Origin of the sequence: Streptomyces sp. NPDC047085 (assembly GCF_040643735.1) — a bacterium.
Taxonomy (GTDB): Bacteria; Actinomycetota; Actinomycetes; order Streptomycetales; family Streptomycetaceae; genus Streptomyces.
Map to the genome: position 1 here is coordinate 963,422 of NZ_JBEYUW010000002.1, position 223,791 is coordinate 1,187,212.

At 71.5% G+C, this 223,791-nt stretch carries 187 protein-coding genes and 8 pseudogenes (1 of these 195 running past the window's edge); 90 read left to right on the plus strand and 105 right to left on the minus strand.

Annotated elements, in window-relative coordinates; genetic code table 11:
- Nucleotides 1-546, minus strand: a pseudogene (locus ABZ865_RS09990) (APC family permease); it reaches 1,295 nt to the left of the window's first position.
- Between the two features lie 303 nt (nucleotides 547-849).
- On the opposite strand from ABZ865_RS09990, the gene ABZ865_RS09995 reads away from it, so the two are divergent.
- The gene (locus ABZ865_RS09995; RefSeq protein WP_361226617.1) at nucleotides 850-1,314 is read left to right on the plus strand and encodes a hypothetical protein; all 465 of its coding nucleotides are present in this window, start codon (nucleotides 850-852) and stop codon (nucleotides 1,312-1,314) included.
- A gap of 16 nt (nucleotides 1,315-1,330) precedes the next feature.
- On the opposite strand, the gene ABZ865_RS10000 is transcribed toward ABZ865_RS09995, so the two are convergent.
- From ABZ865_RS10000 to ABZ865_RS10015, 4 genes are all read right to left on the minus strand, one after another.
- On the minus strand, nucleotides 1,331-1,681 hold the full coding sequence (locus ABZ865_RS10000) for a hypothetical protein (protein ID WP_361226619.1): 351 nt from the start codon (nucleotides 1,679-1,681) through the stop codon (nucleotides 1,331-1,333).
- Between the two features lie 63 nt (nucleotides 1,682-1,744).
- Nucleotides 1,745-3,247, minus strand: coding sequence for an NAD-binding protein (locus ABZ865_RS10005; RefSeq protein WP_361226622.1), 1,503 nt, complete (start codon nucleotides 3,245-3,247; stop codon nucleotides 1,745-1,747).
- Nucleotides 3,248-3,314: 67 nt separating this feature from the next.
- Nucleotides 3,315-4,133, minus strand: a complete 819-nt coding sequence (locus ABZ865_RS10010; RefSeq protein WP_361226625.1) for a DUF4118 domain-containing protein — start codon at nucleotides 4,131-4,133, stop codon at nucleotides 3,315-3,317.
- The gene (locus ABZ865_RS10015; protein ID WP_361226628.1) at nucleotides 4,130-6,628 is read right to left on the minus strand and encodes an ATP-binding protein; all 2,499 of its coding nucleotides are present in this window, start codon (nucleotides 6,626-6,628) and stop codon (nucleotides 4,130-4,132) included. Before ABZ865_RS10015 ends, ABZ865_RS10010 begins: the two co-directional genes overlap by 4 nt.
- Before the next feature lie 235 nt (nucleotides 6,629-6,863).
- On the opposite strand from ABZ865_RS10015, the gene ABZ865_RS10020 reads away from it, so the two are divergent.
- Entirely contained in the window at nucleotides 6,864-8,438 is a 1,575-nt protein-coding gene (locus ABZ865_RS10020) for a Na+/H+ antiporter (protein ID WP_361226631.1), read from the plus strand.
- Between the two features lie 6 nt (nucleotides 8,439-8,444).
- Here ABZ865_RS10020 and ABZ865_RS10025 read toward each other — a convergent pair whose 3' ends face one another.
- Nucleotides 8,445-9,857, minus strand: a complete 1,413-nt coding sequence (locus ABZ865_RS10025) for a hypothetical protein (RefSeq protein WP_361226634.1) — start codon at nucleotides 9,855-9,857, stop codon at nucleotides 8,445-8,447.
- A gap of 653 nt (nucleotides 9,858-10,510) precedes the next feature.
- Between ABZ865_RS10025 and kdpB the strand changes: the two genes are divergently transcribed.
- The 7 genes from kdpB (at nucleotide 10,511) to ABZ865_RS10060 (ending at nucleotide 18,789) form a co-directional block, all read left to right on the plus strand.
- Nucleotides 10,511-12,664, plus strand: coding sequence for a potassium-transporting ATPase subunit KdpB (gene kdpB, locus ABZ865_RS10030; RefSeq protein ID WP_361226637.1), 2,154 nt, complete (start codon nucleotides 10,511-10,513; stop codon nucleotides 12,662-12,664).
- A 385-nt stretch (nucleotides 12,665-13,049) separates the two neighbouring features.
- Complete coding sequence (locus ABZ865_RS10035; protein ID WP_361226640.1) at nucleotides 13,050-13,862, plus strand: SDR family NAD(P)-dependent oxidoreductase; 813 nt, start codon at nucleotides 13,050-13,052, stop codon at nucleotides 13,860-13,862.
- Between the two features lie 197 nt (nucleotides 13,863-14,059).
- Entirely contained in the window at nucleotides 14,060-14,836 is a 777-nt protein-coding gene (locus ABZ865_RS10040; RefSeq protein WP_361226643.1) for a GNAT family N-acetyltransferase, read from the plus strand.
- Between the two features lie 28 nt (nucleotides 14,837-14,864).
- The gene (locus tag ABZ865_RS10045; protein WP_361226646.1) at nucleotides 14,865-15,227 is read left to right on the plus strand and encodes a hypothetical protein; all 363 of its coding nucleotides are present in this window, start codon (nucleotides 14,865-14,867) and stop codon (nucleotides 15,225-15,227) included.
- Between the two features lie 155 nt (nucleotides 15,228-15,382).
- Complete coding sequence (locus ABZ865_RS10050; RefSeq protein WP_361226649.1) at nucleotides 15,383-17,341, plus strand: amino acid transporter; 1,959 nt, start codon at nucleotides 15,383-15,385, stop codon at nucleotides 17,339-17,341.
- Nucleotides 17,342-17,449: 108 nt separating this feature from the next.
- Nucleotides 17,450-17,968: a hypothetical protein gene (locus tag ABZ865_RS10055; RefSeq protein WP_361226651.1), complete on the plus strand. Its 519-nt coding sequence runs from the start codon at nucleotides 17,450-17,452 to the stop codon at nucleotides 17,966-17,968.
- 161 nt (nucleotides 17,969-18,129) lie between these two features.
- Entirely contained in the window at nucleotides 18,130-18,789 is a 660-nt protein-coding gene (locus ABZ865_RS10060) for a DUF1707 domain-containing protein (RefSeq protein WP_361226654.1), read from the plus strand.
- Nucleotides 18,790-18,878: 89 nt separating this feature from the next.
- Here the strand turns inward: ABZ865_RS10060 and ABZ865_RS10065 are convergent, their stop codons facing one another.
- The 12 genes and pseudogenes from ABZ865_RS10065 to ABZ865_RS10120 form a co-directional block, all read right to left on the minus strand.
- Nucleotides 18,879-19,181 (minus strand): peptidylprolyl isomerase, encoded by a 303-nt coding sequence (locus ABZ865_RS10065; protein WP_361226656.1) that lies wholly within the window; start codon nucleotides 19,179-19,181, stop codon nucleotides 18,879-18,881.
- A gap of 80 nt (nucleotides 19,182-19,261) precedes the next feature.
- Nucleotides 19,262-19,693: pseudogene (locus ABZ865_RS10070) on the minus strand (peptidylprolyl isomerase); the annotation flags it as partial.
- Between the two features lie 219 nt (nucleotides 19,694-19,912).
- Nucleotides 19,913-21,085 carry a hypothetical protein gene (locus ABZ865_RS10075; RefSeq protein WP_361226659.1) on the minus strand — a complete coding sequence of 391 codons (1,173 nt, stop codon included), beginning with the start codon at nucleotides 21,083-21,085 and terminating at the stop codon, nucleotides 19,913-19,915.
- A gap of 1,002 nt (nucleotides 21,086-22,087) precedes the next feature.
- Nucleotides 22,088-24,526: a SpoIIE family protein phosphatase gene (locus ABZ865_RS10080; RefSeq protein WP_361226663.1), complete on the minus strand. Its 2,439-nt coding sequence runs from the start codon at nucleotides 24,524-24,526 to the stop codon at nucleotides 22,088-22,090.
- Between the two features lie 67 nt (nucleotides 24,527-24,593).
- Nucleotides 24,594-27,056 carry a SpoIIE family protein phosphatase gene (locus ABZ865_RS10085; RefSeq protein WP_361226666.1) on the minus strand — a complete coding sequence of 821 codons (2,463 nt, stop codon included), beginning with the start codon at nucleotides 27,054-27,056 and terminating at the stop codon, nucleotides 24,594-24,596.
- 427 nt (nucleotides 27,057-27,483) lie between these two features.
- Nucleotides 27,484-27,723 (minus strand): hypothetical protein, encoded by a 240-nt coding sequence (locus ABZ865_RS10090; RefSeq protein ID WP_361226668.1) that lies wholly within the window; start codon nucleotides 27,721-27,723, stop codon nucleotides 27,484-27,486.
- Nucleotides 27,716-28,150, minus strand: coding sequence for a diacylglycerol kinase family protein (locus ABZ865_RS10095; protein ID WP_361226671.1), 435 nt, complete (start codon nucleotides 28,148-28,150; stop codon nucleotides 27,716-27,718). The genes ABZ865_RS10090 and ABZ865_RS10095 overlap by 8 nt, the downstream gene beginning before the upstream one ends.
- 698 nt (nucleotides 28,151-28,848) lie before the next feature.
- On the minus strand, nucleotides 28,849-29,526 hold the full coding sequence (locus ABZ865_RS10100) for an HdeD family acid-resistance protein (protein ID WP_361226674.1): 678 nt from the start codon (nucleotides 29,524-29,526) through the stop codon (nucleotides 28,849-28,851).
- Nucleotides 29,527-29,748: 222 nt separating this feature from the next.
- Nucleotides 29,749-30,516, minus strand: coding sequence for a zinc-binding dehydrogenase (locus ABZ865_RS10105; RefSeq protein ID WP_361226677.1), 768 nt, complete (start codon nucleotides 30,514-30,516; stop codon nucleotides 29,749-29,751).
- Nucleotides 30,517-30,713: 197 nt separating this feature from the next.
- Nucleotides 30,714-31,988: a cytochrome P450 gene (locus tag ABZ865_RS10110; RefSeq protein ID WP_361226680.1), complete on the minus strand. Its 1,275-nt coding sequence runs from the start codon at nucleotides 31,986-31,988 to the stop codon at nucleotides 30,714-30,716.
- A 62-nt stretch (nucleotides 31,989-32,050) separates the two neighbouring features.
- Nucleotides 32,051-33,454: an FAD/NAD(P)-binding oxidoreductase gene (locus tag ABZ865_RS10115; protein WP_361226683.1), complete on the minus strand. Its 1,404-nt coding sequence runs from the start codon at nucleotides 33,452-33,454 to the stop codon at nucleotides 32,051-32,053.
- Nucleotides 33,451-33,669 (minus strand): ferredoxin, encoded by a 219-nt coding sequence (locus tag ABZ865_RS10120; RefSeq protein ID WP_145880723.1) that lies wholly within the window; start codon nucleotides 33,667-33,669, stop codon nucleotides 33,451-33,453. Before ABZ865_RS10120 ends, ABZ865_RS10115 begins: the two co-directional genes overlap by 4 nt.
- Nucleotides 33,670-34,313: 644 nt before the next feature.
- On the opposite strand from ABZ865_RS10120, the gene ABZ865_RS10125 reads away from it, so the two are divergent.
- The 4 genes from ABZ865_RS10125 (at nucleotide 34,314) to ABZ865_RS10140 (ending at nucleotide 36,649) form a co-directional block, all read left to right on the plus strand.
- Nucleotides 34,314-34,706 carry a hypothetical protein gene (locus tag ABZ865_RS10125; RefSeq protein ID WP_361226687.1) on the plus strand — a complete coding sequence of 131 codons (393 nt, stop codon included), beginning with the start codon at nucleotides 34,314-34,316 and terminating at the stop codon, nucleotides 34,704-34,706.
- A gap of 244 nt (nucleotides 34,707-34,950) precedes the next feature.
- Nucleotides 34,951-35,373 (plus strand): SsgA family sporulation/cell division regulator, encoded by a 423-nt coding sequence (locus ABZ865_RS10130; RefSeq protein ID WP_361226690.1) that lies wholly within the window; start codon nucleotides 34,951-34,953, stop codon nucleotides 35,371-35,373.
- 40 nt (nucleotides 35,374-35,413) lie between these two features.
- Nucleotides 35,414-35,743 (plus strand): NIPSNAP family protein, encoded by a 330-nt coding sequence (locus ABZ865_RS10135; protein ID WP_361226693.1) that lies wholly within the window; start codon nucleotides 35,414-35,416, stop codon nucleotides 35,741-35,743.
- Nucleotides 35,744-36,223: 480 nt separating this feature from the next.
- Complete coding sequence (locus ABZ865_RS10140; RefSeq protein ID WP_361226696.1) at nucleotides 36,224-36,649, plus strand: SsgA family sporulation/cell division regulator; 426 nt, start codon at nucleotides 36,224-36,226, stop codon at nucleotides 36,647-36,649.
- Between the two features lie 106 nt (nucleotides 36,650-36,755).
- On the opposite strand, the gene ABZ865_RS10145 is transcribed toward ABZ865_RS10140, so the two are convergent.
- The 4 genes from ABZ865_RS10145 to ABZ865_RS10160 form a co-directional block, all read right to left on the minus strand.
- Nucleotides 36,756-37,091, minus strand: a complete 336-nt coding sequence (locus ABZ865_RS10145) for a hypothetical protein (protein ID WP_361226699.1) — start codon at nucleotides 37,089-37,091, stop codon at nucleotides 36,756-36,758.
- A gap of 33 nt (nucleotides 37,092-37,124) precedes the next feature.
- Nucleotides 37,125-38,192, minus strand: coding sequence for a S1 family peptidase (locus ABZ865_RS10150; protein ID WP_361226702.1), 1,068 nt, complete (start codon nucleotides 38,190-38,192; stop codon nucleotides 37,125-37,127).
- A 638-nt stretch (nucleotides 38,193-38,830) separates the two neighbouring features.
- A complete protein-coding gene (locus ABZ865_RS10155) occupies nucleotides 38,831-39,325 on the minus strand; it encodes a TetR-like C-terminal domain-containing protein (RefSeq protein WP_361226705.1) in 495 nt (164 codons plus the stop codon).
- A 156-nt stretch (nucleotides 39,326-39,481) separates the two neighbouring features.
- Nucleotides 39,482-40,135 carry a helix-turn-helix domain-containing protein gene (locus tag ABZ865_RS10160; RefSeq protein WP_361226708.1) on the minus strand — a complete coding sequence of 218 codons (654 nt, stop codon included), beginning with the start codon at nucleotides 40,133-40,135 and terminating at the stop codon, nucleotides 39,482-39,484.
- A 243-nt stretch (nucleotides 40,136-40,378) separates the two neighbouring features.
- Here ABZ865_RS10160 and ABZ865_RS10165 point away from each other — a divergent pair, with 243 nt between their 5' ends.
- The 3 genes from ABZ865_RS10165 to ABZ865_RS10175 all read left to right on the plus strand — a co-directional run bounded on the left by ABZ865_RS10165 (nucleotide 40,379) and on the right by ABZ865_RS10175 (nucleotide 45,496).
- Complete coding sequence (locus tag ABZ865_RS10165; protein ID WP_361226711.1) at nucleotides 40,379-43,600, plus strand: cytochrome P450; 3,222 nt, start codon at nucleotides 40,379-40,381, stop codon at nucleotides 43,598-43,600.
- Between the two features lie 160 nt (nucleotides 43,601-43,760).
- Entirely contained in the window at nucleotides 43,761-44,807 is a 1,047-nt protein-coding gene (locus tag ABZ865_RS10170) for a zinc-binding dehydrogenase (protein ID WP_361226714.1), read from the plus strand.
- 107 nt (nucleotides 44,808-44,914) lie between these two features.
- Nucleotides 44,915-45,496, plus strand: a complete 582-nt coding sequence (locus ABZ865_RS10175; protein WP_361226717.1) for a TetR/AcrR family transcriptional regulator — start codon at nucleotides 44,915-44,917, stop codon at nucleotides 45,494-45,496.
- 33 nt (nucleotides 45,497-45,529) lie between these two features.
- On the opposite strand, the gene ABZ865_RS10180 is transcribed toward ABZ865_RS10175, so the two are convergent.
- Entirely contained in the window at nucleotides 45,530-46,168 is a 639-nt protein-coding gene (locus ABZ865_RS10180; protein WP_361226720.1) for a TetR/AcrR family transcriptional regulator, read from the minus strand.
- Between the two features lie 138 nt (nucleotides 46,169-46,306).
- On the opposite strand from ABZ865_RS10180, the gene ABZ865_RS10185 reads away from it, so the two are divergent.
- The 10 genes and pseudogenes from ABZ865_RS10185 to ABZ865_RS10230 form a co-directional block, all read left to right on the plus strand.
- Nucleotides 46,307-47,452 (plus strand): VOC family protein, encoded by a 1,146-nt coding sequence (locus tag ABZ865_RS10185; RefSeq protein ID WP_361226723.1) that lies wholly within the window; start codon nucleotides 46,307-46,309, stop codon nucleotides 47,450-47,452.
- Complete coding sequence (locus tag ABZ865_RS10190) at nucleotides 47,449-48,387, plus strand: fumarylacetoacetate hydrolase family protein (protein ID WP_361226725.1); 939 nt, start codon at nucleotides 47,449-47,451, stop codon at nucleotides 48,385-48,387. Before ABZ865_RS10185 ends, ABZ865_RS10190 begins: the two co-directional genes overlap by 4 nt.
- The gene (locus ABZ865_RS10195) at nucleotides 48,384-49,997 is read left to right on the plus strand and encodes a bifunctional 3-(3-hydroxy-phenyl)propionate/3-hydroxycinnamic acid hydroxylase (RefSeq protein WP_361226727.1); all 1,614 of its coding nucleotides are present in this window, start codon (nucleotides 48,384-48,386) and stop codon (nucleotides 49,995-49,997) included. The genes ABZ865_RS10190 and ABZ865_RS10195 overlap by 4 nt, the downstream gene beginning before the upstream one ends.
- 16 nt (nucleotides 49,998-50,013) lie before the next feature.
- Nucleotides 50,014-52,047 (plus strand): acetoacetate--CoA ligase, encoded by a 2,034-nt coding sequence (locus ABZ865_RS10200; protein WP_361226730.1) that lies wholly within the window; start codon nucleotides 50,014-50,016, stop codon nucleotides 52,045-52,047.
- On the plus strand, nucleotides 52,044-52,391 hold the full coding sequence (locus tag ABZ865_RS10205) for a DoxX family protein (protein ID WP_361226733.1): 348 nt from the start codon (nucleotides 52,044-52,046) through the stop codon (nucleotides 52,389-52,391). The genes ABZ865_RS10200 and ABZ865_RS10205 overlap by 4 nt, the downstream gene beginning before the upstream one ends.
- 72 nt (nucleotides 52,392-52,463) lie before the next feature.
- The gene (locus tag ABZ865_RS10210) at nucleotides 52,464-53,168 is read left to right on the plus strand and encodes a hypothetical protein (RefSeq protein WP_361226735.1); all 705 of its coding nucleotides are present in this window, start codon (nucleotides 52,464-52,466) and stop codon (nucleotides 53,166-53,168) included.
- A gap of 711 nt (nucleotides 53,169-53,879) precedes the next feature.
- Nucleotides 53,880-54,368 (plus strand): GNAT family N-acetyltransferase, encoded by a 489-nt coding sequence (locus ABZ865_RS10215; protein ID WP_361226738.1) that lies wholly within the window; start codon nucleotides 53,880-53,882, stop codon nucleotides 54,366-54,368.
- Nucleotides 54,369-54,573: 205 nt separating this feature from the next.
- A pseudogene (locus tag ABZ865_RS10220) lies at nucleotides 54,574-55,381 on the plus strand (RNA polymerase sigma factor SigF).
- Between the two features lie 727 nt (nucleotides 55,382-56,108).
- Nucleotides 56,109-56,429 carry a MerR family transcriptional regulator gene (locus tag ABZ865_RS10225; protein WP_361226741.1) on the plus strand — a complete coding sequence of 107 codons (321 nt, stop codon included), beginning with the start codon at nucleotides 56,109-56,111 and terminating at the stop codon, nucleotides 56,427-56,429.
- Nucleotides 56,430-56,624: 195 nt separating this feature from the next.
- Nucleotides 56,625-56,972, plus strand: a pseudogene (locus ABZ865_RS10230) (serine/threonine-protein phosphatase); the annotation flags it as partial.
- A 370-nt stretch (nucleotides 56,973-57,342) separates the two neighbouring features.
- Here the strand turns inward: ABZ865_RS10230 and ABZ865_RS10235 are convergent.
- From ABZ865_RS10235 to ABZ865_RS10255, 5 genes and pseudogenes are all read right to left on the minus strand, one after another.
- A pseudogene (locus ABZ865_RS10235) lies at nucleotides 57,343-57,506 on the minus strand (IS1380 family transposase); the annotation flags it as partial.
- 7 nt (nucleotides 57,507-57,513) lie between these two features.
- A complete protein-coding gene (locus ABZ865_RS10240) occupies nucleotides 57,514-58,074 on the minus strand; it encodes a hypothetical protein (protein WP_361226744.1) in 561 nt (186 codons plus the stop codon).
- A 160-nt stretch (nucleotides 58,075-58,234) separates the two neighbouring features.
- A complete protein-coding gene (locus ABZ865_RS10245) occupies nucleotides 58,235-58,525 on the minus strand; it encodes a hypothetical protein (RefSeq protein WP_361226747.1) in 291 nt (96 codons plus the stop codon).
- Nucleotides 58,526-58,585: 60 nt separating this feature from the next.
- A pseudogene (locus ABZ865_RS10250) lies at nucleotides 58,586-58,845 on the minus strand (hypothetical protein); the annotation flags it as partial.
- Between the two features lie 274 nt (nucleotides 58,846-59,119).
- Nucleotides 59,120-61,042 (minus strand): ABC transporter ATP-binding protein, encoded by a 1,923-nt coding sequence (locus ABZ865_RS10255; protein ID WP_361226750.1) that lies wholly within the window; start codon nucleotides 61,040-61,042, stop codon nucleotides 59,120-59,122.
- Between the two features lie 269 nt (nucleotides 61,043-61,311).
- On the opposite strand from ABZ865_RS10255, the gene ABZ865_RS10260 reads away from it, so the two are divergent.
- Nucleotides 61,312-63,273 carry an SMI1/KNR4 family protein gene (locus tag ABZ865_RS10260; protein WP_361226753.1) on the plus strand — a complete coding sequence of 654 codons (1,962 nt, stop codon included), beginning with the start codon at nucleotides 61,312-61,314 and terminating at the stop codon, nucleotides 63,271-63,273.
- Nucleotides 63,274-63,401: 128 nt separating this feature from the next.
- Here ABZ865_RS10260 and ABZ865_RS10265 read toward each other — a convergent pair whose 3' ends face one another.
- From ABZ865_RS10265 to ABZ865_RS10300, 8 genes are all read right to left on the minus strand, one after another.
- On the minus strand, nucleotides 63,402-65,678 hold the full coding sequence (locus ABZ865_RS10265) for an SWIM zinc finger family protein (protein WP_361226756.1): 2,277 nt from the start codon (nucleotides 65,676-65,678) through the stop codon (nucleotides 63,402-63,404).
- Nucleotides 65,675-68,521, minus strand: coding sequence for a DEAD/DEAH box helicase (locus ABZ865_RS10270; protein ID WP_361226759.1), 2,847 nt, complete (start codon nucleotides 68,519-68,521; stop codon nucleotides 65,675-65,677). Before ABZ865_RS10270 ends, ABZ865_RS10265 begins: the two co-directional genes overlap by 4 nt.
- 196 nt (nucleotides 68,522-68,717) lie before the next feature.
- Nucleotides 68,718-69,299 (minus strand): sugar kinase, encoded by a 582-nt coding sequence (locus ABZ865_RS10275; RefSeq protein WP_361226762.1) that lies wholly within the window; start codon nucleotides 69,297-69,299, stop codon nucleotides 68,718-68,720.
- Nucleotides 69,296-70,441 carry an ROK family glucokinase gene (locus ABZ865_RS10280; RefSeq protein ID WP_361226765.1) on the minus strand — a complete coding sequence of 382 codons (1,146 nt, stop codon included), beginning with the start codon at nucleotides 70,439-70,441 and terminating at the stop codon, nucleotides 69,296-69,298. The genes ABZ865_RS10275 and ABZ865_RS10280 overlap by 4 nt, the downstream gene beginning before the upstream one ends.
- 95 nt (nucleotides 70,442-70,536) lie before the next feature.
- A complete protein-coding gene (locus ABZ865_RS10285) occupies nucleotides 70,537-71,307 on the minus strand; it encodes an ATP-binding cassette domain-containing protein (RefSeq protein WP_361226768.1) in 771 nt (256 codons plus the stop codon).
- Nucleotides 71,304-72,383: an ABC transporter permease gene (locus ABZ865_RS10290; protein ID WP_361226771.1), complete on the minus strand. Its 1,080-nt coding sequence runs from the start codon at nucleotides 72,381-72,383 to the stop codon at nucleotides 71,304-71,306. Before ABZ865_RS10290 ends, ABZ865_RS10285 begins: the two co-directional genes overlap by 4 nt.
- Nucleotides 72,380-73,384, minus strand: coding sequence for a sugar ABC transporter substrate-binding protein (locus ABZ865_RS10295; protein WP_361226774.1), 1,005 nt, complete (start codon nucleotides 73,382-73,384; stop codon nucleotides 72,380-72,382). The genes ABZ865_RS10290 and ABZ865_RS10295 overlap by 4 nt, the downstream gene beginning before the upstream one ends.
- Before the next feature lie 202 nt (nucleotides 73,385-73,586).
- The gene (locus tag ABZ865_RS10300) at nucleotides 73,587-74,324 is read right to left on the minus strand and encodes a GntR family transcriptional regulator (RefSeq protein ID WP_361227295.1); all 738 of its coding nucleotides are present in this window, start codon (nucleotides 74,322-74,324) and stop codon (nucleotides 73,587-73,589) included.
- Nucleotides 74,325-74,454: 130 nt separating this feature from the next.
- On the opposite strand from ABZ865_RS10300, the gene ABZ865_RS10305 reads away from it, so the two are divergent.
- Nucleotides 74,455-75,477: a Gfo/Idh/MocA family oxidoreductase gene (locus tag ABZ865_RS10305; RefSeq protein ID WP_361226777.1), complete on the plus strand. Its 1,023-nt coding sequence runs from the start codon at nucleotides 74,455-74,457 to the stop codon at nucleotides 75,475-75,477.
- Here ABZ865_RS10305 and ABZ865_RS10310 read toward each other — a convergent pair.
- The 6 genes from ABZ865_RS10310 to ABZ865_RS10335 form a co-directional block, all read right to left on the minus strand.
- Nucleotides 75,470-75,970 (minus strand): hypothetical protein, encoded by a 501-nt coding sequence (locus ABZ865_RS10310; RefSeq protein WP_361226780.1) that lies wholly within the window; start codon nucleotides 75,968-75,970, stop codon nucleotides 75,470-75,472. The genes ABZ865_RS10305 and ABZ865_RS10310 overlap by 8 nt on opposite strands.
- A 75-nt stretch (nucleotides 75,971-76,045) precedes the next feature.
- The gene (locus ABZ865_RS10315; protein WP_361226783.1) at nucleotides 76,046-77,236 is read right to left on the minus strand and encodes a cytochrome P450; all 1,191 of its coding nucleotides are present in this window, start codon (nucleotides 77,234-77,236) and stop codon (nucleotides 76,046-76,048) included.
- A 722-nt stretch (nucleotides 77,237-77,958) separates the two neighbouring features.
- Nucleotides 77,959-79,821: a glycosyltransferase family 2 protein gene (locus ABZ865_RS10320; protein ID WP_361226786.1), complete on the minus strand. Its 1,863-nt coding sequence runs from the start codon at nucleotides 79,819-79,821 to the stop codon at nucleotides 77,959-77,961.
- A gap of 515 nt (nucleotides 79,822-80,336) precedes the next feature.
- Complete coding sequence (locus ABZ865_RS10325) at nucleotides 80,337-81,245, minus strand: DMT family transporter (protein WP_361226789.1); 909 nt, start codon at nucleotides 81,243-81,245, stop codon at nucleotides 80,337-80,339.
- A gap of 160 nt (nucleotides 81,246-81,405) precedes the next feature.
- Nucleotides 81,406-82,050: a dihydrofolate reductase family protein gene (locus tag ABZ865_RS10330; RefSeq protein WP_361226792.1), complete on the minus strand. Its 645-nt coding sequence runs from the start codon at nucleotides 82,048-82,050 to the stop codon at nucleotides 81,406-81,408.
- A gap of 144 nt (nucleotides 82,051-82,194) precedes the next feature.
- Nucleotides 82,195-83,022, minus strand: a complete 828-nt coding sequence (locus ABZ865_RS10335) for an AIM24 family protein (protein WP_361226794.1) — start codon at nucleotides 83,020-83,022, stop codon at nucleotides 82,195-82,197.
- A 132-nt stretch (nucleotides 83,023-83,154) separates the two neighbouring features.
- Here ABZ865_RS10335 and ABZ865_RS10340 point away from each other — a divergent pair, with 132 nt between their 5' ends.
- Together ABZ865_RS10340 and ABZ865_RS10345 are read left to right on the plus strand one after the other, a co-directional pair.
- Nucleotides 83,155-83,928: an SDR family oxidoreductase gene (locus tag ABZ865_RS10340; RefSeq protein ID WP_361226796.1), complete on the plus strand. Its 774-nt coding sequence runs from the start codon at nucleotides 83,155-83,157 to the stop codon at nucleotides 83,926-83,928.
- 90 nt (nucleotides 83,929-84,018) lie between these two features.
- A complete protein-coding gene (locus tag ABZ865_RS10345) occupies nucleotides 84,019-84,525 on the plus strand; it encodes a hypothetical protein (protein ID WP_361226799.1) in 507 nt (168 codons plus the stop codon).
- A gap of 191 nt (nucleotides 84,526-84,716) precedes the next feature.
- Here ABZ865_RS10345 and ABZ865_RS10350 read toward each other — a convergent pair whose 3' ends face one another.
- The gene (locus tag ABZ865_RS10350) at nucleotides 84,717-85,247 is read right to left on the minus strand and encodes a hypothetical protein (protein WP_361226802.1); all 531 of its coding nucleotides are present in this window, start codon (nucleotides 85,245-85,247) and stop codon (nucleotides 84,717-84,719) included.
- Between the two features lie 302 nt (nucleotides 85,248-85,549).
- On the opposite strand from ABZ865_RS10350, the gene ABZ865_RS10355 reads away from it, so the two are divergent.
- Entirely contained in the window at nucleotides 85,550-85,885 is a 336-nt protein-coding gene (locus ABZ865_RS10355; protein WP_361226805.1) for a hypothetical protein, read from the plus strand.
- Here ABZ865_RS10355 and ABZ865_RS10360 read toward each other — a convergent pair.
- From ABZ865_RS10360 to allB, 3 genes are all read right to left on the minus strand, one after another.
- A complete protein-coding gene (locus tag ABZ865_RS10360) occupies nucleotides 85,821-86,228 on the minus strand; it encodes a hypothetical protein (RefSeq protein ID WP_361226808.1) in 408 nt (135 codons plus the stop codon). The genes ABZ865_RS10355 and ABZ865_RS10360 overlap by 65 nt on opposite strands.
- Nucleotides 86,229-86,416: 188 nt before the next feature.
- On the minus strand, nucleotides 86,417-87,547 hold the full coding sequence (gene alc / locus ABZ865_RS10365; RefSeq protein WP_361226811.1) for an allantoicase: 1,131 nt from the start codon (nucleotides 87,545-87,547) through the stop codon (nucleotides 86,417-86,419).
- Nucleotides 87,548-87,600: 53 nt separating this feature from the next.
- Nucleotides 87,601-88,941, minus strand: coding sequence for an allantoinase AllB (gene allB, locus ABZ865_RS10370; RefSeq protein ID WP_361226814.1), 1,341 nt, complete (start codon nucleotides 88,939-88,941; stop codon nucleotides 87,601-87,603).
- Nucleotides 88,942-89,221: 280 nt separating this feature from the next.
- Between allB and ABZ865_RS10375 the strand changes: the two genes are divergently transcribed.
- Entirely contained in the window at nucleotides 89,222-90,016 is a 795-nt protein-coding gene (locus ABZ865_RS10375; RefSeq protein ID WP_361226816.1) for an IclR family transcriptional regulator, read from the plus strand.
- 50 nt (nucleotides 90,017-90,066) lie between these two features.
- Here the strand turns inward: ABZ865_RS10375 and ABZ865_RS10380 are convergent, their stop codons facing one another.
- Nucleotides 90,067-90,399 carry a DUF5955 family protein gene (locus ABZ865_RS10380; protein ID WP_361226818.1) on the minus strand — a complete coding sequence of 111 codons (333 nt, stop codon included), beginning with the start codon at nucleotides 90,397-90,399 and terminating at the stop codon, nucleotides 90,067-90,069.
- 204 nt (nucleotides 90,400-90,603) lie between these two features.
- On the opposite strand from ABZ865_RS10380, the gene ABZ865_RS10385 reads away from it, so the two are divergent.
- Nucleotides 90,604-91,215 (plus strand): nucleotidyltransferase family protein, encoded by a 612-nt coding sequence (locus tag ABZ865_RS10385; RefSeq protein ID WP_361226821.1) that lies wholly within the window; start codon nucleotides 90,604-90,606, stop codon nucleotides 91,213-91,215.
- A gap of 188 nt (nucleotides 91,216-91,403) precedes the next feature.
- Nucleotides 91,404-93,029 carry a malate synthase A gene (gene aceB / locus ABZ865_RS10390; protein ID WP_361226824.1) on the plus strand — a complete coding sequence of 542 codons (1,626 nt, stop codon included), beginning with the start codon at nucleotides 91,404-91,406 and terminating at the stop codon, nucleotides 93,027-93,029.
- Nucleotides 93,030-93,078: 49 nt separating this feature from the next.
- Here the strand turns inward: aceB and ABZ865_RS10395 are convergent, their stop codons facing one another.
- The 7 genes from ABZ865_RS10395 to ABZ865_RS10425 all read right to left on the minus strand — a co-directional run bounded on the left by ABZ865_RS10395 (nucleotide 93,079) and on the right by ABZ865_RS10425 (nucleotide 101,168).
- Nucleotides 93,079-93,993, minus strand: coding sequence for a HipA family kinase (locus ABZ865_RS10395; protein ID WP_361226827.1), 915 nt, complete (start codon nucleotides 93,991-93,993; stop codon nucleotides 93,079-93,081).
- A 153-nt stretch (nucleotides 93,994-94,146) separates the two neighbouring features.
- On the minus strand, nucleotides 94,147-94,374 hold the full coding sequence (locus ABZ865_RS10400; RefSeq protein WP_361226830.1) for a ferredoxin: 228 nt from the start codon (nucleotides 94,372-94,374) through the stop codon (nucleotides 94,147-94,149).
- Entirely contained in the window at nucleotides 94,371-96,623 is a 2,253-nt protein-coding gene (locus ABZ865_RS10405; protein ID WP_361226833.1) for an MMPL family transporter, read from the minus strand. The genes ABZ865_RS10400 and ABZ865_RS10405 overlap by 4 nt, the downstream gene beginning before the upstream one ends.
- Before the next feature lie 30 nt (nucleotides 96,624-96,653).
- A complete protein-coding gene (locus tag ABZ865_RS10410) occupies nucleotides 96,654-97,544 on the minus strand; it encodes an SDR family NAD(P)-dependent oxidoreductase (RefSeq protein WP_361226836.1) in 891 nt (296 codons plus the stop codon).
- Nucleotides 97,545-97,597: 53 nt separating this feature from the next.
- Complete coding sequence (locus tag ABZ865_RS10415; protein WP_361226839.1) at nucleotides 97,598-98,581, minus strand: aldo/keto reductase; 984 nt, start codon at nucleotides 98,579-98,581, stop codon at nucleotides 97,598-97,600.
- A gap of 113 nt (nucleotides 98,582-98,694) precedes the next feature.
- Nucleotides 98,695-99,903: an MFS transporter gene (locus tag ABZ865_RS10420; protein ID WP_361226842.1), complete on the minus strand. Its 1,209-nt coding sequence runs from the start codon at nucleotides 99,901-99,903 to the stop codon at nucleotides 98,695-98,697.
- Nucleotides 99,904-99,917: 14 nt separating this feature from the next.
- Nucleotides 99,918-101,168, minus strand: coding sequence for a cytochrome P450 (locus ABZ865_RS10425; protein WP_361226845.1), 1,251 nt, complete (start codon nucleotides 101,166-101,168; stop codon nucleotides 99,918-99,920).
- A 178-nt stretch (nucleotides 101,169-101,346) separates the two neighbouring features.
- On the opposite strand from ABZ865_RS10425, the gene ABZ865_RS10430 reads away from it, so the two are divergent.
- Nucleotides 101,347-102,213: a helix-turn-helix transcriptional regulator gene (locus tag ABZ865_RS10430; protein ID WP_361226848.1), complete on the plus strand. Its 867-nt coding sequence runs from the start codon at nucleotides 101,347-101,349 to the stop codon at nucleotides 102,211-102,213.
- Here ABZ865_RS10430 and ABZ865_RS10435 read toward each other — a convergent pair.
- Nucleotides 102,199-102,771, minus strand: coding sequence for a TetR/AcrR family transcriptional regulator (locus tag ABZ865_RS10435; RefSeq protein WP_361226851.1), 573 nt, complete (start codon nucleotides 102,769-102,771; stop codon nucleotides 102,199-102,201). The two genes, ABZ865_RS10430 and ABZ865_RS10435, sit on opposite strands and share 15 nt — an antisense overlap.
- Nucleotides 102,772-102,779: 8 nt before the next feature.
- Nucleotides 102,780-103,655: an SDR family NAD(P)-dependent oxidoreductase gene (locus ABZ865_RS10440; RefSeq protein ID WP_361227298.1), complete on the minus strand. Its 876-nt coding sequence runs from the start codon at nucleotides 103,653-103,655 to the stop codon at nucleotides 102,780-102,782.
- A gap of 219 nt (nucleotides 103,656-103,874) precedes the next feature.
- Between ABZ865_RS10440 and ABZ865_RS10445 the strand changes: the two genes are divergently transcribed.
- The 8 genes and pseudogenes from ABZ865_RS10445 to ABZ865_RS10480 all read left to right on the plus strand — a co-directional run.
- Nucleotides 103,875-104,873 (plus strand): phosphotriesterase-related protein, encoded by a 999-nt coding sequence (locus tag ABZ865_RS10445; RefSeq protein ID WP_361226854.1) that lies wholly within the window; start codon nucleotides 103,875-103,877, stop codon nucleotides 104,871-104,873.
- A gap of 15 nt (nucleotides 104,874-104,888) precedes the next feature.
- Nucleotides 104,889-105,248, plus strand: coding sequence for a hypothetical protein (locus tag ABZ865_RS10450; RefSeq protein ID WP_361226857.1), 360 nt, complete (start codon nucleotides 104,889-104,891; stop codon nucleotides 105,246-105,248).
- The gene (locus tag ABZ865_RS10455) at nucleotides 105,245-105,907 is read left to right on the plus strand and encodes an HAD family phosphatase (protein ID WP_361226860.1); all 663 of its coding nucleotides are present in this window, start codon (nucleotides 105,245-105,247) and stop codon (nucleotides 105,905-105,907) included. The genes ABZ865_RS10450 and ABZ865_RS10455 overlap by 4 nt, the downstream gene beginning before the upstream one ends.
- Nucleotides 105,904-107,535 carry an FAD-dependent monooxygenase gene (locus tag ABZ865_RS10460; RefSeq protein WP_361226863.1) on the plus strand — a complete coding sequence of 544 codons (1,632 nt, stop codon included), beginning with the start codon at nucleotides 105,904-105,906 and terminating at the stop codon, nucleotides 107,533-107,535. The genes ABZ865_RS10455 and ABZ865_RS10460 overlap by 4 nt, the downstream gene beginning before the upstream one ends.
- Nucleotides 107,536-107,583: 48 nt before the next feature.
- Complete coding sequence (locus ABZ865_RS10465; protein ID WP_361226866.1) at nucleotides 107,584-108,624, plus strand: ScbA/BarX family gamma-butyrolactone biosynthesis protein; 1,041 nt, start codon at nucleotides 107,584-107,586, stop codon at nucleotides 108,622-108,624.
- Nucleotides 108,615-109,646 carry an NAD-dependent epimerase/dehydratase family protein gene (locus ABZ865_RS10470; protein WP_361226869.1) on the plus strand — a complete coding sequence of 344 codons (1,032 nt, stop codon included), beginning with the start codon at nucleotides 108,615-108,617 and terminating at the stop codon, nucleotides 109,644-109,646. Before ABZ865_RS10465 ends, ABZ865_RS10470 begins: the two co-directional genes overlap by 10 nt.
- A 177-nt stretch (nucleotides 109,647-109,823) precedes the next feature.
- Nucleotides 109,824-111,359 (plus strand): FAD-binding protein, encoded by a 1,536-nt coding sequence (locus tag ABZ865_RS10475; RefSeq protein ID WP_361226872.1) that lies wholly within the window; start codon nucleotides 109,824-109,826, stop codon nucleotides 111,357-111,359.
- 1,076 nt (nucleotides 111,360-112,435) lie between these two features.
- A pseudogene (locus ABZ865_RS10480) lies at nucleotides 112,436-112,543 on the plus strand (hypothetical protein); the annotation flags it as partial.
- 49 nt (nucleotides 112,544-112,592) lie between these two features.
- Here the strand turns inward: ABZ865_RS10480 and ABZ865_RS10485 are convergent.
- Nucleotides 112,593-114,299, minus strand: coding sequence for an IucA/IucC family protein (locus ABZ865_RS10485; RefSeq protein WP_361226875.1), 1,707 nt, complete (start codon nucleotides 114,297-114,299; stop codon nucleotides 112,593-112,595).
- Between the two features lie 309 nt (nucleotides 114,300-114,608).
- On the opposite strand from ABZ865_RS10485, the gene ABZ865_RS10490 reads away from it, so the two are divergent.
- The 3 genes from ABZ865_RS10490 to ABZ865_RS10500 are packed head-to-tail and all read left to right on the plus strand — an operon-like array spanning nucleotide 114,609 to nucleotide 118,234.
- Nucleotides 114,609-116,123 (plus strand): IucA/IucC family protein, encoded by a 1,515-nt coding sequence (locus ABZ865_RS10490; RefSeq protein WP_361226878.1) that lies wholly within the window; start codon nucleotides 114,609-114,611, stop codon nucleotides 116,121-116,123.
- Between the two features lie 9 nt (nucleotides 116,124-116,132).
- Nucleotides 116,133-117,416 (plus strand): VWA domain-containing protein, encoded by a 1,284-nt coding sequence (locus ABZ865_RS10495; RefSeq protein ID WP_361226881.1) that lies wholly within the window; start codon nucleotides 116,133-116,135, stop codon nucleotides 117,414-117,416.
- Entirely contained in the window at nucleotides 117,416-118,234 is an 819-nt protein-coding gene (locus ABZ865_RS10500) for a hypothetical protein (protein WP_361226885.1), read from the plus strand. Before ABZ865_RS10495 ends, ABZ865_RS10500 begins: the two co-directional genes overlap by 1 nt.
- 128 nt (nucleotides 118,235-118,362) lie before the next feature.
- Here the strand turns inward: ABZ865_RS10500 and ABZ865_RS10505 are convergent, their stop codons facing one another.
- Nucleotides 118,363-118,989: a winged helix-turn-helix transcriptional regulator gene (locus ABZ865_RS10505; RefSeq protein ID WP_361226888.1), complete on the minus strand. Its 627-nt coding sequence runs from the start codon at nucleotides 118,987-118,989 to the stop codon at nucleotides 118,363-118,365.
- Between the two features lie 81 nt (nucleotides 118,990-119,070).
- On the opposite strand from ABZ865_RS10505, the gene ABZ865_RS10510 reads away from it, so the two are divergent.
- The 4 genes from ABZ865_RS10510 to ABZ865_RS10525 all read left to right on the plus strand — a co-directional run bounded on the left by ABZ865_RS10510 (nucleotide 119,071) and on the right by ABZ865_RS10525 (nucleotide 122,203).
- Nucleotides 119,071-120,279, plus strand: coding sequence for a pyridoxal phosphate-dependent aminotransferase (locus tag ABZ865_RS10510; RefSeq protein ID WP_361226890.1), 1,209 nt, complete (start codon nucleotides 119,071-119,073; stop codon nucleotides 120,277-120,279).
- 105 nt (nucleotides 120,280-120,384) lie between these two features.
- Nucleotides 120,385-120,984, plus strand: coding sequence for a histidine phosphatase family protein (locus tag ABZ865_RS10515; RefSeq protein WP_361226893.1), 600 nt, complete (start codon nucleotides 120,385-120,387; stop codon nucleotides 120,982-120,984).
- A 118-nt stretch (nucleotides 120,985-121,102) separates the two neighbouring features.
- Nucleotides 121,103-121,726, plus strand: a complete 624-nt coding sequence (locus ABZ865_RS10520) for a hypothetical protein (protein ID WP_361226896.1) — start codon at nucleotides 121,103-121,105, stop codon at nucleotides 121,724-121,726.
- A 54-nt stretch (nucleotides 121,727-121,780) separates the two neighbouring features.
- Nucleotides 121,781-122,203: an acyl-CoA thioesterase gene (locus ABZ865_RS10525; protein WP_361226899.1), complete on the plus strand. Its 423-nt coding sequence runs from the start codon at nucleotides 121,781-121,783 to the stop codon at nucleotides 122,201-122,203.
- Between the two features lie 52 nt (nucleotides 122,204-122,255).
- Here the strand turns inward: ABZ865_RS10525 and ABZ865_RS10530 are convergent, their stop codons facing one another.
- A complete protein-coding gene (locus ABZ865_RS10530; protein WP_361226902.1) occupies nucleotides 122,256-122,657 on the minus strand; it encodes a helix-turn-helix domain-containing protein in 402 nt (133 codons plus the stop codon).
- Nucleotides 122,658-122,749: 92 nt separating this feature from the next.
- Here ABZ865_RS10530 and ABZ865_RS10535 point away from each other — a divergent pair, with 92 nt between their 5' ends.
- Nucleotides 122,750-124,189, plus strand: coding sequence for an MFS transporter (locus ABZ865_RS10535; RefSeq protein WP_361226905.1), 1,440 nt, complete (start codon nucleotides 122,750-122,752; stop codon nucleotides 124,187-124,189).
- 18 nt (nucleotides 124,190-124,207) lie between these two features.
- Here ABZ865_RS10535 and ABZ865_RS10540 read toward each other — a convergent pair whose 3' ends face one another.
- Nucleotides 124,208-125,095: an NAD(P)H-binding protein gene (locus ABZ865_RS10540; protein WP_361226908.1), complete on the minus strand. Its 888-nt coding sequence runs from the start codon at nucleotides 125,093-125,095 to the stop codon at nucleotides 124,208-124,210.
- Between the two features lie 96 nt (nucleotides 125,096-125,191).
- Between ABZ865_RS10540 and ABZ865_RS10545 the strand changes: the two genes are divergently transcribed.
- Nucleotides 125,192-126,007 (plus strand): helix-turn-helix domain-containing protein, encoded by an 816-nt coding sequence (locus tag ABZ865_RS10545; RefSeq protein ID WP_361226911.1) that lies wholly within the window; start codon nucleotides 125,192-125,194, stop codon nucleotides 126,005-126,007.
- Between the two features lie 12 nt (nucleotides 126,008-126,019).
- On the opposite strand, the gene ABZ865_RS10550 is transcribed toward ABZ865_RS10545, so the two are convergent.
- From ABZ865_RS10550 to ABZ865_RS10585, 8 genes are all read right to left on the minus strand, one after another.
- Nucleotides 126,020-126,652: a TMEM175 family protein gene (locus tag ABZ865_RS10550; RefSeq protein ID WP_361226914.1), complete on the minus strand. Its 633-nt coding sequence runs from the start codon at nucleotides 126,650-126,652 to the stop codon at nucleotides 126,020-126,022.
- Between the two features lie 74 nt (nucleotides 126,653-126,726).
- Nucleotides 126,727-128,280, minus strand: a complete 1,554-nt coding sequence (locus tag ABZ865_RS10555) for a nucleobase:cation symporter-2 family protein (protein WP_361226917.1) — start codon at nucleotides 128,278-128,280, stop codon at nucleotides 126,727-126,729.
- A gap of 66 nt (nucleotides 128,281-128,346) precedes the next feature.
- Nucleotides 128,347-129,726, minus strand: coding sequence for an 8-oxoguanine deaminase (locus ABZ865_RS10560; protein ID WP_361226920.1), 1,380 nt, complete (start codon nucleotides 129,724-129,726; stop codon nucleotides 128,347-128,349).
- 171 nt (nucleotides 129,727-129,897) lie between these two features.
- The gene (gene pucL / locus ABZ865_RS10565) at nucleotides 129,898-130,821 is read right to left on the minus strand and encodes a factor-independent urate hydroxylase (protein ID WP_361226923.1); all 924 of its coding nucleotides are present in this window, start codon (nucleotides 130,819-130,821) and stop codon (nucleotides 129,898-129,900) included.
- 7 nt (nucleotides 130,822-130,828) lie between these two features.
- A complete protein-coding gene (uraH, locus tag ABZ865_RS10570) occupies nucleotides 130,829-131,221 on the minus strand; it encodes a hydroxyisourate hydrolase (RefSeq protein ID WP_361226926.1) in 393 nt (130 codons plus the stop codon).
- Nucleotides 131,222-131,225: 4 nt separating this feature from the next.
- Nucleotides 131,226-131,738 (minus strand): 2-oxo-4-hydroxy-4-carboxy-5-ureidoimidazoline decarboxylase, encoded by a 513-nt coding sequence (gene uraD, locus ABZ865_RS10575; protein ID WP_361226929.1) that lies wholly within the window; start codon nucleotides 131,736-131,738, stop codon nucleotides 131,226-131,228.
- Nucleotides 131,739-131,864: 126 nt separating this feature from the next.
- The gene (locus ABZ865_RS10580; RefSeq protein ID WP_361226932.1) at nucleotides 131,865-132,233 is read right to left on the minus strand and encodes a helix-turn-helix domain-containing protein; all 369 of its coding nucleotides are present in this window, start codon (nucleotides 132,231-132,233) and stop codon (nucleotides 131,865-131,867) included.
- Complete coding sequence (locus ABZ865_RS10585; protein WP_361226935.1) at nucleotides 132,230-132,478, minus strand: hypothetical protein; 249 nt, start codon at nucleotides 132,476-132,478, stop codon at nucleotides 132,230-132,232. The genes ABZ865_RS10580 and ABZ865_RS10585 overlap by 4 nt, the downstream gene beginning before the upstream one ends.
- A gap of 299 nt (nucleotides 132,479-132,777) precedes the next feature.
- Between ABZ865_RS10585 and ABZ865_RS10590 the strand changes: the two genes are divergently transcribed.
- The 18 genes from ABZ865_RS10590 (at nucleotide 132,778) to ABZ865_RS10675 (ending at nucleotide 150,895) form a co-directional block, all read left to right on the plus strand.
- On the plus strand, nucleotides 132,778-133,740 hold the full coding sequence (locus tag ABZ865_RS10590) for a lytic transglycosylase domain-containing protein (protein ID WP_361227301.1): 963 nt from the start codon (nucleotides 132,778-132,780) through the stop codon (nucleotides 133,738-133,740).
- Between the two features lie 100 nt (nucleotides 133,741-133,840).
- Complete coding sequence (locus ABZ865_RS10595) at nucleotides 133,841-134,851, plus strand: sigma-70 family RNA polymerase sigma factor (protein WP_361226937.1); 1,011 nt, start codon at nucleotides 133,841-133,843, stop codon at nucleotides 134,849-134,851.
- 123 nt (nucleotides 134,852-134,974) lie between these two features.
- A complete protein-coding gene (locus ABZ865_RS10600; protein ID WP_361226940.1) occupies nucleotides 134,975-135,904 on the plus strand; it encodes an ABC transporter ATP-binding protein in 930 nt (309 codons plus the stop codon).
- Nucleotides 135,901-136,671 carry an ABC transporter permease gene (locus tag ABZ865_RS10605; protein WP_361226943.1) on the plus strand — a complete coding sequence of 257 codons (771 nt, stop codon included), beginning with the start codon at nucleotides 135,901-135,903 and terminating at the stop codon, nucleotides 136,669-136,671. The genes ABZ865_RS10600 and ABZ865_RS10605 overlap by 4 nt, the downstream gene beginning before the upstream one ends.
- 3 nt (nucleotides 136,672-136,674) lie before the next feature.
- Nucleotides 136,675-137,490 (plus strand): ABC transporter permease, encoded by an 816-nt coding sequence (locus ABZ865_RS10610; protein ID WP_361226946.1) that lies wholly within the window; start codon nucleotides 136,675-136,677, stop codon nucleotides 137,488-137,490.
- Nucleotides 137,491-137,495: 5 nt separating this feature from the next.
- A complete protein-coding gene (locus ABZ865_RS10615; RefSeq protein ID WP_361226948.1) occupies nucleotides 137,496-138,743 on the plus strand; it encodes an MCE family protein in 1,248 nt (415 codons plus the stop codon).
- The gene (locus ABZ865_RS10620) at nucleotides 138,740-139,777 is read left to right on the plus strand and encodes an MlaD family protein (RefSeq protein ID WP_361226951.1); all 1,038 of its coding nucleotides are present in this window, start codon (nucleotides 138,740-138,742) and stop codon (nucleotides 139,775-139,777) included. The genes ABZ865_RS10615 and ABZ865_RS10620 overlap by 4 nt, the downstream gene beginning before the upstream one ends.
- A gap of 203 nt (nucleotides 139,778-139,980) precedes the next feature.
- Nucleotides 139,981-140,961 (plus strand): MCE family protein, encoded by a 981-nt coding sequence (locus ABZ865_RS10625; RefSeq protein WP_361227304.1) that lies wholly within the window; start codon nucleotides 139,981-139,983, stop codon nucleotides 140,959-140,961.
- The gene (locus ABZ865_RS10630; RefSeq protein WP_361226954.1) at nucleotides 140,958-142,091 is read left to right on the plus strand and encodes an MCE family protein; all 1,134 of its coding nucleotides are present in this window, start codon (nucleotides 140,958-140,960) and stop codon (nucleotides 142,089-142,091) included. Before ABZ865_RS10625 ends, ABZ865_RS10630 begins: the two co-directional genes overlap by 4 nt.
- A complete protein-coding gene (locus ABZ865_RS10635; protein WP_361226957.1) occupies nucleotides 142,088-143,371 on the plus strand; it encodes an MCE family protein in 1,284 nt (427 codons plus the stop codon). Before ABZ865_RS10630 ends, ABZ865_RS10635 begins: the two co-directional genes overlap by 4 nt.
- Nucleotides 143,368-144,642 carry an MlaD family protein gene (locus ABZ865_RS10640; RefSeq protein WP_361226960.1) on the plus strand — a complete coding sequence of 425 codons (1,275 nt, stop codon included), beginning with the start codon at nucleotides 143,368-143,370 and terminating at the stop codon, nucleotides 144,640-144,642. The genes ABZ865_RS10635 and ABZ865_RS10640 overlap by 4 nt, the downstream gene beginning before the upstream one ends.
- An 11-nt stretch (nucleotides 144,643-144,653) precedes the next feature.
- Nucleotides 144,654-145,127 carry a hypothetical protein gene (locus ABZ865_RS10645; protein WP_361226963.1) on the plus strand — a complete coding sequence of 158 codons (474 nt, stop codon included), beginning with the start codon at nucleotides 144,654-144,656 and terminating at the stop codon, nucleotides 145,125-145,127.
- Nucleotides 145,128-145,167: 40 nt separating this feature from the next.
- Nucleotides 145,168-145,914 (plus strand): hypothetical protein, encoded by a 747-nt coding sequence (locus ABZ865_RS10650; RefSeq protein WP_361226966.1) that lies wholly within the window; start codon nucleotides 145,168-145,170, stop codon nucleotides 145,912-145,914.
- A 149-nt stretch (nucleotides 145,915-146,063) separates the two neighbouring features.
- Nucleotides 146,064-146,903 carry a TIM barrel protein gene (locus tag ABZ865_RS10655; RefSeq protein ID WP_361226969.1) on the plus strand — a complete coding sequence of 280 codons (840 nt, stop codon included), beginning with the start codon at nucleotides 146,064-146,066 and terminating at the stop codon, nucleotides 146,901-146,903.
- A gap of 43 nt (nucleotides 146,904-146,946) precedes the next feature.
- Nucleotides 146,947-147,837 carry a 2-hydroxy-3-oxopropionate reductase gene (locus ABZ865_RS10660; protein WP_361226972.1) on the plus strand — a complete coding sequence of 297 codons (891 nt, stop codon included), beginning with the start codon at nucleotides 146,947-146,949 and terminating at the stop codon, nucleotides 147,835-147,837.
- A gap of 173 nt (nucleotides 147,838-148,010) precedes the next feature.
- Nucleotides 148,011-149,468 carry a catalase gene (locus tag ABZ865_RS10665; RefSeq protein ID WP_361226975.1) on the plus strand — a complete coding sequence of 486 codons (1,458 nt, stop codon included), beginning with the start codon at nucleotides 148,011-148,013 and terminating at the stop codon, nucleotides 149,466-149,468.
- Nucleotides 149,469-149,916: 448 nt separating this feature from the next.
- Nucleotides 149,917-150,150 (plus strand): hypothetical protein, encoded by a 234-nt coding sequence (locus tag ABZ865_RS10670; RefSeq protein ID WP_053657434.1) that lies wholly within the window; start codon nucleotides 149,917-149,919, stop codon nucleotides 150,148-150,150.
- 160 nt (nucleotides 150,151-150,310) lie between these two features.
- Nucleotides 150,311-150,895, plus strand: a complete 585-nt coding sequence (locus tag ABZ865_RS10675) for a TIGR04222 domain-containing membrane protein (protein WP_361226979.1) — start codon at nucleotides 150,311-150,313, stop codon at nucleotides 150,893-150,895.
- Nucleotides 150,896-150,964: 69 nt separating this feature from the next.
- On the opposite strand, the gene gcl is transcribed toward ABZ865_RS10675, so the two are convergent.
- Nucleotides 150,965-152,743, minus strand: a complete 1,779-nt coding sequence (gcl, locus tag ABZ865_RS10680) for a glyoxylate carboligase (protein ID WP_361227307.1) — start codon at nucleotides 152,741-152,743, stop codon at nucleotides 150,965-150,967.
- Between the two features lie 224 nt (nucleotides 152,744-152,967).
- Between gcl and ABZ865_RS10685 the strand changes: the two genes are divergently transcribed.
- Nucleotides 152,968-153,663 carry a hypothetical protein gene (locus ABZ865_RS10685; protein WP_361226982.1) on the plus strand — a complete coding sequence of 232 codons (696 nt, stop codon included), beginning with the start codon at nucleotides 152,968-152,970 and terminating at the stop codon, nucleotides 153,661-153,663.
- 4 nt (nucleotides 153,664-153,667) lie between these two features.
- Here ABZ865_RS10685 and ABZ865_RS10690 read toward each other — a convergent pair whose 3' ends face one another.
- Nucleotides 153,668-155,278: an AMP-binding protein gene (locus ABZ865_RS10690; protein ID WP_361226985.1), complete on the minus strand. Its 1,611-nt coding sequence runs from the start codon at nucleotides 155,276-155,278 to the stop codon at nucleotides 153,668-153,670.
- Entirely contained in the window at nucleotides 155,275-156,948 is a 1,674-nt protein-coding gene (locus ABZ865_RS10695; RefSeq protein WP_361226988.1) for an AMP-binding protein, read from the minus strand. The genes ABZ865_RS10690 and ABZ865_RS10695 overlap by 4 nt, the downstream gene beginning before the upstream one ends.
- A gap of 180 nt (nucleotides 156,949-157,128) precedes the next feature.
- On the opposite strand from ABZ865_RS10695, the gene ABZ865_RS10700 reads away from it, so the two are divergent.
- The 3 genes from ABZ865_RS10700 (at nucleotide 157,129) to ABZ865_RS10710 (ending at nucleotide 161,998) form a co-directional block, all read left to right on the plus strand.
- Complete coding sequence (locus ABZ865_RS10700; protein ID WP_361226991.1) at nucleotides 157,129-157,965, plus strand: LuxR C-terminal-related transcriptional regulator; 837 nt, start codon at nucleotides 157,129-157,131, stop codon at nucleotides 157,963-157,965.
- 192 nt (nucleotides 157,966-158,157) lie between these two features.
- Nucleotides 158,158-161,001, plus strand: a complete 2,844-nt coding sequence (locus tag ABZ865_RS10705; RefSeq protein WP_361226994.1) for an AAA family ATPase — start codon at nucleotides 158,158-158,160, stop codon at nucleotides 160,999-161,001.
- A 205-nt stretch (nucleotides 161,002-161,206) separates the two neighbouring features.
- Nucleotides 161,207-161,998 (plus strand): serine protease, encoded by a 792-nt coding sequence (locus tag ABZ865_RS10710; protein WP_361226997.1) that lies wholly within the window; start codon nucleotides 161,207-161,209, stop codon nucleotides 161,996-161,998.
- Between the two features lie 123 nt (nucleotides 161,999-162,121).
- On the opposite strand, the gene ABZ865_RS10715 is transcribed toward ABZ865_RS10710, so the two are convergent.
- Nucleotides 162,122-163,261 carry a winged helix DNA-binding domain-containing protein gene (locus ABZ865_RS10715; protein ID WP_361227000.1) on the minus strand — a complete coding sequence of 380 codons (1,140 nt, stop codon included), beginning with the start codon at nucleotides 163,259-163,261 and terminating at the stop codon, nucleotides 162,122-162,124.
- A gap of 200 nt (nucleotides 163,262-163,461) precedes the next feature.
- Here ABZ865_RS10715 and ABZ865_RS10720 point away from each other — a divergent pair, with 200 nt between their 5' ends.
- Nucleotides 163,462-164,604: a magnesium and cobalt transport protein CorA gene (locus ABZ865_RS10720; RefSeq protein WP_361227003.1), complete on the plus strand. Its 1,143-nt coding sequence runs from the start codon at nucleotides 163,462-163,464 to the stop codon at nucleotides 164,602-164,604.
- A 4-nt stretch (nucleotides 164,605-164,608) separates the two neighbouring features.
- Here the strand turns inward: ABZ865_RS10720 and ABZ865_RS10725 are convergent, their stop codons facing one another.
- Complete coding sequence (locus ABZ865_RS10725; protein ID WP_361227006.1) at nucleotides 164,609-164,962, minus strand: hypothetical protein; 354 nt, start codon at nucleotides 164,960-164,962, stop codon at nucleotides 164,609-164,611.
- 237 nt (nucleotides 164,963-165,199) lie between these two features.
- Here ABZ865_RS10725 and ABZ865_RS10730 point away from each other — a divergent pair, with 237 nt between their 5' ends.
- A complete protein-coding gene (locus tag ABZ865_RS10730; protein ID WP_361227010.1) occupies nucleotides 165,200-166,042 on the plus strand; it encodes a patatin-like phospholipase family protein in 843 nt (280 codons plus the stop codon).
- Between the two features lie 62 nt (nucleotides 166,043-166,104).
- Here the strand turns inward: ABZ865_RS10730 and ABZ865_RS10735 are convergent, their stop codons facing one another.
- The 7 genes from ABZ865_RS10735 to ABZ865_RS10765 form a co-directional block, all read right to left on the minus strand.
- Nucleotides 166,105-167,415, minus strand: coding sequence for an ABC transporter substrate-binding protein (locus tag ABZ865_RS10735; protein WP_361227013.1), 1,311 nt, complete (start codon nucleotides 167,413-167,415; stop codon nucleotides 166,105-166,107).
- 8 nt (nucleotides 167,416-167,423) lie between these two features.
- Nucleotides 167,424-168,407: a hypothetical protein gene (locus ABZ865_RS10740; protein ID WP_361227016.1), complete on the minus strand. Its 984-nt coding sequence runs from the start codon at nucleotides 168,405-168,407 to the stop codon at nucleotides 167,424-167,426.
- On the minus strand, nucleotides 168,404-170,032 hold the full coding sequence (locus ABZ865_RS10745) for a VWA domain-containing protein (RefSeq protein ID WP_361227019.1): 1,629 nt from the start codon (nucleotides 170,030-170,032) through the stop codon (nucleotides 168,404-168,406). Before ABZ865_RS10745 ends, ABZ865_RS10740 begins: the two co-directional genes overlap by 4 nt.
- A gap of 104 nt (nucleotides 170,033-170,136) precedes the next feature.
- Entirely contained in the window at nucleotides 170,137-172,395 is a 2,259-nt protein-coding gene (locus ABZ865_RS10750) for a tetratricopeptide repeat protein (RefSeq protein ID WP_361227021.1), read from the minus strand.
- Nucleotides 172,392-174,083 carry a serine protease gene (locus ABZ865_RS10755; RefSeq protein ID WP_361227024.1) on the minus strand — a complete coding sequence of 564 codons (1,692 nt, stop codon included), beginning with the start codon at nucleotides 174,081-174,083 and terminating at the stop codon, nucleotides 172,392-172,394. Before ABZ865_RS10755 ends, ABZ865_RS10750 begins: the two co-directional genes overlap by 4 nt.
- 243 nt (nucleotides 174,084-174,326) lie before the next feature.
- Entirely contained in the window at nucleotides 174,327-174,815 is a 489-nt protein-coding gene (locus tag ABZ865_RS10760) for a TIGR03668 family PPOX class F420-dependent oxidoreductase (protein WP_361227027.1), read from the minus strand.
- 17 nt (nucleotides 174,816-174,832) lie between these two features.
- A complete protein-coding gene (locus ABZ865_RS10765; protein ID WP_361227030.1) occupies nucleotides 174,833-175,483 on the minus strand; it encodes a phosphoribosyltransferase family protein in 651 nt (216 codons plus the stop codon).
- A 232-nt stretch (nucleotides 175,484-175,715) separates the two neighbouring features.
- Here ABZ865_RS10765 and ABZ865_RS10770 point away from each other — a divergent pair, with 232 nt between their 5' ends.
- The gene (locus tag ABZ865_RS10770; protein ID WP_361227310.1) at nucleotides 175,716-176,489 is read left to right on the plus strand and encodes a polysaccharide deacetylase family protein; all 774 of its coding nucleotides are present in this window, start codon (nucleotides 175,716-175,718) and stop codon (nucleotides 176,487-176,489) included.
- A 4-nt stretch (nucleotides 176,490-176,493) separates the two neighbouring features.
- On the opposite strand, the gene ABZ865_RS10775 is transcribed toward ABZ865_RS10770, so the two are convergent.
- Nucleotides 176,494-177,711, minus strand: a complete 1,218-nt coding sequence (locus tag ABZ865_RS10775; protein ID WP_361227033.1) for a cytochrome P450 — start codon at nucleotides 177,709-177,711, stop codon at nucleotides 176,494-176,496.
- Between the two features lie 183 nt (nucleotides 177,712-177,894).
- On the opposite strand from ABZ865_RS10775, the gene ABZ865_RS10780 reads away from it, so the two are divergent.
- Nucleotides 177,895-178,335, plus strand: coding sequence for an SRPBCC family protein (locus tag ABZ865_RS10780; RefSeq protein ID WP_361227036.1), 441 nt, complete (start codon nucleotides 177,895-177,897; stop codon nucleotides 178,333-178,335).
- Nucleotides 178,336-178,377: 42 nt separating this feature from the next.
- On the opposite strand, the gene ABZ865_RS10785 is transcribed toward ABZ865_RS10780, so the two are convergent.
- From ABZ865_RS10785 to ABZ865_RS10810, 6 genes are all read right to left on the minus strand, one after another.
- Complete coding sequence (locus tag ABZ865_RS10785) at nucleotides 178,378-179,022, minus strand: LysE family translocator (protein WP_361227039.1); 645 nt, start codon at nucleotides 179,020-179,022, stop codon at nucleotides 178,378-178,380.
- An 82-nt stretch (nucleotides 179,023-179,104) separates the two neighbouring features.
- Nucleotides 179,105-180,256, minus strand: a complete 1,152-nt coding sequence (locus tag ABZ865_RS10790) for an XdhC/CoxI family protein (protein WP_361227041.1) — start codon at nucleotides 180,254-180,256, stop codon at nucleotides 179,105-179,107.
- A 44-nt stretch (nucleotides 180,257-180,300) separates the two neighbouring features.
- A complete protein-coding gene (locus ABZ865_RS10795) occupies nucleotides 180,301-181,758 on the minus strand; it encodes an NCS2 family permease (RefSeq protein WP_361227044.1) in 1,458 nt (485 codons plus the stop codon).
- 208 nt (nucleotides 181,759-181,966) lie between these two features.
- Nucleotides 181,967-184,351, minus strand: coding sequence for a molybdopterin cofactor-binding domain-containing protein (locus ABZ865_RS10800; RefSeq protein WP_361227047.1), 2,385 nt, complete (start codon nucleotides 184,349-184,351; stop codon nucleotides 181,967-181,969).
- Between the two features lie 5 nt (nucleotides 184,352-184,356).
- Nucleotides 184,357-184,938 (minus strand): (2Fe-2S)-binding protein, encoded by a 582-nt coding sequence (locus ABZ865_RS10805; protein ID WP_361227050.1) that lies wholly within the window; start codon nucleotides 184,936-184,938, stop codon nucleotides 184,357-184,359.
- On the minus strand, nucleotides 184,938-185,831 hold the full coding sequence (locus tag ABZ865_RS10810; protein ID WP_361227053.1) for a xanthine dehydrogenase family protein subunit M: 894 nt from the start codon (nucleotides 185,829-185,831) through the stop codon (nucleotides 184,938-184,940). The genes ABZ865_RS10805 and ABZ865_RS10810 overlap by 1 nt, the downstream gene beginning before the upstream one ends.
- Nucleotides 185,832-186,178: 347 nt before the next feature.
- Here ABZ865_RS10810 and ABZ865_RS10815 point away from each other — a divergent pair, with 347 nt between their 5' ends.
- Nucleotides 186,179-187,852 (plus strand): PucR family transcriptional regulator ligand-binding domain-containing protein, encoded by a 1,674-nt coding sequence (locus ABZ865_RS10815; RefSeq protein WP_361227056.1) that lies wholly within the window; start codon nucleotides 186,179-186,181, stop codon nucleotides 187,850-187,852.
- A 167-nt stretch (nucleotides 187,853-188,019) separates the two neighbouring features.
- Nucleotides 188,020-188,784, plus strand: coding sequence for a hypothetical protein (locus ABZ865_RS10820; RefSeq protein WP_361227059.1), 765 nt, complete (start codon nucleotides 188,020-188,022; stop codon nucleotides 188,782-188,784).
- Between the two features lie 54 nt (nucleotides 188,785-188,838).
- Here ABZ865_RS10820 and ABZ865_RS10825 read toward each other — a convergent pair whose 3' ends face one another.
- Nucleotides 188,839-189,600, minus strand: a complete 762-nt coding sequence (locus ABZ865_RS10825) for a GntR family transcriptional regulator (protein WP_361227313.1) — start codon at nucleotides 189,598-189,600, stop codon at nucleotides 188,839-188,841.
- A 249-nt stretch (nucleotides 189,601-189,849) separates the two neighbouring features.
- Between ABZ865_RS10825 and ABZ865_RS10830 the strand changes: the two are divergent.
- Both ABZ865_RS10830 and ABZ865_RS10835 read left to right on the plus strand, forming a co-directional pair.
- Nucleotides 189,850-190,693: pseudogene (locus ABZ865_RS10830) on the plus strand ((2Fe-2S)-binding protein).
- Between the two features lie 327 nt (nucleotides 190,694-191,020).
- Nucleotides 191,021-192,064, plus strand: a complete 1,044-nt coding sequence (locus ABZ865_RS10835; protein ID WP_361227062.1) for a DUF2637 domain-containing protein — start codon at nucleotides 191,021-191,023, stop codon at nucleotides 192,062-192,064.
- 81 nt (nucleotides 192,065-192,145) lie between these two features.
- On the opposite strand, the gene ABZ865_RS10840 is transcribed toward ABZ865_RS10835, so the two are convergent.
- From ABZ865_RS10840 to ABZ865_RS10850, 3 genes are all read right to left on the minus strand, one after another.
- A complete protein-coding gene (locus ABZ865_RS10840) occupies nucleotides 192,146-192,562 on the minus strand; it encodes an ATP-binding protein (RefSeq protein ID WP_361227316.1) in 417 nt (138 codons plus the stop codon).
- Between the two features lie 431 nt (nucleotides 192,563-192,993).
- A complete protein-coding gene (locus ABZ865_RS10845; protein ID WP_361227065.1) occupies nucleotides 192,994-194,736 on the minus strand; it encodes a pyruvate dehydrogenase in 1,743 nt (580 codons plus the stop codon).
- A 27-nt stretch (nucleotides 194,737-194,763) separates the two neighbouring features.
- The gene (locus ABZ865_RS10850; RefSeq protein ID WP_361227068.1) at nucleotides 194,764-196,323 is read right to left on the minus strand and encodes a protein phosphatase 2C domain-containing protein; all 1,560 of its coding nucleotides are present in this window, start codon (nucleotides 196,321-196,323) and stop codon (nucleotides 194,764-194,766) included.
- A gap of 459 nt (nucleotides 196,324-196,782) precedes the next feature.
- Between ABZ865_RS10850 and ABZ865_RS10855 the strand changes: the two genes are divergently transcribed.
- On the plus strand, nucleotides 196,783-197,760 hold the full coding sequence (locus tag ABZ865_RS10855; RefSeq protein ID WP_361227071.1) for a helix-turn-helix domain-containing protein: 978 nt from the start codon (nucleotides 196,783-196,785) through the stop codon (nucleotides 197,758-197,760).
- 106 nt (nucleotides 197,761-197,866) lie between these two features.
- Nucleotides 197,867-198,349, plus strand: coding sequence for a DUF456 domain-containing protein (locus ABZ865_RS10860; RefSeq protein ID WP_361227074.1), 483 nt, complete (start codon nucleotides 197,867-197,869; stop codon nucleotides 198,347-198,349).
- Here ABZ865_RS10860 and ABZ865_RS10865 read toward each other — a convergent pair.
- From ABZ865_RS10865 to ABZ865_RS10905, 9 genes are all read right to left on the minus strand, one after another.
- Nucleotides 198,304-199,596, minus strand: coding sequence for an SGNH/GDSL hydrolase family protein (locus tag ABZ865_RS10865; protein ID WP_361227076.1), 1,293 nt, complete (start codon nucleotides 199,594-199,596; stop codon nucleotides 198,304-198,306). The two genes, ABZ865_RS10860 and ABZ865_RS10865, sit on opposite strands and share 46 nt — an antisense overlap.
- Nucleotides 199,597-199,808: 212 nt before the next feature.
- On the minus strand, nucleotides 199,809-200,300 hold the full coding sequence (locus ABZ865_RS10870; protein WP_361227079.1) for a methylated-DNA--[protein]-cysteine S-methyltransferase: 492 nt from the start codon (nucleotides 200,298-200,300) through the stop codon (nucleotides 199,809-199,811).
- Nucleotides 200,301-200,312: 12 nt separating this feature from the next.
- Nucleotides 200,313-201,737, minus strand: coding sequence for an AlkA N-terminal domain-containing protein (locus ABZ865_RS10875; protein WP_361227319.1), 1,425 nt, complete (start codon nucleotides 201,735-201,737; stop codon nucleotides 200,313-200,315).
- 111 nt (nucleotides 201,738-201,848) lie between these two features.
- Nucleotides 201,849-202,976, minus strand: a complete 1,128-nt coding sequence (gene rsgA / locus ABZ865_RS10880) for a ribosome small subunit-dependent GTPase A (protein ID WP_361227082.1) — start codon at nucleotides 202,974-202,976, stop codon at nucleotides 201,849-201,851.
- A gap of 277 nt (nucleotides 202,977-203,253) precedes the next feature.
- Nucleotides 203,254-203,781, minus strand: coding sequence for a GNAT family N-acetyltransferase (locus tag ABZ865_RS10885; protein ID WP_361227085.1), 528 nt, complete (start codon nucleotides 203,779-203,781; stop codon nucleotides 203,254-203,256).
- Nucleotides 203,782-203,989: 208 nt separating this feature from the next.
- Entirely contained in the window at nucleotides 203,990-205,480 is a 1,491-nt protein-coding gene (locus ABZ865_RS10890; RefSeq protein ID WP_361227087.1) for a cellulose-binding domain-containing protein, read from the minus strand.
- Between the two features lie 205 nt (nucleotides 205,481-205,685).
- Nucleotides 205,686-207,005 carry a radical SAM protein gene (locus ABZ865_RS10895; RefSeq protein WP_361227090.1) on the minus strand — a complete coding sequence of 440 codons (1,320 nt, stop codon included), beginning with the start codon at nucleotides 207,003-207,005 and terminating at the stop codon, nucleotides 205,686-205,688.
- A gap of 58 nt (nucleotides 207,006-207,063) precedes the next feature.
- Nucleotides 207,064-207,738, minus strand: coding sequence for a pyridoxamine 5'-phosphate oxidase family protein (locus ABZ865_RS10900; protein ID WP_361227093.1), 675 nt, complete (start codon nucleotides 207,736-207,738; stop codon nucleotides 207,064-207,066).
- A 99-nt stretch (nucleotides 207,739-207,837) separates the two neighbouring features.
- Entirely contained in the window at nucleotides 207,838-208,800 is a 963-nt protein-coding gene (locus ABZ865_RS10905) for a helix-turn-helix domain-containing protein (RefSeq protein WP_361227096.1), read from the minus strand.
- Between the two features lie 132 nt (nucleotides 208,801-208,932).
- On the opposite strand from ABZ865_RS10905, the gene ABZ865_RS10910 reads away from it, so the two are divergent.
- Nucleotides 208,933-209,964, plus strand: a complete 1,032-nt coding sequence (locus tag ABZ865_RS10910) for a saccharopine dehydrogenase NADP-binding domain-containing protein (protein ID WP_361227099.1) — start codon at nucleotides 208,933-208,935, stop codon at nucleotides 209,962-209,964.
- A gap of 27 nt (nucleotides 209,965-209,991) precedes the next feature.
- Here ABZ865_RS10910 and ABZ865_RS10915 read toward each other — a convergent pair whose 3' ends face one another.
- Nucleotides 209,992-210,999: a hydroxyacid dehydrogenase gene (locus ABZ865_RS10915; RefSeq protein ID WP_361227101.1), complete on the minus strand. Its 1,008-nt coding sequence runs from the start codon at nucleotides 210,997-210,999 to the stop codon at nucleotides 209,992-209,994.
- 113 nt (nucleotides 211,000-211,112) lie between these two features.
- Between ABZ865_RS10915 and ABZ865_RS10920 the strand changes: the two genes are divergently transcribed.
- The 4 genes from ABZ865_RS10920 to ABZ865_RS10935 all read left to right on the plus strand — a co-directional run bounded on the left by ABZ865_RS10920 (nucleotide 211,113) and on the right by ABZ865_RS10935 (nucleotide 217,305).
- Entirely contained in the window at nucleotides 211,113-212,366 is a 1,254-nt protein-coding gene (locus tag ABZ865_RS10920; protein WP_361227104.1) for an FAD-binding protein, read from the plus strand.
- A gap of 149 nt (nucleotides 212,367-212,515) precedes the next feature.
- Entirely contained in the window at nucleotides 212,516-213,763 is a 1,248-nt protein-coding gene (locus ABZ865_RS10925) for an ROK family protein (protein WP_361227107.1), read from the plus strand.
- Nucleotides 213,760-216,642: a glycoside hydrolase family 2 TIM barrel-domain containing protein gene (locus tag ABZ865_RS10930; RefSeq protein WP_361227110.1), complete on the plus strand. Its 2,883-nt coding sequence runs from the start codon at nucleotides 213,760-213,762 to the stop codon at nucleotides 216,640-216,642. The genes ABZ865_RS10925 and ABZ865_RS10930 overlap by 4 nt, the downstream gene beginning before the upstream one ends.
- 78 nt (nucleotides 216,643-216,720) lie before the next feature.
- Nucleotides 216,721-217,305 (plus strand): TetR-like C-terminal domain-containing protein, encoded by a 585-nt coding sequence (locus ABZ865_RS10935; RefSeq protein ID WP_361227113.1) that lies wholly within the window; start codon nucleotides 216,721-216,723, stop codon nucleotides 217,303-217,305.
- A 14-nt stretch (nucleotides 217,306-217,319) separates the two neighbouring features.
- On the opposite strand, the gene ABZ865_RS10940 is transcribed toward ABZ865_RS10935, so the two are convergent.
- The 4 genes from ABZ865_RS10940 to ABZ865_RS10955 all read right to left on the minus strand — a co-directional run bounded on the left by ABZ865_RS10940 (nucleotide 217,320) and on the right by ABZ865_RS10955 (nucleotide 222,434).
- Nucleotides 217,320-218,141: an isocitrate lyase/phosphoenolpyruvate mutase family protein gene (locus ABZ865_RS10940; protein ID WP_361227116.1), complete on the minus strand. Its 822-nt coding sequence runs from the start codon at nucleotides 218,139-218,141 to the stop codon at nucleotides 217,320-217,322.
- Between the two features lie 72 nt (nucleotides 218,142-218,213).
- Nucleotides 218,214-218,582 carry a VOC family protein gene (locus ABZ865_RS10945; protein WP_361227119.1) on the minus strand — a complete coding sequence of 123 codons (369 nt, stop codon included), beginning with the start codon at nucleotides 218,580-218,582 and terminating at the stop codon, nucleotides 218,214-218,216.
- Between the two features lie 24 nt (nucleotides 218,583-218,606).
- Complete coding sequence (locus ABZ865_RS10950) at nucleotides 218,607-220,625, minus strand: PE-PGRS family protein (protein WP_361227122.1); 2,019 nt, start codon at nucleotides 220,623-220,625, stop codon at nucleotides 218,607-218,609.
- Between the two features lie 114 nt (nucleotides 220,626-220,739).
- Nucleotides 220,740-222,434, minus strand: coding sequence for a DUF2264 domain-containing protein (locus ABZ865_RS10955; protein ID WP_361227322.1), 1,695 nt, complete (start codon nucleotides 222,432-222,434; stop codon nucleotides 220,740-220,742).
- A 194-nt stretch (nucleotides 222,435-222,628) separates the two neighbouring features.
- On the opposite strand from ABZ865_RS10955, the gene mmuM reads away from it, so the two are divergent.
- Nucleotides 222,629-223,558, plus strand: a complete 930-nt coding sequence (gene mmuM, locus ABZ865_RS10960) for a homocysteine S-methyltransferase (protein ID WP_361227125.1) — start codon at nucleotides 222,629-222,631, stop codon at nucleotides 223,556-223,558.
- Nucleotides 223,559-223,791 lie beyond the last annotated feature (233 nt).

The following is a 223,791-nucleotide window of genomic DNA, read 5'->3' on the forward strand; positions in this document are numbered from 1 at the left end:
CGCGCCCACGAAGACGGCCGTCGGCACGATGAACGCCTTCGCCGACTCCACGATGCCCCGCAGATTCACCCCGGTGATCAGGGCGAGCACCGCCAGGCACAGCCACAGCCGGTCGCCGTACAGGCCGGGGCACGCGGACGTCAGCGCGGCCACGCCGGCCGTGACCGCCACGGCTACGTTGAGCACGTAGTCCAGGATCAGTGAGGCCGCCGCCACCAGACTGGTCCGCGGCCCCAGATACGTCTTCGCGACCGCGTAGGAGCCGCCGCCGTCCGGGAAGGCCGCGATCACCTGCCGGTAGGAGGCCACCAGCACCGCCAGCAGGGCCGCGATGGCCACCGTCACCGGCACGGTGAAACCGAGGCCGTGCGCGCCCGCGCCTGCCAGGACCAGCACGATCGCCTCCGGGCCGTAGGCCACCGAAGCCATCGCGTCCAGGGACAGCGCCGCGAGTCCCGTGACGGCGGTCAGGCGGTGGCGTTCGCCGGTATCAGGCGGTTCCTCGCCGGCGGGGACGGCATCCGGCTCGGTGGTCAGCACGGTCATGGGGTGGTACTCCTTCGTCATGCGCCGCTCAGCGGGATCGCCATGTGCGCGGTGCACTCAGGTTCTGACCGTTTCCGGCGGTGTTCGGCCGTTCCTTGCGGGATCTTCGCGCTGGTACGACCGACCTTGATGGGAACTTGACGGGCATGTGCCATCAGAGCCTCATCAAGATGCGTGGATCCGGTCCGTCGGGTCTCTACCGTCACCGGTATGGGAAGCCGCGAGAGAGCGCGCAGGTCACCGGCCGGCGCTCGCGCAGAATCAGCCGCGGGCGCGGTGTACGACCGCCGTTGGTGGCGGGACGTGAGGGATGCCGTGCGGTGCGCGGGCGTGCTGCTCACCCTTCTGCTGCTCATCGACTGGGGCGCGGGCCGGTTCACGTTCTGGCGCGGCCTGTTGTGGCTCGCACTCGCTGTGCTCCTGTTCGTCGTGCTGCTTCCCGCCCGTGTCTCGGCCGGTGATGACTGGCTGACCGCACGGTGGCTGCTGCGCGAGCGCCGGGTCCGGACCGACCTGCTGGTGTCCGTGCGCTGCCTGGACGGCGTCTCCCAACGGCTCGTGCTGCGTGACGCGTTCGGCGCGCGCGTCGTGATCGATCCCGTCGTCCTGGTGAACAACCCGGCCTTGTGGCACCGCTTCGAGGCGGGCGTCCGGAAGGCCGCGGCCGACGGTCTGCTGCTGTGCGGGCAGACCGCGCTGCGGCACCTTACGGCCCGCATGGACCGGGAGACCGCGCTGGCCGTGTTCAGGGCATCCGGACTGGAGTGATGCTTCCGGTGCCGCCTCAGTCCCGTCGGTCCGACGGATGCGGCTGCACGCCCGACATCAGGATGTCCAGCCCGCGCCGCGTGGTCGCGAGCACCACGCGGTCGCCGGCCCGCAGCACCCGCCCCTGCGCAGGGCGCCAGTCGAAGCCGGACCGCCGGTCGAAGCGGAGTCCGGTGAGGGTGTCCACCGAGGACGGGTCCGTCGCCGGGCCAGCGGTTCCGACGGCGAGCACCCGCCACTCGTTCTCCCGGAACGCCTCGTGCACCGAGCGTCCCTCCAGCTCCGGGTGACCGGCCACGTCCACGCAGGTGAACAACAGCGAGCCCCGCTCCACCGGCATCACGCCCAGCACATGGCGGCCCATCATGGCGGCGGCGAAGGACGGGGCGGCCAGTGCGGAAACGCTTCGGCTGCGGGTGAGCGCGTCCGGTTAGGAGGCGCGCAGGGTGCGCTGGACGGTGGCCGCGAAGTCGTCGTCGTACAGCCGCATGACGACCCGCACATCGGGATTGCTCTCCCGGACGGCCATGACGATGTCCAGGTTCTGGCCGTCGTCGCGGGTGAGGACGAGCAGGGAGCGGCTGTGCCGTACCCGGGCCAGGTCCAGCGCGCCGGGGGTGGTGGCGTCCTGGAGGATCAGGGGGACGCCGAGTTCGCGGGCGAGCGCGACGCCCCGCGCGTGCGGGTCGCGTTCGATCACCACGACCGGGTGGTCGGTGGTGCGCAGCCGGGCGAGCACCCGGGTGCCGATCTTGCCGAGGCCGACGAGGGCGATGTGGCCGGTGGTGTCCTCGTCCGGCGGGTGGGTCGCGGAGGCGGCGCGGAAGGCTTCGGTGGCGTTCAGGGTGGCGGCCACGACGAGCGGCAGCACGGCCAGGCCGACGAAACCGGCGACGAGTTGGAGGATGCGGCGGGCGACCGACTCGTTCGTGGCCGGGTCGCCCATGGTGAAGATGTCCAGCATCGGCAGGTAGAGGTTCTTCCACCACGGGTGCTCGTCCGCGAACAGCGCCGTGGCGGCGGCCAGGGCGAGCACCATGGCCCCGAGCGCGCCGAAGACGACGGTGACCTCGCGGGAGAGAAACACCTTCCACGGCAGGTGGGCCAGCCGTGCCCGCAGCCACGCGCCGGCACGGCCACGGCGGCTGCGGTGGCCCGGTCCGGGTGCATGGTGGTGAGTGACCTCCTCCAGCATCAGCCGGCCGTGCGTGAACTGACGGTGGTAGGCGGTCAGGGTGTCCGGCAGCAGCTGGGTGCCGTCCTCGCCGGGCGTCTCCGGGCTGTCCTGGCTCGCCGGGTCGTCCTGGTGGGCGCCGGACAGCACGGCGAGCGTGGCGAGGTCGGCGGCCTGCGCCGGCGTCCCGGCCGGGCGGACGACCCCCCGGAAGACCTTGCCCTCGACCTGGAGGGTGTGACCGTGGCCGACGGCGGCTGCCGCCACGAGTTCGGGTACGGCGGTGTCGGCGTCCGACAGCGCCGTGGCGGAGGTGTCCTGCGCCGCCTCCTCGGACAGTCCGGCGGCGCGGTCCAGCAGCCGCTCCAGGTGGCGTCCGCGCTCGCGGTGGAACATCCGCACCACCAGCCGTACCGACGGGTTGAGGGTGCGGGCCAGCAGCGCCGCGGTCATGTTGACCTGGTCGTCGCGGTAGGTGAGGGCGAGCGCGGCGGCCCGCTCGACCCCGGGCGCCCGCAGGGTCCGCTCGTCCGGGCGGGCGGAGACGAGCAGCTCGACCGGGGAGCGCGGGTCTGCGTGCAGGGCGGCGATCTGGGCGCCGTACTCGTCGTCCCGGGAGGGCAGCACCACGGTGACGAACTCGCCGCACACCGCGTCCAGTTCGAGGGCGAGCCGGTGCGCGAGCCCGTCGTCACCGCAGATGACCATGTGCTGGGAGCGCTGGCCAAGTTCCGGGCGCAGATGCAGAGTTGACGTCACACCGTCAAGGAACGACCTGCGGCACGGTGCCGTTCCGCCAAGTGGCCGTGCCGGCGTCAAGATCGCGTCAGGGAATCCGCCGGGGCTTGCTCACCTCTGCGCCGGTCCCGACGTGTCCAGTGCCGCCCCCGTCTGGTCGGCCAGCGTCACCGCGACCAGTCGGGCCTGGAGCGGGGGTACGGCGGCCCGGGCCGGGGGTGAGCATGAAGCGGCCGAGGTAGTGGCCGTTGCCGTACGCCCGCAGTTCGACCTCGCCCTCAGGCCAGCCGTCCGTGTCCGGGTTCCACGTGCGCCGGCCCACTGTCACACTGCCGTCCGTCTCCAACCGCGGCGGCCGGCCGATGAGCGTGCCGTACTCGAAGCGGCAGGCGCGCAGGCCGAGCAGGTCGGTCAGCTCGGTGCGGACGTGGTCGACCACGGTGTCCGCCGAGTTGGCGGACTGGACGAGGTCGGCCGTGCGGTGGATGCGCGCCAGGTGGGCGGCGTCCGTGACCGTCATGACCTCCAGCTGGCGGGCTCTCGCCGCGAGCTGGGAGACGATCACGCCGACGACCAGCAGCAGCACCGCGGTCTCGATGTCCGCCGTGGCGTTGATGTCGAAGGTCTCGTATGGCCGGGTGAGGAAGAAGTCGAACCAGGCCGCCGCCGACAGGGCCGCGACCACGCCCGCCGTACGGCTGCCCAGCGCGGAGACCGCGACCACGACCACGACGAGGACGAGGGCCGCGTTCGTGTGCGACAGGCTGGTGCGGAACGGGACCAGGACGAGGGCTGTCAGGAACGGGGCGGCCAGGCCCGCGGTCAGCGCGAGCCGGTCCCGCAGTGGCCAGGTGCGGGCCGGGGTGTGTGTGCGGTGCAGTTTCCAGGTGCCTGCATGCGTGCTCATCGCGCACCTCCTGCGCTCTGCTCGGTGGGTCCGGCCCCCACGGGCTGCTCCGCGAAAGGCAGGGACACAACCATTGTGAGGCCGCCGCCGGGGGTGTCCTCGGGGGTGAGGGTGCCGTTCATCGCCTCGGTCAGGCCGCGGGCCAGTGCCAGGCCGAGGCCGAGTCCGGTGGTGTTGTCGTTGTCGCCGAGCCGCTGGAAGGGTTCGAAGATCCGCTCCCGGCCGGTCTGCGGGAGTCCGGGGCCCCGGTCGACCACGCGCAGCTCCACGCGTCCCGCCAGAGCACTCGCGGTGACCAGCGCCTTCTGCCCCGGCGGGGTGTGGCGGGCGGCGTTGGAGGCGAGGTTGGCGATCACCCGCTCCAGCAGCGGCGGGTCGGCGAGCACCGCCGGGATCTCCTCCACGTCCGCCACCTCGGCCTCCGGCACGTCCGCGAGCGCCATCGGCAGGACCTCGTCCAGGGAGGTCGGGCGCAGGTTGAGGGTGAGGGCGCCGGCCTCCAGGCGGCTGAGGTCGAGGAGGTTCTCCACGAGGCGGTTGAGCTTGGCCATGGACTCGTCGGCGGTGGCGAGGAGTTCGTCGCGGTCTTCCGGTGTGAACTCGACGTCACGGCTGCGCAGAGAGGTGACGGCGGCCCAGCCCGCGGCGAGCGGGGTGCGCAGGTCGTGGCCGACAGCCCGCAGCAGCGCCGTACGCAGCCGATCGGCGGCCTTCACCGGCTCCACCTCCGCCGCCGCCTCGGCCAGCCGGGCCCGCTCCACCGCGGAGCCCACGTGCGCGGCGAACGCGGCCAACACCCGCCGCTCGGAGGAGGAGAGGGTACGGCCGCGCAGCACCAGGTACGCGCCCGGACCGGCCGGCACCGATGTGGCCCCCTCGGTATCCGGCGGCTCGTCCGCCAGTTCCGCCGACTCCATGCCGAAGGTCTCACGGGTGCGCTCCAGGAGGGCCGGGATCGTGGCCTCGCCCCGCACGATCGTCCCGGCGAGGGACGACATGGTCTCGGCTTCGGCGGTGGCCCGGGCCGAGCGCCGGGACAGCCGGAGCGAGCGATCGACGACCCCGGCCACGGTGGCCGCGACGACCGCGAACACCGCGAGGGCGAGCAGCGCGTTCGGGTCGCTGAGCGTGAACCGGCCGATGGGCGGGATGAACCAGTAGTTCAGGAGCAGGGACGCCGTCACCGACGCGATCACCGCCGAGGCGACCCCGCCTATGCAGGCCACTCCCACGACCGCGAGCAGGAACAGCAGCGCCTCGCTGGTCAGGTCCAGCGCCCCGCGCACCTGCGCCAGCACAGCAGTGAGCAGCATTGGCAGGACGAGCCCGGCCACCGGTCCGGCGATCAGCCGGGCGGTGGAGAGCGTGCGGCGCCGGGACGGCAGGAGGGTGCCGCGTCCGGCCCGTTCGTGGGTGACCCGGTGGACGTCGATGTCGCCGGACAGCTCGGTGACGGTCTCCCCCGTGCCGGGCCCGGTCAGGAAACGTTGCAGGCGACCGCGTCTGCTGGTGCCGAGGACGAGTTGGGTGGCGTTCTCGGCGCGGGCGAACTCCACCAGGCTGGTGGCCACGTCGTCGCCGACGACGGAGTGGTAGCTGCCGCCGAGGTCCTCCACGAGCCTGCGCTGCCGGGCGAGGGAGGCGGCCGAGACGCCCCCGGCCAGGCCGTCGCTGCGGGCCACGTGCACGGCGAGCAGGTCGCCGCCGGCGGACCGGGCCGCGATCCGCGCGGCCCGCCGGACGAGCGTGTCGCCCTCGGGGCCGCCGGTCAGGGCGACGACGACCCGTTCCCGGGTCTCCCAGACACCTCCGATGCCGTGCTGAGAGCGGTATTCCTGCAGCGCCTCGTCGACCCGGTCGGCCACCCACAGCAGCGCCAGCTGCCGCAGGGCAGTGAGGTTGCCGGGCCGGAAGTAGTTGGCGAGGGCCGCGTCGATCTTCTCCGGGGCGTAGATGTTGCCGTGCGCCATCCGGCGGCGCAGCCCCTCGGGCGGCATGTCCACCAGCTCGATCTGCCAGGCCCGGCGTATGACCTCGTCGGGCACGGTCTCGTGCTGCGGGACGTGGGTGATCTTCTCCACCACGTCGTTGAGGGATTCCAGGTGCTGGATGTTCACCGCGGTGATGACGTCGATGCCGGCGGCGAGCAGTTCCTCGATGTCCTGCCACCGCTTGGGGTTGCGGCCGTCCCCGGGGACGTTGCTGTGGGCGCACTCGTCCACGATCGCGACCTGCGGGTGGCGGGCGAGGACCGCGGCCAGGTCCATCTCCTCGAAGCCCCCGCCGCGATAGGTGCAGGAGGTACGGGGTACGACCTCGAGACCGTCGATCATGGCCTCCGTGTGCGGGCGCCCGTGGCACTCCACGACGCCCACCACCACGTCCGCCCCGCGCGAGGCACGGCGCCGTCCCTCGTCGAGCATCCGGTAGGTCTTGCCGACCCCCGGGGCCGCCCCGAGGTAGACCTTCAGTCGTCCGGGCCGTACGTCACTCATCGCCGCCGACGCGCTCCGCTCACTGGCTCGACTCCCCCCGGTCCAGGGGGACTGCTCCTAAGGAAGCCCTTCGCAGGGCCGGGTGGGGCGCGTGTTAGCGATTTCCTGGCGCCGGTCTCGGGGACCTTGACACTGTTTTGACGTGACCTGGACCGATAGGGTGAAGGCGGTGTGCCGGGAAGTCTGGTCGGCAGGAGAGTCAGGGCGGCTCTTCTCATAGCCCCAGGGGGACGGCATGCGGAGCGTCGGTACGGTACTCGCGTTGGTCATTCTGGCCACCGTCGTGGCGACCTTCGCGCGCCGCTGGCGGATGCCCGCTCCTTCTCTGCTGGTGGTCGCCGGTCTGGCCGTGGCGCTGCTGCCGGGCAGCCCGCAGATCGAGATCAGTCCGGAGATCATCGGGCTGGTCGTGCTCCCGCCGCTGTTGTACGCGAGCGCGGAGGACATGCCCTGGCGGGAGCTGCGGGCGGTGTGGAAGCCGGTCGGGGTCCTCTCCATCGGCCTGGTGCTCGCCTCCGCGGCAGCCGTCGCGGCAGTGGCGGCCGCGGTCACCCCGCTGTCCTGGCAGATGGCCTTCGTGCTGGGTGCGGTGCTGGCCAGTACCGACCCGGTGGCGGTGACCGCGCTCGGCCGCAGGCTGGCCCTCCCTCCGCGAGTGCAGGTGCTCGTGCAGGCAGAGAGCCTGTTCAACGACGCGACCTCGCTGGTCCTGGTCCGGGTGGCGGCAGGCATCGCGGTGGCATCGACCGCGGCGAACTGGGGGGCGGCGGGCGGCCAGTTCCTGCTGCTGGCCGGCGGTGGCACGGTGATCGGGGCCGCCGTGGCCGGTGTGGTGGCGCTCATTCGGCGCCATACCGAGGAACCGGTGCTGGAGACGGTGATCGCCTTGGTCACCCCGTACGCGGCCTACCTGCTCGCGGAGGCGGCGCACACCTCCGGCGTGACCTCCTGCGTGGTGGCCGGGGTGGTACTGGGCGGCAGGGGCGACCGGCTCACCAACGCCCGCATACGCCTCCAGCTGCACGCCGTGTACGGCACGGTGGTGTTCCTGCTGGAGAGCGTGGTCTTCTCCCTCATCGGGCTGGCCCTTCCCGGCGAGGTGCGGGCCCTCGCCGACGGCGACCGGTCCTGGCCGCTGTACGCCCTCGCCGTCGCGGCCACCCTCATCGCCGTACGCCTGTTGTGGCTCGCACCGCTGTCGGCGGTCGTCCAGCGCAAGGGCGGGATCAGCCGTTTGAACTGGCGGCTGCCGGTAGTGCTGACTTGGGCGGGCACGCGCGGTGTCATGCCGCTGGCCGCCGCGCTTTCCATCCCTGAGGTCGCCAAGGACGGCACCGCCCTGACGGACCGCTCTCTGGTCCTCGTCCTGACCACGTCCGTGGTGGTCGTGACGCTGGTCGTCCAGGGTTTCACCCTCGCCCCTGTCGTCCGCGCCTCCGGCATCGCCCTGGAGCCCGCCCACACCGAGCGCGAGGAGGTCGAGGCCCGCTCGCACCTCGCCCACGCCGGACTCGCCCGCCTCGAGGAACTCGCCGAACTGGAGGCGGTCCCCGACATCGTCCTCGACCGGCTCCGCCGCGGGCTGACCGCCCGCTTGGACGACGCCCGCGACCGCCTCGCCGAGCACAACGGCGCCACCGCCGCCACAGAGTCCGCCGACTTGGTCTACCGCCAGCTACGCCGCGACCTGATCACCGTGGAGACCGCGGAGCTCCAGCGCCTCTACGACACGCACCGCGTCAGCGACACGACCCGGCGCCGGCTGCAACGTTCCCTGGACCTGGAGGAAGCCCGGCTCACGGACGTGTGAACGGCGTCAGCGGAACTCCGCCAGCAGTGGCCGCAGGCCCAGCGCGGTGAACGCCATCGCCGCGAGCAGCAGGGTGCCGGCCCAGGACAGTAGGCCGCTCACCACCCCGCGGCCGTCGCGCACCGAGGAGGTGAAGTGGGCCCGGTTGATGTCCGTCACCTTGTCCAGGGCGGCCATCCACGCGCCGAAGTGCGCGTTGGAGGTGCCCGGCTTCCAGTCCATGCAGAACTCCACCGCCTCGCGCTCCTTCCCGGCCGCCAGCAGCGCGCGGATCCTGCGGTCGTCGCGCTGGTAGACGGCGTACGTCTCCACGGTCTTCTCGGCCGCGGCACGTTCCCCGGGAAAGGTGATGTTGTCCAGCTCGCGCCGGAACTCACCGGTGAAGCGCAGGTCGTGGTGATCGGACCGGTACGCCCGCCAGCTGGTGGCCAGCCCGGCGTCGTACGTGCCGAAGGTCGCACCTCGTATGCCGTACAGCTTTTGCGACTTGGCGAGGAACGACTGCGCGTACTGCTCGCGGCGCTGTGGGTCCAGAAGGTAGCGGCTCTCGTCGGCGTTGGCGTCATAGGCGATGGCCCGGGCGCGGGAGAGAGCGACGACGGAGTCGAAGGCGTCACGGCGGGCGCCGCGCAGGTCGCCGGACGACGAGGTGAGCATCTGCGCGCCGAGGATCACCGCGAACAGGGCACAGGCGGTCGCGGCGAGGAGGGGCGGGTTCAGGATTCGGTGGAAGCGCCGGACCAAGTACCACTGGAGGACGCCGAGGGCGGCCAGCAGCGGCACGCCCAGCACGGCGGTGGCGGCGAGCTGCGCGGAGAGAGTGGAGCGGGCCGCGGTGTACTCGGCGTCGAAGGCGCGGTCGTTGGCGGACACCAGCGTGCGGGACTCGGGCAGCAGTTTGTCCTGCAGCAGGTCGGTCGCCTTGCGGTAGTCGGCCAGGGCCGCCGGCTTGCCACCGGTGTGCCCGTCGTTCTCCAGGGCGCGCCCTATCAGCTCCTGGTACTCGGCGAAGTCGTCGGTCAGGTTCTCCACGGTCTTCTCGCCGGACCGCTCGCCCTGCGCCGCGCCGGCGAGCGTCCGGAGGTCGTGCCCGATCTCACGCCGGGCTTCGCCATAGAAGCCGACCGCCTTGTCGTACGGGGTCTGCAGGCGGCCCTTCCCGGCGTCGCCGCTGGACAGCAGGATGTTGGCGGCCTGGGCGTCCATGTCGTTCAGGGCGAGGTTGAGGTCGGCGGCGCTGGTGGTGCGCGGGGCGTCCCGCTCGGACACGCTGTCCCAGGTGCCGTTCGCGGCGAGCCCGGCGACGGTCAGCAGGCCGGCCACGGCGATGGCGAGCAGCAACGTGGCCGCGCGCAGAAGGCGCAGTCGCGCGGGCAGGGTGGCCCAGAAGCGGCGGCGCAGAGCGGCGCGCGCGGCCACGGCCTGCCGCCGCAGGCGCTGCGCCGGGCGCAGCCCCGGACCCGGTCCGGCCGTCCGCGAATACCCTCGTCTTCGCGGTCCGGGGTTGCTCCCTGGCTGGGCGACCACAGTCCGTGGCGGTGCCCCTTGCTCGGTCCGAGGACCCTGCGCTGATCCGGCCGTGAGAGTCACGGTCCCTCCAACGTCACCGCCACGGACGGTCGCCCGTCCCCCGTTGGTGATCAGTCTGCGACCGGATTCGGCCACCCATGGCTCGTCCTGACGGCTCCCTGATGGCCAATCAGCGTTGTTTGACGGCACCTTGACGGCGGCACGCGCGGCGCCGTATGAGTGCCGCAAATTCTGTGTCCGCCACGCCGGTGGGCGGAGCGAGCGGGATTAGATTCGCTGTCGGCCGCCGCTGGAGCCATGGACGTCAGGGCCCAACAGACGTCCGTGACCCCGCACGACGGGCGGAGTCCACGCTCCGCTGTGACGCGAAGGCGGCCCGGTGCGTGTCCGAGGGGGCACGCGCCCGCGCAGGACGCCTTGTCGTCGCCTCTTCGCCGGCGTCCGTGCGCCGCCGTGCGGTGCCGGGGCCCCGGCGCCGCACGGACCGCCCACTCCAATCGATCCCCGGCTGTCCGATTCACCGACAAGACACGAAGGTGTCCATGCTTCCCGCTGCCCCCGAGCAGGCTTCCCCGTCCCGTCCCGAGCGCACGGTCCGGCCCGGACCGGAGGGAAGGCGGAGACGCCGCGCACCGAGCGGGCTGTTCGAACCCGTCCAGCTCGTCCGCTCGTTCCCCGAGGCGCTGCGCAAACTGCACCCGCGCGTCCTGGTGAAGAACCCGGTCCTGTTCGTCGTGTCCGTCGGGGCGGTCCTGACCACACTGTCGGCGCTGCTCCATCTCGCCGTCTTCACCTGGGTCATCAGCCTGTGGCTGTGGCTGACGGTGGTCTTCGCCAACCTCGCCGAGGCGGTCGCCGAGGGCCGCGGCAAGGCACAGGCCGAGTCGCTGCGCAGAGCCCGTACGGACACGGTGGCGCTGCGGCTGCTGCACTGGAGCTACGGCACCGATCCACGCACCGCCCGTACGGAGGCCGTCGCCGCCACCGAACTGAAACCGCTGGACGTCGTGGTCGTCGAGGCGGGCGAGATGATCCCGGCCGACGGTGATGTGATCGACGGGGTCGCCGCCGTCGACGAGTCCGCAGTGACGGGTGAGTCCGCGCCGGTGATCCGTGAGTCGGGCGGCGACCGCAGCGGCGTCACGGGCGGCACCACGGTCCTGTCCGACCGGATCGTCGTCCGGGTCAGCGCACGCCCCGGGCACAGCTTCCTGGACCGGATGATCGCCCTGGTCGAAGGAGCCTCCCGGCAGAAGACCCCGAACGAGATAGCCCTCAACATCCTGCTCGCCTCCCTCACGATCATCTTCCTCCTGGTCGTGGTGGCCTTGCAGCCGATGGGCGAGTACGCGGGCGCCACCCAGACCACGACCGTGCTGGTCGCGCTCCTCGTCACCCTCATCCCGACGACGATCGGCGCCCTGCTCTCCGCGATCGGCATCGCGGGCATGGACCGCCTGGTGCAGCGCAACGTGCTCGCCATGTCGGGTCGGGCGGTCGAGGCTGCGGGGGACGTGAACACCCTGCTGCTCGACAAGACCGGCACCATCACCCTCGGCAACCGGGAGGCCGCCGCCTTCGTACCCCTGCCCGGCATCGACGAACGGCAGCTCGCCGACGCCGCCCAGCTCTCCTCCCTGGCCGACGAGACACCCGAGGGCCGCACCGTCGTCGTCCTCGCCAAGAACCGGTACGGCCTGCGGGCTCCCGCCGAGGGTGAGTTGGCGAACGCCCGCTGGGTGGCCTTCAGCGCGCAGACCCGAATGAGCGGCGTCGACCTGCGCTGGGACAACGGAGCCGTCTGCGCCATCCGCAAGGGAGCCGCGCAGCAGGTGATCGAGTGGGTGCAGATGTACGGCGGCCACGTCCCGCCTGAGGCGCGACGGTACGCCGACGCCGTGGCCGCCTCCGGCGGGACACCGCTGCTCGTCGCGGTACACGACTGGGACGGATCGCGCGTCCTCGGTTTGATCCATCTCAAGGACGTCGTCAAGGACGGTATCCGCGAGCGCTTCGCCGAACTGCGCCGCATGGGCATCCGGACGGTGATGATCACCGGTGACAACCCGCTGACCGCCAAGGCCATCGCCGAAGAGGCGGGTGTGGACGACTACTTGGCCGAGGCTACCCCCGAGGACAAACTCGCCCTGATCCGACGGGAGCAGGAGGGCGGCAAGCTGGTCGCGATGACCGGCGACGGTACGAACGACGCGCCCGCGCTCGCGCAGGCGGACGTCGGCGTGGCGATGAACACCGGTACGTCGGCCGCAAAGGAGGCCGGCAACATGGTCGACCTCGACTCCAACCCGACGAAACTCATCGAGATCGTCGAGATCGGCAAACAACTCCTCATCACCCGCGGCGCGTTGACGACCTTCTCCATCACCAACGACGTGGCGAAGTACTTCGCGATCATCCCGGCCATGTTCGCAGGCTCGTACCCGGGCCTGGAGTCGCTGAACGTGATGGGCCTGCACAGCCCGACCTCCGCGATCACCTCTGCGATCATCTTCAACGCCCTGATCATCGTGGCGCTGATCCCGCTCGCCCTGCGCGGGGTGCGCTACACCCCCGCCTCCGCCCACGATCTGCTGCGCCGCAACCTGCTCGTCTACGGCCTCGGCGGACTGGTTCTCCCCTTCGTCGGCATCAAGCTGATCGACCTGCTGGTCTCACAGGTGCCCGGCCTTGGCTGAACCCCGCCAGTCCGTCCGGCTCGCCCGTCAAGGTCCCGTATGCGCACGTCAGAGGCACGTCATGGTTCGGGGTTTCGGCTTGCCCGGGGTGTGCGGCACGGCTTCCATGGATGACGTGAACAGCGCCTGGCTCCTTCTCGACCGGCCGCCGAGTCCGGCTCGGCCGTCGCGTCGCGAGCCGCGCTGACCGGAAGCACCCGCGCCACGCCGGTATCACGTCCCGCCGACGTCATGCCGTACCGGCGCCGCGTCCCGCCGACGCCGCTTTCCGTGACCCGAGGGGCGCCGCGATCGGCTCCCGGCGCCCCTCGACCCACCTTCTCCACCGCACGCCCACCGCCCCTCACCGGGCGGCGTCGGCGTGCCCACAACCCTGGATCGGATCATGCCCATCTCTGCCCTTTGGTCCCGTACTGTCCTGGTCACGGGCGCCACCTCCGGCATCGGTTACGAAACCGCCCGGCAGCTCGCCGAGCGCGACGCCACCGTGCTGCTGCACGGCCGTACCGCCGAGGAGGCCCGTGCCGCCGCCGACCGCCTCGCCTCCACCGCCGGCGTCAACGGCGGTCAACTGCGCATCTACGCAGCCGACTTCGCGCGCCTGGACGAGGTCGAGACCCTCGCGCACAAGGTGGTCGCCGAACACCCGCACCTGGACGTCCTCGTCAACAACGCCGGCATGGCCGCTCCCGAGCGGCACACCGTCACCGCCGACGGCAACGAGATCGCCTTCCAGGTCAACTTCCTCGCCCACTACCTGCTGACCTGCCTGCTGGAACCGGCCCTCACCAGCGACCCGGGCGGCCGCGTCGTCAACGTCTCTTCCTCCCTGCACCGCACGGCGTCCATCCAGTGGGCCGACCCCAACCGCGCCCGCCGCTACTCCCGCCTCGCCGCATACGCCCAGTCGCAGCTCGCCCTGACGGTTTTCGCGGCCGACCCACGTGTCACTGCCGTGTCCGCCCACCCGGGCGTCTGCGACACCGCGCTGCTGCCCCTGTACTCGCACGAGGGCGTCTCCGCGGCCGAGGGAGCCGCGCACGTGGTCCGGCTGTGCGACCCGGCCGTCGAGATCGTCAACGGCGCCTACTACGACCGCGACGAGCGCGTCGAACCGGCCCCGGCCGCGACCGAGGACCGCACGATCAGGCGCCTCAACAAGCTGGCGGACCTGCTGGTCGGCCGCAGCGCCGCCTGAAGGACATTGGAGACCGAGGGAGTTGTACGTGTCCAAGCGTGCCCGCAAGAAGAAGGACCGTCGCAAGAAGAAGGCCAACCACGGCGGCAAGGCCGGCCAGGGCTGACCGCGGCACCACCGGGGCGGGCGACAGGGAGAGGCAATCCCCGATCGCCCGCCCGATCCGTGTCCCCTCTCCCACCCTCTACGAGGCATTGATGATCCCGATCTCTCCTCCGGACCAACGTGCACTCGCGCGCTGGTTCCCCACGAACTCGCCCGGGCCCGCCACCATCGGCGAACACGTGCTGGCCACGGGCGTCGGCCGGTGGTGGGCCGACCGGCCCGTCCAGCCGAGCACGGTCGCCGTCTCCTGCGCCGGCCACGTCGTGCTGCGCGGCAGCCCGGAAGAGCTGACGCCGGAACTCCTCGCCCCGCTGGCCGGCAACCGCGTCGAAGCCCCGGCCCGGTTCCTGCCCGCTCTCGGCGCCGCCTTCGACCGGCTCACCCCCTGGGAGCGCATGATCTGGACCCTCCAGGCGACGCCCCAGCCCGCCACCGCCCCACACTCCGTGACCGTACGGCGTCTGGAACCGGCGGACACCGACGCGGTGCGGGAACTCGGCCCGCACGCCTCCTGGCTCTCTGCCAGCTGGGGCGGCCCGCGCGGCTTCGCCGCCTCCGGTCACGCCTGGGCCGCAGTGGGCCGCACCGGCCGTATACGTGCGGTGGCCTGCACCTACTTCCGGGGCACCGGCTACGAGGACGTGGCCGTCCACACCGTCCCCGACCGCAGACGCCTCCACCTCGCGCTGGCCTGCGTCACCGCCTTGTGCGCGGACATCACCTCCCGCGGCCACACGCCCAGCTGGAACTGCTCCCTCCACAACCGCGCCAGCCGCCTCCTGGCCTGGAACGCCGGTTTCCGTCTGGTCCGCGAATGCGTCCACTACGCGGCGGGGAGCCCGGTGTCACACCATCGGCTCAGCGCCTAGCGATCACCCCGGAAAGAAGGAGACTCCCGTGACCAGGAAGCCCCCGCTCCTCACCCTGCCGATCCTCGAAGGCCGCCACGAGCTCACGATCACCCGGCTGAAGCGCGGTGAGGAGTCCTTCACGCTCCACTACCGGATCACGCCCCCGCTGCCAGAGTCCGGCGACGAGCCCCCCGTACTCCCGGTCCTGAAGGCCGTGGACGACCTCGGCAACGAGTACGACGACCGCGGCGGCGCCTATGGCACCCACCCGGACGGCACCTGCACCGACGGGAGCCTCAGTGGACATCCGTCCCCGCATCCGGACACGAGCAGCCTGCGGATCCGCATCACCTTGCTGCGAGGCGGCAGGGAAATGTCGTACGACATGACGCTCGGTGTCCGGCCCTGAAGGCGCGGCGCGCGACACGCTCGGCCTTAACGCGGTCTTGACGCGTTAAGCGGACATACATGTGGGCCCAGGCGTCACTCCCTGCTTACGCTGGTGCGGCCGTCCGTGTGATGGCCGGAACCCCACGCTGAGCCGCACACCAGGAGAGCACGTCCATGGCCACCACCGAACACCCTCCCAGTACCAGCCGCCTGCGCACCTGGATGCTGGAGGGCCTGTCCGACATGGGCAAGCACGGCGGCCACACAGGCCCGCACGCCGAGCCCGAGCCGCCGCACAAGGGCCAGCGCTGGTACCGGGTGATGTGCCTGACCGGCGTCGACTACTTCTCCACCCTCGGCTACCAGCCCGGCATCGCCGCCCTGGCGGCCGGCTTGCTCTCCCCGATCGCCACCCTCGTCCTCGTCGTCGTCACCCTCGCCGGCGCTCTCCCGGTGTACCGCAGAGTGGCGGAGGAGAGCCCCCACGGCGAGGGCTCCATCGCCATGCTGGAGCGGCTGCTGTCCTTCTGGAAGGGCAAACTGTTCGTCCTGACACTGCTGGGCTTCGCCGCCACGGACTTCCTGATCACCATCACCCTGTCCGCGGCCGACGCCTCCACCCACCTGATCGAGAACCCGCACCTGACGAACGTGCTGCACGGACAGCAGATGGTGATCACGCTGGCGCTGGTGGCCCTGCTCGGCGCGGTGTTCCTCAAGGGCTTCCTGGAGGCCATCGGCGTCGCCGTCGCCCTGGTGGTGGTCTATCTCGCCCTGAACGCCGTGGTCGTGGTCGTCGGCTTCTGGCACGTGCTGACCGCCGGGCACGTGGTCACCGACTGGACCAGCGCCCTGACCACCCAGCATGGCAACGTCTTCGCCATGATCGGCGTGTCCCTGTTGGTCTTCCCGAAGCTGGCCCTGGGTCTGTCCGGCTTCGAGACCGGCGTCGCCGTCATGCCGCACGTCCAGGGCGACCCGGACGACACCGAGGACAAGCCCAAGGGCCGGATCCGCGACACCAAGAAGCTGCTGACGGCCGCCGCGCTGATCATGAGCGTGTTCCTGATCGCCACCGCCTTCATTACCACGGTGCTCATCCCGGCGAACGAGTTCAAGACGGGTGGCCAGGCCAACGGCCGCGCACTCGCCTATCTCGCCCACGAGTACCTGGGCAACGCCTTCGGCACGGTCTACGACCTCTCGACGATCGCCATCCTGTGGTTCGCCGGCGCGTCCGCGATGGCCGGCCTGCTCAACCTCATGCCGCGCTACCTGCCCCGCTACGGCATGGCCCCGCACTGGGCCCGCGCCGTACGCCCGATGGTCATCGTCTTCACCCTGGTCGCCTTCCTGGTCACCTGGATCTTCGACGCCAACGTCGACGCGCAGGGCGGCGCCTACGCCACCGGGGTCCTGGTCCTGATGTCCTCCGCCGCCATCGCGGTGACCATCGCCTCCCGCCGCGCTGCCCAGCGCGGCTGGACAATCGGCTTCGCCATCGTCTCGGCCGTCCTCCTCTACGTAACCGTCGCCAACGTCGTCGAACGCCCCGACGGCGTGAAGATCGGCGCCTGCTTCATCGTCGGCATCATCCTCATCTCCCTGGCGTCCCGGCTGGCCCGCGCCTTCGAGCTGCGCGTCACGCACGTCGAACTGGACGACATGGCGGAACGATTCATCCGTGACATCTCCAGCCGCAAGATCCGGTTCATCGCCAACGAGCCCGGTGTGCGGGACAAGGCCGAGTACCGCGACAAGGTCGAGCAGATCCGCGCCGACAACGACATGCCGGAGCAGGAGGACTTCGTCTTCGTCGAGGTCACGGTCACCGACCCCTCCGAGTTCGAGGCCGGACTGACCGTGCGCGGCGAGGTCCTGCACAACCGCTACCGCGTCCTCACGGTGGAGTCCTCCTCCATCCCCAACGCCCTCGCAGCACTCCTCCTCCACGTCCGAGACATGACGGGCTGCACCCCGCACATGTACTTCGAGTGGACCGAAGGCAACCCCTTCGCCAACTTCCTGCGTTTCTTCCTCTTCGGCCAGGGCGAGGTCGCCCCGGTCACCCGCGAGGTGCTGCGCGAGGCAGAACCGAACCGCGTCAGGCGCCCGCGCGTGCACACCGGCTGAGGACCGGCCCCGCGGCCGCGTCAGGATCCCGTCAAGATTCGCCCGTACGCGTTAGGAGCCCGTAAGCAGCGGTCGCCGCACCGGGTGCGGGCGCCTAGCGTCGGCGTCATGCGACGGAGCGGACCGCCAGGCTCGGCTGGCGACCGCCACTGGCGTGGCAGCGCCCGGCTCGCGCTGACCTGCGCCTTGCTCTTCTGCTTCCTGTGCCTCCTGGTGGACTGGGACGCCGGAAGCCTGTCTCCCCTGCGCGCCCTGCTCTGGGTCACCCTGTCGGCCGCGGTGTGCGCCGTCCTGCTCCCCCAGCGGGTGAGCGCGGGCCCCGGCTGGCTCGCGGTCCGCACACCCTGGCGCCGGCGCATGGTCCGCACGGACGCGTTGACGGCAGTACGGCAGTACGACGGCCCCTCCTCCCACCTGGTCCTCCGGGACGTCCACGGCCACCGCCTGGAACTCGACCCCCGGATCCTGGTGGCGAATCCGCTGCTCTGGCACGAACTCGACACCGGAGTCCGCCGCTCCCTGGAGCGCGGCATGCTTCGTCACGGAGCGGATGTCCTTGAGCGGTTGGGTCACTGCATCGACGACGAAACGGTGCAGGCGGTGCTCCGGGCATCGGGGCTTTCCTGACCTCGCTGGATCGCCACGGCCTGGCCTGCCGAAGCCGTGGGACTGGCCCTGACGTTGTTCAACGGCCCCAGCACGGGATCCATGTCGCGATATAGCTTAGTCTTCCACTCGCGCCGCTGCCTTCGCCGCGCCGAGATGTTCGACAGGACCAGGACGGAAGCATGTCGGGAGAGATTTCGCCCATCGGGAAGCGCTCCGGCCCCGGCTCGTCGCCCGAGCTGCGAGCCTCTCATGCGGACCGGGACCGGGTGGTGGATGTGCTGCGTATCGCGGCTGGGGACGGCCTGCTGACCGCGCAGGAGTTGGACGAGCGCCTGGAAGCTGCCCTGTCGGCGCGGACTCTGAGTGAACTGGCCGCGCTCACCGGCGACCTGCCGCCCGTATCGGCTACGGGTGGCATGACTGTCGCAGAGGTCAAGGACGTAGTCCGGATCGCAGGGGTCCACAGCGGCGCAGTCGAGCGCCTGGGGCGCTGGGTGGTGCCGCGGAGGCTGGAGCTCGCGGTGACGTACTGCGAGGTGACACTTGACTTCACTGACGCAGTGATCACGCACGACACCTTGCGGATCGACGTAGGCATGACGGGGAAGACGCTGACGCTGGTCTCGCGGCCGGGCATCGTGGTCGATACCGATGGTCTGCAGCTGGTACACAGCAGGGTCAAGTACCGTCAGACTCCGGCGAATCTTGATATGCCTGTCACTTTGCGAGTGGAGCTGGTCGGTCAGAAGGCCCACGGCCGCGTGGTGGTGCGGCCCCCGCGTAGGACGTTCGGGCAGTGGCTGCTGCGCAGGTCCACGTCCCCTTCCGCAGGCGCTTGACTCCATCGTTGTGAACTGTCGGCGGTAGTTCTGGGCGGCGTCGGCGGAATCGGTTCCGGCCGTGATGCGAACCACCGCACCACAGTTCGTCAGGGCCGGCAGGACGGCCGGACGCTGAGCAGTTCGGTCCTCAGCACGGGCGTGCCGTCGACAGGCGCCGGGTCCTGCGTAGTTGGCTCGATTCCGCCAGCAGCGATCTTGTCGAGCGTCTTCAGGCCGGCGGCACCGACCGTGCCGAACACCGTGTAGTCCGGTCGCAGCGCGGAGTCGCCGTAGACGACGAAGAACTGCGAACCGTTCGTGTTCGGCCCGGCGTTGGCCATCGCCAGCAAACCGCGCCCGTAAAGGCGACGGACGCCGGTCGGATCGCTCGGTGCCGGCGGCAGGTCCACCGGCAGCTCGTCCTTGTACTCGTACCCCGGCCACCCTCGCCAGTGCCGGTCGGGTCGCCACACTGCAGGACCTTCAGCGTCGGATACGCCGTCAACCGATGGCACACCGTACGGTCGTAGAACCGGTGCCGCGCCAGGTGCACGAAGCTCTGGACCGTGCACGGGGCCTTCGCCCGGTCCAGACGCAGCGGGAGCGGGCCCTGGCTGGTCCGGACAGCCATACCGACCGTGCCGTGACTGGGGGTGTGCTGCGGGTCGGGCGGCAGGGGAACCGGCCGCGCCGCCGGCTCGTCCGGGGTCTGGGTGTACTGGCAGGGACCGTGCGTGGTTCGCGGCGGGGCATCGGAAGCGGAGGCGGTGGTGCTGCCCCCGGACACGACCAAGGCTGCTGACGCCAATGCGGTCATGAGAGCTCGGTTCATCCTGCACACCCTCCAAAAGATCGCCAGATTTCGGAGCGGTCGCAGCCTAAAGCGCGGCCCGGCGGGCGAGAACCCACCGGCAAGCCACATCCGCCTCCCAGCCTTCGGCCCGCGGTCGCAGGCCACTTCGTTCGGATGCGGCACAGCGTCGGCTGGCCGATCAGGGCGTCCACCCGGTGCACGACGGATGCTTCCCGAACCCGGTCGAGCGGCCTCCGCAGTCCACGCAGAGGCCCTCACCGAACGCTGCCGTGCGCATGAGGTGATCTCACCGGGGTGCCGCTGTCGAGACTGACGGTGCCGCTGCCGTCATCTCGGGTCACTCCGGGGGAAGGCGTCGCCGGCCGGCCAACCTTCCGGCAGACCGAGAGCGGTGTGGACGGAGCGAACCGCGGGCTGGCGCTCGACCTGGATCCCAGCCAGTTGCGCCGTTGCCCAGGTAGGGAAGATGGGGGCAGGAAGCGAGGCTGGATCCGGGCTTTGCCAGAGAACGGGAGTGTTCTTCGTCCAGGTCCAGGGTGCTGGGTTGTTTACGACGAGCACGCCGCTGACACGGCTGTGGGCATGGTCGTAGGTGGCAGTCCAGTAGCCATCGGGCATGCGGCTGAAGGTCGATCCGCTGTCGTAGGCGTACTCAACCGTACTCCCGTACAGCGCTCTCTCGATGTCCTCATCTTCGGGGAAGTCAGCTGCATGGCCTACCGCCACGATGAATGGCAGCTCCAGGTCACCATACTTCCCGCCCTTGTGTGTGACGGCGTGGAGCACTCGCTCCGATCCGTCCTCGACCGCCCATGCCGAGGGGTAGACGCCGATTGTCCTGCTGGATGGATTGCCACGTTTGCCTGGGCTGCGGGGGATCGCTTGAAACGTGAGGCACCAGCCAGCCTCTTGCCAAGTGTGACTGGGAAGCGGCACCTTGCGCTCATGGTCGGCGATGACCTGGTCGGGGTCCAAGCTTTCAAGCCATCGCGTCAGCCCGGACTTCAGCCGTCTCTGCGGCGGCGTTGCCGGACCGGCGCTGTGGAGTTCGCACGATACGAAGAAGTTCGGACTCGGCAAGCGATCGATGGCATCACTCAACTGCGGTGGGAGCGAGTAAGACCCCGCGTCGCGCTTCGCGGCCTTCCAGATCGCCTCGACGACGAACTGCTCGTTGCCGCGCGTAACCAGGAAGTCGGGCTTATAGCCACCTGTTCCCGTTTGCCGCTCAACCTCCACGCTGCAACCGGAACCGAGCAACATCTCGTGCAGGTACAACTCCCACAGCGCAGAGTAGACGTTCGTATCGGAGTTTCGGTCCCGCAAACGGCTGAGCAGGCCGGGTTGAGCCTGATCAGGGAGGCGCGACCACCATTCGTTGATCACATCCCGAACCTGGTCCCAGAACGGACCGGCGACCCTCTCGAAGAACTCGGCCTGTGGCTCGGCCGCCCGCTTCGGCGCCGCATCCGTCCGATTCCGGCTCGCGTATACACCCATGACAGACGATCGTAGGTCGCTCCGTGGGCCATTCTCATTCCTTTTCCACTGCGTCCCGACGACCGCAGGGCTCAACCGAGTCAGCCGTTCTCACCCCTTCCGGGTCCCTGTTGAAGTGGCCGACCCGAGAAAGTGCCCACCGGCCAGTTTGGCCTCCAACGGGGGCACAGATGCGAGATGCGCGAGTGCTCGGACCAAGTCCGGCGGGCGCCCTACCGCCAACCGCGTTGACCATCACCTCGCTGGCGACGCGGACGCGACGCCCCCAGCACAAGCCCCAATCCGCCTTGACCAACTGCATGCGACGTCTCGCCGGGGCGCCGTCGTATCACGTCCCCATCTACGCAGCACCCCAGTCGGAGGAAGCCGACGGGTGTGCAGAAGCAAACAAGACGGCTTGGTCCGTCGCGGGGAGTTCCGAGGTCACGTGCTGCGCATCGACCGTACGAGGCTTGTCGTCGCCGCGTCCTTGCTTCGGGTGCTACGAGAGAGGACAACCGAGTGCAACGCGCCAACGCCAGACTCTGCAACCAACTGCTTCGCAGAGCCCGCCGGGTCGCGTCGGCGGGGCTTTCGTCGAACGCCGCTCTCACACGCCTATCACCGACTGCGTCGACTTCTCCGGACCAGGTCGCCCTGACCTGGCATTACGTGCCCGTCATGGACTGCGCTGGACCCTTGTGGACGGCCCTTACAACCTGTGCCATGTGGTACCCAGTGAGGGACCCAAGATCAGGACCGGAGCGTCTTCTGGCCCGTCAAAGCGGTATTGCAGGGTGTTCGGGGGTGTCTCACTCACGCCCCAGACCCTCTCACGTCTCACGGACGCCCCTATAACGCGGGGGTGCTGGGCACCGGTCTGACCAGGTTAAAGACCTCGCGGGCGGCATACCGTTTGAGGCATCGGATGATCTCAGGAGTCAGACCCCACCGTAGGACAGCACCCACCTGGTGCTCTCTGTCTATCCGGCTTGCAGCCACATCAGCCGGCTCCGGGTGTGATCAGTGGGCGCGCGTTATGGGCTGTTCGGACCAGATGGTCTTGTGGTTCTGGCCGTGGCGGCAGCCCCACCGCTCGGCGAGTTGGGCGACGAGGAACAGTCCGCGTCCACCCTCGTCAGTGGTGCGAGCGCGGCGCAGACGGGGTTGGGCGGTGTTGGAGTCCGTGACCTCGCAGACCAGAACGTGGTGCCGAATCAGTCGCAGCTCCGCCGGCGGACGACCGTAGCGGATCGCGTTGGTGACCAGTTCACTGACGATGAGCTCGGTGGGGAAGAGGAGGTCGTCCAACCCCCACGCGGTGAGTTGGCGGGCCGCCCATGCCCGAGCATCCGAGACAGCAGCCGGATCAGCCGGTATCTGCCAGTGAGCGGTGTCCTTGGCCGGTACGGCGCGGGTACGTGCCAGCAGCAGGGTCGCGTCGTCACGCGGTGCTGCGTCCACCAGGTTGTCGAGGAGGGCCCTGCCGGTCTCGTCCAAGGCGCGGTCCGGGCGGCAGGAGGTGGCGAGCGCATCGGTCAGCCGCTGGAGTCCGTCGCCGGCGTCGTGCGCGCCTTGGTGGACCAGGCCGTCGGTGTAGAGCGCGAGGACGCTGCCCGGTTCGAGGTCGATGGTGGTTGTCTCGTACGGCATGCCGCAGACGGCGAGGGGCGGCCCCGGGAGTATGTCGACGGTTTCGACAATCCCGTCGGGCCGCACGAGCACGGGCGGTGGGTGCCCGGCACTGGCCATGGCGCAGCGTCGGGTGACCGGGTCGTAGACCGCGTACAGACAGGTGGCGCCCATGACGTCGTGGTCGCCAGGGGGTGCTTCCGCCGCGAGGCGCTGGACCAGGTCAGCGAGACGCGTGAGCAACTCGTCCGGCTCCAGTTCGAGGTCGGCGAGGGTCTGGATGGCAGCGCGCAGACGGCCCATGGTGGCACTGGCGGGTATGCCGCGGCCGATCACGTCTCCGGCGACGAGGGCCAGCCGGAGAGCGGGCAGGGGTATGGCGTCGTACCAGTCGCCGCTGGTGCCGCCCCCACGGTTTGTCGGCAGGTAGACGCCGGCGGTCTCGGCTGCCGGAGTGTCGGTCGTGGCCGGGGGAAGGAGTCTTTGCTGCAGGGCCATGGCCGCTCTGTGCTCGCGCGTGTAGCGGCGGGAGTTGTCGATGGCGAGTGCTCCCCGTGAGGCGATCTGCCTCATGAGATCCACCTCGTCCGCGGTGAACGGTTCGGAGGGGCCGGTGCGCCAGACCACGATCGCTCCGAGGGTGAGTCCGCGGGCGTGCAGCGGTGCCACCATCACTGCCTGGATGTCGTGCGGGAGGAACTGCTCGGCCGGATGTGGGCCGCCGATCAGGGCGATGTAGTCGTCCCGGTCGTAGACGACCGTCTCGCCGAGCTGGAAGCGGCGCAGGAGGGGGTGGTCGGACAGGGATGGGACAAGGTTGCCGCGCTGGATGCCGGGCGGCCAGTCCGCGGTGGCCGGCGCCAGGGCCGCGTTGCGTCGATGCGGATCTCCTCCGCCCAGCCGCTCGGCGGGTTCGTCACCGTCAAAGACGGCTTCCGCAAGGTCGACTGCTGCGAGATCACCGAAGGTGGGTACAAGGACGTCCGCGAGATCCTGGGCGGTCCGCACGACATCCAGGGAGGACCCCACCCGCTCGGCGACCGCATGGGCAAGATCCAACTGTCGGCGGGCACGCAACTGGTCGGTGTCGTCTATGTACAGGGCTGCGACTCCTGCGGGGCGTCCTCGCGCGTCCTCCAGTCGGAAGGCGGACAGCGACAGCGCGTGCCGCCGCGCCGGATGGTGTCGCCAGCTCACTCGCTGGTTCCTGTGGATCACCGGGACGCCCGTCTCGAGCACCTGCCGCAGTACCGCCTCGATGGTCTCGGCGTCCTCGGCGCACAGCACGTCGCCCAGTCGGGCGCCCGCCTGTATGGGACGGCCGTCGGGAGTGTCCGGCATGGCGTTCGTCTGCACGGTGGTGAGATCCGTGTCGTGCAGGGCGATCGTGACCCGGTTCTGTGCGGACAGTGCGCGCAGGAGGGCTGCGCCGTGCCGGTGGTCGACGACGTGAGGAGTGGGGGCCGCGAGCACGAGGAAGTTCGCCGAGCCGCGCACCCGTGTGGTCCGGAATGTGACGTCGATCGTGTTGCCGCACTGGTGACGCAGTCGTACCCGGCCGGTCGCCGGCACGTGTGCGGCCCTGTGCGGGTCGTGCGGGAGGTCGGCCACGAGCTCCCGCACGGGGCGGCCGTGGACCTCGTCAGCGCGGAACCCGGTCAGGTCCTGTGCTGTGCCGGTCCACCCCACCACCGTGCCCCGATCGTCGAGCACGGCCGCGGCCAGGCCGTCGAAGGCGGCCGGCCGGCCGCGGGGGCCGGCGCCGAAGACGCTCGTCGCACCTCGAAAGGCGCCTGCCGGGTCGGCGTTTTCAACATCCGATGGGTCCATGTCTCTGGCTTTCATTACGAGGTTCCGCGACTACGGGAGATGGGGATCCTGTGGCGGCTGTCGGCGCTCAGCGGGCGCCTGTTGGGGATGGCAGGTCCTGTTCGGCCCAGACGACCTTGCCGTCTGTTACCGAGCGGGAACCGCACCTGCGCGACAGCCGACCGACCAGGTGAAGGCCGCGGCCGTGCTCGTCGAGATTGCCGGGATGGCGCGGGCGTGGCCGACCGGTGTTGGTGTCGGAGACTTCGCAGGTAAGCACCCGGTGCTGGATGAGCCGTAGGCGGATCGGGCCGTCGCCGTGGCGGATCGCATTGGTGACCAGTTCACTGACGAGCGACTCCACTGCCGTCACCAGCGGCTCCAGACCCCATTCATGGAGTTGACGGGCGGCCAGACGCCGGGCCGTCGGGACGGTGACGAGTTCGTTCGGCAGATCCCAGGACGCGACTTGGGCGGGTGGCAGGGCGCGAGTCCGCGCAAGGAGCAGGGTGACGTCGTCGGCCGGTGCCTGCGCCGACAAGGTCTCCATCGCCCGCGAGCACAGGTCCTCCAGGGCGGCACCGGGCTGTGCCAGGGCGGCGCCCAGACGCCGCAGGCCGACGTCGATGTCCTCGCTGCGGGACTCCACCAGGCCGTCGGAGTAGAGGGCGAGCACGCTTCCTTCGGGCAGTTCCAGTTCCACGGACTCGAAAGGCACCAGGCCGAGACCGAGGCCCAGCGGGGCTCCGGCCGGCAGGTCGGGGGCGGTGACCCCGCCCTGTGCGTCGACGACCAGGGGCGGCGGATGCCCGGCCCGTGCCAGCGTGCACCGTCGGGAGACCGGGTCGTAGACGGCGTACAGACAGGTGGCACCGACCACCGCGGGGACCTGGTCGGAGTCGTCGGCGTCCTCGTCGTTCAGTCGCCGGACCGTGTCGTCGAGGTGCGCCAGCAGTTCGTCCGGGGGCAGGTCGAGGTCCGCGAGCGTGCGCACGGCGGTGCGCAGCCTGCCCATGGTCGCCGCGGCGTTGATGCCGTGTCCCACCACATCGCCGACAACCAGGGCCACCCGGGCACCGGACAGCTCGATCACGTCGAACCAGTCGCCCCCCACTCCGTGGTCCATGTCGGCCGGCACATAGCGCGAGGCGACCTCGACGGCAGCACCGCCCTGCACCCGGTGGGGGAGCAGGTCGCGTTGCAGCGCAAGAGCGGCGGTGCGCTCGCGCGCGTACTGGAGCGCATTGTCCAAACAGAGCGCGGCCCTGGTGACCAGCTCCTCGGCGAGGAGCAGGTCGTCCTCCTGGAACGGCGTCTGTTCCGTGGAACGGCCGAACAGCGCCAGGCCCAGCACGCAGCGCCGGGCGCGGATGGGTACGACCATCAAGGAGTGGACGCCGCTGTCGCGTACCTTCTGCGCACGCGTCGGATCGTGGTCGACCCAGGGGCCGGCATGGGTGTCCAGCACCGGTTCCAGGTGAGATGTGCCGCTGCGCAGGACGGCGGCGAACGACGAGGTCGGGGGGACGTGGATCACCTCTTCACGCACCGCTGGCATCTCCAGGACACCCTGGTCGACGGAGGCCACCCCGGCACGGCGCAACACAGGGCGGCGTCCGCTCGTCGTGCCGATCCGTGCGGCGGGCTCGAGTCCGAACGGAACCGACTCCACCAGGTCGACGACGGCGTGGTCGGCCAGCAGGGGCACGGTGAGCTCTGCCAGTTCCTGGGCGGTCTGCATCACGTCGAGGGTGCTGCCGATGTGCGTGCTGGCCTCGCTGAGGATGGCGAGGCGCTCGCGCGCCCGCTTGTTTCCGGTGACGTCCACGGTCATGGAGCACACGCCCAACGGGGTGCCGTCCGCGCCCTGGAGACAGAAGAAGGAGGCGGAGAACGCGTGCTCACGGGGCCGGTCCGCAGGCGGCCACGCACGGTACTCGTGCACCGTCGTCGTGCCGCTCTCCAGCACCTGTCGCATCACGACCTTGAGCGCTTCGGCCTCGACAGCGGGCAGTGAGTCTCTCAGACCGCGCCCGAAGCGTCGGTGACGAGGCACGCCGTCGTGCCGCTCCATGGCGTCGTTCACCCAGACACAGCGCAGCTGCGCGTCATAAACGACGATGCCGATCGGGGCTCGGGCAAGGAGCGACTCCCGCACCGGTCCCCCGGTCGTCCCCGAGGACAGGGAACCTATGTCCGTCACGGACGCCAGCCACCGGGTGTCGTCGCCCTGTCCCCGCAGCAGGGAGACCCGCAGCGTCATCCTGAGCGTGTGGCCGTCGCGGTGGCGTATCGCGACGGTGCCGGACCAGCCGCCCCGCGCACGGCACTGCTCGGCGAACGCCAACGCCCTCCGGGCGTCCTCGGGAGGCGGCAGCACGTGTGCGGCGGACCGGCCCACCACCTCCCCGGCCGCATAACCGACGAGCTGCTGAGCGGCGTGCGTCCACCCCACGACGATGCCCTCGGCATCGATCATCGCTATCGCGGCATCGGGCACCTCGGGGAGGCTCACCGGCTCGGCGAGGAGGGTGTGGTCAATGTTGGTCATCGCGGTCCGTCCCATCGGTGCGGAAGTAGGAGCGTCGGCCTGTAGTCCGGCGACCCTGTGTGCAGCGGTGGTGAACAGCGATGTCCCGGTGAGCGGCACACGGTGCGGTATGTGTCATATCTGGGCAAATCGCCCTTTTCTGATGAAATCATCAGATCTAACGGCTTAGACGTCAAGTCCCTCATAGGTGATCGAAAAGTCAGATGCCGGGGCTGCAGGTCACGGCTTCGCAGGTGAACGGACGGGGAGCGGGTTCCGCCGAGCACGCGCCGCGGGTGGGAGCGGGTTCCGCCGAGCACGCGCCGCGGGTGGGAGCGGCTCCCCAAGGTTCAGACCAACCGCCGGATGGCGGCCCACCCTGGCGATCGCTCGGCAGACTGGGCGCCGGGACGATGCCGGGGAGCCCATACCCGGAGTGCCCGAGGGCTCATGTGGCACCGCACGGGGAGTCGGGCAGGCTGACGGCTTCGCCGTCCAGCCCGGCGGGGAGGGCCGGGGCGGCGGCGTAGACGACGACGTCGGGCATGGCGAGACAGGTGAGGCCGTGCGGTTGTCCACTGCGCAGCCTCGCGGCCGTCTCGGCGGGCGTCTCTGCCCTGGCGGTCAGGACTCCCAGGAGGCCGGAGTCGAGGTGCGCACGCCTGCCGAGTCCGGCAGGGTCATCCACTTGGTACGGGTTGTTGCTCACCAGTACGGCACCCGGCCCGTCCACGGTGAGCGGCCCGGCGCGCACCACCAGATCCGGGCCTTCGTGGCGGGCCAGGAATTCCGGAAGTATGCGCACTGCCGTGCCAAGCTTGTCGTCCCGATAAGCCGGGTCCTGCACCAGGGCGGCATAAGCACCGAACGAGACGTTGTTGACGAATGCCCGCTCGCCTGCGTACCCCAGATCCACGCGCAGCCGACGCCGTCCGTGAGGCCTCCAGCGAGGCCGAGGAGTCCCCACGGTCCAGGCCGAGATCCATGGCGAAGTGGTTGCGGGTACCCGCCGGAATGACCACGAAGGGCAGGCCGCCCCCCGCGGCCACCTCGGCGACAAGCGCCTGGGTACCGTCTCCGCCGGCCACGCCCAGCAGATCCGCACCGTCGTCCACCGCGCGTCGGGCTACCGTCGCCAGGTCCTGGGGGGAGAACGATCGATCAGGACCACCTGGGCTCCGAGCGTGCGGGCGCGTTCCGCGATCCGGAACCGGCTCGCCTTCCCTCCCCCCGAACGCGGATTCACGCTCAGACAGGGCCGCCGCGCGCCTGCGTCGGCCGCGACGCGTTCTCGCTCACGGCGCGTACCCGAAAGCCGCATGCATCTGGGCTCACCGCAGCGGCCGGCCACTGGGGCTGCCGACACGGACAGACAACAACCCCGAGAACGCCGACCGTTCCGACGCCCCCGAATAACGGCCTAACGGAATCCGGCAGCCCAAGCGCAACGAGGAGTTCGCTCAGGTCGACGACTGCGCCTTTCTCCGCCAGGCGAAAGAAGGTTGACAGGCAGACACGGTCAGTGTTCGAGCGGGCCCTGGACGTCGGACTGACCAAACACCTCGGCTGCCGCTGCGGTGGTCACCAGGAGGGCTTCTTCCGCTTCTCCGGCTCGGGCGGAACGTGAGGGCGGCCCTGATGAATGTGCCGATGCCCGAGATAGCCCGGCCCAGTTGGGCACGCCGCACGACGCCGGCGTCGCCGTCATGGCCGCGCCCACTACGATGCGCGCGAAGTACCTCCGCCGGCCGACGGCCCGCGGAGGTGCGTGATGTCGCCGCTCGCCGGCGCCCGGTCGGTCCGGCTCCGCCGGTCAGTGCTGGGTGTGCGGACGTGCGTGGAACAGGGGGCGCCGCTGAGGGGCCGTGCCGGCAGCCAGATGGCCGATCTCGACGCGTGTCCTGATGGCGCGGACCACTTCGGTCAGACCGACGACAATGGCCATGACGCCCACTACCAGCGTGAGTGTCGCGATGGAGGCGAACGGCATGACGATCATCACGATGCCGGCCATGGTGCCGATGATGCCGAAGGCCACGTGCCAGCCGCGGCCCGGCATGGTCTGATCGGAGGCCGCCGCGACCGTCTCCAAGGTGCCCCGGAGCAGCCAGCTGAAGCCGATCCACAGGGCGAGCAGGAAGACCGACTCGAGGGGGCCCCGGAAGCAGACCAGTCCCAGCAGGATGGAGGCCGCGCCGGTGATGAAGTGCAAGACGCGAAGATGCCGGGGAACATGTGCGCCGAAGGCGGCGGCGATTTGGAAGACACCGGTGACCAGCAGGTAGACGCCGAAGAGCACGCCGACGACGCGGAGCGTCTCGCCCGGCCAGACCAGGGCGATGACGCCCAGGGCGATGGTGGCGAGGCCCATGGTGAGCAGGATCTGCCAGCCCATGTTCGCCAGAGCGGTGATGCCTTCGACCGCAGGACCTTCTTGTGGTTCGGTGCCACGTGGCGGAACGGAACCGGGGGGATCGGAAGGAGATGTCATGGCACCTACCTCCTTCTGTGAGCAGCGTGGTCACGTCACTACATGTCCATCGTCACCCGATCAGCCTCATGTCGCTCGGCGGAAAGGGCAGGGGACTGTGGCGCATGACGTGTTCCGGGCAAGCTCCTGCGTCCTGCGGGAGCCGGGGTGCGTATCCGCCGGACCGTCCGATGCCGGCGGCCAGGCACAGTCGTGGTGTCCTGTTCGGGTGAACGACGGCATTCACGCGTGGGGGGTGATGACGGCACGTCCTTGGATCCTGCCGTCGTGCAGGAGCTGGTAAGCCTCGTTCGCGCGTTGCAGGGGGAAGTGCTCGACCAGCACCTTGATCTTTTCCTGCTGCGCGAGCGTGATCACATCCATCGGTTCGGTGAGGGAGCCCCAGCAGGGCGAGGCGACCGAGCACTTGTGCGGCGGGCTGGAGAAGTCGACGGGCAGGGCTCCGCCGCCGAGTCCGACAATGGTCAGGTGCCCGAGCACCCTGGCCACCCGGGCAGCCATCCGCAGCGTCGCGTCCATGCCCACCATGTCGAGCACGAGCTGAGCGCCCTGCTGCTCCGTCATGTCCCTGATGCGCGCGATCGCCTCGTCGCCCAAGCGCTGGGCGGTCTCCAGCTTGCCGGCGTCGGTGTCCACGGCGACGACGGTGGTCGCCGCGCTGAGCACACGCAGGATCTGAATGGTCATCTGGCCCAGACCGCCGGCCCCGATCACGACCGCGGTCGAGCCCGGCCCCAGCAGGTGCAGCGACCGCTTCACAGCGTGATAGCTGGTCAATCCGGCGTCGCTGAGCGGGGCGGCCTGGCGGGGATCGAGGGTGCCGAGCGGAATCAGGTAGCGCGCCGCCGGGACCGGCAGGTACTCGGCCATGCCGCCGTCGTGTCCACCGCGCAGGCCCGGTCCCTCACCCGCGCGCTTCTGGCAGTAGTTCTCCTGGCCCTGACGGCAGTTGGCGCAGATGCCACAACCCCAGGAGCCGTAGACGATCACAGCGTCCCCGGGCTGGAATCCGGTGACGCCCGGTCCCAGCCGCTCCACCCATCCCGCGTTCAGGCACCGGCGCCTGCGACCTTCACCAGGACCTGCCCCGCGCCGGGCTCGGGCACCGGCACCTCGCGCAGTTCGGGCGGCTGCCGCCAACCGACGAGTTGAAAAGCCCGCATAGCGATCCTTCACGCGCACACTCGTCAGTCGCGGATGCCGTCGATGTCGACCAGGACGTGACGCGGGCCGCGGAATATCTGATTGTGCCGGTACGGCGGCGGGTCCTCGACGAGCCGGGGGTTCTGCACCCGGCGGACGAACTCGCCGACCGCGATCTGGACCTCGAGTCGCGCGAGCGGGGCGCCGAAGCAGAAGTGGATGCCCTGACTGAACCCGAGGTGTTCGTTGTCGCGGCGTTCGAGGTCGAGCCGGTCGGGGTCGGTGAACCGTTCCGGGTCGCGGTTCGCCGACCCGTACGCCAGGAAGATCGGAGCCCCCTTGGGGATGGTGGTGCCGGCGATGTCGATGCCTTCCAGGGCGGAGCGGGTGTGCCAGAACTGCACGGACGACTCGAAGCGCAGCAGTTCCTCCACCGCTGGCACGATCAGCTCCGGACGGCGGCGCAGCTCCTCCAGCGCTTCGGGGTGCCTCAGCAGCGTGAGCACGCTGTGGGCGATCAAGTTGACCGTGGTTTCGTGTCCCGCGAAGATCAGGAGCAGGGCATTGCTGGCGAGCACGCCCTTGGACATCCGTCCCTCCGTGCCGTCCTCGTTCACCATGGCCGAAAGCATGCCCGGGCCGGGCTGGTCGGCGTACCGGTCGAGCAGGTCGGCTGCGAACTGCCCGAAGTCCTGCACGGCCCGCCGTCCGCCGGCCAGCCGGCTCCGGATCTCTTCGGACGCGGCCTCGGGGCCGAAGTCCAGGGCGTCCAGGGCGGTCTCGATCCAGTGGTGGAAGCGTGGCTCGTCCTCCAGCGGCACGCCCAGGACCTTGCAGATCACCGTCACCGGCAGGGGGTAGGCGAAGTCGTCGACGGCGTCGATCCGGTTCTTGCCCTTCATGCCGTCCAGGAGCCCGGCCACGATGCGATGGATCTCGGGCTCCAGATCGGAGATCAGGTGAGGGGAACGGGGAGGCCCGACGAAATGCGGCATCATCGTCCGGCGGTCCCTATCGTGCTCGGGCGGATCCTGGGTGATGATGTTCGGCTCCAAGGAGATGACCGCCTCCGTGATCGGCTCGGCCTCCGCCTCCGCCGCTCCCTCGGCCGGGGTGGCGGCCGGAACGGGGCACTTGCGTGGATCCGAGCTGACCCGGGGGTCGTGGAGCAGCGTGACGATCTCCCGGTAGGTGCTGACGACATAGGTTCCGTCCGGCTGCCGCGCCACCGGTGTCTTGCGCAGTTCCTCGTAGAAGGGGTACGGGTTGGCGCGGTTGGCGTAGCGCAGCGCCTGCTGCCAGGGGGTTTCCTCGGCCACGAGGCTCCCCTCCTTTTTCCTGTCGGTGCTGTCCGCTTGCACGCTCGGCCCGGCGGGCCGGGTCAGTGGCGCCGGGGCCGGAACTCGGCCGTCCGCTCGCTCGGGGCGTGTCCGGTCAGGACGACGTCGGGGACGGCCGTCGGGACCCTTGGGTCCGGGAACTCGGCCGGCACCGGCTTCGAATCGGGCGGCCGGTCCCAGCCCGGCGGCGGAGGCGGGAACGGACCTGATTGCTCGATCAGCTTCCCGTAGTACTCCAGCCACTTGCCGTGATCGAAGGTGACGGCCGCGACGATGCGGCCTCGGTGGCCGTAGGCGGCGGCGAAGCGGCGCTCCTCGACGGACCCCTGGGTGAAGACGATCTCGTCACCGAAAGGCGGTACCCCGACGGACTTGATGTTCACGCCGAACTGGCCGGACCAGAAGCCTGGCAGCAGTAGATGCGGACGATAGTGGGGCTCCAGGTTCACCATGTTGTGCGCCGCTACCTCCGCGCCGAAAACAGCGTTGTCCCAGTGCTCCATCGCCAGGAACTGGTACTCGTAGAGCACGTGTGGCGCACGCGCCACGTCCCCTGCCACGTAGATGCTGTCGGTGACCACACCGTTGATGTCGAAGGCGCGGCCACCGGCATCGCAGCCGACACCCCAGAAACCGGCCGCCAGCCCCGAGCCCTCCAGCCACTCCACGTTCCGGATCGACCCCAGCGAGGCCACCACCACATCGGCGTCGACAGTGGTGCCGTCGGACAGGTGCGCCCGCCGCACATGCCCTTCGGAGTCGCCCTCCAGCGATGACACGCCCAGCCCGCAGCGCAGGTCCACGCCGTGATCGCGCTGCATCTGCGCGGCGATCTCCCCGATCACCCCGCCCAGCGCGCCGACCAGCGGCGCCGAACCCCGCTCGACGACGGTCACCGGGATGCCGAGCTCCCGGCAGACAGAGGCCACTTCCGAGCCGATGAACCCGGCGCCGATGACCAGGACCCGCGACGGCGGCTCGGCCAGCGCCTTCTGCAACTGCTCCGCATCGTCACGCGAGCGAATCGTGTGCACGCCGCGCAGGGCTGCCTCGTCCGGGTTGGGCCACTGTCGCGCGCGGGTGCCCGTGGCGATCAGCAGCCGGTCGTACGGGACCTGCTCCCCATCGGCCAGGCGCACCTGCTTGGTGACCCGGTCCAGTCCGACGGCGGCCACCCCGAGCCGCCAGTCCGCGTCCACTTCTCGCATGCGGGGCAGCTTCGTGTGGTCGGCCGGCACCCAGCCTTTGAGTACCTGCTTGGACAGCGGGGGACGGTCGTAGGGCTCGTACGGCTCGTCCCCGATGATGGTCAGGGAACCGGTGAAGCCCTCCTCGCGCAGTGTCTCCGCGGCCCGCAGCCCGGCCAGAGAAGCTCCCACGATGACGATCCGGCCGCTGGACCGGAACTCCCGCACCAGCTCTGCGACCGTTGCCCGCAGAGTCATGGCGTCTCGCCCCGCTTCGCGCCGTCCAAGCGGTCGATCACGATCGCCTGCACCGGGCACGCCGCAGCCGCTCGCTCGACCTGCAGGCGCCGCTCGTCGTCGGGGTTCGGCTCATAGGTGAGCGCCTCCTGGCCGTTCAACCTGAAGACCTCGTGCGCCAGATACACGCACTGCGCGTATCCCTGGCACCGATTCAGGTCCACGACGATCCGCATGGGCAGACTCCTTCCGCTCTGCCTCCGCCCCACGGCGACCATCGACCCGGTCATGCAGCCTCGGTCATGAAGCCATCGGCCGGTTTCTGAAGTCCCGTCAAGGCGACGGGGCTGGATGCCCCACCCGCCGCCCCGGCCAGGCCACCGAATGAGCAGGTTCGGTCCTGCACTGCGCCGCTTCCTTCACGGTGACGCTTGTCGGCTGTGAGCGTGGGCGTACCCAGAAGGGGGCGCTGCATCAACGGTGTCGGCATCAGGATGTGCCCCGGTCATCACGCCCTAAAAAAATGCTCGTCCCGCCTTCCGGTGATCGCAAACCCGCCACTGCGGCGAACTGGATGCATCCATGACTTCGAGCCCTCACTCCCCGGGCTGAGGCGATCTCCGGGCCGGTGAAGCCACCGATCACCAGGTCCCGCTCCGGCCGCCGTCCCGCTGTCCGGCCAACCCGACATCTGCTGGCGCTCGTGCCATCCGGTCAGCGGTTGCCTTCGTCACTTCGACATTTCCATACGACGTATGGTAACAATGAAAGCGCGCTTCCATACGACGTATGGAACTGCTCGCTCGGACCACACCGGGCGTCATACACCGCCTGACAGAACCGCCGTTGGCGCAGATCACCCCCTCGGGAAGGAAAGATCATGAAGAAGCTCGCGAAGCGCATCGCCCTCACTGTCTCCTCCGTCGTGGTCGCCGGTGCCGCCGTCCTCGGTGCCGGTGGCACCGCTTCGGCCGCGCCCCTTGCGTCCACGCACGCCCGGCACCCGACCGACGGGGCCGTGGCCGCTGATTACAGCTGGGACCACGGTGTCGGCTACCTGCTCGAGCGGGGCTACTCCTGCGACGAGGCCCGCGGCTGGCACCAGGACCCCCACGGCACCGATTCGACCCGGCACGACTGCGACGGTCTCTACTACCGCGATGGTCACTTCTACCGTTGGGAGGGCGAGGGACACGGCTGGACGTCCGACAGGTCCTACCGCCACGACGGCGGGGGCAGGCACCACCACGACCTGAGCCGCGACGACCGGTGAGAGGGGTATCGGCCATGCGCGCAAGCAGTCCCCCTCGGCCCTGTCCCTGCCGACGGCGGAGATCCATCTGGCGGTCCGGGCGCGGCGTCCCCGGCTGCCGGCCGAGTGAGTGCAGCGCCACCCATCATGCGGTGCGCCGGTGCCGTCCGGCGCCCGCACCCTGCTGTGCCGCCTCCGCCCGCGCTGCCTCTTCGCCACAGGCCGGTGTGAGGCACCGCCGAGCCATACCCAGGAGCGGAAGCCGATGAAGAAGTCCTTGAGAGCCGTAGAACGGCGGGTGACCGTGCAACTGGTCGTCTCGCACGTCTACTCGTTGCCCCTCTGCGTACGTCTGCGCTACGAGCCCGCTGATCCCTACGTCGTCCGTGCCGCCTTCTTCGCCGACTGTGACGAGCCGGTCGAATGGGTCCTGGGGCGGGATCTTCTGACTGACGGTCTGGAGGGTTCCGCAGGCCACGCGGACGTACGGATCTGGCCGGCCGCAGGGCGGGGTGACGAGTCGATCTACATCGCCCTCGGGTCCTCCGCAGGCACCGCCTTGCTCGAGGTCCCCGTGCAGGACATCTCGTCCTTCCTTCAGGACACCCAGGCCCTGGTGCCACGGGGTACCGAGTCCGGACTCATCGACTGGGATGCCGAACTGGCACACCTCCTCCCCCAAAGCTGACCGCCGACCATCCATGCTCAGAAGTAAAGGAACCAGTGTCATGTCCCAGTACCAGCTTCGCGTCTACACCCTGCGCAGCTCCGACGCGCTCGCCGCCTACGAGAAGATCTGGGCCCAGCACATTCCCGGTATGGCCAAGCACCGGATCACCACCCACGGCGTCTGGACGGTGCCCGCGGCGCCCGGAAGCGACACTCCCCGGCTGTACGCCCTCGTTTCCTACAAGGACGCCGACGACGTGCAGGAGCGGCTGGAGGCATACCTGTCGAGTCCTGAATTCCGCGCGGACATGGAGGGCTTCGACATCAGCCAGATCGTCGGCCTCGACGAGACCCTCCTGACTCCCACCGCGGACTCACCCTTGCGCTGACGGTCGGCCTGCGACGAGTGACGCGGCCAGAAGGGCCGGTATCCGGCGGCGCTGCGATGGTGGTTCCGGTGTCGTCGATGGCGACCCACCAGTGGGGGCCCTGCTGGCATCGATAACGACCCATGAGCAGGGCACCTGTGCCCGGCAACCACGGCCGGCGTCGAGGTGGGGACCGTGACGAGTCGGTTCACCACAACCACGACCGGTACAGCGTCGATCGCTGAGACCAAGGGCGCCCTTTGTCCGGCAACCACCGTTGGCGACATCTCCGTGATGGCCCCGGCCGAAGGTGGTGGCCTCGACTGCTCCCGTCGGCCGGGCGCCCTTGCGACGGCGCGAAGAACTGCTCCTGCGGGTGTCCTCGTGCCGACCGCCACCGGTCCTCGCAGTAACCGCGTCTCTGTGCAGCCTCTTTGAATCCGACGACAGCCCTTCCGATGGCCCTCCCCGGATGACTCGAAGCACCAGGAGTAAGACCCAATGAAGTCATTGAGAACTGTGATCCAGGGGCTACCTGTGAAGCTTGTCGGCGTGCAGGCGACGTCCTTGCCCGTGATCATGAATCTGCGGTACGAGCCGAGTGATCCCTATGTGGTCCATGCCGCATTCACCACCGATGTCGACAGCGACGAGTCGGTGGAATGGATCATCGGGCGCGATTTGCTGATCGACGGCCTGGAGGGCCCCGCCGGCGAGGGAGAGGTTCGCATATGGCCCACCGGCGAAGAGGGCTGCCGCGGCTTGTACATCCTTCTCAACCCGCCGTCCGGTACGGCCCTGCTCAAGGCCCCAGCGCAGGAATTCAAGGCGTTCCTGCAGGAAACGGAGGCAGTGGTGCCCCGGGGGGCCGAGCTCGGCCACAGCGACTTCGACCGCTTGCTGGAGTACCTCCTCGCCGAAGGGTGAGTCCTGTCAGGGTGCGACCTGCAGCGGAAGTCTGTCGGCGGTCTTCGAAAGCTGGTTCTCGATCACTTTCCCGTGCCATGGCCACGCAGGGTCACCACAACCGCGATCATGAACGGCCGTGGGTGATGGGCTCCTCCAAGAACTTTGGTTCCACCAGCTCGAAGGTGTCCTGATCGAAAACGTCGTGGCCAGCGAGGAGTCGGTGGTCGTGCGGGGCCGCGGTGTTGGCGAAGTACTGCGAGATCAGGTACGCGGGGTCAGGCGCGATCGATCCGTCCTGCAGATCGCTGCCGTCGTCCCCGTCGTCCCAGGCCCAGGGCGTGTGCGCGGCGTTGTCCTCACCGTTGTCGCCCGCGAACGTCCCCCAGGAGGCGTAGGGCGGGTTGGCGGAACGGCGCTCCCACAGGCCGCGTGTGACCGCCGCCTTCCGGGCGGCGGTCACGTCGTCGTCAACGCTCGGGAGAGGGAGGAGGACCTAGTACACGCTGACGCCGTACGCGCTCAGCGCCTCGGTCACCGGCTGGAAGAAGGTCGTACCGCCGGAGGTGCAGTCGCCGCTGCCGCCGGAAGTCAGACCGATCGCCTTGGTGCCGTCGAACAGCGAACCGCCGGAGTCGCCGGGCTCGGCGCAGACGTTGGTCTGGATGAGGCCGTAGACGACGTCGCCGCCACCGTAGTTGACCGTGGCGTTGAGGGCTTGGACGGTCCCGCCGTGCACGCCGGTGGTGGAACCGCTGCGCTTGACCGACTCGCCGACGTAGGCGTTGGCGGCGGACGTGATGTCCTGGCTGGTGCCGTTGTAGAGGTTGACGGTGCCGGGGTGGCTGACGCCAGTGTTGTCGTAGCGGACGATGCCGTAGTCGTTGGTGGGGAAGCTGGAGTCGATGGTCGGGCCGACGTAGGTGCTCAGGCCGGAGTTGGTGTACCAGTTCGGGTAACCGTCGGTGCAGTGACCGGCGGTCAGGAAGTAGTAGGCGCCGCTGCTGCTCCGGACGTTGAAACCGACGGAGCAGCGCCAGCCGGCGTCGGCGTAGATGGCGGTGCCGCCGTTGAGCAGCTTCCTGAAGGTGCCGCTGACTCGTTTGACGGTGACCGCGTCGCCGTAGGAGGCGGTGGCGGACTTGAGCTCGGCGAGGTCGGCGCGCGAGACGTTGCTGTCGGCGCTCACCACGAGTTTGTTGCTCCTGGGGTCGACGGCCCAGGCGGTGCCGGGGATGTCGGCAGCCTTGGTGGCGGCGCCGGCCTTGGCCAGCTGCGCTGAGCTGTGGGTGACGAGCCTCGGCACGGCACCGGCCTCGCGGACGGCCTCCGCGGCCTTCCGCGTGGTGACGTTGACCACCACGGACTTGGTCTCGGCGTCGTAGTACGAGCCGGCCGTCGAGGTGGTGCCGAGGGTCTTGGTGAGCTTGGCCGCGGCCTCGGGCGAGGCCTTGGCCGAGGGGGCGGCCTGGGCGGTGGGCGTGGTGAGCGACACCGCGAGGAGCCCGGACGCCAAGGCGATCAGCCCGGAGCGTCTGGCGGTGCGGGGGGTCTTGACCTTCACTCGTTCCTCCTGGGTGGGGACGGGGGAGACCCGTCAGGGCGGCACAAGAGCCCTCGCGAACAGCGTGTCCCTGACAAGTTCCGGACGGGAGTATTCCGTGCCCCGCGATCGGCGAACAAGAAGCCGGAGGCAGAATTTACGCGCGTAACACATTGGTACGTACCTGCCGGTCGAAGCGGCAAATGAACTGCTGCCACCAGCAATTGAGGCACAGTCAGGAAACCGTCAGAGAGCTGAGCCGCGTACACGGCGAGTCCGAGGAACTGGCTCTCGGTGGCCTGTGGTGGCGACGACCGGGGTCAGGGGCGGGCCACGGTACCGTGTGCTCGTTTTCGGTCGTTGGCGTCGACGGTCGAATGCGCAGCCGGCCCCCGCAGGCCATCGCGGCGCTCTGATCTCACGCCTTTTCGAAGTCCACCGACGGAAGTCTGGCCGCCGTTTGTCCGCTTCGCGCTCGCCCCGCAAGCCCGCTGGTGGACGACGGCCGAGTCGCCTACACCGTCCAGGCGAGCAGAGCATCGGCAAACATGGTCGGCGAAGCCGCTGCGGAAGGAAGGCGTAACCCGCTGCGAAGAATTGAAGGGCGGAGACCTTCGGACGGATGGCCTGGCTTGCTTCGCGGCCGCAAGCCGCTACTCCTAGGACCAACCTCGCAAAGCGGCGTCCACGACGGCGTTCACGGTGTCGCGCCCCAGGTGGTTCCCGACGAAGAAACGCTCGAAGAACAGCGGCCCGGCGGTGGCCATGGCGAATGTCTCGGGGGTGACGTCGGGCCGGAGCTGGCCGCGCTCGACGGCTGCGGTAACCGCGGGACGCAGGGCGTCGGCGATCTGGTTCAGCAGTGCCTCCCGGAGGCGGCGCATACCTTCGTCGTGCCGTGAGCCCCCGAGGGCCGCGGCAAGGACGGCCCCCGATTGCTCGTCGTCCCAACGCTCGGCGAGCACGTTCAGACGGTAAATGAGCTCCGCTCGCGGATCGTCGCCCGAAGCGGCCCGAAGCTCCTCGGGTACCGGAGGGAGAGGGGGCATGCCGGCCTCCAGCGCAGCCAGGCAGAAGTCGAGAAGGCTCGGCCAGTGCCGGTGGACGGTTGCCCTGCCGACGCCGGCACGAGTCGCAACCGTTTGATCCGGCATACGGCTGCCGTGTAGAGGCTCGATGTGGAACCACCCCGCCGGGCGGTCTCACCCGATGTGACGGGGTGGATCCCGTGTGTCGCAGCCTGGGATCGCCCGACGGCGGGCGCGCCTCAGGCGCCAGTGCCTGGGGCGCAGCGTCTCAGGCTGACTGACTCAATGGCCGGCGTGTCGGCCGTCACGACCGGCGGTGAGGCGGCCTTCCAGGCCCGTGATCAGCGTGTCCATCACGAGGCGGAACATGTGGTCCTGGTCAGAGCCTTCAGGGGCCGCACTCGTAGAGCCAGGGTGTGCGTCCGCGGCCCCGTCTTCGTCGGCTTCAGGGCCGTGGGGCTTGAGGGTCGACCACTGGTCGAGAGCGCCGTTGAGTTCGGCGGCGAGGACACCGACGACGACGGCGGCGATCAGCGCGGCGATCTCTGGGGCCTTCGACCGCGGTACCCCGGCGGCCGCCACGATCGCGGTGAGCGCGGTCCAGAACGGGTCGTCGGGCTGGATGAAGTCCGGCTGGTGGCTGAACGAGTAGGCCATCAGCTTGGGGTGACGGTGCGCCAGCGTCCGGAAGTCCGTGGCGAGCAGGCGGATCCGCTCCTGCCAGGGCGCGTCCTCCAGTGTCACGGTGCGGAACTGGGCGCCGACCATTCTCGTCACGCCACGCAGCACGGCTTCCTTGTTCGGCACGTGGTGGTACAGCGACATCGGATTCGCGTCGAGCTCGGTGGCGAGTTTGCGCATGGTGAGCGCCTCGACACCGTCCGCGTCGATGAGCCGCAGGGCGGCGGCGTAGATCCCGGCCTCGGTCAGAGGCACGTCTCTCTTCCTCGTTCCCCGCGGGGGACGTCTCACCTTCTTTTCCATACCTCGTACGGTACCAGTTCCGTACGAAGTATGGAAATGAGCTTCATCACGGCCCCACCTGGAGTCCCGCGGTTGCACTCCACTTTCCGTACCGCGTATGGTTCCAATTCCATACGGCGTATGTTTCCGTACGGCGCCACGGCATCGACCTGCGCAGCGCGCCCTTGCCCACCCCTCCACGCAGAGGAGCAAGACATGACCACGCACTCCGCGAACGACCTTCGCCCCATCCGGTCCCCGCGCGGGATCCCCCTCCTCGGCAACACGCCGCAGATCCCCGACACCAATCCGGTGGAGTACTTCGGTGAGCTGTCCAAGCAGTTCCCCGAGGGCATCTACGGCATGGACATCGCAGGCGTCGAGCAGGTCTTCGTCTACGACCCGGACCTGGTGGCCGAGGTCTGCGACGAGACGCGGTTCTTCAAGCAGATCGACAAGACGCCGCTGAGCCATGTGCGGGACTACACGGGGGCGGGCCTGTTCACGGCCCACCAGCGCGAAGAGGAATGGGCCATGGCCCACCGGATCCTGCTGCCGGCCTTCAGCCAGCGGGCCATGAAGACCTACTTCGGGCAGATGCTGGAGATCGCCCAGAACCTCGTCGGCAAGTGGGAGCGCCGTGAGGGTCAGCCGGTCAACATCACCGACGACTACACCCGGCTCACCCTGGACACCATCGCTCTGTCCGGCTTCGGCTACCGGTTCAAGTCCTTCGACAAGGAGGAACTGCACCCCTTCCTCAACTCGCTGCTGGAAGCGCTGATCGAGTCGATGCGGCGCTCCCAGGAGCTGCCGATGATGACCAAGCTCCGCAAGGCGGACGACAGGAAGTACCGCCAGAACATCCAGCTGATGCGCGACCTGGTCGAGAGCGTGATCAAGGAGCGCCGCGAGGGGAAGGGCACCGGCGAGGAGGACCTGCTCGGCCTGATGCTGGAGGCCACCGACCCTGAGACCGGCAAGCTGCTGGCGGACGACAACGTCCGCGACCAGGTGGTGACCTTTCTGATCGCCGGTCACGAGACCACCAGTGGCCTGCTGTCGTTCGCCACGTACTCGCTGATGCGCAACCCGCACGTGCTGGCGCAGGCGTACGCCGAGGTCGACCGCCTGCTGCCCGGTGACACGGTCCCGGACTACGACACGATCATGCAGCTCGACGTGATCCCGCGGATCCTGGAGGAGACCCTGCGCCTGTGGGCTCCGATCCCGCTGATCGCCAAGGCGCCCATCGACGACACCGTCATCGGCGACCGGTACGAGCTGAAGAAGGGAACCAGGGCCAACATCCTCATGGGCGCGCTGCACTCCCACCCCAAGGCGTGGGACCGGTCGGAGGAGTTCGACATCGACCGGTGGCTGCCGGAGAACCGCGCCCAGCAGCACCCGCACGCCTACAAGCCGTTCGGCAACGGTGTGCGTGCCTGCATCGGCCGGCAGTTCGCGCTCACCGAGGCCCGCCTGGCGCTTGCGCTCGTGCTGCAGAAGTTCAGGTTCTCCGACACCACCGACTACAAGATGGACGTCCGCGAGGCGCTGACGCGCAAGCCCGGCGACTTCCAGTTGGTCGTCCGTAAGCGTCAGGAGCACCAGCGGACCGTCTTCGGCGCCGCGGACCTGCAGACCGGCGACACGCAGGCGCAGGCCGCGGTCAGCGGTGTCGGGGTGAACCTGACCGTCGCCTACGGCTCCAGCCTGGGTTCGTGCGAGGACCTGGCGCGCACCATCGCCGACCGAGGTGAGCGCTCCGGCTTCGGCACCACGCTGGTGAGCCTGGACGAGCTGGGTGAAAACCTGCCCTCCGAGGGCCTGCTCGCCGTGGTGGCGGCCAGCTACAACGGCAAGGCTCCCGACAACGCCCAGCGCTTCGACGACCTGCTGGCCGCCGGGCTGCCCGAGGGCTCGCTGGCGAATGTGCGGTACGCGCTGCTGGGCGCCGGCAACACCCAGTGGGTGGCCACCTACCAGGCATTCCCCGAGCGGATCGAGGAAGGTCTGCTGGCCGCCGGCGCCACCCCGGTCGTCGAGCGCGGCATCGCGGACGCCGCCGGTGACTTCGACGGCATGGCCACGCGGTGGATGGACAACCTGTGGGCCACTCTGGCCGAGGAGTACGCCGCCGACACCTCCCAGGCGAGCGGCCCGCGCTACCAGGTCCAGCTGCTCACCGAGTCCGACGTGCGCCCCGCCATCGTCTCCGAGCAGGCGTACCCGCTCACCGTGGTGACCAACGACGAACTCGTGGCCGACGCGACCGGCCTGTGGGACTTCAGCATCGAGCCGCCGCGCCCGTCCGCGAAGTCCATCACCTTCGAGCTGCCCGAGGGCGTCACCTACGACACCGGCAACCACCTGGCCGTCTTCGCCAAGAACGAACTCGCCCTGGTGGAGCGCGCGCTGAGGCGGCTCGGCGTCGACTACGACCAGGTGCTCCGGCTCGACCACCCGGCCGGTGGCCGCACGCATCTGCCGGTCGGCACCCCGGTCACCGCCGGCATCCTGCTCACCGAGTTCCTGGAGCTGCAGGACGTGGCCACCCGGTCCCAGATCCAGACGCTGGCCGAGTACACCGAGTGCCCGTGGACCCGGCCGCAGCTCCAGGCGTACACCGCCGAAACGGAGGAGGCCGAGGAGCGCTACCAGAAGGAGATCCTCGGCAAGCGCATCTCGGTGCTGGGCCTGCTGGAGCGCTTCGAGGCGGTCGAGCTGCCGCTGGCGGTGTTCCTGGAGATGATGGGCCCGATCCGCCCGCGCTTCTACTCCATCTCCTCCGCCCCGTCGGCCAACCCGCGCCATGTGCGCCTGACCGTCGGCCTGCTGGAGGGCCCGGCCCTGTCCGGCGACGGCCAGTACCGCGGCACCTGCTCCTCCTACATCGCGGCCCTCGAGCCGGGAGACGTCGTCTACGGCTATGTCCGCGTGCCCTCCCCCACCTTCGCACCGCCCGCCGACCCCGCCACGCTGCTGATCCTCATCGGCCCCGGAACCGGCATCGCGCCACTGCGCGGCTTCCTGGAGGAGCGGGCGACACAGCACGCGAACGGCACCCAGGTGGGCGTGTCGCAGGTGTTCGTCGGCTGCCGCCACCCGGAGCACGACTACTTCTACAAGCAGGAGATGCAGGACTGGGAGCAGACCGGCATCGCCCAGATCCACACCGCCTACTCCGCGGTGACCGGCCACCCGGCCCGGTTCGTGCAGAACGCCATCGCGAACGCCACCGACGCGGTGTGGCAGGCCATCGAGGACGGCGCGTACATCTACGTCTGCGGTGACGGCCGCCGCATGGCCCCCGCCGTCCGCGAAGCCCTCGCCGCCATCCACCGCCAGAAGACCGGCAGCGACGACGAGACCGCCCAGCAGTGGCTCGCCCAGCTGGAGGCGGACGAGCGCTACCAGCAGGACGTCTTCGCCTGACCGTCGCACGCCGTCAAGGCGCGCTGACCCCCAGCCGCCGGGAGGCGTGCGGACGTCCTGCCTCCCCCGCACGCCTCCCGGCCCCACCAGCCATTCAGACACCCCATGGCACCCATGGCCCGAACCACCGGGCCGTGCCGCTCACAGAAAGCAGATCACCATGGACACCATGCTCGCCGGACGCTTCCACCTGGACAGCAAGAAGTTCGCCGTGGAAGAGGTCCCGATCCCCGTGCCGGGCCCGGGCGAGGTCCTCATCGAGGTCAAGGCCGCCGGCGTCTGCCTCTCCGACGTCCACCTCCTCGACGGCTCCCTCGTCCCGCTGTTCGCCACCTCCGACACCATCACCGTCGGCCACGAGGTCTCCGGTGTGATCCACACGCTCGGCCCCGACCTCAAGCGCGGCCTGCCCGTCGGCGCCCGCGTCACCCTGGAGGCCGGCAAGACCTGCGGCACGTGCGCCGGATGCGTGCGCCACCGCCCCTGCACCCAGATGCTCACCGCCGGCATCGACTACGACGGCGGCTGGGCCGAGTACGTGATCGCCCGCGAGGACACCCTCATCCCCATCCCCGACAGCCTCCCCTTCGACCAGGCCGCGATCATCCCCGACGCGGTCTCCACCCCCTACGCCGCCGTCGTCGCCACCGCGGGCGTCCGTGCCGCCCAGTCCGTCGGCGTCTGGGGAGTCGGCGGAGTCGGCGCCCACAACGTACGCCTCGCCCGCCTGGTCGGCGCCGCCCCGATCATCGCCGTCGACCCGCTGCCCAGCGCCCGCGAGCGCGCCCTGGCCTTCGGCGCGGACATCGCGCTCGACCCGGCAGCCCCCGACTTCGCCGACCAGGTCCGCGCAGCCACCGCGGGACGCGGCCTGGACTTCGCCTTCGACTGCGCCGGCGTCCCCGCCGTCCGCGACCAGGCCGCCTCCGTGCTCGGCCTGGGCGGCTCCCTGATCCTGGTGGGCATCACACCCCGGCCACTGACCATCACCGAGGGCCTGACCTTCAACTACCTGCAGAAGCAGGTGCGCGGCCACTACGGCGGCTTCCCCGAGTCCGTCTCCGAGCTGGTGCAGCTGACCGCGGCCGGACGCCTCGACCTGGCCCCCTCCATCACCGACCACATCCCGCTCATCGAGGCCGCCGACGCCGTCCACCGACTGGAGAACAAGATCGGCGACCCGATCCGCCTCATCCTCGTCCCCTGACGCCCGTCAGCAGGACGACAAGCCACCCTGGGCAGGGGTGAGTGGGCGCCGGTGCGTGAGGGAGCACCGGCGCCCACGGCTTTCCGGCAGCCGTGGAGAGAAGAACCATGCAGACGACCGACACCCCGGTCCGTACTGTGCAGCGCAAGGATGCTCACTCCAACCGCCGACGCATCCTCGCGGCCGCCCGGCGGAAACTGCGGGAGGACCCGGACGCGAGCCTCGACAGCATCTCTCAGGCGGCCGGCATCGCCCGGCGCACCCTTTACGGACACTTCCCCAGCCCGCATGCGCTGATCGCCGACCTGACACAGGAAGCAGGCCATGAACTCCGGCAGGCGTTCGCCAGAGCTCGTACCGCGGATGCCGACCCGGTCGAGGCGATGACACGGATGGTGCTGGCGGCATGGACGGTGGGCGACCACTACCGCATGCTCATCACCTTGGGACGGTGCCATCTGGGAGAGGACGAGATCCGCGCCACCCTGGCACCGGCCCGCGCAGAAGCCGTCGCGACCCTACGGCGCGGTCAGCGCGAAGGCGTCTTCGCGGACCACCTTCCAGCACCCGTCCTCGCCCAAGCACTGGAGGCACTGATGCTGGCCCTCGCCGAGGAGAACGCCGCATGCCCGTGGGCGGACCCACTGGCGAGGCCGCGGCAACCGCGTTCCTCGTCGCCGCCGGCGTAGCACCACAGAGGGCCGCGCTTCAGGTGCGGGAGGTCATCGGGCGAGGTCGGGCAGCGGGCGCCGGGTGACCTCGTGGGCGTCGTCCGCAGCGAGGCCGAGCATGCGCAGGACCATCTCGGCCAGGTCTGATGCGGCCTCGTCGCCGTCGAGGTCGGGGCGGGCCAGCCGGAGCGCCACGAGGGACATGAGGGTGCCGCCCACGGCGGACAGCGCGGTGGTCGCGTTGCCGCAGGTGAAACGGCCTGAGGCGATGCCGATCTCCAGGTCGCGCAGGGCGCGCGGGGCGAGGCCGCGGTCGGAGTGGACCTGGGCCAAGCCGCGGTCGCGCAGGATCCGCATGAGCTCCGGGTGGGAGTCGGCCATCCGCGCGGTGAGCCGGAAGCCGGCCGCGACCAGCTCGGCCGGGTCGTCGATGCCTTCCACGCACGCGTCGATGACCTGCCCGAACTCCTCGAGGGCGTCCGTCACCGCCGCGTCGAACAGCTCCGTCTTCGACTCGAAGTGGTTGTAGAAGGAGCCGAAACCGACATCCGCGCGCTCGGCGATGGCCTGGATGCTCGCGCTGGTGTCACCGGTCTCCGCGAGGATCTGCCGGGCCGCACGGACGAGCGCCTGACGGGTCTCGGCGCGGCGCCGCTCGAAGCGGTTCTTGGGCGGGGCTGACGTCGGCATACAGCCCAGTGTAAGCGCCGCAACGATGGCACTGCCATTACTGATGAGATCCTCAATTATTTGGGGTTTGCCTATTGACGATGAGAAACGGCAGAGTTGATGATTTCCTCATTACGGCAGTGTTGCTTGGAGGACACCATGTCCCACATCCCCGTTAACAAGGGCGGTCCTCTGACGCCCCACCAAGACCTCCACAGTGAGCAGGGCGCCCTACGCGGTGAACACCCCGGACGAGCCCGGAATCCGGTGATCAAGGTGGCGGATCTGGCCTGGCTGGAGTTCGAGAAGCCGGACCTGGACCGGGCCGAGGTGTTCGCCCGTGACTTCGGATTCGCCGTCGCCGCCCGCACCGAGCGGGAACTGTGGCTGCGCGGCACCTTCGCGGGCTCCCCCTGCATGGTCATCCGCTCCGGGTCGGCATCCCGCTTCATCGGGCCGGCGTTCCGCGCGGCCGAACGGGGCGATCTGGACCGGCTCGCCCGCGCGACCGGTAGTGAGGTCCGGGACATCGACGTACCCGGCGGCGGACAGTCGGTCACCGTGCTCGATCCCTCCGGCTTCCCGGTCCGGGTCGTCCACTGCGGCGAGCAGCTGCCCGCGCTGCCCGAGCAGGAGCCGCTGATCCTGAACTTCGGCACGGACCACCGTCGTACGAACACCACCCAGCGACCCTCGCGCGAGCCGTCGCGCATTCAGCGCCTCGGACATGTGGTGCTGGAGACCCGGTCGTTCATCCGAACCCTGGACTGGTACCTGGACACCCTCGGGCTGATCGTGTCCGACTTCCTGTTCCTGGACGGGCAGCGCCAGCGCGGGCCCACCATGGCGTTCATCCGCTGTGACCAGGGGAGTGTGGCCGTCGATCACCACACGCTGGCCCTGCACCTGGGGCCCGGCACCGGCTACGTCCACTCCGCCTACCAGGTGACCGACCTGGACGCGATCGCGGCGGGCGGGGAGTACCTGGCCGAGCGCGGCTACAAGCGCAGTTGGGGCATCGGCCGGCACATCCAGGGCAGCCAGCTCTTCGACTACTGGCGCGACCCCGATCACTTCATGCTGGAGCACTTCGCCGACGGCGACCTGTTCTCCTGCGACCTCGAACCCGGGTGGGCACCGATGTCGGCGAGTGGCCTGGCCCAGTGGGGCCCGCCGGTCACCCGCGACTTCCTGGGCACGAACCCGTCCCCGGCCAAGCTGCGCGAGGTCATGACGGCCCTGCGCGGCGACAACGAACTCGACCCCGCACGCCTGCTGGGCCTGATGAAAGCGATGAGCTCATGAGCACCAACGTTCTGCGCACCCTCGACGGCTGGTGGGTCGTCCGGGACGAGCGCGCCGTCCGCATCGAGACCAAGGCCGTCACCACCGCCGAGCTGCTCGCCGACCGGGACGCGGTCCGCGAGGCCGCCGCCTCCACCGACAGCGGTACGCCCATCGCCGACCTGGTGGCCCTGCCTCCGGTCACCACCCCCTGCCGGGTGGTCGCCCAGATGGTCAACTACCGCAGCCACGCCAAGGATTCCGGTTTCACCGGCGACATTCCGCCCACCTTCTTCCGCAAGGCGTCCGGCTCGGTCAGCGGTCCCCATGACACGATCGTCCGCCCGTCGCATGTGAAGTTCCTCGACTACGAGGTGGAACTCGGCCTCGTCATGGGCGCGCCCCTGCCGGTGGGCACCGTCGTCGAGGAGAGCGACCTGCCGCGCTACGTCGCCGGGCTCGTCCTGACCAACGACGTCAGCGCCCGCGACGTCCAGCTGACCAAGACCCAGTTCTACGAGAGCAAGTCCTACCCGACCTTCACGCCGACGGGCCCGTACCTGGCCCTGCTGGAGCCCGAGGACTTCGCCCATCTGCTGAACCTGCGGCTGCGGTTGAACGTCAACGGCGTACCGCGCCAGGACCGGACCCTCGCCGACATGATCGTACGGCCCGCGCAGGCGCTCACCCTGCTCGCCCGCTTCCAGACCCTCGACCCGGGCGATCTGCTGCTCACCGGCACCCCCGGCGGCACCGCCCTGAAGGCCCCGCCCAAGCCGGTCGAGAAGATCGCTGCCCTGCTGCCGCCCGCACTGAAGTGGAAGGCCTTCTTCAAGGGCCAGGCCAAGAACCCCCACTACCTGCAGAACGGTGACCTCATCACCGCCACGATCGCCACCCCGGACGGGCGGATCGACCTCGGCGAGCAGCGGAACGCTGTGGCGGACGCGACGTGAGCGCCGAAGCCCGGAGGCCGGTGGTCATCATCGGTGCGGGACCCGTCGGAGTCACGGCCGCGCTCCTGCTCGCCCGGTACGGGGTGCGCAGCCTGCTCCTCGAACGTCATCGGGACGTCTACCCCCTGCCGCGTGCCGTCGTCGTGGACGACGAGGTTCGCCGGATCCTGCAGAGCGTCGGTGTCCACGAGGAGTTCGCCGCCCTCGCCCGGCCGGCGCCCGGGTTGCGGCTGCTGGACGCCCGGCGCCGCGTGATCGCCGAGTTCCCGCGGTCCCTGCACGGCCACCACGGCTTCCCCCAGACCAGCATGTTCGACCAGCCGGAGCTGGAACGGCTGCTGCGCGACGCCTTGGCGCGCCGCCCCGAGTGCGAGCTGTGGGGCGGGGTGGAGGTCGTGTCCGTCACCCAGGCCAGCGACGGATCGCCCGCTGCCGCGGGTCCGGTGCGGGTGACCTTCCGCCGCGACGGCAGCGACCAGGACGAGCACGTGTGGGCCGATGCCGTCCTCGGCTGCGACGGCGCCGGCAGCCTCACCCGCGACGCCATCGGCGCCGTATGGGAGGACCTGCACTTCGAGGAGAGCTGGCGGGTCATCGACGTACGCACCAGCCTCCCGGTGCGCACCTGGGAAGGCGCCGAGCAGATCTGCTGCCCCACCCGGCCGGCCACCTTCATGCGGGTCGGCGAGGACCGCTACCGCTGGGAGTTCCGGCTGGCCGAGGGTGAGCCCTTGGACGGCCCGGAAGGGCTGGAGCAGCTGCACGAGCTGGTCGCCCCCTGGGTCGACCTGCCGTCCGCTGCCCACGGGGGTGACGACTTCGAGGTGATCCGGCAGGCGCAGTACACCTTCCGGGCCCGCCTCGCCGACCGCTGGCGCCAAGGGCGTGTCTTCCTGCTGGGCGACGCCGCCCACCTCACCCCGCCGTTCATCGGGCAGGGCCTGTGCGCGGGCCTGCGCGACGCCCGCAACCTCACCTGGAAACTCGCCCGCGTCCTTCAGCAGGGCGCGGACGACCGTCTGCTGGACACCTACCAGCAGGAGCGCAAGCCGCACGCCCGCCACGTGATCCGTGTCGCGGTCGCCGTCGGCTGGGCCATGACCGGCGGCCAGGACCGCGGTGCGGCCATCCGCCGGGCCGTGGTGGGCGCCGCATGCCGCCTCCCCGGCGTGACCGCGGCGGTGAGCCGCGACCTCAGCCCCGCGCTGACCGCCGGCCCGCTCGTACGGCGCCGCCCCCGGCTGACCGGCCGTTCACTGGCCGGCACCTTCTGCCCACAACCCTGGGTGCTGTACGACGGCAGGCGAGAGCGCCTCGACGACATCATCGGGGACTCCTTCGCTCTCCTGACCGCTGTGCCGCCCACCCCGCAAATGACGGGCGTGGCCACGGCCCTGGACGCCTCCGTGCTCCATGTCGACGACCTGGACGACGACGGCACCCTGGCCGCCTGGCTGGCACGCGGCCGGGCCGACGCCGCCCTGCTGCGCCCCGACCGCGTCGTACTGGACACCGTCCTCACCGGCACCGGCCACTTCACCGACGCCGCCGCCTGGGCTCCCCTGCTGCACACGGCCCGCCGCCCCGCCGAAGCCCGGCCCGCACCCTGACGAGGAACACCACACCATGACCACCGCGCACTCCACGCCTTGTCCGGAGCCCTTCCTTCCGCCCGCCCCCCAAGCGGCCGCCGGCAGCCGCATCGCGGACTTCGCCCGCTGGGCCGCCCGGCACCAGGGCGCCGACGGCATCCAGGACCCCACCGACTACCACGCCCTGCACCACTGGTCCGTCACCGACCTGGAAGGATTCTGGGCCGCGGTGTGGGAGTACTTCGACATCGAAGCTGCCACTCCGTACGAGCGGGTGCTGGACGAGGAAACCATGCCCGGCGCCCGCTGGTTCCCGGGCGCCACCCTCAACTACGCCCACCACGCACTGCGCAACCTGCACCCGGACGCCCCCGCGATCACCGCACTGGACGAGACCGGAGCCGGCTACGAGATCACGGGCCGGCAACTCCGCGCCCAGGTCGCCTCCGTCGCGGCCACCCTGCGCGACCTGGGCGTCGAACAGGGCGACCGGGTGGTCGGCTACCTGCCCAACACCCCCCACGCCGTCATCGCCTTCCTCGCCACGGCCAGCCTGGGCGCGGTGTGGTCGGTGTGCGGCCAGGACTACGCGCCCCAGGCCGCCGCCGACCGCTTCGCCCAGCTCGAACCGGCCGTGCTCATCACCGCGGACGGCTACCTCTTCAACGGCACCCGCCAAGACCGCCGCGCAGCCTCCCTCGACCTGGCCGCCGCCCTTCCCACGCTCAAGGCCACGGTGCTCGTGGACCACGTGGGCCTCGCGTGGCCTGAGGGCGGACACTCGGTGCTGACGGTTCCCTGGGAGGACGCGGCCACCCGTGTCGAGTACCTCACCATCACCCCGGTGCCGTTCGACCACCCGCTGTGGGTCGTCTTCTCCTCCGGCACCACCGGCCTGCCCAAGGGCATCGTCCACGGCCACGGAGGCGTCCTGCTCGAGCACCTCAAGACCCTCGGCCTGCACTGCGACCTGGGCGTCGGCGACCGCCTGCTGTGGTACACCACCACCCACTGGATGATGTGGAACCTGGTCGTCTCCACCCTGCTGACCGGAGCCACCACCTGCACCTACGACGGCAGCCCCGCCCCGGTGGCGCACCCGGACGTCCTGTGGGAGCTGACGGCCCGCCACAAGGTGACCGTCTTCGGCACCAGCCCCCAGTACCTGCTGGCCATGGCCAAGCTGGGCATCGAACCCTCCGTGCACGACCTGTCGGCCGTCCGCGCCATCGGCAGCACCGGCTCCACCCTGCCCGCCTCCGCCTACCGCTGGGTCCGCGACCACGTGGGCGCCGGTATCCAGTTGGCCTCCACCAGCGGCGGCACCGACGTCGTCTCCGCCTTCGCCGGCAGCGCCCCCACCACCCCGGTGTGGGCGGGTGAGCTGTCGGCCCCCAACCTCGGCGTGGCGCTCGCGGCGTACGACGGCGCGGGACGGCCGGTCGTCAACCAGGTCGGCGAACTGGTCGTCACCCGCCCGATGCCCTCCATGCCGCTGTACTTCTGGAACGACCCCGAGGGCAGCCGCTACCGCGACGCCTACTTCACCGCCTACCCGGGCGTGTGGCGGCACGGCGACTGGATCACGATCACGGGTCACGGCTCGGTGATCGTGCACGGCCGCTCCGACGCCACCCTCAACCGCAACGGCGTGCGCCTGGGCAGCGCCGACATCCACGACATCGTCGAACGCCTCCCCGAGATCACCGAAGCCCTCGTCATCGGCGCGGAGGAACCCGACGGCGGCTACTGGATGCCGCTCTTCGTCGTCCTCGCCGACGGGCACCTCCTGGACGATGCCCTGCGCGAGAAAATCCGCGACGCGATCCGCACCGGCGCCTCACCCCGCCACGTCCCCGACGAGATCCTCGCCGTACCGGCCATCCCGCACACGAAGACCGGCAAGAAGCTCGAGGTTCCGGTCAAGCGCCTCCTCCAGGGCGCACCCGCCGAGCAGGTCCTCAACCCCTCCGCGGTCGACAACCCCGACCTGATCGCCCACTTCGTCGGCCTGGGAGCCGAACGCCGCCAGGCCCGTCGTCCGCACACCCCCGAAGGCGTCTCGTGATCCTCTCCGTCTCGCTGACCTGTCTCATCGCGTTGATCTTCGCCCTGCTGGGCGCGGCCAAGATCCTGGCCCTGGGTCCGATGCCCGAGCTCGCCGCCCACGCCGGCTTCACCACCGCGGCCTACCGGGTCATCGGCGGGCTGGAGCTGGCGGGCGCCATCGGCGTGGCCCTCGGCCCGGTCGTACCGCTGTGCGGCCGCCTGGCCGGCATCGGACTGCTGATGCTGCTCGCCGGTGCCGTGACCACGCACGTACGCAAGGGCGACGGGCTGACCAAGCTCCTCCCCGCGGTGACATGCGCGGCCCTGGTCGCCGGGTATCTCGTACTCCTCGCCGGCCTCTGACCCGTTCCGGGGGACTGTCGGCCTCCACTCGTCCTGTTAGCGAGCCCACGGCGGGGCTGGCAGACTGAATCCGTGGTTCCGCTGATGGTCGCGGCGGATCAGATCGCGTCCTCATCGCTTACCGGCGCCAGTGTGGTGTCAGTCTGCGCACTGCTCTTCACCGTCGCGTCGTTCTGGTGGCTCAACGCCCGACAGGGACGCCTGCAGGCGTGGGAACCTCATTCCTTCGCGGCCATCGTCCACGGTTCCACGGCACGCCTACGACTGCCGCTCGTCCTGCACAACACCGGTCCCAAACCGATCGTCGTGCAGGACCTCATCCTGACCTTCCCCGATGAGCCCGCCTCTCATCTGCCACTCCTGTGGGTGTCCTCCCCGTCCCGGCTCCAACCGGGGCCGGACGAGGAGGCGAAGCTGCCCGCCGGATTCGTCGTGCACGGCAGAGAAGCGCAACAGCTCTTCCTCGAGTTCGAGGCACCGTTTTCCGGATTCCTCCCGGAGGCCCGTGACTACAAGGCCCAGCTACAAGTTCGGGTCGGCCACCGCAAGGGTTGGCGCCCCCTGCTGACGTTCAGCTTGCGGGCCGCCAACATCATCGATCCAGGTCGCTACACCGTCTACAACAACGCACCGGTCGAGCTGACGAAGGAAGATCAGAGGAGAGCGGACGCCGCGCTTCTCGAGCTGCTGGAAGAGCACGGGGACGGCTCCCCTCCGGGCGGCAGGAGACAGGGAGACCCTCCGAATGACGAAGGTGACGCCGACACGAGCCGCTGATATCGCCGTCCGTCCTCTGACGTGGACAGCGGTGGCACCGGCCCCGCCGGGCCGCCACAGCCACCGCACCGATCACTCGCGTCAGTCGGCGCAACCGGCCGCCGCGAGGTCGAGCGCAATACCGTGATCATGTGGGCCTGGCCGCCGACCAGGAAACAGCGCCCACTCACGCGAAGTTCGTCTTGAGCACCTCCAGTGTGATCTCTGTGAGAGCGGCACTCGATGCGAAGCCCCGCGGGTGCGGCCTGGCGGGGCTTCCGAAAAGGTGGGTTACAACGCCAGCGCGGGCGCCGTTGCACTTGGTTGTCCTCTTGAGAGCCACCCGAAGCAAGGACACAGTGACGGCACGCGTTATACGGCCGATGCGCAACACACGACCCAGGGACTTGGTGCGATCAACCAGGAAACTTTCGTTTGATAGGGCAAAGTCCAGCGTCTCCTGATGCGGCTCACGAGGCCAGCCTGAAGCCGTCCTGCACAGGCTCCCTCTCGCTGCGGCAGGCCCAGGGGAAGCAGCGGTTGACCATTCCGTTCTCCGGTTCCTCCGCAGCGGTTCGGGCGTCCCAGTTGCTGTCGGCGGGCGGCAGATACGGCGGCAGTGACTTGGTCGATCGGGGCCTGGGCAGGCGGTTCCCGGGAGCGGTGCTGGAATCCTTCCCGAGCAGCCGACCCGCCGCACGACGGTGCGCCCCGGTGCGAAATACTCTCCCGATGAGTTCACGCACTTCCCCGATCACCCAGCCGATCACGATACGGAGGGCCGTTGCGCGGGATGCCAAACGGCTCACGCGGCTCGTGCGTGGCTCAGGCGCCTACGCGGGTAAGTACGCAGCCGCAGTAGCGGGCTACCGGGTCGGGCCTGATTACATCGAGGCCCACCGCGCCTTTGTGGCCGTCGGCGCCGACGATCATGGAGGCCGGGTCCTCGGGTTCTACTCGCTCGTCCTCGCTCCACCGGAACTCGACCTGCTGTTCGTCGCCGACGAAGCGCAAGGACGGGGTATTGGACGGCTGCTCGTCGCGCACATGCAGTCCGAGGCCCGTGCCGCCGGGCTCGACCGTGTCAAGGTCGTGTCGCATCTTCCCGCCGAGGACTTCTACCACCGCGCAGGTGCAGTGCGGATCGGGACCGCGCTCGCGAACCCGCCCGCCGTGCCGTGGGACCGTCCCGAATTCGAGTTCCGCATCCCTTCGGAATGACGCGCCGTGCCGGTTCGCACGGCACCGGCGGTCCCTCCCGCCGACCCCCTCGCTTCACCTGCCGCACCCTCCCCAAGGCCCCGCCTCTAGGCGCACTCGGCTCCCTGCAGCACGCATCTGCGATGCTCGGAACCCCTGTGCCGGTCCGACCGGTACGCCGATCGGGCCCACTCTGCGTGCAGCGTGTTCCCGCCGCCGTCGCTCAGTGGCCGCCGAGCTGCCCGACGTCGTCGACCCGGGTGGCGCCCAAGGATGCCCGCGAACTCTCCCGCTTGTTCTTCGAGCAGCTTGCAGTGCTGGAGGAGGGCACGCCCGAATGCAGCTACGCCCGTAACACGCTGATCGAGATGAACATGTCCCTGGTCCGCTACGCGGCAGGCCGCTTCCGCAGCCGCGGGCCGGAGGAGATGGAGGACATCGTCCAGGTCGGCATGATCGGCCTGATCAAGGCGATCGACCGGTTCGAGCTCTCCCGCGAGGTGGAGTTCACCTCCTTCGCCATCCCCTACGTCGTCGGGGAGATCAAGCGGTTCTTCCGGGACACCACCTGGGCCGTGCACGTACCCCGGCGACTGCAGGAGGCCCGCGTCCAGCTCGCCCGGGCCACCGAGGAACTGCGTAGCCGGCTGGGTCGCACGCCGACGGCCAAGGAACTGTCGGAGCTGATGAGCCTGCCCGAGAACGAGGTGATGGAGGCCCGCCTGGCTTCCAACGGCTACAACTCCTCCTCCCTGGACGCCACGATCGGCAGCAGCGAGGACGGCGAGAGCGTCCTACAGGACTTCATCGGCGTCGAGGACACCGCGCTGGAGTTGGTGGAGGACTTCCACTCCCTGGCCCCGCTGATCGTCGACCGGGATGAGCGGGACCGGCAGATCATCCACATGCGGTTCGTGGAGGAACTCACCCAGGCCCAGATCGGCGAACGCCTCGGCGTCTCCCAGATGCACGTCTCCCGACTCCTGTCCCGCTGCCTCGCCCGCCTGCGCGAGGGCCTGCTCACTACCGGCTGACAGCCGGCTGTCCGCGCTCCGCTGATGCCCGCCACAGCCGTGGCGGGCATCAGCCGCATCAGGCGCCACGGCCCCGAGGCCAGGGCGGCGAGGCGTCCGGAACGGCCGGGCGACAGGCGGTGACGTCGTCGAGGTGCCGACCAGGCTGGGTCAGCCCACGATCCACTCGGAGACTGCAGCCATGGACTCCAACGGCATCTCAACGCCCTCATCACCGGCCCGAGGACTGCTGTGCCCTAAGAAGGGGACCGCCATTCGAGTGGCACTCTTCCGGGAGTGCCTGCGGTAGAAGGTCAGGCGTACTCCGTAGAGAAAAACTGTCATGGTGGCAGTAGACATTTCGACGTCGCATGGTTAGCGTTACTACGTATCCAGAAGTCGAAGTGGGCACAGCAGACATGAACTGCTGTGCAGGTAGACCAGAAGGACACGGCCCCAGCGGGGCTGTGAGCAGCACCCGCGGTATCCGCGCAATCGAGAGGTAAGGAGCAGAACGCCATCAGGATCGCCCGGGCGAGGAAGCAGTCCGCCCGGGTACCGCAAGGCCCCGGATTGGAAGGTGGTCCCCGGTCACGCATTCGCGATCCCCGCAGCCCCGCCCTCCCAGGCGGTCCCTGCGGAACAAGAAGGCCGGCGCAGTGCGCCGGTAGATGGTGTTGAAAGCTCGGGGCCCGGGTGCCGGTACTGGCACCCGGGCCCCCCGACGCGTCCCCGAAAGAAGAGGTCTATGCCGCCTGCCGGTTCCCGTCCCGTCGCCCCTTTCGACGATGACGACTACCCCGCCTACACCATGGGCCGGGCCGCCGAGATGCTCGGCACCACACCCGCCTTCCTCCGAGCCCTCGGCGAACACCGCCTGATCGCCCCGCTGCGCTCCGAGGGCGGACATCGCCGCTACTCCCGTTACCAGCTGCGCATCGCCGCCCGCGCCCGCGAACTCGTCGACCAGGGCACCGCCATAGAGGCCGCCTGCCGCATCGTCATCCTCGAAGACCAGCTCGCAGAGGCCCAGCGCATCAACGAGCAACTGCGCGCCGAAGGCGGCTAGCCTCAGGCGACGAGATCAGCCTGATCAGAACACCTGAACCCGAGGCAACCGATGTCCCGCTGGCGGCGAGGCGGCCGGGAATCCCCACCGCCGGTCCACAGCCCAGGCGGGCTCAACGCGTCAACCGGATCCTGACGGAGGAGAAAACCGCGAGCGGGCGATGGATGTACTGGGTGAAGACGGGCGCACTAGCTTCTGGCCGCCGCGGAGGCGGCACCGCCGGGGGAGTCCGTCGAGGTAGTTGCGAACGACTTGCGCATTCGGGGCGGAGCGTGTGTCCTTCCTGTTCGTCGACCTCGTGGGCGGATCGACCTGGAGGGCAGCGTCTACGACTCCGTCCTGCGCAGCCGGCGCCAGCACGTGGAACCGGACGGCCTGGGCGGGCGGCGGGTGATCTCGCCGGTGACCAACCGCGGCGACTGCATCGGTCTGCTGGAGGCGACGCTGCAGAACGCCGACGACACCGTGCTCGCCCAGATCGAGGACGCGGCGCACGCACTGGCCTACATCATCGTCACCGACCGCCGCTTCACCGACCTGTATCCGCGCCACCGTCGAGAACACCACGGGGGTGAGCAGTACGACCGTCGCGTCCAGGCTGAACACAGCGGTGGTGACGGCCACGCGCAAGGGAAACAGCGCCCACTCGCGCGAAGTTCGTCTTGAGCACCTCCAGTGTGATCTCTGTGTTCTCGACCTCCCCGGCTCCAGCCGCCGTAACGTCGGCCTCCGTGGGCCAGGTTGTTCGTGGGAAGACGTTGCCTGCCGTCACCCGCACGGCGACAACGCCCCTTGGCGGGACAGCCCGCATGAGGACGTGTGCGGCGCTTAGCCTCCGCCTTTCAGTTGGGTCTGGCTGAGATGGGTTGATGCCGACGGCGATGTCTTCTCGACCGTGTGTGGTTGCGGGGCATGCCGAGGCCTCGCCGCCGTCGGCGAGCATCACCGCCAGGTCGACCGCGATCCCCCTGGATCGTGACCGGTGCCGCGCGGACGCAGCCGTCGCAGAACGTCGCCGAAGGCATGCGTAAGGCCATTGCCCTCGGCGAGATCGGCAAGCAGCCGCGAGCCTGCGTGATGCAGGCTAGTGCCAGCAGGTGGCTTCGTTGTCGTCGTTGCTCCCGTCCCGCGTGGTGCCGATCGACACCTCGTAGGCGATTCCGCCATCCGCCTCGGGCCGAGGCGAGTATGCCTCGACGCGGGTGTCGACGTTGAGCAGCAGGTGCCGGCCCTTCTCGGTCCGGGTCCAGCAGGCCCCCTCCACAGCGACGGGCGCCGCGTCGGGGCTCGGGTTGTGCTCGAACTGCCAGCCGGCCGCCTTCGCCTCCTCGGAGTAGTGCTTCATGACCTCCTCGATGGTGCCGGGATAGGCGTACAGCCGGTCGGCGTGCAGCCAAGGCTGCCCGCTGCTGCCGTCGTCGCAGCCGGTGGTTATGGCCACGTCGCGGTAGTTGGAGGGTGCCGTGGCATGTGCGGGCGCCGCGTCGAGCAGCGGCTGCGCGGCCAGTCGCTTGAGCTCGTCCGTCGTGCCGTCGCAGGTCTCGCCGCCGATGACGGAACATGCGCCGAGGAAGAAGGCGGTCGGCAGCAGGAGTGTGGCCGCGAGTCCGAGGCGGGTGGCCGCGGACGGGGATGCGGGGGACAACGTACTCCTTGACGAATGGGGGGTGAGACCGGGCGCGGTCCCCGAACGGAGGGGAGACCGCGCCCGGCTTGTCGATCGGCCAGATCATCGTGCTGCGACGGCTGTCACCACAAGTAGTGGTGGGAGTAGAGCCAGTTGCCGACGTTGTAGAGGTACTGGATCAGCATGCGGTGGGACGGTCGGTCTGGAGCCGCAGCTGCTGCTTGACCTGGTCGTAGAGGTGCACGGGGCTGTCGCTGTGGGCTTCCATGCCGACGGACTCGATGCACACGCCCGGGCCGCGGCCGCCGGTGCGCTCGCGCAGTTCCGCCCCGACGTCGGTGGCCGTGTAGTCGATGACCTCGCTGCCGATGTGCCGCTTGGTCATCTCCAGGCGTTCGGGGATCCGGTCGATGGGCTCCTGTACGGGACCTTCCAGCGGGAACACACTGGTGACGTTTCGAACACGCACGGCCACACATCCCCACAATGATCTCGCTGAGTGGGCTGTGACGTCCCTGAACGCAGGAGCTCAGCCGACTGTGGTGGTGGCCAGTGCTTCCTCGGCCTGGCGACGCGCCACTCCTTGATTCTCTCCTGCTGCTGCAGGGCTTGTTCGAGCAGCGTGTGGAGCCGGGCCCCCTCGACCCCCAGCCGCAGAGCTTCGAGGTCCAGTACGGTGCCGAGCGGGGAGGGGCGTACCAGGTGGCCGTTGGGCTTCAGTCGTCCCAACTTCTCGCCCGCCCAGCCCGCGCACACCTTGTAGCGGCGCACGGGGATGCCAAGGTCTCGCTCCTGCGCCCCAACCCCGGACTGACGTGGACGCCCATGAACGGTCTCTACAACCTGTGCCAGGTCGTCCCGAGGGAGGGAACGAGGATCAGGACGGGAGCCTCTTCCGGCCCGTCAAAGCGGTGTTGCAGGGTGTTCGACGGTGCCTCACTCACGTCTCAGACCCTCTCACGTCTCACGACGGCCTCCATGACGGGGGCATGACTGTAGGGGCCTGACCAGGTGGAAGACCTCGGAGGCTTCGAGGACTTCCCGCTGTCCGTGACCGCCTCGGTCAGGTGGACCCGGTGCTCGTACGAGCGTGCGACGAGGTCCCGCGGTCCCCGTCCGGTGCCGGGTCGGCCGGTCCGGGCAGCCCGCCGGGACCGGCTGCTGGGACCGTAGGTGGTCCGAGGGCCGACTCGGTGCTCTCGCCGAGGAAGCCGCCCGACTGGTGCTGCCACAGCTTGGCGTAGGCACCGTTCGCCACGAGCAGCTCGTCGTGGCTGCCCTGCTCGACGACGCTTCCGCGGTCGAGGACGACGAGACGGTCCATGCCGGCGACGGTGCTCAGACGGTGGGCGACCACGAGGGCCGTACGTCCGTCCATCAACCGCCACAGGGCGTCCTGGACCAGGAGCTCGCTCTCCGAGTCCAGCGCGCTGGTCGCCTCGTCGAGCAGCAGGATCGGGGCGTCGCGCAGGATGGCCCTGGCGAGGGCGACACGCTGGCGCTGGCCGCCCGAGAGCTTCACACCCCGCTCCCCCACCAGAGTGCCGAAGCCGTCGGGGAGTTGGTCGGCGAACTCCGTGACGTGCGCGGCCGCGGCCGCGGCGTGGATCTCCTCGTCGGTGGCGCTGGGCCGGGCGAAGGCGATGTTGTCCCGCAGGCTGCGGTGGAACATGGCGGGTTCCTGCGGGACGTAGGCGATCAGTGAGCGCAGGTCGGTCTGGCGCAGTCGGCTGATGTCCTGCCCACCGATCAGGATGCGTCCGTCGTCGATGTCCGACATCCGCAGCAGGAGCCGCGTGAGTGTGGTCTTGCCGCCGCCGGACCTGCCGACCAGACCGATACGTGCGCCCGCGGGCACGTCCAGGTCGAGTCCCTGGAAAATCGGCTTCGCGCCCGTGTGAGCGAAGGTCACCGCCTCGAAGCGGATGCCGGTGTCCCGCGGTGCGAGCGGTTCGGGTTCCGTCGGGTCGAGCACGGTGGGCGGATCCAACAGCAGTTCGGTGAACTGCGCGGCCTCGGTCATCGAGCTTTCCAGACGCCGGTAGATCTGGTTGAACTCGAACATGATCTGGGTCGCGTTGGAGTAGTAGGTGAAAGCGACGACGACCTCCTCCACTCCCTGGCCCGAGCCGCCGAAGGCGACGGCGACCAGCAGACCCAGCACGTTGGTCAGCACGGACATGGGGGCGATCAGGGTGTCGACGCGCAGATTGCCGTAGTCCCACGACCTCAGCGTCAGGCGCCGGGAGTCCGCGACACGGCTGCGGTGTTCGTCGGCCTCCCGCTCCTCGGCCGCGAACGCCCGGATGGTCTCCATGTTCATGAGGCTGTCGGCGACGTGGCCGGAAACCCGGGCGATCGCCGCCTCACGGTCGTTGACGAGCCTCTGCCGGCGACGGATGAGAGGGGTCGCGGCCACCACGGTCAGCGCGATCATCACCAGAAGGCCGACGACGAGCATCGGTTCGTAGCTCCACAGCACCACGGCGCCGAACACCAGGGGGACGAGACTGCCCACGATCCGGTACGTCACCGTGTCGACGAAGTCCTCGAAGCGCTTGCCGAAGCTGAGTACCCGTTTGGTCAGGGAGCCGGCGAAGTTGTCGTGGAAGAATGCCGCGTCCTTGGCGAGGAGTTCGTCCATGCCGCTGACGTACAGGTGTTCCATGCCGATGGCGTCCACACGGTTCAGGCAGTGCTGCCCGACCCGCCACACGGCCTCGGCGAGCAGCAGCGTCACGCCGAATCCCAGCACGTACGGCAGCGCCGAACCGAGGGTGAGACCGCCGTCGTCGGCGGCCTGGCCTGCCAGTTTGGCGATCAGCAGGGGGGCGACGTAGCCGATGCCGATGTTGCCCGCGGCCGGCAGCAGCAGCGCGGGCAGGGCCAGCCGTCGTAGTCGCAGCAGCTCCCGGCCGTAGCAGCGCAGCGCCAGAACGACCGCGCTCCTGCCCGGCATCGGCCCTCGCGTATCTGGTGTCCCCATCACACTCCCGTCGGTTCGGAAGTCGGAAGTGTCCCGTCGGGGGAGGTTCCCAGTCCAGGCATTTAACGCGGACCGGCGAGAACCGGACACTGCGGTGTTCGGCGGACGCAGCGGACGTATCCGATGGTGAGCTTGCGGCAGTTGGTGCAGTCATGGTCATGGTTCAGACCCAGCGCACGGCGGGCTCGGAACCGGAGGCACCGGCCGTCCGGCCGTCGAGCGTCCGGCGCCGCGGAGCGTTGTCAGTGGCGGGTGACAGCATCGGATGCATGACGGAGACCACGGCATTCGACTGGCGGTCCTTCCTGCTCAAGTGGAGCGGGGAGTGGGCGGATTCCCTGCCTGCGGACGAGACGCGAAGCGAGGACGACGAGGCCGCGCAACGGGCGCGGTGGCTGGGGTTCCCGCCCGCGTCGGAGGAGCGGATCGGGGCCATGGAGGAGCGCCTCGGCCGACGGATGCCTCCGTCGTACCGGGAGTTCCTCAAGGTCAGCGACGGATGGCGGCACGCGGGCGGGTTCGTGTGGCTGCTGGCGGGAACCGAGGGCGCGCACTGGCACGACAACGAGTCGGGACTCGCGGACATGTTCGAGGAGTTCCTGGACGAGGACGCCGGGCCCGAGGAGCGCCTGGAGGCGGACATCTGGCGGCGCGGGCTGCAGCTCGACGTCGAGTCCGACGTCACCCACGTCCTCATGGACCCCGAGGACGTGGACGAGAACGGCGAGTGGGCCGTGTACACGTGGGCGAGCTGGCGGGCCGCGCCACCCGAGCGGCACCCGAGCTTCCTCGAATTCATGCGGGAGATGCACCGGGAGTTCCACAGCCTGCGGGCGCGCCCGAGCGACGGGGAACCGGTGTTCGTCAACGACACGACACGAAAGCTGGACGCCCAGGTGGCGGAGGCCCGGCTGGAGGCGCTGCGCGGCGGCTGGGAGCGGGCCGTGCAGGCGCTGGACGAGGCCAAGGAGTACGGCAGACCGCGGGCCGCCGGGCTGGGCGACCAGATACGCCGCCTGCTCGGACAGACCTACATGGTGTACTTCGACGGCTTGGTGACGGACCCGCGGTACGCACCCGACCTGCTGCCGCCACTGGTCGCCGAGCACGCGGAGCACTCGTACCGGGACGACTCCACGCTGACGTTCCATCTGCGGGGCGCCGACGACGACCTGGTGGCACTGGCCTACGCGACGCTGGGTCAGGTGCGGAACGGCACGTACCGGTACACGGCGGCCGGACCGTTCGGGGAAGCGGTCGAGCGGGCGCGGGAGCTGGCACGGTGGGGAGACACCGACGAGGCATGGCGGACGCTGAGGAACGCCGTGCCCCTGTGGGAGCCGCTGGGACCGGACCACCTGGCGCCGCTGGGATGGGTGGCCGACCCCGTGCTCGGGCCGCTGCTGACCCCGGAGCGGGGCCGGGAGCTGCTGTCCACGCCGCGGGGCGGTCAGGCGGGTGAGGCACCGGAGCCGGCCGCCGAACTCGATCCGGGCGACCTGGCGTGGCTCGCGGAGCCGGACCCGGGCAACAACCGCACGTCCTACCGGTTCGTCCTGGTGGAGGGGGTGGAGCCGGAAGAACTGCCCGGACGCCTCGCGGACGGGGACGGCGGGGACGGCACCGTGCTGAACGAATCCATGACCCTCCGGGACGCGCGCCGCAGATCGTCGCACAGCCAGGGGGAGTTCTCGTCCTACGACGACAGGGCTCTCATGGCCGTCGGCCGGGCCGGCACCGGCTGGAGCTTCGCCTTCGACGGCGACCCTGCCCCGTTCCACCAGCAGCGGTTCGTCTCCCCGGCCGCGGCCGCCAGCGCGGGCACCCGCGCGGTGGTGGTGTGGAGCGGCCTGAGGACATGGCACGGGGAACCGTTCTTCCACCTTTCGGTGGCGCGGGACGGTGCCGAGCAGTACTCATTCACGTACGCGGACGGTGAGGTCCGGCAGAGCGGGGAGATACCACGGGCACTGGACCCGAGCCTGTTCTTCGGTGACCTGGCGGACGGCGCCGAGGCGGAACGGTCGCTGCTGGAAGCGGTGGCCGGGGAGTTCGGTGCGTCTCTGCCGCGTCATGCCCTCGTGAACGGGCGGCTGCACACGTTCACCACCCGCTCCTGGACGCGGCCGCCCCGGAACGGAGAGGCCTACATGGTGATTCGCATGCACCAGGGAGCCCCACGCCCGGCGGACGGCGAGCGGACGGGAGACGACGGGCCGGGGAGCAGCTAGAGACCGGCGGGGCCGCGCACACGCTCGATGCGGTGAGACTGGGCCGGCCGGTCGCTCCAGGACGGTCTGTACTGGGGGGCAGGGGTCTTCGTCTCACTCATCGCGCCACGCCGACCGCCGGGCGCGGTTCACAGGTCGTCCGGGGTGTCCAGGCCGGTGAGGGCGCCGACCGGGTCGAGGTCGGGGGTGCCGCGGGGCCACCAGTCGGAGCGGCCGGGCTCGGACTCGTAGGCGTACCACAATCCGTCGCGGCCCAGGCGGAGTTGGACGTGGCCACGGGGGTGGGTGAGGTGGTTGCGCCAGGGGCGGAAGGCGGGCAGGTCGGCGGCGAGCAGCAGCGGGCGGGCGCGGTCGAAGCGGCCCGCCGGGGGGTCCCAGGGTTCCTCCAGGACGGTCAGCCCGGCGAGGCCGCCCTGCCGCCAGGCGGCGACCGCGCGTGCCAGATCGGCCGGGCCACGGCCGGTGGCCGCGGCGAGCGTGGCGTACAGGGCGCGGGTCGCGGCGGTCAGCCCGGAGCCGGGGCGGGCGGCGGCGAGGCGCACCGCGTCCTGCCACAGGGTCAGCTCGCCGACCGGGTCACGGCCGGTGGTGAGCAGGGCGTGCGCGCGGGCGGCGGCGTCGGTGGCGAGCTGGTCCAGCGCGAAGGGGTCCGGGCCGCCGGGAGCGGCCGGGTACACCGGGGGCTGCTCGGGGTGGGCCGGCATGGGCAACGGTGGGGGCAGCTGCGGGAGTCGGCGGTCGGCGGCCAGGGCTTCCGCGGCCCGTACGCCCGGCAGGGCCCCCGGCTGCCGCTCCTGAGCGGCACGGGCCGCACGGGCGGCGCTGCGCCGGGACAGCGCGTCGAGCAACTGCCGCTCGCCCCGGCCGCGCAGCAGGAGCAGCACGAAGGGGTCGGCGTCCAGCAGCCGTGCCGTCTGGTAGCAGAGGGCGGCCGCGTGCTTGCAGGGGTGGCCGGAGTCGGGGCAGCTGCAGCGCGGGGCGAGGTCGCCGGGGCCGGGCAGGAGGGGCACGCCGCAGTCGGCGAGGGACTGCGGCAACTCCTTGTCCAGCAACGCCGCGATGTGCCCCGGCCGGTCGGCGGCCGCGTCCAGGAACCGCTCCCAGTCCGCGTCCTCCAGCGTCCGCAGCCGCACCTGCACCCGGTACGGCCGCGGCCGGCTCCCGCGCACGTACGCCAGCACGAGCCCCGGGGTCACCGTGATCGCGTCCACGTTCCCCTGCTCCGCGTAACCACGCCCCCGGCCCAGCCGCTTGACGTCCAGCGCCCCCTGCTCCAGCGCGTCGACCCAGGCGTTGCCCCACCAGGTCTCGGCGAACGACAAGTCCTCCGTGGACGCCGCCCTGGGCGCGAACGCCGGGAAGGTGCGGCGCAGTTCGGTGTCGCGGTGGGGGGTGGCCATGGTGGCGGGCAGGGGTGGGGGTGGAGGCGTGGGGGCCGAGGGGGCGTGGCTGACTTCCCGCTCGGGGGCTGGGGGGTGGAGGTCGGTGCGGTCGGTGGCGTCGTCGGCGGAGTGGGTGTCGCCCGGCGCCTCGGGGGTGTCGGTCCAGGACGGCATGCGGAAGGCGGTCGCGAGGAACTGCCGCATGTCGTGGGCGGCTTGGGAGCGTGCGGTCGAGGGCTCCTCGCGGGAGGCGGCGGAGGCGGGACGCGGCGGAGTGCGGCGGGGTCGCCGGTCACCCGGCTTCGTCGCCTCGGCGTCGCGGAGCGCCTGCCGGCGGGCGGCGCGCAGCGCCTCACGGGCCACGTCCGCCGGTCGCCCGCCGGCGGGGGCGGCTTCGCCGGATGGCGCGTCGGGGCGGCGGGAGTGGCCAGGGGCGGCGGTCGGCGAGTGGGCCGCATCAGCGGGGGTGCTGTCGGCCGTGGATGCGTGTCGCTCGCTGTGCGGTGGGCCGTCGGCAGGATCGCCGGCCGGCGACGCGCCCGCTCGACCGGGCGCGGCACTGCCGCGGCCGGAACCGAGGCCGAGGACGCGTTCACCCTCGCGGCCAGCCACGGCACGGGCAGTCTTCGACGCGTCCGCGTCCTCGCGGCGACCGTGCGCCACCCCGCTGCCGACGCCCTCCGATGTCGACGCATCGGCATCCCTCGACCCATCGATGTCCTTCGACGCATCGACGGCCTTCGGAGCATCTACATCCATGGCATCCCGCCGCGCCGACCGAGCGGCCACGGCGGCGCGCAGCGCCTCCCGCGCCACCTCGCCGGGCCCGGGCTCGGGACCGGGCTCGGGGTCGGCCGAGGCCGGGCGGTGCGCTGCTTCCTCGGTGCTGCCCGCCGCGTCCGCATGCTCGCGGGACACCGCAGGGGTGTCCGCGGTCGCTTCCGCGGCGGATGCCGCACGCTCCCGTGCCGCCCGCAGGGCGCGGCGGGCGGCGTCGCCGGGGCGCTGGTCGCCGGTCGTCACGAGGTCCTCCGCAGGGAGACCAGGTCGGACAGCTCGCGGTCCGTCAGTTCGGTGAGGGCGGACTCGCCGGAGCCGAGGATGGCGTCGGCCAGGGCGCGCTTGGATTCCAGCATCTCGGCGATGCGGTCCTCCACGGTGCCCTCGGTGACCAGGCGGTGGACCTGGACGGGCTGGGTCTGGCCGATGCGGTAGGCGCGGTCGGTGGCCTGTTCCTCGACCGCCGGGTTCCACCAGCGGTCGAAGTGGACGACGTGTCCCGCGCGGGTGAGGTTGAGGCCGGTGCCGGCGGCCTTCAGGGACAGCACCAGGACCGGGGTCTCGCCGTTCTGGAAGCGGTCGACCATGCGTTCGCGCTCCGGTACGGGTGTGCCGCCGTGCAGAAGGTCGACGGGGATCGCGCGGGCGGACAGGTGGGCGGTGATGAGGCGGGCCATGCCGACGTACTGGGTGAAGACGAGCACCGAGCCGTCCTCGGCGAGCACGGTGTCCAACAGCTCGTCCAGGAGGGCGAGTTTGCCGGAGCGGGCGGACAGGCGGTCCGGGGAACCGTTCTCCTTCAGGTACAGCGCCGGGTGGTCGCAGATCTGCTTGAGGGCGCCGAGCAGCTTCAGGACGAGGCCCCGGCGGCCGATGCCCTCGGCGGTCTCGATGGCCAGCATCGACTCGCGCACCACCGCCTCGTACAGCGCGACCTGTTCCCGTGTGAGCGGGACCGGGTGGTCCGTCTCGGTCTTGGGCGGCAGTTCGGGGACGATGCCGGGGTCGGACTTCTTGCGGCGCAGGAGGAAGGGGCGGACGAGGCGGGCCAGGCGCTCGACGGCCTCCTGGTCCTCGCCGTTCTCCACCGCGCGGGCGTGCCGGGCGCGGAAGGACTTCAGGGGGCCGAGGAGTCCGGGGGTGGTCCAGTCGAGCAGGGCCCACAGTTCGGAGAGGTTGTTCTCCACCGGGGTGCCGGTGAGGGCCACGCGCGCGGGGGCTGGGATGGTGCGCAGTGCCTTGGCGGTCGCGGAGTACGGGTTCTTCACGTGCTGCGCCTCGTCGGCGACGACCATGCCCCAGGGCTGCTCGGCGAGGTGCGCGGCCGTGGAGCGCATCGTGCCGTAGGTGGTGAGGACGAAGCCGCCGGACAGGTTCTCCAGGGTGCGGTCGGGGCCGTGGAAGCGGCGGACGGGGACGCCGGGGGCGAACCGGGTGATCTCCCGCTGCCAGTTGCCCAGCAGGGAGGCGGGGCAGACCACGAGGGTCGGCTCGGTGCGAGCCCGCTTCAGGTGCAGGGCGATGAGGGTGATCGTCTTGCCGAGGCCCATGTCGTCGGCGAGGCAGCCGCCGAGACCGAGGGAGGTCATGAGGTCGAGCCAGGCCAGGCCGCGGAGTTGGTAGTCGCGGAGGGTGGCGGCGAGCGCGGCGGGCGGTTCGGCGGGGAGCAGGCCCGCCGTGAGGCGGTCGCGCAGGGTGGCGAGCGCGCCGACGGGGACGGTCTCGACGCTCTCGCCGTCGACCTCGGCGGTGCCGGTGAGCGCGACGGACAGCGCGTCGACCGGGTCGAGCAGGCCCAGTTCGCGTTTGCGGGCCTTGCGGACCAGGGCCGGGTCGACCAGCACCCAGCGGTCCCGGAGCCGTACGACAGGACGGTGGGCCTCGGCGAGCGCGTCCATCTCGGCCTCGCTGAGGGGATCCCCGCCGAGCGCCAGCTGCCAGCGGAACTGGAGCAGTTCTTCGCTCTCGAAGAAGCCGGTTCCGTCGGTGGCCGAGCCGGGCGCGGGCCGGACCACCGCGGCGGCGGTGAGGTCGCGGGCGAGGTCCCGGGGCCAGTGCACGGCGACGCCCGCGGCGGCGAGCCGGGAGGCGGCCAGACCGAGCAGGTCGCCCAGTTCCTCCTCGGACAGGGCGAGGACGTCGGGGATCTCCTGTTCGGCGAGCCGGTCCAGGGGCTGCCACACGCGGGCCGCGCGCCGGACGGCGAGGGCGGCGTCCACGCGCGCGCGGGGGCCGAAGGACGTGTCGGCCTCGCCCGCCCACAGGGCCGCCGCGTCGGTCACCAGGGTGGGGTCGGCGAGGCTGTGCACCTGCACGATCGCGGCACCGGCGGCACGCGCGCCCTCGACGGCACCGGCGTCGAAGACGTCGTAGGAGGACAGGTCCAGGCGCAGCGAGATCCGCACGCCCGCGTCCATGCCGGCGGCGACCTCGGCGGCCCAGTCGTGGGCGCCGGGCAGTGCCTGGGGTTCGCGGGCGGCGAAGGGCCGGCCGGCGGTGTGGGGGGCGGCGGGGGTGCGGGGCAGGGTGTCGGCGACCGCGTCCAGGAAGGAGCGGATCAGCGCCTCCGGCTCGGGCAGCCGCAGCGGGCCCGGGTCCGGCAGGGGCACGGCGTGGCCCTCCGGGGGCAGGGCGGCGGCCACGGCGCGCAGGTGGGCGATGTCGTCGGGTTCCAGCGGGCCGGCCCGCCAGGCGTCGTGGCCGCTCGGGGTCAGGCCGGGAAGCAGCCGGCCGTGGGCGACCAGCCGCAGCGCGTGCAGCGCGGCCGCGCCCCAGCAGGCCGTGGCCGGGTGGGCGGCCGGGTCGCGCCGCGCCTGGACCAGCAGGGGCAGGGCTTCGGCGAGCGGCAGGGTGAGCGCGGGCACCTGCCGGCGGCGCACACTCGCGCCGTGGCGTCGTACGACGGTCAGCTCGTCCGTGTCGCCGTCGGCGGGCAGGGGGCCGCCGTCGGGGTCCCAGAAGGCGATGCGGCCCTCGCGCGGCTCGGGCGCGGGCAGGTAGACGGAGGCGAGGCGGACCGGAATCGCGTCCCCGGTCCGCCGGGAACCTTCCGCGTGCTCCGCCACCGCGAGCGTGCCGCCGCTCATACGTCCTGCCACCTCCCGCCCGTGCTTCGGATCAGACGTCTTCGACTGTACGGGCGGGGTCTGACAATCGGCTCCGGCGGCCGGCCGGCCTCGGGTTCACAGCCGGTTCGGGACCGGGTTCACGGCCCGGCCGGCCCCCGGGTTCGCGAGCGGGCCGGCGCCCCGCTCACGAGACCCGGGCGGGCCGGGGCCCCCCTCACGGGACCGTGCGCGAGACGACGTACACCATCGGGAAGTTCGGGTCGGACGTGTTCACGACCACGTCCTGGGTGGGCGCCGGGTTCTTCTGGTGGTGGGTGAGGCCCGACCAGGGGCCGGGGCCGGTGAAGTTCCAGCCGGAGACCTTCTGGTCGCGGGAGCCGATGGTGATGTCGTCCTTCTTCAGCTGGTCCCGGCGTACGCCCATGGCCCCCAGGAAGCTGTCCAGGCCCGCGGTGTTGGTGCGGAACTGCACGTACAGGCGGCTGGTCTTCCAGTTGTTGGTCTCGTAGTAGGCGACGCGGTCGGCGGGATGCGGCACCGCGACCTGGTAGAGGCGGCGCTGCACCTTCGACGGCCAGCCCGGGGTGAGGCCGGTGGCCGAGTACTTCGCCTCCTTGTCCTTGCCGCTGTTGCGGCTCTGGTTGGCGGAGATCACCAGGTAGCCGGCCGGCACGCCGATGAGCAGCACGATGATCAGCAGGGTCAGTGCTCTGCGCCTCGCCTTGTGGCGCGGATCCTCGGGCTGCCGGTGCGCCTCGTCCGGTGGCGGGGACTGGTGGGGCAGCGAAGGGGTCATGCGGTGTCCCGGTCGCGGCGGGCCTGGGCGTACCGCTCGTAGCGCTCGTACCGCTCCACCCGGCGGCGCTTGGCCCGGCGGAAGCGACGGGCGACCAGCCGGGCGAGGTCGGCGGCGCCGACCATGCCGGCCTCGGGGCCGAGCTGGGCGCGGGTGATGCGGGCCTCGGGGCGGTAGCCGCGGCCGGTGAGGTGGCGCTTGAAGGCGTCCCGGGCCGGGCCGATGAGCAGGTCGTCGGCGGCGCTGACACCCCCGCCGATGACGAAGCAGGACGGGTCGAGGGCGGCCGCGAGGTTGGCGATGCCGACGCCAAGCCACTGGCCGATGTCCTGGAGCAGCTCGATGCACATGGCGTCGCCCTCGCGGGCCAGCTCCGTGATCATCGGGCCGGTGATGTCGCCGATGTTGCCCTTGACGTGCTCGATGATCCCGTAGGCCACCGGCGAGTCGGCGGCGGCCAGCTCCCTGGCCTCGCGGACGAGGGCGTTGCCGGAGCTGTACTGCTCCCAGCAGCCGCGGTTGCCGCACGGGCAGCGGTGCCCGCCGGGGACGACCTGCATGTGGCCGAACTCGCCCGCGACTCCGTACTTGCCGCGCTTGACCTGGCCGTCCTCCAGGATGGCGCCGCCGATGCCGGTGCCGAGCGTGATCATGACCAGGTGGTCCTCGCCGCGGCCGGCGCCGAAGCGCCACTCCGCCCAGGCCGCGGTGTTCGCGTCGTTGTCCACGAGGACCGGCACGGAGAGCCGTCCCGAGAGGCGGTCGCGGAGGGGTTCGTTGCGCCACGACAGGTGGGGCGCGAACAGGACGCGGTTGCGGTCGGCGTCCACCCAGCCGGCGGCGCCGATGCCGACGGCGTGCACGTCGTGGCGGTCGGAGAGGTCCAGGACCAGTTCGACGATGGTGTCCTCGACGACCTTGGGGCTCTTGGACTTGTCGGGGGTCTCCGTGCGGAGCTTCTCCAGGATGTTGCCGTCGGCGTCCACGACGCCCGCCATGACCTTGGTGCCGCCGATGTCGATCCCCACCGTCGGCACCCGGGGCGCGGTCAGGTGGGAGCGGCGCTCGCGGGTACCGACCGTACGGAGTACGGGGGCTCGGCGGGAGCCGATGGGGGCGGTGAGGTCGCGGTAGGTGCTCATCGGGCTCGATTCTGCCGCACGCTCACGCTGAGTGCGGCGCGGGGCAGGAGAGGGAGGGTGCGCGTCCTGTGCCGGTGCGGCCCCTTCACCCGCCCTCAGCCCCGTTGCAGTTCATGGCGTAGCGCGTCCAGGTCGGACCCGCCGGCCATCTGCTGGGTCAGCTCGTCCAGGGTGATGTCGTCCCGTGTGTGGTTGCCCACCATCGTGCCGCGCCGCAGGAGGACGAAGCGGTCGCCGACCAGGTACGCGTGGTGCGGGTTGTGGGTGATCAAGACAACACCCAGGCCGTTGTCGCGTGCCGCCGCCACATATTTCAGGACCACACCGGACTGCTTCACACCCAGTGCCGCCGTCGGCTCGTCCAGGACCAGGACCTTCGCGCCGAAGTAGACGGCCCTGGCGATGGCCACGCACTGGCGTTCGCCGCCGGAGAGGGTGCCGATGGGCTGGTCGACGTCGCGCAGGTCGATGCCCATGCGCAGCAGTTCGGCGTGGGTGGTGCGGCGCATGAAGTCGACGTCCATGCGCTTGAAGGGTCCCCTGCCCTTGCGGGGCTCGGAGCCGAGGAAGAAGTTGCGCCAGACCGGCATGAGGGGGACCACCGCCAGGTCTTGGTGGACCGTGGCGATACCGCGGTCCAGGGCCTCGCGCGGGGAGGACAGGCGGGTCTCCTCGCCCTCTATGCGCAGGGTGCCGCCGTCGTGCTGGTGCAGGCCCGCGACGATCTTGATGAGGGTGGACTTGCCGGCTCCGTTGTCGCCGAGGACGCAGGTGATCTCACCGGGGTGGACCTCCAGTGAGACGCCTTCGAGGGCGCGGACGGTGCCGTAGTGCTTGCTGACGTCGGTCAGCTCGACGAGAGTCACTTGTTGGCCTCCGCGCGCTTGCGGACCCAGACGTTCAGCAGGGTCGCGAGGAGCAGCATCGCTCCGAGGAAGAACTTGAACCAGTCGGGGTTCCACTCGGCGAAGACGATGCCCTTGCTCGTCATGCCGAACAGGAGCGCGCCCACGGCCGAGCCGATCGCACTGCCGTAGCCGCCGGTGATCAGGCAGCCGCCGATGACGGCCGCGATGATGTAGATCAGCTCGTTGCCGACGCCCTCGCCGGACTGGACGGCGTCGAAGGAGAAGAGCAGGTGCTGGCCGGAGATCCAGGCGCCGAACGCGACACCCATGTAGAGGCCGATCTTGGTCCTGGCGACCGGGACACCGACCGCGCGGGCCGCGTCCTGGTTGCCGCCGACCGCGAAGATCCAGTTGCCGACGCGGGTCCGCAGCAGGATCCAGGAGGCGAGGGCCACGAGGCCGAGCCACCACAGGATGGTGACCTTGAAGTCGACGCCGCCGACGGTGAACGTCGAGGCGAAGACGGCGTGGGCGCTCGGGAAGCCCTCCATGTCGCCGATGGTCTTGGTGGAGACCGTGCCGTCGATCAGCTTGGTGAAGCCGAGGTTCATGCCGGTCAGCATCAGGAAGGTGCCCAGCGTGACGATGAAGCTGGGCAGCTTGGTGCGGGTGAGCATGAAGCCGTTGAAGGCGCCGATGGCGAGGGTGACCAGGAGCGAGACGCCCGCGCCGACCCAGGTGTTCGCCGTCATCTGGTAGCTGAACATCGAGGAGATCAGCGCGGAGGAGGTCACGAGGACGCCCGCCGACAGGTCGAACTCGCCGCCGATCATCAGCAGGGCCACGGGTACGGCCATGATGCCGATGGTCGAGGACGCGTACAGGACCGTGCTGAGGCTGGAGGCGCGCAGGAAGCCGTCGGCCACGACGGCGAAGAACACGAAGACGGCGAGCGCGCCGACGACCGAGCCCAGCTCGGGGCGGGCGAGCAGCTTCCGCAGCGGAGAGGTCCGCAGAATCCTTTCGTCAGCCGCCTGTTCCGCAGCCCCCTGTTCCGCAGCCGCCCGTTCGGTCCGTTCCGTGGTGGCGCTCATCGGGTGCCCCGATCGGCGTACTCCGCCAGCGCGCCCGCCTGGTCCTTGGTGATGATCTGCGGGCCGGTCAGGACCGGCTTGCCGCCGCCGAGGACGTCGCCGTTGTACTTGTAGAGCCACAGCAGGTCGACGGCCTGGTAGCCCTGGAGGTACGGCTGCTGGTCCACGGCGAAGCCGAGGGTGCCGTCCTTCAGCTCGGCGGCGACCTTGGCGTTGAGGTCGAAGGTGTCGACCTCGGCCGTGCTGCCCGCGTCGGCCTTCGCCTTCACGGCGGTGTCGGCGTAGGGGGCGCCCAGGGTGACGACGGCGTCGACGGACGTGTCGGCCTGGAGCTTGGCCTCGATCGCGGACTGCACGTCGGGCATGTTGGTGCCGTTGACGTAGAGCTTCTGGACGCTGCCGTGGAAGGTCCTGGTGACACCGTCGCAGCGCTGCTCGTGGCCGACGTTGCCCTGCTCGTGCAGGACGCACAGGGCCTTCTTCTTCCCGCGCCTGTTCAGCTCGTCGCCGACGGCCTCGCCGGCGATGGTCTCGTCCTGGCCGATGTGGGTGAGGGCGCCGAAGGCCTTGGACTCCTGCGAGCCGGAGTTGACCGTGATCACCGGGATGCCGGCCTTCTCGGCGCGGGCGACGGCGGCCTTGAGGGCGTCGGGCTTGGCGAGGGTGACGATGATGCCGTCGACCTTCTTGTCGACCGCCGCGTCCACCAGCTGGGCCTGCTGCTGGGCCTCGTCGTCGTGCGAGTACAGGAAGTCGATGTTGTCCTTGAGGGCGGCCTGCTTGGCGCCGCTCTGCACGATGTCCCAGAAGGTGTCGCCGTCTCCCGAGTGGGTGATCATCGCGAAGGTCCAGCGGGGCGTGTTCACCGCCGCCCTGCCCTGGGCCGCGGCGGCCTTGCGGGCGTCCTCGGCCCGCTTGCCGCCGGTGCTGCTGCAGGCGGCGAGGGACACGGAGAGTGCCCCCGCCACCGCGATGCCTAGCCAGGTCCGAAACCGTGCCACGAGGCCGTGCCCTTCTTGCTGTGTTCTCATGCCGAGTTCGTACGTACGCGAGGGGCCGGTCGGCACATGCCTCGGCGGCCCCAAAAGCACCAGTATCGAACACGGTGAACACTCATGACACGCCCGGGGAGCAGACACGGGTCGCATTGTCCGGACATTACGACAGCACCGGCGCGGCATCATGACGCCGTCGGCGCGGGGCTCAGGGCCGTACGAGCAGCTGGAACTCGAAGGAGTAGCGGGTCGGACGGTAGGTGTGGTCACCGAACTCGACCGCGCGGCCGGTGTCGTCGAATGTGACGCGTTGCATGGTGAGCAGCGGGGCGCCCTCGGTCTCGGCGAGCCGCTCGGCCTCGGCGGGGGTGGCGGCGCGGGCGCCGATGGACTGGCGGGCGCTGTGCAGGGTGATCCCCGCCGAGCGCATCAGCCGGTACAGGCCGGTGGCCTCCAGCTGGTCGGTGTCCAGGTCGAGCAGGCCGGGCGGCAGGTGGTTGATCAGGTACGCCATCGGCTCGCCGTGTGCGAGGCGCAGCCGCTCGATGCGGTGGACGTCGTCGCCCTCGGCGACGCCGAGCGCGGCGGCGACCTCGGCGGAGGCCGGGACGACGGTGTTGACCAGGACCTTGGTGGCGGGGCGCTGGCCGGCCGCCTCCAGGTCGTCGTAGAGGCTGCTCAGCTCCAGCGGGCGCTTGACCTGGCTGTGCACGACCTGGGTGCCGACGCCCCGGCGGCGCACCAGCAGGCCCTTGTCGACCAGGGACTGGATGGCCTGGCGGACGGTGGGCCGGGACAGGCCGAGCCGCGCGGCCAGCTCGATCTCGTTGCCCAGCAGGCTGCCCGGAGTGAGGCTGCCGTGCTCGATGGCGGCCTCCAGCTGCTGGGACAGCTGGAAGTACAACGGCACCGGGGAACTACGGTCGACGCGAAGGTCGAGCGCCACGGTCGGGTCCACATCTGGTTTCGGCACGGGCCCGAGCGTAGTCGGCTGCCCGGTTGACGGGAAGTTGTGAAGTCCGATTGTCCGGACATACGCATTGACAGCATGCCGGGTCCGCCCTCACTTTGTTTCCATGCGCATCGGGGTCATCGGTACGGGCCGCATCGGCACCATTCATGCGAACACGCTGAGCCGCCACCGCGAGGTCGGATCGCTGATCCTGACGGACGCCGATCCGGCACGGGCGCAGGGGCTCGCACACCGGCTGGGCGAGACGGCGGCGCCGGGCGTGGACGAGATCTTCAAATGGGGCGTGGACGCGGTCGTGATCACCACGGCGACCGCCGCGCACGCCGAACTCATCGGCCGGGCGGCCCGCTCGGGCCTGCCGGTGTTCTGCGAGAAGCCGATCGCGCTCGACCTGCCCGGCACGCTGCAGGCGCTCGCCGAGGTGGACGCGGCCGGCACCGTGCTGCAGATGGGCTTCCAGCGGCGCTTCGACGCCGGTTACGCGGGCGCCCGGGAGGCCGTGCGCTCGGGCCGGCTCGGGCGGCTGCACACCGTACGGGCGATGACCTCCGACCAGTCCCCTCCCCCGCCGGAGTGGCTGCCGCTGTCCGGCGGGCTGTTCCGGGACACGCTGATCCACGACTTCGACGTGCTGCGCTGGGTGACGGGCCGTGAGGTGGTGGACGTGTACGCCACCGGCTCGGACGCCGGGCCCGCGATGTTCCGCGAGGCCGGTGACGTGGACACCGGCGCGGCCCTGCTCACCCTGGACGACGGCACGCTGGCCACGGCGACCGCGACCCGGCTCAACGGCGCCGGCTACGACGTCCGCATGGAGCTGGCCGGGGAGCGGGACACGGTCGTGGTGGGCCTGGACGACCGTACGCCGGTCGCGTCCACCGAGCCGACCGGGCCCCCGCCCGCCGACAAGCCGTGGAGCGGCTTCCTGGAGCGGTTCGGGCCCGCCTACGAGGCCGAGCTGTGCGCGTTCGTCGAGGTGCTGCACGGCGAGCGGGTCAACCCCTGCGACGGCCGCGAGGCCCTGCAGGCGCTGCGGATCGCCGAGGCGTGCGAGATCTCCCGGCGCGAGCGCAGACCCGTACGCCTCGCGGAGATCGCGGGCGGGACCGCACCGGCGTTCAGGTGAGCAGCCGTATCGACGGTGTGGTCGCGTCCGTGGCGAGGAGGGACTCGCAGTGGGCGCAGCGCACCTCGTACGGCCGCACGAGATTGGTCTGGATGCTGTTCGTACCCGACTCCTTGGCCTCACGGCAGTAGTAGCCCAGGTGCAGTCGCACCCAGGGATGGCTGGTGGGCGCGGCGCTCGGACGGTGGTCCCGGATGTCGTCGAAGGGCGCCCACCAGAAGTCGACCAGGGCCCGCAGTGCCAGCCGGTCGGCGCCGGACGTCGTGTCGAACGCGGCGATGCGGCCGGCCGTGTAGTGGCGCTGGAGGCCACTGCGGCTGCCCGAGCACAGTGCCCGCTCGGCGCCGCGTTCGAAGACGGTCGTACGGCCGGTGCGCTCGCACACGAAACAGTCGACGGTGAACTCCAGCTTCGAGTGGAAGTGCAGGGCATGGGAGCCGTCCCCCTTGAGCGGTCCGGTCAGCCCGGCACTGATCTCGGCGGTGCGCAGCATGCGACGGGTCTCCTCGGGCTCGTACGGGAACCGGTGCGGGTGAGCCCGGTCGGCGGAGTTCTGGTCGGCGGAGTTCTACCAGCGCACCGGAAGGCTGCGCATCCCCCTCATCAGCAGGCCCGGCAGCCACTCGCCCGGCGTGCCGTCGAGCGCGAGTTCCGGGGCGCGCTGCAGGAGGGTGCCGACGGCTGTGCGGCCCTCCAGGCGGGCCAGGGGTGCGCCCAGGCAGAAGTGGATGCCGTGGCCGAAGGCGAGGTGGCCCCGGGCGTCGCGGCGGATGTCGAACCGGTCCGGGTCGTCGTAGCGGCCGCCGTCGCGCCCGGACGCGGTGAGGCCGACCACCAGGTGGTCGCCCTGCTCGATGAGCGTGCCGGCGATCTCCAGGGGCTCGGCGGCGTACCGGAACGTGGCGCTGTGCACCGGGCCCTCGTAGCGCAGCATCTCCTCGACGGCGCCGTCCAGGAGGCTCATGTCGGCGCGCAGGGCGGCGAGTTGGTCGGGGTGGGTGAGGAGGGCGTGGACGCCGTTGCCGATGAGGTTGACGGTGGTCTCGTGGCCGGCGATGAGCAGCAGGTAGGCCATGCCGCGCAGTTCCTGAGCGGAGAGCCGGTCGCCGTCCTCGGCCGTGGTGCGGAGCAGGTCGCTGAGCAGGTCGTCGGTGGGGCGGGAGCAGCGCTTGTCCTCGATCAGCCCGGTGAGGTACTCGGCGAGGCGGACGACCGCGTCGTACTCCGACTGCGAACTGGTCGGCGCGACCACCTCGGTGGACATCTTCCGGAACTCCGCGCGGTCCATGTCGGGGACGCCGAGGAGTTCGCAGATGACGGTGATGGGCAGCGGGAAGGCGAGCGCCTCGATGAGATCGGCGCGGCCGCGCGGCAGCATCTCGTCCAGCAGGTCGTCGGTGATCTGCTGGATGCGGGGGCGCAGCCGCTCCACCCGGCGCATCGTGAACGCGCGGGTGACGAGGGCGCGCAGGCGGGTGTGCTGAGGCGGATCGGTGGCCAGCAGGTGCTTGCCGATCATCTCCTCGTCCAGGAAGGTCGCGCCGATCTTGTGGCCGTCCTTGGCCAGCCGGGGGTCGGCGAGGGCCGCCCGCGCCTCCTCGTACCCCACGACCAGCCAGGTCGCGTAGTCCGGGTCCGAGCCCGGCAGCCGGACGCGGTGCACGGGTCCCTGCGCGCGCAGCCGGGCGTACACCGGATGCGGATCGCGGCGCAGCTCGTCCGCGAACTCCTCCAGATCGATCACCCGTCGCCTGTCCATCGCTCCCCTTCCGCGGACTCCCCCGAGACTCACCGGGCATCTCCCGGTGCAGGGTCAACGCATGCGGTGCCCGATTGGTGCCCGCCGGTACGCGTCACGCCCAAAGCGGTTGCCGCCCGCGAGATGCGCGGCATCCTGACGGCTCCGGATCGCAGCGTGGTGCCGAGCTCCATGAATGCACTGGCCAGGACCTATGCGATGACTTTGAAGATCGTTTCCCGGGCTGACGGAGATCATTTCCCGCGCCGCAGACCATGGCTCATCCGGGGCGGCTGCGGGGCACGCTGGTTGCGGGCGACAGACGCAGTCTGGAGGTCGGTGCTCCAGAAAAATTGGACGAGCCGTTACCGCTCCTGCACGTGCTCGCGTCTCGCCGCGGTGTCGCTGCCGTCCCACCCAAGATCCCCTGTCGAAGACAGACGTCCGATGCGGTTGATCAGTGAAGCGGCGTTGGGGAAGGCGGTCTGTTCGTCGTAGGGCGTGCGGTGGGTCGCTGGTTCTTGATGTGTCCGGCCAGGACGATGGTTTTGCGTCCGGAGGATCAGGTGATGGGGGCTGATCCGGCGTAGGCCTTCAGGACACTCGGCGATGAGAAACGGTCCAGCGTCTTACCGCGCCATTCAGGAGGCAGGCCACGCCGCAGAGGCGGCGCGCCCCCGCCTGTTCCCGGCGGGGGCGCGGCATTCTGCCGGAGCCGGGCCCTTGCAGGCAGTCCTGGCCGTTCAGGCGGTACCGGGCCGTTCACCTTCCGGGGTCCGGGCCTTGGACGTGCCGTAGTTCACGTCCCACACCCAGACTCCGCCGACCAGGGTGCCGTCCCGGCCCAGGAGCTGTTTCACGGTCTCGTACAGAGGGGGAGCGTTGAACCCGGGCGCGAGCACGACGACGCCCGCCTTCCAGTACGTCAGGTCCGCCTTGGCTTCGGCCTTCTGCTGCGGGCCGATCTTCGGGACCAACCCGCTCGTGTACACGGCCCCGAGCAGCCTGTAGGTGGGGCGGGGTTCCGGGTTGTAATTACCGGTGTGTTCGGGGCCGTTGGGCGCCATGAAGTAACCGCCCGGCATGGTGAAGGCCATGCGGGTCGCGGACTGCCAGTGCTGCGACTCGCTGGTGTACGAGTGGGCGAGCGGTACGGGGACGACGGTCTGGCCCTCGCCGACGTACTGGCGCCATGTCCCGTGGGCGATGAAGTCGGGCACGGGCGGCCGGGCGTTCGTGGGGTACGGGGTGGGCACGATCGGCAGCAGGGCCGCGGCGACGGCGGCGAGCCCCCACTTCTTCAGCAGGAGATCGGACGTGGCCGCAAGGCGGTCCACCGCCAGCGCCACGAGCACGCCCAGCGCGGGTGCACAGACCATGCCGAACCGGCTCTCGATGACCGACCCGAACAGCGGCAGATCGGCGATCAGCCGCCACGGTCCAGGCAGGACGACGTAGCTGCCGAGGATCTCGATGCGTGACCCCATGGAGAGCACTGCCCCACCGATCGCGGTGCAGACCAGGGCCTTCACCAGCGGCCGCCGCCACAGACGGACGGCGAACGCGAGGGCGAGCGCGACGAGCGGCCAGCCGTAGAAGGCGTTCTGTTCCAAGCGGTTCACAGCGAACCGGTCTGCGATCGCATGGTCGCCGGCCAGCGCTCGTCCGGAGAACTCCAGGAAGGAGAGCGGGCTGTTGACGACGGGGCCGTGCGGCACGTCCGTGTAGCTGCCCGGTCCGAAGAACTGGAAGTACAAGGGCCCTGCGACCAGCAGCAGGGACACGGCGAGCGCGATCGGGAGACCCTTCTGGAGGGACTTCACGGCGTCCCGCAGACGATCGCGGTCCGCGAGGGCGTACGCGATGGCGAACAGCAGCATCCCTACCGCGGCCATCAGCAGCACCTCCTCGCCGATGAAGATCTGGTAGGCGGTGAACAGGCCGAGCAGCACTCCGTCCCGTACGACCCGGTCACCCCGGCACAGGCAGAGCATCCGGTCGACGATCAGCGGGATCATGAAGAGCACCGTGAAGTTGGGGTGAGCGTTGCCGTGACTGATCATCGGCGGGGCGAAGGCGGCGACTGCCGCGCCGACCGCGGCCGCGGGACGGCTGCGCACCGTCCACCGGCATAGCACCCAGTACCACGCGATGCCCGTCGCCGCGAAACCGCACGTCAGCAGGAGCGCGTAGGTCACGGTCGGCCCGAACGCCAGCGTGATCGGTGTGAGCGGCACGGTCAGGCCGAGCATGACGGTGTTGGCCATCAGGTTCACCCCATCGGGGAACCCCTGGACGGTGGTGAAGAACGGGTTGTGGAGGTGCGCGACGTTCTCGGCGGTGATCGCGATGAACCACTCGGCCTGGTTCTGGTCCGATCCCGAGTCGCTCAGGTACTGGTGGGCCAGGTCGTCCCACAGGTTCACGTAGAGGAGCAGGGCGGCGAGGAGGAAGAACGCGACGACCATGATGTCGAAGGGCCGGACGGCACGGATGATCTGCCCGGTGATGCGTTCGAGCCGGCCCGGTGGTCGTTGCCCGGGGGTGGTCGCGGGTTCAGCGGTCACCACCGAGGTCTGGTCCGGCTGTTGTTCGACGGTGGTCATCGGCGCCTGCCTTCGAGTCAGTCCGCCCTGCTATGGGCGTTTTCGTCCCCCACGTCCGGCGTCGGACACCCTAGGGGGCGACCGGCGCCGGACGGGCGAAGCACGCCGTGGCGGTTACATCGTGTGCGCAGCCCGGCCACGCTGCGTCCGACGCTGCACCGACTGGAGGCCGACGGGCTGCTCAGCTCCGAGCAGCCCGCGGTCGACGGGCACACGAGGCGGGACTGCCGGCCGCTCCGCCGACGCGGGCGTTCGGTGCTCGCAGAGGTCCCGTACGACCGCCAGCACAACCCGAACCTCCTCGCCTTCACCCTGACTGCGGATCGGTCGGGCGACGTGAGAACGCTTCAAAAATCCCGAAGTTACGTCACCGGGCCGCAGAGCGCCCGAAGAAGGAAGAACCCCTGGCCGCGGCCTCAGGGCCTCAGGGGAACTCGCGGCATGCCGCACAACAGGAGCGCCGCTGCGGCGCCGATGCGCGTTGCGCTTGGGGGTGCCGGTGAATTTCGAGGGAGTCAACCTGCCGTCCGCCGCCCCCACGCGGTCCCGGCGAGCACCAGCGCGCCGCCCGCGAGACCGAGCGCCCCGAGCCGCTCACCGCCGAGCGCGATACCGGCCACGGCGGCCCACAGCGGCTCGGTGCCGAGCAGCAGGCTGACCCGGGAGGGGGAGGTACGGCGGACCGCCCACATCTGCACGAAGAAGGCGAACAGCGTGCACAGGGCGGACAGGAACAGCAGCCCGGCCCACTCCCGTGCGCCGAAGTCCGCCGCCGTCGACCATGGCGTGGGGCCGGTGCCGGCCGACAGGAGCGCGAAGACGACGACCGCCGTGCCGAGCTGGACCGTGGTCAGCGGCAGCGCGTCGGCGCCCTGGACGGCCCGGATCCGGGACATCGCGAGGACGTGCAGGGTGCGGGCCAGGGCGGCGAGCAGCATCAGCAGGTCGCCGACGGAGGGCCGGGTGAAACCGCCGCCCTGGGTGAGCAGGACGACGCCGAGCACCGACAGTGCGGCCGCCCCGAGGAAGGACGGGGTGGGCCGGGTACGGGTGACGGCGGCCTCGGCGAGCGGGGTGAAGATCATGGTGAGGCTGATGATCAGGCCCGCGTTCGTCGCCGAGGTGTGCACGACGCCGTACGTCTCCAGCAGGAAGACGCCGCTGAGGATCAGCCCCAGCAGGGCGGCACCGCGCCACTGGGCGCCCGTCAGCGCACGCAGCGCGCGCCGCCCGGCCACGGCCAGCACGGGCAGGACCAGCGCGAACCGCAGCACCAGCACGGCGAGCACCGTGCGGGCGGTCGTGATGTCCTTGGCGGCCAGATAGCTGGCGCCCCAGCACACCGCGACGAGCAGGACGGGCAGGTCGGTGTGCCAGGCGCGGCGAGGGGCGACGGCGGCGCCCGGTACGGCGAAGGTCGACATGGGGGCGGCTCTCCCGGTCTCCGGACGCGGTGGAAAGGGTGCGGAGACGTCGGCGGCTCGCACGCGGAGCGATCACCGTACCTGCGGGGACGATCTTCGGCCAGGGATTTGGGGGCCAGTGGGTTTCGACCCGGGCTCCGTCACGGGGCGCCGGGTCAGGTCAGGCCTCCTCGGTCCCGTTGGCCTCCTCGGGGAGTTCGTAGGAGCCGTACTCGGGGCTGCCGGCCAGGTCGTACGTCTGGATGGAGACGCCCGAGCCGGTGACGCGGCCGGCGGTGTGCCGGAAGCGCGTGGGGACGGCCCCCTCCTCGAACAGGCGGCGTCCGGCACCGAGGACGACTGGGAAGGTGATGAGGTGCAGGGTGTCGAGCAGCCGCAGGTCCACCAGGGCGCGGACCAGGGCGCCGCTGCCGTGGACCTGGAGTTCGCCGTCCGTGCGCTCCTTGAGTGCCTGGACCTCCTTGGCGAGATCGCCGGAGACGACCGTGGTGCCGGCCCACCGCGGCGACCGGAGCGTGGAGGAGACGACGTACTTCGGGAGCGCGTTGAGCTTGGCGGCGATCGGGTCGGCCGGATCGGTCATCTTCGGCCAGTAGGAGGCGAAGATGTCGTACGTACGACGGCCGAGCAGGAAGGCGCCGACGCCGTCGAAGACCTCGGTGACGAACCGGCCGAAGTCCTCGTCGCCGTACGGATAGCTCCAGCCGCCGTGGGTGAAGCCGCCGCTGGGGTCCTCCTGGGGGCCGCCGGGCGCCTGGTAGACGCCGTCGAGGGTGACGAAGATCTGGGAGACGAGCTTGCCCATGGCGGGTGCCTTCTTCCGGGTGTGGGATCTGCTGTCATCAGCTCAGACCCCGCACCCGCCCGCGATTCATCGGTGCGGCCCGTACTCGTCGCTTCGGCCCGCGTGTCGTGTAGCTTCGGCCCGGGTGTCGTGTCGTGGGTGGGTTCACCCCACGTGCGTGGAGAACAGTCCGCCGGTCGGGCCCTGCTTGTCGCCGCCCTGGGCCTTCTTCAGGGCGTTGGCGAGGCTCTCGATGGTGAGGGACTGCAGGATGACCCGGCCGTTGCCCTCCAGAGTGGCCAGGGACAGGCCCTCGCCGCCGAAGACGGCGTTCATGATGCCCTGGCGGTTGAGGCCGCCGACGCGCTGGACGCCGTACTGGATGCCCTCCTCGAAGGCCACCACACAGCCGGTGTCGACCTCGATACGGCCGCCGAAGTCGGCCGGGTTCAGGTCGATGAAGTTGCCCGCGCCCGCGATGATCACGGTGCCGTGCCCGGTGAACTTCTCCAGGACGAAGCCCTCGCCGCCGCTCATGCCGGTGCGGCCGCCCTGGAAGGCGATGCCGAACTCCACGGTGGACTCGGCGGCCACGAAGGCGTCCTTCTCGGCGAACCACGCGCGCGTGCCGTCGAGTTCCAGGGCACGCATCTCGCCGGGCAGCACGCCCGCGAAGCCGACGGTGCCGCCCTCGCCGCCCTGGGCGCCCTGGGCGGTGAAGTACTGGAACGCCAGCGACTCGCCGGCCAGCATGCGCTGGCCGACCTGCATGGCGGTGCCCATGGCCTGGCGCAGCATGCCGCCCATGCCGGCGCCTCCGCCGATCTGCTGCTGACCGCCGTTGTTCGACGGGCCGGACAGCCGGGTCTCCATGGTCACGTTCGTCGTCTTGAACAGGAACTTTCCGGCCTCGCAGTACACGGTCTGGCCGGGGTGCAGGTTGACGACCGCCATCTGCATGGCGTTGCCGACGATTTCTTGCTGAAGGGTCACGCGAGGAGAACGCGGGAAGCGGAGGCAAGAGTTCCGACTCGCCAAGATCGATATCCATACCCATGTCTCCATGTCCATGTCCGCGTCCGTTCGCCGCCAGCGCCTCGCGGCGGGGGCGGCTGGGATGGACCCATGACGACTCAGGGAACAGCTCGGGAAACGGCTCAGGGACCACTGACCGGCAAGACCGTCTTGGTGACCGGCGGCAGCCGTGGCATCGGTGCGGCGACGGCGCTGCGACTGGCCCGCGGGGGCGCGGACGTCGCCCTGACCTACGTGAACGGCAAGGATGCGGCAGAGGACGTCGTACAGGCCGTGGAGGCGACAGGGCGGCGGGCCATAGCCCTGCGCGCGGACTCTGCAGACGCGGCGGAGGCGGCGGGCGCGGTGGAGCGGACGGTGGAGGTGTACGGCGGGATCGACGTGCTGGTGAACAACGTGGGCGTGGGGATGCTGGGGCCGCTGGACACGTTCACCCTGGAGGACGTCGACCGGGTGCTCGCGGTGAACGTGCGCGGAGTGTTCCTCGCCTCCCAGGCGGCGGCCTCGCGCATGCCGGCGGGCGGACGGATCATCACGGTCGGTACGTGCATGACGCACCGGGTGCCGGGGCCGGGCGGGACGCTGTACGCGATGAGCAAGGCGGCCTTGGTGGGACTGACGAAGGCGCTGGCGCGCGAGCTCGGGGGCCTGGGGATCACCGCGAACATCGTCCACCCGGGGCCGACCGACACGGACATGAACCCGGCGGCCGGACCGTACGCGGAGGCACAGGCCGCGATGACCGCGCTGGGGCGGTTCGGTAGGGCGGAGGAGGTCGCGGCGATGGTGGGCTACTTGGCCGGCCCTGATGCCGGGTACGTCACCGGTGCCGAGTTCTCGGTGGACGGAGGCCACGCGGCGTAACCGCCCCTGAACCACCGGCCCGACCGAGTCCGGGCCCGCTCTCGCATCAACCCCGTGCTGCGAGGACGGGCCCGAGGGATAGCATCCCGCATGCCCATTCCCTGGCGGTCCAGCGCCGATATGTTCGCGCAGATCTTGAGGCAGCGTGGAGTCGAGCCTGACGCCGTACGTTATGTCCAGGCCGCATGGGATGCCTTCGGCGAATTCCTCCAGATCGAGATCGAAGGGATCGAGGGGCCGGAGAACGACGGCGACGGCTTCATCGTCCAGTGGGGCCGGTGGGACTGGAACAACGACCAGCCTGCGCTGTCCTTCGGGCGGCAGCTTGCTGTATGTGAGGTGGGGCGTGACGATCCCTATCGGCAGCCGGAGTTCTGGCAGGTAGAGCTCCAGCTGATCTTCGGCGAGGACCCGGCCTGGGCTGATCTCGGCAGCCTCGGCCACCAGGACACCGGGTTCGACTTCGACGAGGTCGGCGCGCCCAGAACTGCCGCGCTCGGAAGGATCCGCCGCTTCCTTGAGTCCTACCCTCAACTGGCAGCCATGTGGCGAGCCGAGCCCATCCGAAGCGACTTGACCATCGAACGAGCGGGGTAGCTGCCGCGCCCGGTACAGCAAAGAAGTGGAATAGGGCCGGCGACCATGAGTCGATCGGGATGGAGGGATCGACGGCGTACGGGTTGGGAGTTGGGGTGAGTGGTGGGAAGCGTGGCATGGAACAGGCCCGCCGCGATGAGGTCAGTTCTTCGGGTCTGTGCCGCCCGGAGGGTGCGTGGATCAGTTGGTGACTACGCGGGAGGGGCGTAAGGGTTCCCGTTGGACACCGGCGGGCCACCCCACCGTGCCCCCGGCGGCGGGACAGGAGCCCAGTCAGGGCCGCGGTGATCCAGCCACCACCTACCGATGGTGTGGAACTTCTCCTCGAAGCTGCGATCCCAGTTGAGGAACGCGGTGATCGGCGCCCGCAGGCGGGTACGGCGGCCGCCCGCTTCGTAGATCACGACGGTCCGGCTTCCGAAGAGAGACTCGATCTGGATGGCTTGGACGCTCGACCACGGGATGGTCCGGCGGCCGAGGTTATGCACGATGGCCGCCGATGGCGTGAGAGTGACCCCGAAGAGCCGCGAGGCGATCGACAGGACTACCCACACGAGCAGTTCTGAGACCAGAAAGAGACCGGACGGTCCCCCGTCCAACCAGAACAAGGGCTGGAAGGCCATGACGATGATGCCGGGCAGCATGGACAGCAAGCATTGGAGGCGCGTCAACCGGTAGCGGATGCGCTCCGGCGGTACAGCTGCGCCCTGCGATTGCTCCATCGATCCCCGCCCCTCACACAATGCAGCCAGTGGTGGCCCAGCATCGCCAAGGCAGCATGGCGGACCAGGGGCGCGCTGTCCATCAACCACAGCAACCGGCCCCCCAGCCCGTAGCGTCCCCTTGGGGCCGATGCGCGACCTGTATGACCGTCTCCGACCGAACTCTGCAGAGCTACGGATCAGAAGGTCACCGTCACCAGGAGACGGCTCCCGTCTCGCCCCGGGCCGTCCGTGGCGGGACCGCCACTTTCCGGGTTGCCCAGGGTGGACGCGTTGTCAGAGGCGGGTGAGATCGTGCGCCCATGGACATGCTCTTCGATCTCCCCGAACCGGAGACACCGGAACAAGCCGTCATCGCCCACTACCGCCTGAGTGACGCCCAGTACGGCTCACGTGCCGAGCGCGACGCGATCTTCGATGCCGAGCGGGCCATGTCTGCCGCAGTCGAAAGGGCGGGAGTCGGTGAGGTCGACGGGAACGAGTTCGGTGGAGGCGAGGCCGTACTGTATGCCTACGGGGCGGACGCTGGGGCGCTCTTCAAGGTCATGGAACCGACCCTTCGCGGACTGCCCTTCAGGCCGGCGTACGTCGTGTTGCGACGTGGGAACCGCGGGACGGAGTCCCGTGTGGAGCTGTGATCCGGAACAGCGACGAAGTACAGCAACCACAGCACAGCCGCACCCGATCAAGCGGGAGGTCGTCGACCACGTCGACCATCCCGGGAATGCCTCGGTCGCGGACGATCAGGCCGTCCCAGACGTAGAAGTACCGGCCATCGAGGCATTCACCGGTCTGTTGCCAACGGTCCATGACGCGGTGGACGTGGTCCAGGGTGTAGATCGTCCCCGACCAGCGTTCCCCGCTGTCGAAGATCACCCACATGTCGACGTCGTCGATCTCGTCGAGGGGTACCCCGTCGTCGGGAACGAAGCAGATCTCATAGCCGTCACGTCGAACGCGGTAGAACGCCCCGTCCCACACCAGGTTGGCTCCTGACTACTCGACCACAGCAGGTGGAGATCGGCCGGTGCCGCAGGTCTGCGGCTGGTGGCCGATGCAGGCAGGGGGATCGTAGAGCAGCACGGAAACTAACGCATTGCCAGCAAGAAGGTGGGCTCTCAGCGTGGTGTCGTGGTGTCGTGCCGAGAGCCCGGGGGGGGTGAATCGGGTCAGGCGCCAAGCTCCTGATGGCGGGTCGAGAGTGCGGCGGCGCCGGCGTCGGTGAGGGAGCCGAACAGGCGGAGGCGGGAGATGCCTCCGTCGGGGTAGATGTCCACGCGGGCGTGGGTGCCGACGGCGGGGGTGGGGAGCAGGAAGCGGTGGTTGGTGTCGGGCTGGAGGCGGGTGCGCGGGAGGATCTCGGTCCAGTCGCCGTCCTCGCCGTCCTTGACGGAGACGGAGGCCCAGCCAGCGCTGTTGCCCTTCAGGTACGCGGTGTCGATCTCGATCGCGCGGATCTGGGACTGGGCGGCGAGGCGGTAGCGGATCCAGTCGTTGCCCTGGTCGCGGCGGCGGCGCGTCTCCCAGCCGTCGTCCATCTTGCGGGAGCGGCCCGGCTGGATGGTGTTGGTGGCCGGGGAGTAGAAGAGGTTGGAGGCGTCCTCGACCTGGCCGCCGTTCTCGAGGGCGACCACGTCGAAGGTGCCCAGCACCGACAGCCACTCGGGGTCGGGGACGACCTCGCCGTACACACGCAGGCGGGCGATGCCGCCGTCGGGGTGCTGGTTGACGCGCAGGTGGGTGAAGCGCTGTTCGACGCCCACCTCGAAGCCGTTCGCGGCGTGGCCGCCGACCGGCGTGCGGGGGACGAGGGTGGTCCACTTGATGTCGTCCGAGAGCAGTTCCTCGGGTGACGGGGAGCCGGGCACCGAGGCGCCCTCGATCGACACCGCCTGCGGGTAGTTGCCGCGGAAGTGGGCCGTGTCGACGACGATGCCGCGGATGACGCCGGGGGCGCCCAGGCGGATCAGGGCCCAGTCGTGGTCCTCGGGCGTCGGCCAGGGGTGCTCGGCCGACGCGCCGCGCCGGCGCCGCGTCTCCCAGCCGTCCATGATCTTGCCCTTGTGGCCGAAGTGCTCGGGGTCGAACTCGGCCCGCTCGGGCACCAGCAGGTTCTCCCGCTGGGCGAAGAACTCGTCGTTGGCGGCGATGACTCCGGCGCCGAGCTGCCGGTCGGCGAGGTTGGCGTACTGGGTGAAGGGGAAGTCGGCGGTGCGGTAGTCCGCGTACGGGTCGCCGCCTCCGTAGGGGTTCGCGTCGCCGGTGAAGCTCGCCCAACTTGATTGCTGCTGCGCCGTCACGGTGATCAGGGGGTCCTCTCTGGAGTCGGCCGGGTGTGGGTGTGGAGGGTGGCTTACCGGGGGCGAGCGAGCAGCCGGCCCTTCGGCTCGGTGAACTCGCCGTCCGCGACGATGCGTTCGCCGCGCAGCCAGGTGGACTTGACGACGCCGTACAGGGTCTTGCCGGCGTACGCGGTGACCCGGTTGCGGTGCTGGAGGCCGGCCGGGTCGACGGTGAAGGTCTCGTCCGGGGCGAGGACGGCGAAGTCGGCGTCGTGGCCCGGCGCGATGGCGCCCTTGCGCGCGTCGAGACCGACCAGGGCGGCGGTCCGCGTGGACATCCAGCGGACCACGTCCTCCAGACCGTGGCCGCGCCGCCGGGCCTCCGTCCATACGGCCGGCAGGCTGAGCTGGAGGCCGGAGATGCCGCCCCAGGCGGTCGCGAAGTCGTCGGTCTTCAGGTCGGCCGTGGAGGGCGAGTGGTCGGTGACGACGCAGTCGATGGTGCCGTCGGCGAGGGCCGCCCAGAGCAGGTCCTGGTTGGCGGCCTCGCGGATGGGCGGGCAGCACTTGAACTCGCTGGCGCCGTCGGGGACTTCCTCGGCGGTGAGCGTGAGGTAGTGCGGGCAGGTCTCCACCGTGATGCGGACGCCCTCGGCCTTGGCGGCGGCGATCAGCGGCAGCGCGTCGCTCGACGACAGGTGGAGGACGTGCACGCGCGCGTGGAGCCGCTTCGCCTGGGCGATGAGGCTCGCGATGGCCGTGTCCTCGGCGTCGCGCGGCCGGGAGGCGAGGAAGTCGGCGTACTTGGGTCCGCCCTGCTGCGGGGCGGCGGCCAGGTGGTGCGGGTCCTCGGCGTGCACGATCAGCAGGCCGTCGAAGCCGGATATCTCGGCGAGGGACTGGGCCAGCCGGTCCTGGTCGAGGTGCGGGAACTCGTCCACACCGGACGGGGAGAGGAACGCCTTGAAGCCGAAGACCCCGGCGTCGTGCAGCGGGCGCAGGTCCTTGACGTTGTCGGGCAGGGCGCCGCCCCAAAAGCCGACGTCGATGTGCGCCTTGTCGGCGGCGACCTCCCGCTTCACCCCCAGGTTGGCGACCGTGGTGGTCGGCGGCAGGGAGTTGAGGGGCATGTCGACGAGGGTGGTGATGCCGCCGGCCGCCGCGGCGCGCGTGGCGGTCCAGAAGCCCTCCCACTCGGTGCGGCCGGGGTCGTTGACGTGCACGTGGGTGTCGACCAGGCCGGGCAGCAGGACGTGGTCGCCGACGTCCTCCAGGCGCGCCGTGGCCGGGACCTCGGCGTCGTACGGCAGGACGGCCGTGATCTTGCCGGCGGCGACGGTGACCGTGGCGGGCCGCGTCCCTTCCGGAGTGATGACCCGCGTCGAGCGCAGCACCAGTTCAGCGTCGGACACCCGAACCCCTCTCTCTGCCGTTGTGCGCCGTCTTACATCCAGGAAACGGGATTTACACCCACGTAACGGAATTCAACGTTCTGTTGAAGGAGTCTTCACTCCCGCTCCCCCGCCGTCAAGAGGCACACTTCCGAGCGGCCCCGGCACACACCCACTCTGGACATTTCCACAAAGCGGAATTAGAATTCCGACACGCAGAACGTAGCTACGTACAAGCAGGGAGTCAACCGACTGCCGGGTAGGCTTCTGCCCTTCCTGCCAGTCCCGAAAGGAACGTGCCGTGCCGACGTCCAGCGCCAGCACCACCGACTCCGCCAAGCCCGCCGCCGGCGGCGGGGTCCAGTCCCTTGAGCGCGCCTTCGATCTGCTCGAGCGGATGGCGGACGCGGGCGGCGAGGTCGGCCTGAGCGAGCTGTCCGCGACCAGCGGGCTGCCGCTTCCCACCATCCACCGGCTGATGCGGACGCTGGTGGCCTGCGGTTACGTACGACAGCAGCCGAACCGGCGGTACGCGCTCGGACCCCGGCTGATCCGGCTCGGCGAGTCCGCCTCCCGGCTGCTCGGCACCTGGGCGCGGCCGTACCTGGCGCGACTGGTGGAGGAGACCGGCGAGACCGCCAACATGGCGCTGCTGGACGGCGACGAGATCGTGTACGTGGCGCAGGTGCCGTCGAAGCACTCGATGCGGATGTTCACGGAGGTCGGCCGGCGGGTGCTGCCGCACTCCACCGGGGTGGGCAAGGCGCTGCTGGCGAACGTGCCGGACGAGGAGGTGCGGGCGCTGCTGTCCCGTACCGGGATGCCGGCCGCGACGGAGAAGACCATCACCACGCCGGAGGGGTTCCTGGCGGCGCTGGAGGACGTACGGCGGCTGGGGTACGCCGTCGACGACAACGAGCAGGAGATCGGGGTGCGGTGCCTCGCGGTGCCCGTGCCGGACTCTCCCACGGCCGCGGCCATCTCGATCTCCGGGCCCGCGGGGCGGGTCACCGAGGAGGCGACGGAGAAGATCGTGCCGGTGTTGCAGGGGATCGCCCAGGAGCTGTCTCAGGCGCTGGCGAGTTCGGGCGCGTAGTCCTTCGCTGAGTTCTTCGCGTAGTTCTTCCGGCGCCGGGGGGTGGCCGCCTAGGAGTGGGGGCCGCCGGGGGGCGGCGGCGTCCGGCCGAAGAGGTCCACTGCTTCCCTGACCTCCGTCAGGCCCCGGGCCAGCGCGCTGACCGAGCCGATCGCCGCCGCGACGAGTAAGAGGGAACTACGCAGGCGCGGGATCTCCGGCATGCCGCCGGCGGCCATGGCGGCGAGGGTGGCCAGTTCGTCCTCGGCTATGCCCCGGTCGGGGAACTCGGACGGGAGCGCGGCGAGTTCGCGGCGCAGGCGGGAGACCGCGGTCCGCAGTTCCACCACCCTCGGATCCTCGTCGCTGCCGGTCACTGACCTCTGCCCCAAGCTCCGCAACACAGCCCTCCCCCTCGCCCGTCCTCCCGCGCGTTCGGTGTGGGGCAGGTGCACGTCCGGTCTCCGGTCTCCCGGCCTCTACCTCCCCCTCGCACGCCCTCGCGCGCGGGCCAGTAAACGCCACGCCGACCGGCGGCGCCACAGCGCGGACCGAAATTCAGTCCAAGGAAACCGGCCGCGGCAGCCCGCGTCAGGTATGCAGGACACATGACGGGCAAACAGGACCATCCAGAGGAGATCGCCGGGCTGCTGCTCGCGGCCGGCGGCGGCAGACGGCTCGGCGGGCGGCCCAAGGCGCTGCTGGAACACCGGGGGCGGCCGCTGGTCGAACACGCGGTCGGCGTGCTGCGCGCGGCCGGGTGCACCCGCGTCCACGTGGTGCTCGGGGCGCAGGCGGAGGCCGTACGCGAGCGGGCGGAGCTGCCCGGCTGCGTCCTCGTGGAGAACCCGCACTGGAAGCAGGGCATGGGCTCCTCGCTGCGCGCCGGGCTCGCGTCGCTCGACGGTACCGGGGCGCGGGCCGCGCTGGTCTCCCTGGTCGACCAGCCCGGCATCGGGCCGGAGGCGGTGGCGCGGGTGCTGGCCGCGTACCAGGGCGAGTGGTCGCTGGTCTCGGCCGCGTACGACGGGGTACGCGGGCATCCCGTGCTGTTCGGCGCCGCCCACTGGGCCGGGATCGCCGCGAGCGCGACCGGCGATCAGGGCGCACGCGGCTACCTGAAGGCACACGGGGAGGCGATCACGCTCGTCGAGTGCGCGGACATTGCCGAGCCCTACGACATCGACACCGAGGCCGACCTCGGCCACCTTGAACCCTGAGTGAACCAGGTGGCACCGAGCGCCACCTTCCCTCGACCCAGAGAATCTCGACGTCAACAAACCATTGAAGTTCCACGATGAGGAAACTACTATCCACTGTTCAGAAGCGTCCGACCGCACAGTGGGCGCTCACTGTCCTGTTCGTGCCACTTGGCACCCGGTGCCACCGCTGAAGGAAGTGACAGCTCATGTCCGCACCAGCGCCGTCCCCGCTGGCCATCGTCGACGCCGAGCCCCTGCCCCGGCAGGAGGAGGTCCTCACGGACGCGGCGCTCGCCTTCGTGGCGGAGCTGCACCGGCGGTTCACCCCGCGCCGTGACGAACTCCTCGCCCGCCGGGCCGAGCGCCGCGCCGAGATCGCCCGCACCTCCACGCTCGACTTCCTGCCCGAGACGGCCGCGATCCGCGCGGACGACTCCTGGAAGGTCGCCCCGGCTCCGGCCGCGCTGAACGACCGGCGCGTCGAGATCACCGGCCCCACCGACCGCAAGATGACCATCAACGCCCTCAACTCGGGCGCGAAGGTCTGGCTCGCCGACTTCGAGGACGCCTCCGCGCCCACCTGGGAGAACGTGGTCCTCGGCCAGGTCAACCTGATCGACGCCTACACCCGCACCATCGACTTCACCGACCCCGGCTCCGGCAAGTCGTACGCCCTCAAGGCGAACGAGGACCTCGCCACCGTGGTCATGCGCCCGCGCGGCTGGCACCTCGACGAGCGCCACCTCGTCGACGCCGACGGCAAGCCGGTCCCCGGCGCCTTCGTCGACTTCGGCCTGTACTTCTTCCACAACGCCCAGCGCCTGCTGGACCTCGGCAAGGGCCCGTACTTCTACCTGCCCAAGACCGAGTCGCACCTCGAAGCGCGCCTGTGGAACGACGTGTTCGTCTTCGCGCAGGACTACGTCGGCATCCCCCAGGGCACCGTCCGCGCCACCGTCCTGATCGAGACGATCACGGCCGCGTACGAGATGGAGGAGATCCTCTACGAACTCCGCGACCACGCCGCGGGGTTGAACGCCGGCCGCTGGGACTACCTGTTCTCCATCGTGAAGAACTTCCGTGACGGCGGGCCGAGGTTCGTCCTGCCGGACCGCAACGCCGTCACGATGACGGCCCCGTTCATGCGGGCGTACACCGAACTCCTCGTCCGCACCTGCCACAAGCGCGGCGCGCACGCGATCGGCGGTATGGCGGCGTTCATCCCGTCCCGCAGGGACGCCGAGGTCAACAAGGTGGCCTTCGAGAAGGTCCGCGCCGACAAGGACCGCGAGGCGAACGACGGCTTCGACGGCTCCTGGGTCGCCCACCCCGACCTGGTCCCGATCGCCATGGAGTCCTTCGACCGGGTCCTCGGCGACAAGCCGAACCAGAAGGACCGGCTGCGCGAGGACGTCCACGTGGAGGCGGCCGACCTGATCGCCATCGACTCGCTGGAGGCGAAGCCGACGTACGCCGGTCTCGTCAACGCCGTCCAGGTCGGCATCCGTTACATCGAGGCCTGGCTGCGCGGGCTCGGCGCGGTCGCCATCTTCAACCTGATGGAGGACGCGGCCACCGCCGAGATCTCCCGTTCGCAGATCTGGCAGTGGATCAACGCGGGCGTCGAGTTCGAGAACGGCGAGAAGGCCACGCCCGAGCTGGCCCGCAAGGTCGCCGCCGAGGAGCTGGACGCCATCCGCGCGGAGATCGGCGAGGAGGCCTTCGCCGCCGGTCACTGGCAGGAGGCGCACGACCTGCTGCTCCAGGTGGCCCTCGACGAGGACTACGCCGACTTCCTCACCCTGCCGGCGTACCGGCAGCTCAAGGGCTGACGATCACGCATGGCGGCCCCAGGGGGACTCCCCCGGGGCCGCTGCGCGTTCAGCCCAGGTGGACCGTCCAGTCCTGTTCCGCCGCCGGCTTGCCGTGCAGGTCGGGGACCCGCTTCAGCCAGGCCGGGCGGCCCGCTTGCGTCTTCGCCGCGCGGGCGGCCTCCTCGGCGGCCAGCTCCTCACGGCTCGGGAAGTCGGTGGGCAGCCACTGCGCGGACAGCCGTACCCGCTGCAGGAGGTAGTCGACGTAGGCGTCGCGGACGTCGTCGGGCGTGGCGAATCCCGCGTCCTCGGCGAGCCAGGCGTCCGGCACCTCGGCGACGATCCCGCGCAGCAGCTCCTCGGTGACCCGGGGCGCCAGTTCGGCGTCGGCGGCGCGGACGTCGGGCGCGTAGTGGCCGAGAGCATGGTGGCGGAAGTCGTACTTCTTGCCCGGGGTCGTGGTGTCCCAGCGGTGGTGGAAGACGAGGGCCGCGCCGTGGTCGATGAGCCACAGGCGCGGGGGCGTTGTGCCGAGCGTCGGCCACACCATGAGGTTGGAGCTGTGGACCGTACGGTCCACGTTGACGGTCAGGGCGTCGAGCCAGACGATCCGGCCGGCCTCCAGAGGGTCCACGGGGAAGGTCTTCGCGATCTCCGGCGTGAAGTCCGCGGCGCCCGGCAGGTGGTCCATCCCGAGGTTGACGCCCGCGCTGGCGCCGTGCAGGTCGCGTACCTCCTGGTGCGGCTCCTCGGCGGCGACGGCCGGGTCGAAGTGGACGAGGACCAGTTCGGGGAAGCGCAGGCCGAGGGCGCGGGCGAGTTCGCCGACGATCACCTCGGCGACCAGCGCCTTGTGTCCCTGGGCAGATCCGGTGAACTTCACGACGTACGTACCGAGGTCGTCGGCCTCGACGACTCCGGGCACGGACCCGCCAGAGCGCAGGGGTGTGATGTAGCGGGTTGCAGTGACCTCCCTCAACATCTTCCGATGCCCCACCGGTCATTTGCCTTACATTCCACGGCTAGCTCCTCAGCAGTCCATGAAGCGAGCATAGTCACCACGGACTCGGCGAACAGCTTGTCCCGGCTCAGGTGCGCCCGAGCCGGGACAAGCTGTTCGCGCCACTGCGGGGGATCAGGGCACGAAGATCTCCTCGCCTCCGGTCGCCTTGCGCAGCGTGATCGCCGTGGCGGGGCAGTTCTCGGCCGCTTCCAGCACCTCGTCGGCCGCCACGACCGGCGCCTCGGGCGGCCGCGCCCGGCCGGAGGTGTCCAGGGAGAAGCACTCGGGCGCGTTCGCGGCGCACAGGCCCGATCCGACGCAGACCGAGGTGTCCACCTCGACCGTCCAGAGTTCCGTCACAGCGGCTCACCCGCCTTCGCCACGGCCAGGGCCGGCTGCGGTTCCCTCGGGCCGCCCTCGCTGATGCCGAACCTGTCGTGCAGTCGCCGCAGGGGTCCGGGTGCCCACCAGTTGGCGCGGCCGAGCAGCCGCATCACCGCCGGCACCAGGACGCCTCGCACGACGATGGCGTCCATGAGGACGGCCAGGGCCAGGCCGAGGCCGAGCATCTTCATGTTGGTGATCTTCGATGTGCCGATGGCGACCAGAACGATGGACAGCACGGCGGCCGCCGCGGTGACCACGCCGCCGCTGCGCTGCAGGCCGAAGACGACGGCCCGGACGGTGTCACCGGTACGGTCGTACTCCTCCTTGATCCGCGACAGCACGAACACCTCGTAGTCCATGGACAGTCCGAAGGCCACGCAGAACATCAGCACCGGCAGGGTGGCCGGGAGGAAGCCGGTGACGGTGAAGTCACCCAGGGCGCCGCTGAGATGGCCGTCCTGGAAGACCCAGACCAGCGCGCCGAAGGTGGCGGTCAGGCTGAGGGTGTTGAGGACCACTGCCTTGAGAGGCATCACGACGCTGCCGGTCATCAGGAACAGCAGCACCATCGTGACGCCGACCATCGCGACGAGCGCGTACGGCAGGCGGTCGGTGAGGGTGTCCTGGGTGTCGACCAGCTCGGCCGCGCCGCCGCCCACGTACACGGGGAAGGGAGCGGGCACGTCACGGATCTGTCGCACCAGGTGCTGGCTCTCGGGGGAGACGTCCTCCAGGGAGGGCACCACGGACAGATAGGTGGCCTTGCCGCCCTCGGCGGTGTAGCGCTGTTGCGCGGGTCCGGCAGGCTGGGTCAGGTGGCCGTTCTGGTAGACGCCGGCCGCGGAGTCCACGCGTACGACTCCGGGCAGCCCGGACAGCCGGGCCGCGTAGGGACCGATCTCGGAGGCGCGCCGCGCGCCGTCCACGCCGTCGGCGACCACGTCCAGCACGCCGGTGGGGCGGGAGGTGAACTCGTCCCGGATCACCTGGTGCACCTGATGGGCCTCGGCCTCCTTGGGGAGTTGCCGGTCGTCGATGTTGCCGAAGGTCGCGCCGAGGAATGGCAGGCCGAGGGCGACCAGCGCGGCGACCGCGGTCAGCATGAAGATGACCGGGCGTTTGACGACGGCTTCGCCGATGCGCCGCCAGCGCCGTCCCGAGGCGTCGGCCCCCGCGAGGCCGGAGCGGCGCCTCAGCAGCCGGGTCAGGTCGAGGGCGTCGATCCGCCGGCCCAGGACCAGCAGCAGGGCGGGCAGCACCAGCAGGGCCGCGGCGGCGGCGATGAGCACCACGGAGATGCCCGCGTACGCGAAGGACCGCAGGTAGTACATGGGGAAGATGAGCATGGCCGAGAGCGACACGGCCACGGTGAGGGCCGAGAAGGCGACCGTGCGTCCGGCGGTGGTGAGCGTGGTGCCGATGGCCGCCTTGGGCGGCAGGCCGCCCTGCAGCTCCTCGCGGTAGCGGCGGACGATGAACAGCCCGTAGTCCACGGCCAGTCCGAGGCCCAGCGCGGTGGTCAGGTTGAGCGCGAACACGGAGACATCGGTGAAGCCGGTGATGATCCGCAGTGAGGCGTTGGTGCCGACGATCGCGATCAGTCCGATGATCACCGGCAGCAGTGCCGCCACCGCGCTGCGGAAGACCAGCACGAGGATCAGCAGGGTGAGAGGCAGCGCGATGGCCTCCGCCCTGCCCAGGTCCTTACGGCTGGTGTCCTGGACCTCGGTACGGATCTGGGCGGCGCCGCCGATCCTGACCTCCAGCGGTCCGTGGCTGCCGCGATAGTGGGGCGCGAGGGCTTTGAGGGTGTCGTCGGCCTCGGTCTCGGTTCCGGTGATGCGGGCGACGATCAGCGCGTAGCGCCCGTCGGTGCTGCGCAGTGCCGGGGACTTGTCCTGCCAGTACGACGACACGCCCTGCACATGGTGCTCGCCCGCGAGCCGCTCGGCGAGCCGCCGCCCCTCGGCGGCGGCGGACGCGGTGTCCACTCCGTTGTCGGCCTTGAGCAGCAGCGCCAGATTGGGGCGACCGGCGGCGAAGTCCCGCTCCAGGAGATCCGAGGCCTGTGCGGACTCGGCCGCGGGATCGGTGGTGCCGCCTCCCTGCAGCCGGTCGGCCACCCCGCCGCCGAGGACGACGGCGGCGGCTGCGAACAGCAGTGCCAGGATCAGGATGAGGCGTGGCCGTGCTGTGGTCAGCCGGGCCAGACGCTCGAACATGATGGTCCTCTCGGGGGTGTATTCGGCGTCTCAGGCGTGGGGCACGGATTCCGCGGTGGCCTCGAAAGACGCGCGGCTGAGTCCGAGCGTGCGCAGCAGCATCGTGTCGCGGACCCGGTCGGGCAGGATGCGCAAGAACGACAGGGCGCGGGCGTCCTGGCCGATGAGGTAGCGGGTGGCCGGGCGGCGTGCCGTGATCGCCTTGACCAGGGTGCCGGCCGCCTTGTCGATGGCCGTGGCGCTCTGCTTGGCGGAAGCCGCCTGGGCGTCCGCCACCGCCTTGATGTACCGCCGCCGTGCCTCGGTGGCGCCGGTCCAGCCGTCCTCGGCCGCGGACTTCTCGGCCTTGGCGAAGATCTCCGTCTCGAGGGCGCCGGGTTCGACCAGAACGACGTCGACGCCCTGGAACCTCAGCTCCATGCGCAGCGCGTCGTTGAGCGCGGCGAGGGCGGCCTTGGATGCGGCGACCGGTCCGAAGAAGGGGACGGAGACACGGGCGGTGATCGCGCCGATGTTGACCACTCGGCCGCCGGCGCGGCGCAGCGCGGGCAGGAATGCCTGGGTGACGGCGATCTGGCCGAGGACGTTGATGTCGAACTGGCGGCGCAGCGCGTGCGGGGGAACCAGCTCGACCGGCCCCTGCACGATGACACCGGCGTTGTTCACCAGGGCTTGGAGCCCGCGGCCGCCGAGGACGGCGGACAGGTTCTCGGCGGCCGCGGCGATCGAGTCGGGGTCGGCGACGTCCAGGACGACGGGTGTCAGCGACTCGACCTCGGGCAGTTTGGCGAGCGCCGCGGGGGTGCGGACCGCGGCGATCACATGCCAGCCGGCGTTCGACAGCTTCTTGATCGTCGCGGTTCCCAGGCCGCCGGACGCCCCGGTGATCAGGGCGGTCTGTGCGGAAGGGTTCGGACTCACGGGTGCCTCCGTCGTCGATGAATGGAGCGGTGGTTCGATGCGGTGGTGTCCGCTCACTCGTCTTCCACCAGGTGCATCAGCCCGGCCGGGAATCGCTCGCCCGCGAATGCCCCGGGCGGTGCGACGGCTTCGATCCGGGCGAGGTCGTCCTCGCTGAGTTCGACGCTCAGCGCCGCGACGTTCTCGTCGAAGTCCCGGCGGGTCTGACTGCCGGGGATGGGCACGACGCCCTGCGCCACCAGCCATGCCAGGGCCAGTTGGGCGGTGCTGCAGCCCTTGTCGAGGGCGATCTCGCCGAGCCGGGTGACGATCGCCCCGTTGACGGCGAGGTTGTCCGGTTCGAATCGCGGGAGGAAGCGGCGCAGATCGGAGTCGGCGAGGTCCGCGTCGCTGATGATCTGCCCGGCCAGCAGGCCGCGGCTGAGCGGGCCCCAGGCGACGAAGCCGATGCCCAGTTCACGGCAGGTCGGCAGGATCTTGTCCTCGACCCCGCGGCTGGCCAGTGAGTACTCGGTCTGCAGGACGGAGACCGGGTGCACGGCGTGGGCCCGTCGGATGGTCTGGGCGCCCGCCTCGGACAGGCCGATGAAGCGGGCCTTGCCCGCCTGGACGATCTCCGACAGCGCCCCGACCGAGTCCTCTACCGGCACCTGCGGGTCGATGCGGTGCAGGTAGTACAGATCGACCCGGTCGGTGCCGAGCCGCTTGAGGCTGGCGTCGACGGCCTTGCGGATGTGGGCGGGCGATCCGTTCAGCGCCACCCCGGAAGGGGTCCTGACCATGCCGCACTTGGTGGCCAGGACGACCTGGTCGCGGCGGCCGCCGCGCAATGCCTTTCCGACGATCTCCTCGGAGACGCCGTCGCCGTACATGTCGGCGGTGTCGAGGAAGTTCACGCCCACGTCGATGGCCCGATGGATCGTGGCGATCGATTCGGGGTCGTTACGGTCCCCGTAGAATTCGGCCATTCCCATGCAGCCGAGTCCGAGTGCGGAGACCTGCAGACCGTCCGCGAGTTCGCGCGGGGGCACGTCCATGTGTCAACTCCGATTTTACTCGAGGGAATTCATTGAATTCCCGCCCAACAACCCTAGGACCGGGCCTGAATGTGCACAATGGTGGCGGAACTAATAGCAGTCAGAGCACCAGATCAGTCCCTGACCAGGTGGAATGCCCAGGCCATGAAGGCGGTGCCGGTGAGCGCCGAACCCAGTACGCACACTGCGGGCCAGCCCGACGCGGAATACAGGGCCGCCGCTCCGACGGCCCCCGCCGCCCCGCCCAGGAAATATCCGGTCATGTACACCGAGGTCACTCGTCCGCGAATTTCCGGGGGCAGTCGGTAGATCTCGCTCTGATTGGTGATGTGAGCTCCCTGGACCATGAAGTCCAAGAGGAACGTGGCCAGGACGAGCAGTGCGAGAGCGCGCTCGCCGAAGGCGGCCGGAAGGAAGGACACGCACCCCCCGGCGAGCAGGATCCCGGTGGGCCAGGGCCCGAGATCACGGTCCGCCGCCCGGCCGGCGAGTGCCGCCGCCACCACACCGCCGATGCCGACCAGGCTGAGAAACCCGACCGCGTCGGCTCCGTATCCGTAGTGGGGGCCGGCGAGGAGGAAGGGCAGCGGGGTCCAGAAGGCGGTGAACGCGGCGAAGCACAGCGCCCCGTAGAGGGAACGGCGGCGCAGCACCGGACTCGAGCGCACCAGGCCCGGCAGTGAGCGCAGCAGACTCGCGTAGCCGAGGCCGGTGTCCGGCGGGACTCCGGTGCCCGCCGGGATGCGGCTGCGCAGGACCAGGACAAGCGTTCCGGCGACGCCGGCCGCGCCGTAGTAGACGGGCCGCCAGCCGGTGTGCTCGCCGATGACGCCGGACAGGAAGCGGATCAGCAGCGAGCCGATGAGGACCCCGCTCATCACGCTCGCCACCACTCGGCCGCGTTCGGCCTCGGCGGCGAGCGACGCGGCGAACGGCACCATCACCATGACCACCACCGAGGTCAGGCCGATGAGAGCCGCGGCCACACAGAGCACCTCGATGCCGGGCGCGGCGGCGGCCAGCAGGAGCGCCGCCGTCTCGGCGGTGAGCAGCGCGAGGACGAGTCTGCGCCGGTCGAGCATGTCGCCCAGCGGTACGACCAGCACCAGGCCGACCGCGTACGCGGCCTGGGTGGCCACGACGACCAGGCTCACCGCGAAGTGCGAGCGGTGCAGCTCGGCGGCGAGCGTGTCCAGCAGGGGCAGGGACAGGTAGAGGTTGCCCACGGTCAGTCCGCAGGCGATCGCGAACAACGGCACCAGGCCGCGCGCGGGGGCGGCGGACCGGTGCCGCGCGCGGTCGGTCCCGGGTGGGGAAGCCACGGGGTGATCTCCCGTCAGCCGATGGAGATGGGCAGGGACTCCATGCCGCGCAGGGTGAGCCGGGGTCGGAACTCCACGGTGTCCTCCCCGTCGAGGCGCAGCCCGGGAAAGCGGCGCAGCAGGGTGGTGAAGGCGATCTGCGCTTCCATGCGGGCCAGTGACGCGCCGAGGCAGTAGTGGATGCCGGAGCTGAAGGACAGCACGGGAGCGTCGGAGCGGGTCACGTCGAAGCGGGTCGGGTCGGGGTAGCGCCGCGGATCGCGGTGGGCGGCGCCGACCAGGGCCACCACCGAGGAGCCGGCGGGGATCTCGGTGCCGGCGATCTCGACGGGGCCGTCGGTGACCCGGTTGCCGAGCTGGGTGGGGCTGTCGTAACGGAGCATCTCCTCGACGGCACCCGGAACCAGGCTCAGGTCGGCCCGCAACCGGTCCATCTGGTCGGGGTGGCGCAGCAGGGCCAGCATGCCGTTGCCGAGCAGATTGGTCGTGGTCTCGAAGCCGGCGCCGAACAGCAGATTGCACATGCCGATGAGTTCGCCCTGGCTGAGCTTGTCCTCGCCGTCCTTGGCGGCGATGAGCGCGGACAGCAGGTCGTCACCGGGGTTCTTGCGGCGCGCCTCGACGAGGGCGCTGAAGTAGTCGTCGGTGAGCTGGGCGCCCTTGTCGCACTCGGCGAGGGCCTCGGGGGTCAGCCCGAGTTCGTAGATGTCCTGGAAGGCACGCATCGGGCCCTGCAGTGAGGGCAGATCGGCGTCGGGGATGCCGAGCATGCGGCCGGTGGCCATGGCCGGCAGCGGGAAGGCGAAGTCCTTCATGTAGTCGAGGGAGCCATCGCGTTCGAGCTTGTCGGCCAGACGCTCGACCATCTCGGTCACCTGCGGGCGCATGGCCTGCACGGCGCGGTTGGTGAACGCGAAGCCGGCGAGCTTGCGCAGCCGGGTGTGGTCCGGCGGGTTGGCCCACAGCATGATGTCGGGCAGTCGGCGCAGGGCGGCGTGGTCCTGCCATTCGTCCTTGCCGACCCAGGGGGCGAAGACCCGGTAGGGGTCCTTGAGGGCGTGCTGGCTGCGCAGGAAGGCGTTGACGTCGTCGTAACCCGTGACCACCCAGTGGCCGAGGGCGGTATGGTGAACGGCGGTCAGCTCCTGGATGCGCTCGTAGCGCGGATACGGGTCGCGCAGGCCGTCCGGGGTGAGGAACAGCTCGGCCAGCAGTCCGTCCACCTCGCCGACGACCGTGGTTTTCCGCTCAGTCTCTGTTTCCATGCGGTTTCTCCTCCGTAAATCGACTGCATATGCGGTGTGCGGTATGCGGACTTCGACGCCGACTATTTACTCGTCGTCTGTCCCATCATTAGGCGTCGATTGACACAGAAGAAGAGTGGAGTAAATACTGGTGGAAACTGCACCACATAGTCCTGGCCATCGCGACGGGGGATTACGCATGGGACCTTCCAAGGACGAGCTCAGCCGTAAGGAACTCGGCGACTTTCTGAGGTCACGGCGCCGAAAGGCGGACCCGGAAAAGTCGGGAATTCAAGTTTCCAGGCCGGCGTCCGGACGTCGGCGGATCCCGGGGCTGCGGCGGGAGGAAGTGGCCCAGCTGTCCGGGGTCAGCGTCACCTGGTACACCTGGCTGGAGCAGGGGCGGAACATCAACGTCTCCCGGCAGGTGCTCAACGGGATCGCGAGGGCCCTGGCGCTGGACGCGCCCGAACGCGATCACCTCTTCCGGCTTGCCGGAGAGGCCACGCAGGCCCCCTCGACGGACTCGGAGCCGACGGTCGGCCCGGACATCCAGGCGTTCCTCGACCTGCTCAACCCCAACCCCGCCTACGTGATCACCCGTTGCTTCGACATCGTCGCCTGGAACCGTGCGGAGGCGGCGCTCATGGACGGCGTCGTCGGCCAGGTGCCGGAGCGTCATCGCAACGTCCTGTGGCTGATGTTCAACGAGCCACGCGCCCGCGATCTCCTGCCGGACTGGGAGCGCGAGGCGCGCTGGCTGGTGGGGCTGCTGCGCGCGGACTCCGCCCACGAACTGGGCCGCCCGCGCTTCATCGAGGTGGTCAACGATCTCAAGAAGTCCAGCCCGCTCTTCCACGAGTGGTGGACCTCGCACGACGTGGAGAAGTTCACCCCCTCCGTACGACGCTTCCAGCACCCGGCGGTCGGGCCCCTGTCGCTCAACTACGTCAAGTTCGCGCTCGAGGGCGACACCACGGGACGCAGCATCGTCACGCACTTCGCCTTCCCCGGCTCGGAGGACGAGCAGCGGCTGGGCGACCTCGTCGCCTCATGGCGGGGCTGATCCGGTCCGCCAGGAGAGATAGCGCCCGATCACGGCCTTGGCCTCGGCGGTGTACGCGTCGGCTTCCGGGCCCTGGAGCCTGAGCACCAGGGCCCGGCCGGCCTGGAGCAGTGCGCACACCATGTCGGCCACCCGGTCCCGCTCCGCCGCGGGCATGGCGGGGGCGCGCACGGTGAGCATCTCTCGTACGCCTCTGAGCAGTTCGGCCCGGATGAGCATCAGCAGGGCGGGGTTCTCGGGCTGGAACGACAGCAGCGGGGCGAAGACCGCGTCGGTCAGCCGCTGCGGGGGCAGGCGCGCGTGGTCCGCGGTGAACAGGGGTCCGTGCGCGGCGTACAGCTCGCGCACCAGCCGCTCGCCCAGCACGGCGAGCAGTGATTCCTTGTCGGGGAAGAACTGGTAGAAGGTGCCCGGGGAGACCCCTGCCTCGCGGGCGATGGCGGTGGGGCCGGGCACGGTCGCCCCCGTACGGCACAACAGGCGCGCTGCGGCGTCCAGCAGCTGCTCGACGCGGCGTTCCCCACGGGCTTGCCGCCTGCCCCGTCCCGGCTCGGTCACCGACGGGGTCAGACGGTGAGCAGCTCGGGCAGAACGGTCTCCGCGTGGTCGGCGACACGGGACTGGGCCAGGGCCACGTCCCACAGCCTGCGCCGGCCGGCCGGGTCGTGGGCGAAGGCGTTAGGTTCGATGCGGCGCCTCTCGTTGAAGTAGGCGCCGCTCGTGGACCGCAGTCCGGGGTCGGTGACCAGGCGGGCGATGTTCTCGGCACCGTATCGGGTGCGGTGCGGGGCGAAGACGAACGTGCTGCGGACCATCTTGGTGGAGCACATGCCCGGATGCAGGCTGTTGGCGTACACCTGGCGGCCGTGCAGGCGCTGTGCGTACTCGTTGGTGAAGGCCGTCAGGGCCAGCTTGGACTGGGCGTATGCGGCCATGCGGTCCCAGTGCCGCTCCAGTTGCAGGTCGTCCCAGTGGATGGCGCCCCATCCCTGGGCGACGGAACTCACGTTGACCACACGGGCGGGCGCGGAGGCGACGAGCAGACCTGTCAGGCGCAGGGTGAGGGCGAAGGCGGCGAGGAAGTTCACCTGCCATTCGAGCTGGTAGCCGTCCGCGGTGACGCGACGGGTGCGGGCGCTGAGATTGGGTGTCGCCACACCGGCGTTGTTCACCAGGGCGTCCAGCCGGCCGTGGGTGCGCAGCATGACGTCGGCCAGGGCATGCACCTCCTCCAGGCGGGAGAGGTCGGCGGTCACGGAGGTGATCTCGCCGGCAGAGCCCTTGGCGGCCTTGGCCGCCTTGCGTACATCGGCGAGCGCGTCGGCCACCTTGCGGGGGTCGCGGCCGTGCACGACGACGTGCCAGCCCTGTCCGGCCAGCAGTTTGGCGGCGCCGCGCCCGAGCCCGTCGGTACTGCCGGTCACCAGGGCGAGCTTTTCCATATGCGCCACGAGGGCTCCTCACAGAGATCCATGTCATACCGAATTAACATCCGGCGAGCACATTCCCAATCCCCCACTTTCTCTGCTGGAGTCGCCGCTGACAAGGTAACTGTCAGCACTATTGGCAATGCCACCACCATGCCGTCAGATACTCGTTGACAAACCAACTTGGGGATGGAGACCGTAGCAGCGGAGCAGAAAACAAGAACAGGGGGATAAATGGCCGACGTGGATTCTCTGGAACCCGTCATTGTCGAAACGGTGGAGGGTGGAATTCCGATTGAACAACTCGGAGTGACTCTGATGCATGAGCATGTCTTTGTGCTCAGCACGGAGGTGCAGGAGAACAATCCTCAGCTCTGGGACGAGGAGGCACAGATCGAGAGTGCCGTCACCCGGCTGACCGCGGCCGCCGAGCGTGGCGTGCGGACGATCGTCGACCTCACCGTCCTCGGCCAGGGGCGCTATCTGCCCCGCATCAAGAAGGTGGCCGCCCGGGTACCGCTCAACATCGTCGTGGCCACCGGCGTCTACACCTACAACGACGAACCGATGTACTTCGCCTACCGCGGCCCCGGCCGGGTCTTCGAGGGACCCGACCCGATGGTGGAACTGTTCGTGCGCGACATCACCGAGGGCATCGGTGACACAGGTGTCAAGGCGGCCGTTCTCAAGTGCGCGACCGAGACCGAGGACCTGCCCGAGGGCGTGGAGCGCGTGCTGCGCGCCACCGCCCAGGCACACCGCGAAACCGGCGCGCCGATCCAGACGCACAGCAACGCCCTGGTGCGCAACGGGCTGCTGCAGCAGAGGGTCTTCAAGGAGGAGGGCGTCGACCTCAGCCGGGTCGTCATCGGCCATTCCGGCGACACCGACGACCTCGGCTATCTGCGTGAACTGCTCGACGCCGGCTCGTTCCTCGGCATGGACCGCTTCGGCATGGAGTTCATCGCCCCGATCGAACAGCGCGTGAAGACCGTGGCCGAACTGGTGCACGCCGGCTACGAAGAGCAACTGGTGCTGTCCCACGACTGCCCGTGCTACCTGGACTACCTCACACCGGACCAGCGCGAACTCGTCGCCCCGTCCTGGGACTACACGCACATCCACGACGACGTGCTGCCCGCGTTGCGCCAGGCGGACGTCAGCGACGAGGCGATCCGCACCATGCTCGTCGACAATCCCTGCCGCTTCTTCTCCGCCAACGCCCCCTACTGACCTCTCGGAGACTCCATGTCCACACAACCCACCGACCCGGCGGGGCCCTGGGAGGAGCTCGGCGCACCGCTGTGCCTCGACACCCCCCTGGTGAAGGCCTGGGTCGAACAGGTACCTCCCGGCGGCACCCGTCCGCTGCACACCCACCGCAAGCCCTGGGCGACGGTGGTGCTCAGCGGAGCCAAGGTCCGTTCGCTCGGCGTCGACGGCGAGGTCATCCGCGAGGGCGAACTCCCCGGCGGCGTGGTGCTGTTCAACGCGGCGGACCCGCCGCTGTGCCACCAGATGCACAACGTCGGCGAAACCGAACTGGTCATGGTCGGTTTGCAACTGGAGTACGGACCGGCCACCGAGGCCCCGCGGGAGGACCCGTGACCATCGACACCGTCGTCGTCGACTACGGCGGGGTGCTCACCAATCCCCTGATCGAGACCTTCACCGCCTTCGCCGAACTGGCGGGGATCGAGGTCGCGGCCCTCGCCGAGGCGTTCACCGCCGCCACCCAAAGACACGGCGAGACCCCCATGGCCGCGCTGGAGATCGGCGCCATCACCGAGCGGCAGATGGCGGAGCGCATCCTGGCCGAGCTGCCCCCCGGATCCGAACGGGTCCTGGACGGCCGCGAGTTCGGAGAGCTGTGGTTTCGCGGGCGGAAGCCGAACGTGCCCTTCGTCGACTTCCTGCGCCGACTGCGTGGTGACGGCTACCGGATCGCCCTGCTCACCAACAACGTCCGCGAGTGGGAGCCGCGCTGGCGCGCCCAGCTGCCGGTCGACGAGCTGTTCACACTCGTCGTGGACTCGCACAAGGAGGGCGTGCGCAAGCCCGACCCGAAGATCTACCGCATCCTGCTCGACCGGCTCGGTGCGGAACCCGGGCAGTGCCTGTTCGTCGACGACACCGAGGAGAACTGCGTCGCCGCCCGCGAACTCGGCATCGCATCCGTCCGGTTCACCGACACCGACACCACCGTCCGCGAGGTGCTCACCCGCCTCGAGGCCGGCGACCCGGACCCTGGAGGTCCTGCGCGATGACCACGGAGATTCTGATCGTCGGAGCCGGCCCCACCGGCCTGACCACCGCCTGCACCCTGCTCGGTCTCGGCGTGCCCTGCCGGATCGTCGACCGGCGCGAGGGCCCCGGTGAGGCGCCCAAGGCGCTGATCCTGTGGAGCGGTGCGCTGGAGTGCCTGGACCGCATCGGCGTCGCCGGCCATCTCGTCGGCACCGCGCTCCCGCTGGCGGGTGCCACCTACTGGTCCCGCAAGAAGCAGATCGGCGGCATGCGCTTCGGCGGTCTGGAGGGCACCGCCTTCCGTCACCCGCTGTGCGCCCCGCAGCCCGTCACCGAGGAGGCGCTGCACGCCCGTCTCCTCGAACTCGGTGGCACGGTGGAGTGGGGGACCGATGCCATCGGCCTCAAGGTCCAAGGCGACGGGGTCGCCGTGGGCCTGCGTGCCGCCCAGGGGCGGGTCGAGAAGGCGACGTACCGTTGGCTGGTCGGTGCCGACGGCACGCACAGCATGGTGCGCGACTCGGTCGGCATCCCCTTCGAGGGCCACACCTACGACCGGGTGTTCCTGCTCGGCGACGGTCCGGTGGAGGGTCCGGTACCGAAGGACGAGGCTCAGTACCACATCACTCCGGACGGGGTGCTGGTCCTGGTGCCCCTGCCGGAGGGCGGACACCGGGTCTTCTTCGACATCGAGCCCGACGGGCACACCGGAGCCCCCTCCGACCAACTGCTGCAGGAGCTGCTCGACCAGCGCGGTCCGGGGAGCCTGAGGCTGCGGGGGACCTGGTGGTCCAACCGCTTCCGGGTGCACGCCAAGGTCGCCCCGCGCTTCCGCCACGGTCCGGTCTTCCTCGCCGGTGACGCCGCCCACGCGCACAGTCCCGCGGGCGGCCAGGGCCTCAACACCGGTGTGCAGGACGGCTACGACCTCGGCTGGAAGCTCGCCGCCGTCGCCCGTGGCGCCGACCCGGCCCTGCTCGACAGCTACGAGACGGAGCGTCGTCCCGCCTCGGTGCAGGCCGTGCGCAACGCCGACCAGCAGACCCGGATGTGGCTGTTGCGCAACCCCATGGCCCGCGCCATGCGGGACGCCACCATGCAGTCCTTCAGCCGCCGCGGCGTGCTGGAGAAGCAGATGCTGCCGCAGCTCGCCCAGCTCGACCTCGACCACTCGGCCAGCCCCGCCGTGGCCGACCTGCCAGGCGCCTCCTCCGTGCCCCGCGCGGTCCGGCTCGGCAGGCGCGTACCGGACACCGCACTGGTTCCGGTGCGGGGCACGCAGGCGACGTCACTGCACTCGTACCTGGCCGCGGGGCGGCACACCCTGATCGCGTACGGGGACCAGGCGGCCGGCGAGATCGCCGTGCGGGCCCTGGTCGCCCTGCGCAGCCGGGGCGTGGACGACACGGTGCACGTGCTGTGGATCCAGCCCTCCGACGGCGCTGCCCCGGCCGGGCAGATCGGCTCCGCCGGTGCCCGCTGCGACACCGCGCGCGCGGACGGCCCCGGTCTCGGCCCGGCGAGCCCGCCGTGGCTGGCATACGTCCGCCCGGACGGCGTCGTGGGGGCGCGGTCCGGGATCTCGGGAGTCCTCGAGCTGTTGGAACGCCTGCCCTCGCGGCCCGCGGTGACGTCCGACGCGGCCTAGGCCCCTGGGCTCACTTCTCAGGAACCATGGAAGGGATCCGCTTCGATCATGTCCATACCCGAAGCCCGAACCACCGGGATCAGCGCGCCGGGGGAAGCGCCGATCACGACCGAGGACGTGGCCGACGCCGCGGCCGCGGCCGGTGCGACGCTGCGCTACGACGCGACGGTCTCCCGCACCCTGGTCCACCGCACGTCCGTCGCCGAGGTGTTCGTCACCGACTCCGCCTCGACCGGCGAGAACACGTTCGTCGTGGCCGCGCAGCTACCGCGCGGCCACCTGATCGGCGAGAACGCACCGCTGTACGACTTCACCCTGCTGGTGGAGGTGGTACGGCAGGCGGGCGTCCTGGTGGCCCACCGTCACCTGGGCGTGGAGCTCGGCTCGGCGTTCATCTTCCGGGCCCTCAACCTGCGTACGGTGGGCCTGACCCAGCTGCGGATCGGCGCCACGCCGGCCCAGGTGCTGGTGTCGATGACCGTGCACCCCCGTCGCAACAAGGCGGGTCGCATCCAGGGGTTCACCTTCACCGGTGACGTCTCGCTCGACGGAGGGGTGGCGCTGGCCGGGGACGGTGCGTTGCTGATCGTGTCCCAGCGCGCGTACCAGACCCTGCGGGCCAAGCGACGGGCCGCCGCCACGGACCACACGCTGCCGCGGTTCACCGCTGCCGCGCCGTCCTCGGTGGGCCGCCGCGAGGCTCGCAACGTGGTCATCACCGAGCCCGTCCTGACCGGACCGGCAGGCGTCTCGGCACAGTTGGTGATGGATCCGAGCCATCCGCACATGTTCGACCACCCGCTGGACCATGTGCCCGGTCATCTGCAGATGGAGGCGGCCCGGCAGCTGGGCATCGCCTCCGTCGCGCGGTTGCACGGGCTGTCCCCGGAGACCCTCACCATCGCGTCCATCACCACCGACTTCACCGACTACACGGAGCTGGACCAGGTGACGGAACTGCGGGCGAGGGTGGACGGATTCCGCCGCCATGAGGAGCTGCACACCCTGGCCGTCCCGGTCGCCGTCGACGTGCAGCAGGACGGGGCGGTGACGACGTCGATCCGGCTGGACGTGATCCAGTGGACCTGACCACCCGTCGACCCCGGCGGGTCGTCGTCACCGGCGCGACCGGTCTGCTCGGGGGCAACACCGTACGGCGCCTGCTCGACCTGGGCAGTGAGGTGACGGCAGTGGTCCGGGACCCCGAACGGGCCCGCTCCCTGCTCCCGGACCACAAGCGACTGGACATGCGGCAGGGTGACGTGCTCGACGTACGGAGCATCGCCCGCGTGCTCCCGGGACACGACGCGGTGATCCACACCGCGGCGTACTTCCGGGAGTACTACGCCCCCGGCGGCCACGACGACGCGTTGCTGACCGCGACGAACGTGGACGCCGTGGGCGAACTGCTGCGGGCGGCCGCCGAGGCCAGGGTGCCGGTGGTGGTGCACACCAGCTCCATCGGCACGCTGGGAACCCGCCCCGACGGGCGGCCGTCCGACGAGGACACCCCCGAAGGTCGCCGGACCCGGGAGAACGGCTACTACGCCAGCGAACTGGACTCCGAGGAGGTCGTACACGCCTTCGGTGCCCGGCACGGGGTGCGGGTGCCGATGGTGCTGCCCGGGTGGATGTGGGGCCCGGGAGACGCCGGGCCCACGTCCGCCGGACGGCTGTTCACCTCCGTGGCACGAGGGGAGCTGCGCGCGGTGCCCCGGGCCGGCAACCATGTCGTGGACGCCCGCGACGTCGCCGACGCGTGCGTGCGTGCCGCGGTGGCGGGCGAGCACGCCCGGCGTTACATCGTCGCCGGGAGCTGGGTGACCCTGCCGGAGGTGTGCCGGCTCGCCGCCCGTGCCGCGGGTGTGGCGCCCCCGCGCGAGGTCCCGGCCCGTCTCGCGCTCGCCGTCGCCGCCGTCCTCGAGGCCATGGCACGCCTGCGGGGTCGTACTCCTCCCGCGACCCGGGACGGTGTACGCGCCCTGCTGGAGGGCAACCGCCGGCGTGTGAGCTCCTCCCGCGCCGTCAGCGAACTGGGCGTCACCTTCCGCCCGTTGCACCGCACCCTGCACGACCAGGCCGACTGGCACCGCGCCCACGACCACCTCTGAGCGGCGGGTGCGGCCGGGAGCCCCCAACCGGCCGCACCCGCCCTTCCCCAGGGAGACTCAGCAATGCCCGAAATCGGCAGACGACATCTTCTGGCCGGCGCCACGGCCGTGGCCGCGGCGAGTGTCGCCCCGTCCCTCCACTCTCAGAGAGCCGCGGCAGCGGAGACTGTGGATGCCGTGGGCGCATGCGACCCGGTGTTCGGCCCGGTGACCGTGCGCCCGGGTGACGCCCGGTACGCCGAATTGTCCGTCGGCGTCAACAAACGTTGGGAGGCCGCACCCGATTCCATTCAGCTGGTCGGTTCGACGCAGCAGGTGGTGTCGGCGGTGCAGGACGCCGTCCGCGCCGGAAAGCGGGTTTCCGTCCGCAGCGGCGGGCACTGCTACGCGGATTTCGTGAGCCATCGGGACGTGGACGTCATCATCGACGCCTCCGGGATGAACGAGGTGGCGTACGACGCCACACGCCGGGCCTTCTCGGTGCAGGCCGGGGCCCAACTGGGTCAGATCTACGAGGCCCTGTACAAAGGCTGGGGCGTGACGATCCCCGGCGGCGCCTGCCTGACCGTCGGCATCGGCGGGCATGCCGCCGGCGGCGGCTTCGGACTGCTGACCCGAAGGTTCGGGCTGGTCGCCGACCACATCGAGGCCGTGGAGATCGTGGTCGTGGACCGCTCCCGCACGGTACGGCGTGTGATCGCCTCACGCGACCCGTCCGATCCGAACCACGATCTGTGGTGGGCCACCGCGGGCGGTGGAGGCGGCAGCTTCGGCGTCATCACCCGCTACTGGTTCCGCACGGCCGGATCCAGCGGCACGGATCCGGCCCTGCAACTCCCACGGCCGCCCAGGGAGGTACTGGTCAGCCTGCTCAACATCCCCTGGAACCAGCTGGATCTGCCGGCCTTCGGCCGACTGGTGCACAACTTCGCCGACTGGCACGTGGCCAACGGCTCGGTGTCCTCGCCCTTCATCTCCCTCGCCGGCTACCTGCTCATGCGCCAGGGGCCGGCGGGCGGCGTCGCCCTGTTCACCCAGGTCGACGGAACCGACCCGGACGCCGCCCGGCTGCTCGCCGACTACGCCGCCGCCCTCACCCGCGACACCGGCATCTCCGCCTCGTTCCCCTCCCGTCGGGTGCCGTGGCTGGCCTCCACCAAGCTGGTCGGCACCAGCAGCCCGGCCCTGCTGTACGACCACACCCTGCGCAGTGCCGTCAAGACGGCATGGATGCGCCGGAGTTTCACCGATGACCAGATCGCGGTCATCCACCGGAACATGACGCGCACGGACTACGCCAATCCCAATGCGGCGATCTCCCTCAACGGCGGTGCCGGCCGGACCAATGAAGTGGCCACCGAGGCCACCGCGTTCGCTCACCGCGATTCCGCCTTCATCGCGCTGTACGAGAACTTCTGGGTCGACCCGCGCGAGGACGGCACACACATCGGCTGGCTGCGCGACATCTACAGCCAGACATTCGCGGCCACCGGCGGATATCCGGTGCCAGGCGACATCACCGACGGCTGCTACATCAACGACCCGGATTCCGACATCGACGACCCGGCGTGGAACACCTCCGGCGTTCCCTGGTACACGCTGTACTGGAAGGCGAACTACGCACGCCTGCAACAGGTGAAGGCCCGCTGGGATCCCACCGATTTCTTCCGGCACTCGCAGTCGACAAGGCTTCCGGCCCGATCCACCGCCTGAGGGCGGCCGTCTCGGCGGTCACATCGCGCAGCACACCGGCCGGCGCAAGCCAGGGCGGGATCCGGCCGTCGGCGTGGATTCCGCGCCCGCCTGATCGCCGGGCTGGCAGCATGGTCCCGCGCGGCGCACCGGACCGGCGCCGGGGACGACGAGGGGGACGCGGAATGCGTGGTGGCGGGGTCGCGGTCGTGGGCGGGAGCATCGCGGGATGCGCGGCGGCGCTCGCGCTGGGACGGAGCGGGACCGAGGGGATCACGGTGTACGAGCGTGCGGCGGGCCGGCTGGCCGACCGCGGGGTCGGGCTCGCCGTGCACAACGCCCGCTACGCGGAGCTGGAGGCGGCCGGCCATCTCGACGCCTCGATGCCGTGGGTGCGGATCGAACGCCGCCGCTGGTACGTCCGGGACGACGCGGCGGCGCACGGCCCGCTGGGCCGCGAGATCGCCGTGATGCCGTTCCCGTTCCGCAGCTACAACTGGGGTCCGCTCTGGCACGCGCTGCGCCGCCGGGTGCCCGGGGCGGCGGACTTCCGGCCCGGCTCGGCGGTCGAGGCGGTCGAGGTGCGGCCGGACGGCGCCGAGGTGCACGCGGGCGGGCGGACCGAACGGTACGACGTGGTGATCGGCGCGGACGGCTACCGCTCGGCGGTGCGTGCGGCCGTGTGCGCCGACGTCCGCCCCGAGTACGCCGGATACCTGGCCTGGCGCGGTGCCTACCCGTCGGCCCGGCTGCGCGACCCGGAGCTGTGGGCCGAGGAGGAGGCCGTGTATGTCGTCTTCCAGGGCGGCCATCTCATCGTGTACCGCATCCCGGACGGGACCACCGGCGGCCACCGGGTCAACTGGGTCCTGTACACGGCCCCGCCGCCCGGCCTCGACCAGGGCCTGGAGACCCCGACGAGCCTGCCCCCGGGCACGGCGGGCGACGGGCTGCGCGCCCATCTGGCCTACGTGGCCGCCGAGTTGCTGCCTCCCTTCTGGGGCGACCTGGTACGGGCGACGACCCATGACGAGCTGTTCCTGCAGCCCATGTACGACTTCACGGCACCCCGTTACGCGGTGGGCCGGGCGCTGCTCATGGGCGACGCGGCCACGGTCGCGCGCCCGCACACCGGCGCCGGCGCCGTCAAGGCGCTGCAGGACGCCACGGTCCTGGAGTCGGCCCTGACGTCGACGGCCACCTGGTCCGAGGCCCTGGCCGCGTACGACGCCGAGCGCGCGCCCTCCGGCCGGGTCATGGTCGACCTGGGGCGGCGTCTGGGGCGGGCCCTGGTCCAGGAGACCCCGAACTGGCGGACGCTCGACCAGACGGGCCTGGAGACCTGGTGGAAGCAGGCGGACGGAACGGGGGCGTTCGGCGGGCGGGAGCTGAAGCGCTAGCGGTATCGACCTGCTGGTCGCTCCCGGCGAGCGGGTTGGGCAGCGGCAGGTAGCGGGCGTCCGCGCCGTCCGCGCCCGTCCAGCGCAGCAGGAGGTTCGTCTTGCCGGGCAGCGTGGGTGAGGCGAGCAGTCCGGTGATCTCCGGGAGGTCGTGGCGGGACAGTTCGCGGCGGGCGGCGGGCCAGGGATCGAGGTCGGGGTGGTGTTCGGCGAGGGCGGCGGCGATCTCGCTGAGATGGTTGACGACCAGGCAGTACACCAGCCGCTCCCAGCCGGCCTCGCGCGAGACGTCCGGCAGGAGCTTGGTGCCCTCCGCGTCCCGGAACAGCGCCTGTACGGGCATCCCGGAGCGGTCGACGGCGACCAGGGTGTTCTGCAGGTGCGCCTCCAGGACGACCCCGTGGTCGTCGAAGGCGGTCAGGGTGGGCGGGACGACCTGGCGCAGGTAGGCCTCCCACCAGGCGTGCGGATCGGGTGCGGTGGCCAGCGGGCTGCCCGCGAAGCCCTCCGCCAGCCCGGCCGCGAGCAGCGGCGTGGCGCCCGGCAGGAGATGGTCGCGCAGGCCGTCGCGGACGAGGACGGCGAGTTCCTCGAAGGCGAAGGCGGCGGTGCGGTAGCCGCGGTCGGACAGCCAGGCGGCGGGCGGTCCCATGGCCGCGAAGGCATGGGTGGCGGCCGTGTCGGTGCGCCGGAGTCTCAGCAGGTCGTGGCGCCACAGGCGGCGGATGTCGTTGGTGATCCGGACATCGAGGCTGAACTTCAGGAACAGGTCGCGCGCGGGCTCGTACACCGTGCGGATCGCCGCCGTCGGCCAGACGTCGAAGGCCGTGCCGCCGAGCCGCAGCAGGCGCCCGTCGGCGAGGGCGGGGGCGAGGTCGCGGGCGAGGAGGTCGAGCTGCCAGGGGTGGGCGGGCAGCAGCCGGTAACCGGGCGGGGCGGTGCCGAGGGCGTCGAGGGCGCGGGTGTCGCCCTCCTCGACGACCAGGTCCTCGCGGACGCCGAGCAGCACCAGCGGGAACCGGGCGTGGGCCTCGGGGGCGTACGGCAGCCAGGCGGCGACCGGGCCCCCGCCGCGGGCCTTGGGGGCCGGGTGGCAGGGGTGGCCGGTGATCAGGGACTGCTCCGAGCGCAGGTACGGGTCCTCGGGCGGGGCGGCCTGGGCGCGGGCGGTGAGCAGGGCGGCGACGGCGTCCCGGCTGTCGATCATCTCGGCGGGCAGGTCGCCGCCCGGCATCCCGGTGTCGCGGCGCAGCTCCTCGGCGACGAGTTTGACCAGTTCGGTGTGGCCGAGGCGGTGCCAGGCGCCGTTCGCGTGCACCTCGGGGTCGGCGGGCCGCCGGCCGGGGCGCACCCGCAGCAGCCGGCCGGTGCCGGGCAGCCGGTGGACGGGCCGGTCCCCGGCGCCCGGGAGCGGCCGGGCCACCTCGCGCAGCAGACAGTTGAGCAGGGGCGCGGCCGCGTACGCGTCGGCACGGCGGCCGACGGCGTCGGTGGCGGGGCCGACGGGGTCGGTGGGGCGGCCGACAGGGTCGGTGGGGGGCTTGAGGTCCACTCGGTCCATTCGTTCTTCGTCGGGGCCGGTCGCCGGTCGCGCCGAGCCGCTCGTACAGGCCGTGGATCACGGTCCGTCGGTCCGTCGGAGCGTTCCCCGGGTGCGTGCCGAGGGTGCGTTCCATCGGCAGGTCCGGCCGGAACACGCCGTCCGTGTGTCCCGTCGGACCGTTCCTCCGATCCGTCCCGCCGGGCCGTTCCGTCCGGGCTTCCCGTCGGTCCGTCCCGTCGGTGGCGGTGTTCGGAGGCCGGTCGCGATCAGTATGGCTGTCGTATCCGACAATCTTCCCCCGAGCTGCCCGTCCCCGAGGAGCCGACCATGTCCCACTCTCCCACCGCAGAGGCCGAGGTCACCGATGAGCTGGCCGTCGTCCGGCCCGGTCTGCTGGCCCGGTACACGGCGGAGCTGCCGGGTGCCCGCGCGGCGGTGCTGACCCGGCTGTGGCGGGCGCTCGCCCATGAACCGCTGCCGTGGATCACCGGCCGCTCCCGGGGAGCGCACCGGCTCGCCCTGCGGCTCGCGGGCGGCCGGACGCTGCACGGGCCGCACGCGGATCCGTACGCGACCGGCGACCACGTCACCGCCGTCCATCTGGACCGGGAGCGCTACGACGACCCGGCGCGGCTGATGGCCGACCTCGCGGTGCCGCACGCCGCCGCGTTCGCCGCCGAACTGGCACACAGCGTGGCCTCGCTGGCGCTGTCCCGGGCGGACGCGGAGCGGTCCGGGGAGTGGCCGGAGCGCGACTGGGAGTGGGAGCAGCGGGTGGTCGACGGACATCCGTTCCATCCCAACTGCCGGGCCCGGCCCGGCTTCTCCGTGGCGGACCAGCTGGCCTACGGGCCCGAGCACCGGCCGGTGGTGGAGGTGGGCACGGTGCCGGTGCCGGCGGCGGAGTGCCTGGTGTCGGGCGACTGGCCGGACGAACTGCGGGACGGGGACGAGCTGTTGCTGCCGGTGCATCCCTGGCAGGCGGCCCATGTGCTCAAGCGGTCGTACGATCCCTGGCGCTCGGCGCATCCGCTGATGTCCCTGCGTACCCTCGCGGTGCCCGGCGGACCGCATGTCAAGACCGCGCTGAGTGCCCGGCTGACGTCCTCGGTGCGGGACATCTCCACGTACTCCGTGGCGGCGTCGGCGGCGCTGTCCGCGCTCGGGACGGAGCTGGCGGCACGCACGGACGGGCTGCTGCACGTCACCCGCACGCTCGGCGCGGCGACCGCCCACTCACCCGACCTGGCGGCGCTGTTGCGCGAGTCGCCGGAGGAGTACGCGCGTCCGGGCGAGCGCGTGGTGCCGGTGGCCGCCCTGGCCACGACCCCGCTCCCCCGCTCGCCCGCCTGGCTGGCCGCCTTCACCCGCCTCGCGCTCACGGCCGGCCTGCGCCTGCTGGACCTGGGCGTCGCCCTGGAGGCCCACGGCCAGAACCTCCTCGTCGTCCTGGGGGCCGACGACACGCCCCTGCGTCTCGTCTACCGCGACCTGGCCGACATCCGCATCAGCCCGGCGCGCCTGGCCCGCCACGGCGTCACCCCGCCCGCCCTGACCGGCCGGCTGGTCACGGACGACGAAACGGCACTGCGCCGCAAGCTGTTCGGGTCCCTGGTGGCGGGTGCGCTCGCCGGTACGGCGGGTTCGGGTCCCGCGCTGGGCGCCGCGCTGCGGGCCGCCCTGCCCGATCTGCCCCGTACCCCGGACCTGGCGGCCCTGCGCCAAGGCCCGCTGCCGGCGAAGGCGTTGACGCTGATGCGCCTGTCCCCGGAGATCCCCGGCGACCAGTGGACCGCCCTGCCGAACCCCCTCGTTTTGGAGCCCGGCACCTCTGATCAATAAGATCCGCCGATGATCAGAAGACAACGGCTGGCGGCAGGCGTCTGTGCTCTGCTCGCCGCCCTGGCGGCCGGGATCGCGTTTCCCGGCGGAGCCGTCGCCGACGAGACGGCGCGGCCCGCTCCGAAGGTCGAACTCGTGCTGGACGTCAGCGGTTCCATGCGGACCCGGGACATCGACGGCGGCTCCCGGATGGCCGCCGCGAAGCAGGCGTTCAACGAGGTGCTCGACGCGACACCCGAGGAGGTACAGCTCGGGATCCGTACCCTGGGCGCCAACTACCGCGGCAACGACCGCAAGACCGGCTGCAAGGACACCGCGCAGCTCTACCCGGTCGGTCCGCTGGACCGGACCGAGGCGAAGACGGCGGTGGCCACGCTGGCCCCGACCGGCTGGACGCCGATCGGCCCCGCGCTGCAGAAGGCCGCGGCGGACCTGGACGTCACCGGCGCCGACGGCGTCGGCGCCGGCGGCACCCGCAGGATCGTGCTGATCAGCGACGGCGAGGACACCTGCCAGCCGCTCGACCCGTGCGAGGTGGCCCGCGAGATAGCCGCCAAGGGCATCGGGCTGACCATCGACACCCTGGGCCTGGTGCCGGACGCCAAGACCCGCGAGCAGCTCAGCTGCATCGCGGACGCGACCGGCGGCACGTACACCGACGTGCGGCACAAGGAGGAACTGAGCGACCGGGTCGGGCAGTTGGTCGACCGGGCCGCCGATCCGGTGGTGACGCCGGTGGCGACCGAGGGCGCGACCGAGTGCGCGAAGGCCCCGTCGCTCAAGTCCGGGCTGTACACCGACCGTGCGGAGTTCGGGCAGCAGCGCTGGTACAAGGTCGACGTCGACCCCGGCAAGGAGCTGCGCGCTTCGGTGAGCGTCGCGGACGACCGGGCGGTCGCCCCGAACTACGGGGTGCTGCTGCGGGCGGTGACGCTGCACGGCCGGGAGATCGTACGCGGCGAGGCGGCGGGCAACGGCCGTACGGACGTCATCTCCACGGGCCTGCGCTACCCGCGGCCCGAGAGCGACGACGACAACGCGACCGCGGAGACGGTGTGCCTCCAGGTCACCAGCTCCTTCTCGGCGGCGGCGGGCGTGAAGACCACCCCGGGGCTGCCGCTGGAGCTGACGGTCGACGTCGTGGACGGCCCGAGCAAGGCGTCGGACGTGGCCGCCTTCGGCCTCGGGCGCGGCTGGTGGCTGCTGGGCGCGCTGGTGCTGACCGGTTTCGTCGCCGGTCTGCTGTGGGGCTGGCTGTCGCGTTGGCGGGTCGCGGTCTGGAGGACGAACTGATGCGTGTCACACGTGTGCTGAGCACCGCTCTGCTGGCGCTCGGGCTGGTCGCCGGACCGGCCGCCGGGCTCGCCGCCGCCGACTCCTCGCCGTCGCCGAGCGCCTCGGCGGACGGCTCGGCGCCCACTCAGGCGGGTACGTCGTTCCGTACGGCGACGGAGATCGAGCAGGGGCAGCGGGCCACCGCGTCCGGTTCCACCGGCGACTACCTGTACTGGTCGTTCCCGGCGGACGCCGGGCAGCGCCCCACGGTCAAGGCGACCGTGAAGCTGCCGCAGACGCACTCCGCCCAGACCTGGCAGATCGACGTGTACGACGGTCTGCGCCGGCGCCAGTCCTGCCAGTACGGCGCGGCCACCCGCACCGCCGCCCAGGACGCGCCCTCGGTCGAGCTGGCGTGCGTGCTGCGGACGGTGCGGGCCTGGTCGGAGCCGTGGGCGAACGACCCGCTGCCGGGCACGTACTACATCCGGCTGACCGTGCTGAACCTGGGCGACTCCGACCTCGGTCTGCCGGTCGGCGCCGAGGTGCGCGTCGACTCCAAGGACATCGGCGGCGCGGCGGCGGTGGACGGTTCGCTGGCCAAGCCGCTCGTCCCGGGGATCGCCGTCAAGTCCGTGGCGGAGGAGGGCGAGGACGGTGCGAAGTCCGCGGTGCTCTCCAGCATCGAGCCGGACGACGGCTGGTCCTCCGGCTGGTGGTCCGACCGGTGGGTGTGGACCGCGATCGGCGGCGTCCTGGCCGCGCTCGCGGGCATCGGCGGGTATGCGCTGACGCGGGGGTCGGGACGGCCGTCGCGGGTTCCGCCGGGCGCCTGACGCCACCATCATGAAGGCCCGCCTGCCCGGCGGGCCTTCCCTTTTCCGCCATCGTCCGAGCCCGGCTCGGGCGGGGCGGCGTGCGGGCGGGGCGGCGAGCGGGGAGGGGTTCGAGGTGTGACCCCGGTTTACGCCTCCCGCAGAGACTTGGCGAGCGTGCTCTCGCCGGTCACCGTGACGCGGCCGGACTGGACGGCCGCTCGTAGCCCCAGTTCACCGCGGGCGATGGCTTCGCAGGTCGCGGAGTCCATCGTCAGGCGTGCGTCGGCCTCGGCGGGGGCGGGGCCGTCGCCGTAGACCGGGCCCTGCTCAGTGCCGAGGTGGAGGTGGAAGTCGCCTTCCTCCAGGTGGACCTCTACGAGTCCCTCGCCCTCCAGGGCCCGCAGGAGGGGGAGCGCGAACCAGTGGGCGCGCACGGCGTCCGTGGGGCGGCGCTCGCCCAGCTCGGCCTGCCCCCACTCCCCCAGTGCCTGCAGGACGGGGAGCAACTCGTGGCCGCGTGCGGTGAGTTCGTACACGTAGACCGCTCCCGGCGGGGGCAGTCGCCGCCGGGTCGTGAGGCCGTCGCGTTCCATGTCCTTCAGCCGGGAGGCGAGGACGTCCGTGCTCACCCCGGGCAGGTCCGCGTGGAGGTCGGTGTAGCGGCGGGGGCCGGCCAGCAGCTCCCGGACGATCAGCAGGGTCCAGCGGTCCCCGACGAGGTCCAGGGCGCGGGCCGCTGAGCAGTACTGGTCGTAGCGTCGGCGAGGTGGCATGCGACGCAGTCTAGACGGATTGTTGGACTTTCCAAGCTCGAACTTGGTAAAACCAAGTAACACGAGTTCCCGGAGGGACGCATGGAGTTCCGGCAGTCGAACAAGCTCAGCGAGGTCTGTTACGAGATCCGCGGCCCGGTGATCGAGCACGCCAACGCGCTGGAGGAGGCGGGCCACAGCGTGCTGCGCCTGAACACCGGCAACCCCGCCGCGTTCGGCTTCGAGGCGCCGGAGGAGATCCTCCAGGACATGATCCGGATGCTGCCGCAGGCGCACGGCTACACCGACTCGCGCGGCATTCTCTCCGCCCGCCGGGCGGTCGCCCAGCGCTACCAGACCCTGGGCCTGGAGGTGGGCGTCGACGACGTCTTCCTCGGCAACGGCGTCTCCGAGCTGGTCTCCATGGCCGTACAGGCGCTGGTCGAGGACGGTGACGAGATCCTCATCCCCGCCCCGGACTTCCCGCTGTGGACAGCGGTGACGACCCTCGCCGGCGGCAAGGCGGTGCACTACCTGTGCGACGAGCAGTCCGACTGGAACCCGGACCTCGCCGACATGGAGTCGAAGATCACGGACCGCACCAAGGCCGTGGTCATCATCAACCCGAACAACCCGACGGGCGCGGTGTACCCGAAGGAGGTCGTGGAGGGCATCCTCGACCTGGCCCGCCGGCACGGCCTGATGGTGTTCGCCGACGAGATCTACGACCAGATCCTGTACGACGACGCCGTCCACCACTCTGCCGCGGCCCTCGCCCCGGACCTGGTCGTCCTCACCTTCTGCGGCCTGTCGAAGACGTACCGGGTGGCGGGCTTCCGCTCCGGCTGGCTGGTGGTGACGGGTCCCAAGCAGCACGCGAAGGACTATCTGGAGGGCCTGACCATGCTGGCCTCCATGCGGCTGTGCGCCAACGCGCCCGCGCAGTTCGCCATCCAGGCCGCGCTCGGCGGCCGCCAGTCCATCCGGGAACTCGCCGCGCCCGGGGGCAGGTTGTACGAGCAGCGGAACGTGGCCTGGGAGAAGCTGAACGAGATCCCGGGTGTGTCGTGCGTGAAGCCGAAGGGCGCGCTGTACGCGTTCCCGCGCATCGACCCCAAGGTGCACAAGATCCACGACGACGAGAAGTTCGTCCTCGACCTGCTGCTCCGCGAGAAGATCCAGGTCGTCCAGGGCACCGGCTTCAACTGGCCCGCCCCCGACCACTTCCGCATCCTCACCCTCCCGCACGCGGAGGACCTGGAGGCGGCGATCGGCCGGATCGGGCGGTTCCTGAGCGGATACCGGCAGTAGGAGAAGCGGGAGAACGCAGGGAAGCGGCCGTCTGGCCCAGTCCGTCCTGCGGGCGGCGGGCGCCCTGTGCCACGGTGCTGGCAGGCGAGCGGGAAGGGCGCTGACGTGGGTGACCTCTTTCTCGTCCGGCACGGTGAGACCGAGTGGTCGCGGTCCGGACGGCACACCGGCTGGACGGACCTACCCCTCACCGAGCACGGGCGGGAGGAGGCGCGGCGGCTGGTGCCGCTGGTCCGCTCGCACCGCATCGGCGCCGCCTTCGTCAGCCCCCTGCAACGGGCCCGGGAGACCGCGGAACTCATCGGCCTCCACGATGCCCGGGTGGACGCCGACCTGCGCGAGTGGGACTACGGCGGGTACGAGGGCGTCACCACCGTCGAGATCCAGCGCACCCGGCCCGACTGGTTCCTGTTCACGGACGGGGTCGCGCCGGGCCCGCCCGAGCATCCCGGGGAGACGCCGGAGCAGGTCGGGCAGCGCGCCGACCGGGTGCTCGCCAAGGTGGACGCCGCCCTCGCCGACACGGAGGGTGCCGTCGTCCTGATCGCCCACGGCCACTTCCTCCGCGTCCTGACCGCCCGCCGCCTCGGCCTGCCCCCGCAGCAGGGCGCCCTCTTCCAACTGGCGACGGGCACGCTGTGCCGGCTCGGCACGGAGCACGCACGCCCGGTGGTGGCGGGGTGGAACATCCGGCCGGCGAGGTGAGCCGGGTGCCCCGGGCCGCCTGCCCGCCGCGGAGGCGTTGTCAGACCCCGGTCGTACGCTTCGAATGAGCCGCCCACCTGGCGGTTCCACGGAGTCGACACACCGGAGGGAGCACGCCGTGACCCGACCGCCGACGGCCGCGCAGCGGCGGGTCATCGATGCCGCCGACCCGGTCACCGGACGCCTGCGGGGCACGGAGGCGCAGCTCGCGGCGCTGGTGAAGCGCGGGCTCGCGTTCCGGCACCCGCGCCCGCCGCACGATCACTTCCTCACCCCTGCCGGGCATCGAATACGGGAGGCGGTGCCCGAGGTCCCGGAAGAGCCCGCCGCGCCGGCCGACGCGGTGTTCGCGGCGCGCGTCGGAGGTGAGGAGAGGGCACCCGCATCCGGGCCCGCCCGGCAGCGCGAGGTGCACAGCGCCTGGCAGGGTCTGCTGGAGCTGCGCCGGATGACCCATCCCGACGGCGCCATGGACCGGCCGTGCGGCTGGGAGCGCGCGCATCTGGTGCGGGCCGCCGCGCTGGCCCTGGAGGCCGCCGGGCACCGGCCCGAGGGCCCGGACGGCCCCGGCTACCGGGTGCGGGCGACCCCGCAGCCGGAGGCGGTCGCCGTGTACGCGCCGGACACGGACACCCTCGACGCCTGCGCGGCCACGCTGGAGCGGGCGGGCTGGCAGGCCGGCGCGTACACCGAGCCGCGGACCCGGGCCCGCTATCTCCTCGCCTCACCGCGCCGTGTCTGAGGCGCGTGCCAAGATCGAAGCGTCCAGAGATTCGAGGGTGAAGAGGGAGAAGCAGTGGCCGAACCGTTTTCCGTCCGGGTGTCCGTCCGCGGCTACGAGACCGACACACAGGGCCACCTGAACCAGGCGGTGTACCTCAACTACGCGGAACACGCCCGCTGGTCGCTGCTCCAGGCGGCCGGGATCAGTCAGGCGCGGCTCGTCGCCCAGGGCGTGGGGCCGGTGGCGCTGGAGACGACGATCCGCTACCTGCGTGAACTGCTCGCCGGTGACGAGGTCGACGTGACCTGTGCGTTCGAGTGGAGCGGCGGCAAGACGTTCCGCATACGGCAGGAGATCCGCAAGTCCGACGGCACGCTGGCCGCCGAAGTCACCGCCGTGGGCGGGCTGATGGACCTCACGGCACGCAAGCTGGTCGCCGACCCCGCCGCGGTCTTCAAGGAACTGACGACGGATCCGGGCCTGTTCGGACTGTGACCGGCGCCGGGCCCAGGCGCCGGCCTTTCCGCGCCTGGCCTAGGCGCCGGGCCTACGCGTCGAGCAGCTCGGGACGGTGCTCGGCGTCGTAGGCCGCTCGCGCTTCGGCGACGTACACCCGGTTGCGCTCGGCCCAGTCGGTCAGCCGCTGCAGCGTCTCGTGCAACTCCAGGGCGACCGGGGTGAGTTCGTACTCCACCTTGGGTGGCACCGTCGCATACACGGTCCGCTTGACCAGGCCGTCGCGCTCCAGGTTGCGCAGGGTCAGGGTGAGCATGCGGCGGCTGATGCCCTCGATGCCACGCTCCAGTTCCGTGAACCGGACGGGCCCCTGAGCGGCCGCGACGAGGATCTGCACGCTCCATTTGCCGGCCACCCTGTCAAGAACTTCCCGGACCGGACACGCGTGCGCGTTCACTGCCTGGACGGTAACACCGGTGTTCCTCTGGGACATCGGACTGCCTCCTTACGCCGCGTTCCATGGTCACCCACGATGAACCCCGTTACAAGTCGTGCACCAAGGTGCGTATACGGAACGGGGCAGCCATGTCGGCCGCGATCGAGAGCAGTACGTCACCGGCGTCGGTGACATCGTCACGAACCTACTCCCGCTGGGTGTCCCTCGCCGTGCTGTGCGCGGGCACGCTGATGACGATCCTGGACGGCAACATCGTCACGGTGGCGATGCCCGCCATCCAGAGCGATCTCGGCTTCAGCGGGCCGGGCCTGGCGTGGGTCGTCAACGCGTATCTGATCGCCTTCGGCGGGCTGCTCCTGCTGGTGGGCCGGCTCGGCGATCTGGTGGGCCGCAAGCGGATGTTCACCGCGGGGCTCGCCGTGTTCACCGCGGCCTCGGTGGTGTGCGGGACGGCGACCGGACAGGGCGTGCTGATCGCGGCGCGAGCGGTACAGGGGGTGGGCGGGGCGATGGCCTCGGCCGTGGTCCTCGGCATGCTGGTCGCGCTCTTCCCCGAGCCCCGCGAACAGGCCCGCGCCATCGCCGTGTTCAGCGCGGTCGGCGCGGCGGGCGGGGCGCTCGGCACCTTCCTCGGCGGCGCCCTGACCCAGGCCCTGAACTGGCACTGGATCTTCCTGATCAACCTGCCGATCGGCGTGGCCGCGTGGCTGGCGGCAGTCCGCGTCCTCGCCCCCGAGCGCGGTGCCGGACTGGGCAGCGGCGCGGACTATCCGGGAGCCGCGCTGGTCACGGGCGCGCTGATGCTCACGGTCTACGTCATCGTCGGCGCCGGGAACCGCTCCCTGACCGCCACGATGCTCCTGGCGGCCCTGGCCCTCGGCCTGTTCACGGCGTTCACGGTGCGCCAGGCGCGGGCGGCCCGTCCCCTGCTGCGGCTGCGGCTGTTCCGGTCCCGGCTGCTGACCGGGGCGAACGCGGTGCAGGTGCTGATGATCGGCACGATGTACGGCTTCCAGTTCATCGGTGCGCTGTATCTGCAACGCGTGCTGGGGTACGGCGAGTTGGCCACGGGCACCGCCTTCCTCCCCGCCCCGATCGCGATCGGCCTGCTGATGCTGGGGCTGTCCGCTCGGACCGTCGCCCGGTTCGGCGGCTACCGGGTACTGCTCGCCGGTCTGGTCCTGATCACCGCGGGCATGGCCCTGCTGAGCCGCGCTCCCGCCGACGGCTCCTACGCGGCCGACGTGCTGCCGCCGTTGCTGCTGCTGTCCGCGGGCTTCGCGGCGGCCATGCCCGCGCTGACCGGGCTCGCGATGTCCGGGGCGCGGGAGGAGGACGCGGGACTGGCGTCCGGACTGTTCAACACCACCCAGGTGGTGGGCGGTTCCCTCGGCCTCGCGACCCTGACGACCCTCGCCGCGCACCGCACCGACACCCTGCTCGACGGAGGCACGGCCCTGATCCCGGCCACGGCGGAGGGCTATCAGCTGGCGTTCCGCGTGGCGACGGCGATCGCGCTGGCGGCACTGGTGCTGGCAGGGGTGACGCTACGACCGCGCGGCGAGTGAGGCCGACCGGCTCCCCCCTCACTCCCCAGGAACGTCACTCCCCGAGGAACCTCGCTCCCCCAGGAACGCCCCCTTGTGATCTTCCGCCCACTCCCGGAACGCCCGGGCGGGCCGCCCCAGCAACTCCGGCACGTCCTCGGTGACCAGGGCATTACGTCCGGCGCGGATGTAGGTGTTGGCGGTGAGCACCCCCTCGGCCCCCGCCTCGTCCAGTCCCCAGGCGGTGCGCAGATGATCGAGCGTCTCGGCCGGCGAGAGGTCGCGCGTGGCCACCGGGCGGCCCAGGAGCGAGGTGAGCACGGCGGCCTGGTCGGGCACGGTGATCGCCTCGGGACCGGTCAGGGTGTACGTCCGCCCCGCGCACCGGCCGTCGGTCAGGGCCAGCGCCGCGACCTCGGACACGTCACGGGGATCGATCACCCCCTGCGCGCCCGTCCCGGTCATGTTCGGCACCGGCTCACCGGCCGCGACCGCCGGGGCCCAGCCGAGGGTGTTCGAGGCGAAGGACGAGGGCCGCAGGACGGTCCACTCGGCACCGCTCTCCTTCAGCGCCTCCTCCCCGGGCACGTGCCACATGCCGAACGGGCCCACATCGGGGTCGCCCGTGGCGATCGCGGAGAGCAGCACCAGGCGGGGCACACCGGCCGCGCGGGCCGCCGCTACCAGGGCCAGGTCGTGCCGCGCCTCCGGGTCCGGGGCACCCACCAGGTACGCGGCCGTCACCCCGGACATCGCGCGCTCCAGCGCGTCCGCGTCCAGGTAGTCCCCGCGCACCACCTCCACTCCCGAGGGGACCACGGCCCGCGCCGGGTCCCGGGTCAGGGCGCGCACCTTCTCCCCGCGCGCCGCGAGCTGTCGTACGACTTCACTGCCTGTGGTGCCCGTGGCACCCGTCACGAGGATCATGGCCACAACGGTGGCCCCGGCCGGGTCCTGTTCTCTTGGAAATTCCGGCACGGTCGGCAGGCCCGCCGGGCCGTGCGGCCCGTTTACCGTGGACGGGTGAGGAACACCACCGCCGAGCGGACACCGCCGCTGCCCGAGGTTCTGCGCCCGTGGCTCACCGGGATCCGGACGGTGTCCGGTGCCGTGCCGTACGAGGAGACGTTCGTGCACCTCCCGGACGCCGTCACGAAGGTCGTCGTACGGGTGGGCCGGGGCGGGCACCGCGACGTGCTGGCCGTCGGCCCGCGGGTGCGAGCCTCGTACCACGACACCGGCCTCCCCGCCTCCTGCGCCGAACTGCGCCTCGCCCCCGGCACGACCCTGCCCCTGCTGGGCGTTCCGGCGGCCGAACTGGTGGGCCGGGTGGTGCCGTTGGAGCGGTTGCCCGGCCGGGCGGGACGCCGGCTGGCGGATCTGACGCGCTGGCTGGACCCGGAGGAGGACCTGCCCCGCCTCGCGGAGACGCTCGCGGAGCTGCTGCCGGAGCCGCTGACCGCGTCGGCCGACGGGCCGCGTACGGCACTGCTGCGGGCCGGGGTCGACGCCCTGTCGGTCCGGTCGGGCCATGCACCCGCCCAGGTCCGCGAGGTGGCCCGCGAACTGTCCGTCAGCGAACGTCAGTTGCGGAACCTGTTCACGGAAGGCGTCGGCGTCTCCCCCAAGCACTACGCCCGCATCAACCGTGTCCGCACGGTCATCACCCGCGCCCCGACCGCCCCTTGGTCCGAACTCGCCGCCACCACCGGCTACTACGACCAGTCGCACATGACGTCCGACTTCCGCGCCCTGATGGGCGTGCCGCCCCGCTCCTACTTCACCGGCCGCCTGCCCACGCCCACCCCGTGCAGGGCTCAGGCCGGCTCGCGCGCCTGAATTCCGCCCCTCTCATGGCGCGGACGGATTCTGGTCCTGGTCCTGGCGGGTCGGCACCGGAACCTGGTTGAAGCCGTAGTACAGGGCCAGGAGGCCGTGGGCGGCCAGGGTCAGGGGTGCGGAGACGAAGGCCAGGCCGACCGTGAGGGGGTACCCGAGGGAGCCCAGCGCGAAGCGGGCGCGGGTGGCCCTGGCCGCGGGGACGTCCACGCGGGAGTCGAAGAGGTGGCCGGTGCGGGTGAGGTGCCACCACAGGGCCTGGAAGGTGAGGGCCATCGCCACCATCACCAGGCTGTAGACGGCGGCGGCCACATGCGAGGCCTGCTCCTCGCGCAGGTACTCCGCGAGCATCGCCGTCGGCCATGGCACCGCGGCCACCACCATCAGCAGAAGCAGGTTCAGGAACATCAGCGTGCGGTCGACTCGGGCGACGTAGCTGAACACCTGGTGGTGGTTGATCCACATGATGCCGATGACCAGGAAGCTGACCACGTAGGCGGCGTAGGAAGGCCATTGAGCGCCCAACGCGTGCCAGAGGCCGCCGTGTTCGCCGACCTCGGGGACCTTGATCTCCAGGATGAGCAGGGTGATGGCGATGGCGAACACGCCGTCGCTGAAGGCCTCGACGCGGCCGGACTCGTTCATGCGCCCAAGCCTGCCCCAGACGGCGGCACGGGGTGCGGCTTCCGCCGTACCCCGTGCCGGATCGGTGTGCCGGGTCAGTGCGCCGGGGCGAGTTCCTCCCCGGATTCCATCGGGTGGGTCACGTCCTCGGCGTCACGATCCTTGCCCAGGTGGTTGAAGACCAGGTTCAGGAGGACCGCGGCCACGCAGCCTGTCGAGATGCCCGAGTCGAGGACGATCCTCGCCGTCTCCGGGAAGGCGTGGTAGAAGTCCGGTGCGGTGATGGGGATCAGGCCCACCGCCAGGGACACCGCGACGATCAGGACGTTGTTGTCCTTCTCCAGGCCGGCCCGGACCAGGGTCTGGATGCCGCTGGCCGCCACCGAGCCGAAGAGGACGACGCCGGCGCCGCCGAGGACGGGACGCGGGACGACCGCGATCAGCGAGGCGGCCATCGGGCACAGGCCCATCAGGACCAGGAAGCCGCCGCCGAAGGCGACCACGAAGCGGCTGCGGATGCGGGTCATGGCGACCAGGCCGATGTTCTGCGCGAAGGCGCTGCACATGAAGCCGTTGAAGACGGGGCTGAGGGCCGAGCCGAGGGTGTCGGCGCGCAGGCCGGCCGCGATGGTCCTCTCGTCGGCCGGGCGTTCCACGATCTCGCCGAGGGCGAGCATGTCGGCGGTGGACTCGGTCATCGAGACCACCATCACCACGATCATCGACAGGATCGCGGCGACCTGGAACTGCGGGGCGCCGAAGTGGAACGGGGTCGGGAAGCCGATCACGTCCGCGTCCGCCACCGGGCCGAAGTCCGTGACCCCGAAGGGTATCGCCACCAGCGTGCCCGCGATCAGGCCCAGCAGGACCGCGATCTGCTTCACGAAGCCCCGGGTGAAGCGGCGCAGGGCCAGGACGATCAGCAGGGTGATGCCGGCCAGGCCGAGGTTGGTGGCCGAACCGTAGTCGTGCGCGGCGGGGTTGGGGCCCTGGGCCCAGTTGAAGGCGACCGGCAGGAGGGAGACGCCGATCAGGGTGATGACCGTACCGGTGACGACCGGCGGGAAGAAGCGGACCGCCTTGCTGAAGAAGGGGGCCGCGAGAAAGCCGAGGAGGCCTGCGACGATCACGGCGCCGAAGATGACCGGCAGCGCGTCGGACTTGTCGTGCTGGGAGGCGACGATCGCCGTCATGGGCGCCACCCCGGCGAAGGTGACGCCGTTGACGAAGGGCAGCCGGGCGCCGATCTTCCAGATGCCGAGGGTCTGCAGGAAGGTGGCGAGGCCCGCGGTGAACAGGCAGGCGCCGGTGAGGAAGGTGAGTTCGGTGCCGGAGAGGCCCACGGCCGCGCCGACGATCAGGGGTGGGGCGACGACTCCGGCGTACATGGCGGCCACGTGCTGCAGGCCGCTCGTCGCCATCTTGAGTGCCGGGAGTTTCTCGTCGACTGGGTGGGTCTCGTCGACGGGGTCAACGATCTGAGCGGTCACGGCGGCTCCTCCGGTCGCGGTTAGACACGTCGGTTCTGACGTGGGTTTCAAGGAGGTGGTGCGCGACGGTCGTGCGGGACCGGAGGCCCTTCGGCGGGCCTCGGACGGTGACCGTTCCGGGGCGCGCGCGTTCACGCGCGCCCCGGAGACGGCCGCCATGGACCCCGCTCGGGTCCACGGCTACCGGCCGGGAGCCGTCCCTCCCGGCCGGAGTCCGGCGGTGGCTCAGGCCTGGGCGGCGATGCGCGCCAGGCGCTGGGCCTCGTCCCGCGTGGAGCGGGCGATGGCGTCCTCGTCGACGGTCAGCAGGCGGCCGTCCTCGACGATCTGACGTCCGTTGACGAAGGAGGCGGTGACCGGGGCCGCCGCGCCGAAGACCAGCGCGGTCACCGGGTCGGCGATGGAGGCGTGGGCGAGGGTGTCCAGCTTCCACAGCACGAGGTCGGCCAGCTTGCCGGCCTCCAGCGAGCCGGTCTCGGCCGCGCGCCCGAGCACCTGGGCGCCGCCGTAGGTGCCGAGACGCAGCGCCTGGCGGGCGTTCAGCGCAGCCTCGCGGTGCGCGCCGAGGCGGTTGATCAGCAGGGCGTTGCGCAGCTCGGTGTGGAGTTCGCCGGACTCGTTGGAGGCGGTGCCGTCGACGCCGAGGCCGACCGGGACGCCCGCCTTCAGCATGTCGGGGACCCGGGCGATGCCTGCCGCGAGGCGGGCGTTGGAGGACGGGCAGTGCGCGACACCGGTCCTGGTACGGGCGAAGGCGGCGATGTCGGAGTCGTTCATGTGGACGCAGTGCGCCATCCACACGTCCTCGCCGAGCCAGCCGGTCGACTCGAAGTAGTCGGTCGGGCCCATGCCGAACAGCTCGTGGCAGAACTTCTCCTCCTCCACGGTCTCCGAGCCGTGGGTGTGCAGGCGTACGCCGAGGCGGCGGGCCAGCTCGGCACCTTCACGCAGGAGTTCGGTGGAGACGGAGAACGGCGAGCAGGGGGCCACAGCCACCTGGGTCATCGCGTCGAAGGAGGCGTCGTGATGTTCCTTCACGGTCGCCTCGGTGGCGGTGAGGGCGCCTTCGAGGGTCTCGACGGCGAAGTCCGGGGGCAGGCCGCCGTCCTTCTCGCTGCGGTCCATGGAGCCGCGGGCCAGGGTGAAGCGGACGCCCATCTCGCGGGCGGCGCGGATGATCGCGCCGGACAGGTCGCCGGAGCCCTGCGGGAAGACGTAGTGGTGGTCCATGGCGGTGGTGACGCCGCCGCGGGCCATCATCGCGAGCGAGCCCTGGGCCGCGGAGTAGGCCATCTGCTCGTCGATGCGCGCCCAGGTGGGGTAGAGCGCGACCAGCCAGTTGAAGAGGTTGTGGTCCGTGGCCAGGCCCCGGGTGATCCACTGGTAGAAGTGGTGGTGGGTGTTGATCAGGCCGGGGGTCACGAGATGCCCGGTGGCGTCGATACGGCGTACGACGTTCTCCAGGCCCTCGGGGGCCTTGCCCGCGCCGACCGACTCGATGCGGTTGCCGGCGATGACCAGGTACCCGGAGGCGTACTCGGTGTCGTCGGCGTCGACGGTCGCGATCGAACAGTTCTCGATGACGATGCGCTGGGCTGCTGCCATGATTCGTCCTTTTCGCTCAGCGGACTGAAGAGGGAGGGCACGGCAGGACCCTAGGAGTTTTGAGTGCCGTGACCGGGGAGGCGAAGGAGCGTGTTCCCCGGTCACGGGTGCCGCGAGAAGGGGTGGAGCGGAGGTGGAGCAGAGGTGGGGCAGAGGTGGATCAGAGCTTGATCAGAGGTTGGTGAGGTCCACCGGGATCTTCGGCTCGCAGCCGTCCCGGAGGATGGTCGCCTCGATCAGGCCGTAGGGCCGGTCGGCGGCGAAGTAGACCTCGTTGTCGTTCTTGAGCCCGAAGGGCTCCAGGTCGACCAGGAAGTGGTGCTTGTTCGGCAGCGAGAAGCGGACCTCGTCGATCTCACTGCGGTTGTTGATGATGCGCGCGCCCATCTGGTACAGCGTCTGCTGCAGCGAGAGGGAGTACGTCTCGGCGAAGGCCTGGAGCATGTGCTTCTTGACCTGCTCGTAGGACTTCTCCCAGTTGGGCATCTTCTGCTCGTCGTCGGTCCAGTTGAACCGCCAGCGGCCGGAGACCTGGGTGGCCAGGATGCGGTCGTACGCCTCCTGGAGGGTCGTGTACTTGTCCTTGACGTAGCCCCAGAACTCGGAGTTGGTCGAGTTCATCACGACCAGGTCCTTGAGGCCGGAGATGACCTCCCACTTCTCACCGTCGTAGGTGATCTGGGTGAGGCGGGTCTCCTGGCCCTTGCGGACGAAGGAGTGCTTGACCTCGTCCGCGCCGATGAACTTGGAGTTGGCGTCGGAGGTCTCGATCCGCTCCCAGGCGTACTCCTCGATGCGGATCCGCGCGATCTGGATCGGCTCCTGCGAGGTGACGAAGTGGCGGGCGAGGTGGATGCCGAACTGCTCGGCGGACTCGATGCCGTGCTCCTTGGCGAACGCGTACACCGTGTTCTTGGTGGTGTCGGTCGGCAGGACGTTGGCGTTGGAGCCGGAGTAGTGGACCTCGTCCATGTCGCCGCTCAGGGCGACGGAGACGTTGAGGTCCTTGATGTGGTGGGTGGCGCCGTCCCGCGTGATCTTTACGACTCGGTTCTCGGCCTTGCCGTACTGGTTCTGTCCCAGGATCGTGGGCATGTTTCTGCTAGCTCCCTCGGTAAACGGAGTAGCCGAACGGGTTGAGCAGCAGCGGCACGTGGTAGTGCTCCCCGGGGTTCACGGCGAAGGTGATCGCCACCTCGGGGAAGAACACGGCGCCGCTGTCCCGATTCGCGGGGGCGTCCTGCTGCGCATCGGCTTGCTTCTTCTCGAAATACGGTTCGACGGCGAAGTCGAGCCGTACGTGGGTGGTCCCCTCCGGCAGGGCCGGCAGGTCCTTGCACCGGCCGTCGGCGTCGGTCGCGGAGCCGCCGAGCGCCTGCCAGTCCGCCTCACGGCCGCTGCGGGCCGCGAGCTGGATGGCGACGCCCTCGGCGGGGCGGCCGATCGAGGTGTCCAGGATGTGCGTGGACACGGAGGCGGTGGTGCTGGTGCTCATGGTGTCAGGCGTCCTCTTCGACGAGTCGGGCCAGTCGGATGCGGTTGATCTTGCCCAGCTCGGTGCGGACGATCTCGCGCTCCTGCTCCGGCGAGTTCCCGATCCGCTCCTTGACCGCGTCGCGCATCTGCTCGCCGGTCCGGCCGGTGGCGCAGATCAGGAAGACGTGGCCGAACTTCTCCTGATAGGCCAGGTTGAGTTCGAGCATCTCGGCCTTGAGCTCCTCGGCGGCGCCGGCCATGCCGGCCTGTTCCCGCGCGGAGGTCGGGTCTCCCGGCTTGGGGCGGCCGATCGGCGGGTGGCCGGCCATCGCCTCTTCCAGGTCCGCGGTGGCCAGCTCGGCCATCGCGGCGTCACTGGCGGCGTAGAGGTCTTCTACGGTGGCGTAGGGGCGGGCGGCGGACAGCCGCCGGGCCCACTCGGTGGAGGCGCACGCCTCGTGGAGGGCGGCGAGCGCCGCGCGCTCCTCCAGGACATTGAACCGGGCCAGGCCCGGGGGCGTGGAAGTCGTAGTCACGGAAGCCTCCGTGGCCGGAAACGGCCGTCGTGCTGAACGGGCTGCGAACAGCTAACGCCCTCCGAAACACGACGTCAACACTTTGTTGAAAATTCCGGGTTACACAACTGATCCCGTGGCGCGGGCTCAGGCACCCTTCTCCCGGTTCAGATAGTTGTAGACCGTGAAGCGGCTGACGCCCAGCGCGCTCGCCACGGTCTCCACGCCGTGCCGCACGGCGAAGGCGCCCCGCGCCTCCAGTATGCGTACGACCTCCTGTTTGGCCTTGCGGTCCAGGTCGGCCAGGGGCCGGCCCTGCCGCCGCTCCATGGCGGCCAGGATGTGGTCGAGGGAGTCGGCGAGCTGGGGCAGGCGTACGGCGACGACGTCGACGCCCTCCCAGGCGAGGACGACGTCCTCGGGGCCGGCCTCGTCGGGCGGGAGCATCTCCCCGCCCATGGCGTCGACCAGCGGCTTCACGGCCGTGATGAAGGGCTCGTCCCCGGTGCCGGTCATTCGCCCGCTCCGATCACGTTCACCTGCAGCGAGATCCGGGTGGCACCGGCTTCCAGGGTCTTGCGCAGCAGTGCGTCCACGGCGGTCAGCACCGCGTCGGCGCCGCCCTCCGCCGTGTTGCCGAACGGGCCGACGTCCACCGCGTCCAGCTCCGCCGCCTCGATCACCTCGCGGGCCGCCAACGCGTGCGCGGGCGCCTCGTCGAGGTCGAAGGGCTCGGTCGTGAACTCCACTCTCAGTCGCACTGTGCCCCCATGGCATCTGCTCCGACCCGCGCGTCCCGCCAGGTCCGCGGCGACGGGGGTCGGACCGCACCGGCCGCTTGGGGAGACCTTAACGGACATGCGCGCCGACCCGGTCTCCCGTGCAGGTCCGGCTTGCTGCGACCTTATCCAAGGCCTCCCGCACCTTCCCTGCGACGGACGGGCCGCCCGCCCGCGTAGAGCAGGCGACGGAAACCACACAGGGAGGGGACCACGCGGTGCGCAGATTCGGCTCAGGCGTGTTCAGGGGCGCCAGGGGTACGGCGGTCGCGGCGGCGGCGATGGCCGCGCTGACCGCGTCCCAGGCACCGGGGGTGTCGGCGCGGGCCTCGGAGCCCGTGCGGAAGCCGGTACCCGCCGAGCACGGCCCCAGCGTGTCCGGCGACACCCCCTACCGCACCGATCTGCCCCCACTACGGCCCCGTGAGAAGGCCTCGGCACGGACAGCGCCGGGCGGCGCCCTGCCCGCGACCGTGTTCGCCGCGTACCGGCGCGCCGAGTCGGAGCTGACGCGCACCGCGCCCGGCTGCCGGCTGCGCTGGCAGCTGCTGGCCGCGATCGGCCAGGTGGAGTCCGGGCAGGCGCGGGGCGGCCGGGTGACCTCGGACGGCACGACCGTGAGGCCGATCCTCGGGCCCCGGCTGACCGGCGGTGCCTTCGCCGTCGTCGCGGACACCGACGGCGGCGCCTACGACGGTGACGCCGTGTACGACCGCGCGGTCGGTCCGATGCAGTTCATCCCGTCGACCTGGGCCCACTGGGGCGCGGACGGCAACGGGGACGGACACGCGGACCCGGACAACGTCTACGACGCCGCGCTCGCCGCCGGGCGCTATCTGTGCGCCGGCGGCCGGGACCTCTCGGACCCCGCAGAGCTGGACCGGGCGATCCTCGGCTACAACCGCTCGGACGCCTATCTGCGCACGGTCAAGGCCTGGTACGCGTACTACCTGACCGGGCATCGAGTGGTGCCGGACGCGCCCGCCGAGGTCCGGGACCGGCCGAAGCCACCCCGCCCGAAGACCCCGAAACCCTCGCCGAAGCCGTCGGACGACCAGAAGCCGGGCCCGGGCCCCTCGCGCCGGCCGTCGGCGCCGCCCGCCTCGCCCTCCGCCTCCCCGTCCCGTACGCCCGACGTCCCGAAGGCGTCGGAGACGCCGCTCGTCCCCCTCCCCGAACCGACCCTCACGCTGCCCGGAGGCGGCGTACTGACCGACCCCGGCCCGCTGACCAGCAACGGCTAGAACACAATGCGCCTCGTCCCCTCCACAACCGCGGATACTCGGCGGTAATGTCGCCACCCGCCGGAAGCACCGACCGGTGGGTGAGCGCGAAGGGGCCCTCATGGCGACGGACATGCCTGCGGACATACAGGCCGCCGACGAGCGTTGGCAGCGCATGTGGAGCCACCGCGAGCAGTTGCTCAAGGTGGCCCGGCGCCGGTCGATGAGCCAGGAGGACGCCGAGGACGCCGTCCATGAGGCGATGCTGCGCGCCGCTGAGCGCCCGGAACTCGACGACGAGCGCCTCGGCGCCTGGCTGACCACCGTGACGATGCGGCTGTGCGTCGACCGGTACCGGCAGGTCAACCGGGAAGCCGAGGTCGGCCGCATCCCCACGCTCCACGCACCGGGCCCCGTGCCGGTCGAGGAGGCGGTGTGCGACCGGGCCGAGGCCAAGTGGGTGGCCGTCCGCAGCGGGGAGCTGCCCGCCCGGCAGGCGGAAGCCCTGCGGCTGAAGTCCGAGGATCTCGACGTGAGCCAGGTCGCCGTGCGGATGGGGCTCAGCTACCGGACGGTCGAGTCGCTGCTGGCCCGGGCCAGGCGGACGCTGCGCGCCTCGCTGGCCGGGACGCTCGGGGTCGTACTGTTCCTGGTCGGGCGCGGGCGGCCGCGCGGGGGCGGGAAGGTGCAGGCCGTGGCGGTCGCCTCGACGGCGGCGACCCTGACGGTGGCGGTGTTCGTGCTGCCGTACACGCTCGACGGGGGCAGTGGTACGGGTGCTCCGGCTCCGCGGCCTGGCGTGTCCAGCGGGGCACAGGTGCTCCGGACGGACAGCACCCGGCAGGTGCGCGCTCCGGAGACGCTCAGGCCCCCGGCGACGGCGGCCCCCGGGCGGGCGGCTGCTCAGTCACCCACTGCCCGATCTGTCGTACCGCTCTCCGTGCCGCCTCTGCCGGAGGTCTCGTCGCCTCCGCTGCCCGAGCTGCCGGTGGAGTCGGCGGTGCCGCCGCTCCCCTCGGTGCCACCGCTCCCCTCGGTGCCGCCGCTGCCCTCGCTCACGGGCGATCCCGCGGTGCCGTCCGTTCCCGTGGCCGTACCCACGCCTTCCTCGAAGCCGCCGAAGCTGCCGTAGCCGAGCTGCCGTAACCCCCCGTCAACGCGTCCGAAAAAAATCTCGCATCCGCCACGACGGACGCCCCGCCCCTCCCCGTAGAGCAGATGTCGGAGCTGCTTCACGGGCGAAGGGCGGGACCGGATGGGTGTCGAGATCTGTGTGGAAGGGCTGACCAAGTCCTTCGGCCACCAGGTCATCTGGCAGGACGTCTCGCTGACGCTGCCCGCCGGCGAGGTGTCGGTGATGCTCGGCCCCTCCGGGACGGGCAAGTCGGTGTTCCTCAAGACACTCGTCGGGCTGCTGAAGCCGGAGCGCGGCTCGGTGAAGGTCGCGGGCCGCGACATCACCCGCCTGCGGGAGCACGACCTGTACGAGGTGCGGAAGCTGTTCGGCGTGCTGTTCCAGGACGGCGCGCTGTTCGGGTCGATGGACCTGTACGACAACATCGCCTTCCCACTGCGCGAGCACACCCGCAAGTCCGAGACCGAGATCCGGCGGATCGTGCTGGAGAAGATGGACATGGTCGGGCTGATCGGCGCCGAGGGGAAGCTGCCCGGCGAGATCTCCGGCGGCATGCGCAAGCGGGCCGGGCTCGCCCGCGCCCTGGTGCTCGACCCGGAGATCATCCTCTTCGACGAGCCGGACTCGGGCCTCGACCCGGTGCGCGTGGCGTACCTCAACCAGCTCATCGTCGACCTCAACGCGCAGATCGACGCGACCTTCCTGATCGTCACGCACGACATCGCCTCGGCCCGCCAGGTCCCGGACAACATCGGGCTTCTGTTCCGCCGTGAACTGGTGATGTTCGGGCCCCGCGAGGAGCTGCTGACCAGCGACGAGCCCGTCGTACGGCAGTTCCTGAACGGCCGGATGCAGGGGCCGATCGGCATGGCGGAGGAGAAGGACGCGGCACAGGTCGAGCAGGAGCTGGCGCAGATCGACGAGGGCGGCGCGGTCGAGGGCCTTCCTCCCCGCCTGCTGCCGGGCCCCGGCATCACCCGCCCGCCCCGCTGGGAGGCGATCGCGAGACGGGAGGCCGAGTTGCACGGTACGGGGGTGACCGGCGCATGAGTCTCTCCCCGACGGGTGCGCTGCGGCACTCGGGCAACCTGTTCGCGATGGCCCTTGACGTCGTCCGGACCCTTCCCCGACGCCCCTTCCAGGCAAGGGAGTTCATCCAGCAGGCGTGGTTCGTCGCCAGTGTGACGATCCTGCCGACGGCTCTGGTGTCGATCCCCTTCGGGGCTGTCATCGCACTCCAGATCGGCAGCCTGACGCGGCAGTTGGGCGCGCAGTCCTTCTCCGGTGCGGCATCCGTGCTCGCTGTCCTGCGCGAGGCCTCGCCGATCGTCACCGCGCTGCTGATCGCGGGCGCGGGCGGCACGGCGATCTGTGCGGACCTCGGGGCCCGGAAGATCCGGGACGAGATCGACGCGATGCAGGTGCTCGGCATCGACCCGATCCACCGGCTCGTCGTACCACGCGTGCTCGCCTCGATGGTCGTGGCCGTCCTCCTCAACGGTCTCGTCTCGGTGGTCGGTGTCGCGGGCGGCTACTTCTTCAACGTCATCCTCCAGAACGGCACGCCCGGCGCCTACCTGGCGTCCTTCACCACCCTCGCCCAGCTCTCCGACCTGTGGGCCGCCGAGATCAAGGCGCTGGTGTTCGGGGCGATCGCGGCGATCGTCGCCTCGTACAAGGGGCTGACCGCGAAGGGCGGACCGAAGGGCGTGGGCGACGCCGTGAACCAGTCGGTGGTGATCACCTTCATGTTGCTGTTCGTGACGAACTTCGTGATGACCGCGGTGTACTTCCAGGTCGTCCCGCAGAGGGGTTAGCCGATGCGACTACTCGAACGCCCCCTGCGCTCCCTCGAAGAGCTGGGCACCCAACTCTCCTTCTACGGCCGCTCGCTCGCGTGGACCGGCCGCACCCTGCGCCGCTACAAGAAGGAGATCCTGCGTCTGCTGGCCGAGGTCAGCTTCGGGCGCGGTGCGCTCGCCGTCGTCGGCGGCACGGTCGGCGTCATCGCCTTCCTCTCCTTCTTCACCGGCACCGAGGTCGGCCTCCAGGGCTACGCGGCCCTCAACCAGCTCGGCACCTCCAACTTCGTGGCGTTCCTGTCGGCGTACTTCAACACCCGGGAGATCGCCCCGCTGGTGGCCGGCCTGGCCCTGTCCGCGACGGTCGGCGCCGGCTTCACGGCGCAACTCGGCGCGATGCGGATCAGCGAGGAGACCGACGCGCTGGAGGTGATGGGCGTCCCGTCGCTGCCGTTCCTGGTGACGACCAGGATGATCGCCGGCTTCGTCGCGGTGATCCCGCTGTACGTGATCGGGCTGCTGTCGTCCTACCTGGCCGCCCGCACCATCACCACCGGCTACTACGGGCAGTCGACGGGCACGTACGACCACTACTTCCACCAGTACCTGCCACCGGTCGACGTGTTCTGGTCCTTCGGCAAGGTGATCGTCTTCGCAGTGCTGATCATCCTGGTGCACTGCTACTACGGCTACCACGCGAGCGGCGGCCCGGCGGGCGTCGGCGTCGCGGTGGGCCGGGCGGTACGGACCTCGATCGTCGCCGTCAACGTCCTGGACTTCTTCCTGAGCCTCGCGATCTGGGGCGCCAACACAACCGTACGGATCGCGGGGTGAGGCCGGTGCGAGTGCTGAGACTCAGGTTGTACGGCATCGTCTTCATCGCCGTGGTCGCGCTGCTGCTGTCGCTCGCGGTGGCCGTCTACCAGCAGGCGTTCACGCCGGTCGTGCGGATCACGTTGCAGGCCGACCGCCTCGGCAACCAGCTCGAGCCCCGGGCCGACGTCAAGCTGCGCGGGCTGCTGGTGGGCGAGGTGCGCGCGGTGCACGCCGACGGCAGCAAGGCCACGCTCGACCTCGCGCTCAAGCCGGAGTACGTCACGTACGTCCCCTCGGACGTGCACGCGCGGCTGCTGCCCAAGACGCTGTTCGGCGAGAAGTACGTCGACCTCGTGCCGCCGGTGCACGCCTCGGCCCGGCCCATCCGTGCCGGGGACGTCATCACCCAGGACCGCACCAGGACCGGTATCGAGCTGCAGCAGCTGATGAACGACCTGCTGCCCCTTCTGCGCACGGTCCGGCCGGGTGAACTCAACGCCACACTCTCGGCGTTCGCGACGGCGCTGGAGGGCGGCGGCGACCGGATCGGCGACAACCTCACCCGCGTCGAGGGCTATCTGCGCCGCCTCAACCCGCATCTGCCCTCGCTCGAGGAGGACATCGCGCGGTTCGCGGACGTCGCCGAGGTGTACGCGGACGCCGCGCCCGACCTGATGAGGACCCTGCGCAACACCGTCACCACCAGCCGCACGATCGTGGAGAAGAAGGACCAGTTGGCCGCCGCACTGCGCACGACCACGACCGTCGCCGGCACCGCACGCGACTTCCTCGAAGAGAACGGCGACCGGCTGATCACCCTCGGCCGGGTCTCCCGCCCCACGCTGGAACTGTTCGCCCGCTACTCCCCCGAGTACCCGTGCCTGCTGGGCGGGCTGGTCCGGCAGGAGCGGGCGTCCGAGGACGCGTTCCGCGGCGGCGAGATGCGCATCACCCTCGAGGTCGTCCGCCCGCAGGGCGCGTACCGGCCCGGCGAGGAGCCGCGCTACGGCGAGCGGTCGGGGCCGAACTGCCGGGGCCTGCCGCATCCGCAGGTACCCGGTCCCAAACCCCGTCTCGACGACGGTACGAAGGACGGAGGTTCGGGCGGCGGGCTGCCCGGAGGGGTCGGCGTGTCCGCCACCGCCGACGAGCAGCGGGCCGTCGGCTCGCTCGTGGCCCCCGTCCTGGGCGTGCCCGCGGACGAGGTGCCGCCCGTCGCGACCCTGCTGTTCGGACCGCTGGCCCGCGGAACGGCGGTGAGCGTCGCATGAGGACCACGAGAGCCCGGCAGACCGCCGCGCCACTGATCAAGTTCAGCCTGTTCGCGCTGGTCACCATCGCGGCGACGGGTCTGCTCGCCGCGACGATCGTCAACGTGTCCTTCACTCCGAAGGACACCTACCACGCGGTGTTCACCGACGTGACGGGGCTGGAGCAGGGCGACGACATCCGGGTGGCCGGGGTGCGGGTCGGCGAGGTCGAGGGCATCCGGATCAAGGACCGCACCCTGGCCGAGGTCACCTTCACCGTGACCGCCGACCGGCCGCTGCTCACCAGCACCCACGCGGTCGTCCGCTACCGCAACCTCGTCGGGCAGCGCTACATCGCGCTCCAGGAGGGCGCGGGCGACGGCGGCCGGCTGCGCCCGGGCGGCACCATCCCGCTGGCGCGCACCCAGCCGGCGCTCGACCTGAACGCGCTCCTCAACGGTTTCAAGCCGCTGTTCGCCGCGCTCAGCCCGAACGACGTCAACCAGCTCGCCACCGAGATCATCAAGACCCTCCAGGGCGAGGGCGGCACGGTGAACAGCCTGCTCGCGCACACGGCCTCGCTCACCACGACCCTCGCCGACCGGGACGAGCTGATCGGCTCGGTGATCGACAACCTCAACACCACGCTGGAGACGCTCGACAAGCGCGGCTCCCGGTTCTCGGGGCTGCTCACCCAGCTGCGCCGGGTGATCTCCGGGCTTTCCGCCGACCGCAAGCCCATCGGGGAGTCCCTGGTGAACATCGGCGACCTCACGGACGCCACTTCGGGCCTCCTGAAGGACGCGCGTCCGCCGCTGAAGGACGACATCGCGCATCTGGCCAAGGTGGCCGGAACGCTGAACGACAACGAGAAGACCGTGGAGGGCGTGCTGAAGCGGCTGCCGAACAAGCTCAACGAGCTGACCGGGACGGCGTCCTACGGCTCGTGGTTCAACTTCTACCTCTGCGACTTCGACGGCCGGATCGTGCTGCCGAAGACGAAGCAAGTGCTCACCCCGGAGCTGCACGTGGCACGGGCGAGGTGCGGCGGATGAGCCCGCGCATCGGGCGGGGCAAGGCCCGCCGTCCCGAACCGCTGGTCAAGGTGAAGATCCTCTGGCCGAAGCCGAAGCTGCCGCGGCTGCCTGGACTGCCGAGGCTGCGGGGGCCCCGGCCGCGCCGCCCCGAATCCCTGGTCAAGGTCAAGGTCCTGTGGCCCAGGCCGAAGCTGCCGCGGCTCCGGCTGCGCCGCCCGCGCCTGAAGCCGTTCCGTGAACGCAACCCCGTCGTGGTCGGCGCCGTCGGCCTCACTGTCCTCGGACTGCTGACCGTGGCCGCGTTCAACGCCGACAGCCTGCCGCTGATCGGTGGCGGGACGAGGTACAGCGCGGCCTTCTCGGAGGCGGGCGGTCTCAAGCCGGGCGACGAGGTGCGGATCGCCGGGGTCAAGGTCGGCAAGGTCGACTCCGTCGGCCTGGAGGGCGATCACGTCAAGGTCACCTTCAAGGTCAAGGGCGACCCGGAGTTCGGCACCGACACCGGGGCGGCGATCCGGGTCAAGACGATCCTCGGCGCGAAGTACCTCGCGCTGAACCCGAAGGGACCCGGCCAGTTGCCGGCGGGCAGCGAGATCCCGCTGGCCCGGACGGTGTCGGCGTACGACGTCGTGCAGGCGTTCAGCGATCTGACGACCACGTCGGAGAAGGTCGACACCGGGCGGCTCGCCAAGGCGCTGGACACGATCTCCACCACCTTCCAGGACTCGCCCCCGGAGGTGCGGGCCTCCATCCAGGGGCTGTCGCGGATCTCCCGGACCGTCGCCTCGCGCGACAAGGCGCTGCGGAACCTCCTCGGTCACGCCAACGGGGTCACCAAGGTGCTGGCGCAGCACTCGAAGCACTTCTCCGCGCTGGTGAAGGACGGCGGCAAGCTGTTCCAGGAGATCAGCAAGCGGCGCTCCGCGATCCACAAACTGCTCACGACCTCCGCCCTGCTGGGCATCGAACTGTCCGGGCTGGTCCAGGACGACGCGAAACAGATCGGGCCCGCCCTGAAGAACCTGAACACCTTCGTCACCATGCTCGAACGCAACCAGGCGAGCCTCGATCGCAGCATCAAGCTGCTCGCCCCCTACGTCCGGGTCTTCACCAACACCCTCGGCAACGGCCGCTGGTTCGACTCCTACGTGCAGAACCTGGTCGCCGCTCCGGTGGTGCCGCGCTCGGGAGGTTCGCGATGACCCGGCACATCCCCGTCCGGCGCGCGCTGGCCCTGTTCACCGCCCTCACGGTCGTCGTCGCCCTGGCCGTCGTGCTGTGGCCGCACTCGGAGTCCGTGCGGGTCACCGCGTACTTCCCGCGCACCGTCGGCATCTACCCCGGCTCGGACGTCCGCGTCCTCGGGGTCCGCATCGGCGTGGTCAAGAAGATCACTCCGCAGGGCGACCGGGTGCGAGTGGAGCTGGAGTACGACAAGGGGCAAAAGGTACCCGCGGACGCGCGGGCGGCCATCGTGAACTCCTCGGTGGTCAGCGACCGTTACGTGCAACTGCTGCCCGTGTACCGGAAGGGCCCCGTCCTGCGGGACGGCGCCGTCATCCCCGAGGCCCGTACGGCCGTACCGGTCGAGCTGGACCGGATCTTCGACAGCCTGCACACGACGGCCGAGGCGCTCGGCCCGAAGGGCGCGAACAAGGACGGCTCCCTGTCCCGGCTGCTCGGGGTGAGCGCGGACAACCTCCAGGGTCAGGGAAAGAACCTGCACCAGTCGGTGGACGACCTCTCGCAGGCGGTCACCACGCTGTCCGACGGACGCGGTGACCTGTTCGGCACCGTGCGGAACCTCCAGGTGTTCACGGCCGCGCTGGCCGCCGACGACAAGAGCGTGCGGTCGTTCGACACGAGCCTCGCCACGGTCGCGAAGCAACTGGCCGGGGAGCGCAAGGACCTCGCCGCGGCGCTGCAGTTCCTGGCGGTGGCGCTCGGCGACGTGTCCGGCTTCGTGAAGGCCAACAAGAAATACCTGACGTCGGACGTCAAGGGCCTCAGCAAGGTCACCAAGGTCCTCGTCACCCAACGGGCGGCGCTGGAGGAGCTGTTGACGGTCGCGCCCACGGGCTTGTCGAACCTGGCGGACGCCTACAACCCCGCCGCCGGCACCCTCGACACCCGCAACAACCCGCAGACCCCGCAGGACCCCGCGTCCCTGCTGTGCTCCCTGCTGCGGACGACCGGCGACGAGGGCGGACCGAACCCCGACTGCAAGGACCTGAAGAAGCTCTTCGACTCGCTGCCGAAGCTGCCGGCCGCCCCGGCGGCGGGGACGGGCACGGTCGACCGCACCCTCGGCGGAATCCTGGGGGCGGCATGAACGCGCGACGCGGAAGCCGGGTGGCGGCATGGACGGCGGCCGGTTCGCTGCTGCTGACCGGCTGTGAGGTCAACGGCTGGTACGACGTCCCGCTTCCCGGGGGCGCGGCGGACGACGGCCACGCCTACCACGTGACGGTCGAGTTCCGGGACGTCCTGGATCTGGTGCCGCAGTCGGCGGTGAAGGTCGACGACGTCACGGTGGGCGCGGTCGAGAAGGTCCGACTGGTCGGCTGGCACGCACGGGTGCGGCTGCGCGTGGCCGACTCGGTGAAGCTGCCCGCCAACGCGGTCGCCGACCTGCGGCAGACCAGCGTGCTCGGCGAGAAGTACGTGGCGCTGTCCGCACCATCCGGCATCCGGCCGGTGGGGCGGCTGCGGGACGGCGCCGTCATCCCGCTGTCCCGCAGCGGCCGCAACCCGGAGATCGAGGAGGTGCTGTCCGCGCTCTCCGCGCTGCTGAACGGCGGCGGCGTGGCCCAGCTCAAGACGATCACCGTGGAGCTGAACAAGGCCCTGCACGGCCGCGAGAACAGGGTCAAGTCCCTGCTCAAGCAGCTCGACACGTTCCTCGGCGGCCTGGACGGGCAGCGCGCCCAGATCGTCCGCGCCCTCAAGGGCCTGGACCGGCTGTCCGGGCGGCTGCGCAAGGAGAAGAAGACGATCGCCCAGGCGGTCGACACCATCCCGCCCGCCCTGAAGGTCCTCGCCGACCAGCACCGCGACCTGACGAAAATGCTCACCTCGCTGTCGAAACTCGGCGAGAAGGGCACCGAGGTCGTGAACGCCTCCCACGACGACACCGTCGCCGACCTCAAGAAGCTGCAGCCCATCCTGCAACAGCTCGACAAGGCGGGCGACGACCTGCCCAACTCCCTGGAACTGCTGACCACGTACCCGTTCCCGCGCAACGCGACGGACGCCATCAAGGGCGACTACGTCAACCTGCGCATCACCGCCGATCTCGACCTGGCGAACATCTACGGCAACCTCACCGACAAGCCCGGCAAGGGCGCCGGCGGTTCCGGCGGCACACCGGTCCCGACTCCCTCGCTGCCCGGCGTGCCGGACCTGCCGCTGCCCACGTCGCCGCCCAGCCTCCCCGATCTGCCGGACGTGCCGAAGACACCGGCCGACCCCTCACCGCCGGCGGACGGCGGCGGCGACCTGCTCTGCCCGCCTGTGTGCACCGCGGCCTACGGGACCGGCCGGGACGGGCACCGCCCGCCGGGGATCGACCTCGCGCTCGCCGAACTCCTACTGAAGGGGATACAGCCGTGATCACACGTGGGGTCAAGGCCCAGCTGCTCGCCTTCGCCGCGGTCACCGCCGTCGGGGTGTCGTACGTGGGCGCCGAGTACACCGGTCTGGTCGACGACGTCCTCGGCCGCGGCTACACCGTGCGGGCCGACTTCGCCGACTCCGGGGGCGTCTTCCCCGGCGCCGAGGTCACCTACCGCGGGGTGCCGGTGGGCCGGGTGAGCGATCTGCGGCTGACCGGTTCCGGGGTGTCGGTGGGGCTGCGCATCGACGACGGCGCGCCGCGGATCCCGGCCGACAGCCTGGCCGTCGTCGCCGACCGTTCGGCGGTGGGCGAGCAGTACGTCGACCTGCAGCCCCGGCGCTCCGCCGGGCCGTACCTGATGGACGGCAGCGGGATCCCGCGCGGCCGCACCCGGACCCCGCTGCCCGTCACCGACCTCGTGCTCGGTCTGGACCGGCTGGTGAACTCGGTCGGCAAGGACGATCTGCGCACCACCGTCGACGAACTGGGCCAGGCCTTCGCGGGCACCGGACCGGACCTGAGCCGGCTCGTCGACTCCGGGAACTCGCTCGTCGAGTCGGCGACCGACTCGCTGCCGCAGACGGTCTCGCTGATCGAGGACTCGCGCAAGGTGCTCAAGACCCAGGCCGACCAGGGCTCGGCGATCAAGTCGTTCTCCCACGATCTGGCGGCCCTCACCGCACAGGTGAAGGCGAGCGACGGAGACGTGCGCAAACTGATCGGCAACGCGGTGCCCGCCGCGCAGCAGGTCAACTCCCTGCTGAGGTCCACGCGGCCGTATGTGCCGGTCCTGCTGGCCAACCTCGTCAGCGGCGGCCAGATCACGCTGGCCCGGCTGCCCGGCGTGGAACAGGCCCTGGTCACGCTCCCGGTGACGGTCGCCGGCAGCTACACCGTCATACCCGGTGACGGCACCACCCACTTCGGGCTCACGGTCAACGCCGACGACCCGCCCGCCTGCACCCAGGGCTACGGGACGCGGCAGCGCGACCCCTCGGACACCAGCACCCGCCCGGCGAACACCGACGCGCACTGCGCGGCGCCGCGCGGGAGCAAGACCTCGGTGCGCGGCGCCCAGAACGCCCCGGGCGCGCGGGCCGCTTCGGGCGGCGCGGACCAGGCCGCGTACGTCAGCCCGTACGACCCGGAGACCGGCACCGCGACCGGCCCGGACGGGACGCCCGTCGAGATCGGCTCGACGGGCGGCGAACAGAGCACGTTCGGAAAGGAGTCGTGGCAATGGCTGCTCGTCGGGCCGATGGCATGACAGGGGGACGCATGAGAGTGCTGTCGGCGGGGCTCGTCGCCGCGACCGTGCTGACGACCGGGCTGTCGGTCTGGCTGGGTCTCGGCCTCGCCGACCGGCACGCGGCGGAGCAGCGCCGCCAGGACGTCCTGGCCGCGGCCCGCCAGTCGGCGCTGAACTTCACCTCGCTCGACTACCGGCACTACGACCAGGACAGCGCCAACGTGCTGAGGGGCGCCACCGGCGACTTCAAGAAGCAATTCGCCGCCCAGACCGCGGAGTTGACGAAGCTCGTCGCCCAGAACAAGTCGGTGTCCGAGGGGCAGGTGCTGGAGGCGGGCATCGTGCGGTCCGACGAGCACTCGGCCCGCGTCCTGGTGGTCGCCGACAGCAAGGTGACCAACACCGCCGTGCCCGAGGGGCAGGCGCGCACCTACCGGCTCCAGCTCGACCTCGTACGCCGGGGCGGCCGCTGGCTGACCTCCGAAGTCGAGTTCGTGGGCTGACCCAGCCCCTCCCCCCGTACCCCCAGTGAGGAGAAAGACCGTGGCCAACGCGACCACCCGAAGCCGCGGCGCCGGCCCGCCCGCCCGCCGCACCCTGACCGCGGCCGCCCGCGCGGCGGCCAAGCGGGCCCAGCGGCCGGCGCCCGAGGCCGACCGGGAAGGGCCACGGAACGAGGGGGACGAGGCCCACGCGTCCGGCCCCACCCTGCTCATCGACCCCCCGGAGAACGGCTGGGAGGACCCGCCGGAGCCGTCGCCGGAGTCCCCCGAGGAGGAAGAGACGCGGGAGCGCGCGCCCGCGTGGCGGCCCGGGCAGCGGCCGCTCCTCGCGGTGCTCTGCGCGCTCCTCGCGGCGGGTCTGGTCGCCGTCGGCGTGCTCGGGTGGCACTACCGCGAGGGGCGGCAGACGGAGGCGGCCCGGGACCAGGCGCTCGCGGCCGCCCGGGAGGCGGCGCCGGTCGTGCTGTCGTACGACTACCGGCATCTGGACCGTGACTTCGCGCGCGCCCGCGAGCGGCTGACCGGAAAGTTCCGCGAGCAGTACGTGAAGACCACGCGGACGGTGGTGGGGCCGACCGCGACGAAGTACCACGGCGTGGTGAAGGCGACGGTGGCGGCGGCTTCCGTGGCGTCGGCCGGCCCGGACCGGGTCGTCGCGCTGCTCTTCGTCAACCAGGTCACCCAGAGCACCCAGGTGTCCGGGTCCCGCCTCGATCTGAACCGGGTGCGGATGACGCTGAGCCGGACCTCGGCGGGCTGGAAGGTGAGTGCCGTGGACGCACTCTGACCGACCCGGAGAAGTGCCCCTGCGCAGGCCGCGCAGGGGCACTTTTTCGTGCCCGCTCTTGACAGTCACCCCCGATCGAAGGCAATCTTCCATTACGCAGAAACAATCTTCCACATTACGGAATACGCAGGAAGGGAGCGCCGACCCCGATGGGATTCGCAGACCAGCGCTTCAACGTCAACCTGTCGATCCTCTTCACGGAACTCCCGCTCCTGGAGCGTCCCGCGGCCGCCGCCGCGGCGGGCTTCACGGCGGTCGAGCTGTGGTGGCCCTGGGTCGACTCCCCCACCCCCGAGCAGTCCGAGCTCGACGCCCTGAAGAAGGCGATCGAGGACGCGGGCGTGCAGCTCACGGGGCTGAACTTCTACGCCGGGCAGCTGCCCGGCCCGGACCGCGGCGCCCTGTCGGTGCCCGGTGAGGAGTCGGAGAGGTTCCGCGCCAACATCGACGTGGCCGCCGACTTCGCCGCCTCCCTGGGCTGCAAGGCGCTCAACGCCCTCTACGGCAACCGCGTGGAGGGTGTGGACCCGGCCGAGCAGGACGCGCTCGCGCTGGAGAACCTGACCCTCGCGGCGCGGGCGGCCGACCGGATCGGCGCGATCCTGCTGATCGAGACGCTGAACCAGCCCGAGTCGCCGCTGTACCCGCTGGTGTCGGCGCCGGCCGCGATCGAGGTCGTCGACAAGGTCAACGCGGCCACGGGCCTCGGCAACGCGAAGTTCCTGATGGACCTGTACCACCTGTCCATGAACGGCGAGGACCTGCCCTCGGTCATCGAGCGGTACGCGTCGAAGACCGGCCACGTCCAGATCGCCGACAACCCCGGCCGCGGCGCCCCCGGAACGGGCTCGCTCCCGCTGGAGGACCTGCTCGGCCGGCTGAAGAAGGCCGGTTACGACGGCTGGGTGGGCCTGGAGTACAAGCCGGGCGACCGTCCGAGCGCCGAGGCCTTCGAGTGGCTCCCGCGCGAAGCGCGTGCGGCGCGCTGAACATCCTGACTTTGCAAGGTAGTTGAGAGAGGCACCCCCTGACATGAGCACTCTTCCCAAGATCGCCTGGATCGGCCTCGGCATCATGGGCTCCCCCATGTCCGAGAACCTGATCAAGGCGGGCTACGACGTCACCGGCTTCACCCTGGAGCAGGACAAGCTGGACCGGCTGGCCGCAGCGGGCGGTACGGCCGCCTCCTCGATCGCCGAGGCCGTGCGGGACGCCGACGTGGTGATCACGATGGTGCCCGCCTCCCCGCAGGTCGAGGCCATCTCCTACGGCCCCGCCGGCATCCTGGAGAACGCGAAGTCCGGCGCGCTGCTGATCGACATGTCCTCGATCACCCCGCAGACCTCCGTCGACCTGGCCGCGGCCGCCAAGGACAAGGGCATCCGCGTGCTGGACGCCCCGGTCTCCGGCGGTGAGGCCGGTGCCATCGAGGCCGTACTGTCGATCATGGTCGGCGGCGAGCAGGCCGACTTCGACCAGGCCAAGCCCATCTTCGACGCCCTGGGCAAGACCATCGTGCTGTGCGGCCCGCACGGCTCGGGTCAGACCGTGAAGGCGGCCAACCAGCTGATCGTCGCCGTGAACATCCAGGCCTGCGCCGAGGCCGTGGTCTTCCTGGAGAAGTCGGGCGTGGACCTGGCGGCCGCGCTGGACGTCCTCAACGGCGGCCTCGCCGGCTCCACCGTGCTGACGCGGAAGAAGGACAACTTCCTGAGCCGCGACTTCAAGCCGGGCTTCCGGATCGACCTGCACCACAAGGACATGGGCATCGTCACCGACGCCGCCCGCAACGTCGGCGCCGCCCTGCCGGTCGGTGCCGTGGTCGCCCAGCTGGTCGCCTCCCTGCGCGCGCAGGGCGACGGCGGCCTGGACCACTCGGCCCTGCTGCGGGCCGTGGAGCGCCTGTCCGGCGCCCAGGTCTGACCCGACCCCCCGAACTTCCGGTCCGCGGCGCCGCCGACACCTGTCCTGTCGCGCCCAGGCGGCGCCGCGGTCCGGAATCCGCTTCAACAAACTGTTGACGTTCAGATCACCCCACTTCTAGGCTCCACAAAGCGGAAACAGGTTTCCGCTGACTCCCGCACGGAAGGTCCACGATGTCGAAGCGCGTGCTCACGACCGAGTCCGGCGCCCCGGTCGCCGACAACCAGAATTCCGCCTCCGCCGGTGTCGGTGGCCCCCTCCTCCTCCAGGACCAGCACCTCCTGGAGAAGCTCGCGCGCTTCAACCGTGAGCGGATCCCGGAGCGTGTTGTGCACGCGCGCGGATCCGGCGCGTACGGCCACTTCGAGGTGACCGACGACGTCACCGGCTACACCCACGCCGCCTTCCTGGGCGAGATCGGCAAGCGCACCGAGGTGTTCGTGCGCTTCTCGACCGTCGCCGACTCCCTCGGCGGCGCCGACGCGGTCCGTGACCCGCGCGGCTTCGCGGTGAAGTTCTACACCGAGGAGGGCAACTACGACCTCGTCGGCAACAACACCCCGGTGTTCTTCATCAAGGACCCGATCAAGTTCCCCGACTTCATCCACTCGCAGAAGCGGGACCCGTTCACCGGCAAGCAGGAGCCGGACAACGTCTGGGACTTCTGGGCCCACGCCCCCGAGGCCACGCACCAGGTGACCTGGCTGATGGGCGACCGCGGCATCCCGGCGTCGTACCGCCACATGAACGGCTACGGCTCGCACACCTACCAGTGGACGAACGCCGAGGGCGAGGCCTTCTTCGTCAAGTACCACTTCAAGACGAACCAGGGCATCCGCTCCCTGTCCGCCGAGCAGGGCGCCGAGCTGGCCGGCAAGGACCCCAACTCGCACCAGACGGACCTGCTCCAGGCCATCGAGCGCGGTGTGCACCCGTCCTGGACCCTGTACGTCCAGATCATGCCCGCGGCCGAGGCGGCGGACTACCGCTTCAACCCGTTCGACCTCACCAAGGTGTGGCCGCACAAGGACTACCCGCTGCAGCGGGTCGGCCGCCTGGTCCTCGACCGCAACCCGGACAACGTCTTCGCCGAGGTCGAGCAGGCCGCGTTCTCCCCGAACAACTTCGTTCCGGGCATCGGCCCCTCCCCCGACAAGATGCTCCAGGGCCGCCTGTTCGCCTACGCGGACGCGCACCGCTACCGCCTGGGCGTCAACCACACCCAGCTCGCCGTCAACGCCCCGAAGGCGACGACCGCGCAGAACTACGGCCGCGACGGTCTCATGGCGTCCAACGCCCAGGGCCGCCACGCCAAGAACTACGAGCCGAACTCCTACGACGGCCCGGTGGAGACCGGCCGCCCGCTGTCGGCCCCGCTGGCGGTGACCGGCTACACGGGCAACCACGAGGCGCCCCTGCACACCAAGGACGACGACTTCTACCAGGCGGGCGAGCTGTACCGCCTGATGTCCGAGGAGGAGAAGTCCCGCCTCGTCGCGAACATCGCCGGCGGCCTCGCGCAGGTCTCCCGCGACGACGTGATCGAGAAGAACCTGGCCCACTTCCACGCCGCCGACCCGGACTACGGCAAGCGCGTGGAGGAGGCGGTCCGCGCCCTGCGCGAGGACTGAGCCCACGGACTGCGTCCGGGGCCCGACGGGGAGGTCGGGCTTCCGGACGCGTACGACCCGCCACCGAGCGATCCGGATGAGGGGTGATCACTCGGTACCGCGGGCAGGGCAGGACCGCGGCGGCATGCGAGCCAGTGCGGTGGTGAAGGATCCGAGTCCCCTTCTCGACCAGAGGGAAGGGCCCCGGCTCCGTCGCATGCGCCGCGGTCCCCAGCCACGACCTCGTCGCTCGTCACGAGGTCCCCAGGCCCCGTCCGGCGGCGCGAACGACCTGTCGCGCCCAGCCTCGCGCCGTCGGACGGCCATCACGCACCACCGGAGCGCCCCCTGTCCAGGGGGCGCTTTCGTGCTGCCCGGGCTCCTGGACTCCTCGGCTCCTCGGCTCCTCGGCTCCTCGGCTCCTCGGCTCCTGGTGGCGTATCCGGCGCATCCGCAGGACGCTGATGCCATGGGCAATCCGACGCAGTACCCGCACATCGTGGTCCACGCCCCGGCCCTGGACGGATCCCGGCGGGTCACCGAGGGGGACGTGACCCTGGGGCTCGCCTCCCACCTGGACGACGTCGTCGAGATCCTGCGACTGGCCGATCTGGACCGGATCGAGGTCGAGGAGAGCGACCTCATCGAATGGCAGGGCGGCGGCCCGGACGACTGGCCCGGGCTGTCGGAGCACGAGGTGTGACGACCCCGGTTACCGCGGCAGCCGTACCGGGCCTACGCAACCCTCAAATCAACCTCTGAAACACCGCCGAGGAGGCTTCGACCACCGTCGCCGGCGGGCACAACACCGCTACGCGGGGCCCGCCGACACGGGGGCGGCGGGCCCTGCCCGGAGGTGTGCGATGGCCGGTGAGCGGAACGTCCCGACGGACCCGCACGCGCTCGCCCTGCTGCGCGGGGGCGCCCGGGCCGCGGTGACGGTGGCGGTGCTGGGGCTGCATCTGCGCGGTGCGGTGGAGGCCGGCCGTACGGGAACGATGCGGACCTCGGGCCCGGCACCCCAAGGCCCCCTGCCGCCCCTGGCGAAGGCGGTCCACGCCACCCTCTACCGCCCCGCCGGCCTGCGCCAGTTGCTCGACCGGCAGGCCGTCCGCAAGGCCCTGGCCGGACTGCGCGCGGAGCTGGTCGCGGAGGGCATGCTGCGCCGCACCCTCCCCGGACCCACCCGGGCCGCCCGCCAAGCGCTCAAACGCCTCCGCACCCGCCACCCGCTGCCCGCTCACTCCCCCCGCCCGTCCGGCCTGTCCTCCGACGACCAGCTCCTCCTGGTGGCCCTCCACGGCGACAAGGCCCTCACCCTGCTGGTCCCCCGCTTCACCCGGGAGGCGGGCCTCACGGGCCGCGGCGGCCCCACGGAACACGGGCTGCGCCAGTCCTGGAGCACCGGCGGCGGCGGGGGCTTCAGTTGCGGGGACGCACACGTGTGAGGGGCGGCCCATCCCCCCGGGATGGGCCGCCCCTCGTGCGCTGTTGCCGACTCGTGCGCTGTCGGCGGATCAGACCTTCAGCGGCTTGATCGACGTCGGCGCGTGGCCGGGCTCGGTGGCCAGCTCCTCGAACTCGGAGATGTCGCTGATGTCCATCGTCCGGCTCATCGAGATGTTGGTGATGCGCTCCAGGATCGCCTCGACGACGACCGGCACCCGGTACTCGGCGGCCAGCTTCTTCGCCTGCTCGAAGGCGGCGCCCAGCTGGTCCGGCTCGGTGACCCGGATCGCCTTGCAGCCGAGGCCCTCGGCGACCTTGACGTGGTCGACGCCGTAGACGCCGATCTCGGGCGTGTTGATGTTCTCGAATTCCAGGTTGACCTGGAAGTTGATGTCCAGCCCGATCTGCGCCTGACGGATCAGGCCCAGGTAGGCGTTGTTCACCAGGACGTGGACGTAGGGGATCCGGTGCTGCGCGGCGACCGCCAGCTCCTCGATCAGGAACTGGAAGTCGTAGTCGCCGGACAGGGCGACGACCGGGGAGTCCGGGTCGGCCTTGGCGACGCCGATCGCGGCCGGGATGGTCCAGCCGAGCGGGCCGGCCTGGCCGCAGTTGATCCAGTGGCGCGGCTTGTAGACGTGCAGCATCTGCGCGCCGGCGATCTGGGAGAGGCCGATCGTGGTGACGTATCGCGTCTCCGGGCCGAAGGCCTTGTTCATCTCCTCGTACACGCGCTGCGGCTTCATCGGCACGTTGTCGAAGTGCGTACGGCGCAGGAGAGTCGCCTTGCGCTCCTGGGTGGAGGCGACCCAGTCGGCGCGGTCGGGCAGCCTGCCCTCGGCCTTCAGCTCCTTGGCCACCTCGACGAACAGCTCCAGCGCGGCCTTGGCGTCGGAGACGACACCGTAGTCCGGCGGGAAGATCTTGCCGATCTGGGTGGGCTCGATGTCGACGTGGACGAACGTGCGGCCCTGGCGGTAGACGTCGAGCTTGTAGCCGGTGTGGCGGTTGGCCCAGCGGTTGCCGATGCCGAGGACGAAGTCGGACTCCAGGAAGTTCGCGTTGCCGTAGCGGTGCGAGGTCTGGACGCCGACCATGCCGGCGTTCAGCTCGTGGTCGTCGGGCAGCGTGCCCCAGCCCATCAGGGTCGGGATGACCGGGGTCCGGGTCAGCTCGGCGAACTCGACCAGCAGGTCGGAGGCGTCGGCGCCGATGATGCCGCCGCCGGCGACGATCAGCGGGCGCTCGGACTCCAGGAGGAAGGAGATCGCCTTCTCGATCTGGGCGCGGGTCGCGGTCGGCTTGTAGACCGGCAGCGGCTCGTACGTCTCCGGGTCGAACTCGATCTCGGTGAGCTGGACGTCGATCGGCAGGTCGATCAGGACCGGGCCGGGACGGCCGGAGCGCATCAGGTGGAAGGCCTGCTGGAAGACGCCGGGGACCTGCGCGGCCTCCAGGACGGTGACCGCCATCTTGGTGACCGGCTTGGCGATCGAGGCGATGTCGACGGCCTGGAAGTCCTCCTTGTGGATCACGGAGGTCGGGGCCTGGCCGGTGATGCACAGGATCGGGATGGAGTCGCCGATGGCCGAGTACAGGCCGGTGATCATGTCGGTGCCGGCGGGGCCGGAGGTGCCGATGCAGACGCCGATGTTGCCCGGCTTGGTGCGGGTGTAGCCCTCGGCCATGTGGGAGGCGCCCTCGACGTGGCGGGCGAGGGTGTGGCTGATGCCGCCGCCCTCTTTCAGCGCCTTGTAGAAGGGGTTGATCGCCGCGCCCGGCACACCGAAGGCGTCCGTGACGCCCTCGCGCTTGAGGATCTCAACTGCCGCGCGGGCAGCGGTCATACGAGCCATCGAGTACTCCTGCTTCGGCTGTCGGATGCGTACTCCCGTCGCGCCCCGCCGCGAGTACTTCCGTATTGCGGAAAGTAATTTCTACGATCTGGAATCAATGTAGGTGGGCCGCCGAACGTCGTCAAGAGTCGTCAAGAGTCACCAACAGAGGGACAGGAAGGGTCCGACCGGAGCAGGATGGGAGCGCTGTCCCGACGCGACGCCTGGGAGTGGCCATGCCCGAGAGCGTGCCGGTGCGCTGCCCTGCCTGTCGGCGCGAGCACGTCTACACCGCGCCGGCGTATCACTGCGCCTGCGGCACTCCGGCCGCGCTGCGGCTGGACCCGGCCGCCGGGCCCGCCGTGGTGGAGCACCCCACCTGGGACGAGGAGTGGGTGACCGTGCGCTGCACCGCCTGCGGCCGCACCAGCCCCTGGCCGCACCCGGAGCTGGGCTGCCCGTGCGGCAAGCTCCTTCGCCTCGCGGTGAGCGGCACTCCGGCACCGCCGGCCCGGGCGGAATCCCCCGCCCCGAAGGCCCGCGCTCCCCGGGCCCCGTTCCGGCCCGTCACCATCCGCACCGCCCGCGACGCGGTCACCGCCGCCGCGCTCTATCTGCGCTGGCTCGGCTACGGCGACATCCGCCGCGCCGACCAGCGGCCCCCCTCCGGCATCGGCATCGCCGCGCACGGCCTGGTCGCCCACGTGGACCCCACGGTGCGCCCGGCCTCGGTGCGGGACGTGGAGTGCCTGTGGCTGACGGCCATGACGGAGTCGGCGTGCTGTGTCTACTTCTCCCTCGCCGGATACACAGAGGACGCCCAGGCGCGTGCTGACACGCTGGGCGTCCCCTTGTTCGTGCTGGACCTCACGGGCACCCCGCAGCCGGTGAACGGACCGGGCCGGGCACTCGCGGAGTCCGGCTCCGCCTGACCCGTCAGGCGGAGTACCTCTCCCGCAGCTCCACCTTGCGCACCTTCCCGGACACGGTCATCGGGAAGGCCTCCAGGATCTGGAGCCGGCTCGGGATCTTGTAGTGCGCGAGCCTGCCCTGACAGAAGGCGCGCAGTTCCTCCAGGGTGAGCGGGTCGGCGCCGTCGTGCGGGATGACGCAGGCGACGACCTCCTCGCCGTAGGTCTCGTGCGGTACGCCGACGACCTGGACGTCCCGGATCTTGGGGTGGGCGTAGAGGAACTCCTCGATCTCGCGCGGGTAGATGTTCTCGCCGCCCCGGATGATCATGTCCTTGATCCGGCCGACGATCTCGACGTACCCGTCCTCGCGCATCACCGCGAGGTCCCCGGTGTGCATCCAGCGGCCCGCGTCGACGGCCTCGGCGGTCTTGTCGGGCTCGTTCCAGTAACCGAGCATCACGCTGTAGCCGCGGGTGCACAACTCCCCCGCCGTGCCGCGCGGTTGGGTGACCCCGGTGGCCGGGTCGACGACCTTGACCTCCAGGTGGGGCAGCACCCGGCCGACGGTGCCGGTGCGGTGCTCCAGGTCGTCGTCCCGGCGCGTCTGCAGGGAGACCGGGGAGGTCTCGGTCATGCCGTAGCAGATGGAGACCTCCTCCATGTGCATCTCGGCGACGACCCGCTTCATCACCTCCACCGGGCAGGGCGAGCCCGCCATGATGCCGGTGCGCAGGGACGAGAGGTCGTACGACGCGAAGTCGGGGAGGTTCAGCTCCGCGATGAACATGGTCGGGACGCCGTACAGGGAGGTGCAGCGCTCCTGCTGGACCGCCTCCAGCGTGGCTTTCGGGTCGAAGGACGGTGCCGGGATGACGATGCAGGCGCCGTGCGAGGTGGCCGCCAGATTCCCCATCACCATGCCGAAGCAGTGGTAGAAGGGCACCGGGACGCAGACCCGGTCCTGCTCGGTGTAGTCGATCAACTCGCCCACGAAATAGCCGTTGTTGAGGATGTTGTGGTGGGAGAGGGTGGCACCCTTCGGGAAGCCGGTCGTCCCCGAGGTGTACTGGATGTTGATCGGGTCGTCGCAGGACAGCTCGCTCTTGCGGACCCAGAAGTCCTCGTACCGATCGGGTGTCCCGCGCCTGAGCAGCACCTCCCAGCTCGGGTCGCCGATGTACACCACCTCCCGCAGTCGCGGGCAGCTGCCGCGTACTTCCTCGACCATCGCCCGGTAGTCGCTGGTCTTGTGGCTGAGCGAGGCGAACAGCAGGGAGATCCCGGCCTGGTTGAGGACGTACTCGACCTCGTGGGTGCGATAGGCCGGGTTGATGTTGACCATGATCGCGCCGATGCGGGCGGTGGCGTACTGGACGAGCACCCACTCGGCGCAGTTGACCGCCCAGATGCCCACCCGGTCGCCCTTGGCCACCCCGCTCGCCAGCAGGGCATACGCCAGCTGGTCCACGTCCGCGCAGAACTCGGCGTACGTCCAGCGCCGCCCCGAGGGCACGTCGACGAGCGCCTCCCGGTCGGGCCAGGCCGCGACGGCGCGGTCGAGGTTGGCGCCGATGGTGTCACCGAGCAGGGTGGTCCCGCTCGTGCCGTGCGTGTACGACGGTTCCGTGGTCACCGGAAGTCCTCCTCGCGGTACTCGTTCCCGGAGCCCGCGGCCGTGGCCTCGCGCAGCTCGATGCGGCGGATCTTGCCGGAGACGGTCTTGGGCAGCGCGCCGAACTCCAGCCTGCGGATGCGCTTGTAGGGCGCGAGGACCTCACGGGAGTGCTCGAAGATCACCTTCGCCGTGTCGGGGCCGGGCTCCCAGCCCTCCGCCAGGACGACGTACGCCTTCGGCACCGCGAGGCGCAGCTCGTCGGGCGCGGGCACGACGGCCGCCTCGGCCACCGCCTCGTGCTCCAGCAGCGCGCTCTCCAGCTCGAACGGGCTGATCTTGTAGTCGGAGGCCTTGAAGACGTCGTCCGCGCGGCCCACGTAGGTGATGTAGCCGTCGGCGTCCCGGGAGCCGATGTCGCCGGTGCGGTAGTAGCCGCCGGCCATCGCCTCCGCCGTGCGCTCCGCGTCGCCGTGGTAGCCGGTCATCAGGCCCACGGGGCGGGCGGACAGGTCGAGGGCGATCTCGCCCTCGTCGGCGCCGGGCGCGCCGGTGACCGGGTCGAGGAGTTCGACGCGGTAGCCGGGGCTGGGCCGGCCCATGGAGCCGGTCTTCAGCGTCTGGCCGGGGCTGTTGGAGACCTGGACGGCGGTCTCGGTCTGGCCGAAGCCGTCCCGGATGGTGACGCCCCAGGCCCGCCGGACCTGCTCGATGACCTCGGGGTTGAGCGGTTCGCCGGCGGCGACGACCTCGCGGGGCGGGGTGGCGAGCTGGGTGAGGTCGGCCTGGATGAGCATGCGCCACACGGTGGGCGGCGCGCAGAAGGTGGTCACTCCGGCCCGGTCCATCTCGGCCATCAGCCGGCCGGCGTCGAAGCGCGTGTAGTTGAAGAGGAAGACGGTCGCCTCCGCGTTCCAGGGGGCGAACAGGTTGGACCAGGCGTGCTTGGCCCAGCCGGGCGAGGAGATGTTCAGGTGCACGTCGCCCGGCCTGAGGCCGATCCAGTACATGGTGGCGAGGTGGCCCACGGGGTACGAGGTGTGGGTGTGCTCGACCAGCTTGGGGCGGGCGGTGGTGCCGGAGGTGAAGTACAGCATCAGCGGGTCGTCGGACAGGGTGGGTCCGTCGGGCACGAACGCGGCCGGGGCGGTGTAGGCGTCCTCGTACGGCTCCCAGCCCTCCGGGGTCGGGCCGCCGACGGCGATCCGGGTGTAGGCGCCGGGCACGTCCGCGAACTTGGCGGCGTCCTCGGCCCGTACGACCACGTGTTTCACGCGGCCCCGCTCGACCCGGTCGCGCAGGTCGGCGGGCCCGAGCAGCGGGGTGGCCGGAATGACCACGGCGCGCAGCTTCATCGCGGCCAGCGCGGTCTCCCACAGCTCGGCCTGGTTGCCGAGCATGACGAGGACGCGGTCGCCGGCGGCGACGCCCCGGGCGCGCAGGTGGTTCGCGACCCGGGCCGAGCGCTCGGCCAGTTCGGCGAAGGACAGCCGGGTCTCGCCGCCGTCCTCCTCGACGATGTGCAGCGCGGTCCGGTCGTTGCCGTCGGCGATCACGTCGAACCAGTCGAGCGCCCAGTTGAACCGCTCGGGCCGGGGCCACGCGAAGCCCTCGTAGGCGGTGGCGTAGTCCTCACGGTGCTCCAGCAGAAAATCCCGCGCGCTGCGGAACGACTCGGTCGCCGTCGTCATCTGTCCTCCTCGGTGCCTTTCTGGTCGCTCACCTCCGGGGCGCTCTCCCCCTTCGGCTCACTCCCGGGTGCCGGACCATTGCCGGGCGGCTCCCTGGCATCGTCTAATCCGTGATGCAGGTCTCACCACCCCCGAACGGGGGTAGGGGCCAGCGGAGAGCTGCGTCGAAGGAGCGATGAGGTGGCAGCAGAGGGCGTGGCGGCGGTGGAGATTCGCGGTGCGCTGGCCCGGCTGCGGCGTACGACCGGGCTGCCGGTCGCCTTCGGCGGGCTGGTCGACGCCGGCCGGCCGCAGATCCGCATCAGCGAACTGAGCGGCACGAACACGGCGGCCCTGCGCTCGCTGGCGGTGACCTCCGGCAACGGGCTGGGCGGCAAGGCGGTCGCGCTGGCCCGGGCGTGCGCGGTCACGGACTACTCCAGCTCCCGGCAGATCAGCCACGAGTACGACGTCCCGGTGGCCGCCGAGGGCCTGCGTTCGGTGCTCGCGGTGCCGGTCGTGGTGCGGCGGCGGGTGCGCGGGGTGCTCTACGGCGCGTTGCGCACGGCCCAGCCGCTGGGCGACCGGACGCTCTCGGCGGCGGTGGCGGCGGCACGGGACGTGGAGCAGGCGCTGGTGGTGCGGGACGAGGCGCGGGTGCTGCTGGCGGCGGCCCGGCCGGAGCCGGCCGCCGGCCGGCGGGGCGCGGAGGCCGGCTGGGAGCAGGTGCGTGAGGCGCACGCGGCGCTGCGCGCCCTCGCGCCCCGGATACCCGATCCGGAGCTGCGCGCCGAACTGCTCGCCGCGTGCGGACTGCTGACCGCCCCGCGCCCGGCCGAGGGCGCGAGCCTGGCGCCGCGCGAGCTGGACGTGCTGTCCTGGGTGGCGGCGGGCGCCACCAACGCGGTGGTGGCCGAGCGACTGGGCCTGCGCCCGGAGACGGTGAAGGGTTATCTGCGTTCGGCGATGCGCAAGCTGGGCGCGCACACACGAGGGGAGGCGGTGACCGCGGCACGCCGGGCCGGACTGCTGCCGTAGCCGGGTCCGCTTCCCGGGAGCCTCGGCTTCCCGGAGGGTCCCGACCGCGGTAAGGAAACTTGCCTATTCAAGCGGCGTTGCTTTGAATTTCTCTATCCTTGACTCTTTGTTATTTCCCTCACCACGGCTTCCGTCCGAATTTGAAGGATCGTTGCCTAGAATTTGGCCCGGACACGACACACGAGGGGAGCGGTGACCGTGCGACGGGACTTCCAGGAGCCTGCCCGATGCCGCCCCGACCTGGTCATCGGCCGCGAGGAGCTGTTCGCGAGCGCGCGGGACCAACTCGCCTCCGGCGGCAGCGTGCTGCTGCACGGCCCCGCCGGAATAGGGAAATCGACCGTCCTGCGAGCATTGGCCGAGGAATACGGCGCCACGGCCCGCACCGTGTTGCGCTGCTCGGCCACGGAGTCCGAATCGCACCTTCCCTTCCTCGCCCTCGCCGACCTCCTCGGCCTGGTCCTCGACGAGGTCGCGCCCCGGCTGCCCGCCGCCCAGCGCACCGCCCTGGAGTCGGCCCTCACCGGACGCGGCGAGTCCAGCCTCCAGCGCGACGGCCTCGCCCTGCGTCTCGCGGTGCTCTCCGCGCTGCGCGCCCTCGCCGACCAGGGGCCGGTCCTGGTCGTCGCCGACGATCTGCAGTGGCTCGATCCGGCCAGCTCCGAACTGCTCGGCTTCGCCGCCCGCCGGCTCGAGGGCACCCCGGTGCAACTGCTGTGCGCGGTGCGCACCGAGGGGCAGGAGAGCCAGGAGTACGACCGTCATCTGCGCGCCTGCCCGCCGGACACCACCTCCTTCCGGCTGGGCGCCCTCAGCCGCGCCCAGGTGGCACAGCTGCTCGCCCACCGCGGCCACGGCGCCCTGTCCCGCTCCACCGTCCGCGAGATCCACCGCACTAGCGCCGGCAACCCGCTGTTCGCCCTGGAACTCGGCCGCGCCCTCGGCGACAACCCCACCCCGCCCCGGCCCGGCGAGCCGCTGCCGGTGCCGACCTCGCTGCGCGCCCTGGTGCTGAGCCGGCTGGACATGCTGTCGGTCGAGGCCCGCCGCACCCTGCTGGTGGCCAGCGCCGGCGCCCGCCCCACCCCGGCGCTGCTGCACGCGGCCGGCCGGGAGAACGCCGAGGCGGAGTGCGCCCAGGCCGCCGAACTCGGGCTGCTCGCCACCGACGGGGAGGCGCCGGCCGTACGGTTCGCGCACCCGCTGATCTCCGCCGCGCTGTACGCGGAGGCGCCGGCCCCGGAACGGCGGGCCGCGCACGCCGCCCTGTCCACCGCCGCCTCCGACCCGATTGAACGCGCCCGGCACCTGGCCCTCGCCACCGCCGGCACCGACCCGGAGGTGGCCGCCCGGCTGGCGGAGGCCGCGAGCCTCGCCCGGGACCGGGGCGCGCCGTCGGTGGCGGCCCAGCTGGGGCTGCTCGCCGCCCGGCGCACCCCTGCCGAGGGCGTGCCCGGCCCCGAGGAGCGGCGCCTGCAGGCCGCCGAGGACGCGATCACCGCGGGCGAGGTGGACCTCGCCCGGGACATCGCCCGCGAGGTGCTGACCCGGGCGACGGTGCCCGTGGAGCGGGTGCGCGCCTGGATGATCGTCATCGACACCGCGGGCCACACCATGGTCGAGGTCGACGCGCTGTTCCCGCAGGCCCTCGCCGACGCCGGCGACGACCCGCGGCTGCTGGCCCTCGTCCACTACCAGCTGGCCTGGCGGGCGCTGATCGTGGAGGGCGACTTCACCGAGGCCCGCGAGGCGGCCGCGCACGCCGCCGACCTCGCCGCGCGCGGCGCCGACCGGCGCACCGAGTTGCTCTCGCTGGCCTTCCAGGCGCAGGCGGAGACCCTGATGGGCCATCCGGAGGCCCCCCGCACCATCAAGCGCGCCCTGAGGGAGCCCCAGGACCCCCGGGTGGCGTTCCATCACAACGGCGCGGGCAGCGCCCGGTTCCGCTGGCTGGTCATGGGCGACCAGCTGACCGAGGCCCGGGCGGCGATCACCACGCTGCTGCGCGAGGTGCGCCGGCGTGGCTCGGTGGAGAGCGAGGTGCACTTCCTGCGCGGCCTCGCCGAGACCGAACTGCACGCCGGTCAGTGCGGCCGCGCCCTCGAACTGGCCCGCGACAGCCTGCGGCTGGCCCGGGACAGCGGGATCGGCGAGACCGCCTCGGCGATGCTCACCTCGCTCGCCGAGGCCTCCGGCGGCGACGTGGACCGTGCGCTGGCCCTGGCCCGGGAGGCGGTGCAGCACGCCGAGGAGGACGGCGACCAGATGTACCTGTCGCGGGCCCTGGCCGCCCTCGGGTACGCCCAGCTGGTGGCCGGCGACCCGGCGGGCACGGTCCGCTCGCTGCGCCGGGTGCGCCGGCTGGAGCAGGACCTCGGCATCACCGACCCGGCCCGCGGCCGTTGGCACGGCGACCTCGCCGAGGCGCTGGTCCGCATCGGCGAGCCGGCCGAGGCGCAGGACCTCATCGACGCCAGCCGCGAGCACGCCCTGCGGCTCGGCCGGGAGAGCGTGCTCGCCGTCCTGGACCGGGCGGAGGCCCTGGTCCGCGCCGCCCACGGGGACCTGGAGGCGGCCGTCGCCCAGCTGACGTCCGCTCAGGACCGGCTCGGCAAGCTCGGCTACGGCCTGGAGGAGGCCCGGGCCGCGTTCGCCCTGGCCCGGCTGCGCCTGCGGCACCCGGAGGCGGGCCTGCGCAGGGCGACGGCGTACGACGAGGCCGTCCGGCTGTTCCGGCGCTGCCGGGCGCTGCCGTGGCTGCGCCAGGTGGAGGAGGCCGTCACCACGCCCGAGCCGGCCCCGGCCCTGCCCGTGCCGGACGCGGCGGACGCCCTGGACGCGCTGGCGGGGCTGGCCGCGATGGAGCGTCAGGTCGCCGCGCTGGTCATGGAGGGCGCCACCAACCGGGAGATCGCGGCCCGGCTGTTCGTCAGCGTCAAGACGGTGGAGGCGACCCTGACCCGGGTCTACCGCAAGCTGGGGATCCGGTCGCGGGTGGACATCGTCCGATTGGCCGCGGGTCGCCGCGCGAAGTGACGTCACCCCCGGTTAACTGAGCCGGACCGAGGGTTTTCCCTCACCTGCCCCCCTAGGGGGTTCCCTCATTGGGAGGCGGGAGTTCCGGGGCCTAGCGTAAAGGGCGTGCCGCTCGCCCGGGCACACGGGGGTCGGTCCCGCGGCCCCCGTGCTCGACCCCCCACCCGCGCGACCCCCCACCGGCAACCCCCCACTGAGGAGACGCATGTTCGGGCTCAGACGTGCCAGAAGGACCGCGGCGACGCTGGTGGCCACCGCCGCCGCCGCGGCGACCGCGCTGGTCGCCTCCCCCACGGCGACTGCCGCACCCCAACCCGTCGTGGGCGGTACGACGACCACCACCGCGGCGTACCCGTTCATGATGCAGATCACGGACGCGTCCGGTAACCAGTTCTGCGGCGGCACCCTCGTGGCCGCCAAGAAGGTGGTGACGGCCGCGCACTGCATGGTCGGGGAGTCGACGAGCAGTGTCCGGGTGGTCGGCGGCCGGACGTACCTGAACGGCACCAACGGCACGGTGAGCCGGGTCAGCAAAATCTGGGTCAACCCGGACTTCACCGACGCCACCAACGGCGACGACGTGGCCGTGCTGACCCTGTCGACGTCGATGCCGTACACGCCGGCGTCGTACGTCTCCTCGTCCCAGACGGGTGTCTACGCGGCCGGCACCACGGCCCGGATCCTCGGCTGGGGCACCACCTCGGAGAGCGGGGCCTCCTCCAACCAGCTGCGGACGGCCACCGTGCCCATCGTGTCCGACAGCGGTTGCAAGAGCTCCTACGGTTCGGACTTCGTGCAGTCCGACATGGTTTGCGCCGGATACACGTCCGGCGGCGTGGACACCTGCCAGGGCGACAGCGGCGGTCCCCTGCTTGTCGGGGGCGTCCTGGCAGGGATCACTTCCTGGGGCGAGGGGTGCGCGGAGGCCGGTTACCCGGGTGTGTACACCCGGTTGGCCACCTTCTCGGACCTGGTGACCGCGCAGGTCACCTCGTGACCAGGAGGAAGACGGCCTGAGTACCGCTCAGGCAGATGCCAGGGGGGCGTTGCGGGCCTCCACGAGCGGCCCGCAACGCTCCCCTCTCCACAACTTACGGCGCTGAGCTGTCCGGGGGGCGGCTCAGCGCCGTACGACACTGCCGAAGCGGATGTCGTACGGCGTCCCGGGACGTATCGTCTCCAGCATCCGGGCGCCCTCCGCGGTCACCTCGTCCCGCTGGGCCCTCGTCAGCTTTCCGAAGGGCTCGATGACGAGGGCGTCGCCGTCCGCCTTCCACAGGCCGGCCAGGAAGCCGTCGACCAGGAGGGTGCGGTAGGCCTGGTTGCCCTGCCAGCTGCGGCCCCAGTGCTCGGGCGGTATCACGCGGGTGCGGTCGGCGTGAGAGAGCAGCAGGTTGTCGAACTCCGGGAGGAAGCGGGGCGGCGCGGGGGTGTCCGGGTCGGGGCGCGGGGCGTCGGGCAGGTCGAACAGTTCGACTCCGTTCGAGTCCCGGAAGGTGAGGAGCCGGGGGCGCAGCCGCTCGAAGGCGTCCCGGAGCCGGGTGAGTCCGGCCCAGGTCTGCATGTCCTTGACGGAGGCGGGCCCGAAGGCGGCCAGGTAGCGCAGGACTACGGCATCGAGGTCCGGGGCCGGCTCGGCCGGGCGGCCCAGCCAGTGCTCGGCGGTGGTGAGGGCTACCTGCCCGCTGCGGCCCCACAGCCCCCGCGGGGTCACCTGGACCAGGGGCAGCCGGCAGCGGGCGGCGACCGCGAGGGACCCCGGGTCGGCGTGCGGCCACTCCGCGCCGAGCGCCGCGCGCAGCTGGGCCATGGTCCGCGGCTCGGTCTCGACCAGCTCCCGGGCGAGCGCGGCCAGCCGGTCGAGGTCGACTCCCTCCAAACCCTTGCGGAAGGCCGCCAGCTCCCGGTCGCGGGCGGGCTGGACCAGCGGGCGCAGGGTCAGGCAGTCCTCGGCGGTGTGGGTGTGGATGGTGGACCGCAGGGTGACGATCCGGACCACCTCGCGGGCGGCCATCACCTCCGACAACTGCTCCGGGGCGAAGCCGTCGAGGCGGGCGGCGAGGGCGTAGTACGGGGGCTGCACGTTCTGCGCCTGGAGTCCGAGCAGGTGCCGCACGGCGTCCGTCGCGGACAGCGGGGAGCGGCGCAGCAGCAGCTGCCGGTCCAGGGTGGCTCGATTGAGGGCACGGGTGTCCAGGAGAGGAGCCTTCGCCACACTGCCCTTCACCGCACTGCTGTTCGTCGCGCTGCTCTTCGTCATGCCCGCACGCTAACGCTCCTTGCGGACACCTTCTGTCCGCATCCCTCGCCGGGCAGGCGGCCGGGATTCTCACCGGACCTGAGCCGAACTCTCACCGGACCCGGGCCCGTTACGGGCGCCCGGAGCGGGAGGCCGCGGCTATCCTGCACGTATCCCGCTTCGTGATCACGCCGCACGCAGGCTCGACGGAGAGGCAGCCGATGTCCGAGCGCCCCAACGGCAGAAACGGCGGCCGGAAGTCCGTCTGGCGCCGTGGCATCCCCGCTGCCCCCACCGCCGAATCCACCGCTCCCGCCCCGGAGCCCGGGGAGCCGGCCGAGCCGGCGAGCGTCGTCGAGGCGGCGCTGTACCGGGACGGCGTCCGCGTCTCCTCCCCCGCCACCCTCGCCGAGACCTTCCGCGAGCTGCGCGAACAGCCCTCGGGCATGGCGTGGATCGGCCTCGCCCGGCCCCCGGCGGACGAACTTCTCTCCCTGGCCGCCGAGTTCGACCTGCACCCGCTCGCGGTCGAGGACGCGATGGAGGCGCATCAGCGGCCGAAGCTGGAGCGCTACGGCGACACGCTCTTCGTCGTCCTGCGCGCCGCCCGCTATCTGGACGCGCCGGAGGAGGTCGACTTCGGCGAGCTGCACGTCTTCGTTGGCCCCGACTTCCTCATCACGGTCCGGCACGGCGCCGCTCCCGACCTGTCCGCGGTCCGCCGCCGCATGGAGGACTCCCCCGACCTGCTCAAACTGGGCCCGGAGGCGGTCCTCTACGCGATCCTCGACGCGGTCGTGGACGGCTACGCACCGGTCGTCTCCGGCGTCCAGAACGACATCGACGAGATCGAGACAGAGGTCTTCCGCGGCGACCCCGAGGTCTCCCGGCGCATCTACGAACTCTCCCGCGAGATGGTCGAGTTCCAGCGCGCCACCCGCCCGCTCGTCGGCATGCTGCACGGCCTGATGGCCGGGTTCGCCAAGTACGAGACCGACGAGGAACTCCAGCGCTATCTCCGCGACGTCGCCGACCACGTCACCCACATCAGCGAGCGCGTCGACGGCTTCCGCCAGGCCCTCACCGAGATCCTCACCGTCAACGCGACCCTGGTCACCCAGCAGCAGAACGCCGAGATGCGCGCCCTGGCGGAGGCGGGCTTCGAACAGAACGAGGAAGTCAAGAAGATCTCATCCTGGGCGGCCATCCTCTTCGCGCCGACCCTCGTCGGCACCATCTACGGCATGAACTTCGACAGCATGCCGGAACTGCACTGGGCGTTCGGCTATCCGTTCGCGATCGTCCTGATGGCGGTCGTATGCACCAGCCTGTACCTCGTCTTCAAGCGACGGGACTGGCTCTGAGCGGTCAGCCGCCGAACCCGGGGGCCGGGAGGAAGTCCGGCCACCACTCGGGTACGCCGGTGGGGCAGTCGTAGGTGGTGCCGCCCCAGAAGAGCGAGAGGGCGCCCCAGGAAACGGTGAGGAGCACGACCGCGAGGGTGAGGGCGTGGAGAGGGGGGCGGTTGCCCAGGAAGGCGCCCACCGCCAGCCAGCCGAGCAGCAGGACCGCCCAGAGTCCCGGGATGAAGAGGAAGAGCAGGAAGCCGCTGTTGGCCGCGTTGTTCACGCCCGTGTCGCAGGTGTTCCACGCCCTGCCCAGAAGCATGGCCGCGAGCACCGCGAGAGCCAGGCCCACCGCCGTGCCGAGACCTCCACGCAACCGTCGGCTCTCCACCGCGCCCCCCTCAATTCGTCGTCCGCTCCGGAACGCACCGGAGCCGCCCCGCCGTCACGATATTCGACCGCTGATCAAGCCCGGAACCAGCCGGGGTGGGCCGCTCCATGGCAGACGAGGCGATGTTCCGTCATGGCCGATAATGCCCGCCGGTCCGCTCCCGACTTGCTTGGATGTGAAGGGTTTTCAGGGCTGCGGGTCGAGTGACGCGAGGGGGTCGGCATGACGGACGCGTTGGTGCTGGGCGGGGGCGGTGTGGGCGGGATCGCCTGGATCACCGGGTTGCTGGCGGGGCTCGCGGAGGCCGGGCAGGACGTGACCGGGGCGGAGCTGTTGGTCGGGACGTCCGCCGGGTCGACCGTGGCGGCGCAGGTGGGCAGCGGGATCGGCCTGGAGGAGCTGTACGCCCGGCAGGTGGACCCGGCGTTGCAGGCGGCCGAGATCATGGCCGAGATGGACCTGGAGAAGTTCGCCGCCGAGATCGGGGCTGCGGTGGGAACCGCCGCGTCGGTGCCGGAGATGCGGCGCGCGGTCGGACGGGTGGCGCTGGAGGCCCGGACCGTGCCGGAACCGGAGCGGCGCGCGGTGATCGAGTCGAGGCTGCCGTCCCACACCTGGCCGGAGCGTGCGCTGAGGGTCGTCGCCGTGGACGCGGAGACCGGGGAGGCGCGGGTCTTCGACAGGGACTCCGGTGTGCCGCTGGTCGACGCGGTCGCGGCGAGCTGTGCCGTGCCGGGCGTGTGGCCGCCGGTGACGATCGGCTCGCGCCGGTACGTCGACGGCGGTGTGCGCTCGATGGCCAACGCCGACCTCGCCGCCGGTGCCGGCCGGGTGCTCGTGATCGCGCCGATGGGCACCACCGAGCCGTTCCCGAGCCAGCAGCCGCTGGAGCGGACCGTCGGGGAACTGCGCGCCCAGGGCGCCGAGGTGGCGGTCGTCGTACCCGACGAGGCGTCCCGTGCGACGGTCGGCGACAACCCCCTGGACCCGGCCACCCGCCGCCCGGCCGCCGAGGCGGGCCGGGCGCAGGGCAGGGGGCTGAGGCTGCCCTGGAGCCGGGTCTGAGCCGGGTCTGAGGAAGCCGTCCACCGGCGCGCCCTGCTGATCGGCGCGCCGGTCCGCCGCGCTCAGGTGCCGTGGTCGCAGACGGACGGGAGCCAGGTCAGGGTTTTCACGCTGCCGAGTCGGTCGAGGTTCTTCAACAGGGCGTCCAGGTGGTCCTCGCCGGGGTCGGCGAAGTAGTCGACGGTGGCCTGGGTGAAGGCGTCGCGGACCGAGGGCGGCATGGCGTCGGAGGCGTCGAAGCAGTGGACCGTGCCGGGGTCGAGGAGGGTGGCGGCCAGCGTGTGGTGCCAGTCGGGGGCCGACGGCGGGGACGTGGGCTGCGCCTTCGCGGCGACGGTGAAACCGTCCCCCCGCACGCTCCAGGCCCGCTGGGCTTCGGCGGAGGCGAGGTAGTCGATGAGCTGCTCGGCCGCGTCGGTGTCGTTCAGCAACGCGACCAGGTCACCGGACACCTCCCAGCCCCTCGTCCTGGTGGCGCCGGGGATCAGCTCCGCCGAGGACACGTAGCGGCCGTCCACCGCCTGCCAGGGAGGCCGGCCGCGGATGTACGACGCCTGGTGCTCCAGCGTGCACTGCCGCTCGTCCTGCGCGACCCGCGCGGACGCGTCGATGTACTCGGTCCTGAGCGCCCGCCGCACGACCGAGGTGTTCTTGCCGTCCCGCACCAGACTCACCCAGGTCCGCCAGGCCCGCTTCACCTCGGGGGACCGCCAGGCGAGTCGGCCGCGCGCCCACCGCTGGTAGACGTCGGGGCCGTACTGCTGGAGCAGGATGTCCTCGATCCAGTCGGTGCCGGGCCAGCCGCTGGTGGCGCCGGAGCCCAGGCCGAGGCACCACTTGCCCGGCTGCTTCGCGGCCTGTTCGCGTTCCCCCGCGCTCATCCTCCCCGGGTACCAGACGATGCTCTTGAGGTCGGCCTTGAGCGGGAACCAGTACACCTGCCTCTTCAGCGGCATCGCCCAGGAGTCGCTGAAGTCGCCCCGATGCAGGAGGCCGTTGAGCGGCTTGAGCTGTTTGCGGGCCGCGTAGGCGGCGAGTTCGCCGGGGCCGGTGAGCACCACGACGTCGGGCGGGGTCCCGGCCTCGACGTCGGCGCTGAGCACCTGGCTCTGGGCGGAGCTGCCCTGGTAGTCGACGTGGATGTGGTGCTCGCGCTCGAAGGGGTCGAGGACCGACTCCCGGAAGCTCTTCTCGTCGTCGCCGCTCCAGTTGGCCAGCAGGGTGACGGTCGGCTCGTGTCCGAAGACCGGTACGCCCTTCACGATCCCCGCCCCCAGCACGGCCAGGCAGACCGCCACCACCGCGAGGATCCGGACCTGCCGGGGGGAGAGCCGGCGCCGGGTGCCGGGGACGGACGTCGTGGGGCCGCTCACGGGGGCGCTCACCGGGGCCTGAACCGGTAGTCGTTGATGTGCCGTCGCAGTCCTGACTCGGCCAGCGCCATGAGCAGGACACCTCCTATCACGATCCATGCCGAGGCCGCCGCGCGGAATCCGGTGTGCTTCAGGTACGAGGCGGTGTCGTGCCCCGCACGCGTGATGGCCTGCCCGGTCAGCGGGCCGTCGAGCCGGCCGGCCGTGCCGGCCATCCCCCGGTGCGTGTACCAGGTGAACAGGGCGAGGAGCACGAAGCCGCCCACGGACAGGACGGCCGCGCCCAGCAGCCGCCAGTTGTACCTGCGCCGGAAGCGGCGGCGCAGGAAGAGCTGGGTCTCCGTCAGGGCCGCCGTCAGGGCGAGGAGGAGCAGTGCGGTCGCGCTCCAGCCGAACCACAGCAGCCGACCGAAGGAGGCCTGCCGCTTCATCACGGACTGCTGCTCCTCTTGCAAATGCCGGAGCCGGGGCAGGATGCCGGCGCCCTTCGCCGTCAGCATGCTGGTGGCGTAGCTGAGGTAGGCCTCGCGCAACAGGCTGTCCTCGGGCTCCACGTGGGCCTTCTGCACCATGCCGGTGTACCCGGTGATCAGTCCGGCCACCGTCTGCAGGGCCTGCCGGCCCGCCGATCCGCCCACGTCGTCTCCGGCGGCCACAGCGAGGCTCTGCGCGGCCACCGACACATGCGTCTGGAAGCCGCTGATGGACGGCACCGCCCCGGTGGCGTCCCGCTGCGCCTGGTCGAGTTCGGACAGCGCGGTGTCGAGGGCGATGACGGCGGGCGCGCTGGAGGTGCGCAGCGGGTTGGCGTCGCCGTGCACGCCCTCGTAGGAGAGGAACAGTGCCAGGGTGAGCAGCGCCGACAGGGTCAGCAGCAGCCGGCGGCGCACGGACAGGTCGTGGGCGGTCGTACTGCCCCCGTCCGCCGGACGCCGCCCGGCGCCGGGCCGGCGGCCGAGGAGGCCGGGCAGGTCGGAGGGCTCGGTTCTCATTCGGCCCCCCGCAGCAGTCGTCCGCACACTCCGCCGCAGTAGACCGAGTCGGCGGGGCCGATCCAGTTGCAGTCGGGGCACTCCAGGAGGTCGTCTGGATCGGGCGCGTGGGTGCCGGGTGGGGAGGAGGGATCGGCGGCGGGTGGGTCGGCGGCGGGCCCTTGGGGCGGGGTGGTCATGGCGCTGGAGAGGATGAGGTGCTGCCAGTCGACGTCCTTGAGCGCCGTACGGACGTGGCCGGGTCGCCCCGGGTCCTCGATCCGCCGCAGTGCGCCGAGCAGGTGGGTGTCGCCCAGTTCCCCGGCCAGTTCCAGTGCCCGGGCCAGTTCGCGGTCCGCCGCCGCCCCGCCGTCGGCGCCGCGCACCCAGGCCCGGTACGCGCGGGCCACGGCGGCGCTCGCCTGCTGGTACAGCTCGTGCCGGCGGACCCCGGGGTGCTGCCGGGAGGCGTCGAGCGGGTTGTCGGTCCAGCGCACCAGGACGGGCTGCGGGGCGGGCAGCCGTACCGGGCGGCCGACGTCGGGTACGACCACGTCGACGGCGGCGAGCTGGATGTCCTCCCCGATCTCGCGGCCGGTCGGGTCGGCCGCGAGGACGACCTGGAAGTGCCGGGTCTCCTCCCCCCATGCGCGGGTGACGTACTCGGCGCTGCGCCCGCCGAACTCGCCTCCGGTGGCGAGGAGTTCCTGCTCGCTGGGCACCACCTGCTTGACCTGGCGGATCACCGTGCCCGGGGTCGGGGTGAGCCGGATGCGCAGCTCGGGGACGGCCGTGCCGAGCAGTCCGTTCATCAACCCCTCGTAGGCGGCGGTCAGTTCGGACTCGGTTCGGACGGCGTCGGCCCGGCCGTGCAGGCGCCGGGTGATGCGCAGCAGGAGGTCGGCGTCCCAGTCCTCGCCGATGCCCCAGGCGTCGCAGACGAACCGGCCCTCGCAGGCGTCCAGGACGGTGTCCAGCCGGGTGGGGGCGGCGGCGCGGTGGTCGTGCTCGTTGCGTCCGTCGGTGAGCAGCAGGACGTGCTTGATGGGCGCCGGCTGTTCCTTCAGCAGCCGGCGGGCCAGGTCGAGCCAGGTGCCGATGGCGGTGCCGCCGTCCGCGTCCATGATGCGTACGGCCCGTTCGGCGGCCTCGCGCTCGGCGGGCCCGGCGACGGCCATCACCGCGCGGCCGGGACCTGGGTGGACGACGGTGGCGTCGAACCGGCCGGAGAGCACGGCGAAGGCGGCGCTCTCGGGCAGCAGCCGGATCGCGGCGACGGTGGCGTCCTTGGCGGCGTGCAGCTTGGCCGCCGGGTGGAGCATGGACCGGGAGGTGTCGACGATCAGCACCTCGGCCAGGGCGGGCCCGGATCCGCGGCCGGCCCCGGTGGCGAGGTGGGGGCCGTCGCCGGCCCTGACGCCGATCTCCAGGATGGCGTGCATCTCGCGATCGCGGGGCTGCCCGGCCGCGTCCGGCACGGCGGGCAGTTCCTTGTTCTGGCCGACCGCGAGGGTCACCTCGATGCCGGCATCCGTGGCCTGCTCGGCGTCCCTGCCTCTCTCGGCTCGCTCGGCTCTCTCGGCTCGCTCGGCTCGCTCGGCTCGCTCGGCTCGCTCGGCTCGCTCGGCTCTCTCGGCCGCGCTCATGGCCGCGTCCCCCTCGCTTCCGTGTGCCTCGTGGCTCTCGTGGTGGCTCTTGGCTCTCGTGTTGTCGCGGTTCTCGTCGTGTCGCGGTTCTCGGAACCTGGTTCTCAGAACGTGGTCATCGGCCGTACGGCGTGCGCCAGATCGAGCAGCCGGCCGTGTTCGCCGGCGGTGCGGGCCTGTGCGGCCAGGTGCCGGAAGGACTGCTCCAGCAGTCTGCGCAGCCCGTCCTGGTCGCCGTCCCCGAGCAGACGGCCGGCCGGGAACTCGGGTCCCCAGCCCTGCGCGGGGCGGGTGTGCAGGACGTTCTCCCGGACCTCGGCGACCAGCCGGGCCCGTGACTCGCCGTCGGCGGCGCCGCCGTCCAGGCGCAGCTCGGGCAGCCGCCGGTCGGCGTCCCGCAGGTCGGCCACGGACGGCGGGCGGCCGTGCAGGATGCCGGCCCGGACGCGGACGGCGGCGATGCGGGCGGCGTCGTAGTGGCGGGAGGTGGCGGGGACGTCGTCGAGAACGCGTACGGCCGCGTCCCGGTCGCCGTCGGCCAGGTGGCCGCGGGCGAGGCCGAACGCGGCGGCGGTGTGGGCGAAGCTCCGGGCCCACACGGCCTCGTAGAACCGCATCGCGCGGGCCCTGGGCCGCCCGCCGCCGTGTTCGGCGCAGTAGCCGAGGGCGAGCTTGGGTACGTACTCGCCGGGCAGCGCCCGGTAGACGGCCTCGAAGCAGCTGCCGGCGTGCGCGACCTCGCCCTTGCTCAGGTGGAGGACTCCTCGGTGCCAGGCGATGCGCCAGTCATGGGCGGCGGCGCGTTCGCCGAGCTGGGTGCCGGCCTCGGCCAGCCAGCTCTCGGCGTCGCCCTGCCTGCCCTGCCGGAGGTAGGCGCGGCACAGCCACAGCGCGGTCTCGGGGGTGCCGAAGCGGGATTCCCGGGGCCACTGCTCCGCGACCCGGTCGGGGGCGTCGGGCGGGAAGGTGTGCAGCAGCAGGGCGGCGCGGTCGTCGGGGTCGGGGACGGGCTCGGGCAGGGCGCCGGCCACCTCGGCGGCGGTGGGTGGCGAGACGTCCAGTCCGGTGGGCCGGTCGCCGGGGCGGCCGGTCCAGTGGCGCAGGGCGGGGATGGCGCCGAGTCCGGCGTCCAGGCTGGCGTCGGCGGCGCGGAACCGGGTGGAGCTCTCGGGGAGCTGCTCGCCGAACTGCAGCGCGCGGAACTCCCGGAGGACTTCCCAGAGTTGGCGGGACATCTCGGCCGCGGAGCGGAACCGGGCCCGGGGTTCGACGTGGGTGGCGCGGTCGATGAGGCGGCGGAAGGAGTCGGAGGCGAGGCCGCGGGCCCGCTCGGTGCCCCGGAACAGGGCCTGCAGGGTCATGCCGACGGTGTAGAGGTCGCTGTCGACGTGCCAGCCGCGGCTGTCGATCTCCTCCTTGGGCGGCGCGAACGTCGCGGTGTACACGTAGGCGGAGTCGCGGTCGCCGATGGCGCGGACCGCGCCGAGGTCGATGACCTTGACGGCCCGGCCGAAGTGGATGACGTTGGCGGGCTTCATGTCGCAGTACAGCAGGCCGCGTTCGTGCATGTACTGCAGGGCGCCGAGGATCTTGCAGCCGTAGGTGAGGACATGGTCGAGGCGGGGGCGCCCCTGGAAGATGCGCTCGGCGTCGTCGGCGTCGAAGAGCTGCTGCAGGGAGCGGCCGCCGATGTAGTCCATGACCAGGTAGCCGTCCGGGGCGCGGCCGGGGGCCGGGTGTTCGGCGTAGGTGATGATGCGGACGATGTCGGGGTGGTGCAGGTCGGTCAGGGAGCGGCGTTCCTCGACGGCGTTGCGGCGCGCCGCGGCGTCGTGGACGTCGATCAGCCCTTTGAGGACGACCCGGTAGCCGTCGGCGCGGGTGTCCTCGGCGAGGTGGATCCAGCCGAGGCCGCCGCGCGCCAGGCAGCCGAGGACGCGGTAGTGGTCGGCGACGACGTCGCCGGCGTTGAGCTGCGGCAGGAAGGAGTAGGGGGTGCCGCAGCGGGGGCAGCGGCCGGTGGCGCGGGCCTCCTGGCCGCCGTAGCCGACGCCGATGGTCATGGTGCAGCCGTGCGCGCCGCAGCGGCGGCCTCCGGTGGGCGGCCGGTAGTCCTCGACGAGGCGGCCGCCGGGGTCGGGGACGTCGGGCAGCCGGACCAGTCCGTGTTCGTCGAGGTCGCCGACGCCGGCGACGGCGTGTACGGGCGGCGGGGCGGGGGTTTCCTCGATGCCGGGGTCGGAGGGCGCGGGCGGCGCCGGCGGGGGTTCGGTGAGCGGGTCGCGGTGCCGGTACCCGCAGGTGTCGCAGTAGCCGGTGGCCATGATGCGGCCCGCGCAGCCGGGCCGGATGCACGAGGTCACGAGGCGTCCTCCGTCCCGGGAGCCGTACCGGAGCAGAAGCCGATGAACCGCCGGACGGCGGCCTCGGCGCGGTCGACGTCGCAGGGGGTCCCCCGCAGCAGCGACAGGGCGGTCTCGTAGAGCCGGTAGGCCTCCATGACCCGCTCGCCCTGTGCGGCCGCCCGCGCTTTGCACAGCGGCCATTCGGCGGTGACGCGCCCGAGGAGTTCCTCGCGGCGGCGCTGCCGGGTGTGCAGGGCGCCGAGGGCCTGCTCCAGGCGCTGCCGGCGGCGGTCGGCGGCGTCCTCGAAGGTGAACAGCAGGTCGGCGCCGCGGGGTTCGCGCTCCCGGTCGGGGGTGTGGGCGACCCAGGCGCGCAGCATCCGGGTGCGCCGTACTCCGGCCTCCGCCTGGTCCACCAGACGGCGGGTGTCGGGGTCGGGCAGCACGCGGTCGCGGAGTTCGTCGAGCCCGGGCCCCAACTCGTCGACGATGTGGTCGAGTTCGCGGTGCAGTCCGGTCCAGCGGTCGCGCAGCGGGCGGTACACGAAGGTTTCCGCGGCCTGGGCGGCGCGTCCGCCGCGGCGGCGGAAGACCAGCAGCAGGCGCGCGCCCTGTTGGGCGAGCCGGTCCAGCAGGCCGAGCAGGGCGTCCGGGTCGGCGGCCTGGTCGACGCCGACGAGGACGGCGGAGAGCGGGACGCGCAGGGCGCCGAGGCGTTCGGGCCGGGGGTCGTCGCGGATGCCGAGCCGTTCGGCGACCCGGTCCATGACCTGAGTGACCGTCATTCCCTTGACGTCGAGGGCGAGATCGTGGCCGCCCGGCGGAGGTACGGTCTCGGGCGGGCCCTGGCCGAAGGTGTCGGCGTTCCGCACCGTGCGCAGCTCCCGGTCGGCCAGGGTGATGGCCCGCTCCAGGGTCCAGGCGCGGCCGCCGCGGGCGGGGACGACGGTGACGAGCACCGGCCAGCCCTCGCCCCGGAACCAGGAGGCGAGTTCGGTGGCGAGGGGCAGGTCGAGCCGGCCCGCGCCGTCCGTCGCGCCGCCGCGCAGCTTCGGGTCGACGGCTTCGGCGCCGTCGGTCCAGGCGGCCACCTGCGGCAGATGGCTCAGGATCGTCTCGGTGGGGCTCATGTAGCTGAAGACGGAGCCCGGACCCTCGTCGACGCTGAGGACGATACCGATGACCCGGTCGGTGGCGTCGTCGACGACTCCGCCGCCGCTGAAGCCGGGCGCGGCCAGCTCGTCCAGGGTGGCGGGGCGCAGCTGCACCTGGCTGTCCCGGCCGCGGGCGGCGACCAGAGTGGCGCCGTGCCAGCGGCCGCCGTCGTCGCCGTCCGGGAAGCCGTACATGCTCACCGGCCCGTGCGGGGCGGCGAGCCGGTACAGCCGTGTGGCGTGCTCTTCGAGTCGGGGCTCGGCGAGCCGCAGCAGCGCCAGGTCGCCGACGCGGTCGCCGGAGGCGTCCTTCCGCTGCGGCACGTACTCGTCCGCGACGACGGTGGCGTCCGTGCCGGGTACGCCGTCGACGCCGACGAAGTGGACGACGTAGGGCATGCCGGGGCTGACGACATGGGCGGCGGTGAGCACCCGGTCGGGGCTCAGCAGCACCCCGGCACCGACGACCGGCCCTCCTGGCTCTTCGATGCGGGCGATCCAGGACGGTGTCCGTAACCGCGATGTGACGGCTCGCTCCCCCGTGCGCGTCATGTCACCCGAGGTTACTCCGCGTGCCCTGCCGGTACCACTGGTGTGCACGAGGTCATCACGGGCGGGCGGGGCTGGGGCGGTTAAGTGGGGTGATTTCAGGAGGAGTTGGCGGCGTGGGCTTGCTCTGGGCTTCGATGGTGGCGGCCATGAGGGCCGGTTCCGGAGCGGGTTGGCCATGAGGGCAGGCCATGCCGGCTGACTCCGCAGGGAGTCGGCCGGCGTCGCTCGGTGTCCGTGCCGTCCTCAGCCGCCGGGGGCGTGCGGGTGCCGGGCGGGCGGTTCCTTTGACTCCCAGCCGACCCACCGCCCGACCGTGACGGCGATGACCGGGCCGGCCGGCGGACGGTCCCGGTACTGCGGGTACTTCGCGCGCAGGGCCTCGACGGCGGTCGCGTACGCCCGCCGCAGGTCCGGGTCGGCGTGGTCCGGCGGCAGGATCCGGGCCTCGCCGTCGGCGCGGACCCACCAGAGCTGGTCCCAGTCCTCGTCGTAGGCGTCCACGAGGAGGCACACCGAGGGATGCGCGGCGATGTTGGCCAGCCGTTTGAGGCGGGCCGTGGTCTTGGGCTTGTGGTCCACGGCGGTGACGATCCGGTCGGTGCCGTCGGCGGTGTCCCGGGCGAAGACGACCGGCACCTGGTGGGGGCGGCCCGCCGTGTCGACCGTGGCCAGCCGGGCCACCCGGGCCGCGGTGAACCGGCGCCGCGCCTCCGCCGCGTCCAGTGCGGGCATCCTCGCTCCCCGGGGCCTCAGTGCGCCTGCAGCGAGTGGAGCACGTCGAGCACCTGGGCGTCGGTCAGCTGCCCGAACTCGTCGTACCACTGGCCGACGGCGCTGAATCCGGCCGGCCGGAGCGGGCAGACCACCAGGTCGGCCTCGGCGGCGAGCTGGTCGACCGAGTCCGGGGCGCCGACCGGGACGGCCAGCACGAGCTGGGCGGGCCGCTTGCGGCGTATGTGGCGCAGGGCGGCGCGGGCGGTGGCGCCGGTGGCCAGGCCGTCGTCCACGACGATGACGGTACGGCCCGTCAGGTGGGGCGGCGGCCGGTCGCCCCGGTAGCGCTGCTCGCGCCGTCGTAGTTCGTGCCGCTCCCGCTCCACGACATCGGCGAGCCGCTCCTCGGTCAGGCCGAGACGGGCCAGCGTGCCGGTGTCGAAGAGCGGCGGGTCGTCCGCGGCGAGCGCGCCGACGGCGAACTCCGCGTGGTGCGGGGCGCCGATCTTGCGGACGAGCAGCACGTCGAGCGGGGCGCCGAGGGCGCGGGCGACGGGTGCGGCCACGGCGATCCCGCCGCGTGGCAGGGCGAGCACGACGGGGTCGGGGAGTTCGCCCCGGTCGAGCAGGTCTTTGAGCAGGCCGGCGATGGCCCGGCCGCCCTCGGCACGGTCCCGGTAGCGCATGGGTCCGTCCTCTCGGGAGAGGTCCCTTCCCCCGCACTTCCATGGTGCTACGGCGGTCCCGCCCTCAGTCCGAGAGAGTCCCGAGAAGAGGCCCGAGAAGAGTCCCGAGAAGAGTCCCGAACAGTCCCAGAATTCGAACACGCGAACTATAAACTGTGTGTATAGTCCCGGCATGCCTCTTTCGACTTCGACCGAGAAGATCCCGGCCGCACAGCGGCTCGCGCCCTGGAAGATGCGTGGCGCGGGCCGAAGGTTGCGTCTGGCCGCCCTGTTCGCGGCGGCGGCCTGCCTGACGCTGACGCTGTCCGGCTGCGCGGACGTCGACGCGACCTCACCGAGCAGCGCGCGCGGGACCGCGGCGCAGGGGGCGCCGGGGGCGCAGGCCCGGTTCGGCAGCGTCGACTGTCGTGAGGCGAAGTGCATCGCGCTCACCTTCGACGCGGGACCCAGCGAGAACTCGGCCAGGCTGCTGGACATCCTCAAGGAGAAGAGGGTCCCGGCCACCTTCTTCCTGCTCGGCAAGCGGCACATAGAGAAGTACCCGGAGCTGGTCACGCGGATGGCGGCCGAGGGCCACGAGGTGGCGAGCCACACCTGGGACCACAAGATCCTCACCCGGATCTCCGACGCGCGGATCCGCGAGGAACTGAAGCGGCCCAACGACGCGATAGAGCGGCTCACCGGGCACAAGCCCACGCTGATGCGCCCGCCGCAGGGCCGCACGGACGCCGACGTGCACAAGATCGCCAAGGAGCTGGGCCTGGCGGAGGTGCTGTGGACCGTGACGGCGAAGGACTACACGACCGACGACTCCGCGCTCATCACCAAGCGGGTCCTCGACCAGTCGTCCCGGGACGGGATCATCCTGCTGCACGACATCTACCCGGGAACCGTGCCCGCCGTACCCGGCATCATCGATGCGCTGAAGGCGCGCGGGTACGTCTTCGTGACGGTGCCTCAGCTGCTGGCACCGGGTACGGCGGAGCCCGGGAAGGTGTACCGCTGACGGCTCACCACGTCAGGTGCAGTTGCTCCGGGGAGCGGAGCACCATCGGCACCATGACGACCGGGGAGTCCTCGGCCAGCCGCAGCCCGGGCAGCCGGGACGTCAACTCCTTGAGGGTCGAGTGGAGCTGCTCGCGGGCGAGCCGGGCGCCGGGGCAGCTGTGGGCGCCGACGCCGAAGGAGAGGTGGCGGCCCGGCTCGCGGGTGATATCGAACGCGTCGGGGCTCGGGTGGCGTTCGGCGTCCCGGTTGGCGGCGCCGAACGCGACGAACACGTCGACGCCGGCCGGGAGTTCGGTGCCGGCCAGGGTGACCGGGCGGGTGGTGATCCGACGGAAGCCCTGGAGCGCGGTGTCGTAGCGGGCCGCCTCCTCCACGGCCGCCGGGATGCGGTCCGGCTCCGCGCACAGCAGCTCCCACTGGGCCGGGTGGCGCAGCAGGTGCAGCACCGTGGTGCCGATCAGGGCGCTCGTGGTCAGGTGCCCGGCGAGCAGCAGGTTCTGCAGGTGGCTGACGGCCTCGTAACGCTGCTCGGTGGTCAGTTCGGCCGTGCCCTCACCTGCCACGTCGACGACGATGTCGGTGCACAGGTCGTCGCGGGGATCGGCCCGGCGGGCCTGGACGTACCCCTCCAGGATGTGCTGCATGCGGACCACGGACTCGGCGGCGGCGACCTGCTCGTCCTCCGGCAGCGGGAGGAAGACCAGTTCCAGGAACCGGTACCCGCCGTCCACGATGGCGGGTACGTCGGCGGGGTCGAGACCGACGATCCGGCCGACGACCTCGCCGGGCAGCCGGCGGGCGTAGGCCGACATCAGCTCTACGGCTCCCTTGCCGGCGAACTCGTCGACGAGGGCGGCGGCGCGCTCGGCGACGAACGGGGCGATCCCGGCGACCTTCGCCGGGGACAGTCCGCGCACGATCGGCTCGCGCAGCCGCTTGTGCAGGTCGCCGTCGGTGACGACGACATGGGGCAGTTCGGGGACGCCGCCGGCGAGGACGGCGAGCGCGGCGGGCGAGGGCATCACGTCGGGCTTGAGCGCGTTGACGGAGGAGAAGTCCTCGGGACGGCCGAGGACTTCGCGCACGTCGGCGTCCCGGGCCACCAGCCAGGCGTCCAGCTCGGGAACCCGGACGAGTCCGTCGGCCCGCCGGGCCCGCTCGTAGTGCGGGTACGGGTCGCGATGCATCGTGCCGAGACTGTCGAGCAGTTCGCGGTCCATGGGCGTCCTCCGGCCGGTGCTGGGCGTCGGTCGGGATCATGGTGCCGTACGGATCGCGGGCCGGGAAGGGGAGCGTGGGCGGTCCGAATCGGAGCAACACCCTCCATTCCGGAGCCGAGTTCGGCGGAGTTCGGGGGCGTGGCCTCCGCCCTGCCCGGGCTCCGGAATCCCTAGGATCGTCGCGTGGTCTTCTTTCACCTCCAGCGCACGGTGCCGCTTCCCCTCGACGAGGCGTGGCGCCGGCTCACGGAGTGGCCCCGGCACGGCGAGGTGGTTCCGCTGACCCGCGTCACGGTGACTCCCGCCGCGCCCACACGCGAGGGCACGGTCGTCGTGGCCCGCTCCGGCCTCGGGCCGCTCGCCTTCGACGACCGGATGGAGGTCACGGTGTGGCTGCCCCCGGCGGACGACAAACCGGGGCTGTGCCGGCTGGAGAAGCGCGGCCGGGTGGTGCGGGGCTGGGCCGAGATCGAGGTACGGCCGGGCCCCGGCGGACGCACGCGCGTGCTGTGGCGGGAGGAGCTGGCGGTACGGTTCCTGCCCAGCCTCTTCGACCCCCTGCTCGGAGCCGCGGCGCGCACGGTGTTCGGCCGGGCGGTGAACCGGCTGCTCAGGCGCGCCTGAACGAACGGCAGCGGGCGGCAGGCCGGCGGGACCGGCCGGGGCTCAGTCCTTGCGGCCCGTTGCCGCGACCGTCACGCCCAGGCCGATCATCGTGAGTCCGCCGACTCCGCCGACCGCCGCGAGCCTCCGGGGCGAGCGGGCGAACCAGTCGCGGGCGGCGGAGGCGACCAGCCCCCAGACGCTGTCGGACGCGAGGGCGATGAGGTTGAACGCCAGGCCGAGCAGCAGCATCTGGGCCGGGACGTGGCCCTGCTCCGGGTCGGCGAACTGGGGCAGAACGGCGGCGAAGAACACGATCGTCTTGGGGTTGGCCACGCCCACCGCGAACCCCTCGCCCAGGGTCCGCAGCAGCCCGCCGTGCACCGGCGGCCCCGACTCGGCGAAGGCGGCCCGCAGCGAGCCGCGCTGCCGCCATGCCTTGACGCCGAGGTACACGAGGTAGGCGGCGCCCGCGAGCTTCAGGGTGGTGAAGGCGAGGACCGAGCGCTCCACGATCGATCCGATGCCGAGCGCCACGGCCACGACGAGCAGATAGGCGCCGAGCGTGTTCCCGACGACGGTGGTCAGCGCGGCCCGGCGCCCGTGCGCGAGCGCCCGCCCGATCACGAACAGCACGCTGGGGCCGGGCACCACGATGAGCAGGAAGGACAGGGCCGCGAAGGCCAGCAGACGGTCGGTGGACAGCATGGGCTCATGCAAACACAGGGGCGGCACCGGTCGGCAACCCGATTTCCGGGGCCGCAGCGGCGGGCCTCGACGGCCGGCGCCCTCAGGCCACCGACCCGATCCGTCCCGCGGGACGTGAGCCCGCGTCGTGGTGGATCGGGGTGTGCGCGCCGGTCAGGGAGACCCCGCTGCCGCCGCGCCGGGCCGCGACGATCTCCGCGGCGATGGACAGGGCCGTCTCCTCGGGCGTACGGGCGCCGAGGTCGAGGCCGATCGGGGAGCGCAGGCGGGCCAGTTCCAGCTCGGTGACGCCGACCTCGCGCAGCCGCTCGTTGCGGTCGAGGTGGGTGCGGCGGGAGCCCATCGCGCCGACGTAGGCGACCGGCAGGCGCAGGGCGAGCTGGAGCAGGGGCACGTCGAACTTGGCGTCGTGGGTGAGGACGCACAGGACGGTTCGGGCGTCGGTCTCCGTGCGCTCCAGGTACCGGTGGGGCCACTCGACGACGATCTCGTCGGCCTCGGGGAAGCGGGCCCGGGTGGCGAACACCGGGCGGGCGTCGCACACGGTGACGTGGTAGTTCAGGAACTTGCCGACCCGTACCAGGGCCGACGCGAAGTCGATGGCGCCGAAGACGATCATGCGGGGTGCGGGGACCGACGACTCCACCAGGACCGTGAGCGGGGCGCCGCAGCGGGAGCCCTGTTCGCCGATCTCCAGGGTGCCGGTGCGGCCCGCGTCCAGGAAGGCGCCGGCCTCGGCCGCGACGGTCCGGTCCAGTTCGGGGTGGGCGCCGAAGCCGCCCTCCCAGGAGCCGTCGGGGCGGACGAGCAGGGCCCGGCCCATCAGTTCGGCCGGTCCCTGCGCGATCCGCGCGACCGCCGCCGCGTCCCCACGGTCGGCGGCGGCCAGCGCGGCCGCGAACACCGGCCGGGCGGGACCGTCCGCCCGGACCGGCGTGACGAGGATGTCGATGATGCCGCCGCAGGTGAGGCCGACGGCGAACGCGTCCTCGTCGCTGTACCCGAAGCGTTCGAGGACGGTTTCGCCGTCTTCGAGCGCCTGCAGGCACAGGTCGTACACCGCTCCCTCCACGCACCCGCCGGAGACCGAGCCGATGGCCGTGCCGTCGGCGTCCACCGCGAGGGCGGCGCCGGGCTGGCGCGGGGCGCTGCCGCCGACGGCCACCACGGTGGCGACGGCGAAGTCACGGCCCTGCTCGACCCACCGGTTCAGCTCTTCGGCGATGTCCAGCATCTCTCGGTCTCCTAACGGGTTTGCGTGGGAGGGGCGTTGGGCGGCTAGTGCACGCCGAGCCAGCCCTCGATCGGATGCAGTGCGAAGTAGATCAGGAAGACGACCGTCAGACCCCACATGAAGGCGCCGATCTCGCGGGCCTTGCCCTGGGCGGTCTTGATGGCCACGTAGGAGATGACGCCCGCGGCGACACCGGTGGTGATGGTGTACGTGAACGGCATCAGGACGACGGTCAGGAAGACCGGGATCGCGGTGGCGCGGTCGGCCCAGTCCACGTGCCGGGCGTTCATCAGCATCATGGCGCCGATGACGACCAGGGCGGCGGAGGCGACCTCCTGCGGGACGATCGCGGTGACGGGGGTGAAGAACAGGCAGGCCGCGAAGAACAGGCCCGTCACGACGGAGGCGAGACCCGTGCGGGCTCCCTCGCCGACGCCCGTCGCCGACTCGATGAACACCGTCTGGCCGGAGCCGCCCGCCACACCGCCGATCGCACCGCCGGCGCCGTCGATGAACAGCGCCTTGGACAGGCCCGGCATCCGGCCCTTGTCGTCGGCCAGCTTGGCCTCGGTGCCGACGCCGATGATGGTGGCCATCGCGTCGAAGAACCCGGCGAGCACCAGCGTGAAGACGATCATGCCGACGGTCATCGCGCCGACCTTGCCCCAGCCGCCGAACTCGACGTGTCCGAAGAGCGAGAAGTCGGGCATGGAGACCGCGCTGCCGTGCAGTTCGGGGGCGCCGCTCGCCCACTGCTCGGGGTCGATGACGCCGAGGCCGTTGAGGATCGCGGCGACGATCGTGCCGGAGACGATGCCGATGAGGATGGCGCCCGGGATGTTCCGGGCCTGCAGCATGAAGATCAGCAGCAGGGTGCCGGCGAAAAGCAGGACCGGCCAGCCGGCGAGTTCACCGGCGGGGCCGAGGGAGACCGGGGTGGCCTTGCCCTGGTGCACGAAGCCGGCCTTGTAGAAACCGATGAGGGCGATGAACAGGCCGATGCCCATCGTGATGCCGTGCTTGAGCGCGAGCGGGATCGCGTTCATGATCATCTCGCGCAGGCCGGTCACGACCAGCAGCATGATGACCACGCCGTACATCACGCACATGCCCATGGCCTGCGGCCAGGTCATCTCCGGGGCGACCTGCGAGGACAGGACGCCCGAGACGGACAGGCCGGCGGCGAGGGCGAGCGGCACCTTGCCGACGAAACCCATCAGCAGCGTGGTGAAGGCCGCCGCGAACGCGGTCGCGGTGATCAGCGCCTTCTGGCCGAGCGTGTCCCCCGCCGCGTCCTTGCCGGACAGGATGAGGGGGTTGAGCAGGAGGATGTAGGCCATCGCCATGAAGGTGGTGATGCCGCCGCGGACCTCTCGCGAGACCGTGGATCCTCTCTTGGATATGTGGAAGTACCGGTCGAGCCAGGACCGTCCGGCCGGGACGCGGCTGCCGTCGCCGGCGTCCTCGGACGTGGTCCTGGGCTCCACTGACTGCTGGGTCATGGTGCCATCTCCCAAGGTTCACAGGGGCACCCGTGCAACCGCCCTGACGGTCACGGGATTTGGGAATGGACGACCCGGGGGACGGCCCGAGACGAACGAATTTCCTGGTACTTCAAGGACCGCGAGCGGTGCGGAACTCAAAGGGGTTCCTCCGGGCGGCGCGGCGGAGTGTGTGACGTTCCCTCACGCCGCCCGGAGAGCTGGGGTGTTACGCGGTCCCCGTGAGGTGCTCGGGCCGCACCGGAGTGCGGTTGAGCTCCAGCCCGGTCGCGTTCCGGATCGCCGCGAGGACGGCCGGGGTGGACGACAGGGTCGGGGCTTCACCGATGCCGCGCAGCCCGTACGGGGCGTGGTCGTCGGCGAGTTCGAGGACGTCGACCGGGATGATCGGCGTGTCGAGGATGGTCGGAAGCAGGTAGTCCGTGAAGGACGGGTTCCTGACCTTCGCGGTCTTGGGATCGACGATGATCTCCTCCATCACCGCGATGCCCATGCCCTGGAGGGTGCCGCCCTGGATCTGGCCGAGGACGGACAGCGGGTTGAGCGCCTTGCCGACGTCCTGGGCGCAGGCGAGCTCGATCACCTTGACCAGGCCGAGCTCGGTGTCGACCTCGACGACGGCGCGGTGCGCGGCGAAGGAGTACTGGACGTGGCCGTTGCCCTGGCCCGTGCGCAGGTCGAAGGCCTCGGTCGGCCGATGCCGCCACTCCGCCTCGATCTCGACGGTCTCGCCCTCCAGGACGTCGACCAGGTCCGCGAGGACCTCGCCGCCGTCGGTGACGACCTTGCCGCCCTCCAGCAGGAGTTCGGCGGTCGCCCAGGCCGGGTGGTACGTGCCGAACTTGCGCCGGCCGATCTCCAGCACCCGCTCGCGGACGAGTTCGCAGGAGTTCTTCACGGCGCCACCGGTGACGTACGTCTGCCGGGAGGCCGAGGTCGAACCCGCCGAGCCCACCTGGGTGTCGGCCGGGTGGATGGTCACCTGGCTGACGCCCAGCTCCGTGCGGGCGATCTGGGCGTGGACGGTGACGCCGCCCTGTCCGACCTCCGCCATCGCGGTGTGCACGGTCGCGACCGCCTCGCCGCCCACGACCTCCATGCGCACCTTGGCGGTGGAGTAGTCGTCGAAGCCCTCGGAGAAGCCGACGTTCTTGATGCCGACCGCGTAGCCCACACCGCGTACGACGCCTTCGCCGTGGGTGGTGTTGGACAGGCCGCCGGGCAGCTGCCGTACGTCGGCGCCCTCGCTGGACTCCCACTGGCGCTCGGGCGGCATGGGCATCGTCTTGACGCGGCGCAGGAGTTCGGCGACCGGGGCCGGGGAGTCGACCGGCTGCCCGGTCGGCATGATGGTGCCCTGCTCCATGGCGTTCAGCTGCCGGAACTCCACCGGGTCCATGCCGAGCTTCTTCGCCAGCTTGTCCATCTGCGCCTCGTAGGCGAAGCACGCCTGGACCGCGCCGAAGCCGCGCATGGCGCCGCAGGGCGGGTTGTTGGTGTAGAGGGCGATGGCCTCGATGTCGACGTCGTCGATGACGTACGGGCCGACCGACAGGGACGAGGCGTTGCCGACGACCGCCGGGGAGGCGGAGGCGTAGGCGCCGCCGTCCAGGACGATCCGGCACTTCATGTGCGTCAACTTGCCGTCGCGCGTGGCCCCGTGCTCGTAGTAGAGCTTCGCCGGGTGCCGGTGGACGTGCCCGAAGAAGGACTCGAACCGGTTGTAGACGATCTTGACGGGCTTGCCGGTGCGCATCGCCAGCAGGCAGGCGTGGATCTGCATCGACAGGTCCTCGCGGCCGCCGAACGCGCCGCCGACGCCGGCCAGCGTCATGCGCACCTTCTCCTCGGGCAGGCCGAGGACGGGCGCGATCTGTCGCAGGTCGGAGTGGAGCCACTGGGTGGCGATGTAGAGGTGGACGCCGCCGTCCTCCTCGGGCACGGCGAGGCCGGACTCGGGGCCGAGGAAGGCCTGGTCCTGCATGCCGAAGGTGTACTCGCCCTCGACGATCACGTCGGCCCGCTTGCGGGCCTCCGCCACGTTGCCGCGGATGATCGGCTGGCGGTGCACGATGTTCGGGTGCGGGACGTGCCCGGCGTGGTGGTCGTCGCGGCCCTCGTGGACGAGGATCGCGTCCGGCGCGGTCGCGGAGGCCTCGTCGGTGATGACGGGGAGTTCGCGATAGTCCACCTTGATCTTGGCGGCGGCGCGGCGGGCCGTCTCCGGGTGGTCGGCGGCGACGATCGCGACCGGCTCGCCGTGGTGGCGTACCTTGCCGTGCGCGAGGACCGGGGTGTCCTGGATCTCCAGGCCGTAGTTCTTCACCTCGGTGGGCAGGTCGTCGTACGTCATGACGGCGTAGACGCCCGGCGTGGCCAGGGCCTCGCTCGTGTCGATCGACACGATCTCGGCGTGGGCGACGGTGGAGCGCAGGATCTGGCCCCAGAGCATGTCCTCGTGCCACATGTCGGACGAGTACGCGAACTCGCCGGTGACCTTGAGGGTGCCGTCGGGGCGGAGCGTGGACTCGCCGATGCCGCCCTTGGTCTGCGACCCCTGGGTGATCTTCGTAGGAGCGCCGTTGGTCGGCATGGTGGTCAGACCCCCTCGGACTGGCGCGCGGCGGCAAGGCGGACCGCGTCCATGATCTTCTCGTAGCCCGTGCAGCGGCACAGGTTGCCCGACAGCGCCTCGCGGATGTCCGCGTCGGTCGGGTTCGGGTTGCGCTCCAGCATCTCGTCGGCGGCGACGAGCAGACCCGGGGTGCAGAAGCCGCACTGGACGGCGCCGGCGTCGATGAACGCCTGCTGGATCGGGGAGAGCTCGGCGCCCTCGCCGGTCTGCGAGTCGGTGCCCTTGGCCCCCCACTGCTGGGCGTCCTGCAGGGAGGTGCCGCAGGCGCTGGTGGCGCAGCCGCCCTCGGCGCGCTGCTTGGCGTGGTCCGCGAGGCCCTCGACGGTCACGACCTCGCGGCCCTCGACCTGCCCGGCGGCGACCAGGCAGGAGCAGACCGGCACGCCGTCCAGGCGCACGGTGCAGGAGCCGCACTCGCCCTGCTCGCAGGCGTTCTTCGAGCCGGGCAGCCCCAGGCGCTCGCGCAGGACGTAGAGCAGGCTCTCGCCCTCCCAGACGTCGTCGGCTTCCTGCGGACGACCGTTGACGGTGAAGTTGACGCGCATCACGCAGCTCCCTCGGTGGTGCGGCGGGTGCCGCGGTACGACTCCCAGGTCCAGGTGAGCGTCCGGCGGGCCATCACGCCGACCGCGTGGCGGCGGTAGCTCGCGGTGCCCCGGACGTCGTCGATCGGGTTGCAGGCGGCGGAGCACAGGTCCGCGAACTGCTTGGCGACCGACGGGGTGATGATCTTTCCGTTGTCCCAGAAGCCGCCCTCTTCGAGCGCCGCGTTCAGGAACTCCTCCGCGGCCTTCGCGCGGACCGGGGTGGGCGCGGCCGAGCCGATGCCGGTGCGCACGGTGCGGGTCTCGGGGTGCAGGGCGAGGCCGAAGGCGCACACGGCGATGACCATGGCGTTGCGGGTGCCGACCTTCGAGTACTGCTGCGGGCCGTCGGCCTTCTGGATGTGCACCGCGCGGATCAGCTCGTCGGGCTGGAGCGCGTTGCGCTTGACGCCGGTGTAGAACGCGTCGATGGGGATCAGCCGGGTGCCGCGGGCCGCCGACTCCACCTCGACCTCGGCGCCGGCCGCGAGGAGGGCGGGGTGGGCGTCACCGGCGGGCGAGGCCGTGCCGAGGTTGCCGCCGACGCCGCCGCGGTTGCGGATCTGCGGGGAGGCGACCGTGTGCGAGGCGAGCGCGAGGCCCGGCAGCTCGGCACGGAGATTCTCCATGATCCTGGTGTACGGGACGGAGGCGCCCAGCCGCACCGTGTCCTCGCCGACCTCCCACTCGTAGAGGTCGCCGATGCGGTTGAGGTCGAGCAGGTACTCGGGCCTCCGGTGGTCGAAGTTGATCTCGACCATCACATCGGTGCCACCCGCAATCGGCACAGCGGTGGGGTGCTCGGCCTTCGCGGCGAGCGCCTCCTCCCAGCTGGCGGGGCGAAGGAAGTCCATGACCGGCTCTCTTCTTCTTCGTCTCGTGGGTCGTACAGATTGAGCCAATCCGTGTGCGGCGGGCCCGGCTCGTTCATGTCCTGTTAACGCGGAGTGGAGTCAGTACACCGCTCCGTGCTCCAACGGGGTCAGTCACCGAAACCATGAAGGAGTTGGCTGGCCACGGCGGGCATCTTGTAGATTCGTATGAACGGAGGTCATCGGTAACCTCTCCGTTTTCCTCGGGAAACGCAGGTAACAGCCGGACGACCCCGGAGTACGGCCGGCGTGCCCCCGCGCCGGGCCACTCCCCCGTCACCCAGACAAGATCCATCGTAGTTTTCGAGACAAAGAACGGCGGCGACGAGATGCGGCTGCGCGCACTTCTGGACACCGATGCGCTGGGCCTGCGGCTGCTCGGCGGCGAGGACGAGCTGGACCGCTCGGTCCGCGGTGTCATGACCACCGACCTGCGCGACCCGAGCCGCTATCTCTCCGGCGGTGAGCTGGTGCTCACGGGCCTGGCCTGGCGCCGGGACGCCGACGACTCCGAGCCGTTCGTACGGATCCTGGTTCAGGCCGGGGTGGCGGCCCTCGCGGCCGGCGAGGCCGAGCTGGGCGATGTGCCGGAGGACCTGGTGCTGGCCTGCGCCCGGCACCGGCTGCCGCTGTTCGCGGTGCACGAGTCGGTGGCGTTCGCGACGATCACCGAGTACGTCGTCCGGCAGGTCTCCGGCGAGCGGGCCGGGGATCTCGCGGCGGTGGTGGACCGGCACCGGCGGATGATGACCTCGGGCCCGGCGGGCGGCGGCCCGGACGTGGTCCTGGACCTGCTCGGCACCGACCTGGACCTGCGCGCCTGGGTGCTCTCGCCGACCGGCCGGCTGATCGCGGGCTCCAAGGTCGTGGGCCCGGAACTGCCGCCCGAGACCTGCGCGCAGCTCGCCGCCGAGCACCTCGCCGCCACCCGCGGCGGCCGGCGCGGACCCCACCGGGTCCCGCTGGGCGGCACCACGTACTCCCTCTTCCCGATCCGCTCCTCCGGCCGCTCCCCGGGGGCCGCCCGGGACGTGCGCGAGACGGTCCTGTCGGACTGGCTGCTGGCCGTCGACGCGGACGCCGGCGACTGGCCGGCCGAACGCCTCGACCTGCTCCAGGGCGTCACCCAGCTGATCGCCGTCGAGCGGGACCGCCGGGACGCGGCGCGCACGGTACGGCGCCGGCTCGCCCAGGAGGTGCTGGAGCTGGTGCAGACCGGTGCCGCGCCCGCCGAGATCGCCGCGCGCCTGAGGGTCGCGGCTCCGGTGCTGCTGCCCGGGCTCGGGGCGGCCCCGCACTGGCAGGTCGTCGTGGCCCGTGTCGAGTGGGACGGCGGCGAGGTGGAGGGCGGCCCGGTGGCCCAGTCGCTGCTGGAGGAGGTCCTGGTCGACCCCCTGGCCACGGGCCCGGAGCAGTCGGACCGCATCGCCGTCGCGCACACGGGCGACGAGGCGATCGCCCTGGTCCCCCTACCGGCCGTCTCCGCCGAGCACGACGGCTCGGAGACCGGCCTGCTCGCCGACGCCCTGCTCCAGTCGGTGCGCGAGCCGCTGTCGGCGGGCCTGAACGACGACGGCCGGCTCACCCTCGGCGTCAGCGCCGCCGTCCACTCGGCGGAGGGGCTGCGCGGCGCCCTGGAGGAGGCCCGGCACGCCCGCCGGGTCGCCGCGGCCCGCCCCGGCCGGGTCTGCGCGGCCGGCCACCAGGAACTGGCCTCGCACGTCCTGCTGCTCCCCTTCGTCCCGGACGACGTCCGACGCGCCTTCACGGCCCGCCTGCTGGACCCGCTGAAGGACTACGACCGCCGTCACCGCGCCGAACTGATCCCGACGCTGGAGGCGTTCCTCGACTGCGACGGCTCCTGGACCCGCTGCGCCACCCGTCTCCACCTGCACGTCAACACGCTGCGCTACCGGGTCGGCCGTATCGAGCAGTTGACGGGACGGGACCTCTCGCGCCTGGAGGACAAGCTGGACTTCTTCCTGGCACTGCGCATGAGCTGAGGTCAGACGGGGCGCGCGGCGGCCGAACCAAGTCACGCCAAAGCACCGCCACTTTGTGAAATCTTTCACCCACCCTCTTGGCCCGGCCCCGCCATTGGTGCTGGAATGCCGCCACCACTCAACAGCTCGACGGCGTGCTCGGGGAGGGCAACGTGGCGCATCCCGCCATGTCTGGTAACGGAACGACCGGTGACGATCCGCTCCAGACCGCGGTGTGGCGGCTGCGCTCGCGGGCCTGCTGGGCGGACGCGGCGGCCCTGCTGCCACGGGACACGCCGACGGGCTCGCTCCAGCGCGCGACCCTGCTCGTCGAACGGTGCCTGTACACCGAGCGGGGCTGGGAGGACGCGGAGGACGCGCTGCGTACGGCGGAGGCGGTGGCCCACACCGACGAGGAGCGGGGCGCCGCCGCGTGCGAACGCGGCCAGCTCGCCTACGCGGCCACGCTGCACGGGGTACGGGACCGCGCGGACGAGGCGCGGGCGGCACTGGGGCGGGCGGCGGCGCTGATCCCTCCGGGGGCTCCGGGGCGGGCGCTGCTCGACTTCCGCCGGGGCCTGCTCGCCGAGAACCTCACCCGCTCCCCGCAGGCGGCTCGCGCCGCGTACCGCCGGGCCCACGCCGCCGCCACCGCGCACGCCGACCCGCTCCTGCTCTCCTTCACCTGGCGCCACCTCGCAGGACTCGCCCTGCGGGACGGCGAGTTGGCCGAGGCCCGGCACGGCTTCGCCGAATCCCTCCGCATCCGGGAGGAGTTGGGCTACCTCGTGGGCACGGCCCCCGCCCTCGCCTCCCTGGCCGACACGGAGTCCGAACCGGAGGCGTCACGACTGCGGGAGGAGGCCCGGCGGTTGTTCCGGCTGCTGGGGGGTGTGCCTACATGGCTGGCCGCCCAGTTGGCTCCACCGGCTCCGGGGGCGGCGACGGCGTAGGAGCGGGGTTCCGGGCCCCTGGCTGCACGGCCGGCACCAGCAGAGGGCAACCGTTCAGCTCGCGCCCGCGAAGTGCTCCCCCACCAGGGCCCGTACGACGTCCAGGTCGCGCGCGATCAGGGCGTCCAGGAGGGCCGTGTGTTCCGCCGCGTCGGCGATCAGATGCGCCCGGCCGTGGCGCACGGAGCCGCCGACCAGGGGCCACTGGGCGCGGCGGTGCAGGTCGTCCGCGATCCGGACCAGCTGCTGGTTGCCCGACAGGGCCAGGACTGCCCGATGGAAGGCCCGGTCGGACTCCGCGTAGGTCGCGGCGCAGCCGGACGCCGCCGCGCGTACCGTCTCCTCCGCGAGGGGCCGCAGCTCGGCCCAGCGGTCGGCGGACACGGTGCGCGCGAGGCGGAGCACCACCGGCACCTCGATCAGCGCCCGCACCTCCGCCAGCTCGGACAGCTCCCGCACACCCCGCTCGACGACCCGGAAGCCGCGGTTGGGCACGACCTCGACGGCGCCCTCCAGGGCGAGCTGCTGCATGGCCTCCCGTACCGGCGTGGCCGACACCCCGAACCGCTCGCCGAGGACCGGCGCCGAGTAGACCTCCCCCGGCCGCAGCTCGCCCCGCACCAGCGCCGTACGCAGCGCGTCGAGGATCTGCCCGCGCACCGAGGAGCGCTGCACCAGGGTCCGGGGCTCCGGAATCGGCCGCTCGCTGTGCGTGTGCTCGCCCCGCGCCGTCGGCACCCCGGCATCCCGCTCCCGCACCGGCGCCCCGGAGTCGACGGCGTCGGCGGCATCGCCGGCACCGGGCTGCACCGGCACCCGCGCCGCGGCGGCCCGTGGCCCGCTCTGCGGTCCCCTCGCGCCCGCGGAGTCGTGCAGGCCGTGCTTCACGGGATCCTCCAGCGGCTGGTCGACGGGTCGGTGGTCGGGGTCATTAACGACGGGTTGTCACTTGTCCGTCAAGCACCTTAGGCGTACAAGGCGGCGGTTCAAACCCCCCTGAAGATTGAGTAAGGCTAGCCTTACCTTTGCAGCTCAAGCCCGTGATCAAGGATCGGTGGTCCCGCCATGCCCGCTGCGATCTCGCCGCTCACCACGGCGTACGCCCGCCTCACCGAGGCGTACCCGGGTCTGTCCGTGACGGTCCTGGACCCGGCGGAACGCGAGCCGCTGCCCCGGGGTGAGAGTTGGGTCACGGGCGCCGCGCTCGCGGCGGGCGGCGACCACCTCGACGCCTTTCTCGCCCGGGACGACGCACAGGTGCTGCGGGACTACGGGCGGCGGGCCCGCCCCGACGTCGTCGCGAGTTTCGGCCTGCACCGCTACGCCTGGCCGGCCTGTCTGCTGATCACCGTCCCCTGGTTCCTGCACCGCCGGGTGCCCCGGCTGCCCGTGGCCCACGTCTCGTACGACCGCGCCGCCGGCCGCATGGCCGTACGCCCCGTCTCCTTCGCCTGCCTGCCGGGTGACCCGGCGGCCACGCTGCCCGGCGCCGTCGTCGTACCGGACGAGGAGGCGCTGCGGGCCGATGCGGGTGGCCGTCGCCGAGCACCTGGAGCCCGTGCTCGCCGCCTTCGGACCCCGGATGCGGCGGCGCGGACGGGCACTGTGGGGTATGGCGACCGACGAGGTCATGGAGGGGCTGTGGTGCGTCGCACACCTGTTCGGCGCGGCCGAGGAGCGGCGGGCCGTGCGGGAGCTGGAGCTGCTGCTGCCGGGGGCGACGCGGCCGTACGCCGGCTCGGCCACGTTCCGGGTGCTGACCGGTCCGGACGGCGAGCCGCTGGCCACCCGGGACCGGGCGAGTTGCTGCATGTTCTACACCGTGCGCCCCGAGGACACCTGCGCCACCTGCCCCCGCACCTGCGACGCCGACCGGATCGCCAAACTCACGGCCGCCACCGCCGCCTGAGGGTGCCTCAGCCCCTGCCGCCCCGGGGCCGCCGACGGTCCGGAGCACGGCCGCGCGTCCACTAGGATCATCGCGATCGGACCACCCGACCCGGACAGGTCATTCACAACTTCCCCACCTTTCGCGGGAACTTTCCGCGGAACCATCCGTACGGGTAGTCTTATTCGAACTCAACTCCCGCCCCTCAAGCGGCAGTTCGAGCAGAACGCCGTCCTGGGCATCCCCTTGCACTTCCTTGGCGGCCTCTTGCCCCGAAACCCCCTGAGGGCCGTCGGGAGTGGGCCACTATGGCGGGCGTTACGCCCTATCCCAATGCAAGGGACCCCTATGAGACTGACCGACATATCGCTGAACTGGCTGCTTCCGGGCGCCGTACTGCTCCTGGGGATGCTGGCGGCGGTTGCGGTGCTCGCGCGAGGCAAGCGCTCCTCCGGGGACAACACGAGCGCCGACGACTCGTGGGAGCGCAGCGAGGAGCGTCGCAGGCGCAAGGAGGCCATCTACGGCACGGCCTCCTACGTGCTTCTCTTCTGCTGTGCGGCGGTGGCGGCCGCCCTGTCGTTCCACGGCCTGGTCGGCTTCGGCGAACAGAACCTCGGGCTGACGGACGGCTGGCAGTACCTGGTGCCGTTCGGTCTGGACGGCGCGGCGATGTTCTGCTCGGTCCTCGCGGTGCGCGAGGCCAGCCACGGCGACGCGGCCCTCGGCTCCCGCATACTCGTGTGGCTGTTCGCGGCGGCCGCCGCCTGGTTCAACTGGGTGCACGCGCCCCGGGGCGCGGGGCACGCCGGTGCGCCGCAGTTCTTCTCCGGCATGTCGCTGTCGGCGGCCGTCCTGTTCGACCGGGCGCTGAAGCAGACCCGCCGGGCCGCGCTGCGCGAGCAGGGTCTGGTGCCGCGTCCGCTGCCGCAGATCCGGATCGTGCGCTGGGTGCGGGCTCCCCGCGAGACCTACAAGGCCTGGTCGCTGATGCTCCTGGAGGGCGTGCGCAGCCTGGACGAGGCGGTCGAGGAGGTGCGCGACGACAAGCGGCAGAAGGAGGAGGCGCGGCAGCGCCGGCGGGACCAGCAGCGCCTGGACCGCGCCCAGCTGAAGGCGATCAGCCGGGGCCACCGCGGCTTCGTCGGTCGCGGCACCGGCCGGCAGGTCGAGGTGCAGGCGGTGGAGCGTGGTCCGGCGCCGGCGACCGCGGAGCCTGCCATATCGGCGCCGGAAGCGCTGCCCGTACGCTCTCGGCCCTCCCTTCAGCCGGTCCGCAAGGGCTCTGAGCAGGTCACGGTCGACCTGACGGCGGAGGACGACACGATGGCGCTGCCGCGGCTGGACTCGCTGGAGCGCAAGCTGAAGGACCTCGAGCAGCAGTTCGGCTAGACGCCGGCCCTGCGCTCGGGGCTCAGCCGACTTACGGGACGGGGCGTGGCCTTCCGGGTCACGCCCCGTCCCGTTGCCGTCTCATGCCGCCTCGGCGCCCAGTTCGAACCACACCGACTTGCCCACCCCGTGCGGGCTCACGCCCCAGGCGTCCGCGAGGGACTGGACGAGGACCAGGCCCCGGCCGTGGGTGCCGTCCCCGGTGTCCGGGGCGCACAGGCGGGGGCGGCGGGCGACGAAGTCCCGTACCTCCACCCGCAGTCCGTCCGGGGAGACGACGGCGGTCAGGACGGCGTCGTCGTCGGTGTGCACGAGCGCGTTGGTGACGAGTTCGCTGGTCAGTAGTTCGGCTATCTCCGAGCGGCCCGGTCTGCCCCAGTGCCGCAGCAGTTCGCGCAGTTCCCGGCGCGCCTTGGGCACCGCCCCGAGATCGGCCCGGCCCAGTGTCCGCCGGAGCCGGTGCGCGCGTTCCGCACCGGTGCCGGTCCTCTCCCCGATGATGCCGGTCTCTCCCCCGATGGTGCCGGTCGCTTCCCCGATGGTGCCGGTCTCTTCCTCCGCCGTCGCCGAGGAGGCCCCGATCGTGCCGGGACCGCCCCCTCGTGCCTGCCTCGTCATGACCCCCGCCCGCACGTTGCCGGACCTGCCCCTCGTGGTCGAACACGTTCACGGGGATCCTTGCCCAACGGTCCTCGGGCCAGTCCTGGCCGTCCGCCGACGGCCGTCTGTTCGGCCACCCCCGTACGGCGTCCCGGCCGGCCCTCGCGCCCCGCCACCCCCGCGCTCGGGACGCCCGAGGCGCCGTACGACGCCACGAGCGCCCCATCGTGACTGCGCACGCCCGTCCACTGCCAAGCGCGCCTGTCCCGTCACGCGGTGTGAAACTGTCCGGAAACCGCCCCTCGACGGGGCCGGATTCAGGGCCGGTTTCAGGGCCGGGGCACGTTCCTCAGGTTGGAGCGGGCCATCTGGAGCATGCGGCCGACGCCGCCGTCCAGCACGATCTTCGAGGCGGACAGCGCGAACCCGGTGACCATCTCGGCGCTGATCTTCGGCGGGATGGACAGCGCGTTCGGGTCGGTGACGACGTCCACCAGGGCCGGCCCCTTGTGCTTGAAGGCGTCCTTGAGCGCCCCGGCGAGCTGCTTGGGCTTCTCCACCCGCACTCCGAAGGCCCCGCAGGCGCGGGCGACGGCGGCGAAGTCGGGGTTGACGTCGGTGGTGCCGTACGACGGCAGGCCCGCGACCAGCATCTCCAACTCGACCATGCCGAGGGAGGAGTTGTTGAACAGGACGACCTTGACCGGCAGATCGTGCTGCACGAGCGTCAGGAAGTCGCCCATCAGCATGGTGAATCCGCCGTCACCGGACATCGAGACGACCTGCCGGCCCCGGTCGGTGAACTGGGCGCCGATCGCCATCGGCAGCGCGTTCGCCATCGAGCCGTGCGAGAAGGAACCGATGACCCGGCGGCGGCCGTTGGGCGAGATGTAGCGGGCGGCCCACACGTTGCACATCCCGGTGTCCACGGTGAACACCGCGTCGTCGTCGGCGACCTCGTCGAGGACGGAGGCCACGTACTCCGGGTGGATGGGGACGTGTTTCTCGACCTTGCGGGTGTACGCCTTGACCACGCCCTCCAGCGCGTCGGCGTGTTTCTTCAGCATCTTGTCGAGGAAGCGCCGGTTCGTCTTCTCCCGCACCCGGGGGATCAGACAGCGCAGCGTCTCGCGGACGTCGCCCCACACGGCGAGGTCGAGCCGGGAGCGGCGGCCCAGCACCTCGGGCCGTACGTCGACCTGCGCGATCCGCACGTCGTCCGGCAGGAAGGCGTTGTACGGGAAGTCGGTGCCGAGCAGGATCAGCAGATCGCACTCGTGGGTGGCCTCGTAGGCGGCGCCGTAGCCGAGCAGCCCGCTCATGCCGACGTCGAACTTGTTGTCGTACTGGATGAATTCCTTGCCGCGCAGGGCGTGCCCCACCGGGGACTTGATCTTCTCCGCGAACTCCATGACCTCGGCGTGCGCGCCGGCGGTGCCGCTGCCGCAGAAGAGGGTGACCTTGTCGGCCGCGTCGATCAGCTCCACCAGCTTGTCGATCTCGGCGTCGCCGGGACGGATCGTGGGCCGGGACGTGACCAGGGCGCTCTCGAAGGACTTCTCCGGGGCGGGCTGGGCGGCGATGTCACCGGGGAGGGAGACCACGCTCACCCCGCGCCGGCCGATCGCGTGCTGGATGGCGGACTGCAGCAGCCGGGGCATCTGCTTCGGGTTGGAGATCAGCTCGCTGTAGTGGCTGCACTCCTGGAACAGCCGGTCCGGGTGGGTCTCCTGGAAGTAGCCGAGGCCGATCTCGCTGGACGGGATGTGCGAGGCGAGGGCGAGCACCGGGGCCATGGAGCGGTGGGCGTCGTACAGGCCGTTGATGAGGTGCAGGTTGCCCGGCCCGCAGGAGCCGGCGCAGGCGGCCAGCTTCCCGGTGACCTGGGCCTCGGCGCCGGCCGCGAAGGCGGCGGTCTCCTCGTGCCGCACATGGATCCAGTCGATGGCGGAGTTGCGGCGTACGGCGTCCACCACCGGGTTCAGGCTGTCGCCGACGACGCCGTAGAGGCGGCGCACGCCGGCCCGGACGAGGATGTCGACGAACTGCTCGGCGACGTTCTGTTTGGCCATGCCTCCATCCACGCACAGAGACCGCCGTCACGCCTCCCACACGGCCGCCGCCGTACGGTCGTCGGCGTAGCCCTTCACCCGTACCTGGGTGTCCGCGAGGAACGCGGCGAGGCCCGGCGCGGCGCTGCGGGACCAGCGGTGGGCCAGGTAGGCGCAGAGTGCGGGCTCGCCGCGCAGCGGCTCGGCGAGCCCGCCGCTGCACATCACCAGCACGTCACCCGGGCGGGCTACCGAGGCGCGGAAGCGGAACGGTTCGCGGGGCGGCTCGGCGGCGCCTGCCGGGCCGGGCCCGGCGGCGGGTTCGTACGGGCTCGGCGGCGTCGGGATGCCGAGGTCCATGGTGAGCCGGTCGCCCTCGGGGGTCTCGGCGGGCAGCGAGCCGAACCCGACAACCGGTTCGCCGGCGCCCGAGGCGGCGGACACCCGCGGCTCGATGTCCTGCCACTCGCCCTCCCGTAGCCGGAACAGCCCTCCGTCACCGGCGCCGAAGAACACGCGGGTACGGCAGTCGGGGTCGGCCGGCAGCAGCAGACAGCGCAGGCTCGCCGTGTACTCCTCGGGGTCCAGGTCCTGTTCGACGGCACCGGCCCGCAGCTTGCCCAGGCTGCGGTCGGTCAGCCGGTGCAGCCCGGACTTGAGTTCGCCTCGCCGGGCCGCTCGGAGGTCCTCGACCAGTCGCTGGTGGCTGCGGCCCACCGCCTGCCCGATCCACCGGCACGCCTCGGCCGCCGCCCGGTGCGCACCCGGCGTGGCCCGCGCCCCGGTCGCCATCGCCACGAGCACCAGCGCCTGCTCCCCCACCCCGAACCGCGCGGTCAGCAGCGCGTCCCGCCGCGGCTCCCCCCGATACCGCGCCGAATCCCCGCGCAAAGAGACGGCCCGCAACGTGCACGCCCCGTATCGGGCCCCGTCCAGCACGGTGTCGGCGACCAACTCCCCCAACTCGTCCGGATCGGCGCCGGGGAGCGCGGTGGGCTCGGGGTCGTAGGTGGGAGGGCCGGAGCCGACGTAGTCGGGGGTGGAGAGGGATGGGGCGAGGGGTGGGGAGAGGGGGGCCGGGGCGGGGAGTTCGGGGGGTTCGGGGCGCGCGACGGTTTCGTCGTGGGGCGTGGCGGAAGCGGGGGCCTCAGGCAGCTCGGGTGACGTGAGTGGTGGCGTGGGTGGCGGCGTGGCGGGTGGGAGGGTCCCCGGGGGCGTGGGCTCGGCCGACGGGGGCTCCCAAGGGGCGCGCTGTCGGGGCGGGATCGGGCGCGGGAAGGGGTCGGCCGACGGCGGACCCGGAGCCGAGGCCGATGGTGAGGCTGGGGGTGAGTCGGGAGCTGAGGCCGGTGGTGAGGCGGCGCGTTGGGGTGGGAGCGCGGGGTCCGGGGGCGGTTCCTCGTACGGCTGCGGGTCCCGTGGTACCGGGTCCCCGGTCCGGCTCTCGCCGCCGCTCGGCGCGCCCGCCACCGTGCTCTTCGCCGAGGCGAAGCGGTCGTCCAGGGAATCGGGCGCGGCCGTGGGGCCGGTGTCCTCGGTGGAGTCGTCGTACAGCTGCCCCCACCAGTCGTCCTCGCGACGGGCGGGCCTACCCCCCTGCTGGCTCATGCCCCCAATTGTCCACCGCACGGGCCGTCTGAAAACGGGGCATCGGGAAAAACCGGCCTCGCGACCGGCCTCGAACGGCCTGTCGGGGGACAGCGCGAACAGCCGTACGACGGCGGGTTGATGGCCGCCGGGCGACCCCACCCCCCACGGGAGGGCCGCCCGGCGACACCCGATGTGACCCGGTCCCGGATCCCCTGAGCGCGCTCACGCGCGACCGGACCGGGCCACCGTCCCGCGCGGCCGGCTCGCCGAGGAGCGGACGCGATGGCCGAATTGTGGCTTGGATCCCGGGACGCGACCGTGTGCCATGAGCACCGCCACGCGTCCCGCGCTTCCGCCACCTTGGCAGACGCACCTCGGGTACGGCGATGATGTCCGGCGGCGGGTTTGTGCCGTGGCCGGTTTCCGCCACGGCGCACCGCGACGGGTTGCTCGCTCTCAGGGGAGGGACGTAGGTCGATGCTGGCTGCGATAGGCCTGGACGAGACGCACGAGGCGGCATACCGGTCACTGGTGTCCGTGGGCGCCACCGAGGTGGCGGAGCTGGCCCGGCGCCTGTCGCTGGCCGAGCCGGACACCGAGCGCGCGCTGCGCCGGCTGGAGCGGCAGGGCCTCGCGGCCCAGTCCCCGGCGCGCCCGGGCCGCTGGGTGGCGGCCCCGCCCGGGGTGGCGCTCGGCGCGCTGCTCACCCAGCAGCGGCACGAGCTGGAGCAGGCGGAGCTGGCGGCGGCACTGCTCGCCGAGGAGTACCGGGCGGCGGCGGCCGAGCCCGAGGTGCACGACCTGGTGGAGGTGGTCACCGGCGCCTCGGCGGTCGCGCAGCGCTTCCTGCAGCTCCAGCTGGGCGCCTCCGCTGAGGTGTGCGCGCTGGTCACCGGCAGCCCCGTGGCGGTCACCGGCATGGAGAACGACGCGGAGGAGCAGGCCGTCGGGCGCGGGGTCGGCTACCGGGTGGTGCTGGAGCGCGCGGCGCTGGACCTGCCGTACGGGCTCACCGAGGTGTCGACGGCGCTCGGGCGGGGCGAGCAGGTACGGGTGGTGGACCGGGTACCGACGAAGCTGGTGATCGCGGACCGTACCCTCGCCATGGTGCCGCTGACGTCGCGGACGGCCGAGCCGTCGGCGCTGGTGGTGCACGCGAGCGGGCTGCTGGAGCTGCTGGCCGGGCTGTTCGAGTCGGTGTGGCGCGAGGCGCTGCCGCTGCGGCTGGGCGGGGCCGGACTGGTCGAGGATCAGCCGGACGGCCCCGACGCCACGGACCTGGAGGTGCTGTCGCTGCTGCTGGCCGGGCTGACCGACGCGAGCGTGGCCAAGCAGCTCGACCTGGGCCTGCGGACCGTGCAGCGGCGGGTGAAGCGGCTGATGGAGCTGACGGGCGTGACGACCCGGCTGCAGCTGGGCTGGCACGCCTACGAGCGGGGCTGGGTGTCCCGCTGACGGCTCATGAGGGGTCGTGAAGGGTCGTGAGGGCTCGTGTCGTGGCAGCTCGGGAAGGCGCTCGCTGTGACCTGCGGTTTCTTCCGGGCTCCTGCACTCTGGGCAGATGGGAGCGTGGGAACTCCTGCTGGTCGGCCTGGTGATCGTCGCCGGCCTGTGTGGAGTGCTGGTGCCCGGTGTGCCGGGGTCGTGGCTGGTGTGGGCCGCGGTCCTGTGGTGGGCGCTGAAGGATCCCCAGCCCGTCGCCTGGGCCGTCCTGGTGGGCGCCACCGTGGTGCTCCTGCTGTCCCAGGTGGTGCGCTGGGCACTGCCCCCGCGCCGGCTGGGGGCGAGCGGCGCGACCCCCCGCATGCGGGTGTACGCCGGCGCCGGCGCGTTCCTGGGTTTCTTCCTGATCCCGGTGGTCGGCGCCCTGCCCGGCTTCATGGCCGGGATCTATCTGCACGAGCGGCTGCGGCTGGGCCGGCACGGCGAGGCCATGGCCGCCCTGCGCACGGTGATGCGGGCGGGCGGCTCGAGCGTGCTCGCGGAGCTGTTCGCCTGTCAGCTGATCGCCGGGGCATGGCTGGGCGCGGTGGTGTGGGGCTGAGGGGCAGAGACAGGGGCAGGGGCGGAGGCAGTGGCAGGGGCAGGGTCAGGGGCTCGGTGCCCCAGGGCGCGGCCGACCTCGTCGGCGATCGCGCGCAGCCCCGCGTCGTTGAAGTGCAGGTGGTCGCCGGGGTCGTAGGCGGGCAGGATGCGCTGCGGGTCGGCCGGGTCGCGTACGACGGCGTCGGCGTCGGCGACCGCGTCGAAGGCGCCGCCGGTGCGGATGAACGCGTTCACCCGCTGTCGTACGACCTCACCGGCCGCCGTGTAGGCGGGATACCCGGCGTACGGGGTGAGGGTGACGCCGACGACCGGGATGCCGCGGGCGTGCGCGCGGGCGACGATCGTGCGGTATGCGTCCGCGAAGGCGCCCGGGTCGTCGGCCGCCGGGGTGCCCTTGATGTCGTTGATGCCCTCCATGACGGCCAGGGCCCGCACCCCGGCCCGGTCCAGGGCGTCGACGTCGAGGCGGGCCAGGGCGCTCGGTCCGGTGCCGTCGCGCAGCAGCCGGTTGCCGCCGATGCCCGCGTTGAGGACGCCGAGACGGCGCGGGCGCAGCCGTTCGGCGAGCCAATCGGGCCAGCGGTGGTTGGCGTCGGGGGTGGACGAGGTGCCGTCGGTGAGGGAGTCGCCGAACGCGACGACACTGCCGACGGCGGTGCCGCGGACGTCGACCCCGGTCACGTAGTACCAGTACAGGGTGACGGCGGTGTACGCGGAACCGTCCTCGTCGGCGGCCCGGCCGGCCCCGGCGGGGGCCAGGTAGCTGGTCTGCAGGGCGGTGCGGTGGTAGGTGGCCGGTCCGCTGTCGACCGGTGTGAACACCGTGACGAGCAGGTCGGCGGCGTCCGGAACGGCCAGCGGCACCGGATCGGTCAGCAGGTCCTGCCCCGGCGCCACGCTGACGGTCGGTGAGCCGCCGAAGGTGGCGGTACGCATCGTCCCGGGCACGGCGTCCGCGCCTCCCGCCCGCCGCAGGGCCACCGTGACCGCCCCGAGCACGAGAGGCACCTTGCCGAACCGATTGCTGACCCGGACCCGCAACACCCTCCCGCCCACGCTGAGATGCACGACGTTGCGCACGGCGGCCCCGGGCAGCGCGGGAGCGGTACCGGAGGGCGCGGTCTCCCAGGACCCGGTCCACGGCCGGGGCCCGCCCGGCACCGCGGAAACGGGGGTGGCCCCAGCCGCCGTACCCGGCACCACGGTAAACAACAGAGCCGCGAGTCCCCGTGCGACCTTGCCCATACGCGTGCCCGCCCTCTCCGTGCCCGGTCCGTCGGAGGTGACGGTCCCACACGGGCGGCTCGCGGCTCCGGAACATGATCACCGGTCCACCCGCTCGGACCAGCGGGGCGTGCCCGGCTGCTCGGCTGGGGGCTGGGCTGGGCTGGGCTGGGGGCAGGGAACTACGGGCCAGGGGCTGGGAGCTGAGGTGGGGGGCTGGACGAGAGCTAGAGCTAGTCCCCCAGCACGCCCTCGAGCGTGAGCAGCCACACCTTCCGCTCGACTCCGCCCGCGTACCCGGTCATCGAGCCGTCGGCGCCGATCACCCGGTGGCAAGGGCGCACGATGAGCAGCGGGTTGGCGCCGATCGCGCCGCCGACCGCCCGGACGGCGGCCCGGGAGGCGCCGATGCGCGCGGCGATCTCGCCGTAGGTGGTGGTGGCAGCGTAGGGAACGTCGTCCAGGGCATCCCAGACCCGCTCCCGGAACTCGGTCCCCCGGGCGCGCAACGGCAGCCGGAATTCCTTGAGTTCACCGGCGAAGTAGGCGGCGAGCTGGTCCGCCGCCTCCCGGAACGGCCCGAGGTCGTGCCGCCAGCCGTCCTGGACGGTCCGCCCGCCCTTCTGCCCCGGCACGGACAGCGAGGTGAGCGCGCCGTCCGCGTCGGCGGTGAGCAGCAGCCGCCCGACCGGCGCGTCCACATGTGCCCAATAGATGGTCTCCATGGTCTCCATCAGTCATCCAACTCCCTCATCGGTTCCTTCGGCTTCCCCCAGCTCCTCGGCGACTCGCAGATGCTGGACTGCGTACGACCGCCAGGGCCGCCATGCGTCGGGTACGTCCGCGCCGGGCGGTGCGACGTCCGGATCGCCGAGGGCCCGCACCCGGATGGTGGCGACGACGGCCGGGTCCATCCCGGGCAGCGCGAGCAGCGCCTCCTGGGCGTCGTCCCGGTCGGCGCCCGGGTCCAGTCGTACGGTCCCGTCGGCGAGCGCGGCGGCCAGCGCGCCCAGCGGCCCGCCGGGTTCCGCGTCGGCGAGGGCGGCGGGCTCCGGGAACAGATGCGTGAGGTTCCCGCAGGGCGCGTCGAGCGCCTTGCCGTACCGCCGCACCAGTCGCTCCAGGGTGTCCTTCGAGCCCACCAGGGCCCGTATCGCGGCCTCCGCCGGGTCGACGGTGCCCGGTGAGCGCAGTCCGGGCCGGACGGCGACCAGCGGGGCGAGCCGCGGGTCGGCGGCGAGCCGCTCGTCCACCGCGTACGGGTCGGCGTCGAGGTCGAACAGCCGCCGCAGCCGGTGCACGGCGGTGGTCAGGTCCCGGGGATCGGTGAGGTGGAGCCGGGCGTCGAGCCAGCCGCCCGGATGCGTGCCGCCGCCCGCCTTCGGGCCCCGGGCGCGTTCCTCGACGGCGACGAGCGCGGTGCCGTACGGCAGCCGCAGGGTGCGCCGGTAGGTACGGCTCCCGGGCCTGCCGCTCACGTCCTCGACACCGGGTACGGCCTCCCGTGCCAACTGGTCGAAGACGGCGGCGGCCTGGTACGGCCCGCGGTGGGCGAGCCGCAGCGGGATGCCCGCGGACGGGGTGGCCCGGCGGGCGCCCCGGCCGCGTGGCGCGGCGGCCCGCACCTCGGTCGGGGTGGCCGCGTACACCTCCCGGATCGTGTCGTTGAACTGGCGCACACTGGCGAACCCGGACGCGAAGACGATCTCCGTGACGGGCAGGTCGGTGGTCTGCAGCAGCGTCCGCGCGGTGTGCGCCCGCTGGGCCCGGGCGAGCGCCACGGGCCCGGCGCCGAGTTCCCCGGTCAGCTGGCGCTGCACCTGCCGGGCGCTGTAGCCGAGCCGGGAGGCCAGTCCGGAGACGCCCTCCCGGTCCACGACACCGTCCGCGATCAGCCGCATGGCCCGCCCGACGACATCCGCGCGCACGTCCCACTCCGCCGACCCCGGCACGGCGTCCGGCCGGCACCGCCGGCAGGCCCGGAACCCGGAGCCCTGCGCGGCGGCGGCCGTCGGGAAGAACCGGACGTTCCGCCGCTTGGGCGTCACCGCCGGACAGCTGGGCCGGCAGTAGATCCCGGTCGTCTCGACGGCGAAGAAGAAGGCCCCGTCGAACCGCCCGTCCCGGCTCCGCACCGCTTCGTACCTGCTGTCTTCGTCCATCACGTGTTCCAGTGTGGGACCCGGCGGCAGACACGGGCTGGCGGAAATCGGACACGCAGCTTACCTGGACTTTCCCGCGCGGGCGGGTCTGTCCCCTTCTCTGCGGGGCGCCTACATCCGGCGTCCCCGCTTCAGCTCCATCGCCGCCCGCCCCTCGGCTCCCTTCCGCTTCCAGTCCCGCCGAAGCTCGGCACGGACCCTGGCATCGGTCTTGGCCACGATCCACTGGTTCTCCCGGACCAGCTTCCGGTAGCTCTCCAGCCGGCGCACCGGAAGCTCCCCGTCCTCGACGGCGGAGCGCACCGCGCAGCCGGGCTCGCTCTCGTGGGCGCAGTCGTGGAACCTGCACCGCTCGGCCAGCTCCTCGATCTCGCTGAAGACCTGCCCGACCCCGCTCTCGGCGTCGAACAGCCCGACTCCGCGCAGCCCGGGGGTGTCGATGAGCACGCCCCCGCCGGGCAGGGCGAGCAGGTTGCGGGTGGTCGTGGTGTGCCGGCCCTTCCCGTCGACGTCCCGGGCGGCCCGTACGTCCATGACGTCCTCGCCGACGAGGGCGTTGGCGAGGGTCGACTTGCCGGCGCCGGACTGCCCGAGCAGCACGGTCGTACCGGAGCCGACGAGGGAGACGAGCACGTCGAGGCCGTCTCCGTGCAGGGCGCTGACGGTGAGCACGGGCACGCCGGGCGCGGTCGTCTCGACGTCCTGGACGAGGTGGGCGAGGGTCACCGGGTCGGGTACGAGGTCGGCCTTGGTGAGCACGACCACGGGCTGTGCGCCGGACTCCCAGGCCAGGGCCAGGAACCGTTCGACGCGGCCGAGGTCGAGTTCGACGGCGAGGGAGACGGCGACGACGGCGTGGTCGACGTTGGCGGCGAGGATCTGCCCCTCGGACCGCTTGGAGGAGGTGGAGCGGACGAACGCGGTCCGGCGCGGCAGCAGCGTCCGCACGTATCGCGGGTCGCCGCCTTCGGGGTCGACGGCGACCCAGTCCCCCGTGCACACGACCTTCATCGGGTCGCGGGGAACGACGAACTCGGTGTCGGCGCGCACGATCCCGTCGGCGGTGACGACGTCACACTGTCCGCGGTCGACCCGCACGACACGACCGGGCTCCAGGCCCTGCTCGGCACAGGGCACGAACTCGGCTTCCCAGCCCTCGTCCCAGCCGTAGGCGGCGAGAGGGTGCGACGAAACCGAAGAAGAAGCAGAAGAGGAGGAAGAAGCGGAAGAGAGATTCAAGGGGAACCCTTCACAGGGGTGGCCCCGGCTCCGCGCAGGTCTGCGCTGTGAGGTGGGTCAGCCGGAGGCCACGGAGGTGGAGTGGACGAACTTCTGGTTGCGGGCAGCGCCCATCACAGAGACAGCCATCGGTCACACCTCCCTTTCCTCACACGGTCGACGACGACGGCCATCGGCCGCCGTGCGAAGCAGTCCTGACTCTAGAGCGGCACGCGCGCGCGTGCCACCGATTTATGCGCCGGCTCCGCTCGGCCCGGCGCTGTCACCGGAGGTGGTGTCAGAGCGTGATCCAGTAACGGCGTTTCACACCGAGAGGGGTGGTGCGCACGTCTTCCAGGACACCGCCGTTCGCCTCGATCGTGCGCGCGGAGGGCGTGTTGCCGTCGTCGCAGGTCAGCAGGACCCGGTCCAGACCCTGACGGCGCGCCTCGGGCAGGACCGAGCGCAGAGCCCAGGTGGCGTGCCCTCGCCGGCGTGCCGAAGGGCGCACGCTGTAGCCGATGTTGCCGCCGCCCTCCAGCAGGAGGGCGTTCAGGTAGTGCCGTACGTCGATCGCCCCCAGATAGGTGTCGTCCTCGACGATCCACAGGTGCGTCGCGTGCACACGGCCCTGCGGCAGGGGCAGCGACCGGTCGGACTGCGCCCGCAGACACCTCACCCACTCCTCGAAGCCGGCGACGCTGTCGAGATCCGGCCCTGCGAGCCGCAGTCCGCTTCCGTCCTGATGAGCGTCGGGGCCCCACTCCTCGCGCGCCTCCATCCAGGAGGTCCGCAAACGGGCGGTGGGCTCGATGAGTCTGGGCACGCCGCAGAGATTAACACCCCCTTTCCCTCTCAACAGGCCGCTCAGGGCGGGCTCTTGAGCCGGAGGAATATGACGTGCCGGTGTGGCCGCTACGCCCGACCGCAGGGAAAGCAGGGGGGATCAACAACACGCCGGGAGCGGCCCGCGGCCTGCAGCCGGGCGACAAGCCCATCGTCGATTTCGGGGGTGAGCTCGGCCGGCCGGGCCGTCAACGCGTCGCGCAGGTATCCCCGTTGAGGGTGAAGGCGGACGGTGCCCGGTTCCTGCCCTGCCAGGAGCCGACGAAGCCGAAGCTGAAGGTGGAGTGCGCGGCGACGGCCTTGTTGTAGTCGTGGGCGGCGGCGGTGACGCGGGAGCCGTTCTGGTCGGCGGCCGCGTCCCACATCTGGCCGACCTGCTGGCCGTCGGGGAAGGTCCAGGCGACCCGCCAGTCGGTGAGGGCCTTGTCGGTGGTGACGGTGAGGGTGGCCTGGAAGCCGGTGCTCCACTCGCTGTCCAGGTGGTAGTCGACCCGGCAGGCCGGGGCGGCGGCCGTCGTGCGGCTGGGACTGGGGGTCGGGGCGGCGGAGGAGGTGCCCTGGGGTTCGGGATCGGGGTTCTTGTGGTGGGTACGGCCACGGTCCGGGGTGGCGCTCCCGGAGGGGGCGGCGGAGGAGGAGCGGGAGGGGGTGGCCGAGGGGGCGGGGCCGGCCGCGCTGCCGGAGGTGAACGTGCCGGGGTCGGCGACCGTGCGGCGGTCGTCGTGGGCCGCGGCCCGCTCGTCGCCGGAGTCGCCGAACGGCATCATCGACACGCCGAGCGCCAGGGCGGACAGGAGCACGGCGGCGACGAGCAGGCCGCCTCGCAGGACGCGGTGGCGGCCCGTGTTCTCCCCGGGGTCTCCGGTGCCGGCCGGCGCCGGGCCGCCCGCGCCGAGGCGGGCCTCGGTGGCGCGGCGCCGGCGCTCCAGATAGGCGAGGCCACCCCAGCCGACGACCCCGCCGGCGAGCGCGGCCGGCAGTCCGCCGCCGTGCAGCCGCAGACAGGCGGCGGCCTCGGCGCACCGCACGCAGGTGGCGAGGTGCCGGGACAGGTCGTCGGGCGTGTCGGCGACGGGCGAGCGGGTGACCGCGTCCAGCAGGCGGGCGTAGCTGCGACACTGTGCGTCCATCGGGGTGTCGCGGTGGGCGCGGTGGCAGCGGTCCCGGAACAGGACGCGGACCTGTTCGAGTTCCTCGGCGGCGGTCTCCGGGTCCAGGCCCAGGCGGCGGGCCACGGTGGGCAGGGGCAGCGCCTCCACCTCGGCGAGCCACAGCAGCGCGGCGTCCGCCTCCTGCATGTCCCTGAGGCCGCGCAGGGCGATCGGCCGCTCCAGGGGCGGCCCGGTGTAGCGGGCGGCCTTGCCGGAGTTGAGCCACAGCCGGAGGTCGGGGTCGAGCTTGTGGCCCTGGCCGTCGGCCTCCCAGGCGGCGGCCGTGGCGCGTACGGCGGTGAGCAGCTCCGGGATCATCGGCAGCCGTGCGGGGCGCCGGACCCCGCCGCGTACGGACGAGCCCGCGGCGCGCACCTCGCGCATGCCGACCGTGAACGCCTCGGTCGCCAGCTGGTGCGCCGCCAGGGAGCCGGCGGTGCACAGATCGGCGTACGAGAGCACCGCGTCCCAGCACTCGGAGAACAGCGCGGACTCGGTGGCGTCCTTGGGGGTCGGCAGGTCGGGCATGGGACTCCTGCATCCACGAGCGAGGTCAACTCACCACAGAAGGAAGGGAGTTGGGGAAAACCTCGCGGCGGGCAGGAGCTTTTCACGCCGCCGACACGACTGACAAGCGGAATCTTCAAATCCGGTGACGGCCCGGCCCGCGCCTCCGGTCTGGAGTACGGACGCGGGCGCCCCGGTGTTCAACGCGCCGTCGGTTCTCTCCGGCTCAGACCTCCACCGGCTCCTCGGCGGGCAGGCTGTCCATGAAGGAGCTGACGGAGAACACCGCGCGGCCGGGTCCGGGCGGGCCGTAGCCGGGCGGGGAGGACAGACCGAAGTCGTCCATCGTCTGCCGATAGGCCTGGAGCAGCCGGATGTGGTACTCCAGCGGCGCGCCCTGCGGGTTGGCCTTGCCGAGCGGGGTGGTGGGCTCGGGGCACCAGGTGGTGAAGCGGGGCGTGATGCCGTGCGACATGAAGAAGCGCAGGCCCTCGGTGGTGGAGGCGATGGCCTCGTCCACGGTGGTGAAGCCGAACGGCTCGGCCATCTCCACGCCCGCCACGAAGTTGGGGATGACGTTGCGCGCGCCGAAGACCTCGGCCGAGTCGAGGACCCGCCTGTGCCACTCGTCCCGGCCGACGTACCGCTCCTTGCCGGGGCAGTACAGCTCGAACAGCCGGCGGTCCCACACCTCGAAGTTGGGGTGGTAGATCTGCACGCCGTAGTCCTTGAACCGCTGCACGTCCGCCTTGGGCAGCGCCTGCGCCACGACCTTGCCGATCCAGCGGCCGGGGAAGCGCTCCTCGATGGCCTTGGCGTAGTGGCCGTAGAAGTCGGCCTCGTCGCGCCCGGCGACGGTCTTGGTGATGGCTCCGCCGGTGAGGGTGTAGGCGGTGGACGCCTTCTGGGTGTCGTACCGATCGATGATCTCGAGGGCCTCCAGGACCTCCTCGACGTCCTTCACCCCGGTGTACGGCCGCCCCGCCGCCTTGTGCTGGCGCCAGTTGTGGTTGATGTCGCAGTACTGGCACTCCTCCTTCGCGCCGAAGTACTGGCAGACCCGGAAGACGGTCAGGTAGATGAGGTAGCCCCACTGGATGGTGGGGGCGACCTCCATGACGGACTTCCCGTTGGAGAGGGTGTGCCGGTAGTACTCGGGCATCGGCGGCACGCCGACGTCGGCGATCCGCTTCCCGTCCAGGTACAGCCCGAGCAGCCCCTCGTCGTCGGCGGCGACCCGGTACGGCGAGGTGGGATTCACCCGTACGGAGACGACCGTACGGCGCAGGTCGTACGGGCCACCCGTGAGGATGATCTCCTCCGGCGGCCGGCGCAGCGCGGCCTCGCCCAGTTCGGGCAGGGTGCCGTGGTCGAAGGAGAAGATGAAGTACGACTTCGGCTTGACCTCGCCGCCCTCGTTGTCACTGAGGGCGGAGGGGTCGAAGGCGACGCCGCCCCGGAGCAGGTCCTCCTTGAAGACGGCTTCCCGTGGCACATGCGGGAAGCGCTCCATCAGATCCTCGACCAACGCGGTGCGGCTGCCCATCCCGTGTCTCCTCCCGGCTCAGGCGTTCGGCTCCTCACCGTATGCCCCCGCCCGCGCGTCAGCCGTGCCGGGTCCCCTCACGTCGCGCGATGTGTCCCGGGACGGGGATGTCCGACGGCAGCCGAGGGTCGGCCACGGGGGCGCCCCAGACCGCGGTCAGCGGCAGGGTCCCGGCCCACAGGCCCAGTTCGGCGTCGGGTCCGTCGCCGTCGTCGGGGGCGCCGGCGCGGATCTTGACCGAAGCCTCTTCCAGTGAGAGGGCGAGGAGGGTCGTGGCGGCGAGTTCCTTGCGGTTCGGCCGGCGTGCGTACGACCACTGCCCGGGCGTCGCGTGCTCGGTGAGCCGGCGCAGCCCCTCCAGCTTCTCCTCCGGGTCGGTGACCCTGCGGGCCTCGCCGTGGATGACGGCACTGCGGTAGTTGACCCCGTGCTCGAAGACGGAGCGGGCGAGGACCAGGCCGTCGACGTGGGTGACGGTGACGCAGACGGGGGCGTCGCCCGCCAGGCTGCGGCTCGCCACGGACCCGTGGACGTACAGCTGCCGTTCGTCCCGGCCGTACACGGTCGGCACGACCAGTGGCCGCCCCTCGACCACCACACCCAGGTGACAGACGAACCCGGCGTCCAGGATCGCGTCGAGCTCGGCCCGCTCCAGACTGCCCTGCTCGCGCAGGCGACGGTGCCGGGTGAGCCCGGTCTCGGGGAGCCGGGCGGGGAGGGAGGGTGAGGTCATGGACGGTAAATCTACTGAATACGCATCCATGGAGCTATAGATTTACGAAAGTGCCTCATCGAGCGCGCTTGAACAACGAAATCCGCACCAGGCGGATGGTCACGCATGCGAGCCGGGGAGGGTCCGCGCGCGGAAGGTGCGGCGGTAGGTGTCCGGGGGGACACCGACCGTGCGGTTGAAGTGCCGGCGCAGGGTCGTGGCGGTGCCCATGCCGGTGGCGGCCGCGATGGTGTCGACGCTGTCGTCGGTGGTCTCCAGCAACTCCTGGGCGCGACGGATCCGCTGGGTCAGCAGCCATTGCAGCGGGGTGGTGCCGGTCGCCGACCTGAAGTGGCGGCCGAGGTGGCGCGAGCTCATCCGCGCCTGGCGGGCGAGGTCCTCAACGGTCAGCGGCCGGTCCAGCCGGGCCAGCACCCAGGGGAGCAGTTGATCGAGCGGGTGGCGGTCGGGGGCGGGCACCGGGGTGGTGACGAACTGGGCCTGGCCGCCGTCCCGGTGCGGCGGCACGACCAGGCGGCGGGCGACGATGTTGGCGACCGACGCGCCGTGGTCGAGGCGGACGAGGTGCAGACAGAGGTCCATGGCGGCGGCCTTGCCGGCGGAGGTGAGCACGCTGCCGTTGTCGACGTAGAGGACGTCCGGGTCCACCTCCACCCGGGGGTGGCGGGCGGCCAGTTCCCGGGTGTGCGCCCAGTGCGTGGTGGCGCGCTTCCCGTCCAGCAGGCCGGCGGCGGCCAGCACGAACGCGCCGGTGCACAGGGAGGCCACGCGTCCGCCCGCCTCATGGGCCGCGCGCACCGCGTCGACCAGACCGGCGGGCGGCTCCACGCCGATGTCGGCCCAGCCCGGGACGATCACGGTGTCGGCGCGCGCGAGCCCGTCGAGGCCGTGGTCGGGCTCCAGCCGGAACCGGCCGACCCGCACGGCGCCCGGCCCGCAGACCTCGACGTCGTACCAGGGGATCCCTGTCACGCCGTCCGGGGCCGCCCCGAACACCTCGTAGGCCATGGACAGTTCGAAGTGCAGCATTCCGTCGGTGACGGCGAGCGCGACAGTGGTCACGTCCGGAATTGTACGGGTCATGTCGTTCCGGACACTCGTCCGGGGCACGCGCCACCGCCAGGATGGCCACGTCGGATCGCGGCGGATCGATGCATTCGCAGCAGGCAGATCAACGGAGTTACGGGGGAACCCATGGGTTCGAGGGAAGCGGTGGCGGTGTTCGGGGCGTACGGGCACACCGGGCGCTTCGTGGTGGCGGAGCTGCGGGAGCGCGGGTTCGTCCCGGTGCTCTCCGGCCGGGACGCCGACAGGCTGACGGCGCTGGGGGCGTCCGCTCCCGGATCGGACGTCCGTCCGGCGTCCGTGGACGACCCGGCCTCGCTGGACCGCGCGCTGGCCGGTACGGCGGCCGTGATCAACTGCGCGGGGCCCTTCGCCGTGACGGCCGCCCCCGTGATCGAGGCGGCATTGCGCGCCGGGATCCCGTACGTGGATGTGGCGGCCGAGATCGAGGCCAACGTCGACACGTTCTCGCACTTCGCGGACCGCGCCCGCGCGGCGGGAGCGGTGATCGTCCCCGCGATGGCCTTCTACGGAGGTCTCGGCGACCTGCTCGTCACCGCCGCGATGGGCGACTGGACGACGGCCGACGAGGCGCACATCGCGTACGCGCTGAGCAGTTGGCACCCGACCGCCGGCTCGCGCGCCGCGGGCGCGGTCTCCCGGGAGCGGCGCGGCGGCCGGCGCGTCGTCCACACGAACGGGCGGCTGGACTACCGCGACGACAAGCCGCCGATCCTCGACTGGACCTTCCCCGAGCCCCTGGGCACCCGGCCCGTCGTCGGGGAGTTCACGATGGCCGACGTGGTCACCGTCCCCAGCCACCTGCCCATTCCCGAGGTGCGCACCTACATGACGGTCGAGGCGGCCCGGGAGGTGACGTCCCCGGACACACCGTCGCCGACCGCCGCCGACGAGCGGGGGCGGTCCGCGCAGACCTTCCTCGTCGAGGCCGTCGTGCGCTCCGGTGACCGCGAGCGGCGCGCCGTGGCGAGCGGCCAGGACATCTACGCCGTCACCGCGCCGCTCGCGGTGGAAGCGGTCGAGCGCATCCTCACGGGACGGACCAAGGCGGTCGGTGTCGCCGCCGCGGGCGAGATCTTCGACGCGCCGGACTTCCTCCGCGCACTGTCCGCGCACCTTTCGCCGGACCTGCGTCCGTAGCGGGCCGGGTGCCCGCGCCGTCCGCCGTCAGGCCGTCCGCTCCAGCTCCGCGTGGTCGACGGCGTGCAGCAGTCCGTCGCCCGCCGACAGTCGGGCCGCCTCCTCGACCACGGTCCGCCCGAGCCGGGCCAGCTCGTTGCCCTGGGAGCCGGCGACATGGGGGGTGACGACGGCGTTGGGCAGGTCGAACAGAGGGGAGTCGGCGGGCAGCGGCTCGGGGTCGGTGACGTCGAGGACGGCGCTCAGGCGTCCGGTGCGCAGTTCCCCGGTCAGGGCGCCGTGGTCGACCAGGGTGCCGCGCGCGGTGTTGATCAGTACGGATCCGTCGGGCATCAGGGCGAGTTCGCGGGCGCCGATCAGGTGCCGGGTCTCGGGAGTCGCCGGGGCGTGCAGGGTGACGATGTCCGAGGTGCGCAGCAGCTCGTCCAGCGGCAGCAGCGGGACGCCGAGCCGGGCGGCCTCGGCCTGGTCGACGTACGGGTCCGCGAGGCTCACCCGGAGGTCGTGGGGCCGCAGCAGCTCGATCAGCCGCCGGCCGACGCGGGAGGCGCCGACGACGCCGACGCGGCGGCCGTGGTTGCCGATGCCGGGGACGAGGTCGCCGTAGGGGAAGCCGCGGCGGGTGCGCAGCCGGTCCCGGGCGGCGAGGACGTCCTTTCCGGCGAGCAGGATCATGGCCAGGGTGTACTCGGCGACGGGTACGGCGTTGGCGGTGGCGGCCGAGGAGACGACGATGCCGCGCCGCCACACCTCGGGGGTGGTGAAGCCCTTCACCGAGCCGGCCGCGTGCAGCACCGCCCGCAGTTTCGGGGCCGCGTCCAGCGCGGCGGCGTCCAGGCGGGGGCAGCCCCAGCCGGTGATCAGGATCTCGGTGCGGGCGAGCGTCTCCCGTACCCGGGGTCCGGTGAAGTCGTGCGCCACCAGGGCGGGGTCGACGTCCACGTGCGCGCGCAGCCGGGCGAGCAGCTCCGGCGGAAAGAGGTGCGGCACGTTCTGGGCGGTCATGGCGAACAACGCCTGGGGACGCTCGGGCAAGGAAGGGGCCTCCGGCTCGGTGACGCGCGGGCAGCAACCGCTCTCCACGGTAGGTCCCGGCGAATGAGAGGGTCAACGCGGACCGGACCCACTCTCCCGGAGGGACGACAGGAATGACGGAGTCGGCGCAGACGGTCACCAACTGGGCGTGCAACATCGTCTACTCGGCCAGGGAGTTCCACCGCCCGGACTCCCTGGACGCGCTCCGGGCTCTGGTGGCCGGGAGCGCGAAGGTGCGGGTGCTGGGCAGCGGCCACTCGTTCAACCGCATCGCGGACCCCGGCGGCGAGGGCGTGCTGCTGTCGATCGCCGCCCTCCCGCCGGTGATCGACGTGGACACCGCGGCCCGCACGGTCCGCGTCTCGGGCGGTGTCCGGTACGCGGAACTCGCCCGCGCCGTCCACGCGCACGGCCTCGCCCTGCCCAACATGGCCTCGCTGCCGCACATTTCGGTGGCGGGTTCGGTGGCCACCGGCACGCACGGTTCGGGGGTCGGCAACGGGCCGCTCGCGGAGGTGGTGCGGGAGGTGGAGCTGGTCACGGCGGACGGTACGACCGTGACGATCGCCCGCGGGGACGCCCGCTTCGACGGGGCCGTGACCTCGCTGGGCGCGCTCGGCGTGGTCACCGCGCTCACCCTCGACCTGGAGCCGTCGTACGAGGTCGAGCAGCACGTGTTCACCGAACTGCCGCTCGCCGGGCTGGACTACGAGGCGGTGGCGGGGTCGGCGTACAGCGTGAGCCTGTTCACCGACTGGCGGGAGCCCGGCTTCCGGCAGGTGTGGGTGAAACGGCGCACCGACCGGGCGCCGGTGCGCTTCCCCTGGGCCGAACCGGCGACCGAGGCGCTGCACCCGGTGCCGGGGATGCCCGCGGTGAACTGCACCGAGCAGTTCGGGGTGCCGGGGCCGTGGCACGAGCGGCTGCCGCACTTCCGGGCGGAGTTCACGCCGAGCAGCGGGGCGGAGCTGCAGTCGGAGTATCTGCTGCCGCGGTCGACGGCCCTCGACGTGCTGCACGCGCTCGACGGGATCAGGTCGACGGTCGCCGGTGTGCTGCAGACCTGCGAGGTGCGTACGGTCGCCGCCGACCCGCAGTGGCTCAGCCCGGCCCACGGCCGCGACTCGGTGGCGGTGCACTTCACCTGGGTCGTGGACACGGAGGCCGTGCTGCCGGTGGTGCGCCGGGTCGAGGAGGCGCTGGACCCCTTCGATCCGCGTCCGCACTGGGGCAAGGTGTTCACCATGCCGGCGGCGGAGATCCGGCGCCGGTACACGCGCCTGGCCGACTTCCGCGAGCTGGCCCAAGCCATCGATCCCACCGGCAAGTTCACCAACGCCTTCGTCCGGGACGTCCTCGGCGGCTGACGTCCGCACAGGGACCGCCGGGGCGGCCGCGGCTTTCTCCACCCCCTTTCCTAACCCCTTGTCGAAAGCCTCTCCCGGCCATAGCCTGGCGCCCGCCCCGGTGCTCCGAGCGCACCGGCCGGCTCTGGACGGGTTGGGAGGGCAGCTCCGTGAAGCGCACCTCACGGGACATCCGCACCGCGAACCGCTACGAGGTGCTGCGCCAGATCATCGCCGTGTCGCCCACCTCCCGGCAGGAGCTGGCGGCCGCCACCGGGCTGAGCCTGGCCACGGTCGCCACGCTCGTCGGCGAGCTGCTGGACCTGCGCCTGATCACCGAGGTCGGCTTCGAGGACTCCGCCGGGGGCCGCCCCCGGGGCTTGGTCGCCGTCGACGCGTCGGGGGGCGGCGCGCTGATCGGTGTCGACATCGCGGAGACGTACGTCCACGCCGAGCTGTTCGACCTGGCGCTGAACGTGCTGGCCCGCGCGGAGGAGGACCTGGGGCCCGGCGAGAGCGGCCCGGAGCAGGTCGTCGGTCGTGTCGCCGCCGCCGTCGGCTCGGTGGTCGCGCGGGCGGGGGCCGGGGCGGCCCGGGTGCTGGGCGTCGGGGTCAGCATGCCGGGCCAGGTGGACCGGGCCACCGGGGTCGTGGAGTACGCGGCCAACTGGAACTGGCGCGAGGTGCCGCTGCTCGACCTGCTCGCCGAACGCCTCCCGTATCCCCTCCACCTGGACAACCCGCTGCGCGCCTGCACGGTGGCCGAGCTGTGGTTCGGTGCCGCGCGGGGCCGCGAGGACGCCGTGGTGGTGAACCTGGGTACCGGTGTCGGCGCGGGGCTGGCGCTCGGCGGCGGCCTGCACCGGGGGGTGAGCAACAGCGCGGGCGAGTGGGGGCACACCACGCTCGTCCTGGACGGCCGGCCGTGCCACTGCGGCAACCAGGGGTGCGTGGAGACGTACGTCGGCGCGCCGGGCATCATGCGGAACCTGACCGAACTCGACCCGCGCTCCCCGCTGTTGCACCCCGAGGACCAGACCGCCACCATCGACGCGCTGGCCCGGGCGGTGGCCGCGAACGACCCGGTGGCCCTCGCGGTGGTCCGGTCCACCGCCCGCTACCTGGGCGCGGCGATCGCCGATCTGATCAACCTCCTCAACCCCGAAGTGGTCGTCCTCAGCAGCTGGGTGGCGTCCCGGCTGGGCGAGCCGCTGCTCCGGGAGGTGCGCACGGCCGTCGCCCGGCGCGCGCTCGGGCGGCCGCTGGCCGCCACCGAGATCGTCCTCTCCCCCATCCCGACCGACCCGGTGTCCCTCGGCGCCGCCACCTTCGCGCTGGAGGGCGTCCTGCGGTCGGCGGGACAGCGACGGACCCCGTCCGGGATGGAACCAACGGAAGCGAAGGCAGGAGACCGATGACTTTCCGGACCAGCACCGCCTATGTCGAGGACGTCTCCCCGGGCAGCGGGGCGCTGCCGCCCCGGGCCTGGTACGCCTCCTCGGACGCCACCTCCCTCTCGCTCAACGGCAGCTGGCGCTTCCGGCTGTCGGACACGGCCGACGCCGAGGACGACTCCTTCGCGCAGGAGGGGTACGACGCCGGCGGCTGGGCCGAGGTGTCGGTCCCCGGCCACTGGGTCCTCCAGGGGCACGGCTCCCCCATCTACACCAACCACCTCTACCCCTTCCCCGTCGACCCGCCCCGCGTCCCGACCGAGAACCCCACCGGCGACCATCTGCGCGTCTTCGATCTGCCGGAGGACTGGCCGGCCGACGGCGGTGCCGTCCTGCGGTTCGACGGTGTGGAGTCCTGCGCCCGGGTCTGGCTGAACGGCACGGACATCGGCGAGTTCAAGGGCTCCCGGCTCCCGCACGAGTTCCCGGTCGGCCATCTGCTGAGGACCGCCGGCAACGTCCTCGCGGTCCGGGTCCACCAGTGGTCGGCGGGCTCGTACCTGGAGGACCAGGACCAGTGGTGGCTGCCCGGCATCTTCCGTGACGTCACCCTGCTGCACCGCCCGGCGGGCTGCGCCCTCGACTTCTTCGTGCACGCCTCCTACGACCACGTCACCGGCACGGGCACCCTGCGCGTCGACGCCGACGTGGACGGCCGGGTCACCGTCCCCGGCCTCGGCGTCGACATCGCCACCGGCGAAGCGGTGACGGTCCCGGTCGAGCCGTGGTCGGCCGAGGCGCCGAGGCTGTACGACGGTGAACTGGCCACCGAGGGCGAGCGGATCCCGCTGCGCATCGGCTTCCGCACGGTGGAACTGTCGGACGGCCTGATCAAGGTCAACGGCAGGCCGGTCCTCTTCAAGGGCGTCAACCGGCACGAATGGCACCCGGAGCGGGGCCGCGCGCTGGACCTCGCGACCATGAGGGAGGACGTGCTGCTGATGAAGCGGCACAACATCAACGCCGTCCGCACCTCCCACTACCCGCCGCACCCCGCCTTCCTCGACCTGTGCGACGAGTACGGGCTCTGGGTCGTCGACGAGTGCGACCTGGAGACCCACGGCTTCACCGAGCAGGGCTGGCGGGACAACCCCGTCGACGACGACCGCTGGACCCCGGCCCTGCTCGACCGCGCCGCCCGGATGGTCGAGCGGGACAAGAACCATCCCTCGGTCGTCATCTGGTCCCTCGGCAACGAGGCCGGCACCGGCCGGGGCCTGACCGCGATGGCCGAGTGGATCCACGGCCGCGACTCCTCCCGTCTCGTGCACTACGAGGGCGACCTCGACTGCCGTGACACGGACATGTACTCACGCATGTACGCCGACCACGCCGAGGTCGAGCGCATCGGCCGGCGCCAGGACGGCGGCACCCACAAGCGCCGCGAACTCCCCTTCATCCTCTGCGAGTACGCCCACGCCATGGGCAACGGCCCCGGCGGACTGGCCGACTACCAGCGGATCTTCGAGGCGTACGACCGGCTCCAGGGCGGCTTCGTCTGGGAGTGGATCGACCACGGCATCGAGGACGAGCGGTACGGCTACGCCTACGGCGGCGACTTCGGCGAGGAACTGCACGACGGCAACTTCGTCTGCGACGGCCTGCTCTTCCCGGACCGGCAGCCCTCCCCCGGGCTGATCGAGTTCAAGAAGGTGATCGAGCCGGTCGCCATCGAGGTCGACGGCAGGGGCGGCACCGTCCGCGTCACCAACAAGTACGACTTCGCCGACCTGTCCGCGCTGGCGTTCACCTGGTCGTACCAGGTGGACGGCGAGACGGCCGGGACGGGCACCCTGACGGTCCCCGTACTCGCGCCCGGCGAGTCCGCCGAGGTGAAGCTGCCCGAACCACCGCTCGCGGCCCCGGCGGGCGAGGCCTTCTGGACGGTACGGGCACGGCTCGCCGCCGACACCGCGTGGGCGCCGCAGGACCACGTCGTCGCCTGGGGCCAGTTCGCCGTGTCCCCACGCCGGGCCCCGTCGATCCCGTCGATCCTGTCGGGCACCGCCCCGGCACGGGACGCGGCCGATGAACTGATCACCCTCGGCCCGGCGTCCTTCGACGCCCGCACCGGCGCCCTGCGGACGATCGGCGGAGTCGACGTCACCGGTCTCCGCCTGGACGTCTGGCGCGCGACGACCGACAACGACGACGGCGCCCCCTGGCAGCCCGACCTCCGCTACGGCCCGCTGTGGCGCACGCTCGGCCTGCACCGCATGCGCCACCGGCTCGACGCGGTGGACCTGGACGACAACGCGCTGACGGTGCGCACCCGGGTGGCACCGGCCGCCGGGGAGATCGGACTGTCGACCGCGTACCGCTGGGCATCGGACGGACACCGTCTCCGGCTGACCGTGTCCGTGACCCCGGAGGGCGACTGGCGCGTCCCGCTGCCCCGGCTCGGCATCCGCTTCGGCCTTTCGGCCGACCGTGTGCGGTGGTACGGCGGCGGTCCGGGCGAGGCATACCCGGACAGCAGGCTGGCCTCCACGATCGCCCGCCGGGAGTCGACGGTGGACGACCTGCAGACGCCGTACGTCCGCCCCCAGGAGAACGGCGCCCGCGCCGACGTCCGCTGGGCGGAACTGGGCGGCCTGCGCATCGAGGGCGACCCGGAGTTCTACCTCACCGCCCGCCGCTGGACCACGGAACAGTTGGACGCCGCCACCCACCGCACCGACCTCACCCCCGGCACCACGGTCTGGGTCAACCTCGACCACGCCCACCACGCCCTCGGCTCGCAGTCCTGCGGCCCGGGCCCGCTGCCCCAGTACCACCTGAGGGCCGCGCCGGCACAGTTCTCCTTCGTCTTCTCGGAGACCGAGGCGCCCGAGGCCGGCTGACCCACCCGCCCACGCGCGTTCCCGGGTGCCCCCTAGGAATTACCCTAGGGGGCCCAGGAACGCCTGAGGAGGTGGCTCATGGCCCGAGCGGGGGTCACCGTCGACCGGCTGGTGGCGGCTGCGGCGGAACTCGCCGACGAGGCGGGGTTCGAGCGTGTCACCCTGTCCGCGCTGGCCCGGCGCTTCGGCGTGAAGGACGCGAGTCTGTACTCGCACGTCAGGGGCTTGGGCGAGCTGCGGACGCGGCTCGCCTTGTACGCGGGCGGCGAGCTGATCGACCGGATCGCGGAGGCGGTGGCGGGGCGGGCGGGGAAGGACGCGCTGGCCGCGTTCGCGGGCGCGTACCGGGCCTACGCGCTGGAGCACCCGGGCCGGTACGCGGCCACGCAGATCCGCATCGACCAGGCCCTGATCGCCGACTCCCCCGCCCTGCGCCGCACGGCCGACATCACGTACGGCATGCTGCGCGCCTACGGCCTGGACGAGCCCGATCTCACGGACGCCGTACGGCTGCTGCGCAGCACCTTCCACGGCTACTGCGTCCTGGAGTCCGCCGGCGGCTTCGGCGCGGACCGGGACGTCCAGGCGTCCTGGGACAAGGCGGTCGAGGCCCTGCACCTCGCCCTCGCGCACTGGCCCCGGGAGAAGAAGACCGACGGGTGAACCGGCGCCCCGGGTCACCCCGTGGAGTTCGCCGATCCGCTCGCCGGGGCGCTCCTGGCCGACGCGCACACCTCGTCGTAGGAGGGTGTCGTACCGGCCGGTGTCCGTCCCGCGGCGATGTCGGCCACCGCGTCCAGGGCCGCGCCCAGCGCCCGCCGGTAGAGCAGTGAGCCGAGGCTGATCCGGCGGACGCCCAGGTCGGCGAGGTGGGGCACGGTGGGCCCGGCGGGCGAGTAGAGGATGTTGAGCGGGGCGTCGAGGTGCCGGACGAGGACCGCGATCCGGGTGGGGTCGGTCAGGCCGGGTACGAACACGCCGTCGGCGCCCGCCTGCTGGTAGGCGTCGAGGCGACGCAGGGTCTCCGTCTGGCCGTCGGCTCCGTCGCCGTCGCCCGACCAGTACGTGTCCGTGCGGGCGTTGACGAACAGGCCGGGCACGGCCGCCTTCACCGCGGCGATCTTCGCGGCGTGTCGTGCGGCCGGCCCGAGACCGTCCTCCAGGTTGATGCCGACGACCCCGACGGCCCACAGCTCGCGGGCGAACTCGGCGACGTCGTCCGGATCGTCGGCGAAGCCGTTCTCCGCGTCGACGGAGAGCAGGTAGGGCTCCGAGCCGAGGGTGAGGGCGAGGCGCAGGGTGTGCTCGCGGGTCGCGGCCTGTCCGTCGGGGAGGCCCACGGCCGCCGCCACGGCGAGGCTCGTCGTGGCGATCGCGGGCCAGCCCCGGGCCGCGAGGGCGGCGGCCGAGGCGTGGTCCCAAGCGTTGGGCAGGAGCAGCGGCTCGCCGGGGCGGTGGTGGAGTGCGGCGAAGGACGTCACAACACGCTCTGCGTTCATACGTCCACGCTAGGCGCCGCTCGTTTCGGCGCCCGCCGAACCGTCGCACCCACCCCCTCGGCGGCCGCCTCGCTACCGCCCGCGCTCCGCCGCGCTGCGCTCCACGCAGAACTCGTTGCCCTCGGGATCGGCGAGGACCGCCCAGCCGGTGCCGTCGGCCTTGCGCCGGTCGTCCACCAGGGTGGCGCCGAGGGCGAGCAGCCGCTCGACCTCCTCGTCGCGGCGGCGGTCCTGGGGCTGGAGGTCGAGGTGGATCCGGTTCTTGACGGTCTTGGCGTCGGGCACGGTGACGAAGAGCAGGCCCGCGCCCTCGATCAGGGCCATCTCGTCGCCCGGGTGGTCGTTCTCGTGCAGGGGCTGGTCCAGCACCTTCGACCAGAAGGTGCCCAGGGCGTAGGCGTCGGCGCAGTCGACGGTCACGTGACGGATCTTGGAAGTCATGGGGCGGATTCTCGTGGGCCGTGGTCAGGAAAGCCAGCGCGGGGTGACGGGCGCGGAGCGGTCCGGGAGCTCCATCGCGTCCGCCATGCGGCGCATGACCTCGACGGGCAGGGACGGGTTGTGGGCGGCCGCCTCCGCTTCGGGGAGGCGGCGCAGCAGGCCGGTCAGGAGACGGGCGGGCAGGCGGGGATGGCGGGCGGCCAGGACGCGGATGTGCCCGTGCGGGTCGTCGAGGAGCCGGGCGGCGCCGGCGGCGGACAGCCGTGGGTCGCCGGCGGCCCGGTGGCGTACGTCGGCGTGGCCGTCGCGGCTGTGGCGTTCGACCAGGTCCGGCGTCGACTCCGGGTCGTCCAGGGCCAGTTGGCGCATGCGCGGGTCGGGGTCGTCGGCGTACCGGAGCAGGCCGCGCCGGGGGAAGTTGGGGTGACCGCGTGGGCGGTCGGGGTGGCTGAGGCTTCCGGTCCACCACTGCCACACCTCCAGCAGCATGTCCCCGGGCGCGTCGTCGCAGGACTCGGCGAGGAAGAGCCGTACGACCCGGTCCTCGTCGCGTGCGAGCCGCTCCACGACGTCGGGCGGCAGGCGGCGGGCCCGGGCCACGCTCCTGCGCACGAGGGGGTGGGCGGATGCGGCCAGGCGGCGCATGGCGGCGGGGTCGTGGTGCAGGTCCCGGACCCAGTCCAGGGCGTGAGCATGAATGGCGGGGTCGAAGTCGATGCGGACGCGGGCGCGTTGCTCCTCGGTGAGATCGGCCCGGATCGACACCTCGTACCGGACTCCGGCGTCGGGGTCCTCGGCGAGCAGGGCGGCCAGGTCCGGATCCAGGCGGGGGTTGGCGGCGAGGGCGCGCCGCCGGGCCGGTTCGCCGTGCCGTACCAGGTGTGCGGCGAGGTCGCGGTCCAGCCGGCAGGTCTTCAGCGCGTGGTCCTCGACCTCCTGGGCCTCGAACACCGGGCGGGACATCGGGTGTTCTCGGTGGTGCAGGAGCAGGGCGGCGGCCCGCACCCGGTCGTCCGGGTCGGCCAGCAGGGCCTCTCGTGCCGGGGTGTCGAGATGCGGCCAGGCGTCCCAGCAGGCCACGGACCGTACGCCGCCGTCCGGGTCGGCGGCGAGCGTGACCGACAGGTCCTCGGGCAGGCAGCGGAGGCGGGCGGCCTCGGAGCGGACGCGCGGGGACGGATCGGCGGCCAGTGCGCGGCAGGTGTCCGCGTCCAGCTCGGCCCGGCGTTCCGCGGCGATCAGGGTGAGGAGCCACCGGTGGCGCTCCTCGCGCTCGCCCAGGATCGTCCGCGCCCACTGCTCCGGGCTGATGTTCGACTGACTCTCGGCCATCCGCCTCCGGAACTTCCAGTCGGGGTGGGCCAGCGCCGCGTCCACGACCTCCGTCGGCAGGGGGTTGTACATGACGTAGGGGGACCGCTCCAGCAGCCGGGCGCGGAGGTCCGCAGGGGCGGCCGGGTTGAGCGAGAGGCCGCGCGCCCAGGCGTCGAGCAGCTCCTCGCCGGGCCGTGGTCCCCGGAACAGTGCCGCCCAGGCGGCCTCGCGTTCCTCGGGCGTCTCGTCGGCGGCGGCCCGTGCGGCCGCGTCCTGCCGCGCGCCGATCCGGTCCTCGGTGATCAGCCAGACGTCGTACTCCTCGGTCGTGGCGGCCACCATGGCCTGCCCGTCCGCCGACAGCGTGACGAACTCCGGCTGTCCGGGGCGCTCGCCGAGCACCCCGGCGAGGTCCCAGTCGTCGGTGAGCCGGACCCGGGCCCAGAAGCCGGCCGCCTCCCGCTTCCAGTTCCCGGCGACGGAGACGAGGAACACGTCGTCGCCGCCGAGGATCCCGGCCTCGGACGCCAACCGGTGCCACTGCCGGTTGAGTTCGGCGACCGGATCGGGCCGGTCCGAGCGTACGGTCACGGTCGGCTCGGCCTGGAAGCCGACGACGCGGCGCCAGGCGGCCCCGGGCGGCAGCACCTCCTCGACCCGCCAGTCGCCCACGATCTCCAGCCCGGCCCGCCCCAGCAGCCCGGCAAGCTCTTCTCTCCCACCCCGCATGGAGATCATCCTGCCTGACGGAACATCGCGGTCCGGACACGAATACGGACAGGGGCACGGATACGGGCACGGGCATGGACACCCGCAACGCCCGCTCTGCGCCGTACGGCACCCTCAGTCCCGTACGGTGACCTCCACGCCCGACGCGCCCAGCCGGGCCCGGATCCCGGCTCCGCCGCTCCAGCGGACCTCCAACTCCCCTGCCCCGTCCGCCCGTACGGACACCAGCTCGGTCAAGGGCGGCCGGGGATACGGCTCGGCGGTCAGCCGGGCGAGCGCGACGAACAGGGTGTCCCCGTCGCCGACGACCCCGGTGAGGGTGTCGGACAGGCCCACGGCGGGCAGGAGTTCGGCCCGGGCGCCGTCCCGCGCGGCCCACCCCGTGATCCGCACCGGTGTCCCGGGCGCGGCCCCCGAGACGAGGTGGGCCCGCACCTCCGCCGCGCCCTCGGCGAGCACCAGGTTCGTCACGGTGACCCCCTCGCGCACGGTGTGCCGGGAGGCGATCCAGCCAGGGCCCGTGCCCAGCGGCACGATGTCGGTGCGGCTCGGATCGCCGTCGACGAGCACGCTGTTGTCGTACGACGGGCTGGGCCCGGTCGCGGTCGAGTAGGCGAGCCGGGTGTAGTAGGGGTCGTAGCGGGTGTCCTCGCTGCCGTGGTTGTGGAGGCGGACCAGGCCGTCCGAACGGGTCGACTGGAGCAGCCAGTTGGGGGCGGGCACGGGCCGGGCCTCGTCCGCGCGCTCGGCCGGGCCCGGCTCCTCCGTCGCCGTCCACACCGCGTGGTCGGCCGGCAGCAGCAGGCCGAGGAAGCCCTTGCTCGCCCAGTACGGGGAGGCCGGGCCCGAATAGCTTTGCACCACCGCCTCGTCGGGGCCGTGCCAGCCGAGGGTCAGCAGGCCGCGCTGGTCCACGGCGTCCCGGTCCAGGAAGTGGCGCAGCGTGCCCGAGGCCAGCCTGCGGGTCTCGCCCGGGGACAGCGGGGTGCGGCCGGTGAGCGCGCCGAGCCACAGCGGGGCGGCGGTCGCGAAGCGGTAGGTGAGGGAGCGGCCCTGCGGCACGGGAGCGCCGTCGCCGCCGAACAGGCGGGCGTAGTCGGCGAGATGGGCCTGGAGCCGGCTGCCGTAGAGGTCGAGCAGGTCGGGGTCGCCGGCCAGCCAGGCGTGCAGCACGGTGTAGAGGTGGAGGGCCCAGCCGTTGTAGTAGTCGAACAGGCGGCCGTCGCCGTCGGTGTACCAGCCGCCGCCGACGTACCAGCGCTCGACGCGTTCCAGACCGCGGTCGATCGCCTTGCGCGCCGCGTCCGGCTGGTGGCCGATCTCGGTCAGGAAGCCGCCGACGACGACCGGGAACAACTCCCAGTTGTTGGGCCAGGGTTCGGCGGTGAGCGCGTCCGCCAGCCAGGCCGCCGTCCGCTCGCGCACCGGCTGGTCCAGGCGGTCCCACAGCAGCGGCTGGGTCAGCCGCAGGGCGAGCGCGATCGAGGCGGCCTCCACCAGGGGCTGACTGCGGTCGGTGATCCGCGGCCACACGCCGCCGGGACCGGTCACGAGTCCCTCGGCGTAACGGCCCAGCACGGTCTCGTCCTTGCGGAACGCGGCCAGCAGGAGCGTACGGGCGTAGCCCTCCAGGCCGTCGGAGAGGCGGCCCGAGTGGCTCACGTGGTCACCGGGGAGGTGGTAGAGGGCGCGGTCGGCGGTGGCAAAGGGCTCGACGGCGGCGAGCAGGGCGTCGGCGGCGGCCTCCCAGTGGGCGCGGGTGTAGCCGGTGTACGGGCTCCGGGAACGGTCGTCTGCGGGCAGGCGGATCACGTCGGGGCCGTTCCTTTCGGGCGACTGGCCCTGGCGGCTTCCGGGGCGGCCGGGCACGCCTGGTCCGAGACCTGGGGCCCCCCGGTTCCGGTCGGGGCACCCCAGGAGTTCTGGGGGCGGGTGGACCGTACCGCTTGGGGGCAAGCGCTTTCCAGAGTCCGGCGCCTTTTGGTTTGGACTAGCTTCGTGACATGAGCAGGAGTACCGCCCCCAGCCTCGCCGAAGCCCTCGCCGCCGGACCGGTCGTGCTGGACGGCGGCATGTCCAACCAGCTCGAGTCGGCCGGGTACGACCTGAGCGACGAGTTGTGGTCGGCGCGGCTGCTCGCCGACCGGCCCGAGGCGGTCGTCGAGGCGCACCTCGCGTACTTCACGGCGGGCGCGGACGTGGCGATCACCGCCGGCTACCAGGCCACGTTCGAGGGCTTCGCCCAGCGCGGGATCGGCCGCGAGGGCGCCGCGCGGCTGCTGGTGTCGAGCGTGGAGCTGGCCCGCGAGGCGGTCCGGCGGGCGCGGGTCGCCGGGGCCGCGCGGCCGCTGTGGGTGGCGGCGTCGGTGGGGCCGTACGGGGCGATGCTCGCGGACGGCTCCGAGTACCGGGGGCGGTACGGGCTGAGCGTGGCGGAGCTGGAGCGGTTCCATCGGCCGCGGCTGGAGGTGCTGGCCGGTGCCGGGCCCGATGTGCTGGCGCTGGAGACCGTGCCGGACACCGACGAGGCGCTCGCGCTGGTGCGGGGGGTGCGCGGGCTGGGGGTGCCGGCGTGGCTCTCCTACACGGTCGGGGGCCGGCGCACGCGGGCGGGGCAGCCGTTGGAGGAGGCGTTCGGGTTGGCCTCGGACGTGGACGAGGTGATCGCGGTCGGGGTCAACTGCTGTGCCCCGGAGGATGTGGAGTACGCGGTGGAAACCGCGGCCCGGGTGACCGGCAAGCCGGTCGTCGCCTACCCCAACAGCGGGGAGGCCTGGGACGCGAAGGCACGGGCCTGGGACGGACGGTCAACGTTCAGCGCCGACCAGGTCAAGAGCTGGTGTGCGGCGGGAGCGCGGCTGGTCGGAGGGTGTTGCCGGGTGGGGCCCGAGGGAATCGCCTCGATCGCGGAGGTACTGCGCGGACACGACTGAGGGCCGCCCGCGCTCGCGGTGACCCACACCGGCGGCGTGACCGCGCCCCATGTACGGTCCTGGCTCAGCGGCGCCTCGCTGCCACGGAACGGCGCAGGCGGCGTACGGCCGAGACGGCCAGGTCCGCACCAGGGGCACGGAGAATCGATACGAACCCGCCCCCATGCAGGCCCCCACGCCCCCAAGCGGCCCCGCAACCCCCGTGAAGGGACCCGACTCAGCGGCGCCTCGCC

Excerpts from the sequence above, each read along its gene's own strand:
- ABZ865_RS10000 (WP_361226619.1), bottom strand. The coding sequence starts at position 1,681 with ATGATGGGCCGCCATGTGCTGGGCGTGATGCCGGTGGAGCGGGGCTCG.
- ABZ865_RS10010 (WP_361226625.1), bottom strand. The coding sequence starts at position 4,133 with ATGAGCACGCATGCAGGCACCTGGAAACTGCACCGCACACACACCCCG.
- ABZ865_RS10015 (WP_361226628.1), bottom strand. The coding sequence starts at position 6,628 with ATGAGTGACGTACGGCCCGGACGACTGAAGGTCTACCTCGGGGCGGCC.
- ABZ865_RS10020 (WP_361226631.1), top strand. The coding sequence starts at position 6,864 with ATGCGGAGCGTCGGTACGGTACTCGCGTTGGTCATTCTGGCCACCGTC.
- kdpB (WP_361226637.1), top strand. The coding sequence starts at position 10,511 with ATGCTTCCCGCTGCCCCCGAGCAGGCTTCCCCGTCCCGTCCCGAGCGC.
- ABZ865_RS10035 (WP_361226640.1), top strand. The coding sequence starts at position 13,050 with ATGCCCATCTCTGCCCTTTGGTCCCGTACTGTCCTGGTCACGGGCGCC.
- ABZ865_RS10040 (WP_361226643.1), top strand. The coding sequence starts at position 14,060 with ATGATCCCGATCTCTCCTCCGGACCAACGTGCACTCGCGCGCTGGTTC.
- ABZ865_RS10050 (WP_361226649.1), top strand. The coding sequence starts at position 15,383 with ATGGCCACCACCGAACACCCTCCCAGTACCAGCCGCCTGCGCACCTGG.
- ABZ865_RS10055 (WP_361226651.1), top strand. The coding sequence starts at position 17,450 with ATGCGACGGAGCGGACCGCCAGGCTCGGCTGGCGACCGCCACTGGCGT.
- ABZ865_RS10060 (WP_361226654.1), top strand. The coding sequence starts at position 18,130 with ATGTCGGGAGAGATTTCGCCCATCGGGAAGCGCTCCGGCCCCGGCTCG.
- ABZ865_RS10075 (WP_361226659.1), bottom strand. The coding sequence starts at position 21,085 with ATGGGTGTATACGCGAGCCGGAATCGGACGGATGCGGCGCCGAAGCGG.
- ABZ865_RS10080 (WP_361226663.1), bottom strand. The coding sequence starts at position 24,526 with ATGGACCCATCGGATGTTGAAAACGCCGACCCGGCAGGCGCCTTTCGA.
- ABZ865_RS10085 (WP_361226666.1), bottom strand. The coding sequence starts at position 27,056 with ATGACCAACATTGACCACACCCTCCTCGCCGAGCCGGTGAGCCTCCCC.
- ABZ865_RS10100 (WP_361226674.1), bottom strand. The coding sequence starts at position 29,526 with ATGACATCTCCTTCCGATCCCCCCGGTTCCGTTCCGCCACGTGGCACC.
- ABZ865_RS10115 (WP_361226683.1), bottom strand. The coding sequence starts at position 33,454 with ATGACTCTGCGGGCAACGGTCGCAGAGCTGGTGCGGGAGTTCCGGTCC.
- ABZ865_RS10120 (WP_145880723.1), bottom strand. The coding sequence starts at position 33,669 with ATGCGGATCGTCGTGGACCTGAATCGGTGCCAGGGATACGCGCAGTGC.
- ABZ865_RS10125 (WP_361226687.1), top strand. The coding sequence starts at position 34,314 with ATGAAGAAGCTCGCGAAGCGCATCGCCCTCACTGTCTCCTCCGTCGTG.
- ABZ865_RS10130 (WP_361226690.1), top strand. The coding sequence starts at position 34,951 with ATGAAGAAGTCCTTGAGAGCCGTAGAACGGCGGGTGACCGTGCAACTG.
- ABZ865_RS10135 (WP_361226693.1), top strand. The coding sequence starts at position 35,414 with ATGTCCCAGTACCAGCTTCGCGTCTACACCCTGCGCAGCTCCGACGCG.
- ABZ865_RS10140 (WP_361226696.1), top strand. The coding sequence starts at position 36,224 with ATGAAGTCATTGAGAACTGTGATCCAGGGGCTACCTGTGAAGCTTGTC.
- ABZ865_RS10155 (WP_361226705.1), bottom strand. The coding sequence starts at position 39,325 with ATGCCGGATCAAACGGTTGCGACTCGTGCCGGCGTCGGCAGGGCAACC.
- ABZ865_RS10165 (WP_361226711.1), top strand. The coding sequence starts at position 40,379 with ATGACCACGCACTCCGCGAACGACCTTCGCCCCATCCGGTCCCCGCGC.
- ABZ865_RS10170 (WP_361226714.1), top strand. The coding sequence starts at position 43,761 with ATGGACACCATGCTCGCCGGACGCTTCCACCTGGACAGCAAGAAGTTC.
- ABZ865_RS10175 (WP_361226717.1), top strand. The coding sequence starts at position 44,915 with ATGCAGACGACCGACACCCCGGTCCGTACTGTGCAGCGCAAGGATGCT.
- ABZ865_RS10180 (WP_361226720.1), bottom strand. The coding sequence starts at position 46,168 with ATGCCGACGTCAGCCCCGCCCAAGAACCGCTTCGAGCGGCGCCGCGCC.
- ABZ865_RS10185 (WP_361226723.1), top strand. The coding sequence starts at position 46,307 with ATGTCCCACATCCCCGTTAACAAGGGCGGTCCTCTGACGCCCCACCAA.
- ABZ865_RS10190 (WP_361226725.1), top strand. The coding sequence starts at position 47,449 with ATGAGCACCAACGTTCTGCGCACCCTCGACGGCTGGTGGGTCGTCCGG.
- ABZ865_RS10200 (WP_361226730.1), top strand. The coding sequence starts at position 50,014 with ATGACCACCGCGCACTCCACGCCTTGTCCGGAGCCCTTCCTTCCGCCC.
- ABZ865_RS10215 (WP_361226738.1), top strand. The coding sequence starts at position 53,880 with ATGAGTTCACGCACTTCCCCGATCACCCAGCCGATCACGATACGGAGG.
- ABZ865_RS10225 (WP_361226741.1), top strand. The coding sequence starts at position 56,109 with ATGCCGCCTGCCGGTTCCCGTCCCGTCGCCCCTTTCGACGATGACGAC.
- ABZ865_RS10255 (WP_361226750.1), bottom strand. The coding sequence starts at position 61,042 with ATGGGGACACCAGATACGCGAGGGCCGATGCCGGGCAGGAGCGCGGTC.
- ABZ865_RS10260 (WP_361226753.1), top strand. The coding sequence starts at position 61,312 with ATGACGGAGACCACGGCATTCGACTGGCGGTCCTTCCTGCTCAAGTGG.
- ABZ865_RS10270 (WP_361226759.1), bottom strand. The coding sequence starts at position 68,521 with ATGAGCGGCGGCACGCTCGCGGTGGCGGAGCACGCGGAAGGTTCCCGG.
- ABZ865_RS10275 (WP_361226762.1), bottom strand. The coding sequence starts at position 69,299 with ATGACCCCTTCGCTGCCCCACCAGTCCCCGCCACCGGACGAGGCGCAC.
- ABZ865_RS10280 (WP_361226765.1), bottom strand. The coding sequence starts at position 70,441 with ATGAGCACCTACCGCGACCTCACCGCCCCCATCGGCTCCCGCCGAGCC.
- ABZ865_RS10290 (WP_361226771.1), bottom strand. The coding sequence starts at position 72,383 with ATGAGCGCCACCACGGAACGGACCGAACGGGCGGCTGCGGAACAGGGG.
- ABZ865_RS10305 (WP_361226777.1), top strand. The coding sequence starts at position 74,455 with ATGCGCATCGGGGTCATCGGTACGGGCCGCATCGGCACCATTCATGCG.
- ABZ865_RS10310 (WP_361226780.1), bottom strand. The coding sequence starts at position 75,970 with ATGCTGCGCACCGCCGAGATCAGTGCCGGGCTGACCGGACCGCTCAAG.
- ABZ865_RS10315 (WP_361226783.1), bottom strand. The coding sequence starts at position 77,236 with ATGGACAGGCGACGGGTGATCGATCTGGAGGAGTTCGCGGACGAGCTG.
- ABZ865_RS10320 (WP_361226786.1), bottom strand. The coding sequence starts at position 79,821 with ATGACCACCGTCGAACAACAGCCGGACCAGACCTCGGTGGTGACCGCT.
- ABZ865_RS10325 (WP_361226789.1), bottom strand. The coding sequence starts at position 81,245 with ATGTCGACCTTCGCCGTACCGGGCGCCGCCGTCGCCCCTCGCCGCGCC.
- ABZ865_RS10330 (WP_361226792.1), bottom strand. The coding sequence starts at position 82,050 with ATGGGCAAGCTCGTCTCCCAGATCTTCGTCACCCTCGACGGCGTCTAC.
- ABZ865_RS10340 (WP_361226796.1), top strand. The coding sequence starts at position 83,155 with ATGACGACTCAGGGAACAGCTCGGGAAACGGCTCAGGGACCACTGACC.
- ABZ865_RS10345 (WP_361226799.1), top strand. The coding sequence starts at position 84,019 with ATGCCCATTCCCTGGCGGTCCAGCGCCGATATGTTCGCGCAGATCTTG.
- ABZ865_RS10350 (WP_361226802.1), bottom strand. The coding sequence starts at position 85,247 with ATGGAGCAATCGCAGGGCGCAGCTGTACCGCCGGAGCGCATCCGCTAC.
- ABZ865_RS10355 (WP_361226805.1), top strand. The coding sequence starts at position 85,550 with ATGGACATGCTCTTCGATCTCCCCGAACCGGAGACACCGGAACAAGCC.
- ABZ865_RS10385 (WP_361226821.1), top strand. The coding sequence starts at position 90,604 with ATGACGGGCAAACAGGACCATCCAGAGGAGATCGCCGGGCTGCTGCTC.
- aceB (WP_361226824.1), top strand. The coding sequence starts at position 91,404 with ATGTCCGCACCAGCGCCGTCCCCGCTGGCCATCGTCGACGCCGAGCCC.
- ABZ865_RS10395 (WP_361226827.1), bottom strand. The coding sequence starts at position 93,993 with ATGTTGAGGGAGGTCACTGCAACCCGCTACATCACACCCCTGCGCTCT.
- ABZ865_RS10405 (WP_361226833.1), bottom strand. The coding sequence starts at position 96,623 with ATGTTCGAGCGTCTGGCCCGGCTGACCACAGCACGGCCACGCCTCATC.
- ABZ865_RS10415 (WP_361226839.1), bottom strand. The coding sequence starts at position 98,581 with ATGGACGTGCCCCCGCGCGAACTCGCGGACGGTCTGCAGGTCTCCGCA.
- ABZ865_RS10425 (WP_361226845.1), bottom strand. The coding sequence starts at position 101,168 with ATGGAAACAGAGACTGAGCGGAAAACCACGGTCGTCGGCGAGGTGGAC.
- ABZ865_RS10430 (WP_361226848.1), top strand. The coding sequence starts at position 101,347 with ATGGGACCTTCCAAGGACGAGCTCAGCCGTAAGGAACTCGGCGACTTT.
- ABZ865_RS10440 (WP_361227298.1), bottom strand. The coding sequence starts at position 103,655 with ATGGAAAAGCTCGCCCTGGTGACCGGCAGTACCGACGGGCTCGGGCGC.
- ABZ865_RS10445 (WP_361226854.1), top strand. The coding sequence starts at position 103,875 with ATGGCCGACGTGGATTCTCTGGAACCCGTCATTGTCGAAACGGTGGAG.
- ABZ865_RS10450 (WP_361226857.1), top strand. The coding sequence starts at position 104,889 with ATGTCCACACAACCCACCGACCCGGCGGGGCCCTGGGAGGAGCTCGGC.
- ABZ865_RS10460 (WP_361226863.1), top strand. The coding sequence starts at position 105,904 with ATGACCACGGAGATTCTGATCGTCGGAGCCGGCCCCACCGGCCTGACC.
- ABZ865_RS10465 (WP_361226866.1), top strand. The coding sequence starts at position 107,584 with ATGTCCATACCCGAAGCCCGAACCACCGGGATCAGCGCGCCGGGGGAA.
- ABZ865_RS10485 (WP_361226875.1), bottom strand. The coding sequence starts at position 114,299 with ATGGACCGAGTGGACCTCAAGCCCCCCACCGACCCTGTCGGCCGCCCC.
- ABZ865_RS10490 (WP_361226878.1), top strand. The coding sequence starts at position 114,609 with ATGTCCCACTCTCCCACCGCAGAGGCCGAGGTCACCGATGAGCTGGCC.
- ABZ865_RS10495 (WP_361226881.1), top strand. The coding sequence starts at position 116,133 with ATGATCAGAAGACAACGGCTGGCGGCAGGCGTCTGTGCTCTGCTCGCC.
- ABZ865_RS10500 (WP_361226885.1), top strand. The coding sequence starts at position 117,416 with ATGCGTGTCACACGTGTGCTGAGCACCGCTCTGCTGGCGCTCGGGCTG.
- ABZ865_RS10505 (WP_361226888.1), bottom strand. The coding sequence starts at position 118,989 with ATGCCACCTCGCCGACGCTACGACCAGTACTGCTCAGCGGCCCGCGCC.
- ABZ865_RS10510 (WP_361226890.1), top strand. The coding sequence starts at position 119,071 with ATGGAGTTCCGGCAGTCGAACAAGCTCAGCGAGGTCTGTTACGAGATC.
- ABZ865_RS10530 (WP_361226902.1), bottom strand. The coding sequence starts at position 122,657 with ATGTCCCAGAGGAACACCGGTGTTACCGTCCAGGCAGTGAACGCGCAC.
- ABZ865_RS10535 (WP_361226905.1), top strand. The coding sequence starts at position 122,750 with ATGTCGGCCGCGATCGAGAGCAGTACGTCACCGGCGTCGGTGACATCG.
- ABZ865_RS10540 (WP_361226908.1), bottom strand. The coding sequence starts at position 125,095 with ATGATCCTCGTGACGGGTGCCACGGGCACCACAGGCAGTGAAGTCGTA.
- ABZ865_RS10550 (WP_361226914.1), bottom strand. The coding sequence starts at position 126,652 with ATGAACGAGTCCGGCCGCGTCGAGGCCTTCAGCGACGGCGTGTTCGCC.
- ABZ865_RS10555 (WP_361226917.1), bottom strand. The coding sequence starts at position 128,280 with ATGGCGGCCGTCTCCGGGGCGCGCGTGAACGCGCGCGCCCCGGAACGG.
- ABZ865_RS10560 (WP_361226920.1), bottom strand. The coding sequence starts at position 129,726 with ATGGCAGCAGCCCAGCGCATCGTCATCGAGAACTGTTCGATCGCGACC.
- pucL (WP_361226923.1), bottom strand. The coding sequence starts at position 130,821 with ATGCCCACGATCCTGGGACAGAACCAGTACGGCAAGGCCGAGAACCGA.
- uraH (WP_361226926.1), bottom strand. The coding sequence starts at position 131,221 with ATGAGCACCAGCACCACCGCCTCCGTGTCCACGCACATCCTGGACACC.
- ABZ865_RS10580 (WP_361226932.1), bottom strand. The coding sequence starts at position 132,233 with ATGACCGGCACCGGGGACGAGCCCTTCATCACGGCCGTGAAGCCGCTG.
- ABZ865_RS10590 (WP_361227301.1), top strand. The coding sequence starts at position 132,778 with ATGGCCGCGCTGACCGCGTCCCAGGCACCGGGGGTGTCGGCGCGGGCC.
- ABZ865_RS10595 (WP_361226937.1), top strand. The coding sequence starts at position 133,841 with ATGGCGACGGACATGCCTGCGGACATACAGGCCGCCGACGAGCGTTGG.
- ABZ865_RS10600 (WP_361226940.1), top strand. The coding sequence starts at position 134,975 with ATGGGTGTCGAGATCTGTGTGGAAGGGCTGACCAAGTCCTTCGGCCAC.
- ABZ865_RS10605 (WP_361226943.1), top strand. The coding sequence starts at position 135,901 with ATGAGTCTCTCCCCGACGGGTGCGCTGCGGCACTCGGGCAACCTGTTC.
- ABZ865_RS10610 (WP_361226946.1), top strand. The coding sequence starts at position 136,675 with ATGCGACTACTCGAACGCCCCCTGCGCTCCCTCGAAGAGCTGGGCACC.
- ABZ865_RS10620 (WP_361226951.1), top strand. The coding sequence starts at position 138,740 with ATGAGGACCACGAGAGCCCGGCAGACCGCCGCGCCACTGATCAAGTTC.
- ABZ865_RS10630 (WP_361226954.1), top strand. The coding sequence starts at position 140,958 with ATGACCCGGCACATCCCCGTCCGGCGCGCGCTGGCCCTGTTCACCGCC.
- ABZ865_RS10635 (WP_361226957.1), top strand. The coding sequence starts at position 142,088 with ATGAACGCGCGACGCGGAAGCCGGGTGGCGGCATGGACGGCGGCCGGT.
- ABZ865_RS10645 (WP_361226963.1), top strand. The coding sequence starts at position 144,654 with ATGAGAGTGCTGTCGGCGGGGCTCGTCGCCGCGACCGTGCTGACGACC.
- ABZ865_RS10655 (WP_361226969.1), top strand. The coding sequence starts at position 146,064 with ATGGGATTCGCAGACCAGCGCTTCAACGTCAACCTGTCGATCCTCTTC.
- ABZ865_RS10660 (WP_361226972.1), top strand. The coding sequence starts at position 146,947 with ATGAGCACTCTTCCCAAGATCGCCTGGATCGGCCTCGGCATCATGGGC.
- ABZ865_RS10665 (WP_361226975.1), top strand. The coding sequence starts at position 148,011 with ATGTCGAAGCGCGTGCTCACGACCGAGTCCGGCGCCCCGGTCGCCGAC.
- ABZ865_RS10670 (WP_053657434.1), top strand. The coding sequence starts at position 149,917 with ATGGGCAATCCGACGCAGTACCCGCACATCGTGGTCCACGCCCCGGCC.
- ABZ865_RS10675 (WP_361226979.1), top strand. The coding sequence starts at position 150,311 with ATGGCCGGTGAGCGGAACGTCCCGACGGACCCGCACGCGCTCGCCCTG.
- gcl (WP_361227307.1), bottom strand. The coding sequence starts at position 152,743 with ATGACCGCTGCCCGCGCGGCAGTTGAGATCCTCAAGCGCGAGGGCGTC.
- ABZ865_RS10685 (WP_361226982.1), top strand. The coding sequence starts at position 152,968 with ATGCCCGAGAGCGTGCCGGTGCGCTGCCCTGCCTGTCGGCGCGAGCAC.
- ABZ865_RS10695 (WP_361226988.1), bottom strand. The coding sequence starts at position 156,948 with ATGACGACGGCGACCGAGTCGTTCCGCAGCGCGCGGGATTTTCTGCTG.
- ABZ865_RS10710 (WP_361226997.1), top strand. The coding sequence starts at position 161,207 with ATGTTCGGGCTCAGACGTGCCAGAAGGACCGCGGCGACGCTGGTGGCC.
- ABZ865_RS10715 (WP_361227000.1), bottom strand. The coding sequence starts at position 163,261 with ATGACGAAGAGCAGCGCGACGAACAGCAGTGCGGTGAAGGGCAGTGTG.
- ABZ865_RS10720 (WP_361227003.1), top strand. The coding sequence starts at position 163,462 with ATGTCCGAGCGCCCCAACGGCAGAAACGGCGGCCGGAAGTCCGTCTGG.
- ABZ865_RS10730 (WP_361227010.1), top strand. The coding sequence starts at position 165,200 with ATGACGGACGCGTTGGTGCTGGGCGGGGGCGGTGTGGGCGGGATCGCC.
- ABZ865_RS10740 (WP_361227016.1), bottom strand. The coding sequence starts at position 168,407 with ATGAGAACCGAGCCCTCCGACCTGCCCGGCCTCCTCGGCCGCCGGCCC.
- ABZ865_RS10745 (WP_361227019.1), bottom strand. The coding sequence starts at position 170,032 with ATGAGCGCGGCCGAGAGAGCCGAGCGAGCCGAGCGAGCCGAGCGAGCC.
- ABZ865_RS10755 (WP_361227024.1), bottom strand. The coding sequence starts at position 174,083 with ATGACGCGCACGGGGGAGCGAGCCGTCACATCGCGGTTACGGACACCG.
- ABZ865_RS10760 (WP_361227027.1), bottom strand. The coding sequence starts at position 174,815 with ATGCCCGCACTGGACGCGGCGGAGGCGCGGCGCCGGTTCACCGCGGCC.
- ABZ865_RS10765 (WP_361227030.1), bottom strand. The coding sequence starts at position 175,483 with ATGCGCTACCGGGACCGTGCCGAGGGCGGCCGGGCCATCGCCGGCCTG.
- ABZ865_RS10770 (WP_361227310.1), top strand. The coding sequence starts at position 175,716 with ATGCGTGGCGCGGGCCGAAGGTTGCGTCTGGCCGCCCTGTTCGCGGCG.
- ABZ865_RS10775 (WP_361227033.1), bottom strand. The coding sequence starts at position 177,711 with ATGGACCGCGAACTGCTCGACAGTCTCGGCACGATGCATCGCGACCCG.
- ABZ865_RS10785 (WP_361227039.1), bottom strand. The coding sequence starts at position 179,022 with ATGCTGTCCACCGACCGTCTGCTGGCCTTCGCGGCCCTGTCCTTCCTG.
- ABZ865_RS10790 (WP_361227041.1), bottom strand. The coding sequence starts at position 180,256 with ATGCTGGACATCGCCGAAGAGCTGAACCGGTGGGTCGAGCAGGGCCGT.
- ABZ865_RS10795 (WP_361227044.1), bottom strand. The coding sequence starts at position 181,758 with ATGACCCAGCAGTCAGTGGAGCCCAGGACCACGTCCGAGGACGCCGGC.
- ABZ865_RS10800 (WP_361227047.1), bottom strand. The coding sequence starts at position 184,351 with ATGCCGACCAACGGCGCTCCTACGAAGATCACCCAGGGGTCGCAGACC.
- ABZ865_RS10805 (WP_361227050.1), bottom strand. The coding sequence starts at position 184,938 with ATGCGCGTCAACTTCACCGTCAACGGTCGTCCGCAGGAAGCCGACGAC.
- ABZ865_RS10810 (WP_361227053.1), bottom strand. The coding sequence starts at position 185,831 with ATGGACTTCCTTCGCCCCGCCAGCTGGGAGGAGGCGCTCGCCGCGAAG.
- ABZ865_RS10815 (WP_361227056.1), top strand. The coding sequence starts at position 186,179 with ATGCGGCTGCGCGCACTTCTGGACACCGATGCGCTGGGCCTGCGGCTG.
- ABZ865_RS10820 (WP_361227059.1), top strand. The coding sequence starts at position 188,020 with ATGTCTGGTAACGGAACGACCGGTGACGATCCGCTCCAGACCGCGGTG.
- ABZ865_RS10835 (WP_361227062.1), top strand. The coding sequence starts at position 191,021 with ATGAGACTGACCGACATATCGCTGAACTGGCTGCTTCCGGGCGCCGTA.
- ABZ865_RS10845 (WP_361227065.1), bottom strand. The coding sequence starts at position 194,736 with ATGGCCAAACAGAACGTCGCCGAGCAGTTCGTCGACATCCTCGTCCGG.
- ABZ865_RS10850 (WP_361227068.1), bottom strand. The coding sequence starts at position 196,323 with ATGAGCCAGCAGGGGGGTAGGCCCGCCCGTCGCGAGGACGACTGGTGG.
- ABZ865_RS10855 (WP_361227071.1), top strand. The coding sequence starts at position 196,783 with ATGCTGGCTGCGATAGGCCTGGACGAGACGCACGAGGCGGCATACCGG.
- ABZ865_RS10860 (WP_361227074.1), top strand. The coding sequence starts at position 197,867 with ATGGGAGCGTGGGAACTCCTGCTGGTCGGCCTGGTGATCGTCGCCGGC.
- ABZ865_RS10865 (WP_361227076.1), bottom strand. The coding sequence starts at position 199,596 with ATGGGCAAGGTCGCACGGGGACTCGCGGCTCTGTTGTTTACCGTGGTG.
- ABZ865_RS10870 (WP_361227079.1), bottom strand. The coding sequence starts at position 200,300 with ATGGAGACCATCTATTGGGCACATGTGGACGCGCCGGTCGGGCGGCTG.
- ABZ865_RS10875 (WP_361227319.1), bottom strand. The coding sequence starts at position 201,737 with ATGGACGAAGACAGCAGGTACGAAGCGGTGCGGAGCCGGGACGGGCGG.
- ABZ865_RS10890 (WP_361227087.1), bottom strand. The coding sequence starts at position 205,480 with ATGCCCGACCTGCCGACCCCCAAGGACGCCACCGAGTCCGCGCTGTTC.
- ABZ865_RS10895 (WP_361227090.1), bottom strand. The coding sequence starts at position 207,005 with ATGGGCAGCCGCACCGCGTTGGTCGAGGATCTGATGGAGCGCTTCCCG.
- ABZ865_RS10900 (WP_361227093.1), bottom strand. The coding sequence starts at position 207,738 with ATGACCTCACCCTCCCTCCCCGCCCGGCTCCCCGAGACCGGGCTCACC.
- ABZ865_RS10910 (WP_361227099.1), top strand. The coding sequence starts at position 208,933 with ATGGGTTCGAGGGAAGCGGTGGCGGTGTTCGGGGCGTACGGGCACACC.
- ABZ865_RS10920 (WP_361227104.1), top strand. The coding sequence starts at position 211,113 with ATGACGGAGTCGGCGCAGACGGTCACCAACTGGGCGTGCAACATCGTC.
- ABZ865_RS10930 (WP_361227110.1), top strand. The coding sequence starts at position 213,760 with ATGACTTTCCGGACCAGCACCGCCTATGTCGAGGACGTCTCCCCGGGC.
- ABZ865_RS10935 (WP_361227113.1), top strand. The coding sequence starts at position 216,721 with ATGGCCCGAGCGGGGGTCACCGTCGACCGGCTGGTGGCGGCTGCGGCG.
- ABZ865_RS10940 (WP_361227116.1), bottom strand. The coding sequence starts at position 218,141 with ATGAACGCAGAGCGTGTTGTGACGTCCTTCGCCGCACTCCACCACCGC.
- ABZ865_RS10945 (WP_361227119.1), bottom strand. The coding sequence starts at position 218,582 with ATGACTTCCAAGATCCGTCACGTGACCGTCGACTGCGCCGACGCCTAC.
- ABZ865_RS10950 (WP_361227122.1), bottom strand. The coding sequence starts at position 220,625 with ATGCGGGGTGGGAGAGAAGAGCTTGCCGGGCTGCTGGGGCGGGCCGGG.
- mmuM (WP_361227125.1), top strand. The coding sequence starts at position 222,629 with ATGAGCAGGAGTACCGCCCCCAGCCTCGCCGAAGCCCTCGCCGCCGGA.